General features: G+C 43.4%; 247 protein-coding genes, 2 riboswitches and 1 other annotated feature (2 of these 250 only partly in view). Of the genes, 189 read left to right on the top strand and 58 right to left on the bottom strand.

The genetic code is table 11. The features are described 5' to 3' along the window. The 5 genes from ACXADT_RS20870 to ACXADT_RS20850 all read left to right on the top strand — a co-directional run. A protein-coding gene (locus ACXADT_RS20870) for a class I SAM-dependent methyltransferase (protein ID WP_474832712.1) crosses the window boundary here: on the top strand, positions 1-281 show its 3' end. It extends 490 nt beyond the left edge of the window; 281 of the gene's 771 nt are visible here — the last part of the coding sequence; its start codon lies beyond the left edge, outside the window; its stop codon occupies positions 279-281. Between the two features lie 14 nt (positions 282-295). Then, positions 296-1,036 (top strand): class I SAM-dependent DNA methyltransferase, encoded by a 741-nt coding sequence (locus ACXADT_RS20865; RefSeq protein ID WP_474832710.1) that lies wholly within the window; start codon positions 296-298, stop codon positions 1,034-1,036. A 301-nt stretch (positions 1,037-1,337) separates the two neighbouring features. Continuing rightward, positions 1,338-1,508, top strand: coding sequence for a hypothetical protein (locus tag ACXADT_RS20860; protein WP_270180755.1), 171 nt, complete (start codon positions 1,338-1,340; stop codon positions 1,506-1,508). Between the two features lie 15 nt (positions 1,509-1,523). Next, positions 1,524-2,024: an AAA family ATPase gene (locus ACXADT_RS20855; RefSeq protein WP_474832709.1), complete on the top strand. Its 501-nt coding sequence runs from the start codon at positions 1,524-1,526 to the stop codon at positions 2,022-2,024. 116 nt (positions 2,025-2,140) lie between these two features. Continuing rightward, positions 2,141-2,671 (top strand): small multi-drug export protein, encoded by a 531-nt coding sequence (locus ACXADT_RS20850; protein WP_474832708.1) that lies wholly within the window; start codon positions 2,141-2,143, stop codon positions 2,669-2,671. A gap of 94 nt (positions 2,672-2,765) precedes the next feature. On the opposite strand, the gene ACXADT_RS20845 is transcribed toward ACXADT_RS20850, so the two are convergent. The 3 genes from ACXADT_RS20845 to spx all read right to left on the bottom strand — a co-directional run bounded on the left by ACXADT_RS20845 (position 2,766) and on the right by spx (position 4,101). Beyond that, positions 2,766-2,996: a hypothetical protein gene (locus ACXADT_RS20845; protein ID WP_474832706.1), complete on the bottom strand. Its 231-nt coding sequence runs from the start codon at positions 2,994-2,996 to the stop codon at positions 2,766-2,768. Between the two features lie 192 nt (positions 2,997-3,188). Further along, on the bottom strand, positions 3,189-3,605 hold the full coding sequence (locus tag ACXADT_RS20840) for a universal stress protein (protein WP_474832705.1): 417 nt from the start codon (positions 3,603-3,605) through the stop codon (positions 3,189-3,191). 103 nt (positions 3,606-3,708) lie between these two features. Further along, positions 3,709-4,101 carry a transcriptional regulator Spx gene (gene spx / locus ACXADT_RS20835; RefSeq protein WP_270180760.1) on the bottom strand — a complete coding sequence of 131 codons (393 nt, stop codon included), beginning with the start codon at positions 4,099-4,101 and terminating at the stop codon, positions 3,709-3,711. A 285-nt stretch (positions 4,102-4,386) separates the two neighbouring features. On the opposite strand from spx, the gene ACXADT_RS20830 reads away from it, so the two are divergent. Both ACXADT_RS20830 and ACXADT_RS20825 read left to right on the top strand, forming a co-directional pair. After that, positions 4,387-4,554, top strand: coding sequence for a hypothetical protein (locus ACXADT_RS20830; RefSeq protein ID WP_270180761.1), 168 nt, complete (start codon positions 4,387-4,389; stop codon positions 4,552-4,554). A gap of 104 nt (positions 4,555-4,658) precedes the next feature. Then, positions 4,659-5,777, top strand: coding sequence for a M14 family metallopeptidase (locus tag ACXADT_RS20825; RefSeq protein WP_474832703.1), 1,119 nt, complete (start codon positions 4,659-4,661; stop codon positions 5,775-5,777). 32 nt (positions 5,778-5,809) lie between these two features. Here the strand turns inward: ACXADT_RS20825 and ACXADT_RS20820 are convergent, their stop codons facing one another. Beyond that, on the bottom strand, positions 5,810-6,112 hold the full coding sequence (locus tag ACXADT_RS20820) for an MTH1187 family thiamine-binding protein (protein ID WP_270180763.1): 303 nt from the start codon (positions 6,110-6,112) through the stop codon (positions 5,810-5,812). Positions 6,113-6,237: 125 nt separating this feature from the next. Between ACXADT_RS20820 and ACXADT_RS20815 the strand changes: the two genes are divergently transcribed. The 3 genes from ACXADT_RS20815 to ACXADT_RS20805 all read left to right on the top strand — a co-directional run bounded on the left by ACXADT_RS20815 (position 6,238) and on the right by ACXADT_RS20805 (position 8,424). Then, on the top strand, positions 6,238-6,948 hold the full coding sequence (locus ACXADT_RS20815; protein ID WP_474832702.1) for a class I SAM-dependent methyltransferase: 711 nt from the start codon (positions 6,238-6,240) through the stop codon (positions 6,946-6,948). A 437-nt stretch (positions 6,949-7,385) separates the two neighbouring features. Then, a complete protein-coding gene (locus tag ACXADT_RS20810) occupies positions 7,386-7,673 on the top strand; it encodes a putative quinol monooxygenase (protein ID WP_474832700.1) in 288 nt (95 codons plus the stop codon). A gap of 283 nt (positions 7,674-7,956) precedes the next feature. Then, complete coding sequence (locus ACXADT_RS20805; RefSeq protein ID WP_474832699.1) at positions 7,957-8,424, top strand: thioesterase family protein; 468 nt, start codon at positions 7,957-7,959, stop codon at positions 8,422-8,424. A 46-nt stretch (positions 8,425-8,470) separates the two neighbouring features. On the opposite strand, the gene arsC is transcribed toward ACXADT_RS20805, so the two are convergent. From arsC to ACXADT_RS20790, 3 genes are read right to left on the bottom strand one after another with little or no spacing between them, the layout of a single operon-like run. Then, complete coding sequence (arsC, locus tag ACXADT_RS20800; RefSeq protein ID WP_270180772.1) at positions 8,471-8,893, bottom strand: arsenate reductase (thioredoxin); 423 nt, start codon at positions 8,891-8,893, stop codon at positions 8,471-8,473. A 27-nt stretch (positions 8,894-8,920) separates the two neighbouring features. After that, the gene (locus ACXADT_RS20795; protein WP_474832698.1) at positions 8,921-10,216 is read right to left on the bottom strand and encodes an arsenic transporter; all 1,296 of its coding nucleotides are present in this window, start codon (positions 10,214-10,216) and stop codon (positions 8,921-8,923) included. Between the two features lie 13 nt (positions 10,217-10,229). Continuing rightward, entirely contained in the window at positions 10,230-10,574 is a 345-nt protein-coding gene (locus ACXADT_RS20790) for an ArsR/SmtB family transcription factor (RefSeq protein WP_270180774.1), read from the bottom strand. Between the two features lie 136 nt (positions 10,575-10,710). Between ACXADT_RS20790 and ACXADT_RS20785 the strand changes: the two genes are divergently transcribed. The 3 genes from ACXADT_RS20785 (at position 10,711) to ACXADT_RS20775 (ending at position 11,438) form a co-directional block, all read left to right on the top strand. Continuing rightward, positions 10,711-10,950: a carboxymuconolactone decarboxylase family protein gene (locus ACXADT_RS20785; protein WP_270180775.1), complete on the top strand. Its 240-nt coding sequence runs from the start codon at positions 10,711-10,713 to the stop codon at positions 10,948-10,950. Beyond that, positions 10,951-11,241, top strand: a complete 291-nt coding sequence (locus ACXADT_RS20780) for a carboxymuconolactone decarboxylase family protein (protein ID WP_474832696.1) — start codon at positions 10,951-10,953, stop codon at positions 11,239-11,241. Positions 11,242-11,342: 101 nt separating this feature from the next. Next, positions 11,343-11,438: a YjcZ family sporulation protein gene (locus tag ACXADT_RS20775; RefSeq protein ID WP_142329528.1), complete on the top strand. Its 96-nt coding sequence runs from the start codon at positions 11,343-11,345 to the stop codon at positions 11,436-11,438. A 134-nt stretch (positions 11,439-11,572) separates the two neighbouring features. On the opposite strand, the gene desB is transcribed toward ACXADT_RS20775, so the two are convergent. Further along, entirely contained in the window at positions 11,573-12,628 is a 1,056-nt protein-coding gene (gene desB / locus ACXADT_RS20770) for a Delta(10) desaturase DesB (protein WP_474832695.1), read from the bottom strand. A gap of 436 nt (positions 12,629-13,064) precedes the next feature. Further along, positions 13,065-13,312, top strand: a binding site (T-box leader). A 47-nt stretch (positions 13,313-13,359) separates the two neighbouring features. Here desB and ACXADT_RS20765 point away from each other — a divergent pair. Both ACXADT_RS20765 and ACXADT_RS20760 read left to right on the top strand, forming a co-directional pair. Then, positions 13,360-14,352: a tryptophan--tRNA ligase gene (locus tag ACXADT_RS20765; protein WP_474832693.1), complete on the top strand. Its 993-nt coding sequence runs from the start codon at positions 13,360-13,362 to the stop codon at positions 14,350-14,352. A gap of 74 nt (positions 14,353-14,426) precedes the next feature. Beyond that, positions 14,427-14,756 carry a VOC family protein gene (locus tag ACXADT_RS20760; protein WP_270180779.1) on the top strand — a complete coding sequence of 110 codons (330 nt, stop codon included), beginning with the start codon at positions 14,427-14,429 and terminating at the stop codon, positions 14,754-14,756. Positions 14,757-14,783: 27 nt separating this feature from the next. Here the strand turns inward: ACXADT_RS20760 and ACXADT_RS20755 are convergent, their stop codons facing one another. Beyond that, complete coding sequence (locus ACXADT_RS20755) at positions 14,784-15,398, bottom strand: class D sortase (protein WP_474832691.1); 615 nt, start codon at positions 15,396-15,398, stop codon at positions 14,784-14,786. A gap of 207 nt (positions 15,399-15,605) precedes the next feature. Between ACXADT_RS20755 and bioB the strand changes: the two genes are divergently transcribed. After that, positions 15,606-16,607 (top strand): biotin synthase BioB, encoded by a 1,002-nt coding sequence (gene bioB, locus ACXADT_RS20750; RefSeq protein ID WP_270180781.1) that lies wholly within the window; start codon positions 15,606-15,608, stop codon positions 16,605-16,607. Positions 16,608-16,648: 41 nt separating this feature from the next. Here the strand turns inward: bioB and ACXADT_RS20745 are convergent, their stop codons facing one another. Continuing rightward, positions 16,649-17,134 carry a site-2 protease family protein gene (locus ACXADT_RS20745; protein WP_270180782.1) on the bottom strand — a complete coding sequence of 162 codons (486 nt, stop codon included), beginning with the start codon at positions 17,132-17,134 and terminating at the stop codon, positions 16,649-16,651. Positions 17,135-17,314: 180 nt separating this feature from the next. Between ACXADT_RS20745 and ACXADT_RS20740 the strand changes: the two genes are divergently transcribed. The 3 genes from ACXADT_RS20740 to ACXADT_RS20730 all read left to right on the top strand — a co-directional run bounded on the left by ACXADT_RS20740 (position 17,315) and on the right by ACXADT_RS20730 (position 21,028). Continuing rightward, positions 17,315-17,785, top strand: a complete 471-nt coding sequence (locus ACXADT_RS20740) for a DinB family protein (protein ID WP_270180783.1) — start codon at positions 17,315-17,317, stop codon at positions 17,783-17,785. 84 nt (positions 17,786-17,869) lie between these two features. After that, the gene (locus ACXADT_RS20735) at positions 17,870-18,892 is read left to right on the top strand and encodes a serine hydrolase domain-containing protein (RefSeq protein WP_474832690.1); all 1,023 of its coding nucleotides are present in this window, start codon (positions 17,870-17,872) and stop codon (positions 18,890-18,892) included. Between the two features lie 153 nt (positions 18,893-19,045). Further along, the gene (locus ACXADT_RS20730; RefSeq protein WP_474832688.1) at positions 19,046-21,028 is read left to right on the top strand and encodes a penicillin-binding transpeptidase domain-containing protein; all 1,983 of its coding nucleotides are present in this window, start codon (positions 19,046-19,048) and stop codon (positions 21,026-21,028) included. 52 nt (positions 21,029-21,080) lie between these two features. On the opposite strand, the gene ACXADT_RS20725 is transcribed toward ACXADT_RS20730, so the two are convergent. After that, positions 21,081-22,655, bottom strand: coding sequence for a peptide chain release factor 3 (locus ACXADT_RS20725; RefSeq protein ID WP_474832687.1), 1,575 nt, complete (start codon positions 22,653-22,655; stop codon positions 21,081-21,083). A 127-nt stretch (positions 22,656-22,782) separates the two neighbouring features. On the opposite strand from ACXADT_RS20725, the gene ACXADT_RS20720 reads away from it, so the two are divergent. The 11 genes from ACXADT_RS20720 (at position 22,783) to ACXADT_RS20670 (ending at position 37,914) form a co-directional block, all read left to right on the top strand. Beyond that, positions 22,783-23,205: a flavoprotein gene (locus tag ACXADT_RS20720; protein ID WP_270180791.1), complete on the top strand. Its 423-nt coding sequence runs from the start codon at positions 22,783-22,785 to the stop codon at positions 23,203-23,205. Positions 23,206-23,404: 199 nt separating this feature from the next. Next, positions 23,405-24,238, top strand: coding sequence for an aldo/keto reductase (locus ACXADT_RS20715; RefSeq protein WP_474832685.1), 834 nt, complete (start codon positions 23,405-23,407; stop codon positions 24,236-24,238). A 176-nt stretch (positions 24,239-24,414) separates the two neighbouring features. Next, a complete protein-coding gene (locus ACXADT_RS20710) occupies positions 24,415-25,998 on the top strand; it encodes a diguanylate cyclase (protein WP_474813755.1) in 1,584 nt (527 codons plus the stop codon). 16 nt (positions 25,999-26,014) lie between these two features. Then, complete coding sequence (locus ACXADT_RS20705; RefSeq protein WP_474832683.1) at positions 26,015-27,061, top strand: HEAT repeat domain-containing protein; 1,047 nt, start codon at positions 26,015-26,017, stop codon at positions 27,059-27,061. Beyond that, positions 27,048-28,463 (top strand): glycosyltransferase family 2 protein, encoded by a 1,416-nt coding sequence (locus tag ACXADT_RS20700; RefSeq protein ID WP_474832682.1) that lies wholly within the window; start codon positions 27,048-27,050, stop codon positions 28,461-28,463. The genes ACXADT_RS20705 and ACXADT_RS20700 overlap by 14 nt, the downstream gene beginning before the upstream one ends. Then, entirely contained in the window at positions 28,464-31,745 is a 3,282-nt protein-coding gene (locus ACXADT_RS20695) for a hypothetical protein (RefSeq protein ID WP_474832680.1), read from the top strand. Positions 31,746-31,804: 59 nt separating this feature from the next. Then, positions 31,805-32,170, top strand: coding sequence for a response regulator (locus tag ACXADT_RS20690; protein ID WP_270180796.1), 366 nt, complete (start codon positions 31,805-31,807; stop codon positions 32,168-32,170). Further along, the gene (locus ACXADT_RS20685; protein WP_474832679.1) at positions 32,163-35,039 is read left to right on the top strand and encodes an ATP-binding protein; all 2,877 of its coding nucleotides are present in this window, start codon (positions 32,163-32,165) and stop codon (positions 35,037-35,039) included. Before ACXADT_RS20690 ends, ACXADT_RS20685 begins: the two co-directional genes overlap by 8 nt. Before the next feature lie 163 nt (positions 35,040-35,202). Continuing rightward, entirely contained in the window at positions 35,203-36,204 is a 1,002-nt protein-coding gene (locus ACXADT_RS20680; protein WP_474832677.1) for an NAD-dependent epimerase/dehydratase family protein, read from the top strand. Positions 36,205-36,222: 18 nt separating this feature from the next. Continuing rightward, a complete protein-coding gene (locus ACXADT_RS20675; RefSeq protein ID WP_270180799.1) occupies positions 36,223-36,648 on the top strand; it encodes a DUF1801 domain-containing protein in 426 nt (141 codons plus the stop codon). A 12-nt stretch (positions 36,649-36,660) separates the two neighbouring features. Further along, positions 36,661-37,914, top strand: a complete 1,254-nt coding sequence (locus ACXADT_RS20670; RefSeq protein WP_474832676.1) for an MFS transporter — start codon at positions 36,661-36,663, stop codon at positions 37,912-37,914. A gap of 37 nt (positions 37,915-37,951) precedes the next feature. On the opposite strand, the gene ACXADT_RS20665 is transcribed toward ACXADT_RS20670, so the two are convergent. Beyond that, complete coding sequence (locus ACXADT_RS20665) at positions 37,952-38,980, bottom strand: phosphatidylglycerol lysyltransferase domain-containing protein (RefSeq protein ID WP_474832674.1); 1,029 nt, start codon at positions 38,978-38,980, stop codon at positions 37,952-37,954. A gap of 390 nt (positions 38,981-39,370) precedes the next feature. Here ACXADT_RS20665 and ACXADT_RS20660 point away from each other — a divergent pair, with 390 nt between their 5' ends. After that, on the top strand, positions 39,371-41,779 hold the full coding sequence (locus ACXADT_RS20660; RefSeq protein ID WP_474832672.1) for a M14 family zinc carboxypeptidase: 2,409 nt from the start codon (positions 39,371-39,373) through the stop codon (positions 41,777-41,779). Positions 41,780-41,998: 219 nt separating this feature from the next. Further along, positions 41,999-43,411: an LVIVD repeat-containing protein gene (locus ACXADT_RS20655; protein WP_474832671.1), complete on the top strand. Its 1,413-nt coding sequence runs from the start codon at positions 41,999-42,001 to the stop codon at positions 43,409-43,411. Between the two features lie 44 nt (positions 43,412-43,455). Here the strand turns inward: ACXADT_RS20655 and ACXADT_RS20650 are convergent, their stop codons facing one another. Then, positions 43,456-44,178 carry a 3-ketoacyl-ACP reductase gene (locus ACXADT_RS20650; RefSeq protein ID WP_474813737.1) on the bottom strand — a complete coding sequence of 241 codons (723 nt, stop codon included), beginning with the start codon at positions 44,176-44,178 and terminating at the stop codon, positions 43,456-43,458. Between the two features lie 201 nt (positions 44,179-44,379). On the opposite strand from ACXADT_RS20650, the gene ACXADT_RS20645 reads away from it, so the two are divergent. The 8 genes from ACXADT_RS20645 to ACXADT_RS20610 all read left to right on the top strand — a co-directional run bounded on the left by ACXADT_RS20645 (position 44,380) and on the right by ACXADT_RS20610 (position 51,817). Next, entirely contained in the window at positions 44,380-45,804 is a 1,425-nt protein-coding gene (locus ACXADT_RS20645; RefSeq protein WP_474832669.1) for an aldehyde dehydrogenase family protein, read from the top strand. Positions 45,805-45,952: 148 nt separating this feature from the next. Continuing rightward, entirely contained in the window at positions 45,953-46,930 is a 978-nt protein-coding gene (locus tag ACXADT_RS20640; RefSeq protein WP_474832667.1) for an NAD(P)-dependent alcohol dehydrogenase, read from the top strand. A 94-nt stretch (positions 46,931-47,024) separates the two neighbouring features. Beyond that, a complete protein-coding gene (locus ACXADT_RS20635) occupies positions 47,025-47,969 on the top strand; it encodes a heme-dependent oxidative N-demethylase family protein (RefSeq protein WP_474832666.1) in 945 nt (314 codons plus the stop codon). Next, positions 47,966-48,409: a hypothetical protein gene (locus ACXADT_RS20630; protein WP_474832664.1), complete on the top strand. Its 444-nt coding sequence runs from the start codon at positions 47,966-47,968 to the stop codon at positions 48,407-48,409. The genes ACXADT_RS20635 and ACXADT_RS20630 overlap by 4 nt, the downstream gene beginning before the upstream one ends. A 12-nt stretch (positions 48,410-48,421) precedes the next feature. Beyond that, the gene (locus ACXADT_RS20625; protein ID WP_474832663.1) at positions 48,422-49,369 is read left to right on the top strand and encodes a PDR/VanB family oxidoreductase; all 948 of its coding nucleotides are present in this window, start codon (positions 48,422-48,424) and stop codon (positions 49,367-49,369) included. Between the two features lie 86 nt (positions 49,370-49,455). Further along, a complete protein-coding gene (locus tag ACXADT_RS20620) occupies positions 49,456-50,043 on the top strand; it encodes a TetR/AcrR family transcriptional regulator (protein ID WP_474832661.1) in 588 nt (195 codons plus the stop codon). A 14-nt stretch (positions 50,044-50,057) separates the two neighbouring features. After that, positions 50,058-51,335 carry an MDR family MFS transporter gene (locus tag ACXADT_RS20615; protein ID WP_474832659.1) on the top strand — a complete coding sequence of 426 codons (1,278 nt, stop codon included), beginning with the start codon at positions 50,058-50,060 and terminating at the stop codon, positions 51,333-51,335. Positions 51,336-51,376: 41 nt separating this feature from the next. Continuing rightward, positions 51,377-51,817 carry an NUDIX hydrolase gene (locus tag ACXADT_RS20610; RefSeq protein ID WP_474832658.1) on the top strand — a complete coding sequence of 147 codons (441 nt, stop codon included), beginning with the start codon at positions 51,377-51,379 and terminating at the stop codon, positions 51,815-51,817. A gap of 328 nt (positions 51,818-52,145) precedes the next feature. Here the strand turns inward: ACXADT_RS20610 and ACXADT_RS20605 are convergent, their stop codons facing one another. Beyond that, the gene (locus ACXADT_RS20605) at positions 52,146-52,598 is read right to left on the bottom strand and encodes a VOC family protein (RefSeq protein ID WP_474832656.1); all 453 of its coding nucleotides are present in this window, start codon (positions 52,596-52,598) and stop codon (positions 52,146-52,148) included. Positions 52,599-52,877: 279 nt separating this feature from the next. Here ACXADT_RS20605 and ACXADT_RS20600 point away from each other — a divergent pair, with 279 nt between their 5' ends. The 5 genes from ACXADT_RS20600 to ACXADT_RS20580 all read left to right on the top strand — a co-directional run bounded on the left by ACXADT_RS20600 (position 52,878) and on the right by ACXADT_RS20580 (position 59,834). Next, entirely contained in the window at positions 52,878-54,314 is a 1,437-nt protein-coding gene (locus ACXADT_RS20600; protein ID WP_474834607.1) for a helix-turn-helix domain-containing protein, read from the top strand. 202 nt (positions 54,315-54,516) lie between these two features. After that, on the top strand, positions 54,517-56,187 hold the full coding sequence (gene hutU, locus ACXADT_RS20595) for a urocanate hydratase (RefSeq protein ID WP_474832655.1): 1,671 nt from the start codon (positions 54,517-54,519) through the stop codon (positions 56,185-56,187). A 13-nt stretch (positions 56,188-56,200) separates the two neighbouring features. Continuing rightward, the gene (hutI, locus tag ACXADT_RS20590; RefSeq protein WP_474832653.1) at positions 56,201-57,469 is read left to right on the top strand and encodes an imidazolonepropionase; all 1,269 of its coding nucleotides are present in this window, start codon (positions 56,201-56,203) and stop codon (positions 57,467-57,469) included. After that, entirely contained in the window at positions 57,466-58,449 is a 984-nt protein-coding gene (locus ACXADT_RS20585) for an agmatinase family protein (RefSeq protein WP_474832652.1), read from the top strand. The genes hutI and ACXADT_RS20585 overlap by 4 nt, the downstream gene beginning before the upstream one ends. Positions 58,450-58,505: 56 nt before the next feature. Next, positions 58,506-59,834 carry a YjiH family protein gene (locus ACXADT_RS20580; protein WP_474832651.1) on the top strand — a complete coding sequence of 443 codons (1,329 nt, stop codon included), beginning with the start codon at positions 58,506-58,508 and terminating at the stop codon, positions 59,832-59,834. Positions 59,835-59,875: 41 nt separating this feature from the next. Here ACXADT_RS20580 and ACXADT_RS20575 read toward each other — a convergent pair whose 3' ends face one another. Next, a complete protein-coding gene (locus tag ACXADT_RS20575; RefSeq protein ID WP_474832648.1) occupies positions 59,876-60,649 on the bottom strand; it encodes an SDR family NAD(P)-dependent oxidoreductase in 774 nt (257 codons plus the stop codon). A gap of 241 nt (positions 60,650-60,890) precedes the next feature. Between ACXADT_RS20575 and ACXADT_RS20570 the strand changes: the two genes are divergently transcribed. Continuing rightward, entirely contained in the window at positions 60,891-62,432 is a 1,542-nt protein-coding gene (locus ACXADT_RS20570; RefSeq protein WP_474813706.1) for a BCCT family transporter, read from the top strand. A 142-nt stretch (positions 62,433-62,574) separates the two neighbouring features. After that, complete coding sequence (locus ACXADT_RS20565; RefSeq protein ID WP_474832646.1) at positions 62,575-62,748, top strand: hypothetical protein; 174 nt, start codon at positions 62,575-62,577, stop codon at positions 62,746-62,748. 235 nt (positions 62,749-62,983) lie between these two features. Here ACXADT_RS20565 and ACXADT_RS20560 read toward each other — a convergent pair whose 3' ends face one another. Both ACXADT_RS20560 and ACXADT_RS20555 read right to left on the bottom strand, forming a co-directional pair. Then, positions 62,984-63,874: a fructose bisphosphate aldolase gene (locus ACXADT_RS20560; protein WP_474832645.1), complete on the bottom strand. Its 891-nt coding sequence runs from the start codon at positions 63,872-63,874 to the stop codon at positions 62,984-62,986. A 174-nt stretch (positions 63,875-64,048) separates the two neighbouring features. Beyond that, positions 64,049-65,482, bottom strand: coding sequence for an alanine/glycine:cation symporter family protein (locus ACXADT_RS20555; RefSeq protein WP_474832643.1), 1,434 nt, complete (start codon positions 65,480-65,482; stop codon positions 64,049-64,051). A gap of 292 nt (positions 65,483-65,774) precedes the next feature. Here ACXADT_RS20555 and hutP point away from each other — a divergent pair, with 292 nt between their 5' ends. From hutP to ACXADT_RS20540, 3 genes are all read left to right on the top strand, one after another. After that, entirely contained in the window at positions 65,775-66,212 is a 438-nt protein-coding gene (gene hutP, locus ACXADT_RS20550; protein ID WP_270180824.1) for a hut operon transcriptional regulator HutP, read from the top strand. Positions 66,213-66,315: 103 nt separating this feature from the next. Next, positions 66,316-67,833: a histidine ammonia-lyase gene (gene hutH, locus ACXADT_RS20545; protein WP_474832642.1), complete on the top strand. Its 1,518-nt coding sequence runs from the start codon at positions 66,316-66,318 to the stop codon at positions 67,831-67,833. Positions 67,834-67,915: 82 nt separating this feature from the next. Next, positions 67,916-68,608, top strand: coding sequence for an alpha/beta fold hydrolase (locus ACXADT_RS20540; RefSeq protein ID WP_474832640.1), 693 nt, complete (start codon positions 67,916-67,918; stop codon positions 68,606-68,608). A 38-nt stretch (positions 68,609-68,646) separates the two neighbouring features. On the opposite strand, the gene ACXADT_RS20535 is transcribed toward ACXADT_RS20540, so the two are convergent. Both ACXADT_RS20535 and ACXADT_RS20530 read right to left on the bottom strand, forming a co-directional pair. Beyond that, positions 68,647-69,048, bottom strand: a complete 402-nt coding sequence (locus ACXADT_RS20535; RefSeq protein WP_474832638.1) for an ArsI/CadI family heavy metal resistance metalloenzyme — start codon at positions 69,046-69,048, stop codon at positions 68,647-68,649. 48 nt (positions 69,049-69,096) lie between these two features. Continuing rightward, positions 69,097-69,426, bottom strand: coding sequence for an ArsR/SmtB family transcription factor (locus ACXADT_RS20530; protein WP_474832637.1), 330 nt, complete (start codon positions 69,424-69,426; stop codon positions 69,097-69,099). Between the two features lie 281 nt (positions 69,427-69,707). Here ACXADT_RS20530 and ACXADT_RS20525 point away from each other — a divergent pair, with 281 nt between their 5' ends. After that, complete coding sequence (locus ACXADT_RS20525; RefSeq protein ID WP_474832635.1) at positions 69,708-70,331, top strand: superoxide dismutase family protein; 624 nt, start codon at positions 69,708-69,710, stop codon at positions 70,329-70,331. A 46-nt stretch (positions 70,332-70,377) separates the two neighbouring features. Here ACXADT_RS20525 and ACXADT_RS20520 read toward each other — a convergent pair whose 3' ends face one another. Beyond that, positions 70,378-70,551 (bottom strand): hypothetical protein, encoded by a 174-nt coding sequence (locus tag ACXADT_RS20520; RefSeq protein WP_270180830.1) that lies wholly within the window; start codon positions 70,549-70,551, stop codon positions 70,378-70,380. 121 nt (positions 70,552-70,672) lie between these two features. Beyond that, positions 70,673-71,248, bottom strand: coding sequence for a DUF2087 domain-containing protein (locus ACXADT_RS20515; protein WP_270180831.1), 576 nt, complete (start codon positions 71,246-71,248; stop codon positions 70,673-70,675). 144 nt (positions 71,249-71,392) lie between these two features. Here ACXADT_RS20515 and ACXADT_RS20510 point away from each other — a divergent pair, with 144 nt between their 5' ends. Next, positions 71,393-71,878 carry a tetratricopeptide repeat protein gene (locus ACXADT_RS20510; protein WP_474832633.1) on the top strand — a complete coding sequence of 162 codons (486 nt, stop codon included), beginning with the start codon at positions 71,393-71,395 and terminating at the stop codon, positions 71,876-71,878. A gap of 390 nt (positions 71,879-72,268) precedes the next feature. On the opposite strand, the gene ACXADT_RS20505 is transcribed toward ACXADT_RS20510, so the two are convergent. Further along, entirely contained in the window at positions 72,269-73,618 is a 1,350-nt protein-coding gene (locus ACXADT_RS20505; protein WP_474832631.1) for a dipeptidase, read from the bottom strand. Positions 73,619-73,890: 272 nt separating this feature from the next. Here ACXADT_RS20505 and ACXADT_RS20500 point away from each other — a divergent pair, with 272 nt between their 5' ends. The 11 genes from ACXADT_RS20500 to ACXADT_RS20450 all read left to right on the top strand — a co-directional run bounded on the left by ACXADT_RS20500 (position 73,891) and on the right by ACXADT_RS20450 (position 87,897). Next, on the top strand, positions 73,891-75,867 hold the full coding sequence (locus ACXADT_RS20500) for a hypothetical protein (RefSeq protein ID WP_474832629.1): 1,977 nt from the start codon (positions 73,891-73,893) through the stop codon (positions 75,865-75,867). A gap of 533 nt (positions 75,868-76,400) precedes the next feature. Next, entirely contained in the window at positions 76,401-77,816 is a 1,416-nt protein-coding gene (locus ACXADT_RS20495; RefSeq protein ID WP_474832627.1) for an OB-fold domain-containing protein, read from the top strand. Next, positions 77,806-78,990: an acetyl-CoA acetyltransferase gene (locus ACXADT_RS20490; RefSeq protein WP_270180835.1), complete on the top strand. Its 1,185-nt coding sequence runs from the start codon at positions 77,806-77,808 to the stop codon at positions 78,988-78,990. The genes ACXADT_RS20495 and ACXADT_RS20490 overlap by 11 nt, the downstream gene beginning before the upstream one ends. A gap of 15 nt (positions 78,991-79,005) precedes the next feature. Next, positions 79,006-80,151, top strand: a complete 1,146-nt coding sequence (locus ACXADT_RS20485) for an acyl-CoA dehydrogenase family protein (RefSeq protein WP_270180836.1) — start codon at positions 79,006-79,008, stop codon at positions 80,149-80,151. A gap of 13 nt (positions 80,152-80,164) precedes the next feature. Further along, positions 80,165-80,602, top strand: a complete 438-nt coding sequence (locus ACXADT_RS20480) for a MaoC family dehydratase N-terminal domain-containing protein (protein WP_474832626.1) — start codon at positions 80,165-80,167, stop codon at positions 80,600-80,602. Positions 80,603-80,612: 10 nt separating this feature from the next. Next, entirely contained in the window at positions 80,613-80,987 is a 375-nt protein-coding gene (locus ACXADT_RS20475) for a MaoC/PaaZ C-terminal domain-containing protein (RefSeq protein ID WP_270180838.1), read from the top strand. A 12-nt stretch (positions 80,988-80,999) separates the two neighbouring features. Beyond that, positions 81,000-81,806: an SDR family oxidoreductase gene (locus tag ACXADT_RS20470; RefSeq protein WP_270180839.1), complete on the top strand. Its 807-nt coding sequence runs from the start codon at positions 81,000-81,002 to the stop codon at positions 81,804-81,806. Next, entirely contained in the window at positions 81,806-82,867 is a 1,062-nt protein-coding gene (locus ACXADT_RS20465) for a CaiB/BaiF CoA transferase family protein (protein ID WP_474834605.1), read from the top strand. Before ACXADT_RS20470 ends, ACXADT_RS20465 begins: the two co-directional genes overlap by 1 nt. Then, positions 82,867-84,480 carry a long-chain fatty acid--CoA ligase gene (locus ACXADT_RS20460; protein ID WP_474832624.1) on the top strand — a complete coding sequence of 538 codons (1,614 nt, stop codon included), beginning with the start codon at positions 82,867-82,869 and terminating at the stop codon, positions 84,478-84,480. Before ACXADT_RS20465 ends, ACXADT_RS20460 begins: the two co-directional genes overlap by 1 nt. A gap of 353 nt (positions 84,481-84,833) precedes the next feature. Further along, positions 84,834-86,459, top strand: a complete 1,626-nt coding sequence (locus tag ACXADT_RS20455) for an amidohydrolase (RefSeq protein ID WP_474832623.1) — start codon at positions 84,834-84,836, stop codon at positions 86,457-86,459. After that, positions 86,452-87,897, top strand: a complete 1,446-nt coding sequence (locus tag ACXADT_RS20450) for a sodium:solute symporter family protein (protein WP_474832621.1) — start codon at positions 86,452-86,454, stop codon at positions 87,895-87,897. The genes ACXADT_RS20455 and ACXADT_RS20450 overlap by 8 nt, the downstream gene beginning before the upstream one ends. Positions 87,898-87,944: 47 nt before the next feature. Here the strand turns inward: ACXADT_RS20450 and ACXADT_RS20445 are convergent, their stop codons facing one another. Next, entirely contained in the window at positions 87,945-88,154 is a 210-nt protein-coding gene (locus ACXADT_RS20445; protein ID WP_474832619.1) for a PspC domain-containing protein, read from the bottom strand. Positions 88,155-88,283: 129 nt separating this feature from the next. On the opposite strand from ACXADT_RS20445, the gene ACXADT_RS20440 reads away from it, so the two are divergent. Genes ACXADT_RS20440 through ACXADT_RS20425 form a run of 4 tightly spaced genes read left to right on the top strand, consistent with a single transcriptional unit; the run spans position 88,284 to position 90,792 of the window. Further along, positions 88,284-88,814 (top strand): DinB family protein, encoded by a 531-nt coding sequence (locus ACXADT_RS20440; RefSeq protein WP_474832618.1) that lies wholly within the window; start codon positions 88,284-88,286, stop codon positions 88,812-88,814. 1 nt (position 88,815) lies between these two features. After that, positions 88,816-89,724, top strand: a complete 909-nt coding sequence (locus tag ACXADT_RS20435; RefSeq protein WP_474832616.1) for an alpha/beta fold hydrolase — start codon at positions 88,816-88,818, stop codon at positions 89,722-89,724. Between the two features lie 22 nt (positions 89,725-89,746). Continuing rightward, on the top strand, positions 89,747-90,307 hold the full coding sequence (locus ACXADT_RS20430) for a GNAT family N-acetyltransferase (RefSeq protein ID WP_474832614.1): 561 nt from the start codon (positions 89,747-89,749) through the stop codon (positions 90,305-90,307). Continuing rightward, entirely contained in the window at positions 90,298-90,792 is a 495-nt protein-coding gene (locus ACXADT_RS20425) for an N-acetyltransferase family protein (RefSeq protein ID WP_474832613.1), read from the top strand. Before ACXADT_RS20430 ends, ACXADT_RS20425 begins: the two co-directional genes overlap by 10 nt. Before the next feature lie 11 nt (positions 90,793-90,803). Here the strand turns inward: ACXADT_RS20425 and ACXADT_RS20420 are convergent, their stop codons facing one another. After that, on the bottom strand, positions 90,804-91,130 hold the full coding sequence (locus ACXADT_RS20420; protein ID WP_270180850.1) for a YciI family protein: 327 nt from the start codon (positions 91,128-91,130) through the stop codon (positions 90,804-90,806). A gap of 326 nt (positions 91,131-91,456) precedes the next feature. Here ACXADT_RS20420 and ACXADT_RS20415 point away from each other — a divergent pair, with 326 nt between their 5' ends. The 3 genes from ACXADT_RS20415 to ACXADT_RS20405 are packed head-to-tail and all read left to right on the top strand — an operon-like array spanning position 91,457 to position 96,606. Further along, positions 91,457-93,376 (top strand): IucA/IucC family protein, encoded by a 1,920-nt coding sequence (locus tag ACXADT_RS20415; protein WP_474832611.1) that lies wholly within the window; start codon positions 91,457-91,459, stop codon positions 93,374-93,376. After that, positions 93,373-95,340, top strand: a complete 1,968-nt coding sequence (locus tag ACXADT_RS20410; RefSeq protein ID WP_474832609.1) for an IucA/IucC family protein — start codon at positions 93,373-93,375, stop codon at positions 95,338-95,340. The genes ACXADT_RS20415 and ACXADT_RS20410 overlap by 4 nt, the downstream gene beginning before the upstream one ends. 51 nt (positions 95,341-95,391) lie before the next feature. Continuing rightward, the gene (locus tag ACXADT_RS20405; protein WP_474832607.1) at positions 95,392-96,606 is read left to right on the top strand and encodes a type III PLP-dependent enzyme; all 1,215 of its coding nucleotides are present in this window, start codon (positions 95,392-95,394) and stop codon (positions 96,604-96,606) included. 341 nt (positions 96,607-96,947) lie between these two features. Here ACXADT_RS20405 and ACXADT_RS20400 read toward each other — a convergent pair whose 3' ends face one another. Then, positions 96,948-97,664: a GntR family transcriptional regulator gene (locus tag ACXADT_RS20400; RefSeq protein ID WP_474832606.1), complete on the bottom strand. Its 717-nt coding sequence runs from the start codon at positions 97,662-97,664 to the stop codon at positions 96,948-96,950. Positions 97,665-97,813: 149 nt separating this feature from the next. On the opposite strand from ACXADT_RS20400, the gene ACXADT_RS20395 reads away from it, so the two are divergent. Next, positions 97,814-99,166, top strand: coding sequence for a 6-phospho-alpha-glucosidase (locus tag ACXADT_RS20395; protein WP_474832604.1), 1,353 nt, complete (start codon positions 97,814-97,816; stop codon positions 99,164-99,166). Positions 99,167-99,252: 86 nt separating this feature from the next. Next, positions 99,253-100,806 (top strand): PTS transporter subunit EIIC, encoded by a 1,554-nt coding sequence (locus ACXADT_RS20390; RefSeq protein ID WP_474832603.1) that lies wholly within the window; start codon positions 99,253-99,255, stop codon positions 100,804-100,806. A 42-nt stretch (positions 100,807-100,848) separates the two neighbouring features. Here the strand turns inward: ACXADT_RS20390 and ACXADT_RS20385 are convergent, their stop codons facing one another. Then, complete coding sequence (locus tag ACXADT_RS20385) at positions 100,849-101,541, bottom strand: phosphatase PAP2 family protein (protein WP_474835864.1); 693 nt, start codon at positions 101,539-101,541, stop codon at positions 100,849-100,851. 142 nt (positions 101,542-101,683) lie between these two features. Between ACXADT_RS20385 and ACXADT_RS20380 the strand changes: the two genes are divergently transcribed. From ACXADT_RS20380 to ACXADT_RS20320, 13 genes are all read left to right on the top strand, one after another. After that, positions 101,684-102,205 (top strand): DNA topology modulation protein, encoded by a 522-nt coding sequence (locus ACXADT_RS20380; RefSeq protein WP_474832599.1) that lies wholly within the window; start codon positions 101,684-101,686, stop codon positions 102,203-102,205. After that, positions 102,198-102,689, top strand: a complete 492-nt coding sequence (locus tag ACXADT_RS20375; protein ID WP_474832598.1) for an NUDIX domain-containing protein — start codon at positions 102,198-102,200, stop codon at positions 102,687-102,689. The genes ACXADT_RS20380 and ACXADT_RS20375 overlap by 8 nt, the downstream gene beginning before the upstream one ends. Before the next feature lie 167 nt (positions 102,690-102,856). Further along, a complete protein-coding gene (locus tag ACXADT_RS20370; protein WP_474832596.1) occupies positions 102,857-104,275 on the top strand; it encodes a sodium:solute symporter family protein in 1,419 nt (472 codons plus the stop codon). Continuing rightward, positions 104,259-105,947: a sensor histidine kinase gene (locus ACXADT_RS20365; RefSeq protein ID WP_474832595.1), complete on the top strand. Its 1,689-nt coding sequence runs from the start codon at positions 104,259-104,261 to the stop codon at positions 105,945-105,947. Before ACXADT_RS20370 ends, ACXADT_RS20365 begins: the two co-directional genes overlap by 17 nt. Next, positions 105,948-107,324 (top strand): sigma-54-dependent transcriptional regulator, encoded by a 1,377-nt coding sequence (locus ACXADT_RS20360; protein ID WP_474832593.1) that lies wholly within the window; start codon positions 105,948-105,950, stop codon positions 107,322-107,324. Positions 107,325-107,463: 139 nt separating this feature from the next. Then, on the top strand, positions 107,464-108,705 hold the full coding sequence (locus ACXADT_RS20355) for an NRAMP family divalent metal transporter (RefSeq protein WP_474813624.1): 1,242 nt from the start codon (positions 107,464-107,466) through the stop codon (positions 108,703-108,705). Between the two features lie 18 nt (positions 108,706-108,723). After that, positions 108,724-109,455, top strand: a complete 732-nt coding sequence (gene pxpB / locus ACXADT_RS20350; protein ID WP_474832592.1) for a 5-oxoprolinase subunit PxpB — start codon at positions 108,724-108,726, stop codon at positions 109,453-109,455. Then, a complete protein-coding gene (locus ACXADT_RS20345; RefSeq protein WP_474832590.1) occupies positions 109,452-110,225 on the top strand; it encodes a LamB/YcsF family protein in 774 nt (257 codons plus the stop codon). Before pxpB ends, ACXADT_RS20345 begins: the two co-directional genes overlap by 4 nt. Beyond that, positions 110,218-111,165 carry a 5-oxoprolinase subunit C family protein gene (locus tag ACXADT_RS20340; protein ID WP_474832588.1) on the top strand — a complete coding sequence of 316 codons (948 nt, stop codon included), beginning with the start codon at positions 110,218-110,220 and terminating at the stop codon, positions 111,163-111,165. Before ACXADT_RS20345 ends, ACXADT_RS20340 begins: the two co-directional genes overlap by 8 nt. 13 nt (positions 111,166-111,178) lie before the next feature. Continuing rightward, on the top strand, positions 111,179-111,646 hold the full coding sequence (accB, locus tag ACXADT_RS20335) for an acetyl-CoA carboxylase biotin carboxyl carrier protein (protein ID WP_474832587.1): 468 nt from the start codon (positions 111,179-111,181) through the stop codon (positions 111,644-111,646). Positions 111,647-111,658: 12 nt separating this feature from the next. Further along, positions 111,659-113,002 (top strand): acetyl-CoA carboxylase biotin carboxylase subunit, encoded by a 1,344-nt coding sequence (accC, locus tag ACXADT_RS20330; RefSeq protein ID WP_474832585.1) that lies wholly within the window; start codon positions 111,659-111,661, stop codon positions 113,000-113,002. 15 nt (positions 113,003-113,017) lie between these two features. Continuing rightward, entirely contained in the window at positions 113,018-113,773 is a 756-nt protein-coding gene (locus ACXADT_RS20325) for a putative hydro-lyase (RefSeq protein WP_474832584.1), read from the top strand. A gap of 174 nt (positions 113,774-113,947) precedes the next feature. After that, positions 113,948-114,934: a zinc-binding dehydrogenase gene (locus ACXADT_RS20320; protein WP_474832583.1), complete on the top strand. Its 987-nt coding sequence runs from the start codon at positions 113,948-113,950 to the stop codon at positions 114,932-114,934. An 82-nt stretch (positions 114,935-115,016) separates the two neighbouring features. Here ACXADT_RS20320 and ACXADT_RS20315 read toward each other — a convergent pair whose 3' ends face one another. Then, entirely contained in the window at positions 115,017-115,556 is a 540-nt protein-coding gene (locus ACXADT_RS20315) for a GNAT family N-acetyltransferase (RefSeq protein ID WP_474832581.1), read from the bottom strand. 134 nt (positions 115,557-115,690) lie between these two features. Here ACXADT_RS20315 and ACXADT_RS20310 point away from each other — a divergent pair, with 134 nt between their 5' ends. The 9 genes from ACXADT_RS20310 to ACXADT_RS20270 all read left to right on the top strand — a co-directional run bounded on the left by ACXADT_RS20310 (position 115,691) and on the right by ACXADT_RS20270 (position 123,666). Then, on the top strand, positions 115,691-115,957 hold the full coding sequence (locus tag ACXADT_RS20310; protein ID WP_474832580.1) for a hypothetical protein: 267 nt from the start codon (positions 115,691-115,693) through the stop codon (positions 115,955-115,957). 51 nt (positions 115,958-116,008) lie between these two features. Beyond that, the gene (locus ACXADT_RS20305) at positions 116,009-116,779 is read left to right on the top strand and encodes a hypothetical protein (RefSeq protein WP_474832578.1); all 771 of its coding nucleotides are present in this window, start codon (positions 116,009-116,011) and stop codon (positions 116,777-116,779) included. A 214-nt stretch (positions 116,780-116,993) separates the two neighbouring features. Next, complete coding sequence (locus ACXADT_RS20300; protein WP_474832576.1) at positions 116,994-117,518, top strand: sigma-70 family RNA polymerase sigma factor; 525 nt, start codon at positions 116,994-116,996, stop codon at positions 117,516-117,518. Further along, entirely contained in the window at positions 117,511-118,491 is a 981-nt protein-coding gene (locus ACXADT_RS20295) for an LCP family glycopolymer transferase (protein ID WP_474832575.1), read from the top strand. Before ACXADT_RS20300 ends, ACXADT_RS20295 begins: the two co-directional genes overlap by 8 nt. A gap of 163 nt (positions 118,492-118,654) precedes the next feature. Next, positions 118,655-119,425, top strand: a complete 771-nt coding sequence (locus ACXADT_RS20290) for a DUF2628 domain-containing protein (protein WP_474832573.1) — start codon at positions 118,655-118,657, stop codon at positions 119,423-119,425. 101 nt (positions 119,426-119,526) lie between these two features. Then, a riboswitch (purine riboswitch) is annotated at positions 119,527-119,629 on the top strand. A 222-nt stretch (positions 119,630-119,851) separates the two neighbouring features. Continuing rightward, positions 119,852-120,712, top strand: a complete 861-nt coding sequence (locus ACXADT_RS20285) for a 5'-methylthioadenosine/S-adenosylhomocysteine nucleosidase (RefSeq protein ID WP_474834603.1) — start codon at positions 119,852-119,854, stop codon at positions 120,710-120,712. 109 nt (positions 120,713-120,821) lie between these two features. Further along, positions 120,822-121,829: a S66 family peptidase gene (locus tag ACXADT_RS20280; RefSeq protein WP_474832572.1), complete on the top strand. Its 1,008-nt coding sequence runs from the start codon at positions 120,822-120,824 to the stop codon at positions 121,827-121,829. 171 nt (positions 121,830-122,000) lie between these two features. Beyond that, positions 122,001-122,777 (top strand): PAS domain S-box protein, encoded by a 777-nt coding sequence (locus ACXADT_RS20275; protein ID WP_474832571.1) that lies wholly within the window; start codon positions 122,001-122,003, stop codon positions 122,775-122,777. Between the two features lie 115 nt (positions 122,778-122,892). Next, positions 122,893-123,666: a hypothetical protein gene (locus tag ACXADT_RS20270; RefSeq protein ID WP_474832569.1), complete on the top strand. Its 774-nt coding sequence runs from the start codon at positions 122,893-122,895 to the stop codon at positions 123,664-123,666. Positions 123,667-123,772: 106 nt separating this feature from the next. Here ACXADT_RS20270 and ACXADT_RS20265 read toward each other — a convergent pair whose 3' ends face one another. Then, positions 123,773-124,078: a DUF3243 family protein gene (locus tag ACXADT_RS20265; protein ID WP_474832568.1), complete on the bottom strand. Its 306-nt coding sequence runs from the start codon at positions 124,076-124,078 to the stop codon at positions 123,773-123,775. A gap of 201 nt (positions 124,079-124,279) precedes the next feature. Here ACXADT_RS20265 and ACXADT_RS20260 point away from each other — a divergent pair, with 201 nt between their 5' ends. Continuing rightward, complete coding sequence (locus tag ACXADT_RS20260; RefSeq protein WP_270180878.1) at positions 124,280-125,131, top strand: phosphotransferase family protein; 852 nt, start codon at positions 124,280-124,282, stop codon at positions 125,129-125,131. A 2-nt stretch (positions 125,132-125,133) separates the two neighbouring features. Here the strand turns inward: ACXADT_RS20260 and ACXADT_RS20255 are convergent, their stop codons facing one another. Genes ACXADT_RS20255 through ACXADT_RS20245 form a run of 3 tightly spaced genes read right to left on the bottom strand, consistent with a single transcriptional unit; the run spans position 125,134 to position 126,610 of the window. Next, complete coding sequence (locus tag ACXADT_RS20255) at positions 125,134-125,616, bottom strand: hypothetical protein (RefSeq protein ID WP_474832566.1); 483 nt, start codon at positions 125,614-125,616, stop codon at positions 125,134-125,136. After that, the gene (locus ACXADT_RS20250; protein WP_474832564.1) at positions 125,603-126,079 is read right to left on the bottom strand and encodes a hypothetical protein; all 477 of its coding nucleotides are present in this window, start codon (positions 126,077-126,079) and stop codon (positions 125,603-125,605) included. Before ACXADT_RS20250 ends, ACXADT_RS20255 begins: the two co-directional genes overlap by 14 nt. Before the next feature lie 15 nt (positions 126,080-126,094). Then, a complete protein-coding gene (locus tag ACXADT_RS20245) occupies positions 126,095-126,610 on the bottom strand; it encodes a CBO0543 family protein (protein ID WP_474832563.1) in 516 nt (171 codons plus the stop codon). Between the two features lie 281 nt (positions 126,611-126,891). Here ACXADT_RS20245 and ACXADT_RS20240 point away from each other — a divergent pair, with 281 nt between their 5' ends. From ACXADT_RS20240 to ACXADT_RS20185, 12 genes are all read left to right on the top strand, one after another. Further along, positions 126,892-127,341 (top strand): pyridoxamine 5'-phosphate oxidase family protein, encoded by a 450-nt coding sequence (locus ACXADT_RS20240; protein ID WP_474813588.1) that lies wholly within the window; start codon positions 126,892-126,894, stop codon positions 127,339-127,341. A gap of 11 nt (positions 127,342-127,352) precedes the next feature. Continuing rightward, positions 127,353-128,273, top strand: a complete 921-nt coding sequence (locus tag ACXADT_RS20235; RefSeq protein WP_474834601.1) for an alpha/beta hydrolase — start codon at positions 127,353-127,355, stop codon at positions 128,271-128,273. A gap of 77 nt (positions 128,274-128,350) precedes the next feature. After that, a complete protein-coding gene (locus ACXADT_RS20230; protein WP_474832561.1) occupies positions 128,351-129,259 on the top strand; it encodes a phosphotransferase in 909 nt (302 codons plus the stop codon). 13 nt (positions 129,260-129,272) lie between these two features. Continuing rightward, complete coding sequence (locus tag ACXADT_RS20225; RefSeq protein ID WP_474832560.1) at positions 129,273-130,016, top strand: nucleoside phosphorylase; 744 nt, start codon at positions 129,273-129,275, stop codon at positions 130,014-130,016. 144 nt (positions 130,017-130,160) lie between these two features. Further along, the gene (locus tag ACXADT_RS20220) at positions 130,161-131,585 is read left to right on the top strand and encodes a sodium/glutamate symporter (RefSeq protein WP_270180886.1); all 1,425 of its coding nucleotides are present in this window, start codon (positions 130,161-130,163) and stop codon (positions 131,583-131,585) included. Between the two features lie 243 nt (positions 131,586-131,828). Beyond that, positions 131,829-132,152, top strand: a complete 324-nt coding sequence (locus tag ACXADT_RS20215; protein ID WP_474832559.1) for a YnfA family protein — start codon at positions 131,829-131,831, stop codon at positions 132,150-132,152. Positions 132,153-132,281: 129 nt separating this feature from the next. After that, positions 132,282-133,511: a dicarboxylate/amino acid:cation symporter gene (locus ACXADT_RS20210; protein WP_474832557.1), complete on the top strand. Its 1,230-nt coding sequence runs from the start codon at positions 132,282-132,284 to the stop codon at positions 133,509-133,511. A gap of 162 nt (positions 133,512-133,673) precedes the next feature. Further along, entirely contained in the window at positions 133,674-134,069 is a 396-nt protein-coding gene (locus ACXADT_RS20205; protein ID WP_474832556.1) for an HIT family protein, read from the top strand. 101 nt (positions 134,070-134,170) lie between these two features. Beyond that, a complete protein-coding gene (locus tag ACXADT_RS20200) occupies positions 134,171-135,220 on the top strand; it encodes an alpha/beta hydrolase (protein ID WP_474832554.1) in 1,050 nt (349 codons plus the stop codon). A 164-nt stretch (positions 135,221-135,384) separates the two neighbouring features. After that, positions 135,385-135,855: a DUF2975 domain-containing protein gene (locus ACXADT_RS20195; protein ID WP_474832553.1), complete on the top strand. Its 471-nt coding sequence runs from the start codon at positions 135,385-135,387 to the stop codon at positions 135,853-135,855. Between the two features lies 1 nt (position 135,856). After that, positions 135,857-136,081 carry a helix-turn-helix domain-containing protein gene (locus ACXADT_RS20190; protein ID WP_270180893.1) on the top strand — a complete coding sequence of 75 codons (225 nt, stop codon included), beginning with the start codon at positions 135,857-135,859 and terminating at the stop codon, positions 136,079-136,081. Then, positions 136,081-136,902 (top strand): DUF817 domain-containing protein, encoded by an 822-nt coding sequence (locus tag ACXADT_RS20185; RefSeq protein WP_474834599.1) that lies wholly within the window; start codon positions 136,081-136,083, stop codon positions 136,900-136,902. Before ACXADT_RS20190 ends, ACXADT_RS20185 begins: the two co-directional genes overlap by 1 nt. Here ACXADT_RS20185 and ACXADT_RS20180 read toward each other — a convergent pair. After that, positions 136,872-137,216 (bottom strand): effector binding domain-containing protein, encoded by a 345-nt coding sequence (locus ACXADT_RS20180; protein WP_474832552.1) that lies wholly within the window; start codon positions 137,214-137,216, stop codon positions 136,872-136,874. The two genes, ACXADT_RS20185 and ACXADT_RS20180, sit on opposite strands and share 31 nt — an antisense overlap. Before the next feature lie 238 nt (positions 137,217-137,454). Here ACXADT_RS20180 and ACXADT_RS20175 point away from each other — a divergent pair, with 238 nt between their 5' ends. The 9 genes from ACXADT_RS20175 to ACXADT_RS20135 all read left to right on the top strand — a co-directional run bounded on the left by ACXADT_RS20175 (position 137,455) and on the right by ACXADT_RS20135 (position 144,862). Further along, a complete protein-coding gene (locus ACXADT_RS20175) occupies positions 137,455-137,754 on the top strand; it encodes a hypothetical protein (RefSeq protein WP_474832551.1) in 300 nt (99 codons plus the stop codon). A gap of 136 nt (positions 137,755-137,890) precedes the next feature. Then, a complete protein-coding gene (locus ACXADT_RS20170) occupies positions 137,891-138,550 on the top strand; it encodes a hypothetical protein (protein ID WP_474832550.1) in 660 nt (219 codons plus the stop codon). Beyond that, entirely contained in the window at positions 138,537-139,295 is a 759-nt protein-coding gene (locus ACXADT_RS20165; RefSeq protein ID WP_474832549.1) for a cytochrome c biogenesis CcdA family protein, read from the top strand. Before ACXADT_RS20170 ends, ACXADT_RS20165 begins: the two co-directional genes overlap by 14 nt. A gap of 15 nt (positions 139,296-139,310) precedes the next feature. Continuing rightward, positions 139,311-139,889: a peroxiredoxin family protein gene (locus ACXADT_RS20160; protein ID WP_474832548.1), complete on the top strand. Its 579-nt coding sequence runs from the start codon at positions 139,311-139,313 to the stop codon at positions 139,887-139,889. A 37-nt stretch (positions 139,890-139,926) separates the two neighbouring features. Continuing rightward, positions 139,927-140,610 carry a response regulator transcription factor gene (locus tag ACXADT_RS20155; protein ID WP_474832547.1) on the top strand — a complete coding sequence of 228 codons (684 nt, stop codon included), beginning with the start codon at positions 139,927-139,929 and terminating at the stop codon, positions 140,608-140,610. Beyond that, on the top strand, positions 140,600-141,700 hold the full coding sequence (locus ACXADT_RS20150) for a sensor histidine kinase (RefSeq protein WP_474835861.1): 1,101 nt from the start codon (positions 140,600-140,602) through the stop codon (positions 141,698-141,700). Before ACXADT_RS20155 ends, ACXADT_RS20150 begins: the two co-directional genes overlap by 11 nt. A gap of 218 nt (positions 141,701-141,918) precedes the next feature. Further along, positions 141,919-143,655 (top strand): ABC transporter ATP-binding protein, encoded by a 1,737-nt coding sequence (locus tag ACXADT_RS20145; RefSeq protein ID WP_474832545.1) that lies wholly within the window; start codon positions 141,919-141,921, stop codon positions 143,653-143,655. Positions 143,656-143,780: 125 nt separating this feature from the next. Next, complete coding sequence (locus ACXADT_RS20140; protein WP_474813561.1) at positions 143,781-144,107, top strand: PadR family transcriptional regulator; 327 nt, start codon at positions 143,781-143,783, stop codon at positions 144,105-144,107. After that, complete coding sequence (locus tag ACXADT_RS20135) at positions 144,107-144,862, top strand: DUF1129 family protein (RefSeq protein ID WP_474832544.1); 756 nt, start codon at positions 144,107-144,109, stop codon at positions 144,860-144,862. Before ACXADT_RS20140 ends, ACXADT_RS20135 begins: the two co-directional genes overlap by 1 nt. Before the next feature lie 31 nt (positions 144,863-144,893). Here ACXADT_RS20135 and ACXADT_RS20130 read toward each other — a convergent pair whose 3' ends face one another. Next, positions 144,894-145,619: a Bax inhibitor-1/YccA family protein gene (locus ACXADT_RS20130; protein ID WP_474832543.1), complete on the bottom strand. Its 726-nt coding sequence runs from the start codon at positions 145,617-145,619 to the stop codon at positions 144,894-144,896. A gap of 37 nt (positions 145,620-145,656) precedes the next feature. Next, complete coding sequence (locus ACXADT_RS20125; RefSeq protein ID WP_474832542.1) at positions 145,657-146,115, bottom strand: GNAT family N-acetyltransferase; 459 nt, start codon at positions 146,113-146,115, stop codon at positions 145,657-145,659. Between the two features lie 151 nt (positions 146,116-146,266). Between ACXADT_RS20125 and ACXADT_RS20120 the strand changes: the two genes are divergently transcribed. The 13 genes from ACXADT_RS20120 (at position 146,267) to ACXADT_RS20060 (ending at position 155,523) form a co-directional block, all read left to right on the top strand. After that, positions 146,267-146,743 (top strand): hypothetical protein, encoded by a 477-nt coding sequence (locus tag ACXADT_RS20120; protein ID WP_474832541.1) that lies wholly within the window; start codon positions 146,267-146,269, stop codon positions 146,741-146,743. A 138-nt stretch (positions 146,744-146,881) separates the two neighbouring features. Further along, a complete protein-coding gene (locus tag ACXADT_RS20115) occupies positions 146,882-148,462 on the top strand; it encodes a long-chain-fatty-acid--CoA ligase (RefSeq protein ID WP_474832540.1) in 1,581 nt (526 codons plus the stop codon). 110 nt (positions 148,463-148,572) lie between these two features. Further along, on the top strand, positions 148,573-148,773 hold the full coding sequence (locus ACXADT_RS20110) for a hypothetical protein (RefSeq protein WP_474832539.1): 201 nt from the start codon (positions 148,573-148,575) through the stop codon (positions 148,771-148,773). A gap of 81 nt (positions 148,774-148,854) precedes the next feature. Beyond that, entirely contained in the window at positions 148,855-149,103 is a 249-nt protein-coding gene (locus ACXADT_RS20105) for a hypothetical protein (protein ID WP_474832538.1), read from the top strand. Then, a complete protein-coding gene (locus ACXADT_RS20100; RefSeq protein ID WP_474813549.1) occupies positions 149,103-149,582 on the top strand; it encodes a DUF2306 domain-containing protein in 480 nt (159 codons plus the stop codon). The genes ACXADT_RS20105 and ACXADT_RS20100 overlap by 1 nt, the downstream gene beginning before the upstream one ends. A 105-nt stretch (positions 149,583-149,687) precedes the next feature. Beyond that, the gene (locus ACXADT_RS20095) at positions 149,688-150,161 is read left to right on the top strand and encodes a divergent PAP2 family protein (RefSeq protein ID WP_270180906.1); all 474 of its coding nucleotides are present in this window, start codon (positions 149,688-149,690) and stop codon (positions 150,159-150,161) included. A 130-nt stretch (positions 150,162-150,291) separates the two neighbouring features. Beyond that, on the top strand, positions 150,292-150,663 hold the full coding sequence (locus ACXADT_RS20090) for a VOC family protein (RefSeq protein WP_474832537.1): 372 nt from the start codon (positions 150,292-150,294) through the stop codon (positions 150,661-150,663). Positions 150,664-151,102: 439 nt separating this feature from the next. Beyond that, a complete protein-coding gene (locus ACXADT_RS20085; RefSeq protein WP_474832536.1) occupies positions 151,103-151,633 on the top strand; it encodes a GNAT family N-acetyltransferase in 531 nt (176 codons plus the stop codon). 168 nt (positions 151,634-151,801) lie between these two features. Next, the gene (locus tag ACXADT_RS20080; protein WP_474832535.1) at positions 151,802-153,100 is read left to right on the top strand and encodes an ATP-binding protein; all 1,299 of its coding nucleotides are present in this window, start codon (positions 151,802-151,804) and stop codon (positions 153,098-153,100) included. 75 nt (positions 153,101-153,175) lie between these two features. Next, entirely contained in the window at positions 153,176-153,376 is a 201-nt protein-coding gene (locus ACXADT_RS20075; protein ID WP_270180910.1) for a PspC domain-containing protein, read from the top strand. A gap of 50 nt (positions 153,377-153,426) precedes the next feature. After that, positions 153,427-154,107: an HAD family hydrolase gene (locus ACXADT_RS20070; protein ID WP_474832534.1), complete on the top strand. Its 681-nt coding sequence runs from the start codon at positions 153,427-153,429 to the stop codon at positions 154,105-154,107. Beyond that, the gene (locus tag ACXADT_RS20065; protein WP_474832533.1) at positions 154,104-154,733 is read left to right on the top strand and encodes a YdcF family protein; all 630 of its coding nucleotides are present in this window, start codon (positions 154,104-154,106) and stop codon (positions 154,731-154,733) included. Before ACXADT_RS20070 ends, ACXADT_RS20065 begins: the two co-directional genes overlap by 4 nt. A 19-nt stretch (positions 154,734-154,752) precedes the next feature. Beyond that, positions 154,753-155,523 carry an SDR family oxidoreductase gene (locus tag ACXADT_RS20060; RefSeq protein WP_474832532.1) on the top strand — a complete coding sequence of 257 codons (771 nt, stop codon included), beginning with the start codon at positions 154,753-154,755 and terminating at the stop codon, positions 155,521-155,523. A 41-nt stretch (positions 155,524-155,564) separates the two neighbouring features. Here ACXADT_RS20060 and ACXADT_RS20055 read toward each other — a convergent pair whose 3' ends face one another. Both ACXADT_RS20055 and ACXADT_RS20050 read right to left on the bottom strand, forming a co-directional pair. Beyond that, a complete protein-coding gene (locus ACXADT_RS20055) occupies positions 155,565-156,158 on the bottom strand; it encodes a hypothetical protein (RefSeq protein WP_474832531.1) in 594 nt (197 codons plus the stop codon). A gap of 58 nt (positions 156,159-156,216) precedes the next feature. Then, positions 156,217-156,801 (bottom strand): hypothetical protein, encoded by a 585-nt coding sequence (locus tag ACXADT_RS20050; protein ID WP_474832530.1) that lies wholly within the window; start codon positions 156,799-156,801, stop codon positions 156,217-156,219. Between the two features lie 254 nt (positions 156,802-157,055). On the opposite strand from ACXADT_RS20050, the gene ACXADT_RS20045 reads away from it, so the two are divergent. From ACXADT_RS20045 to ACXADT_RS20030, 4 genes are all read left to right on the top strand, one after another. Continuing rightward, positions 157,056-158,570 carry a BCCT family transporter gene (locus tag ACXADT_RS20045; RefSeq protein WP_474832529.1) on the top strand — a complete coding sequence of 505 codons (1,515 nt, stop codon included), beginning with the start codon at positions 157,056-157,058 and terminating at the stop codon, positions 158,568-158,570. 178 nt (positions 158,571-158,748) lie between these two features. Next, complete coding sequence (locus tag ACXADT_RS20040) at positions 158,749-159,360, top strand: LPXTG cell wall anchor domain-containing protein (RefSeq protein ID WP_474832528.1); 612 nt, start codon at positions 158,749-158,751, stop codon at positions 159,358-159,360. 159 nt (positions 159,361-159,519) lie between these two features. Then, on the top strand, positions 159,520-159,672 hold the full coding sequence (locus ACXADT_RS20035; protein ID WP_270180919.1) for an aspartyl-phosphate phosphatase Spo0E family protein: 153 nt from the start codon (positions 159,520-159,522) through the stop codon (positions 159,670-159,672). A gap of 23 nt (positions 159,673-159,695) precedes the next feature. Then, on the top strand, positions 159,696-159,983 hold the full coding sequence (locus ACXADT_RS20030; protein ID WP_474832527.1) for a hypothetical protein: 288 nt from the start codon (positions 159,696-159,698) through the stop codon (positions 159,981-159,983). Between the two features lie 34 nt (positions 159,984-160,017). Here the strand turns inward: ACXADT_RS20030 and glnA are convergent, their stop codons facing one another. Next, on the bottom strand, positions 160,018-161,340 hold the full coding sequence (gene glnA, locus ACXADT_RS20025) for a type I glutamate--ammonia ligase (protein WP_270180921.1): 1,323 nt from the start codon (positions 161,338-161,340) through the stop codon (positions 160,018-160,020). Positions 161,341-161,609: 269 nt separating this feature from the next. On the opposite strand from glnA, the gene ACXADT_RS20020 reads away from it, so the two are divergent. The 5 genes from ACXADT_RS20020 to ACXADT_RS20000 all read left to right on the top strand — a co-directional run bounded on the left by ACXADT_RS20020 (position 161,610) and on the right by ACXADT_RS20000 (position 165,105). Then, positions 161,610-162,389 carry a GNAT family N-acetyltransferase gene (locus ACXADT_RS20020; protein ID WP_474832526.1) on the top strand — a complete coding sequence of 260 codons (780 nt, stop codon included), beginning with the start codon at positions 161,610-161,612 and terminating at the stop codon, positions 162,387-162,389. After that, positions 162,382-162,804 carry a GNAT family N-acetyltransferase gene (locus tag ACXADT_RS20015; protein WP_474832525.1) on the top strand — a complete coding sequence of 141 codons (423 nt, stop codon included), beginning with the start codon at positions 162,382-162,384 and terminating at the stop codon, positions 162,802-162,804. The genes ACXADT_RS20020 and ACXADT_RS20015 overlap by 8 nt, the downstream gene beginning before the upstream one ends. A gap of 61 nt (positions 162,805-162,865) precedes the next feature. After that, positions 162,866-163,366 (top strand): DUF1648 domain-containing protein, encoded by a 501-nt coding sequence (locus ACXADT_RS20010; RefSeq protein WP_474832524.1) that lies wholly within the window; start codon positions 162,866-162,868, stop codon positions 163,364-163,366. 138 nt (positions 163,367-163,504) lie between these two features. Further along, positions 163,505-164,458: a ribose-phosphate diphosphokinase gene (locus ACXADT_RS20005; RefSeq protein WP_270180925.1), complete on the top strand. Its 954-nt coding sequence runs from the start codon at positions 163,505-163,507 to the stop codon at positions 164,456-164,458. Between the two features lie 104 nt (positions 164,459-164,562). Next, positions 164,563-165,105 (top strand): FixH family protein, encoded by a 543-nt coding sequence (locus ACXADT_RS20000; RefSeq protein WP_270180926.1) that lies wholly within the window; start codon positions 164,563-164,565, stop codon positions 165,103-165,105. A gap of 70 nt (positions 165,106-165,175) precedes the next feature. On the opposite strand, the gene ACXADT_RS19995 is transcribed toward ACXADT_RS20000, so the two are convergent. Further along, positions 165,176-165,922, bottom strand: coding sequence for a Cof-type HAD-IIB family hydrolase (locus tag ACXADT_RS19995; protein ID WP_474813518.1), 747 nt, complete (start codon positions 165,920-165,922; stop codon positions 165,176-165,178). Between the two features lie 142 nt (positions 165,923-166,064). Continuing rightward, the gene (locus ACXADT_RS19990) at positions 166,065-166,307 is read right to left on the bottom strand and encodes a hypothetical protein (protein ID WP_474832523.1); all 243 of its coding nucleotides are present in this window, start codon (positions 166,305-166,307) and stop codon (positions 166,065-166,067) included. A gap of 184 nt (positions 166,308-166,491) precedes the next feature. On the opposite strand from ACXADT_RS19990, the gene ACXADT_RS19985 reads away from it, so the two are divergent. The 11 genes from ACXADT_RS19985 (at position 166,492) to ACXADT_RS19935 (ending at position 174,099) form a co-directional block, all read left to right on the top strand. Then, the gene (locus ACXADT_RS19985; RefSeq protein WP_474832522.1) at positions 166,492-167,247 is read left to right on the top strand and encodes an AAA family ATPase; all 756 of its coding nucleotides are present in this window, start codon (positions 166,492-166,494) and stop codon (positions 167,245-167,247) included. Positions 167,248-167,309: 62 nt separating this feature from the next. After that, a riboswitch (cobalamin riboswitch) is annotated at positions 167,310-167,487 on the top strand. A 145-nt stretch (positions 167,488-167,632) separates the two neighbouring features. Next, positions 167,633-168,103, top strand: a complete 471-nt coding sequence (locus ACXADT_RS19980; RefSeq protein WP_270180930.1) for an acyl-CoA thioesterase — start codon at positions 167,633-167,635, stop codon at positions 168,101-168,103. A gap of 117 nt (positions 168,104-168,220) precedes the next feature. Continuing rightward, positions 168,221-168,595 carry a cupin gene (locus ACXADT_RS19975; RefSeq protein ID WP_474832521.1) on the top strand — a complete coding sequence of 125 codons (375 nt, stop codon included), beginning with the start codon at positions 168,221-168,223 and terminating at the stop codon, positions 168,593-168,595. Then, the gene (locus tag ACXADT_RS19970; protein WP_474832520.1) at positions 168,582-169,076 is read left to right on the top strand and encodes a DUF4825 domain-containing protein; all 495 of its coding nucleotides are present in this window, start codon (positions 168,582-168,584) and stop codon (positions 169,074-169,076) included. Before ACXADT_RS19975 ends, ACXADT_RS19970 begins: the two co-directional genes overlap by 14 nt. 94 nt (positions 169,077-169,170) lie before the next feature. Continuing rightward, positions 169,171-169,707, top strand: a complete 537-nt coding sequence (locus ACXADT_RS19965) for an AAA family ATPase (protein WP_474832519.1) — start codon at positions 169,171-169,173, stop codon at positions 169,705-169,707. Positions 169,708-169,727: 20 nt separating this feature from the next. Beyond that, positions 169,728-170,456 carry a DUF5694 domain-containing protein gene (locus ACXADT_RS19960; protein WP_474832518.1) on the top strand — a complete coding sequence of 243 codons (729 nt, stop codon included), beginning with the start codon at positions 169,728-169,730 and terminating at the stop codon, positions 170,454-170,456. A gap of 12 nt (positions 170,457-170,468) precedes the next feature. Next, positions 170,469-170,975, top strand: coding sequence for a GNAT family N-acetyltransferase (locus tag ACXADT_RS19955; protein WP_474832517.1), 507 nt, complete (start codon positions 170,469-170,471; stop codon positions 170,973-170,975). 156 nt (positions 170,976-171,131) lie between these two features. Next, a complete protein-coding gene (locus ACXADT_RS19950; protein WP_442865178.1) occupies positions 171,132-172,331 on the top strand; it encodes a M24 family metallopeptidase in 1,200 nt (399 codons plus the stop codon). Between the two features lie 18 nt (positions 172,332-172,349). Continuing rightward, positions 172,350-173,543 (top strand): cystathionine gamma-synthase family protein, encoded by a 1,194-nt coding sequence (locus ACXADT_RS19945; RefSeq protein WP_474832516.1) that lies wholly within the window; start codon positions 172,350-172,352, stop codon positions 173,541-173,543. A 136-nt stretch (positions 173,544-173,679) separates the two neighbouring features. Further along, positions 173,680-173,880 carry an IDEAL domain-containing protein gene (locus ACXADT_RS19940; protein ID WP_270180937.1) on the top strand — a complete coding sequence of 67 codons (201 nt, stop codon included), beginning with the start codon at positions 173,680-173,682 and terminating at the stop codon, positions 173,878-173,880. Positions 173,881-173,943: 63 nt separating this feature from the next. Beyond that, entirely contained in the window at positions 173,944-174,099 is a 156-nt protein-coding gene (locus tag ACXADT_RS19935) for a hypothetical protein (protein ID WP_474832515.1), read from the top strand. A 196-nt stretch (positions 174,100-174,295) separates the two neighbouring features. Here ACXADT_RS19935 and ACXADT_RS19930 read toward each other — a convergent pair whose 3' ends face one another. Together ACXADT_RS19930 and ACXADT_RS19925 are read right to left on the bottom strand one after the other, a co-directional pair. After that, positions 174,296-174,985: a DUF4352 domain-containing protein gene (locus ACXADT_RS19930; protein ID WP_474832514.1), complete on the bottom strand. Its 690-nt coding sequence runs from the start codon at positions 174,983-174,985 to the stop codon at positions 174,296-174,298. Between the two features lie 75 nt (positions 174,986-175,060). Further along, the gene (locus ACXADT_RS19925; protein ID WP_474832513.1) at positions 175,061-176,494 is read right to left on the bottom strand and encodes an alkaline phosphatase; all 1,434 of its coding nucleotides are present in this window, start codon (positions 176,492-176,494) and stop codon (positions 175,061-175,063) included. Between the two features lie 379 nt (positions 176,495-176,873). Here ACXADT_RS19925 and ACXADT_RS19920 point away from each other — a divergent pair, with 379 nt between their 5' ends. The 4 genes from ACXADT_RS19920 to ACXADT_RS19905 all read left to right on the top strand — a co-directional run bounded on the left by ACXADT_RS19920 (position 176,874) and on the right by ACXADT_RS19905 (position 179,966). Next, positions 176,874-177,773, top strand: a complete 900-nt coding sequence (locus ACXADT_RS19920; protein WP_474832512.1) for an acetamidase/formamidase family protein — start codon at positions 176,874-176,876, stop codon at positions 177,771-177,773. A 178-nt stretch (positions 177,774-177,951) separates the two neighbouring features. Then, positions 177,952-179,331: a Glu/Leu/Phe/Val family dehydrogenase gene (locus ACXADT_RS19915; RefSeq protein WP_474813493.1), complete on the top strand. Its 1,380-nt coding sequence runs from the start codon at positions 177,952-177,954 to the stop codon at positions 179,329-179,331. 118 nt (positions 179,332-179,449) lie between these two features. Next, positions 179,450-179,800: a VOC family protein gene (locus ACXADT_RS19910; RefSeq protein WP_474832511.1), complete on the top strand. Its 351-nt coding sequence runs from the start codon at positions 179,450-179,452 to the stop codon at positions 179,798-179,800. Between the two features lie 16 nt (positions 179,801-179,816). Continuing rightward, on the top strand, positions 179,817-179,966 hold the full coding sequence (locus tag ACXADT_RS19905; protein WP_270180944.1) for a hypothetical protein: 150 nt from the start codon (positions 179,817-179,819) through the stop codon (positions 179,964-179,966). A gap of 45 nt (positions 179,967-180,011) precedes the next feature. On the opposite strand, the gene ACXADT_RS19900 is transcribed toward ACXADT_RS19905, so the two are convergent. Beyond that, positions 180,012-180,524 carry a hypothetical protein gene (locus tag ACXADT_RS19900; protein WP_474832510.1) on the bottom strand — a complete coding sequence of 171 codons (513 nt, stop codon included), beginning with the start codon at positions 180,522-180,524 and terminating at the stop codon, positions 180,012-180,014. A gap of 131 nt (positions 180,525-180,655) precedes the next feature. Further along, a complete protein-coding gene (locus ACXADT_RS19895) occupies positions 180,656-181,462 on the bottom strand; it encodes a glycerophosphodiester phosphodiesterase (protein WP_474832509.1) in 807 nt (268 codons plus the stop codon). Between the two features lie 345 nt (positions 181,463-181,807). Here ACXADT_RS19895 and ACXADT_RS19890 point away from each other — a divergent pair, with 345 nt between their 5' ends. Next, positions 181,808-182,404 carry a class I SAM-dependent methyltransferase gene (locus ACXADT_RS19890; protein ID WP_474832508.1) on the top strand — a complete coding sequence of 199 codons (597 nt, stop codon included), beginning with the start codon at positions 181,808-181,810 and terminating at the stop codon, positions 182,402-182,404. A 49-nt stretch (positions 182,405-182,453) separates the two neighbouring features. Here ACXADT_RS19890 and ACXADT_RS19885 read toward each other — a convergent pair whose 3' ends face one another. The 3 genes from ACXADT_RS19885 to ACXADT_RS19875 are packed head-to-tail and all read right to left on the bottom strand — an operon-like array spanning position 182,454 to position 185,014. Then, positions 182,454-183,263 (bottom strand): ABC transporter permease subunit, encoded by an 810-nt coding sequence (locus tag ACXADT_RS19885; protein WP_474832507.1) that lies wholly within the window; start codon positions 183,261-183,263, stop codon positions 182,454-182,456. Next, complete coding sequence (locus ACXADT_RS19880) at positions 183,260-184,147, bottom strand: ABC transporter ATP-binding protein (RefSeq protein WP_474832506.1); 888 nt, start codon at positions 184,145-184,147, stop codon at positions 183,260-183,262. The genes ACXADT_RS19885 and ACXADT_RS19880 overlap by 4 nt, the downstream gene beginning before the upstream one ends. A gap of 21 nt (positions 184,148-184,168) precedes the next feature. Further along, entirely contained in the window at positions 184,169-185,014 is an 846-nt protein-coding gene (locus tag ACXADT_RS19875) for a TetR/AcrR family transcriptional regulator (RefSeq protein WP_474832505.1), read from the bottom strand. A gap of 116 nt (positions 185,015-185,130) precedes the next feature. Between ACXADT_RS19875 and ACXADT_RS19870 the strand changes: the two genes are divergently transcribed. Together ACXADT_RS19870 and ACXADT_RS19865 are read left to right on the top strand one after the other, a co-directional pair. After that, positions 185,131-188,265: an efflux RND transporter permease subunit gene (locus ACXADT_RS19870; RefSeq protein WP_474832504.1), complete on the top strand. Its 3,135-nt coding sequence runs from the start codon at positions 185,131-185,133 to the stop codon at positions 188,263-188,265. Between the two features lie 586 nt (positions 188,266-188,851). Then, a complete protein-coding gene (locus ACXADT_RS19865; RefSeq protein ID WP_474832503.1) occupies positions 188,852-189,487 on the top strand; it encodes an FMN-dependent NADH-azoreductase in 636 nt (211 codons plus the stop codon). 66 nt (positions 189,488-189,553) lie between these two features. Here the strand turns inward: ACXADT_RS19865 and ACXADT_RS19860 are convergent, their stop codons facing one another. Beyond that, a complete protein-coding gene (locus ACXADT_RS19860) occupies positions 189,554-189,955 on the bottom strand; it encodes a VOC family protein (RefSeq protein ID WP_474832502.1) in 402 nt (133 codons plus the stop codon). A gap of 181 nt (positions 189,956-190,136) precedes the next feature. On the opposite strand from ACXADT_RS19860, the gene ACXADT_RS19855 reads away from it, so the two are divergent. From ACXADT_RS19855 to ACXADT_RS19830, 6 genes are all read left to right on the top strand, one after another. Next, a complete protein-coding gene (locus ACXADT_RS19855) occupies positions 190,137-190,442 on the top strand; it encodes a hypothetical protein (RefSeq protein ID WP_474832501.1) in 306 nt (101 codons plus the stop codon). Between the two features lie 55 nt (positions 190,443-190,497). Further along, entirely contained in the window at positions 190,498-191,022 is a 525-nt protein-coding gene (locus ACXADT_RS19850; protein WP_474832500.1) for a hypothetical protein, read from the top strand. A 147-nt stretch (positions 191,023-191,169) separates the two neighbouring features. Then, complete coding sequence (locus ACXADT_RS19845; RefSeq protein ID WP_474832499.1) at positions 191,170-192,459, top strand: GntP family permease; 1,290 nt, start codon at positions 191,170-191,172, stop codon at positions 192,457-192,459. 123 nt (positions 192,460-192,582) lie between these two features. Next, positions 192,583-193,446: a PdaC/SigV domain-containing protein gene (locus ACXADT_RS19840; RefSeq protein ID WP_474832498.1), complete on the top strand. Its 864-nt coding sequence runs from the start codon at positions 192,583-192,585 to the stop codon at positions 193,444-193,446. A gap of 85 nt (positions 193,447-193,531) precedes the next feature. Further along, entirely contained in the window at positions 193,532-195,277 is a 1,746-nt protein-coding gene (locus ACXADT_RS19835; protein WP_474832497.1) for an ABC transporter ATP-binding protein, read from the top strand. A gap of 133 nt (positions 195,278-195,410) precedes the next feature. Beyond that, a complete protein-coding gene (locus ACXADT_RS19830; RefSeq protein ID WP_270180961.1) occupies positions 195,411-195,653 on the top strand; it encodes a hypothetical protein in 243 nt (80 codons plus the stop codon). Positions 195,654-195,734: 81 nt separating this feature from the next. On the opposite strand, the gene ACXADT_RS19825 is transcribed toward ACXADT_RS19830, so the two are convergent. Both ACXADT_RS19825 and ACXADT_RS19820 read right to left on the bottom strand, forming a co-directional pair. Further along, entirely contained in the window at positions 195,735-195,860 is a 126-nt protein-coding gene (locus ACXADT_RS19825; protein ID WP_474832496.1) for a hypothetical protein, read from the bottom strand. Between the two features lie 134 nt (positions 195,861-195,994). Next, the gene (locus tag ACXADT_RS19820; RefSeq protein ID WP_474832495.1) at positions 195,995-197,212 is read right to left on the bottom strand and encodes an MFS transporter; all 1,218 of its coding nucleotides are present in this window, start codon (positions 197,210-197,212) and stop codon (positions 195,995-195,997) included. A gap of 287 nt (positions 197,213-197,499) precedes the next feature. Between ACXADT_RS19820 and ACXADT_RS19815 the strand changes: the two genes are divergently transcribed. Then, positions 197,500-197,829 carry a winged helix-turn-helix transcriptional regulator gene (locus ACXADT_RS19815; protein ID WP_442865180.1) on the top strand — a complete coding sequence of 110 codons (330 nt, stop codon included), beginning with the start codon at positions 197,500-197,502 and terminating at the stop codon, positions 197,827-197,829. 53 nt (positions 197,830-197,882) lie between these two features. Here the strand turns inward: ACXADT_RS19815 and ACXADT_RS19810 are convergent, their stop codons facing one another. Further along, positions 197,883-198,254 carry a hypothetical protein gene (locus ACXADT_RS19810; protein ID WP_474832494.1) on the bottom strand — a complete coding sequence of 124 codons (372 nt, stop codon included), beginning with the start codon at positions 198,252-198,254 and terminating at the stop codon, positions 197,883-197,885. Positions 198,255-198,363: 109 nt separating this feature from the next. On the opposite strand from ACXADT_RS19810, the gene ACXADT_RS19805 reads away from it, so the two are divergent. Both ACXADT_RS19805 and ACXADT_RS19800 read left to right on the top strand, forming a co-directional pair. Continuing rightward, complete coding sequence (locus ACXADT_RS19805; protein ID WP_474813461.1) at positions 198,364-198,627, top strand: hypothetical protein; 264 nt, start codon at positions 198,364-198,366, stop codon at positions 198,625-198,627. A gap of 28 nt (positions 198,628-198,655) precedes the next feature. Beyond that, complete coding sequence (locus tag ACXADT_RS19800; RefSeq protein WP_474832493.1) at positions 198,656-198,916, top strand: hypothetical protein; 261 nt, start codon at positions 198,656-198,658, stop codon at positions 198,914-198,916. Here ACXADT_RS19800 and ACXADT_RS19795 read toward each other — a convergent pair. Next, positions 198,913-199,506, bottom strand: a complete 594-nt coding sequence (locus ACXADT_RS19795; RefSeq protein ID WP_474832492.1) for a DUF6624 domain-containing protein — start codon at positions 199,504-199,506, stop codon at positions 198,913-198,915. The two genes, ACXADT_RS19800 and ACXADT_RS19795, sit on opposite strands and share 4 nt — an antisense overlap. Positions 199,507-199,726: 220 nt before the next feature. Here ACXADT_RS19795 and ACXADT_RS19790 point away from each other — a divergent pair, with 220 nt between their 5' ends. From ACXADT_RS19790 to ACXADT_RS19770, 5 genes are all read left to right on the top strand, one after another. Beyond that, positions 199,727-200,569, top strand: a complete 843-nt coding sequence (locus tag ACXADT_RS19790) for a nucleotidyltransferase (protein ID WP_474832491.1) — start codon at positions 199,727-199,729, stop codon at positions 200,567-200,569. Positions 200,570-200,727: 158 nt separating this feature from the next. After that, positions 200,728-201,180: a helix-turn-helix domain-containing protein gene (locus tag ACXADT_RS19785; protein ID WP_270180969.1), complete on the top strand. Its 453-nt coding sequence runs from the start codon at positions 200,728-200,730 to the stop codon at positions 201,178-201,180. Between the two features lie 35 nt (positions 201,181-201,215). Beyond that, positions 201,216-201,515, top strand: coding sequence for a hypothetical protein (locus ACXADT_RS19780; protein ID WP_474832490.1), 300 nt, complete (start codon positions 201,216-201,218; stop codon positions 201,513-201,515). Between the two features lie 17 nt (positions 201,516-201,532). Continuing rightward, positions 201,533-201,835: a DUF4306 domain-containing protein gene (locus tag ACXADT_RS19775; protein WP_270180971.1), complete on the top strand. Its 303-nt coding sequence runs from the start codon at positions 201,533-201,535 to the stop codon at positions 201,833-201,835. Positions 201,836-201,972: 137 nt separating this feature from the next. Further along, positions 201,973-202,554, top strand: a complete 582-nt coding sequence (locus tag ACXADT_RS19770; protein ID WP_474832489.1) for a cell wall hydrolase — start codon at positions 201,973-201,975, stop codon at positions 202,552-202,554. A gap of 115 nt (positions 202,555-202,669) precedes the next feature. Here ACXADT_RS19770 and ACXADT_RS19765 read toward each other — a convergent pair whose 3' ends face one another. Next, on the bottom strand, positions 202,670-203,848 hold the full coding sequence (locus tag ACXADT_RS19765; protein WP_474832488.1) for a S8 family peptidase: 1,179 nt from the start codon (positions 203,846-203,848) through the stop codon (positions 202,670-202,672). Positions 203,849-204,173: 325 nt separating this feature from the next. Between ACXADT_RS19765 and ACXADT_RS19760 the strand changes: the two genes are divergently transcribed. Further along, positions 204,174-204,377: a hypothetical protein gene (locus ACXADT_RS19760; protein WP_270180974.1), complete on the top strand. Its 204-nt coding sequence runs from the start codon at positions 204,174-204,176 to the stop codon at positions 204,375-204,377. A gap of 59 nt (positions 204,378-204,436) precedes the next feature. Here the strand turns inward: ACXADT_RS19760 and ACXADT_RS19755 are convergent, their stop codons facing one another. After that, complete coding sequence (locus ACXADT_RS19755) at positions 204,437-207,487, bottom strand: efflux RND transporter permease subunit (RefSeq protein ID WP_474832487.1); 3,051 nt, start codon at positions 207,485-207,487, stop codon at positions 204,437-204,439. 238 nt (positions 207,488-207,725) lie between these two features. Here ACXADT_RS19755 and ACXADT_RS19750 point away from each other — a divergent pair, with 238 nt between their 5' ends. From ACXADT_RS19750 to ACXADT_RS19735, 4 genes are all read left to right on the top strand, one after another. Beyond that, positions 207,726-208,598, top strand: a complete 873-nt coding sequence (locus tag ACXADT_RS19750; protein ID WP_474832486.1) for a TetR/AcrR family transcriptional regulator — start codon at positions 207,726-207,728, stop codon at positions 208,596-208,598. Positions 208,599-209,091: 493 nt separating this feature from the next. Then, entirely contained in the window at positions 209,092-209,535 is a 444-nt protein-coding gene (locus tag ACXADT_RS19745) for a helix-turn-helix domain-containing protein (protein ID WP_474832485.1), read from the top strand. Between the two features lie 81 nt (positions 209,536-209,616). Continuing rightward, a complete protein-coding gene (locus tag ACXADT_RS19740; RefSeq protein ID WP_474832484.1) occupies positions 209,617-210,525 on the top strand; it encodes an EamA family transporter in 909 nt (302 codons plus the stop codon). Positions 210,526-210,621: 96 nt separating this feature from the next. Next, the gene (locus ACXADT_RS19735; protein ID WP_474832483.1) at positions 210,622-210,837 is read left to right on the top strand and encodes a hypothetical protein; all 216 of its coding nucleotides are present in this window, start codon (positions 210,622-210,624) and stop codon (positions 210,835-210,837) included. Positions 210,838-210,889: 52 nt separating this feature from the next. Here ACXADT_RS19735 and ACXADT_RS19730 read toward each other — a convergent pair whose 3' ends face one another. The 4 genes from ACXADT_RS19730 to ACXADT_RS19715 all read right to left on the bottom strand — a co-directional run bounded on the left by ACXADT_RS19730 (position 210,890) and on the right by ACXADT_RS19715 (position 213,980). Further along, positions 210,890-211,798: a DMT family transporter gene (locus tag ACXADT_RS19730; protein ID WP_474832482.1), complete on the bottom strand. Its 909-nt coding sequence runs from the start codon at positions 211,796-211,798 to the stop codon at positions 210,890-210,892. A 156-nt stretch (positions 211,799-211,954) separates the two neighbouring features. Then, positions 211,955-212,089: a hypothetical protein gene (locus ACXADT_RS19725; protein WP_270180981.1), complete on the bottom strand. Its 135-nt coding sequence runs from the start codon at positions 212,087-212,089 to the stop codon at positions 211,955-211,957. Positions 212,090-212,197: 108 nt separating this feature from the next. Beyond that, positions 212,198-213,442 (bottom strand): YeeE/YedE family protein, encoded by a 1,245-nt coding sequence (locus ACXADT_RS19720; protein WP_474832481.1) that lies wholly within the window; start codon positions 213,440-213,442, stop codon positions 212,198-212,200. Between the two features lie 142 nt (positions 213,443-213,584). Continuing rightward, complete coding sequence (locus tag ACXADT_RS19715; protein ID WP_474832480.1) at positions 213,585-213,980, bottom strand: ion channel; 396 nt, start codon at positions 213,978-213,980, stop codon at positions 213,585-213,587. 138 nt (positions 213,981-214,118) lie between these two features. Between ACXADT_RS19715 and ACXADT_RS19710 the strand changes: the two genes are divergently transcribed. From ACXADT_RS19710 to ACXADT_RS19650, 13 genes are all read left to right on the top strand, one after another. Then, complete coding sequence (locus ACXADT_RS19710; RefSeq protein ID WP_474832479.1) at positions 214,119-214,619, top strand: GrpB family protein; 501 nt, start codon at positions 214,119-214,121, stop codon at positions 214,617-214,619. Positions 214,620-214,638: 19 nt separating this feature from the next. Then, on the top strand, positions 214,639-215,811 hold the full coding sequence (locus ACXADT_RS19705) for a hypothetical protein (RefSeq protein WP_474832478.1): 1,173 nt from the start codon (positions 214,639-214,641) through the stop codon (positions 215,809-215,811). Positions 215,812-215,901: 90 nt separating this feature from the next. Continuing rightward, positions 215,902-216,114: a hypothetical protein gene (locus tag ACXADT_RS19700; RefSeq protein WP_474832477.1), complete on the top strand. Its 213-nt coding sequence runs from the start codon at positions 215,902-215,904 to the stop codon at positions 216,112-216,114. A 359-nt stretch (positions 216,115-216,473) separates the two neighbouring features. After that, entirely contained in the window at positions 216,474-218,390 is a 1,917-nt protein-coding gene (locus ACXADT_RS19695) for an endonuclease MutS2 (protein WP_474832476.1), read from the top strand. Between the two features lie 100 nt (positions 218,391-218,490). Further along, on the top strand, positions 218,491-220,374 hold the full coding sequence (locus ACXADT_RS19690; protein WP_474832475.1) for a M48 family metallopeptidase: 1,884 nt from the start codon (positions 218,491-218,493) through the stop codon (positions 220,372-220,374). Positions 220,375-220,518: 144 nt separating this feature from the next. Beyond that, a complete protein-coding gene (locus ACXADT_RS19685) occupies positions 220,519-221,772 on the top strand; it encodes an MDR family MFS transporter (RefSeq protein ID WP_474832474.1) in 1,254 nt (417 codons plus the stop codon). 26 nt (positions 221,773-221,798) lie between these two features. Then, positions 221,799-222,155, top strand: coding sequence for a glyoxalase superfamily protein (locus ACXADT_RS19680; protein WP_474832473.1), 357 nt, complete (start codon positions 221,799-221,801; stop codon positions 222,153-222,155). Continuing rightward, the gene (locus ACXADT_RS19675) at positions 222,155-222,664 is read left to right on the top strand and encodes a GNAT family N-acetyltransferase (RefSeq protein WP_474832472.1); all 510 of its coding nucleotides are present in this window, start codon (positions 222,155-222,157) and stop codon (positions 222,662-222,664) included. Before ACXADT_RS19680 ends, ACXADT_RS19675 begins: the two co-directional genes overlap by 1 nt. A 14-nt stretch (positions 222,665-222,678) precedes the next feature. Next, complete coding sequence (locus tag ACXADT_RS19670; protein WP_474832471.1) at positions 222,679-223,815, top strand: winged helix-turn-helix domain-containing protein; 1,137 nt, start codon at positions 222,679-222,681, stop codon at positions 223,813-223,815. A 59-nt stretch (positions 223,816-223,874) separates the two neighbouring features. Further along, the gene (locus tag ACXADT_RS19665; protein WP_474832470.1) at positions 223,875-225,146 is read left to right on the top strand and encodes an MFS transporter; all 1,272 of its coding nucleotides are present in this window, start codon (positions 223,875-223,877) and stop codon (positions 225,144-225,146) included. 23 nt (positions 225,147-225,169) lie between these two features. Beyond that, a complete protein-coding gene (locus ACXADT_RS19660) occupies positions 225,170-225,748 on the top strand; it encodes a histidine phosphatase family protein (RefSeq protein ID WP_474832469.1) in 579 nt (192 codons plus the stop codon). A gap of 22 nt (positions 225,749-225,770) precedes the next feature. Continuing rightward, on the top strand, positions 225,771-226,595 hold the full coding sequence (locus tag ACXADT_RS19655) for a DUF4037 domain-containing protein (RefSeq protein WP_474832468.1): 825 nt from the start codon (positions 225,771-225,773) through the stop codon (positions 226,593-226,595). Between the two features lie 132 nt (positions 226,596-226,727). Then, a protein-coding gene (locus ACXADT_RS19650; protein WP_474831670.1) for an IS3 family transposase occupies positions 226,728-227,908 on the top strand; the annotation gives its coding sequence in 2 pieces (ribosomal slippage) (positions 226,728-227,019 and positions 227,019-227,908; 1,182 coding nt in all). Positions 227,909-227,972: 64 nt separating this feature from the next. Here ACXADT_RS19650 and ACXADT_RS19645 read toward each other — a convergent pair. After that, positions 227,973-228,749: a 3-hydroxybutyrate dehydrogenase gene (locus tag ACXADT_RS19645; protein WP_474813399.1), complete on the bottom strand. Its 777-nt coding sequence runs from the start codon at positions 228,747-228,749 to the stop codon at positions 227,973-227,975. Between the two features lie 156 nt (positions 228,750-228,905). Between ACXADT_RS19645 and ACXADT_RS19640 the strand changes: the two genes are divergently transcribed. After that, positions 228,906-230,686 carry the 5' portion of a sulfatase family protein gene (locus tag ACXADT_RS19640; protein ID WP_474832467.1) on the top strand. The gene runs 28 nt beyond the window's last position, so only the first 1,781 of its 1,809 coding nucleotides appear in the window; it begins with the start codon at positions 228,906-228,908; the stop codon falls past the right edge of the window.

The raw sequence follows: 230,686 nt of genomic DNA, 5'->3' as shown, positions 1-230,686 counted from the left end.
CTGTGTTATATCTTTTTGATGATGAACAAGAGGAGAAAGGGATTCTTGATGTTCAAAATTCAATACCATTTTCATCGATTGAAGAAATGAAAACGAAAGAGCGAGATGCAGGAAATGAAACGCTAGAGTTCGGTCATACGCTAGAAGATCAAATTCAGGGACAGATCGATGCTGGGCTTGTGATCGCAGGATTTTATGAAGATGACTTTGGAGGAACAAGGTTGATCGATAACTATATCAAAACGTTCATCGCTACGAAGGCGATCAAACAATCTACCTAACATCGGAGGAAGAAATGGAATATACAAATTCATCAGTTTACGATAATCAAACATTTTACGACAACTATATGAAAAGAAGACATCGTAAAGAAAGTCCGAATGACTTGATCGAGACACCTGCTTTGTTGAAGCTTCTAGGTTCTGTAAAAGGAAAACGAATCTTGGACCTCGGGTGTGGAGATGCATCTCTTGGTAACCTACTTAGCGAGTGCGTTGACTACACTGGCATAGACGGTTCTGCCAATATGATCGAACGTGCTTCACAAAACCTAAACGGGACGAAGGGCAAAGCAATTCATACTAGTCTTCAAGACTTTGATTATCCTGTCGCTGCTTATGATACCGTTGTCTCTCAGTTAGTTCTTCACTATATAGAAGATTTAGAAGAGGTACTTAAGAAGGTAAAGCGTACGTTAAAAGAGGATGGGAAGTTCGTATTTAGCGTACAGCATCCGCTCCTTACCGCATCGTTTGAAAGCATGAAGAATGGAAAGCGATCGAGTTGGATCGTTGATGACTATTTTGTAAGTGGAAAAAGGGTGGAACCATGGATCGGTGAAGATGTTGTGAAATATCATCGTACGATTGAAGAGTATTTTATGATGTTACAACATGCTGGATTCGTCGTAGAAAACTTGAGGGAAGCAACGCCGATTAAAGAAAACTTTGCAGACGATGAAGAGTATGAGAGAAGAAGGAAGATTCCATTGTTCCTCTTATTTTCGTGTGTGAGAAAAGAAGAAGCTGGCGAATGATCGAGAGCTTCAGTTTGCCGGAAACTTTAATAGCTATCTACAAAAAATTAAGTGATATTTCCGCTCCTGGATGCTCGCTTGAAATAAACGCGATGAAAATTGGTTAGGATAATAGGTCGGAAAGTTTAACATGGTATAAATGTATTCAAGCTCCTACGTCATAGGGACCAGAATATCCTAGGTTTCCAAAAAAGTAGAAGCTGGCAACCATTCGCCAGCTTCTCTCTTTATGCTATCTTTGAAACTTTTTAGTCCTCCAATCGTACAGTAGGTAGAGAGTTTTTTTACAGGAGGCGGTACGATGACGTTAATAGGAATCATCATGTGGGGTTCAATTGCATTATTAGTTATTCTAGGCTTTGCACTCGAGAAAATCTTTGGAATGAAAAAGCCTACCAAGTCAGACAGGCAGACGAGTGAAAGTGCTCATATCCTTGACCGAGCTAGAGACAATAGCGGTCCACCGGTATAAACGGAGTGTATCGTCATGGGAGTTAAGAATTATCTGATTGAAGGTGTCTCGTGCACAGGTAAAACGACGGTGTGTAACGAGTTGCAGCGAAGAGGGTACCATGCCATTCATGGTGATCGTGAACTGGCTTATCAAGGGGATCCTGATACAGGTGAACGAACGGATACCGCCGCGCACGAGAACCACATATGGGATATTGATCGAGTAAAAGCACTGATCGAAAACAAGGATGAGGAAGCAACATTTTTCTGCGGTGGATCTAGGAACTTTATGAAATTCATCGACTTGTTTGACGAGGTGTTCGTCCTTGAGGTCGACAGCATTACACTGAAGAAGCGACTTCTTGAACGTTCTGAGCAGGAGTTTGGTGGCAAGAAAGCGGAACGGGAGCTGATCATGCGGCTGCATAGTACGAAAGAAGACATTCCAAAAAACGGAGTGATGATAAACGCAACCGCACCGCTCGAGCACGTTGTTGATGTAATCGTTCGTCAATGCGAAGAAACGAAAGGCTGAAACAACGCTCGCGGAAAGCACAGGTATACCTGGATACGAAGATTCTCTAAGTTAGTGAGTGCGTTAGAGAACGAGCGATCTAGTTTCACAAATGATTAAAAAGGAGAATGGAAACAATGTTCATTTCGTATCTATTGGTGTTTATCCTGGCAGCGGTTCCGCTGTTTGAACTTGTTGCGGTCATTCCACTAGCGATCATCGGAGGTTTGTCTCCGATCCCGACAGCGATACTTGCTCTTTTAGGAAATGCACTGACAGTCGTTTTGTTGATTGTCTTTGTCGATAAAGTAAAGAGTTGGATGGGGAAGCGAAAACAAAAACGCATGAGAGAAGGTACACAAGACGAGTCCATCGAAGCGAATGGTGAAGGAATGGAAGAGTCGAAAAAAGGAAAGCGAGCAAAAATGCTTTTTGATAAGTATGGTTTACCTGGATTAACACTGATCGGTCCTTTTTTTGTCGGGTCTCACATCTCAGCGTTTATGGGGATGAGCTTCGGTTCAAATAGGAGGAAAGTAACTAGCTGGATGATGATCAGTTTAGTTTTTTGGACAGCGGTTATGGCTGTAGGCACAAGCTATGGCGTGACATTTTTTATGCCGGATGTTGAAGAAAATGGTGTGCTGATTCGCATGTTTCAAAACTAGCTTTTTTTGATAGTAAGGTCACAAAGGATACTTAGGCTATTCTATAAAGAAGGGGGACCCACAACGGAATGGGTCCCCCTTCTTAGGTTATAACCTAAAGAGTTACCAATACCCCCGCTATAATGGCGATGCCAGAAAGAATAAAGAACGTCTGGACAATTGGCCAAGGTAGGAATTTTAATACGTAGACGATGGTATCTGTATAAAGGCTCCCGCCTCCACTTTCGTACCGATTGATAAAATCTTCTTTGTTAAACTTGAATAGAAGGATCGATAACGATAAGAGGACGATGAGTATAACAACCATCCCAAATATCAGATTCATGTGTTCACCTCTAAGTTGATTAAACAAATATAGTTACCTTTCACCTTATCCTAACAAACTCTCCTAATTCGACTAAAGGGGTATCCATATCTTACGTACGGATAAGTTGCAGGAATGAGGGGGTGTGTTGCGAATAAAAAAACAGCCTGGAATGGCATCACGCCTCCAGGCTGTTCTTGTTATAGCAAAGGTTTATTTTACGACGAGAACAGGGCAGCTTGCTTTTTGAATGACTTGATGACTGACACTTCCTAGCACCATTTCTTGTAAGACGTTCAAGCCCCTTGTTCCCATCACGATGAGATCGACTTCGTTTTCTTCCGCATACTTAACGAGTGTCACAGAAGGATCTCCTCTAAGCATGTTGATTTCATATGTTAACTTCGCTTCTACGGCTTTTTGTTCGACGGCACGAAGTTTATCTTTACGATCTTCTTTTATACCGAGAGAATCCCAGTTTCGTAGAACATCATGTTTGGATGTGTCTCCGTCAACCACATAGATGACGTCGATCTGTGCATCCGTTAGCTTTGCTAACTTGATCGCTTCCTCTGCTGCTGTAACAGAGTCTTCAGATCCATCGGATGCCAGCATAATCTTCTTGTACATAGCCATACTGCCCCCAAGTCAATTGTATTGTTCCATCTAATATCTATACCCATTTAAAAATAAGGTTAATCGTACAAAAAAAGCAGGCGGAGTGTGCCTGCTTTTAAGCTTGCTGAAGAATTTGCTCTAGCTGAAATGCTCGTATTTTCCTAGGGAGGAAACTTCTTATTTCGTCTTCGTGAAAGCCTACTTGTAGGCGTTTTTTATCGAGTAAAATCGGTCGTTTTAATATGCCGGGGTTTTCTTTTATCAAACTATATAGTTCTTGTAGAGAGAGCTCATCGAGTTCTTGTTCTAGAGCGACATATGCTTTTGAACGTTTGGATATAATTTCTTCTGTTCCCTTTTCTGTCATTCTGATGATCGCCTTGATTTCTTCCTCGTTAAGCGGCTTAGAGAAAATATTGCGCTGTTCATAAGGAAGATCGTGCTCTTCTAGCCACGCTTTCGCTTTTCTGCACGAGGTGCAGCTTGGCGATGTATAAAGTGTGATCATGTGATTAACCTCCATAATGGATTTTATACATTGATCTGTGTACAGCGTACATCATTCATTCCTTCGATTACTGTAAGCTACCTTACACCCTTTAAGGTGCTGCTTCCTTAAAATTCGTTCATCACTATCACTATTCGCTTCTCCTTTTCTGTTTCCTTTCGTAGATCGATGAAAACTAGTCGATAAAATTCGCTGGTGTTTACGGAGTGTGAAAAGCGGGTAAAGAAATGATTACCAGCACAACGGCGGTATACTTAGATAACGATTGAAGGAGAGAAATAGATCATGACAATCGAATTAACATTGCAAATATTATTATTAACAGTAGGCTTTATTACTGTATCAGCTATTTTCTTAAATGTAGATAAGAAACGCACACAGAAACAGCTTAAACTCGAACTTGCTCAGTATAAAGAGTCTGGAAAGATTCAATATAGCAATTCAAAAGGATGATCGCTTCTAAAGCTTTCATCCTTTTTTTATAGTCGATAGTTTTAAAATATGCCAAGGTGGAATGGTGTTATAAGAAAAAAGTTAGTGAATTGGGAGAGATTATAATGGAGAAAATCGACACCTATTTTCCTGAAAGTTATGAGGAGTCACGAAGAACCTTTCGTGGACACCTTGATAAAATCAAGCAAAAGTGGCCTCAAGCCGAGTTGGTTACTGAACAAATCGGTAAAGAGGAAGATAACACGATCGATATGATCAAGTCTGATGCAAATGCATCTAATGATAAGGTTCTATTCTTTACCACAGGTGAACATGGCATCGAGGGGTATGCAGGCGCAGCTGTAACACACATGTTTGTAGAGGAGTACCTCGATCGAATCGATCCAAGAACGACTGGAATCTGTTTCGTTCATGCGTTAAATCCTTGGGGAATGAAACATTTTCGAAGAGTAACCGAGAACAATGTCGATCTGAATCGTCATTATGTCTATGACTCGGTCCCTGAAGATGTTAATAAAAAGTTTGAGAAAGAAAGCGATCTTTTTCTTCCGAATGGCAAGATCCATGATCTAGAACATGAAAAGAAAAAACTGTATGCTCAGTTAGCAAAAGGTCTTGCTAAAGAAGGATATAGCGGAATTAAAGAAGCAAAAGGAATGGGGCAATTCCAGTTCCATAGAGGCGTTTACTATGGTGGGAAGAAAGAGGAAGAACCTGCTGTCTTTTTAAAAAAAGTTCAGCATGACTTATTGTCTACTTATCCTCGCGTGATTCATATGGACTGGCATACTGCCCTAGGCCCTACGAACGAACTCACGATGGTTATCTCAGAACAAGACTCTCGAGAACAAGAGGACTTGGAAAAGGCATACAACATGAAAAACATTGAGAAGTTTGCGCCTACAAAAGTAAAAGGAGATTCGACCTACCACTTTCATAAGTTGAAGAATGAGGATTATCCTGACACCTATCTTTTCTCAGCACTGTTTGAATTTGGCACGTTTGGTACTGGAAAAAAGGCAGAGTTACGTGAATTCATGACGATTGTCCTTGAAAACCACCTTTATTGGGAAGGTGCAGAAAACCCTGAAGATCGAAAGTGGATCCAGGATGAATTTCGCGCAATGTTCTATCCGAAAGAGCAAGAATGGCTAGAGTCTGTTCTGCAAGAAGCTAAGGGGGGAATCGACTCGGTCTTAACACGAGAAGAAATCATGAAATGAGAAAGAGAGCTGGCTCACCCAGCTCTCTCTTATTATGATCCTAATTCAGTTTTCACTTCGTTAATTTGACTATCGATGTTAAGGGGTTTATCCTCGCGATCCTCGATCTTAATGTTGGTGATGACTCTATCGGAGCCACTTTTTAGAGCCTGCGTGTGGATGTCTCTTGCTAGCTCAAATAGCTCATCAACATTCCCTTCAAAAACTGTGGAGGTTGGGCTAAGATGGTAAGTAAAGCCTTCCTTTTCAGCTAACCTTACTGCATCAGTTACAAACTGACTCATACTTGTTTGACCTGTGCCGACTGGTGTTACGCTTATTTCTAATAATGCCATGTTCCATCTCCTCCTTATTTTGAGGTTATATATATGACATTGACGAATTGAGGGAAAACGAAACATCGCTGAACATATTCCATTCTAAAGTACTAACGAACGATGATAAAAAGGGGATTACGTCCATGAATCAATCGATTGAAGAGACATATAACAAGTTAGCTCGTACATATGAAAAGAGTACAGATGAGGGGTCTTCATACAATGCGTATTACGAACGACCAGGAGTAATGAGCGAGATCAAAGAAAATCTTACCGGAATGAACGTACTTGATGCAGGATGTTCAGCAGGGTGGTATTCAGAACAGTTTGTTGGACGTGGAGCTACCGTTACGGGGATCGATATTAGTGAAGAAATGATCCAAGCGGCCAAACGAAGAGTGGGAGAAAACGCTGATTTTATTCAACATGATCTTACGAAAAGCCTTCCATTTAAAGACGAGTCGTTCGATCTTATTGTGAGTTCTTTAACCCTTCATTACGTAAAAGACTGGGACATTGTTTTTGCTGAATTTAAAAGAGTGTTAAAACCAGGAGGTGAACTCATTTTTTCTGTCCATCATCCATTTATGGACTTTACCAGATTTAACGTGAACAACTATTTTGAGACGTCGCTTCTTACCGATACATGGAAAAAGCCAGAAGTTACGATCGACGTAACGTTTTATCGTAGAGCGATGCAGGATATTGTAAACGTCGTGACAAGATACTTCACTCTTAAGAAGCTCATCGAACCGAAGCCAGCAAAAATCATGCAGGAAAAAGAACCAAAATCATATGAATATCTCATGACGAACCCTCATTTTCTTATCGTCAAAGCATGTAAAGACCGTTGATTCTGAACGGAAGGTGAAACGTCTCCCCTTCGTAATACGTAAATAAAGTAAGGGAAGAGGAGGGACGTCGAATGGAGCTTTGGATGATCGTACTAATGATTCCTTTCTTCATTTTAGTGTTGATGGGATTTAATTTTCTCATGGGTTACTGAAAAGACCATATTCAAATTGATTTTGATGAGCGATATACGGACTTCAATGAGTATGTAAAAGCAATTACGAATAAGCTAAAAGCCGAAGGACGTAAGGTGGAGTATACGGACTACCGAACATTTAAAATCGATGGAAAAGAATACGTTTTTATTGAACGAAACGTCAGCATTGGGGGAGTGCCGTTACAGCGAACGATTCTTAAGCCTGCTCGATAAGGGTGAACCGTTTAAAACGCTACCGATTTGTTCACACTATGAACGTTAACAATAACGAGGTGAATAATAGTGGAGCAAATCGTCATCACAGCTATCTTAAAGCCAATCGAAGGCCATGAGGAAGAAGTGTACAATGTACTCAAGACTGTAACGGAAGCATCAAGGAAAGAATCGGGTTGTATTCAGTATGATGTTCACCAGTCTATGCAGGATTCAAATTACATTCTGATTGAAGTGTGGGAAAATGAAGAAGCGGTAGAAGCACATATAAACTCGTCTCATTATCAGAAGTATAGGGAAAGTATCCCTGATTTTGTTAGTTTGAGAGAAGTGTTTAAGATGAAGAAAATACTTTGAATGTGGTAGTTATTGGAATAAAAGAGCACTCGGTCTATAAGGACACGAGTGCTTTCAGCTTTTCGAGAAACCTATTTCAATAGTCGGTGGTGCCTTACCTTATGCCGTAGTTGATGACGATTGAAGGAGTCCGCGATTGTATATCCTACTTTCAGGGAATAAATTCAAAGCGAACATTCCGTCCCAATAAACGGTATGAACTTGTTATACTTCTTGATCTTGTGAAGGACTACTGGCCAGAAGCGCAGCAAGTTAAGAAGTCTAACGAATAGGAGGGGGCAACATGTCTACTTTCAAACTTGAACAGGATGTTCTCAAAGAATGGGTCGATTACAACGGTCATATGAATGATGCTGAATATGCGAAAGTTTTCAGCATTGCTGTGGACGAATTTATGAACCATATTGGCCTGAACGAGGAAGGACGCGAACAATACAATTACACGATCTTCACTTTGGAAACGCACCTTTGTTACTTGAAGGAAGCTCATGAAGGTGAAAAGTTAAATGTAAGGAGCCAAATCCTTGATCTTGATCAAAAACGCATTCATATTTTCTTCAAGATGGAAAACGATCAAGGTGATGTCGTGGCAACAAGCGAACAGATGCTAATGGGAATGGATACGACAGAGGGAAGACCTGGAGCATTTCCAGAAGCTGTGGTTGTCGAATTAGAGCAAATGTATGTGGCAGATAAAGAATACGAAACACCGAAGCAGGCCGGCCGAACAATCGGTATTAAAAGAAAATAAGCAAACAAAAAGGCATCCCCAATCGATTGGGAATGCCTTTTTATGTTTACTGCTCTTCTTTTGCAAAGCGTTCAATCCGTGCATCGATTTCATCACGGACACGTTGGAAGAATGCCCATTTTTCTTCTTCAGTTCCTTCAGCTTTTGCAGGGTCGTCAAAGCCCCAGTGCTCACGTGTTACATGTGGAGGCGTCATCGGACATTTGTCGTTCGCATCTCCGCAAAGTGTTACGACCATGTCAGCATTGTTCAAAAGCTCTGAATCGATCGTGTCAGATGTTTGGTTCGTGATGTCGATGTCGACTTCTTTCATTGCTTTCACCGCATTAGGATTCAATCCATGCGCTTCGATTCCAGCAGAGTAAACGTCGTAGCGATCGCTAAGGTGTTTTTTTGCAAATCCTTCAGCCATTTGACTTCTGCAAGAGTTACCCGTACATAGGAAATAAATCGTTTTTTTGTTAGACATGATCAATCGTCTCCTCTTTGTTATAAGTTAAATGATCAATAGCCACAGATAGAGGCCAAAGAGTGTAATTAATAGTGTAGGAACAGTTAATATAATTCCTATTTTAAAGTAGTATCCCCAAGAAATCTTCACACCTTTTAGGGACAGTACGTGAAGCCATAATAGTGTAGCGAGAGAACCGATCGGTGTGATCTTAGGACCTAAATCAGAACCGATGATGTTCGCGTAAATCAGTGCTTCTTTTAGCGTGCCTGTTGTAGATGTTGCTTCAATTGCAAGCGCATCGATCATAACCGTAGGCATGTTGTTCATAATGGAAGATAAGATGGCAGCGATGAAGCCCATCGAAACGGTTGCTGCTAGTAATCCTTGGTCAGCTGCACCCTGAATGAGGTTTGCGAGTATGTCCGTTAAGCCAACATTCCGGAGTCCGTAAACAACAACGTACATACCGATCGAGAAGAACACGATCGCCCATGGTGCTCCATTTACAACTTTACGCGTTTCCACCGCTGAACTTCTTCTAGCCATCAGTAGGAAGAAGATTGCAACGATTCCTGCGATGATCGAAACGGGAACGCCGATAAATTCACTTGCAAAATACCCTACGAGCAAGACAGCAAGTACGAGCCATGATAGTTTGAACATCTTCTCATCACGGATTGCTTCTTTCGGTGCTCTAAGCATCTTCAAATCATAGTTCCCTGGAATATCTTTTCTAAAGAAAAGGTAGAGCACAAGTATACTTGCGCCAAGCGCAAAGAAGTTCGGAACGATCATTCTTGAAGCATATTCAACGAATCCGATATCGAAAAAGTCCGCTGAAACGATATTCACGAGGTTACTAACAACAAGTGGCAGTGATGTCGTATCTGCAATAAAACCACTCGCCATAATAAACGGGAAGATCATTCTTTCTTGAAATTTAAGATTTCGCACCATCGCAAGTACGATTGGTGTCAGGATAAGTGCTGCGCCATCATTTGCGAAAAGTGCAGCTACAACAGCTCCGAGTAGTGTTACGTAAATAAACATTCGGAGTCCGTTCCCTTTTGCTACTCTTGCCATATGAAGAGCAGCCCATTCAAAGAACCCGATTTCATCTAGGATGAGTGAGATCAAGATGATCGCAATAAACGCGAATGTGGCGTTCCATACGATTTCGGTTACGGTTATCACATCTTGAAAATCAACGACACCTACAAGAAGGGCTAGAATGGCGCCACCGCATGCCGACCACCCAATTCCGAGGTTTTTCGGCTGCCAGATGACAAGAATCAATGTAAGTATAAAAATCATGATTGCGAGTAAAACAGAAGTCAAATCGATTCCTCCATTAATCACAGCGTATGCGTCGTCCGCTTAGTTCTAGTTGGTGAAGCTTGTCTCGTTGATCCGGAACGAGCTGAATGATACTTTCGATGATAGAAAAAGCTTCATGGTCTCGGTTGAGAGAGTAAAAGATCCACTGGCTATTTCTTCGCTCTTTCACTAACCCAGCATCGCGAAGCTTACGAAGATGCTGGCTGATGGAAGGCTGGCTCATGTTTAGTAAGTCCACAAATTCACATACGCAGCACTCTCCGTCTTTTAACAAACTGATGATTGTCAGTCTTGTTTTATCTCCTAACAGTTTAAGAACGCTAGCAGCTAATTCCATTTCGATCGCCGTTCTATTCATTGCATCACCTCCAGTCATTAGTATATAAGCATGTACTTATATATGCAATGATTTAATCCTTCAGATCACGATTTTGAAGGTGAAGTGCTCTTCCTGATAGAAAAGAAAGGGTATGACGTGAAAGGAGAGATCTAACATGGAGGCAAGAATAAAAGTGGTACCATATGAAGAGGCAGAGGGGAAACTAAAGGACCTTTATGAGGCATTCAACAATGAAATGGCCAATATATTGCGCGTGCATTCTTTAAATCCTCGTTCTCTTGAAGCACATTTGAAGTACTACAAAGTCATTATGTTTGCTGAGTCGCCATTATCACGAAGGGTAAGAGAAATGATCGCAACGGTCGTCTCAGTAGAGAATGAGTGTTTTTACTGAATGGAACATCATGGGGCGGCGCTCCATTTCATTACGAAAGATCGTGAACTAGTAGAAGGGATAAAGAAGAATTATCGAGAGCTGGATTTAGAAATGAAGGAGCTAGCTATACTGGATTACGCTGTTAAGCTTACGAAAAAGCCGAGCAGTGTGACTGACGAGGATGTGGCGGAATTAAAAGAAATAGGGTGTATCGATCGAGAAATCCTCGATGTTTGTCAGATAGCTTCTTACTTCAACTTTGTGAACCGAATGGCAGAGGGTCTAGGGGTTTCGTTAGAGCGGCGATAGGGATAAAACAAACAATCCCTGCCTTACTAAACGAATGCCTATCCAACATGGTAACTATAGCATAGGATATAGTAATCCATGATGGAAGGGAGGCCAACTCCATGGGATATGGTTACGGCAGCGGGTTCGCTCTAATTGTTGTGCTGTTTATTCTCCTTATCATCGTAGGTGCAGCTTTTGTTGGAGGCGGGTACTAATACTCGATTTCTAAAGCTGCATGTAGCGGGTTAATCCTGCTAAATTGCATGTAATGAGAACAAGGATGCAGGGAAGGCTAATTTGGCCTCCTCTGATAACGAGAAAAAGCAGCCCTTCTTGGGCTGCTTTCTACTTATTTCTTAAAGAGTTTGCGTGGTAAGATCGATCGTGGGTTCAGTTTGTTTCCCAGTGATCCGAAGCCATTTCCACTGTTTGGATCAACAAGCTCATTGTGCTCAAAATAAACACGAGGCGTTTTCCAAAGCGCGATGAGAGCTCTCGTCATCGGCATTTCATGATAGCGATCAGGCCACATGTCTTTAATGTGCTGTTTAACGAGCGGATAATATTTTGGGCTCATACCAGGGAACAAGTGATGTTCCGTATGGTAAGAGAAGTTAAAGTGAATCTTATCTACCCATTTTGGAACGGTAACCGTCAAGCTGTTAGCAAGTGGGTCGTTCACAGGCGTCAATGGATTCAAACGATGATTTGTTGAAATGTAAGCCATAACGATAAAGTTTGCGATCAACAATGGAATAAAGAATGCAAAGATCCATTTTTCGAATCCCATGATGAATAAGAGTCCGATCCATGTTACCCATGGAAGAACAACTTGTAGCCAGACTTCTGTCTGCTTTCCTGATTTGAATTCTTTAATGTATACAAAGAACATTTTCATCGAATGTGCAGTGAACTGAACAGTAAGTGATGCAAAGCTAAAGAATGCTCTGATGAATAATGGCAGTCTATAGATCCAACGGAAGATCTTCATCTTTGAGATCTTCTCGAGCGTTGGCCATGCATCAGGGTCCTTCTCATCATGTTGTGTGTGCACATGGTGGTTCATATTGTGCCATTTACGCCATAATTTTGGTCCAGTACTTAACGGAAAGAAGGCGATTGCACCAAGGGTGTCTCGAAGCCAAGGCTTACGTACAACTGTTCCGTGCAAAATTTCGTGACCGAGAAACCCAAGTCCGGCAAAGCTTGCACCGATTACAACTGAGAAAACTAAGTTGATGAGTGGATGTAAGTTAAACAGTCCTATGATCAGGAAGCTGGCAACTGTAATCAACAAGTATATGAGACCGCCGAATAATCGGCTAGGTACGGGTTTAAAGGCATCCTTTGGCATGTGTTTCTTCACACGTGCCGCATACCAACTGAATGAGTGTAGATCTTTCACTAAATCACCTTCCAATAGTCATTTGGGCAGAATTTTCAATTTTCTTATCTATGATTCGCAGTTAACTTTAACAGCACGATAAAGGCAAGTCAATGGAATTTATGACCAAAAGTTATGACCAGGTACTAAAAATAGTCATTTGAAAAATAATAACGCTATTATGCCAGACTAAAAAGCATCACAACAAACACGATTGTAAAAACATTTTAAACAAAATTATTTTTAGTCATACATGTAATCAACATGTAGAAATTCTTTAAATACTTTAAAAATGGGATCCTGTTTTGTGTAAATTAGAGGATGAGTGGAAGTTATTTCTTACCTTTCTAGTATAACGCTTCTGGAAAGAATAAGATAATTTTAAGAAGCGAAAAGCAGAAATGTGGAAATATTTTCTTGACTTGACTACCTGTAATGTTTAGAATAATAAAAAAATACACGAGCGATGAAGAAGAAGAGTAGTCTTTAGTAACACGTCAGAGAGCTGATGGGTGGTGTGAATCAGTGTGTGCTGAAGGGGAATGGGCTTCTGAGCTTCCGGACTGAACGAAGGAGTAGGTTGCGGCGGAAGGTCTTACCGATAAAAGAGACACCTTATAGAAAAGCTTTCTTTTCTGTAGGAGTTAAGCGCGTTTGTGTGAAGCAAACGAATAAAGGTGGCACCACGGGTTTCTCGTCCTTTTCATAGGATGAGAAGCCCTTTTTGTGTTGATTAGAATGGAGGATGAGTGATGAAGAAAACGGTGTTGACGGGTATTAAACCAACAGGAAGGATTCACCTTGGGAACTATATCGGTGCGATCAAACCAGCGTTAGAGCTTGCAGCAGAAGAGGATCCTGTTTATTTCGTAGCAGATTATCATGGACTTACGAAAATACAAGATGCTGAACAGATGAAAGAACTCTCGTACGGGATTGCTGCGACATGGCTTGCTTTAGGACTTGATCCATCCACATCCATTTTTTATCGCCAGTCTGATGTTCCTGAAATATTTGAACTTTCATGGATTCTTGCATGTTTTAGTTCAAAAGGGTTGATGAATCGTGCGCATGCATACAAGGCGATCGTCGATCAAAATAGAGAAACAGGACGCGAAATCGATGATGGAGTCAACATGGGACTGTTCACATATCCGATTTTAATGGCTTCTGATATATTACTCTTCCAGTCTGATCTTGTTCCAGTTGGGAAAGATCAAATCCAGCATGTTGAAATCGCTCGTGACCTTGCAGATACGTTCAATCGACAATTCGGTGAAACGTTCAAACTTCCAGATTATGTTGTGAAGGAAGAATCTGCTGTCATACCGGGTCTCGATGGTCGGAAGATGAGTAAGAGCTACCATAACACGATTCCGATTTTTGAAGAGCCTGAGAAACTTAAGAAGTTGATCAACAAAATCAAGACGGATTCGACAAAACCTCATGAAGCGAAGGATCCAGACGATTCGACCGTATTTGCACTTTATCGTGAATTTGCAAGTCAAGATGTGGTTAGTAAAATGAGAGATCGATTTGAAAATGGAATTGGATGGGGAGAGGCGAAAAAAGAATTGTTCGAAGCGATGAACCATGTGCTTGAAGAGCCTCGAAGAAAATATAAGTATTACATGGAAAATCGAGAAGAGCTTGATCGGATACTTGCTGAAGGGGCAGGAAAAGCTAGAGCTAAAGCGAAACCTCTCTTGAATGAAGTGAAGCAGAAGATCGGAATAAAAGCATGAATCGATTGAAGGAACGCTCGAAATGAAAGAGAAATGGGAAGAATGGGAAAGATGAATGAAGTGAGGTGTAGTGAATGAAATATGAGCTGTCTAAAAATATTGGCTTACAAGTAAAAAATGTCGCTGAAGCGAAAAGATTTTATGAGAAAGTATTTGGTTTTAAGCACCAGGAGCACAGTACAGTCAATGAGGTAGAATTCAAAAGCGATCACAATCACATCTTTTTGATCGATGGAGAGGAAAATCTCGGGCCAGTCTTAGAGTTAGAAGTGGAATCATTAGAAGAAGCAAGGAATGATTTATTGAAGAATGGTTGTAAAATCATTCGCTGGGAAGGAAAAGGGAAAGATTGCTATATCCAAGATCCTTATGGAATGACGTTTAATATTTGGGAGAAAGGTTAAGAAAGAGCTGCCGAAATGGCAGCTCTTTTACTTACGGAGTGGTGTTTCTTTTGAAACGAGCTCTGATTGAATGATATATCGTTCTGGTGCGAACCCAATATAATCAAACGGATAGCAAGTTGTTAACGTTAAAGTAGGCTCGTCCTTGTTTACGATAACGGAACGGTCATCTTCATCTGTGATCCAAATCTTTCTTACTTGATAATCGTATACAGTTCCATTGAATTCTACATACAAGTGGTCGCCTTCTTCTACTTGATCAAGGTTGTGAAAAACGGTGTCTCGATGCCCAGAGAGAACCACGTGGCCATTTTCATCAGGCGTGACAGTCCACTTACTTTCGTGTAGACCGACACCTTTCTTCAATGAATCCTCATCCGTGCCATAGTAAACGCTGTATGTGCTGCCTATCCTTGGAATCGATAGCATAGCTGCTTTTTCACCATACTCATATGTGGATTTTGATTCTTCTTCCTCAACAGCAATCGTCTTTTTCTCCACGGTCGAATCCCAACCTGGATGGTTTTTTTGGACGACTTCTGGCTCATGGGTAACAGCTTTGCTTTGATCCCAAAAGGAATAGCCACTCCATAAAACGATCAAAAGACCTACGAATAACAGCAGAATTCCAACCTTTTTCATAGATGCTTAACGCTCATTAAAAGGTGTGTCATTCGAACTCCTCCTATAAAAACAGTCTCTACTAATTGTCTTCCTCAGGAGGTAAGATGTAAACCATTATTTCAAATATTTTCAAAAAAGATCAGATTGACAGACGTTTCCACTTGGTGGTAGGTTAATGTTAACTTAAATAAATAATAAGTTAACATTTAAATGGGAGGCAATTGGATGCTTAAAGTCGAAGAAACAACAGCGAATTGGGAAAAATTTGCGGATCTTGCACTTGAAGGGAAACCGCTGACAAAAGAACAAGCTATTTCAGTACTTTCATCCTCCGATGAATCGTTATTACCTTTATTGAATGCGGCATACCGCGTGAGAAAGCATTATTTCGGGAAAAAAGTAAAGCTGAACATGATCATCAACGCGAAGAGCGGGTTATGTCCTGAAAACTGTGGGTACTGTGCTCAATCCGCCTATGCGGATACGAACGTAAATAAATATGCACTTCTAGACAAGGATACCCTTGTGAGTGGGGCACGGGAAGCGATGAATCGTAAAGCTGGTACATACTGTATCGTGATGAGTGGACGCGGTGCAACAAACAGAGAACTTGATAAAGTAATCGATGCTGTTGAAGAAATTAAAGCCGAGATGCCTCTTAAAATCTGTGCTTGTCTCGGAATTCTTTCTTCTGAGCAGACGAACCGTCTGAAAGAAGCCGGCGTTGATCGCTACAATCATAATATCAATACGAGTAAAGGTCACCATGACAACGTCACAACAACGCACTCATATGATCACCGTGTGAAGACGGTTGAAAATGTAAAGGAGTCTGGAATTTCACCTTGTTCAGGCGTAATCGTTGGAATGGGAGAATCACACGAAGATGTGTATGATATGGCAGCAGAGCTTCGTCGAATCGATGCCGACTCGATTCCGGTTAACTTTCTTTACTCTGTGCCCGGTACGAAGATGGAAAAGATGGATGAGCTTGATCCAAGATACTGCTTAAAAGTGCTCGCGCTATTTAGGTTAATGAATCCAACAAAAGAAATCCGTATCTCAGGTGGGCGTGAAGTGAACCTTCGCTCTCTACAAGTGATGGGATTATACGCTGCAAACTCCATCTTTGTCGGAGATTACTTAACGACTGACGGTGCTGAGTCTTCAGCTGATCATAGAATGATAGAAGATTTAGGATTTGAGATTGAAGAGTGCGCTTTATAAGCTATAAAAAAAAAGCTGCCATGATGGCAGCTTTTTGCTAGTTAGTCGATCGGATCTTCCGCTTTTCCGTAGCGAATCACATCGAATATCGCGAGGCCATCACTAGGCTTTCCAGCATCGTTCCGGTATGGCATAAGCGAAAAGAAAATAAAGTAAACAGAGAAATAGGAATACTGATAAAAGAAAAGTGTCACAGGTAGGACATCTAAATTCATAAGTAGATTAAGAATCAAGATAACACCTAGATTGAATAAACTACCTGCGGCATAGATGGCAACATGTGCCCACGTTTTATTGTAGGTTAGTTTTTCATACTGACACCATCCTTCCATGAAATACTTCTTCTTCACTTCGAGAGCCCCGAGATGGAACAGCGTTTCACCTGTACCTATACAAAACTTAATTTTCCCACCGAACAGTCTCGCCGTAAGAACGTGACCTGCTTCATGAACAAGCGTTACGATCGGGAGAATCAAGAAAAAATTTATTAGAAACATTGGGATATCGCTTAACGTAAACAAAACCATTCCTCCTGATGCAAAGAGAATTTTGTGCAATGTTAGAGGTGTTACCCCTTTTTAGTAAGGTGTTAACACTATTTTTTAAAAAAGTGACTGTTAAATAAAGGTTCCAGTCCAACTGTATTGAACTAGTACGTTATGAAAGAATAGGTTTGACAGATCTACATAATGAAAGGTGTGTTTAGGATGGAAAATATAATAAAGCAGATGGATATGACTCGTACTTTTTTATTGATGGGTGCTGAGAAGATCACGGAAGATAATGCAGATATCATTCCAGAAGGATTCCCAAATTCACTGCGATGGCAGTTAGGTCACGTGCTTGTCTCGTTTGAGTACATCGTATTCCATATGGCCGGGGAAGAGGTTAACCTGCCTGAAGGCTATACTGAATTGTTTACAAGAGGTACGAGTCCGAAAGATTGGACAGTTGACCCTCCAAAAGTAGCAGAACTCAAAGAACGATTATCTGAACAGATGGGTCGCTTCAAAGAGACGTTTGAAAATCGTCTTGATGAGAAGATTGAAGAAACATTTAAGGCTGGACCAGTAGAGCTGCATACAGTCGGTGAGCTCGTTCTTTTCGCACTCTTTCATGAGAGTGAGCATGGTGGCTGTATCAAAGGGCTTCACCGTGCAATCAAAGGTGCACAGTAAGAGGAGCTGACTTATGTCAGCTTTTTTGTGTTCTTTAACGATTTAAATGAGGAAATGCTTTCGAAGAGAAAGGGGAGAGAGAACATGGAGCAAGTAATCGAACAAATTGAGGAGCGTATAAAAGAAGTGGGGTTTTCTGGTGTTGTTTATGCGCGGAATGAAGATGACGTTGTGATCAAGTCGGCTGCTGGTTTTGCGAACCGAGCGGAAGAAATCAAGAACAACATTCATACAAGCTTTGGAATTGCTTCTGGATGTAAAGTGTTCACAGCGATCGCGATCTGCCAGCTTGTTGAGAGAGGACTAGTATCGTTTCAATCTACAATAGGGGAATGTTTCAAGGTTCCATTTCCACACTTCGATAACGAAGTAACAGTTCATCAGCTTTTAACACATACTTCTGGAATACAGGACTATTTTGATGAAGAAACGATGGATGATTATGAAGCATTATGGCTCGACACACCGGCCTACACAGTAACTGAACCGAAAGATTTTTTACCATTGTTCCAGGATGGGAAGATGAAGTTTGCTCCTGGGGAAAGATTTGCCTATAACAACGCAGGTTTTATTGTACTTGGCTTAATCGTGGAGGAGATTACGGGGGAATCGTTCACTGACTATGTAGCGGCAAACATCTTCAGTCCATGCGGCATGCATGATTCTGGTTATTTTCCACTAGATGCGCTTCCTAAAAATACGGCTAAAGGCTATATCGACTTTGAAGATGGATCGTGGAAGACGAATGTCTATTCCATTCCTAAGGTTGGGGGACCGGATGGCGGGGCGTATGTGACGGCTCCGGACATGATTAAGTTTTGGGAAGGCCTTATTAATGGAAAGTTGGTCAGTAAAGCGATCGTTCATCGTTTGCTAACACGCCATGTACATGTGAAGGATAATACCTACTACGGATACGGAATTTGGATAGAGATGAATGAGGATGAGGTTATGAAGTATTACGTGATGGGCTATGATCCTGGAGTGAGCTTTGAATCTGCTTATTATCCGTCAACAGATTTCATGGTTGCCATTCCGTCAAATAAGGAAAAAGGTCCTTATAAACTTTTGAAAACACTTGAAGAGGAATGGGGAATGAACGAATAAAACGAAGTCAGCGCCTATAAAGGCTGCTGGCTTTTCTATGTGTACCTGCTGCCCATCACTCTTGCGAGAATACTAGATGGGCAGTTTTACCTTTTAACTAACAGTCCGTTCTTTTATACTATAGGAAAATAAAGGAATGAAGGAGAGCTGATCTTGAAACTGAAAATGTTCTTATTGATGGGGGTACTCATCATACTTGCTAGCTGTTCAACACCACCTTCACCCATCGATGCGTTCGATACATATGTAAAGAAGTGGAATGAACAAGAGTTTAGTAGTTTGTACACGCAGCTGTCGCCGGCTGCACAGGAGTCGATTACAAAAGAAGATTTTGTCGAGCGATATGAATCGATTTATTCCGATGTGAAAGTTGAGGATTTGAAGGTAACATTTAAGAAGCCTGAGGAAGAGCCGGAGGCGAATGAAGAAGGAGAAGTGACGTTTCCTTTTTCAGTGTCGATGCAGACGCTAGCGGGAGAAGTTGCTTTCGAAAACGAGGCAACGCTCGTCCTAACAGAAGATGAGGAGACAGAGACATACAAAGTGAACTGGAATCCTTCATTTATTTTTAAGGAGTTAGAAGAGGGTGAAGAAGTCGCCATTTCTTCAGCAGTCCCAACTCGTGGAGAAATAACGGATCGAAACGGTGTAGAGCTTGCCGTGAATGGAACGGTCAAACAGATCGGAGTCGTACCTGAAAAAATTGAATCGGATAAAGAAGCGATTCTGTCGCAGTTAAGTGAAGTCTTGAAGGTAAGCGTTGAAGCTATTGAGAAGGAACTAAGTCAAGGGTGGGTCCAATCGAACCCTGCTCAATTCGTTCCGATTAAAAGTGTCATGGTAGATGAAGAAGATTTGATTGCTGAAGCAATAACGATTACTGGCGTGCAAGTGAACAATACGACAAAACGTATTTATCCACTCGGTGAAAGCGCCGCACACTTAACTGGGTATATCCGTAATCTATTAAAAGAAGACTTAGAAAAATATGCCCAAAAAGGCTACTCAAGCTATGAAAAGATCGGTGTCGCAGGACTTGAAGAAATTTATGAAGATAAGCTTCACGGTGAAACTGGTTGGACGATCTTAGTAAAAGGGACTGAGAAAGTAATCGCGAGTACACCGAAAGTGGATGGTGAGAACATACAAGTAACGATCGATTCAACCGTCCAGGAGAAGGTGTACAACGAACTTTCTGGGAAAGCTGGTACAGCGGTAGCACTTCATCCGACAACGGGAGAAACACTAGCGTTAGCGAGTTCTCCTGCGTATGACCCGAACGATTTCACCCTTGGATTCGATGAAGGTGAGTATGATGCGCTAGCTGCTAATAAAGATCAGCCGTTTTCAGCAAAGTTTAACAAAACATATTCACCAGGATCTACGATCAAACCGCTTACTGCTGCGATTGCTTTAAAAGACGGACTCGATCCGAATGAGGTTGAAGAAATTGATGGGTTGAAATGGGGAGCAGACTCTAGCTGGGGTAGTTATAAAGTTACGCGCGTAAAACCAGCAGATCCTCAAGTGACGCTTGAAGAAGCGCTCATGCATTCTGATAATATTTACTTTGCGAGAAAAGCGCTTGATTTAGGAGCGGAAAAGTTTCAGCAAGGTCTTGAATCATTTCTGATCGGAAAGGGAACCGACTTTCCGTTTCCAACTGCAGATTCTTCTGTATCAAACGACGGTTTAGAAAATGACATCCTGTTAGCCGACTCAGGCTATGGACAGGGAGAACTATTGATTTCGCCGTATCACCTTGCAATGACGTATACGACGTTTGCGAACGATGGGAAGATGGTGAAGCCTACGTTAATCATGGATCAGGGCGGTGAAGCAGTGGAAGTTGTTTCTTCTGAAATTGCTTCAGTCGTTGATGGTGCTCTTTCAGAAGTCGTTTCAAACCCTGAGGGAACGGCATATGAGCCTAAGGTAGAAGGAATCTCGATCGCAGGGAAAACTGGAACGGCTGAATTAAAAGGTGCAGGTGAAGAAACCGGTCAGGAAAACGGTTTGTTCGTAGCATACAATACGGACCGGAAAGACTTACTCATCGCCATGATGGTCGAGAACGCTTCGAGTCACGACGTCATCGGTAAAGTTAAGAGTGTATTCGCTCAAATGGAGCCGTAAAAACGAAAAAGCCACATCTTGATCCAAAAAAGGATCGAGATGTGGCTTTCTTTTACTTAGATTCCTTCAACGGTACATCAGGATTTTTCTCCTGGAACCAGCGAAGCGCAAAGTCGTTTGTGAATAAGAGGACTGGACGCTGCTGCTGATCGTAAACGAGAAGGTTTCTCGAGTTGTCGACAAGGTTTTCTGGCTTGTCGACTTCAATCCATCGCGCGTGCTGATGAGGCATCGTGTCGAATTGAATGTCAGTGTTGTATTCACCCTTCATGCGGTGTTCGAAGATTTCAAACTGAAGTCTTCCGACAACGCCGATGACGATTTCATCCCAGTGCGCGGTTTTGTAAACCTGAATCGCACCTTCCTCGGAAAGCTGCTGTACGCCTTTGTAAAAGTGCTTTTGCTTCAACGCTTTTTGAGCTCGCACTTTGGCAAAATGCTCAGGTGGGAAGGTTGGTAGTGCACCGAACGAATAAACGTTTTTAGAACCGACGAGCGTATCACCGATCTGATACGTTCCGGAATCATAGAGCCCGACGATATCTCCTGGATAGGCTTTATCGACATTGCCTCGAGACGATGCGAAGAAAAGCTGTCCTTGAGAAAGCTTCATACTCTTATTCGTTCTTTCAAGCCAAGCTTCCATTCCTCTTTCGAACGTGCCTGATACGATACGAAGGAATGCAACGCGATCGCGGTGGGCAGGGTTCATGTTTGCCTGGATTTTGAAGATAAAGCCAGAGAAGGTTTCATCTTCAGGCTTCACTTCTCCTTCAGAGCTTTGTCTTGGTGCTGGAGGTGGAGCAAGGTCTAGAAAGTGGTTTAAGAATGTTGGCACTCCGAAGCTTGAAATCGCACTTCCGAAGAAGACAGGCGTTTGTTTTCCTGCCTGCAATGCTTCCTCACTGTACGTTGAACCTGCTTCATCAAGTAACATCACGTCTTCTTGAAGCTGATCGACAAGATCTTCGCCAGCTTTGTCTTTTAAGACAGGGTCATCGAGATCTGAAATGTAGACAGCTTCTTTCTCCTTGTTATCACCGTCTGTATCATAGAATTCAACCGCTTTTTTGTGGCGGTCGTATACGCCGTGGAAATCCTGCCCCATTCCGATCGGCCAGTTCATCGGATAAGATTCGATTCCAAGAACTTCTTCGATCTCTTCAAGTAGTTCGAGCGGTTCACGTCCTTGTCGATCCATCTTATTCACGAACGTGAAGATCGGGATACCGTGCTCACTAACAACTTTGAATAGCTTTTTCGTTTGGGACTCGACCCCTTTAGCGGCATCGATGATCATAACGACACTATCAACAGCGAGAAGCGTTCGGTACGTATCTTCACTGAAATCTTCGTGACCAGGCGTATCGAGAATATTGATCGTATGTCCTTTATAGTTGAAGTTCATCACTGAAGACGTAACGGAAATTCCGCGTTGCTTTTCGATTTCCATCCAGTCAGATGTCGCAAACTTTGAGGACTTTCGTGATTTAACTGTACCAGTTGAACGAATTTGTCCACCAAGAAACAAAAGTTTCTCTGTTAACGTCGTTTTACCAGCATCGGGGTGGGAAATGATCGCAAACGTTCTTCTTTTATTTATTTCTTCTTGTAATTGGTTGCTCATAAGGCGATTTATCCTTTCAAATATCACTTCTTATGTAATATAACATAATCCCATCTCTCTTCCTATTGTAGAGATGAAAGGATTCTGTCGATGCTTGTTGAAATAGAGTGGAGGGGGAGGGAATCGAATGAAAAATTTTGATGAGTTTTTAGACGAGTTTCTAGAAAGCTGGAGGCAATCATCCATTGATGGTGTGAAGTACAAGATTAGTGATAGCTATCAGGCTAGAGAAATCACGAGCCAATCAGAAATTTATGATTTTGGTTATACCGAATCTGTAAAAGGTTGGGAACAGGCTTTTACTGCATTTAAAAAGGATGGTACACAGTGGGACTTGAAAAAGGTATCGGTCACACCGCTAAGAAGAAATGAAATGCTTGCAGTTATTTGGGCTTCCATCTCTGCTGGTGGAAAACGTAGTGAAACGGGCAACTTGTTCTTCAATACGTTCCGAAAAGGTGTACAAGGAGAATGGAAGCTTGTAAGAAGTTACATTGAAGCAGGTGTTCCTCAAGAAAACATCACCAAAATCGAACGATTTAATTGGTAAAAAAGGGACCGCTCGGATAACATCGAGCGGTTTCTTTATAGGGAAGGGTCTTTTAGACTAGTTATCGATAGGTCAGAGAAGAGAACAACACCTTTTTACTTATTTCAATCGATCCGAGTTCGTTTAATTGACTTTACGGTGGGAATTAGAAAAAATAGTAGTGAAATGATCCAATTTAGATATAGAGGAGTGAAATGAGTTGAGTAAGATGACCTTATCAAAAACAGTTAAGCTAAATAACGGCGTTGAGATGCCGCAAGTTGGTCTAGGTGTATTTCAAGTAAAAGAAGAGGAACAGCTTATCGGTGCCGTTACTGCTGCGATCAAAAATGGATACAAAAGCATAGATACTGCTGCGATCTACGGAAACGAAGAGTGGGTAGGCAAAGCGGTCAAAGAAGCTGGTGTACCTAGAGAAGAACTCTTCATCACTTCTAAAGTATGGAATTCGGATCAAGGTTATAATGAAACGATCCAGGCTTTTGAAGCGTCGCTTGAAAGAATGGATCTCGAATACTTAGATCTATACCTTATCCACTGGCCAGTGGAAGGGAAGTTCGTCGACACATGGAAAGCGATGGAGCACCTTTATCATGAAGGGAAGATCAAAGCGATCGGTGTGAGTAACTTCCACATTCACCACCTTGAAAAACTGTTTAAGGAAACGACCGTTAAACCGGTAGTTAACCAAATCGAGCTACATCCAAAGCTAAACCAAAAAGAAATTCGCGATTTCTGTGAGAAGCATGAGATTAAGGTGGAAGCATGGTCACCTCTTATGCAAGGTGAACTATTAGAGAATGAAGAGCTGAAAGACATCGCTGAAAAGCACAACAAATCAACTGCTCAAGTCATCCTAAGATGGCACTTGCAGAACGATATCATCATCATTCCGAAGTCTACGAAAGAACATCGTATTAAGGAAAATGCTGATTTATTCGACTTCGAACTTTCAAATGGAGAGATGGATCGTATCAACGCGCTGAATGAAGACAAACGAGTTGGACCAGACCCGGACAACTTTGATTTTTAATGTAAGAACCGATAGGAAAATACTCCTATCGGTTTTTTAGTTCTGCATCCAATGGATTAATTTTCCTTCATAGGAAAAATTGCTAATTTTTACATTGTAGTGTTTGCATAAGTCTTATATTATTAAACTATTTGAGGATAGTTTAAATTCGCCCTAGATTCATAGGAGGCATCATATTGGAGAAGTATAAAAAGAAATTTGCTAGTAAAATTAGAGATCAAATCAACGCGATAAAAAAGAAGAATGAGAGCGTTCCTGAGAAAGAAATCTATCAGCTTCTGCACACGATAAAGGGAACAGCTGGTACAGTCGGATACCAGCATGTGGGAGAACAGGCAGAGGCAGTCATTTCACAGTTTGATGAAGAGAGTGAGAAAACGTTCTCCAACGAGTATACGGTAAAAGTGCTTGAGGGTATCGTTGAGGGAATAGATGAGGGCAATGCTGCCGAGGCAACGTCTGATGAAGAAGAAGTGGTCATCCTCATCCATCCGAAACCAATGACGTTGATCGAAATGAAAAGTTACATAGAGAAACAAGGGTATATCGTCTTTGCTTCTTTGCAGCTTTCGAAAGCACGTACAGTGATCTATGATATGAATCCTGACTGTATCATTTTAGAGCATTCACTGATGGATCAGGATAAAGAGATCGCTGATGAAATTAGAGAAAAAGCAGAAGTGCAGTTTATCCCATTAGTCATTACGGATGAGAACAGTTCTGCAGTGAATCGGTTGAATAGCTACAAGCTAGGTGCGAGCGACTATTTTGAATCGGACATATCGATGGACGAGTACTTCATTAGAATGAACGATAAAGTGAAGAAGCGCAGAATGGTCATGACCTCCGTATTAACAGATGAGTTGACGGGAGCTTATAATCGAAAGTTCCTAGAAAACCATCTGAATCATCTGCGTTCGGAAATGATTAGAACGAACGAAAATGTAAGCATCACCATTCTCGACATCGACCATTTTAAATCGATTAATGATCAATATGGTCATTTGATAGGAGATCAAGTATTAAGGAAGCTCTCCCACTTTATTATGAATCGAAAGAAAAGAAGAGATACGCTGATTCGGTATGGTGGGGAAGAGTTTGTGGTTGTGCTTCCAGGAAGAAGTACTTCTGATGCGATCGACTTCATAAATGAACTTCTCACAGATTTTCAAAAAGAAGTGTTCGGCCCGCAAACGGAACAGTTTTCAGTTACATTTTCAGCTGGCATCGTGGAACTCGATACAAGTTCAACCAACCGAGAACTATTGAATTTAGCTGATGAGGCGCTTTATCGAGCTAAGTCAAATGGTCGAAATCAAGTTGTGTTCTATGACAATGTTCCTTCGAATGAAAAGAATATCAAAACGATACAAATTGCCATTGTCGATGACGATGAAATACTAAGAACGATGCTTTCATCACACCTTATGGACCTTCAGATGGACGGAAATTATCACATCGAAGTGAAAGCCTATCGAGAAGGAGAGGCTTTCTTTGAAGATTCATGGCATCGAACGAGCGCGCCTTGTCTTGTATTACTTGATGGCATCATGCCTCGGATGGATGGAATAGAGGTATTGCATCGTCTTCGTCATGAGCGGGAACAAAGCCGCTACACCGTAATGATGTTGACCGGTAGAAAAACAGAGAGAGACATCGTTAGAGCGCTAGAACTTGGCGCTGATGATTATATTACGAAGCCTTTCAATATGCTTGAGCTAGAAGCTCGTATCCGTAGACTTATTGAGAAGGTCGTTTAATAGGACGGTCGATGATATGAACGCTGTATTTGTAGTATTTCAGCTTTTTGTTGTTCTGCTTGTGGTTTTAACACTGCTGTTTTGTTTTCTTCTTATAAGAAAATACCTCAGAAATCGCTTTGATGAGAAGAAAGCGTATTGGAAGAAGTATTATTTAGAAAGCATCATGGAGGCGCTTAAAGGAACGCGGGAGCTTGCACCGCCAGAATCGAAAGCGATGATGGAAGCGTTAGAGGACGTGCTGACAAGGTACTACTCCTTGATGAAAGGAAATACCTCCATGATGGCGGAGATCGAGATGATCGCTGAAAAGTATTTTTTTACACATTATAAAACTCAACTGAAAAGTAACAGTTGGAGTGTGCGGATGAACACGCTTTATCGCATAGAAAAGTTTCGCATGGCTGCGTTGAGTGATGAGTGCATAGCGATTTATGAAACCAAACATGTAACTGAAATGGAAGCCATTCAAGTACTGCGAGTTTTAGCAAACATACAGGATGATCGAGTCTATTCCATCCTTTTAAAAGAAACGAAAGAGTACTCAGGGTTTTATTATCTAGATATTTATTCACGACTTGAAAGACCTTTGTTTGAAGCGTTGATCATGTCGATCGATGAGTTTCCGCTATGGATTCAACAGACGTTGATCGAAGCAATGGGAGAAAGAAAAGAACATGATTACTTACCTTACATCGAACCGTTCTTAAGCTCTTCTAATACAGAATTCAGAATACGAGCGTTAAAAGCCATCTCTAAGATGGGATACATGACGAAGATCGATCTCATTATCCCATCGTTCACGTCTGAGAGCTGGCAAGAGAGAATGATGGCGGCAAAGGTTGCTAAGATGCAGCGTGACGACCGCTTCGTACATCTGCTGCTGCCCCTTCTCTCGGATCAGTTCTGGTGGGTAAGAACAGCAGCAGCCGAATCGCTTTCCTATCAGTCAAATGGTAAGGCGTTATTGAGAGAGATCTCTAGTGAACATGAAGATCGTTTCGCTAGAGACATTGCCCTCGAGTGGCTTTTGAGGAAGGAGCATCTACGTGACCCTCGCTAACATCTTCACAACGTTATTAATTATTTTCACAAGCTTTGTAGCAGTCTATCTTGTGGGGATCATCTTGTTTTATTTCATACTGTTTATTATCTCTGCAATTCAGTTGAGAAAAGAACATAACATCGATCAGTTCGAGCAATACGAAGAGATCATCGACTCATCATTCTCGCCGCCCGTGTCGATTTTAGTGCCAGCATATAACGAAGAAACGGGCATCGTGCCAAGTGTACGGTCGTTACTCAGCATCAACTACCCGGAGTTTGAAGTTGTCGTCATAAACGATGGATCAAAGGATGGGACACTGCAGGCGGTAGTAGAAGCTTTTCGTATGGTAAAGGTTGAAAAAACGGTTCGTAAATTAGTGGACTCAAAAGACATCAAGCACGTTTATCAATCTACGTTATATGAGAATTTATTTCTAGTAGACAAAATGAACGGTGGGAAAGCAGATGCTCTTAACGCTGGAATGAATGTTGCCCACTATCCTTATTTCTGCTCACTCGATGGTGATTCGATCATTGAGAGAGATGCGTTTGCAAAGGTGATGAAACCGATCATCGATTCTAAGCAGCAGGTTATCGCTGTTGGAGGAAGTGTCCGAATCGCGAATGGATGTGAGATCGAGCGAGGTGAAGTGATGAAGGTCGCACTATCCAGAAGTCCACTCGTGGTCATGCAAGTAATCGAATATTTGCGAGCGTTCCTCATGGGAAGAATCGGCTTATCACGTCATAATCTCCTGCTGATCATCTCTGGCGCATTCGGTGTTTTTCATCGTGAAAGTGTCGTGAAGGTAAACGGTTATCGAACGAACACGGTTGGAGAAGATATGGATCTTGTTGTGAGATTACACCGCTTAGCAAAAGAAGAAGGTTCAGGCAAACGCATCGTCTATGTACCTGATCCTGTTTGCTGGACTGAAGCCCCTGAAAGCATGAAAATTCTCAGAAGACAGAGAAGCAGGTGGCACAGAGGACTCTTCGAAAGTCTTTGGTACAACAAAAAAATGTTATTTAACCCTCGGTACGGGTTAGTCGGCACCATCTCGATGCCATATTTCTTTATCGTTGAATTTATTGGACCAGTCATCGAGCTCATCGGATATATTCTGATGATTCTCGCACCATTCATTAGTGGTTTCTACACACCGTTCGCATTCATGCTGTTTTTGTTAGCCGTCATCTATGGATCGCTTCTATCGATGAGTGCGGTACTGCTAGAGGAATGGAGTCTTCGCCGCTACCCTAAGGTAACCGACCTCGTGAGACTCTTTTTCTATTCTCTATCAGAAGCATTCTGGTTCAGACCGATGACAGTATTGTGGCGTGTAGAAGGAATCTTTCAGCTTTTTAAAGGAAACCAAGGCTGGGGAGAAATGAGTAGAAAAGGAGTTTCGAAGTAATTGTTTACCCACAAGAAATTAACGTCATACGCAGGTATTGTAGCAGGAATCCTAACGTTACTTGTGATCATCAGCATTCCGGTCATCATCTGGCACTCTCAAGGAGAACATCAACAAGACGTTTACATTATTGATAAAACAGTACCAGATCAATCGTATCGCGAACACCAGGGATTAACATGGCTGCTCAATTATGAGAAATGGGTGAAAGAAGATGGAGCATACGATGCTTCAAAAGACTACACAGGCTTCCATCCGGGCGAGGAGCGCGAATATGACATTTCCTCTTTCCCCGATACGTTAAAGGATTATGAATTGATCTATCTCGCCGACTCATACGGCGTTTATGAAGATGAATACTATGGTGGAACGACGAACGGCGACCGATCAGCCTCCCTATATGGGGGAATGCAAGAAGATGAAGTGAATAAAATCGCTGAGGCAGTGCAAAAAGGCTCGACTTTCATCGCTGAATTCAACGCATTCGGAAGTCCGACTGAACAGGCTGCGAGAGAGCGGCTCTACTCTGTTCTTAACCTGGAATGGTCAGGATGGATCGGACGATACTTTGAAGAGCTCGAAGTCGGAGGAGAGGTTCCTGCTTGGGCAGTGAAAAACTATGAGAAACAAACGGGAGAGAAGTGGAAGTTTGAGGGTGATGGTTTACTTCTCGTAGATGAGGATGATCAGTTGATCGTCATCGAGGGTGAAGAGATCGGGGAGGATACCGTCACATTCTCATTCACAGAAAACGGAAAGGATCATGTGAGTGATCATCTTGTTCAGGAATCAAGTTCTTATCATTACTGGTTTGATATTGTCATGCCTGAAAACGATGAGGAGATATTAGCTACTTATTCTCTCGATGTTACGGAAGAAGTGGAAAAAACGTTATCGCAAAGCGGCGTTCCCGTAACGTTTCCTGCAGTGATCAACCATCAAGATACATACTATTTTGCTGGAGATTATGCTGATCGCTCATCTACATTTGACTTTTATCAGTACAAAGGGATCCCGTCGATCAATCGCTTACTCACTTTTGGAGACAACTCCTCAATCGATGCGTTTTACTGGAAAATGTATGTTCCGATGATGAAGTCTGTACTCGAAGAAGTCGAAGAGAAAACAAGTGATAAGGAAGAAGTGCAGCATAAGAGCGAGGTGTATACCTCTGATGGAGTCCGCGTAGCTGGTCAAGTAAGCGACGATCACATCCAAATCTATCGAGATGGAAAATGGGAAGACATGTTGATCAAAGGCGTGAATATGGGAATCGCAAAACCAGGCTATTTCCCAGGAGAAACGGCGATTACAAAGCGGGAATACAAGCGATGGTTCAGACAGATATCTGACATGAATGCGAATGCGGTAAGGGTCTATACGATCCATCCTCCCGGGTTTTATGAAGCGCTTCTCGAGCATAACAAAGAAACTGAAGAGCCGCTCTATCTCTTCCACGGCGTTTGGGTTGAAGAAGAACCGATGCTTGAGTCTCAGAATGCATTCGCTGAGGAGAATCTCGAACTTCTAGACCGAGCGATCGAAGACACGATAGACATTATTCATGGAAATGCTCGCATCGAGAATCGGAAGGGGCATGCTGGTGGAATTTATTCTGCAGATGTCTCGCCTTATGTGATCGGTTGGATTCTTGGAGTCGAGTGGGATCCTGAAGTTGTCGTTTCTACGAACGAGATAAACGCATCACTAGAGCAATATGATGGAGACTATGTTTCAACTTCGAATGCTAGTCCGTTTGAAATTTGGCTTGCGAACATGATGGATAAGACGATGCGGTATGAAATGGAGAATTACCAGTGGCAGCGTCCGGTTAGTTTTACAAACTGGGTAACGACGGATCTTATCGAGCATCCTGCTGAGCCGCTTGAAAAAGAAGACCTTGTCTCGGTGAATCCAAATGCGATCGAGCTGAAGGAGACGTATCAAGCCGGTCAATTTGCTTCTTATCATATTTATCCTTATTATCCTGACTTCCTGAACTTTGAAGAGAAGTATGTGAACTACAAGGATCACAATGGCGAGAAAAACAATTATGCAGGTTATTTGAACGATTTGCGTGGTGAACATTCGATGCCTGTCCTCGTAGCGGAGTTCGGTGTGCCAGCTTCTAGGGGAATCACACATCGGAATGTGTACGGGATGGACCAAGGCGGACATTCTGAATCAGAGCAAGGAGAGATCGATGCGAAGTTGTTCGAATCGATCGTTGAAGAAGATTATGCAGGAGGGCTCATTTTCTCCTGGCAGGATGAATGGTTTAAACGAACGTGGAACACGATGGATTACGATAATCCGGACCGACGTCCATTCTGGTCAAATGATCAAACAAACGAGCAGCAGTTTGGTTTGCTTAGCTTTGATCCAGGTGAAACTCTAAAAGTAAAAGTTGATGGAGACGTGACTGACTGGGAAGACGCAGGTATCAAGCCGCTCGTAACATCAGATAACGGCAACTTTGAGAAATTGTATATGACAAGTGATGAGAAGTATATCTATTTTAGACTAGATTATGAGAATATGACGCCAGAATTGCTAGAAGAAGAACATACAGCACTTCTTTTCAATACGATCGGTCAACAAGGGAGCACAGCCTTGTCAGAATCTCTTGCAGCAAGCGAGGGGATCGATTATGTATTGAATTTAAACGGAAAGACAAATTCACGTCTGCTTGTCCACAGCTACTATGATACGTTCTATTATCAATACGGCGAGTCGCTCGGATTGATTGATAAGAACGAGTATGCAAGTGATCCGAACAACGAAGTGTTCCACCCTCTGCGTCTTGCTTTGAATAAAGAACTCTACATTCCAACAGAGGATAAAGTCTATCCTTTTGAAGACTATGAAGCAGGTTTACTCACATACGGTAATGGTGATCCAGAGGACAAGAAGTATAACTCAGTGTCAGATTTCATCATGAAAGACAATCGTATTGAAATTCGACTGCCATGGGCTTTGTTCAACGTGAAGGATCCTAGTAAGAAAGAAATTTTTGGCGACATCTTTGAGAAAGGACTGAAGTCATCGAAGGTTTCAGAAGGGTTTGAAATCGGGGTCGTTACGTACGAAGGTGAAGTTGAAAATGAAGGTTTAAAGATACAAACAATCTCACAAACAGAACCGAAGCTTGATGACGAAACCCTTACCGTTTCAGAATTTGCTCAATTTGAATGGGACGAGTGGGATGAACCAACTTATCATGAACGATTAAAACAATCCTACTATATTATTCAAGAAGCTTTTGGCCGATATAAGAAGTAGAGAGATTCTACTTCTTTCTTTTTAGGCCAGTGAGTATAGAAAAAGGATGTGTAGTGAATATGAATGCGAGAATACTAGTAGCAGACGATGAAGAAATTTTGCGCATGTTGATCGTAGATACACTTGAAGACAATGACTATGAAATCGATGAAGCAGAGGATGGGGCTGAAGCACTCGATCTCATCAATTCAAATCCTTATGACCTTGTGCTGCTCGATTACATGATGCCGGAGATGACAGGCTTAGAAGTTATCGAAACGATCAGAGCCAAAGGGAATCATGACGTAAAGATCATGATGTTAACAGCTAAGGCACAAAAGAAAGATGAAGACCTTGCGAAAGAAGCAGGAGCAAATTATTTTCTTTCAAAACCTTTTAGCCCTATCAATCTATTAGAAACAGTCGAGGCAATCTTAGATGAATAAACGTTGGAAGAATAGTCTTTCTCATCAGTTTGTAAGAATTATGGGAGGGTTTCTAGTCGTTATCGTACTTGTGACGATAGCGCTTGGGTTATACACACATCAAATCGAGAGAACGTATGAGACGAAGATAAACGATCTCAGAAGTAAATATGAAGCTGCGATTGAGCTTGAAGATAGTTTGAACCAGATGTTTTTTGAAGCCAGAGGGTACTTAGGGTTTAGACTTGATTCCCCTTTCCTCGCATCTTATGAACAAGAAAAAGCTAAGATTGAAGAAAACATCTCGAACCTAGAACCAAAGTTAAGCACAGACGAAGAACGGCAAAAAATAAAGGATCTTGAAAATTATCTCGTTCGCTATAATCGGTTGTTTGAAGAAGCGCTAGATTTAGTGTCGGCTGATAATACAGAAGGACTTCAACGACTTTCTCGAGACATGGGTGGCAGTGACCTCGTATATACAGCCAAAGATTCAATCAGAGAACTCGTCAACTCAATCAGAACGGATATTAAAGAGACCGATGAAGAGCTCATCAACCGTCTTTCGACGATACAAGACCTTTTCATAGCGTTCGTTGTTTTCCTACTCTTGATCGCTACCGTGCTTGTCGGTGTGATGGCTAGAAAAGTTGGTCGTCCTCTACATGAACTGGCGATCGCCTCGAGTCAAGTTTCAGCCGGCGAGCGTGTTGAGGTGCCTCATGAAAAAAGGTTTGATGAATTAGGTGAACTAGCGAGAGCTTTCAACTCGATGGTGATGAGCATCCAAAGCAATGAAAGTAAACTGATCAGTACAAACGAAGCGCTTCTCAAGCAGCGTGAGGAATTAAAAGTTAACAAGGAAGAGCTTGAGCAGAGCGTCAAGACGATGAATTATCAAACAAAAGTTCTTCAGCATCGCAATCAGTTGAACCGCGCATTAGCGTCAACTTTGAGTAAAACAGATCTTCTCCAAAGCATCATTTCGAACTTGATCGAAATTCTCAATGCTGATAGAGGATTGATCGTTCTCCTCAATCAAAATAAGGACTATGCAGCGGTTGGCTTAAAAAACGAGATGGTACAACGCTGGATAAATCATATCGATGACGGGCCAGCATTAAAAGCCATCACACAGAAGAACTATCACATCGTTAGCAGACAAGCGACTGAGGGAGAAGCTGGTTACCATGCTCTCGAGCGTTCTCTTTCATATGATCTATACTTACCGATTATTTCTGAGGGTACGCCTGTTGCACTTATGTGTCTCACACGAATCGGAACCGTATTTACAGAAAAAGAAGTGAACGAAGTAGACGACCTATGCAGGCAGATCTCACTGTCTCTCGATAAGCTGCGTTTATATGAAACTACGGAAAATGAACGTAAAGTTACGATGGAAGTTTTGAATACGGTTAGAGAAGGCATTCAGTTAGTCGACCGAAAAGGTGACACAATTTCAGTGAATAACCAAATGTGTTCGATGTTGGACGCGTGTATCTCAGATGAAAACCGAAAAAAAGACTTCGATGTGTGGAGCAGCACGTTTTTAGGAAAAGTGGATGAAGACTATCGGGACGTGGTAAGAACATATATCAACCGTGTGATAAAAGGAATCAAACCGCAAGAAAGTGAACTCGTCTATCAAACAAACCATGAAGTTCCCCGATTTATTCGGATGTATTATGAGCACCTGCATAATGCGGATAAATTTATCGGTTCAATCTTTGTTCATCGAGATATTACAAGAGAATATGAAGTGGATGAGATGAAGAACGAGTTTGTTAGTACAGTGAGCCATGAACTCCGTACGCCACTCTCAAGCGTGCTAGGGTTTACAGAGCTCATGATTTCAAAAGATCTAAAGCCTGAAAAGCAGAAGAGGTATTTGAAGACGATTCATAAAGAAGCGAGTCGTCTAACGGTTTTGATCAACGATTTTCTCGATATTCAGCGCATGGAATCAGGGAAACAAATGTATGAGAAGACGGCGATCAACCTAAAACCAATCGTTTCTGATGTATTGGAGAGTTATATAGAAACGTACAAAACGCATCGTTTTAATATTGAGGATACGAGTGACCATCATGAGATATTAGGAGATACGGATAAAGTCACGCAATTGCTTAATAATTTGATTAGCAATGCTGTGAAATATTCTCCTGAAGGTGGTGAGATCACACTTCGTTTTGAAGAAAAGAACGGCATGATCCACCTGCACATAGAAGATGAAGGGCTAGGCATTCCAGATGAAGCGATGTCTCACTTGTTTGAGAAGTTTTATCGGGTGGATAACAGTGATCGACGTCAGATTGGTGGAACAGGCCTTGGACTAGCGATTTCAAAAGAAATTGCTACTGCGCACGGAGGAGATCTGACTGTGACATCGAGCTTAGGACAAGGGAGTACATTTACTATTTCTTTGCCTATTCTAGGTAAAGAGATGGACACGCCTAAAGATGGTGGAGTTCTCATTGTAGAAGACGATGATAGTCTGGCGCTTTTATTGATGGAAGAACTAAAAGCGAGTGGGTTCGATGTTTATCATTGCAGAAGCGGTGAATCTGCCATCCACATGATCGAAAAAATGACGCCGCGTGGCATCGTTCTCGACATTTTGTTAGATGGAGAACTGAGCGGTTGGGATGTTTTGAAGGTAGTAAAAGAAACGGAGCGGACGAAGGATGTTCCGATTGTCGTTTCAACGGTAACAGAAGACAAACAAAAAGGACTGGATCTCGGTGTGAAGGATTATCTCATCAAACCGTATCCGCCGCAAGACTTATCAAGGTCAGTCATCAAAGCGTTATCCTCAGAAGAGACGGGTGAAATCCTTATCCCAGAGGGTGCGATTGAACTTGGTAAGGAGCAGGGAGAAAAATGGAAGTAGGAATCTAAACGAACTTTCTTCAGGAAATAAGGGTGTGCCGATGAGCACATCCTTTTTTTTTGAAGTGGCACAATTATTCTTATTCCGACAAGAATAAAGGAATTTCAAGCTCGAAGAAGAAATCATATCATGTCTGACTTTAATTAAAAGGGGAGGCGTACGAATGAAACTTCTTATCCTAGGCGGTACGCGGTTCATTGGAAGGTATATTACTGAACGGGCATTAAAGAATGGACATGAAGTTACTCATTTCAACCGAGGAAATCACGCTTTTCCTGAAGTCGAAACATTGATTGGAGATCGAGACGGTGATCTTTCGGCTCTTAACGGACGATCGTTCGATGCAGTCATCGATACGAGCGGTTATTTTCCGAGAACCGTTTCCAATTCCACTGCACGATTAGCAGAAGTTGTCGATCATTATACATTTATATCGACGATTTCGGTGTATAAAGAGTTTGGCGAAAAGCCTTGTACGGAGGAGTCGCCTGTTCAAGTTATTTCTGAAGAAGAAGCAGAGAGAGTAACGGCTGAAGGTGCTGTTCCTGGGGAACATTATGGAGCGTTGAAGGCACTTGCCGAGAAAGAAGCGGAAAAGCACATGCCGGGGAGAGTGCTACATATACGGCCTGGTTTAGTTGTTGGACCGCACGATTATTCAGATCGCTTCAGCTATTGGGTGAAACGATTAGAAGTGGGTGGCGATGTGCTCGCGCCAGGAAGACCACAGCGTCCGATTCAATTCATCGATGTAAGAGACCTAGCAGATTGCATCGTAAAAATGACGGAAATGAAGGTGACAGGCGTTTATAATGTCACGGGTCCAGAACGTCATCTGACGATGGGAGAGCTGCTCGATACCTGTATGCGCATAAGTGGAAGTAAAGCGCTCCTTCACTGGTTAGATGAAGAGTTTTTGATCAGCCAAGGGGTTACACCATGGAGCGATCTGCCACTATGGTTACCCGAATCGAATAACGCAGCTGCTGACATCAGCGTTGATAGAGCGATTGCGAAGGGGCTAACGTACCGTCCGATCGAAGAGACCGTTAAAGACACGTTAGTGTGGCTGAAAACGAGAGACCCATCGCTCGATTGGAAAGCGGGGCTCGACCCTGAGAAAGAAAAGAAACTTTTGAATAAAACGGATCGAATGTATTCATAGTCTAAAGGAGAGTTTGAGATGGCTTATGAGTTAAAGACGAAAGAAAACGACAAAAGCGTTATCGAATTTATTGAAAATGTTGAAAGCAAAAAGAAACGTGAAGATGCGTATCGATTGCTCGATATTTTTACTGAAGAAACAGGATACGACGCAAAGATGTGGGGAGAAAGCATCATAGGATTTGGCTCCTATCATTATAAATACAAAAGCGGTCATGAAGGAGATATGATGCTTGTTGGATTCTCGCCTCGTAAAGCAAAGATCAGTTTATATTTTGCAACAGGGGAACCGAAACGAGAAGAAATACTTGAACGCTTCGGAAAGCATACAACTGGGAAAGCATGTGTGTACATCAATAAAGTAGACGATATCGATGTTGATGTACTGAAAGAATTGATTCATGAGTCGATCACATTTCTACGTGAAACGTACCCAGAGCAGTAGAGCGGTGCAACTGTGAAACGAATCCATTATAGCTGGATCATCTTAGTCATTACCTTTTTCACAATCATCGTAGCAGGTATCATCCGTTCATCTTCAGGGGTCTTTATCATTCCATTTGAAAATGAGTTCGGCTGGGATCGCTCGGTCATATCGTTGGCATTTGGAATCAGCTTGTTTCTATATGGTTTTTCGGGCCCATTCATGGCAGCTCTTATCGAGGTCGTCGGACTGAAGAAAATGATGGTGTTCGCCATGATGACGCTGCTCGCTGGTTTAGGGTTAACATACGTGATGCAGGAATCATGGCAGCTCATCTTGATTTGGGGCGTTATTATCGGTCTTGGATCGGGTCTATTTCTTACAGTTCTGAGTCCGTATGTGGCGAATCGGTGGTTTGAGAAAAGAAGAGGGCTGGCGATTGGAATTTTAACGGCAAGCACGGCAACGGGCCAGTTAATCCTTTTGCCACTTCTTGCGATCATCATCGATCACTATTCGTGGCGATGGGCGGTAGGACTCATCTTCCTTCTCAGTGTCGTGATGTTTGTCGTCGTTTTGTTATTTATGAAAAGTTCACCTCGGGATGTGGGTGTTCTTCCATATGGACTTGAGGAGGAGCGCGAAGAGAGTGAAGCGTTCGGGAATAAGAATCCGATTAAGATGGCGTTCGGTGCTCTTCTTGAAGCTGTAAAAGTTAAGGCTTTTTGGCTGCTTGCCGGAAGCTTCTTTATTTGTGGCCTCTCAACGAGTGGCTTGATCGGCACACATTTTATCTCTTACTGCATAAGTTTTGGAATTACTGTAGTGACGTCTGCAGCACTACTTTCTTTTATGGGAGTATTTGATTTGATCGGAACAACGCTATCAGGATGGTTGTCTGATCGTTTTGATAACAGGTGGCTATTATTCTGGTATTATTCGCTAAGAGGCGTCTCGCTGTTACTGTTGCCATACGCACTGACTGAGGGCTCAGTCACGTTACTCGTAATCTTCTCAGTTTTCTATGGATTGGACTGGATTGCAACAGTGCCACCGACGATCAACATATCGCGGCAAATCTTTGGTTTGGAGAAAAGCGGCATGATCTACGGCTGGATCTTCGCCTCTCATCAAGCAGGCGCTGCCGTTGCAGCTTACGGAGGAGGGCTCATCTATAAGGTGTTCTTTTCTTATACGTGGGCGTTTCTTTACGCTGGAATGTTTTGTTTGCTTGCGAGTCTGTTTGTCATCCTGATTAAGAAAGATACGAATCTAGTAAGGGCATAAGCATAAAAAGGAGACGGGCATTCCCGTCTCCTTTTCTTTAACCTGTATTTTGCAGTAATTCCCTTATGCGGGAAAAAGCTTTTGTTTTCGCTACTGGTGGATGATTGATCAACGCGATCAGTTGAACAATTAACGTTGGAAAGAATGATTTTTTGTGGCAAATATATTTCGGTTCCCATGAGTCCGCGAACTTGGCTTTAAATTCTTGTAGTCCTTTAAAATTATAGCGGCTGTTTCCGTGACAAAAGGCAAGGCGCATCAGGCGCTCACACATCGGCGAATCTTTGTGATTTCCAACATTCGAGAGCGGGGCCATTCCGAGGCTGCACTTCTCAACGTTTTGTTCTTTTAACCATTTGAATATATGAATAAACAACACATCCATCGTTCCGTGTGGACTGTTTGCACCCTTCCTCATCAAATCGATACAGCTGTAACTAGAAGTCGCGATGGTGGCAAACGCGATGATCTGACCCTCAGGATTTTTCAGTAAAGCGATTGGGAAAGATGAAACGTAATCTTCGCTGAACGAGACGACGGAAAAGCCTTTCTCCTTCTGAGACCCAAGCCATGACTTCGAAACCTCTGCTACTTCTCGGAGAAGTCGACTGGAATAAGGAGGGTGCATGACGGAGAACGTGAATCCGTTCCGCTCAAATTTATTACACCTTGTTCGAAGCTTCGCCCACTGCTTCCCAGCAAACGTAAGGTTCTCGAGGTTTACGATCGCTTCCTCACCGATTTTCGTAAACCGGTACCCATGCTCATGGTAATGGTGCATGTAGCGTGGAGATGCCTGATAGAAGATTGGCGTTAATCCAAGCTCTCTGCTGTAGTCGCAAAATTCGTCGATGGCATCTTTTAGCAAAGACTCCTCACCGATCGGGTCACCTAATACCATCAATTTGCTTCCGGTTCGTCTGTATGCGATTAACACTTTACTTTCCTGAGCCCAGAAAATCTGTTTATCCTGTAATAAAATCAGGTGTGATAAGTGATGGCCGCCATATTCTCTTAGAAACGAGACAACCTTATCCATATCAACATCGAATTCATTATCAAACATGTACGCTCTTCCTCCTGCGTGTTTTGCATCTCTATAAAGATAACATATGTTGAGAATGAACGTTGCAGTAATTTTTGAACGGTTATGGAAATTTTGGGGTCTTGAAATAAAAAAGTTTCATAGACAATTTTGCTGTAAGGCATACAATCATCGTGTTTTTCAATCGATCATAGTACAAGAGTAGTGTATGAAATTAAGCTGAATCAAAAGACCTAATCGTTTAAAAAGGTGCAGTAAACAAAGCGTTTTACAACGTCAAAGTGACTGATAGAAAGAGGATGATAGGTCAAAAGGTACCTCCCATAATAAGGATGAATGTTATATACAAAAACAGGAATAAAAATACTAAAATTAGGAGGTGTATTAGTTCATAGAATGCGGAGGGAAGAGATGAAACATCAACTTATAACAGGAATAACGGCACTCGGTTTGTTAGCTGCACCAATGGTTGGTTCAGCAAATACCCATGGAAGCGACAAGATTCATGCTGCTGAAAACTATGAGGAGAAAGATGGTAGTCTTTTCAATAGTGAAAACTACGATTTTGTAAAGTATTCCAAGATCGGTGATAAGCTTCAAGACATTCAAAAGAAAAGTAATCGAATGACGATCGAGACATCTTCTGAATCTTCCGATGGTCATGAACTATTCGTCGTAACCATCTCTGATCCAACTACGAAAGGGAAATATGGCTATCAGAAAGCGTTAAGAAAGAAAATGTTCAACAACCCTGAAAAAGCGGAGAAGTTCATTGAGAAACACCCTGACTTCAAAGTTCCCGTGATGATCAACGGTTCCATACACGGTACAGAATTTGTAGGGACGGATGCTTCTCTTCAATTGATCGAACGATTCGCTACAGCAAACGATGAAAAAACGAAAGAGCTCCTAGAGAATCATATCCTTATTTTCAACGTTGTCCAAAATCCTGATGGACGCATCGATGCGACGCGTTTTAACGGAAATGGCTTTGATTTAAATCGTGACTTTATCACACAATCTCAGCCTGAAACGAAGCATACCGTCGACTTGATCAAAGAATGGAACCCAATGGTGTTCCTTGATCTTCATGGGTATATCAAATCATTTGGAGGTCCGGATCATCCTGGATTAATCGAGCCATGTACACCGCCGCACAATCCAAACTATGAATATGATCTTTATTCAAAGTGGGCGCTTGATCAAGCAGAAGCGATGGAAGGGAACATTGTAGATCATCGTGAGGCGTACAAAAACACGAATGTTGAACAATCGAATGTTGATTATCAATCGATGACAGGTACATATATTCCTCAGAGAGATGACGAAGCAGGATGGGATGATTATCCACCGATCTTCACGCCGATGTATGCGATGTACCATGGTGCATATGGCTACACGCTTGAAGCTCCAACGAACGATTGGGACGGAGTTAAATGGCACTATGATGCAGTGATGGGCGCACTTGAATTCTCAAACGACAATAAAAAAGATATGATCAAAGATCAGATCGAAGTGTTCAAGAGGGGCATTCAATTCGATCATCCTTATCATAAGGAAGGATTTTTCCCTAAAGCGTATATCCTGCCTGTAGACGAGAAAGATCCGACAGCTACGGAAAAAGCAGTAAAGCATTTAGAGTTTAACGACATCACCGTATCCGAGGCGAAGAAAGACTTTGAATACGATGGAGAGACCTATCCAGCAGGTACGTACGTTGTGGATATGAGTCAAGCAAAAGCTGGACTTGCGAACACGATGCTTTGGGATGGGGAAGATATTACCGACATCACCCCTGCTATGTATGATATTTCTGCATGGAATTTACCTGAACTATGGGGCTTTGAAGCAGTTGAAGTTCGTGCTGAAAGTGATTTTGATGTGAAGGTAAAAGACGTCAACAAGGTGAACTCTGCTGGCGTACTCGTTGGGGACGGACCCTACGTGATTCCTAACTCATCGGTCAAAGCTGTTCATCTAGCAAACACGCTGATCGAAGCCGGGTACGATGTAAGAAGAGGGGTTGAGGGCGAATACTATATTCAATCTGAATCAACGCCAGAGCTGAAAAAGCTTGTGAAGGAATCTGGCATTCAAGTTGTGAGTAATGAGGGAGTCTCAGGTGACGTGCTGACGTCTCAGAATGTGACCATTTTAAAAGATGGCGGGATAAGTAAATCCCAATCTCATGCAGGAACGCTAGCAGCTCTCGAGCGATTAGGGTATAACGTCGAGGAGATCACACCAACACAGTTAGCTGAACAAGGCTTGAGTGAGCAGACGGATGTTTTTATTTATAGTGGTACATCTAGGATGTTATCTTATGATCTTTCAAAAGCAAATGCAGCGTTCGGACTCGAAAACGAACGTCAGCTGGAATCTTTAAAAGCGAATCTCACCGATTTTGTTGATCGCGGTGGAAAGTATATTGCAGTTGGTGCAGGAGCATCACAATCTACGAAGAAGCTAGGATTAACGGATGTAACGGTTCATACCGGCGGCTACAACAGCAATGGAATCGTTCGTGTTGATTATAACGCCACACCATTAACAGCAGGCTATGAATCAACGGACTACGGTTTTGTTTATCAACCCGTCTGGTACACAGATGTTGAAGACGCAGATGTTCATGCTTCATTCGTAAACAACAGCGAATTCTTTGTTGCGGGGCACTGGGAAAAACGAGATCCTGCACAGGGTAAACCTGTACTCGTAAAAGAAAAAGATGAAGATGTCACGTTGATTGGAATTGAAGCAGGGTTCCGTGATCATACTGATGATCTCTATCGTCTTCTTTCAAATGCAATCTATAGTAAATAAAGGTGAAAAGCTGACCTAGCGAAGGTCAGCTTTTCTTCTTGTAAAGAAAAATTTTACAGATTAGACGTGCGAAGCAACTGAATGACCGTCAATAGTCCTATACATAAAAGATAATGGTAGTTCTAAGTAATTATTTTCCATTTAAATCCTTTATATGTAAAGCAAACGTGCTATTATTTAAATTATCAAATAATTTAGAAAAAAATGGAGGTCGTTAGGTTGAACAAGAAGTACATAGTAAACTCGGCACTATCTGGAGCGCTGGCTTTTTCGATGATTCTTCCCGGACACGTCTTTGCTCATGATGAAATCGGCGATGTAAATATTGAGAAAGGTGAGCGAGCGAATTACCAGGATGTGGCGGCACCTGTGATGGAAGGTAGTAAGAACCTGAAGTTTTTAAAAGAAGTTGCAGCACCTGAGATGGATATTGTACGTGAAGATGGCAAGCAAAATTCGTTTGCTGATGTCTACGCGCACAAAGGGTACGCTTATGTAGGTACGCATGTACGAAATGGCGGGAACGGGGGAGTTCGCGTTTTCGATATGAAAGACCCTGCAAACCCTGAAGAAGTAGCTGTGTTTGCGAATGATGATATTCCAGGAACATGGCAAGAGAAAGTGATTGTAAAGTCGATTCACACTCCTGATTTTAAGGGGGATTTAGCGGTTGTTTCTGTTCAGCAGCTAGATAAAAACAACCCAGACTCTAAAGGTGGCTTCTTACTGTATGATGTCACAGCACCTGACGAACCTAAGAAGCTAGGATTTTGGGAAGTGACGAAAAAGACGAGAGGTACGCACGAGTTGTACTTAACGACGCAGGGGAACCGTGCGGTCGTTGTGGCAGCTAATCCTTATGCAGATTACTTTAGTCACGGGGAAGAAAAGGACTTTCAGATCGTTGACGTAACAGATCCTACAAATCCTGAAACACTCTGGCAGTTTGATCCAAGAATGCTTCCTGAAGTAGCAGATGACTTCAATGGCTACCACTGGAATTCACCAGATGGAAAAACGAGGCCGCTCTTTAATCACAGTACGATGGTTGATGAGACTGGGAAATATGCTTATGTATCGATGTGGGATCTTGGTACAGTTCTCTTTGATATCTCTAACCCATCTGAGCCAGAATACCTTGGCAGGACTGACTTTGCCTCTGATCAGCAAGGATCTGCTCACTCTGCTACACTCGCGAAAGGCGGCACGATTTTAATCGAAACGCGTGAAGTATACGATCCTGTAAAAGATGGATATGAAGAAGCTTATGGATATACACGTATTTTCGATATTAAAGATAAAACGAACCCGAAGCTGTTGAGCGAATTTAAAACAGAATTAACATATGATATCGAAGAAGAAAACAATGTCACGTTCTCAAAGACCGTTCACGATCCGAAAGTACGTGGAAATACCCTTTATCTTTCACATTATGCAGGAGGGGTTATAGCAGTAGATATCACGAATCCTTCTGAACCGAAAGAAGTTGCACGATATACGCCGGAGCGATCCGATGTGTGGGGTGTCTTCGTGGATAGAAACTACATTCTAGCATCTGATATCGGGAGTGGATTAAAGGTGCTTCAAACAAAAGGGAATGAACAAAAGAATCAATCGGTACCACAATCCTAACGCCACAAGTAAGGGAACTTCCAACTAAGGAAGTTCCCTTTTTCTTAAAATGGATTTGTTGCCCATTGTAGCGACTGTTTAATAAACATACGAGGGTGCAGTTTCAATTGACCTACCATATACTCAGCAAGGTCTTCAGGCTGCATATACTTTTCTTTATCATTTTTATCAGAATCGCCTCCAAAGGCGAGCTCCGTTGCGACAAGGCTTGGGTTTAAGGTGAAGACACGAATGTTGTTTCGTCTCACTTCCTGCATAAGTGCTTCCGTCATGCCCTGGATCGCAAATTTGGATGCATTATAAGCACTCGAACCTGCCGTCCCTTTTAATCCACTACTCGATGAGATGTTGATGATATCTCCAGCGTCCTTTTCAATCATCTGCGGCAGGACTGCTCGAGTAACGTGATATGTACCGTACACGTTCACTTCGATCGCACGCTTCCATTCTTCTGGTTCAAGTTCTAAGAAAGATCCGTAGACCCCAATCCCAGCATTGTTGATCAGGATGTCAGTGAAGCCTAATTCATCGTGTAATTTCTTTACCGCATATTCGACTTCCTCAAGATTCGCGATATCAGCAGGTGCGACCACTGCTTTTACCCCGTAAGATGCAGCTTCTTTTGCTACTTCGTTAAGCTTACTTTCTGTACGAGCGATCAATCCAAGGTTTACGCCCTCTTTTGCGAGTTCAAGTGCAGTTGAACGTCCAATACCGCTTCCTGCACCAGTTACGATTGCCGTTTTTCCTTTGATCTGTTGTCCCATTTCATACACCATCCTCTCAAGGTTTGCCTACCTTTAAGTGTAAAGTTAGAAACGGAGAGAAGCAAAGAAAAGGGTTTCATTAGATTGAAAAACATCATGATGTTTGAAGTCAGCTGTGAGCGGAAACAGTCACTATGTACACGGAAAAGAGAAAATATGGAAATGAAAAGAATTAAAATTGACCAAAGGAGTTTTTACATCATGCGTAACCATTTAAAACTTTACATTAACGGTGAATGGGTCGAATCAACCGGTTCAGAAACACACGAGGTGATCAACCCTGCAACGGAAGAAGTGATCGGAAAAATCAGCTTAGGAACAAAGGAAGACCTTGATAAAGCGGTAGCTGCCGCACGAGCAGCATTTCCAACATTCTCTCAAACAAGTAGAGAAGAACGTGTTGAGATGTTAGAAAAAATCGCAGAAGAATATGCGAATCGAAAAGAAGAAATCATCGACGTGATTACGGAGGAACTTGGCTCACCTCGTAAGATTTCAGAGAACGTTCATTACAACATGGGCTACAATCACTTTTCAGAAGCTGCGAGAGTCTTGAAAGACTTTACGTTCTCCGAAGATCGAGGCGATCATACTGTGGTTAAAGAACCTGTGGGCGTCAGCGGTCTGATCACACCGTGGAACTTCCCGACGAATCAGACCTCTACGAAGATCGCAAGTGCGTTCGCTGCAGGAAGCCCGGTCGTACTGAAGCCTGCTGAACTAACGCCTTTTGCGGCGATTATCTTAACTGAAATCTTTGACAAAGTCGGCGTCCCGAAAGGCGTCTTCAATCTAGTAAATGGTACGGGTGAAACGATTGGTGATGGCATCAGCTCTCATCCAGATATCGACTTTGTTTCCTTTACAGGTTCAGCTGCTGTAGGTGAGAAAGTTATGAAAAACGCATCAGAAACCATTAAGAATGTTGCACTTGAACTCGGAGGTAAATCTCCACTTATCGTTCTAGACGATGCAGATGTTGAAAAAGCAGCAAAAGCTGCCGTCAGTCACATCGCAACGAATACCGGACAGGTTTGTTCCGCGGCAACAAGAACGCTCATTCCTGCTTCTATGAAAGAAGAGTTTGAAGAAGCGTTGAAACGTGTGCTGCCGAAGTTCCCAGTTGGTGATCCACAAGGTGATAACTATGTAGGGCCGCTCGTTTCAGAGAAACAATGGAACACGGTTCAATCCTATATCCAAAAAGGCATTGATGAAGGGGCTACATTGCTCGCTGGAGGTACAGGAAAGCCAGAAGGTCTCGATAAAGGCTTTTACGCGAAACCAACCATTTTTACAGACGTAAAAAATGATATGGTCATTGCGCAAGAAGAAATCTTTGGTCCAGTAATGTGCGTCTTAACATATGAAACGATCGACGAAGCAATTGAAATTGCGAATGAGACGGTATATGGACTAGCAGGCTATGTATTCGGTAATGACAAAGACACCCTTCGTAAGGTGGCAACAAGTATCCGCGCTGGTCGAATCAAGGTTAATAATGCAGAACTCGACCCTGCAGCACCATTCGGCGGATACAAGCAGTCAGGAATCGGCCGCGAGTGGGGCGATTATGGTATCGAAGAATATCTAGAGAAAAAAGCGATTCTTGGGTACCCTGCTTAAAGTGAAAACGGTAATAAGAGGTCAGCTGCTTCATGCAGCTGATCTTTTTTTATGACGATAAAGAGAGCGTTCTAAAAGGAGAGAACATACATAGGTATTTACCTTGAAGAATAAACTGATTCGCGGAGCGCGCTAAGGGGGGAGATCGATGAAAGCAGTGGTTTGTGAAAGATACGGGGCACCAGACGTTCTTCAGTTGAAACAGGTTGAGAAACCGGTGATAGCGGATCATGAGGTGTTAATTAAGGTTCATGCCACAACTGTTTCTTCAGGCGATGCACGAATCCGTCGTGGAACGAGGGAATCATTACCATTCTGGCCAATCTCAAAAATGGCAATCGGGTTGAATAAACCAAGGAAATCGATATTAGGGATGGACTTTGCGGGAGAAATCGTCGAGGTGGGAAATGAAGTGAAGCGGTTTAAGATCGGTGACCATGTCTTTGGATTCTGTGGGCAGGGAACGTATGCTGAATACATCCGTTTATCTGAGGAAAGTCCGCTCACACACAAACCACCCAGCATGACCTTTGAAGAAGCTGCGTCTATTCCGTTTGGAGGATGTTCGGCGCTAGATTTTCTAAGGAAAGGGAAGATAACTAGCGGACAAAATGTTTTAATCTACGGTGCATCTGGTAGTTTAGGAACGTATGCTGTTCAGCTTGCAAAGTATTTTGGTGCAGACGTGACAGCGGTCTGCAGCTCTACGAACGTTGAGTTGGTGAAGTCTCTTGGTGCAAATGCAGTAATCGATTATACGAAAGAAGACTTTGTTGAGCGTGGAGAGAGGTATGATATCATCTTTGATACCGTAGGAAAAACGACTTTCTCACGGGTTAAGGACGCTCTTAAACAGAACGGTTTATATGTATTAGCTGTGTTTCACTATCGAGAAATTTTCCAGATGATCTGGACTTCAAAAATTGGCAGCAAGAAAGTGATCGGCGGGATAACGGAGGAAAACGTGGATGATTTACGTTTTTTGAAGAAATTAATTGAAAAAGGGAAACTAAAAGTGGTCATCGATCGATGTTACCCAATCCATCAAATTGCTGAAGCACATGAATATGTAGAGCGGGGGCACAAGAAGGGAAATGTGGTGATGAAGTGGGAAGAACGGTCGTAGCGATGCTGCGGCTTTTTTGCATACCGCTAATGGAGGAAAACAGCGCGTCATTATGGAAGTTAGTCACTATCTACAAAAATGGCAGGTGTTCAGAATGTCTAGTAAGGTAGAATTTCCGTTTCCATTTACGTCTGATCACTATGAATACACAAATAATTCCTCTCCTCTTACTCCAGCGCGAACCGTGACAGTTTCGAGTAATTATGTAGAAGAAGTTCGGTTGAAACGAAAGCTTCTTGAAGAAAACCACGAGCGTTGCTATCGCTCCTTACCTATTTCGCTAGAGTCACAGTGGGAAACCCTTTTGCTCGTTTTCAGAGAATTAGCTACGTACGAACCTGAGCACTTTTCCTTGAAACGGAGAGGGAACACATACGTATTTACTAATCACTTGCTTCAAGAGGAAGAAACGTTTGTTTATCGAGATCATTCTTCAATAGACTTCGAGCCCCTAGATCTAGTAGGTCGCCACGTACAGGAGGATCTTATCGTGATGGGTGACAGGCATGATGGATTGTTTTTAGAAGCAGGACAGCTATGCTTTCCTTCGAATTGGTCGTTAACGTTCGTGCTTGGAATGGAGTTTCAGGCGATCCATACGCCAGTTCCAGCGATAGCGGAATTCATAGAAAAAGTAGAACGGTTCATCACGAGGATACGTCCAAACACAGCATGGGAACGTAAGAATTGGTCCATTACCATTTCACATAAACTTGATACGCCGCTTGAAACGTATTCCGATTGGGGAAAGCTTCGATATCACGTAACGAAAGAAAATGCAGGTGAATTGGTGAATTTACGTGTCGAGGTACAGCGATTATTTCGATTACCAGTAACAAACGATATCTTGTTTTCAATTCATACGTACCTGCTTCCACTAAACGAATTAGTGGCGAACGATGATTGGCTGAAGAAGTTTTATACGAACGTAAAGACACTTCCCCAGGAACTCGCTGACTATAAAGGCATTTCTCTGTATAAGCCTGAGTTGTTGGGGTTCCTTGAGATGGCTTTGAAAAGAAGGAAGATTGAACGATGAAGAAAGCGCTGAAAACGTATCGTCATGTGTTGATTATTTCAGATCATGTTCATTGGGAAAGAGCAAAGTGCAAGCAGCGGGAATTACAAATTGGAGATAGATTTGTTCAGCTTAAGGTAATCAGTCAGCTTGGTGATGGGACAGTAGAAGCGTTGTTATCTGAACAACCTATAGGGAGCGCGCTCATCCTTTACGGGGAAGGAGCGCTAGAAACGGAGCGAGTGGCGGTTTCGTTAGGCTATGCAAGGAATGATATATACATAGAAACACATCAACAGATGAGGGCTTTTTGTTCGCAGTGTCATCACATTACGAGTCTAGTGAATCATGAGAGGTTTGTTTGTGAAAACTGTCGGAATCAGCTTGAGCCTTCAGAGCATTATTCATCGTATCATAAAGCACATCTCGCTTATCCTGTATTCACAGAATCTGACGATTAAAGGATGAAGAAAATGAAGGATCGGTATCAAGTAAAAGTGGAGCAAACCAAACAAGTAACACCTCAGATAAAAGCATTCACACTTTCTTCTGAAACAGCCGTGGATCCGTTTGGTGCTGGTGCTCACCTCACGCTGCATCTCCCGATGGGCGATCGTCAGTATTCTCTCATCAATAATCCTCTGGAAATGACAAATGACTATCAGATCGCTGTAAAAAAAGTAAGTGCTAACGGTGGTTCTCATTATCTTCATGAACACCTTGAAGTAGGTGATAGCGTTCTAGTTTCAGGGCCTGACAATTACTTTCCTGTTCATCTAGAAGCACAGCACGTTATCTTTTTCGCTGCAGGAATTGGCATCACCCCTTTTCTATCAATGATGCCTTACTTATCCACACTGGGGAAAACGTTTGAGCTTCACTATGCGGTGAAAAATGTTGAAAGTTTTCCATTTTATGAGGAACTTTCGAAGTACACTGAACAAGTTTTCTTTTACAGTGGTTCTCGTGAGGAAAAAAAGAAGCAGGTAAGAGAGGTGTTAGAAAACAGGAAGATTGGGACTCATGTATATGTGTGTGGTCCTGAAACGTTCATGGAGATGGTAGTGGATACGACGAGAGAGCTCCATTATCCATCTCGCGTTGTACATGAAGAGCGATTTAGACCTGCAGGTAAGATTAGAAATCCTAAGCCGTTTCGCGTGACGGTTAATGGAGGAGATGAGCTTCTTGTGAAAGAAAATGAAAGTTTGTTAGAGAGGCTTCTAGACGAAGGATATCCGGTTTCTTATGCCTGTAGAATGGGGATATGTGGATCATGCGAAGTTACTGTATGTGGAGGGGAAGTCATCCACAGCGATACTTTTTTAACGGAGAAAGAAAAGCAGAATAAGATGCTTACGTGCGTCTCTAGAGGAGTTGGGGAGATCGCGATCAACGCTGTGGAAACGAATTCCATGTAAATTGTTTACATGTGAATTTTTGTTCGGTATAATAATGATTGATTAATCAATCAATTAAAGGTAATGGAATGAAAGAGGGGGATGTTATGGCTTTGCCAAAGTCGGAAGAAAAGCGTGCACGTATTTTAGAAGCTGCGATCCAAATGTTTTCTCAAAGCGGTTATTCGAAGGCAACGATTAAGGATATCGCAAAAGAAGCCAGGGTTAGTTTTGGAACCGTTTTTACATACTTCGAGAACAAAGACGAACTCTTTAAAGCGGCGGTGCTTGAACCGTTAGATGAGATCAAAAGAGTGATGTTAGTATCACCAGAACCAACAGAAGAACCGGTGGAGCAATTAAAAGAACTCATATCAGCTCACTTTCAATTCTTCGCTCAGCAGGCGACGTATTCACGCATGATTCAATACGTGATCGGACAGCCTGACCGTTTTCACGAGCTCTTCCTCGAATTGGACCGATTTTCTTTGGAGCTAAGAGATGCACTACGTCCTCTTATTTTGAAGGGGCAGGAAGTAGGCGAGCTCATTGAACTTCATCCAGATGATGTCGCGGATACGTATCTTGCTTTTCTAAACGGTGTTCGGTTGACGCGAATCGATAGCTACGAAGAAAGAAACCGGTGGGATATGTACATTCAACATGCACTCTTGCTATTTGGCCCTAAACAGTGAGGAGGTGAACGGACTTGTCATTTAAGAATCTTCATTACAATATCAAAATTCGTATCGTCACCCAGTTTTTCACGACGTTTGCGACGATGATGGTCATGCCGTTCTTGACGGTTTATTTCGCTCAAAAAGTAGGTCAGACCGCGACAGGCTTCATGCTTGTAAGCCTCGTTTTCATTGGAGTAGCAGGTGGGATGATCGGGGGATACTTCTCCGATCGCATCGGTCGAAAACGACTGATGGTCGGTTCTGAACTCGGTACGGGTATCGCTTTTTTTATCATCGCATTCTTAAACTCTCCATGGCTTGATGCACCATATATGACGTATGCTGTGTTCATTTTTTCCATGTTTTTCGGAGGAGTGCTCGGACCGGTCTCACAAGCGATGGTACTCGATGTCACGAATTCAGAAAATCGCCGCTATGTGTTTACCCTCCTCTATTGGATAGGAAATATGTCCTCAGGTATCGCTGGTATAATCGGTGCGATCTTTTTCTATGACTATTTGTTTCACCTGTTCCTTGTGATTGCGATTGTTTCATTCCTCTCAGCTCTAATCACACAACTCTTCATCACAGAATCCTACATCATCGACTCATCTAAAGCTGAAACAACAAATAAAGGTTCGATCTTAAACAATTATAAAATCGTCTTCCGTGATCGTGTATTCATGATGTTTTTTATCTCTGGCATTCTCGTTCTTTCATTAGAAGAACAGCTGACAAATTTCCTTGCGATTCATTTTGCAGATGAAATAACCTCTCAATCTCTTATTTCCTTCAGAGAGTGGAATGTCGATGTAGACGGCGTCTTGATGCTTGGGATCTTACGCTCAGAAAATACGTTTCTAGTTGTGTTTGCGGCTGGGTTGATCACGTGGCTTGTAAAGAGATGGAGCAACAGGACGGTGCTTATGGTCGGCCTCTCGATTTATTCGATCGGCTATGCGCTCTTCACGATGTTTCAACTGCCGTGGGTGTTGATCGCTGTCATGGTGGTCGTCACAATTGGTGAGCTCATGTACATCCCTGTTCGCCAGGCGATGTTAGGAGACTTAGCGCCTGATCATGCGAGGAGTTCTTATCTCGCAATTCATCAAATGGTGTTCTACATCGCGATGCTTGTCGCAGCGGTCGATATTATAATCGGTGGGTTTGTGCCTCCTTGGATGATGGGACTGAAGTACGTTCTTTTCGGCGGGGTAGGGATGCTGTTGTTTTTGAAGGTGGATAAAAGGATAGAGGAGAAGAAGGTAGCGACCAGGGAAGAGAATGTACAACGGTTAAGTATATGATTGGAGTAGGATGCTAGTTTAGTAGGGGGAAGGATGAGATTATGTCTAACTTTTTTATCGTAAATGTAGAAGCTGCAGTCTATTGCGAAGGTAAGTATCTAATAATTAGAAGAAGTGAAAAGGAAGAACACGCTGGTGGTCTCTACTCCTTAGTCGGAGGAAAGGTTGATTTCGACGACAGCTCGTTAAGTGTGTTAGAGGAGACGATCAAGAGAGAAGTGTATGAAGAAATCGGAATTGAGCTAGGTAGTGATCTAGAGTATGTGCATAGCACCACGTTCAAAGCGGGTGAGGTTCAGGTGCTCGATGTTGTTTTTCTAAGCAGGAGCTTTAAAGGAAGGCCATACATAAAAAGTGAAGATGAAATAGCAGAGATTACGTGGATGACCTATGATGAGGTGCAAGATTTCACAGAAATCCCGCCTTGGACGAAGAAAAGTGTTGGGATGACGGAGAAGTTACTAGGGAAAATAATGAATTGAGTAGAAATAGGTGCTGCCCGAGGTGGGATAGCACCTTTCTTTTCGTTGGTGTGCTCGATATCAGCGAAATAGACCTTGATATCAGCGAAAATCCATTTATATCAGCGAAAATAGGGAATATTTCGGCGGAATTACGTATTTATCAGCGAACAGGGTCTGCCAGCTAAGAGGGCACTGTCTTTTCTTATAGCGAGTATCCCACCTATATCCGCGAAAAACAGAATATATCCGCGATTTTCCTGTTTTATCCGCGAAATCCTCGTGGATATCCGCGAAACATCAATTATATCCGCGAAATGCAATTCGCACTCCCGAAAGGCAGTAAAACCTACCTCTTACCCCAATCACTCAACGACACCATCTCAAATCCTTCATCCACATCGATCCTCAACGGAGAGATGAGTTCGATCGAATTCCCATCAGGGTCATTGAAATAGATCGCTGCGTGGGCTTGCGGGTTATTTGGAAGAACGAGCGGCTGTTCTTCAGGTGAGAACCCGAATGCTTCTCGTACGCGTATGTTCTTACTTTCAAGCCAGGATTTTGCAGAGTAGATCTCTTCATGATCGACGTGAAATGCGATGTGTCTGATCGATGGGTGATACGGAGTGTTCACCTGTTCTGAATTCCATAGCCCAAGCCAGCTTTCACCTTTCACGATCCACATAAATGACACGCGTTCTCCTCTGTGAGCGATAGTTAGCCCAAGCTTTTCATAAAAAGCGATCGATTCTTCGATATTACTAACAGGAAAATGAGCTTCGTACAATCCTTTTATCATCGAAATGCCTCCTTTTCTTACATCGTATCGTAGAAAGGAAGGCATGCCATCGTCAATCGTATGGAGCCACCGGTACGACTTTAGACTGAGATCGTGCTACTTTTTATCAGCGTCATAAGATAGAAGGTCAAACGTATATGTCTTGGCATCTTTAGAAGTGCTCTTCCGATTTTCAATCAGTTTGATGATGTCGTTAGTTGAACGGCTCAGCGCATAAGGCGCATGTTATAGTAAGATAAAAGTAGAAGGTGTGAAACGGAGGTGAACGGTTTGTACAAAGTGGTGATCGTCGATCGTGATAAACAGGAGCTTGCTGGGCTCGAGTGGTTGATTTCCAAATATTCGTTTCCGATATCTGATGTGATGCTTGTTGATCAACTTTCGGATATGTTCGGAACGCTCGAGAACAATTTACCGCATATACTCTGTCTAGAGCTCGATCTGATACCTGATGAGAAGTGGTCGATGGTGAAAAAGTTCATCGATCGGTATGTGGGAGAAGTTGTTGCGGTTACAGCAGAACCGACGTTTGAAAAGGCAACGCAAGCGATCGAAATAGGCGCGATCGACCTCTGGGTCAAGCCGTTATCACCATCGAGGGTGAAGAATTCGCTTCAACTAGCGTTCAGAAAGCTATCGCATCGAAGGGGTAAAGAAGAGGATTCGAAGCAGTCGGTATGGTATGAATCTCTCTTCATCGACGAGCATATCCCTTATCATCATCCTGTCTATTTGCTGAAAACGGAGTCGTCAAGGGACTTAAGCGATTTACGCTCGTTCATCGACCAGTTTGACTTTTATCATGAGCCTCTCGTCTTTTCTACAAGCGATCGCGTTGTGCTAATTTTTGAGGAGCAACTGCCAGATGCGATCGCACAGGCACAGCGTTTCCTTGAGGAATGGGAGCGGGCGACAGGAAAGCCGCTCGTGATTGCGGTCGACCGCGGTGATGGCGAAGAGTCCCTTCATGGTATGTACAAGAAGCTCCGCAAAGTGATGGAGACCACTTTTTTTACAGGCTATCAGCAGGTGCTGACTTCAAGTGCTCACACTGAGTGGCGCGATATGGATCCATTTTTAACGCTAGTTGAGCAGCGGGATTGGGTGTATATGCTGGATGAAGGGCGTTCGAGCGACATTAAAAAGTGGCTGTATGAACAGTTTTATCATATTGAACGTCCCTACCCAGACCCTGGTTTACTCAGAACGAGATTAACGAGTGTTCTCGCACAAGTTCGTCGTTTTATGATCCGAAAAGGGATCAAGGAAAAAGAAGAAGCGTATAAAAAGGTTTTCGATACAATTCTTTACAGTCCCGTGCTGTATCGGATCGTTCAAGACTTCATTCTCTTCATAAATGATCTGCTTCAAGCCATCGATGAAGGGAAGCACGCGAAGATGAATGTTGTTGAAGAAGCGATCGCGTATATAGAAGAGCACTTTCATGACCCCGCGCTCTCCCTAAAAGAAGTTGCTTCACACGTGAATCGCAATCCTTCGTATTTGAGTCATACGTTATCTACAAAATACGGTCAGGCGTTTCGAGAAATCGTGAACGGCATTCGTATTCAAAAAGCAAAAGAGATGCTAACGGGAACAAAAGAAACGATCCAAGCGATCGCACACGAAACAGGATTTACGAACGCGAATTACTTTAGCAGAGTATTTAAAGAAGAATCAGGTGAAACGCCTGGTGAGTATCGAAAGCGTCATTAAGGCTGCGCACTTTGCGCAGTCTTTTTTATTTTTTAACTAATATTTTTATAAAAACTAAAATAAATGCTATTAAGTGACGGTATTTTACATAATTGAATTATCACAATGTGAAGTGATTTCTATTATTCAAAAGAGCATCATCTATTTTCTGAACTTTTTGAATGCTAGCATAAAAGTATCAAAGAAGGTTAGAGGAGTGAAGATGATGTCAGAAACGAAAACAGGTAAAGTTGAACAATATAGAGGAACGACGTTGAATACGAAAGGATGGATTCAGGAAGCTGCGCTAAGGATGCTGAACAATAACCTCCATCCAGATGTGGCGGAAAATCCTGATGAGCTCGTTGTGTACGGTGGGATTGGAAAAGCGGCACGTAACTGGGAATGTTACGAAGCGATCGTCGATTCACTTAAGAAACTTGAAGAAGATGAAACGTTACTGATTCAATCCGGAAAGCCTGTGGCCGTTTTTAAATCGCACAAAGACGCGCCGAAAGTATTGATTGCGAACTCGAACCTCGTGCCTGCGTGGGCAAACTGGGAGCATTTCCAGGAGCTCGATCGAAAAGGACTCATGATGTATGGTCAAATGACAGCAGGAAGCTGGATTTATATCGGAAGTCAGGGAATCGTGCAAGGAACCTATGAAACGTTTGGTGAGCTTGCGAAGCAGCATTATGACGGTAGCTTAAAAGGAACGATTACGTTAACTGCTGGCCTTGGGGGTATGGGTGGAGCTCAGCCACTCGCTGTCACGTTAAACGGTGGTGTTTGTATCGCGATCGAAATCGATCAGCATCGCATTCAGCGTCGACTTGATACGAAGTACCTCGATACATCTACAGAAAGTCTTGATGAGGCGATCAAGCTTGCAGAAGATGCGAAGCAGAAAGGTGAAGCGCTATCGATCGGACTCCTTGGGAATACGGCGGAGTTGCTGCCAGAGATGATCAAGCGAGGGTTTATTCCAGATGTGCTGACGGACCAAACGTCTGCACATGATCCGTTAAATGGATATGTTCCAGTTTCGATGAGCTTAAAAGAAGCAGAAGAGCTTCGAAAGAGTAATGCCGAACAGTATACGACGCTTTCTAAGAAAAGCATTGCGATGCACGTTCAGGCGATGCTTGATATGCAGAAGAAAGGTGCCGTGACGTTTGATTACGGAAATAACATTCGCCAAGTAGCGAAGGACGAAGGAATCGAGAATGCGTTTGATTTTCCTGGGTTCGTTCCAGCGTATATTCGACCTCAGTTCTGTGAAGGAAAAGGGCCTTTCCGCTGGGTAGCTCTTTCTGGTGACCCTGAAGATATTTACAAAACGGATGAAGTGATTTTAAAAGAGTTCAGTGATAATGAGCACCTTTGCAATTGGATCAAGATGGCGAGGAAGAAGATCAGCTTCCAGGGGCTTCCGTCTCGTATTTGCTGGCTTGGTTACGGCGAGCGCGCTCGTTTTGGAAAGATCATTAACGATATGGTTGCGAGCGGAGAGCTTAGCGCACCGATCGTTATCGGTCGTGATCACCTCGATTCAGGATCAGTCGCTTCACCAAACCGTGAAACAGAATCGATGAAAGATGGCAGTGATGCGGTGGCAGATTGGCCGATCTTGAACGCGATGATCAATAGTGTTGGAGGCGCAAGCTGGGTGAGCGTCCATCACGGTGGCGGCGTAGGAATGGGTTATTCCTTACATGCTGGAATGGTCATTGTAGCTGATGGAACGAAAGATGCGGAGGCACGTCTTGAGCGTGTACTTACTACAGATCCTGGTATGGGTGTCGCACGTCATGTCGATGCAGGTTATGAACTTGCTGAAAAGACTGCGAAAGACAAAAACATTAACATTCCGATGATGAATAAGCAATAGGAGGGAGAGACGTATGAAATTACTAATCACACATGCAGCACAGCTTATCACGATGGCTGGACATACAGAGAAACCAGCGGTTAAAGAAGCGATGTCGAAGCTTGACATCATTGAAAATGGTGCCGTTTATATGGAAGATGGCAAGATTGTCGAAGTAGGGAAGACAGATGTATTTCTCGAGAAGTACGGGAAGTCTGTGAAGAACGATGAACACATTGATGCAACAGGGAAGGTCGTTACCCCTGGTTTGATCGATCCTCATACGCACCTTGTTCATGCAGGAACGAGAGAGAACGAATATGCGATGAGATTAGAAGGAAAAGCCTACATGGATATTATGGAAGCGGGCGGCGGCATTCATGCGACAACACGCGCAACTCAGGCAGCGAGTCATGAGGAGCTTTACGAACAATCGAAAAAACGCCTCGATCAATTTTTGCTTCATGGCGTAACGACAGTCGAAGCGAAGAGCGGCTATGGGTTAACGCTCGAGCATGAAATGAAGCAGCTAGAAGTCGCGGATCAACTTGGAAAAGATCATCCGGTAGATCTTGTGTCGACATTCATGGGTGCTCATGCGATTCCGATGGATGAAAAAGAAAATCCTGACGTGTTCGTGGATCGCGTGATCAATGAGATGATTCCAGAAGTTGCAAAGCGTAACCTAGCAACGTTCAACGATGTGTTCTGTGAGCGAGGCGTCTTTACACCAGAGCAGTCGAGACGAATTTTACAGGCGGGGAAAGAGTATGGATTGATTCCTAAGATTCATGCTGATGAAATCGAGCCATACGCTGGAGCAGAACTCGCCGCATCCGTTGGTGCGATTTCAGCGGATCACCTGCTTCGTGCATCTGATCAAGGTATCAAGGATATGGCGGAAGCGGGAGTTGTTGGAGTCCTTCTTCCTGGAACAGCTTTCTTCCTTATGGCTGAATTTGCGGAAGCACGGAAGATGATCGATGCGGGAGTAGCTGTAGCTCTTTCAACAGATGCGAATCCAGGGTCTTCTCCAACAATTTCCCTTCCGTTCATCATGAACCTCGGCTGTTTAAACATGGGGATGAAGCCTGAAGAAGTGTTAACAGCTACCACTGTTAACGCGGCACATGCGATTGGCTGTGCGGATCAGGCAGGAAGTCTTGAATCTGGAAAGAAAGCAGATGTCACGATTTTTAACGTACCGAACTATCTTTTCCTTTCGTATCAGTATGGAATGAACCACGTCGATACAGTTATAAAAGCAGGTGTGCCACGCGTAGTTGGAGGGCAGCTCGTATGAGTTATCCATACCCATTGTTAGATCGCCCGAGTAGAATCTGGTCGAAGCAAAGCGATAAGACGAGTGACCTAAAGGTGCATGAGTGGATCGAAGCGATTGGGGAGTCACCGCCAAACTGGGAGGATGTCGATGTCACGATTCTTGGCATTCCTCTTTCCAAATCATCGATTTCCACTTCTGCAGCGAGTGAAAATCCAGATGCGATGCGCGGGATGTGGAAGTCGTTCGGTACGTATAACCTTGATGAAGACGTTGACCTCACTTCACTTAAAGCAGTCGATTTAGGTGATGTGAAACAACACATTACAGATATTGCACAAACGCATCAAAACATCGAGGAGGCGATGGTGGCGATGAAACGCCATCATTCTCATACGATGCAAGTCACGATGGGTGGCGATCATTCGATCACAGCCATGCTTGTAAAAGGGTTAAAGAGAGCGAATCCGAATGAGACGATCGGGATCTTGCAGTTCGATACGCACTTTGATTTAAGAGATCTTACAGATATCGGTCCAGCAAACGGTACGCCGATACGAAACTTGCTCGAAAGTGGAACCATCGAAGGAAAGCATGTTCATAACATCGGACTTCACGGCTTTTTCAATGCGAGGGAGCTGAAGGACTATGCGGATGAACAAGGAGTCCATTACACAACGATGAAGCAGGCGCGAAAGAGGGGGATCACCTCTGTTGTTCAGGAAGCACTTGCTGAGCTGAACAAAACAGTTGATACGATCTATTTAACAGTCGATATGGACGTTCTCGATATTACCCACAATCCTGCTGCACCTGCTGCGACACCTGGTGGAATGTTTACGAATGAACTTTTCGATGCGGTACAAATCGCTGGTGAGCATCCGAAAGTGAAGGCGATGGATATCGTTTGCCTCGATCCGAGGAAAGACGTTGGTGACATGGCGGTGAAAAGTGCGGTTCATGTAATGCTGTCGTTTTTGACTGGTTATTGCAGCAGATAAGAGGGGCAACCCTCTACCTACAACTATCAGAACATTCAATCAATTGGAGGAATGACATGGAAACAGTGAAACAAGAGGTTCATGTTCAGCCCGCTAGACCCTCATTTTCTCAGCTGCTGAAATTTTTCGGCTTTAGTTTGATTGGAATCTTTACTTTTTTCGTCCCGATTACAATCGGAGGTAAGTCATCGATCCCACTCGATCACATCGTAACGTATATCACGACGACGTTCACTTCAGTTGTTCCTTACTACGCACTCCTTGTCATAGTGATTGGAGCAATCTATCCGTTTATCAATAAGACGTGGAATAAAGACGCAGTCAACATAGGACTATCCCTTTTTAAAGTACTAGGTGTCCTCGTTGCACTCATGCTGATGTTTGAATTCGGGCCGGCGTGGTTATTCAGCCCAGGGATGGGACCGTTTTTATTCGAGAAACTCGTGATTCCTGTTGGATTACTCGTTCCGATCGGTTCGGTTTTTCTTGCGTTGCTCGTAGGCTATGGGTTATTAGAGTTTATCGGCGTCATCCTTCAACCTGTCATGAGACCGATTTGGAAAACGCCTGGTCGTTCTGCGATCGATGCGGTCGCATCGTTCGTAGGGAGCTATTCGATCGGGTTGTTGATTACGAACCGTGTGTTTAAAGAAGGAAAGTACACGATTAAGGAAGCGACGATCATAGCTACAGGGTTCTCGACCGTATCTGCGACATTTATGATCGTTGTCGCAAAAACGCTCGGACTGATGGAAGTGTGGAACATCTATTTCTGGCTCACGCTCTTTACGACGTTTCTTGTAACCGCTATCACGGTTCGGATTTGGCCATTGAATAAAATGAGTGAAGCGTACTATGACGGGGAAGGAAGTCCAGAAGAAGTTATTAAAGAAAACCGCGTGAAGGCAGCATGGAGTCAAGCGATGGCTGCTGCAGCAAAGTCTCCATCACTTGGAAAAAACGTATGGATGAACTTAAAGGATGGCTTCATAATGACGGCTGCTATTCTACCTTCCATCTTGTCGGTAGGCTTGCTTGGACTTGTGCTCGCTGAATTCACGCCGGTGTTCGATATTCTAGGGTATATTTTCTATCCATTTACTTGGATTATGCAAGTTCCGGAGCCACTTCTCGCAGCAAAAGCTTCCGCGATGGAAATCGCAGAAATGTTTTTACCAGCACTTCTCGTAGTGGATGCTCCATTGATCACAAAGTTCGTGATCGGAACGGTATCCGTTTCTGCGATTCTGTTTTTCTCAGCGCTCATTCCTTGTATCCTGTCAACGAATATTCCAGTGAGTATTCCAAAACTACTCGTGATCTGGGTAGAGCGTACGATTTTGACGATTATCATTGTTACGCCACTTGCTTATTTGTTTCTATAACACATGTTAAAAGTCCGATCTCATCATGAGACCGGACTTTTTTAGTTCTTCATACTTTTTTTCATAAGAGAAGAGCTGATCTTTGTAACAGTTCTTCTAGGCAATAAACGTGGAAGGAAAGATGTTGCAACGTTCATTCGTCCATCGATGATCGAGCTTTTCCCTTTCTTTAACCCACGTAAGGTCGTGTCTACCACTTGTTTTGAAGTCCTCATCTTGCCAGCCTTAATCGCGTCTGGCGCTTCGTTGAAAAATTCTGTTTCAGTATTTCCAGGACAAACGGCCATCACGTGAATGCCTTTCTTTTTGTACTCTTCGTGCAATCCTTCAGAGAAAGATAGGGCGAATGCTTTTGTTGCAGCGTAGATCGACATGTATGGAATAGGTTGGAACGCTGCCATAGATGAGATGTTGATGATCTCTCCTTTTCCCTTTGAAACCATGTCTTGTAAGAATAGATGAGTCAGATCAACAACAGACGTAACGTTCAGCATAACCTGTTGATGGTTTTTCTCAGCTGTTTTTTCTAAAAGTTCCCCCGTTGTACCTGCGCCTGCGTTATTGATCAGCATGTCGACAGTGAACCCCATTGAATGAACGTTATCGTATACTTCCTGCGCGTTTCCTTCAATACTCAAGTCTTTAGGTATCACGATTGCTTGTACGTTATAGGTCTTCTTGAGGTCGTGAGCGATTCGGTCTAGCTTTTCTTTCGTTCGAGAGACAAGAATCACGTTCAATCCTTTTTCTGCTAATGTGTATGCAAACTGTTTTCCTATACCAGTAGACGCCCCTGTAATAAGTGCTGTTTTCATGTAAGTGTCGTTCCTTTCATTTACGTTTATATTATTAAACGTTTAATCCTTTAAACATAATGACTATACCAGGTGAGCGAGGTACCGTCAATCAATACACTGGGCGAAAGAGTGAACATGTCCCTAAACGCCTTTTTTAGTAAGAATTGGATGAAAAACCCTATTTCAAACCGTTATGTCTCTTCCATTTCCGGGTAATGAAAATTTGAAAGAAATTAGGATAGAGATAGAGAGGGATATCATGAGTTCGGAGAAGTTAATCGATTACAAGATTTTTGTTCCATCTGTACTGATCATGATTGCGATCAGTATACCTTTTGCTATGTATGAAGCAGAGTCTTTAAGCTTACTTAATTCAATCTTTGATACCATAGTGGATGTGTTTAGCTGGGGGTATCTATGGTACGGCATCATTCTAGTCGTAGCAGGATTGTACTTCGCTTTTTCAAAATACGGCCAAGTCGTACTAGGAGACCCTACAGAAAAACCTCGCTTCACGCTTTTTGAATACGCTTCAATTTTAATCGCAATGGGCGTTGGTTCAACGATTATGAGGACCGGGATGCTTCAGTGGACATCAGTCGCGAACGATCCACCAGCAGGAGTGAGTGCTGGATCAGCTGAAGCCCTTTTATGGGGGAACGCATATAGCATGTTTCTATGGGGGTTCCAAGTATTTGCTATTTTCGTTATGAGTGCTCCTGCAATGGGGTACATTCTACATGTAAAAAAGCGGCCTTTGATGAGGATTTCTGAAGCATGCCGCGTTTTATTTGGAGATAAGTTCACAGATGGATGGGGAGGAAGAGCCCTCGATATCCTTTTCCTTATTAGTATACTTGCCGGTGCATCTGTGACTTTGGGTCTTGGAGCGCCAATCATCACGCATAATCTATCGAACTTACTCAATACGGAAGTGACGTTCGGGATGACGATTCTCGTGACGATCGTATGGGTGTTCTTATTCTCACTCAGCGCTTATTTAGGAATTGAAAAAGGAATCAAACGTCTCAGCACGATGAACATGTATCTCGCAGGAATATTTGCTGTATTTGTTTTGATCGCGGGTCCCGGGGTCTTCATATTAAACTATTTTTCTGATAGCGTCGCGTTTTTATTAACAAATTATCTTAACCTTTCACTAAACACTGAGTCAGTTTACGAAGGCAAAGCTTCTCACATCCAAAGCAACACGGTGTTCTGGTTCGCTTACAGTGCAACATGGGCGATGTTACATAGTGTGTTCGCTGCAAAGATTTCGAGAGGAAGAACGATCAAAGAAATGATTCTTACGTATCTCCTGGCACCAACAATGATCTCTTGGATTGCTACAGGTGTATTGGGTGGACTTGGCGTTCAGCGATACCTTGAAGGAGACCTTTCAATATTAAAACTCGTTCAAGAGGATGAACGGATGGCTGCCATTCCAGAAATTCTCCAAACGCTTCCGCTAGGAGAAGTATCGATTATGATCTTTATGGTTGTTGCACTTATCTTTTTAACAACAACGCTCGATTCTACAACTTACACGGTTGCAGCATATACGAGTACGAGAGATATGAGTAAGTATGAACCTCCGAAAATGTTACGGATCATTATCGCAATGATCATTACCGCATTTGCACTCATCCTCATGCGCATCGGTGGATTACCCCCACTCTCCGTTGTCTCAGGATTGATGGGGCTACCGATCATCGTCATTCAGTTCATTCTTATTTATGCAGCGAAAAAAATGATGGATAACGATTTAGCCTGGAGTAGGAATACGAGAAAATCTAATTAGAGCAGCAATTAAGCACCTATTCAACTTGAATAGGGTGCTTTTTTTATGTTCTCCTGTAAAAATTGGAAACTTTTTGAATGCTGAAACGTCCTACATAGTAAGAATGGTATGTTGGAAAAACAGTTTAAGGAGGACGATCAGATTGGGGAGGAAAGAGGCGCTGCTGTTTTTAGTGTGGATCATCATTGGAATGAGCATAGGGTATTTTGTTTTTATTCCAATAGTAGAGGATACGGTGATTGGATTAGTGATCGGTCTTTCGATCGGTGTGACGAGCGGAGTGTCATTTTCACTATCTAGTAGACCTAAGTCATAGTCTAACAGCTTTATAACCCATTCACTTATTTATTGACCATGTTCATTACCTTCTTTTTACTAAGCAGTATTGATAAGGAAACCTACTTTTCTCTCAGCATCCTGTGTGTTTCGATTAAAGGAGCAGGAGTACTTTTCGTTGGTTTCATTGTAGTTATTGGAGCGGCACAAGTTTACCGTTTACTAAAAGGAAAAAAGGTGCGTTACCCATGGGGGAACGCACCTTTTCGAGAGTTTTATTTTTTATTGACCGAAGCGTCGTAAATAGAGTCGACAGCGTTTTGTAGTGCTGCGTTAAACTCATCATCAGTTTGGTTTGCGTTTAGATCACCAGCTAATGCTCTAGAAAAGCTTGCGATCAATCCGTCGTTTTCTTTTAGCTTCTCATTTGCTTCATCGCGAGAGTAACCGCCAGATAGTGCAACGACACGAACGACGCGAGGGTGGTCGATCAATTCTTTGTACGCATTCGCTTTCGTTGGAATCGTCAGCTTGAGCATCACGTTTTCGTTTTCAGTTAAGTTGTTCAAGTGCTTCAGGATTTCATCACGTAGAATTTCTTCGGATTTTTCCTTGTCGTTACTGTGAATGTTCACTTCTGGTTCGATAATTGGAACAAGGTCCGCGTTTATGATCTGTTTACCGACTTCAAACTGCTGGTCGACAACAGCTTTGATACCGCTCTTATTTGGCTCATGAATAACGGAGCGCATCTTCGTACCAAAAATCTTTCGTTCATTTGCTCGTCTAAGCGTCTCGTCTAAATCATGGATTGGCTTCATAAGCTGAACGCCATTTTCTTGTTCAGCGAGACCTTTGTCTACTTTTAGGAAAGGAGCGATGCCTTTGTCTGCAAGATAGTCTGCGGTGTACTTTCCTTCAATTTCACGATCCATCGTTTGTTCAAACAGGATTGCTCCAATGATTTTGTCACCATTAAACGCTGGGGAGGTAATGATTCTAGTACGCATTTGGTGCACACGATCAAACATTTCGTCTTCGTTAGAATAAGCATCTTCTGGAACACCATATGCTGCTAGTGCCTTTGGGGTACTTCCGCCACTCTGGTCGAGCGCAGCGATAAATCCATTTCCGTTTTTGATCTTATCGAATTGACTGTTGTTCATGTTTTCCACTCCTTCAGGTTCTAGTATTCAATACATCCACTAATGCGGGTTTTCCTACTACCATCATACTTAAGACAAACCTATTTTTCAAAAGGAAAGGGTAGTAAAAATTTAGTTGCAGCTGAGCTAGTAATCTTTTCATTCGAAAAGAGCCTGGGAACCCAGGCTCTCTCTTTACATCGCTGCTTTCTTCTTTTCCTCTTGATCTTCTTCATCCTCCCAAGCTTCAGCACCTTCGATACCGAGGTCTTTAGGCGTAAATGTTGGGTTTTTACCTGCTTTACGCTGTGTCTCATAGTCTTTTAACACTTTAGCAGCTACTTTACCTAGCATGGCGATTGCAATCAAGTTGATGATCGTCATAAGTGCCATGAAGAGGTCGGCCATCTTCCATACGAGACTTAAGCTTGAGACAGATCCAATCAGTACGAATGCCATCGTTGCGATACGGAAAATGAATAGAGCGGTCTTGCTTTCTTTAATGAATTCGATGTTCGTCTCACCGTAATAATAAGACCCGATGATTGAACTGAATGCGAATAGTAGGATCGATACCGAAATGAAGATTCCAGCCCAACCGCCGATATGCGCATTTAGTGAATTCTGAAGCAATTCGATACCAGATACATCTCCCGCTTGAAACACGGGTGCTAGCAAGATGATGAATGCTGTTGAAGAACATACTAGAATCGTATCGACAAAAACACCTAATGACTGGATAAGACCTTGTTTTGCCGGGTGTGACGTTGTTGACGTCGCTGCCGCGTTCGGTGCACTACCCATTCCGGCTTCGTTTGAGAATAATCCACGTTTCACACCGTTCATGATCGCAGCACCAACTGCACCACCGAATGCCTGCTCGAGACCAAAGGCATGTCCTACGATAAGAGAAATGACAGCCGGCAGTTCTGAAATGTTAATAAACAGTACGACCATAGCGATCGCGATATAAAGCACGGCCATAACAGGGACGATCACACTCGATAAATTTGCGATTCGGTGTACGCCACCAAAGATAACGAGTCCTGTTAGTGCCGTAATGATTAATCCCATTGCTAGACGGTTCATACCAAATGCATTTTCAAACGCAAGCGCAATCGTATTACTTTGAACAGAATTGAAAATGAGTCCAAACGTGATCGTGATGATGACTGCGAAAAGAACACCTAACCATCTTTTCTTAAGTCCTTTTTCAATATAGTAAGCAGGTCCTCCGCGGAAGGCTTTTGAGTCTTTCACCTTATAAACTTGAGCTAACGTGCTTTCGATGAATGCGGTTGCACCGCCGAGAAGGGCTACGATCCACATCCAGAAGACTGCCCCTGGGCCACCAAGCGTAATCGCCACGGCCACACCTGCGAGGTTACCGGTACCGATTCGTGTGGCAGCGCCGACACAGAAGGATTTAAACGGTGAAATATTTCTCTTTCCATCTTTAAAATCAGGTTTTTCTCCAAGTACACGAATCATTTCTCCAAAAAAACGAAATTGTACAAAGCGGGACGCGATCGTGAAGTAAACGCCGAGCCCGAGTAACCCTGCGATCAGTACGTAACCCCAGAGGATGTTGTTTGAATAATCAATGATGCTCGATAAAAAACTTTCCATGTGAGTCGCTCCTCTTTTAGTTTATTTCAATATTTCTGACAATTTTGTCACAACTTTTATTATACAAGTAATCGCGCGAATTTCAACACTATTCGACAAATTGCAATTTTTATCAAGTTATTGGAAAACGTTACCACAAGCAAAAAGAGGGCCAGAAATCCCTTTACTACGCTAGTTATCTAGCATGATAACAGGGTAAAACTTACCTCAATTCTATTGACATATGATTCTGAAAACGCATACAATTTAATAAGATACTAGTGATTAGTGGAGTACTGGATAGGTGACGCATATGCCGCAAATTAAGATTGGAAAACTAGCAATGCTGGTGGCGAGTTTGACACCAGAGGAATTAGAGCCTTTTTCAGCGCAACTGAAAGATGTTGAGTACTGTCAGGGCAAAGCTGGTTCGATGAACATGGAAAAAGTTATTTCAGCTGTGGAAACAGCTGCGAAACGAAATAGCATCATCTCAGATGAACTTTACCGTGAGACCCATGCGCTTTATCACGCCATTTTAGAAGCATTAGAAGGTGTGATGCGCGGACAAATCGGAGCAGGAAACATGATGCGCACCGTAGGGTTGAGGTTTGCGGTCGTCAGAGGCACACCGTATGAGCATTTTGATGAGGGAGAGTGGATCGCAGTCGCGTTCTACGGAACGATCGGCGCTCCCGTAAAAGGACTTGAACACGAAACGTTCGGTTTAGGTATCAACCATATAGGATAAAGCTGTCTATAGTGATGAGTGATCAGGAGACGGCGATGGTACGCTATGTACCATTGTCGTCTCCTTTTTGTATAGCCTTGAAAAACTGGGAGGAGAATGAACCATGATATTGTTAACCGGATCTGATTTAACGTTAAAAGAGATGAAGAAGATCATATACGGAGACGAAGATGTCTCGATTCACCCGTCGAGTATGGAGAAAGTGAAGAAAAGTCGCAAAGCGGTTGAGAAGATCGTTGCGACAGGGAAGACCGTTTATGGAATCAACACAGGATTTGGAAAGTTCAGCGACGTTCTTATTCCAGATAAAAATGTCGACGAGCTGCAGCTTCACCTCATCCGCTCACATGCTTGCGGAGTTGGGGAGCATTTTCCAGTCGATGTTAGTAAAGCGATGGTCGTTCTTAGGCTCAACGCGTTGATCAAAGGTTTCTCTGGTGTGAGGCCATGTGTCGTTGAGCGTCTACGTGATCTAGCGAACGAGGGAATGATTCCCGTTATTCCGAGTCAAGGGTCACTTGGAGCTTCGGGTGATCTCGCACCGCTTTCACATCTTGCGCTCGTGTTAGTTGGAGAAGGAGAGGTTCACTACAAAGGGGACATTCGTCAAACATCAGAAGTGTATGATGAACTTGGCTATAAACCTCTTCCTTTGAAAGCAAAAGAGGGTCTAGCCCTGATAAATGGGACACAGGCGATGACGGCGATGGGTGTGATCAACTATATCGAAGCGGAACGACTTTTCGACCAAAGCGATTGGATCGCTTCGATGACGCTTGAAGCACTCGAAGGAATCATCGATGCGTTTCATCCTGCTATCCATGAAGCGCGTGGGTATCGTGAGCAAATAGCTGTTGCGAAACGCATTCGCACGATTACGAGTGATAGTAAGCTCATCACCCATCAGGGAGAGAAGCGGGTACAAGATGCTTATTCTCTAAGATGTATTCCACAGGTTCACGGCGCTTCGAGACAGAGTCTTTCATATGTAAAAGAAAAGCTTGAGATCGAAATGAACGCAGCAACTGATAACCCGCTTATTTTCGACGACGGAGAAACGATCGTTTCAGGCGGCAACTTTCATGGTCAACCAATTGCCTTGGCGATGGACTTTTTGAAGATAGCAGTGGCTGAAATGGCGAATATCTCAGAGCGACGGATCGAAAGACTGGTGAATCCGCAGCTTAACGATCTTCCAGGGTTCTTAAGTCCGAACCCTGGCCTTCAGTCCGGTGCGATGATTATGCAATACGCTGCAGCCTCACTTGTATCTGAAAATAAAACTCTCGCACACCCGGCAAGTGTCGATAGCATTCCTTCCTCTGCGAATCAGGAGGATCACGTGAGCATGGGTACGATCGGGGCGCGTCACGCATATCAAATCGTGATCAACGCTCAAAAGGTCGTTGCGATCGAATTGATCTGTGCGATGCAAGCGCTCGAGTATCGAGAGCTGAAACACGCTTCAACATCTGTCCAGAAGCTTCATGCGGAAGGAAGAGATGTCGTCCCTACAATTAAAGAAGATCGCGTCTTCTCGAAGGATATCGAAGCGCTTTGGAAGTGGCTTAAGAGTGATCAATTCGATTGGTCTGTGCAAGAAGAAACAACAACCGTGTAAGTTCGAGCAGCGGCTTTATTGCGCTGCTTTTGTTTATGTTAAAGTGAAGAGGTAAGAAAATTAGAAGTGGCGGTGAATGGTAATGGAACGAATTTATATGCTACATGGTTTCATGGGAACAGGAGACCTTCATTTTCAAACACAGAAGGGATTTTTCTCTACGCATTATGAGGTGATCACACCTGATCTTCCGGGTCACGGCGTATCATCGATCGATGCGAATCAGGATTACATTGAGACGGCCGTTGAGTGGCTGGTGGAAGATTTAGAAGCAAACGGGCCGGCGTATTTACTTGGTCTTTCTCTTGGTGCAACTTTATCTATACATACTGCGATCAAACGACCTGACTTAGTAAAAGGACTGATTTTAACAGGCTATACGCCGTTTGTACCAGATCATCTGAAAGGCAAGCTGGATGAGCAGCATAAGCATTTCTCTAACCTGGAAGATACAGATCCTGATACGGCGGACTATTTCAAAGAGATTCACGGTGCGAAGTGGTACGATACGTTAATGAAGGTAAACGATCTAATGACGTTTAACTATCCGGTGATTCAAGAAGAAACGCTATCTTCACTTAAAACGCCTACACTGTTGTTGAACGGCAGCAATGAGCTGTATGAAGTGGAAGCAGCAGCTTATGTGAAGAGTAAGAATAATCATATAAACATCGGTCTTCTCCCTGGGGCGGGCCATATTGCGAACATCGAGAACCCTCATCTCTATAATGAAATGGTGTTAGATTTCCTTAGAAGTTTGATGGTAGAGAAATAAGAAAAAGCGACCAACTTTGGTCGCTTTTTTATTACAGTTTAACAACAGCTGCTTGAAACAGCTTTCTCAGTTTCTTCGCTATCTTGTTTCGTATAGAAATACTCCCACTCATTGCCATCAGGATCTGTCACCCAGAATTTATCTTGAAGGGCATAGCAGCAGTTCGTGTTCATTTCTTCCCGGGCGAAAAAGCCTAGCTTCTCAAGTCTTTCTTTATGTCGCATCACATCATCATGACTCTCGACCTGTAGTCCGAAGTGTCCAACCTGATTGCCCGTTACCTCATTTTTTAGATTCAGAGTGAAGTTTACGGAAGGCTCTTTAGGTAGAAACTTCGCGTAGTCATCTTTCACTTTTACAGGTTCACTGTTGAATACCTTCGTATAAAATTCGATTGAAGCCTTTAGGTCCGTTACGTTAAGTCCAATATGTGTTCTCATCTAAATCCTCTCCTTAATCAATTTTTTTTGATGTATTGGTTAAAAAAATTAACAACCGTCATTGGTACGGAACAAACAGCAAAGTTCTTCTGATAATAAATGGTTCACTTCTTTTTTGTTCAAGCGATAGTAGCTCCATGTTCCTCTTAATTCCTTTGTGATCAGCTCTGCATCGGTAAGTATCTTCAGGTGATAGGATAGCTTCGATTGTGGTAGGTTTAGCTTGTCGGTAAGGTCACATACGCACTGCTCTCCAGCTTGTGTAAGTTCGTGCATGATGTGAAGTCTCTTCTGATCTGAAAGTGCTTTGAACTTCTTTTCGTACTTAGTAAACGTGTTGATGAGCTTTTCGTCGTATAAAGGAAGGTCTAAGGCCATTTTCCTCTCACCTCTAATCATCAAATTTTCTTGATTAAGTATAGTGTAAACGATATCATTTTGGATTACAACTAATTAATCAACTTTTTTTGATGAATAAATTTGTTCGACTATGTCTCAAGTCTCTTGAAGAACAGATACGCTATCCAAATTAGAGACGAAAGAACGTCATGATAAAAAAAGATCATAGGAACATGGATGCAATTCCCATCTGGAAGGTTTACCACGTTCTTGAGTGTGTAAAGATGGTTATAACAACTGCTTAGAAGGGAGAGGTTCGTATGAAAAAATGGTATACCGTCTTGATGGTGGTAACGTTAGTTCTTGTACTAACAGCCTGTGGAGGAAATACGTCAAACCAGGAGGAATCTGGCTCGGAGAATAATTCGACGATGGAGAATGAAGGTTCCGATGAAGGCGCAACGGATGAAGGTACAAAAGAAGAGGAAGCTTCCAAATCTGTCATGGTGACGATGAAGGATGCTGAAGGAAATGAAGTGGGTACAGCTGAAATTACGGAAGAGAACAAAGGAGTCACGATCAACCTTCAAGCTTCCGATCTTCCTGAAGGGGAGCACGGCTTCCACATTCATGAAACAGGAAAGTGCGAAGCACCTGATTTTAAGTCTGCAGGCGGCCACTTTAATCCAGCGGACGTTAGTCATGGAACAGAATCAGAAGATGGTCCGCATGCAGGTGATATGGAAAACCTTGAAGTAAGTGCGGACGGCATGGTTGAAAAAGAAATCATGAACGAAAAAGTAACGCTTGCTGAAGGAGAAGATAACTCTCTTCTTAAAGAAGGCGGCACAGCGCTCGTCATTCACGCTGGAGCTGACGACATGGAATCACAGCCATCTGGTGACGCGGGAGATCGCATCGCATGTGGTGTGATTGAGAAGTAAGATGTGAAGTAAGAAGCACTGCAAGTTGCAGTGCTTTTTTTGATCGCTAATTCCTTTCCTCTGGTTGATTTTCGCTGTGGAGTTCTAACTTTCTATTCTCTAAATCTAGTTTCTTATTTTCTAGCTCTAATTCTTTCTTTTTTAAGTCGTATTTGATGACAAAGTATAAAAAAAGAAAAGACATCCCAACAATGATGATAATAAAGACAAATAGATCCACACGTATCCCCCCTAGATAAAATGGCTCCTTCGTTTAACCCTATTATATCTCTTTCTATTGTTATATTTAAAAATTGCCTATAAATAACCGCTAAAAAAAGAAGAGAGCACATTCCGTGCTCTCAATCGATCGTCGCCCACATTTCTTCTGGGTTTAGTTCATAAATGTTATTTTCCCGGTACATAAAATGATTGATGATAAATTCTCTTCGAATCGTCGCAAAGTCAGGATGGAACTTTTTAATATACTCATTGATCTCTTTTTCAGGATACTTTCTCCCACGTTCTAATCCGTTGATCAAGTGCTTGAGGATAATGATCTTCTTTTTGCGCTGAGAAGGGAGCTGCTTTAACGTACCGTCTTTTGCCATAAAGTTATTGACCACTGCTTGTGTTTTCATTGCATCGTCCTCCTTCGTTTGTTCAGGATGATAAAGCATGTTAGACAGGGCTTCAGAATAGGAACGGAACTTCTTTTCATCTATGTAGTAGTAGATGGTGTTCTTGTCTCGTCGCTGATAGACGATGCCGGTATCTCTTAATTTCATCATATGATGGGTAATGGTAGGCGCTTTTAAACCAAGCTTGCCAGCGATCGCTTGTCCATGAAGGGGACCAGTAGCGAGTAAAGTAAGTATGCGTATACGAGTTGGATCTCCGAGTGTCTTATGAAAATTTACGAGTCTATTTAACTGCAAGACGTTATCCTCCTTTCTTATAATTAGATGAGTATCTAATTAGATGATAGTCTAATTTGTTGATTGCGTCAAATAGGAGAAGGGCAATCGCCATGTGGAACTATGATAAGCTATACCTAAATGAATGGTAAGAGGTGGAAAAAGATGAAGAAAGAAGTAGAGAGAGCGATTCGGTACCGTCAAGAGGGCAACCATCAAGAAGCGAACGAGATGCTTGTTAAACTAGCAAACGAATTTCCAGAGGATGCTTCGGTTCATTACCAGTGCGCCTGGAGCTTTGATGTATTAGGGAAAGAGTCTGAAGCGGTGCCATATTATGAAAAAGCGATCAAACTAGGACTTCCCACTGAAGAGTTAGAGGGAGCGCTGCTAGGTTTAGGAAGTACATATCGAACGTTAGGAGACTACGAGAAATCGAAAGCTGTCTTTTTAAAAGGGATGGAGACCTTTCCTGAGAACAGGGCGATCCAGGTGTTCTATTCGATGACGCTACATAACCTCGGGGAACACGGTGAGGCGATGGAACTCTTGCTTACGAATTTAGTAGAGACGACGAGTGATGACGCGATCTTGAGCTACCGGAGAGCGATTGAATTTCATGCGGATAAGTTGGATGAGGTTTGGGAGTAGGGGGCGATTTGAAGGAGATTACGCTTGTTGTGGTGTCTTCGAGCGGGGGCCTGTTCTGTTTATTGTCTAAAATCAAGATTTATTAGCTAAAACTGAGATTTATTGTCCAAAATCCGAATTTATTAGCCAAACTGAGAGTTTATTAGCTAATTAAAAGCATACTAGTCTAATAAAAGAAGGAAAACGCCAGCGGTGCACGGCATCGCTGGCGTTTTGTATGGGTAAAAGAGGGGGGAGAGCTGGATATCGGCGAAAATCTGGATACATCAGCGAAATAGAGAATATATCAGCGAAAATCACGATATATCGGCGAAATTAAGAATATATCAGCGAAAATCCATTTATATCGGCGAAACTATCGCCCTGGGTAAACAACTCCCCGCATACCTCCTACAACGACTCCAAGTAAGCCACAACCGTCTCGATCCCCTTCGTAAAGTTCTCTAAATGAAAATGCTCGTTTGGCGCGTGAAGATTTTCAGATGGGAGACCGAAGCCCATGAGGACTACGGGTGCGTCGAGCACTCTTGCGAAGACTTCGACGATTGGGATCGAACCGCCTTCTTTCGGGAAAAGAGCGCGCGTTCCGTACACGTTTTCATAGGCGTCCGCTGCTTTTTGAATCATTGGGTTTCGAGAATCGAGAGCAACCGGTCTTGCCTTGATGAACTGTTTAACGGAAAGCGTTGTGCCTTCTGGGCATTGTGCTTCAAGGTGTTTTTCGATCAGCTCATAGATGTGCTGTGGGTCTTGATCGCCAACAAGACGGCAGCTGATCTTTCCGCTCGCTTCAGACGGAACGATCGTTTTGATGCCGTCTCCCTGGTAGCCTCCTGTGATGCCGTTGATTTCAAGGGTCGGACGGAGGCCAGTTCGCTCTTTGAACGAGAAGCCTTCTTCTCCATATAGAGCAGATAGGCCGAGTTCTTTTTTCATCGCTTCTTCGTCAGACGGAATTTCTGCGACTTCTTTTCGAAGCGTATCTGTTAGTTCAGGGACGCCTTCGTAGAAGCCTTCTACGGCAATTTTGCCATCCTCATCATGGAGAGAGTCGAGAAGGCGGACGAGTGAGTGAACAGCATTCGGAACACCGCCACCGTACACGCCTGAGTGTAGATCGGTGTTTGCTGTTTTCACGTTTACTTCCATGGCAAGTGCGCCGCGAAGCGACGTGCAGATTGCGGGTAAGCCTTTTTCAATGAATGATGTATCTGAAATGAGCACCGCGTCACAGCTTAGCTTTTCACTTTCTTCATTAATAAAAGGATCGAGGTTAGGGCTCGCGATTTCCTCTTCGCCTTCGATGCAGAACTTCACATTAACAGGAAGCTTGCCGTGTTCGTTCATTAAAAGCTCCATCGCTTTGATGTGGATGAAGAGCTGCCCTTTATCATCAGTCGCACCGCGGGCGAATAGCTTATCGTCCCGGATGACGGGTTCGAAAGGAGGGGTTTCCCACAGTTCGAGGGGATCTGCAGGCTGGACGTCGTAGTGACCATAAATGAGCACAGTTGGTTTTCCTTCTGCATGAAGCCAGTCGGCGTATACGATTGGATGACCTTCTGTTTCGATGATCTCGATGTTTTCCATGCTAGCTTTTTTGAGCGCGTCTGCAACAAAGCCAGCTCCTTTTTGTACATCCTCTTTGTATGCAGGATCGGCAGAAATACTAGGGATCTTCAAGAACTCTTTTAGTTCATCGAGAAATGATTCTTTATGTAGTGCGATGGTTTCTTTCATTGCTAGAACCTCCTTCAGGCTATCAGTCCTTCTATTATAATAGACGGCGCATGTGTAGACAAAAATGATGGTTGTTAGAATGATAGGTTTTAGTGACTTCTCGCATTCAGTCGTTATCAAGCGGAAAAGGTAGTGTGAGCAAGCTTATCCGAAGAGAACTCTTCATACGGCTGATTTTGTGAAAATATAAAAATATTTTACAAAAAAAGGTTTCTATTCATCAAGAAGCGGGTACAAATTGCTATCTTAAACTAATTGGGGGATGTGTGAGTATGAAAACTTCATATTCAAATCATGAACAAGAGCAGTTTGCAAGAAGTCTGCAAACGTTGTCAACCGGTTCAAATCCAGCTGTAGTAGATGATGTTCTTAGACATGCGGCTGTTTTGATCGATAGCAATATGTTTGATGAGCTGTATGAGCTTGTAGAAGAGTATGATAATGCAGGCATTTTTCAGGATGGTCCGTGGGAGAATCCACGAAAGCTCCAGCCTAAGCTCGTTTCTGGTTCATTTAAAATAGATGGTAACTATTCTATATTTGAAGTGTTGAGTGAGTTAAGGTTATTGGCGATTGCGAAAGGCGATCTTCAGCATTCGAAGCTGAAAGCTGAAGAAGCGAAGGATTTGCTCACGACGATTATGGCGTTGAACTTAGAACTCATTTTCCCTCCTGAAACAGAGGAAGCTCGCATCAGTCAAACGGAAGAAAACAAGCGCGGGATCCTATTGTTTCAATATCTCGCGAACAAACTATCATTAGCTTCTCTCGCTCCAACGTTCGTGAATGAAATCGATCGGCTGACGTCACAGCGACCGATCATGGTCAACCGTATCGTGGAGATGATCAGCTACGCTGAAAACTTATTGGATGAGCCAGATCTCACGCCTGAAGGGAAAGCGAGTATTCAGCGGTATATCGATAGCTTGAATGGACCGACATCGTTGAGTAAAACGCATCAGCAAGAATATGTGAAAGAGTTCATGGCACTTTCAAAAGCAGAAAAGGTGTCTGAGGCCGATGCGTTTGCGAACATCATGCGTGATACGGGTATCGTGTCACCGATTCATGCAGACCTTGTGAGGGAGTTAGCTCAGCACGATGAAACAGAACTCCTGACGATTGCGCTTGATCTTACGGAAAAAGGTGAAGCAAATTTAAACGAGCATTTTGAGATCGTGAAACAAATCATCAGCCTCGCGATTCATCGGTCAACGTGTCAGGCTCTTTACGGGCTTGCGAGGATGCTCGAGCGAGGCGTTCTATCATCCCCGCCCGTTATTCCAGCACTCGAACGGATCGTGGAGCTTGAGCTTCTTCCTGAAGTTGAAAAAGATCTGTTAGCTTCTCGTAACCTTTCTGAGGACGTTACGGCAGTTGGTCTTTTACTGTCTGGTGTTGTGAGCGTTCTAGGACAGCCACTTGGAATTGGGCAAGGTCTGAACCCAACGTGTCAGTCTGCGCGGGGAATTAGTCTTTGGTCACAGCATGATCCGGGTTATTTATTAGAACTGTTAACGAGAGCGTGTCGCGATGGCGAAGTGGATATGATGTTTGAAGGAATCGAGATCAACTCATCGCTTCTTTCAGGAGGACTTGCACCGGACCTTCATACGGAGCTCGATCCCGTTTCACTAGTGTTAGTGCCACACTTAGATCGCATCTATGATGACATGATGAAGCGTTGTGCGTTAAGAGGAGAAGATGGCCACAAATGGGTGAACCCATCTTTTTATGGACAATGGATTTCAAAAGAATTTTCATCCTGTATTCAGCCGGTCACAGGTGCCGTAGCGGATTATGACGAGTTCGCGAAGCTATTTTATGCGACTCACCATCCAGATTTCAACGGCGGGCATCAGCTCATCTATCCGAACCCGGTCGGGATTTTTGTTACGACTGCGAATGCTGATCTTCTTGGACTGCATGCGATCTCAATTCAAAGGATCGCACCTGATCCATCAGGTCAGATGAGGGTGTACTTTTACAATCCGAATAACGACAGTGGCCAAAACTGGGGACAGGGAATCAGGTCAACGGTTCGAAATAATGGGGAAGAAGAAGGAGAAGCGTCCTTGCCATTCGATCAATTCCTTTCCCGGGTGTATGCGTTCCACTACAATCCGAATGAGATGGGCAGTCTAGAAGAGGTCGATCTGAGTCTAGTCGAGAAAGTTACCGAGCTTGCTAAAAATAGCTGGGGACAAACGTACCAATGGGTCGATCTCAAAAATCCATTCGTACTATAAACAAGTAGGTACCTTCCGAAACAGGAAGGTACCTCAGTTTGTCGAGAAGCCTATGTCAATATTCGGTGCTCCCGATACCGTAGTCGATGACGATCGCATGCTTTCCGCGGACGAACGTCCAAGCCCGAGGTGAAACCCACACCCCGGTCTCGGCCGCCCGTTCTACCGCAGGAGTCCGCGATCGTCTCTCCTACTTGATGAGAAATTATATAAAACGAACGTTCCGTCCAATGGTTAACAGACAGATATTACACTATCCATTAACAATAGTTAGAATGGGAATGATCAACTACTTTCATTTAAATACCGAGACTTTCTCTACACTCTAAGGTACCTTCCGAAACAGGAAGGTACCTTTTTTATTTTAAAGAAATATACTGCAATAATGATGAGTCGAAAGGAATTTGACGATTTTTACCGAAATGTTGTTACATGCTTGTTTTCTGAATATTGTTATAATTATTATACCCGAAAAATTCGTCTGGGTTTATAGATGGTGAACCAGCGGATAAGCAAAGAACAGGAGGCTAACCATGCAAGGGATTATCGCATATGAAGTGTACCTTCCTCATCACCGCATTTCAAAAAAGGAAGTCGCTGGTTTTCATGGCGGCTATGCTGGAAAAGGGACAAAATCTGTCGCTCATTATGATGAAGATAGTCTAACGATGGCGGTAAATGCATCGCAAGCGTTAGGTGACGTACTAGAGAAGAACCAGCCTGGAGCGGTGTACTTTGCATCGACAACGTCACCGTATCAAGAGAAATTGTGTAGCGTGACGCTAGCTAAGGCGCTCCACCTTCCTGCGAATACTGGAACGATCGACTATGGGAATAGTCTTCGTGCTGCTACGAACGCCATTCGAGCAGGTATGAACGCAGTCGAAGCGAGGAAAGGATCTATTCTTGTGAGTTTGGCCGATCGAAGGCTCGCAAAGCCAAAAAGCCCACTCGAAGCTGAAATGGGGGCAGGGGCCGTATCTTTTCTTCTCGGAGAAGGGGAAGATGTACTCGCAGAGTTGATCGGGTCATCACAAGTGGCTGGGGAACAAATGAGTCAGTGGCGAACCGCACAAGATCAATTTCTAAGACAGTGGGAAGATCGGTTCATCGCGCATTCCGTATCAGATGCAGTTCTTCAATGTGCTCATGAACTTCTGAACAGCACGAACAGGTCGCTCGAGAGCATCGACACCGTCATCGTAGCGGGACCAACCGAAAAGCTTTCGATGACATTGGCAAAACAGATCGGCGCGAAGGAAGAGCAAATAAACTATATTAGTGATGCGAGTATTGGGCATCTTGGTACGGCAAACGGTCCTTATATGCTTACAAAGGCACTTTCAGAAAGCACTCCCGGGCAGACGATTCTATGGCTTCAGGCAGGAGATGGATGCGAAGGAATGCTATTTCAGACAACAGAAGCGGTTTCTTCTTACAAACAAAAGAAAACGCTTTCACACGGAACAACCGTCAGTTACAGCGATTACTTGCGCTGGTACGAATTGTTAGAGGTGGACGAAGGAAGGCGCCCTGGAGCAGCTACACCTTCAGCGCCGGCTTTGAAGCGAAACTTAGATCAGATCCTAGGTCTTTTTGGTTCAGAGTGCATGAATTGTGGGCAGAGCTATTATCCGAAACAGCGCGTGTGTGTGAAGTGTCATGTGAAAGATGAGATGCAGCCGTTCTCACTCCAGGGTAAACGAGCGAAGGTTGCAACCTATACGGTCGATTACCTTGCCACGTCTGTGTCGCCTCCGACGATTTTTGCGGTGGTCGATATCGAAGGTGGAAGCAGGTTGCTTGCTCAAGCAACAGACTGCGGTCCTGAAGAGATTTCGATCGGTACTGAGGTGGAGTTCAGCTTCCGTAAGTTATATGAAGCAGGAGGAATCAATAATTACTTTTGGAAAGTCGTTCCAAAGAGAGGTGTTCATCATGAGTCGTAAAGGAATTCACGATAAGGTTTCGGTCGTTGGGATGGGGTGTACGAAGTTTTCAGAGCACTGGGATAAAAGTACGGATGATTTGATTATCGAAGCAGCGCACGAGGCCTTGAACGATGCGGGAATCGAGCTTAAGGATGTTGAAGCGGCTTGGATCGGGACGATGGATTCAGGCTATGCGGGCATGACGCTTTCAGGTCCACTGAAGAGCGACTATATCCCAGTTACGAGGGTCGAGAACATGTGCGCGACGGGGTCTGAAGCGTTTCGAAACGCGTGTTATGCGGTCGCAGCCGGGGCGTATGATGTGGCGCTCGTCGTTGGTGTTGAGAAGTTAAAAGACTCTGGATATAGCGGACTCGTTATGAACTCATCTCCTGGAGATGGAACGTCCCCGAATATTACTGCTCCGGCATCGTTCTCGTTGCTCGCTCCGGCATATTTTAATCGATATGGGCTCGAAGCGAAACAAGGGAAAGAAGTTTTGGCCCGAATCGCATGGAAGAATCATGCGAACGGAGCTTTAAATAAGAAGGCTCAGTATCAAAAAGAGATTCCGATGGAGCGGATTATCAATTCGCCGATGATCGCGGCTCCCCTCGGCGTACTCGATTGCTCTGGCGTCGCAGATGGGGCGGCAGCTGCCGTGATCGTTCGAACAGAGGATAGTAAAAAATATCGAAACGATCCGATGCTCGTTAAAGCGCTAAGTATCGCGGCTGGACCCGGTGAGGGCATGCTGACGCAGGACTTTGATTTTACAAGCATTCAAGAAAACGTTCGTGCTGCAGAAGATGCCTATAAGCAGGCTGGAATCAAGAACCCAAGGAAAGAGATCGATATGGCCGAAGTGCACGATTGTTTTACACCAACTGAGCTTGTGATTTATGAAGACCTCGGTTTTAGTGAGCGAGGAGAAGGGTGGAAGGATGTTCAAAACGGACGCTTTGATCTAAAAGGAGATCTTCCGGTAAATCCAGACGGTGGATTGAAATCGTTCGGGCATCCGATCGGTGCAAGTGGGCTTCGGATGTTGTATGAAATGTACCTTCAGTTTCAAGGAAAAGCGGATAAGCGTCAGTTAGATGATCCGAAGATCGGGTTGACCCATAACCTTGGCGGCTATCCGTGGCAGTGTGTCTCGTTTATCTCGATTGTAGGGAAAAACCTCTCTTAAGAAGGAGCTAAAAAGATGAAACATCCGTATTTAACAAACGATCATGAAGCGTTTCGTAAGTCACTGCGTAAGTTTCTCGCTAAGGAAGCAGAACCGTTTTACGAAAAATGGGAAGAAGATCGCCTAATTCCGCGGAGCTTCTGGGAGAAGTTAGCGGCGCAAGGGTACCTTTGTCCGACACTTCCAGAAGCGTATGGCGGTTTTGATGCTGACTGGGGCTATGCGGTCATCATCAATGAAGAGTTGGAGCGAATCGGATCAGGGCTCGTTGGCGTTGGGCTTCATAACGACATCGTTGTACCGTACATTGAATCGTATGGAACAGAAGAACAAAAGAAGCGATGGCTGCCAAAGTGTGTGTCGAGTGAAATCATTACCGCGATCGCCATGACAGAGCCTGGTGCAGGTTCAGATCTCGCGAACATCAAGACGACGGCTGTGTTAGAAGGTGACCACTACGTTGTGAATGGGTCAAAGACGTTTATTACGAATGGTATCCATTCTGATCTTGTGGTTGTAGCGGTGAAAACGGATCCCAATGCGAAGCCAGCTTATAAAGGCGTGAGCTTACTGGCGGTGGAGCGCGATCACCCTGGTTTTTCTAGAGGACGAAAGCTTAATAAAGTAGGTCTTCACTGTCAGGATACGGCAGAGCTGTTTTTTGAAGATTGTCGTGTTCCGAAAGAAAACTTAATCGGTGCAGAAGGCAAAGGATTTCTTTATTTGATGGAAAAGCTTCAGCAGGAACGCTTGCTTGTCGCAATCGCTGCTCAGGTAGCGGCTGAGGATATGTTTGAGATGACGATGCAGTACATTCAGGAGCGGAAGGCGTTCGGTCAGAGCATCTCAAAGTTTCAGCATATTCAGTTTGAGATGGTCGAGATGAAAACAGAAATCGAGATCGGCAGGACGTTTCTCGATTCCCTGATCGCTGAACACATGGAGGGAGAAGACATCGTTACGAAAGTGTCGATGTCGAAATACTGGCACACGGATATGGCAAAGAGCGTTTCACAGCGCTGCCTGCAGCTTCATGGCGGCTATGGCTATATGGAAGAATACAAGATTGCGAGAAGGTTTCGTGACATTCCGGTGTCGGCGATTTATGCTGGGACAAATGAGATTATGAAAACCATCATCGCTAAAAATATAGGATTGTAGAAAGGGGGATATCATGAGCGCAATTCAAAATAAGGTCGGCATCGAAACAAAGCCGTTCACGTTTACAGTTGAAAGAGGGAAGGTGCGGGAGTTTGCGAGCGCGATAGGAGATGATAATCCGATTTACCAAGACGTTGCGTTCGCGAAGAAACAGGGGTACCGTGATCTGCCGGTACCTCCAACCTTTGCGACTGTCATCGATATGTGGGGCGGAGCGAGTTTTGAAGATTTGATCGCGATGCTTGAGGTCGATCCTTTGAAGGTTTTACACGGAGAACAAAGCTATGAATATATGAGTCCGATTTATGCAGGTGATACGATCACTGCACAAATGAAAGTGGTCGACCAGAAAGAAAAGGGCGGGTTAACCCTGTTCACGCTCGAAACGATCTATCGAAATGAGAGAAACGAGAACGTACTACTTGCAAGGTCCGTTGTAATTGAACGATAGGAGGGATAACGTGTCAGCACTACAACCAGTTAAAAAGAAGCCGATTACGCATTCTCAGCTTGTGAAGTATGCAGGTGCATCTGGTGATTTTAATCCGATTCATACGGTCGTACCCGTGGCGAAAGAAGCGGGCTTACCTGACGTGATTGCACATGGCATGCTCGTCATGGGGATGGCAGGGCAAGCGTTGACGACGTGGTTTAAACCGGAACAGTTAAAGGCATTTCAAGTGAGGTTCAAAAAAATGACGCTTCCAGGTGAAGCTTTGACCGTAAAAGGATTTATAAAAGAAGAAACTGATGAGAATGTGTTGATTGGTGAAGTTGTCGTTGTGAATGAAAAGGATGAGAAAAAACTATCGGGTACATTTCACGTACAGATGTAGGAGGAATGAGCTATGTTAAATGATCAAGTTGCCATTATCACAGGGTCTGGCCGAGGCGTTGGCCGAGCAGTTGCATTAAAGATGGCTGACGCTGGAGCAAAAGTCGTTGTATCTGATAAAGATGAGGCACCAACAGAAGAGGTCGTGAACGAAATAAAAGAACGCGGTGGAACGGCGATCGGATTCGCTGGAGACGTCACAGCTGGTGACTTTGCGACTTCGATTATGGAGAAGGCCGCATCCGAGTTTGGGGGCGTCGATATTCTCGTGAATAACGCAGGCTACACGTGGGATGGCTTGCTTCATAAAATGACCGATGAACAGTTCCAAGCCATGCTCGATATTCATCTTATCGCACCGTTCAAGCTTACGAGGGCTGCAGCGCCTTATATGAGGGAAGCCGCAAAGAAAGAGATGGAAACGGGTGAAGCGAAGTACCGGAAGATCGTCAACGTGTCCTCCGTAGCAGGTGTGATGGGGAATGTTGGACAGGCGAACTATTCCTCTGCAAAAGCGGGCATGATCGGGCTCACAAAAACTGTAGCACGTGAATGGGGAGCGTTTAACATCAACTGTAATGCTGTAGCGTTCGGTCTGATCGATACGCGCCTGACGCAATCGAAGGAAAAAGGCGAAACGGTAAACGGCGTTCCGGTCGGGATTCCAGAGAAAGTGAAGAAAATGTTCGAACAATCGATTCCGCAGCAGCGTGCGGGAACGGCTGAAGAAGCGGCTGAGGGAATCTTCTACTTGGCATCTCCGCTATCAAACTATACGAATGGACAAGTTCTTCATATTAACGGCGGTTGGTATACGTGATGTTAGAGGGCGTCAGGGTACTGGATTTTACGCAGTACTTACCAGGACCTTATGCTACGCAGCGGCTAGCTGATCTCGGAGCTGAGGTCATCAAGGTGGAGCCTCCGAACGGCGATCCGGCAAGGCAGATGGCAGATGGGTTCGTCTATGAAGCAAACAATCGTGGAAAGAAAAGCATTGCGGTCGATTTAAAAGATACAGCGAAAGTGAACGAATTAAGTGAGATTCTTCAAACGGTCGATGTTGTGATCGAAAGCTTTCGCCCAGGCGTGATGAAGCGAATCGGGCTTCATTATGATGAAGTAAAGAAGATCAAGCGTGATATCGTCTACTGTTCCCTTTCTGGATTCGGGCAATCAGGGACACATGCTCACCTTGGGAGCCACGATTTGAACTATCAAGGATTAAGCGGGCTGCTTTCTCAACATCTAGATGGAAATGGAAGACCTGTACAGCCAACGTTTACAACCGTGGATTATGGTGGAGGAATCGTTGCCTCAGAGCGTATTTCAGCTGCACTTTTTCAAAGGGAGCGAACAGGAAATGGGTGTTACCTTGATCTCGCTTTGAATGATGTCCCGCTAACGATGATGGGCACGCATGCTTTATATCACTTGAAAAAGAACAAGCAAGATGGCCCTGATTTTATAGATGGAAGCGTAGTGTGCTACGGACTGTACGAAACGAAGGATCGTCGGTTCGTATCGCTCGCAGCACTCGAGCCGCATTTCTGGAAGAACTTTTGCCATGGAGTTGGAAAAGTCGAATGGTTGCCTCACGCTTTTTCGCCTGTTAAGAGTGATCTTCATGAAGAGATCAACGTGCTTTTCAAAGAGAGAACGATGGCAGAATGGACTTCGTTCGGTGAATCGCATGATTGCTGTTTATTCCCTGTATTAAACGTAGAGGAGGTGATGGATCATTCGTATGGTCCGGAGCGAGGACTAGTAAGGAGAGGTGAGCAGGTACATATCGTGACGAACCCCAATGCTGTTGGCCAATCTGCACCACTTTTAGGACAGGATAAGATCGACACATTTAAAAAGGAGCGTGATCAATAATGATGAACACACCTTTGATTCTGACAGGATTGATTAATCGAGCAGAGCGTTATTTCCCGGATAAGGAAATTGTGTCACGGACATTAAGTGGTACACAGAGGTTTACGTATAAAGAGTATGCGAAGCGAACGAGGCGACTCGCTAGTGCATTGACAAAGCTTTCGATGAAGGAAGGAGACCGAATCGCTACATTCGCATGGAATCACCATCGTCATTTAGAAGCCTATTTTGCGGCACCTTGTTCGGGAGCTGTCCTTCATATGGTTAACATTCGTTTATCACCTGAACATATCGCTTACGTCGTTAACCACGCAGAAGACAAAATTCTTATGGTCGATGAAGATCTCGTTCCTCTGATCGAAAAAGTTCAGGATAAACTGACGACGGTAGAAAGGTACATCATCATGAGTGATAAAGAGACGCTGCCTGAGACAACTCTTTCACCAGTGTATTCTTATGAAGAACTGTTACAAGAAGGAGACGAAAATTTCCAGCTTCGAGAAGATCTCGACGAAAACGCTCCTGCTGGGATGTGCTATACGTCTGCGACGACTGGTAATCCGAAGGGAGTCGTCTACTCTCATCGCGGAATCGTTCTCCATAGCATGGCTACAGGGTTAGCCGATTCTCTAGGACTTTCTGAACGCGATGTGTGCTTACCAATCGTGCCGATGTTCCATGCGAATGCTTGGGGGCTGCCGTTCGCTTCAGTGTGGTTTGGAACGAAGCTCGTCCTCCCTGGTCCAAACATGACACCTCAAGTCATCGCCTCACTTATGCAAGAGGAAAAAGTGACCGTGACAGCAGGAGTGCCGACGATTTGGCTAGCTTTTGTGAATCTACTTGAGAAAGAAAGCTATGAGATCAGTAGTTTACGAGCTGTCGTGTGCGGAGGCTCAGCAGCACCGAAGAACATCATCCGCGCGTTTGAAGAAAAACATAACATTCCGTTTATTCAAGGGTACGGAATGACAGAAACGAGTCCGATCGTCTCTCTTTCAACGCTTTCGAGTGAAATGGACAACCTTACAATGGAAGAAAGAATCAACACCAGAGCTACGCAAGGAATGGTGATTCCGGGGCTCGATGTTCGTGTAATCAATGAAAATGGTGACGTCCCGTGGGATGGAAAAACGATGGGAGAACTGATCGTACGTGGACCTTGGGTTGCAAGTGAATACTACAAAGATGAACGAACGCATGAATCGTTCCGTGACGGTTGGCTATACACTGGGGATATCGCGAAGATCAATGACGATGGGTACATCCAGATTACTGACCGATCGAAGGATTTAATTAAAAGTGGTGGGGAATGGATTTCATCCGTTGACCTTGAGAATGCTCTTATGACGCATGATGCTGTTTATGAAGCTGCTGTGATCGCAATTCCGCACCAAAAATGGCAGGAGCGCCCCGTCGCATGTGTCGTCCTACAGGAAGGATATGCCGACATTTCAAAAGATGAACTCATAAACTATCTCTCTACTCAATTTGTTAAATGGTGGCTCCCTGACGATATCGTATTTATGGATGAAATTCCGAAAACGTCTGTCGGGAAGTTTTTGAAGAGGGCGCTGAGAGATAAATTGAGTGAAGAGCTGGTGCTGGAGTAGGAAAAGGTATCTCTTTAGTGATGAAAATAGCATTCTAGCACGATTCATTGAAAGCCTGATTGAGTTTTAATCAGGCTTATTGTTTTGCTTCACGATCAGTGCTGTTACATAATGGTAATTTGATATTTGTAAAGAATATTGATAAAATTCAAAATAATAAATAGAAAAATAAGAGAAACTGTCTATTCTAATCGACTTCACTGGCTCAAAGTGAAGCGGTCCGTTAGAAAGAAACCAGTTTTATGCCAGGAGACAAGTATAGCCAACATACTACTCGTGTGCATAAAACTGGTTTTTTTATGGAGTGGAGGAGGGGAAAATTCAAAGTCTATTAAAATGAAAGGTGAGTGAAAATGACGGAAGCGGATTTGATTTTTGTGAATGGAAATGTACTAACGATGGATGATGAAAAGCCTTTTGCGAGTGGAGTGGCCGTACGAGACGGCGTGATCGCGTACATAGGAGAAACAAAAGAAGTCCTAAACTGGAAGGGGAAAGAAACGATCGTTACAGATTTAAATGGCAAGACATTGATGCCGAGTTTTATCGAAAGCCACATTCACCCAGCGATTTATGGCTTAAGCATGTTAAAGCTCAATTGTACGCCAGAAGTTACGCCTTCGATCGAAGCGATCTTAACAAAGATCGAAGAGGAAGTAGCGAAGACTCCTGAAGGACACTGGATTATAGGATGGGGCTATGATGATAGCAAAATGAAAGAGAAGCGGCACCCTACCCGATGGGAACTCGATCGAGTGGCACCAAATAATCCGGTTGTGTTAGAACGAGCGTGTGCCCATATGGCAGTAGCAAATACGAAGGCGCTCGAAGAAAGCAGCATAACTGAAGAAACGCCTGTATCTGGAGGAAAGATCGAGAAGGATGAGAATGGAGAGCTAACAGGTTTGCTTCAAGAAAAGGCTCAAGGGCTCCTTCACATCCCGGAATATCGTCTCGAAGAACGAGTGAAGGGCATGAAAGAAGCGCAAGAAAAATTTGCGTCGTGGGGGATTACGACCGTCCATTGTATGTCGACTCAAAAAGATGATCTGCAGTTGTATCAAACCTTGCTGGAGAATGAAGAGCTGAAGGTTAGGATTCGGCCATGGATTTGGGCGATCGATCAAAATGGTTTCGACGGTGCGCTAGAGGAGGTGCTAGGCACAGGCTTACGAAGTGGTTTTGGGAACGACATGCTTAATATTCAGGGATTGAAATTTATGTTGGATGGAAGTGTTGGTGGAAAGACTGCTGCTTTTTTAAAGCCATACATTGGAACACAAGAAACAGGTATTCTTTATAATGACGCTGAGGAAATTGCGCCACTTATGCAAAGGGGGATTGAAGCAGGATTAAGAGTCGCCATCCACGCGATCGGTGATCGCGCCATTGAGGTAGCTCTTAATTCATTTGAAAATGTAAATAAGCATCATCCCATCTACCATATGCGAAACAGGATCGAACACTGCATCTTTCCTCACTACAATCAGATTCTACAGATGAAGAACCTCGGACTGCTAGCAGGTTCATCGATCGGTTTCCTCTATCATATCGGTGATAATTATTTAGCGAAATTAGGAGATGAGCGGATGTCGTCTGCTTTTCCTCACCGATCGTTTAAACAAGCAGGTGTTCCTGCACCGGGAAACTCTGATCTGCCTGTAACAGATGGAAATCCGTGGACTGGAATTTATGGAGCTGTTACTAGAAAAACGTCGAGTGGACAAGTGATCGGGTTAGAAGAAAGTATACGGGTCTGGGATGCTTTAAAAGCGTTTACGGTGGATGCCGCTTATAGCTCTTTTGAAGAAGGGACTCTTGGCGTCATCAAGTCGGGTGCAAAAGCCGACGTCATGGTGATTTCTCACAATCCATTAGAAATCGATCACGAAGAACTGTTAGACATTAAAACGGAAAGCACGTACTTAGAAGGAACGTTGGTTTATAGTTCAAAAAAGGAAGGTGAACCTATTGTTTAGTAGCCAGCAAGAAACGTTGTTGATTACGATCATTGCCGTCTACTTTGTATTTCTATTTGGTCTATCGCTTTATGTGAATCGAAACGTTAAGACGTATGAAGATTATAATGTTGCAGGGCGGTCGACGAGACTGATGCCGCTTATCCTTACGTTTGTTGGTACAGCGATTGGAGGCTCGATCTTACTCGGCTATATGACAAAAGGGTATCTTTTTGGAATGGGGCAGCAATGGCTCGCGATCGGTTTTACACTAACCTCGATCGTTATTGCGGCTTTTCTATTGAAACGGATTCGTTTTCTAGGAAAAAAGTACAATATGGTCACGCTAGGTGATTTCACGGCGCTGCGGTTCGGAGAGGGCGCGAGAATTCCTACTGTTTTAAGCGTTCTTTGTGCATATGCAGCCGTTACGGGTATGCAGTTCGTTGCGATCGCTACGATATTGAAGTTGACGATAGGACTCAGCATGACGACTGGAATCATCATCAGTTGGGCACTTATGACGTTGAAAACCTATTTTGGCGGCCTCAAGTCGGTTATGATTCAGGATGCGATTCATGGAACGATTCAAACAGCAGGAATCTTCTTTTTACTCATTGTCATCATGTTCCTTGTTGGGGACTGGGGAGCACTTGCTGATCAGGCGAGAAATGCTGAAGGTGGAAATGCGCTGAGCATCTTTAATATCAGTGCTTCTGAATTCTTCGTGTATATGCTTACGATCGGAGCCTACCAGTTTGTGAGACAAGATTTATGGCAACGTTTTTGGGCAGCGAAAGATGATCGAACTGCAAGCGTTGGGTTCTGGTCAGCGATCGTCCTCGGGTTTTTAACGGCTGCGGTAACTATTTTCATAGGATTCCTAGGAAAGTTCGGGCTTAACTTAACGAATATCGATCCAGCCTTGATCTATTATGAAATCATCGGACAAGTACTGCCATTCCCACTCGTTGTCGTGATGCTGATCGCATTGTTAGCAACAGTTATCTCTTGTGCCGATTCGTTCTTTCTCGCAGCGGCATCATCGATTGTGAATGATGTTGTAAAACCGAGGGTCGGTGAAGTTGGGGATAAAAAGATGCTTACGTACAGCCGGATGTCGGTCGTATTCGTTTCGATCATCGCTCTCTTGCTGGCGCTTTATATACCTCAGCTCGTCACCCTTTGGATCACCGGCACGGCCATGCTTGTGTCTGGGCTATTAGCTCCGGTATTGTTCGGGTTATTCTGGAGTCGAACAACCAAGTTCGCAGGCTTCACTGCAATGTGGGCTGGACTGATCATCGCAGTCATATGGCAAGTTGCAGGCCATCCTTTTGGTCTTCATCCTGTTTTCATTGGCCTACCTTTATCCGTGGTTACGGTAGTGACGTTAACGTTAGGCTCAAAGGGTGAAAAGGAAGATACGGTTTTTTCCGATTTAAAGAAGATCGGATAAATATGTGGTGAAATTGTAAACTCCTTGGCTTCTAGCCAGGGGGTTTTCTATGTTTTATCATTCAAATGGATTTCTTCATCTGTCGGCAACAACATAGCTAAAGCAAAATAAAGGAGTAAAGATACTTCGGTATAGAAAACGGTAAGTACAATGAATACGAATCGCATTGTTCCTGCTTGAATGTTTAAGGCAGCACTTATTCCACCGATGACGCCAAGCGCCACCTTATCAGTTGTTGATTTATATAATTTTTTCAACGTACTCCTCCTAACCGATTGTTACCTTCTTCTACGGATCGTCGTTGAAGAAGTTTCAATAAAAAGGAAAACTGCCCCATTTTGTAGAAGGTAGTTGAGGGGCAACGGGTAAGGAAAGGGGCGTTATGGGTGAAGAGTGTACAGAATCTTACCATGATTGAAGACGTTGAGGGGTTCACTCCTCACATTTCAAGACTCGTATCGATGATGAACTATGCGAGGCATACGACGGAAGAAGCGATCGCTGGATTAACCGCTGATCAGCTTGATTTTCAACTTGATGATGAAAGCAATTCGATCGGGATGCTGCTGCAGCATATGGTTTCTCTTGAAAAGGCATTTCAAATCATGACGTTTGAACAGCGAGAGCTTACGGATGCTGAATGGGATGTGCTTGGTACCGCAATCGAGTTAGGTGAACGTGCGAGAGGCGAGATACGCGGTCGTGATCTTGACTACTATTGGAGTGAAATGAGTTTAGCGCGTGAATACACGCTTCAAGAATTAAAGAAGAAAGACGATGACTGGCTCGAAATCGTTACCCCGTATGGTTGGGATGAGAAAGCGAACCACTATTTCAAATGGTTTCATGTAATGGAAGATGAGTTGAATCACCGGGGACAGATCAGGTTGATTCGAAAAAGGATTACGAAGCATTGAGGTGAAAGAGTTGCATAATGGTAAGTTGATACCGATACGTGGAAAAGAGCTTTATGTGGAAGTTCACGGTTCTCCCGATAATCCACCGCTTCTTTATTTACATGGTGGTCCAGGGGAGAGCTGTTTTGATTTTTCGTACCACCAATCAGCCCGATTGGAAAAAGATTTTATGGTGATTGCAATCGATCAGAGAGGCGTATGTCGATCAGAGGGTGTAACAGAGAACGAAGACTTCAAACTACAGGATTTGATTGAAGACTGTGAGGCACTGCGAGAACATTTTTCCGTTGATAAATGGTCTTTGATCGGACATTCCTTCGGTGGATTTCTAAGTGTGCTTTACGCTGCCACTTATCCTGATTCAATAGACAAAGTCGTTCTTGAATGCCCGACATTTGATTTCGATCTAACCTCTAGGAGTTTAATGAGGAAGACCGCTTCGCTTCTTGAAAAACACGGGCAATCGAGAGCTGCTATCGAAAGTTTAGCTATCGTAACAAATAACGAGTTAAAGGGTCGGGAACTCGCTGAGTTATATAGTGATTACAGTGATTTACTCGGTGAGAACCGGATGGAGATCTATATTCATAATCACGACCATCCAACAGACTACAGCTATTATAGTGACGAGAAATGGGATGAACTCTATGATAAGTCTGAGGTTCATTACAATCTGTTGAGAGAAGAAGGAAGAATCTTTGACTCACTACTGCCTCTATTAAACGAGATCAAATCACCTACTCTCTTGCTGACAGGAAAATACGATCCAGTAACGTCAGATCTCCAGGTTCAAGCATTTCGAACGGATGTGGAACTTGGTGAAATCTATCATTTTGAAGATAGTGGTCACACGCCACATGATGAAGAACCTGAACATTTCGCAAACGTCATAAAAAAATTTATCAGCTAATAGACAGAGAGGAACAGACAACATGTTTATATATCCAGTAAATGAAGATCTTTATCTAAGAATGTACACAGTAGATGATGCAGAAGAGCTTTTTCATCTGATCGATGAATCGAAAAGCTATTTAAGAGAGTGGCTCGCATGGGTCGATTACAATACGGATGTTGAAGGCTCGAAGGCGTTTATAGAAGGTACGATCAAAAGTCTTTCTGAATCGGGTGGCTATCCTAAGACGCTCGCAATGGTTTATAAAGGGGAAATCGCTGGGACGATCGGTTTCAATGAACTTAACCGAACTCATGATTATGCGACCATTGGGTACTGGCTTAGTGAAAAGCATCAGAAGAAGGGCATCGTCACGCAGGCTTGTAAGGCGATTCTTACGTATGGCTTCGATACGATCGGTCTCAATCGAATCGAAATACGTGCGGCTTCTGAGAATAAAAAGAGTCGGGGTGTTCCTGAGCGACTCGGTTTCACGAAAGAAGGGTTGATCCGTCAGGTTGAAAAGGTGAACGGTACCTATGTTGATCACGTCGTTTATGGCATGTTGAAAAACGAATGGAGCAGAACACAATGGAAATAAGAAGAATGAAAGCAGATGATGCAAAAGAGTATTGGGAGTTAAGATTAGAAGCTCTTCAGAACAATCCTGAAGCATTCGCGTCGAGCTATGAAGAAGCAGTAGAGAGAAAGAATCCACTCGAAGGCGTTGCGGCTAATTTAGAAAGAGCTGTTACGCTAGGAGCATACGACGGCGGATTGGTCGGAGTCATCACGTTCGTTCGAGGAAGCGGTTTGAAAACGAAGCACAAAGGTGACTTTTTTGCAGTTTATGTAACGCCGAGCTATAGAGGTAAAGGTGCTGGTAAAGCACTTCTGAAGGAAGCGATCGATTATGTGAAGCGTGTCGATGGACTCGTTAAAGTCAATATCTCCGTTTCTTCCGTAAATAAGACTGCAAAACAGCTTTATCATAATATGGGATTCAAAACGTACGCAAATGAAGAGAAAGCTCTTTATGTGAATGGTGAGTTTCTGGATGAAGAACACATGGTGTTGTTTCTCTAGAAAACCAGACGTTAGGACGTCTGGTTTACAGTGAAAGCATCATTATATAGTGCAACATGGTATGGATAGAGCTCTGCTGTCATGATTCCTTCACGGACAGCAGGGTCTTTTTTCATGATTGACGTCGCTTCTTCTTCAGAATTCGTCTGAATGACAACGATTCCGAACGCTGAATCATCATCGTTCACGGTTCTGCCAGCCATGATCAGCGTGTTCTCGTTCAATAGCTCCTTCAAAGCGTTGAAATGCTCCATCACGATTGCGTTTTCTTTTTCAGTCCAGTTGTTTTCATCGACGAGTCTTGGAATGAGTTTCAGCTTGTATAAATATTGGTTCATCGGAAACCTCCATGTTTTTAATCTATCTATCACTTCGTTAAATCGACGGTGATACCTTTATTAAAGATGAGCACTGCCGCAGACGAGCGGCTTTTTTTATTCGAAATGTAGCATTGTACGTCCTTTCGGTTGATTATAATAAAGAAGGTCAGTTGTGACGACTTTCAAATCAAATTCTCTTAAGGCTCGCTTGTTAGCGAAATCGATAGTAACATTTATGACAGCGAAAAGTTGACATTGAAAACGATCTTCAATAACCTTAGGAAGTGATAATTGATAATGATTTTCAATAAAAGTGTTTAGCAGGCTAACAGGAGGAATGACGTTTGGAGTCAACGCTTAGAGTAAGTGATAGAGAAGATAACTACGAAATCCAAGTGTTCCACCATATGAGAAATAATTATGAAACCCTTGTCGAAAGGTTTCGTGAGAACCTCATCGTTGCACGAAAAACCATTCTGCATCAGTTGATTCAAGGCATCATCCGTGAGGAAATCCTTCCGTTCGATTCAAGGGAAGGCACGGAGTTAACATATATAACGTTTCGTTTATCGAAAGAACAGATCGATATAAACGTACGCAATACGTATACACTTGGACAGATCGACATCGTTGGAGATGTTTTGCATCGCGACGCAGATGGGAATGAAACTGTATTATCAAACGCGGATCAGTTTCTTTCGATTCTAGTTCATAATGAACCCAAATTGATTTCCGATAACTTCGAACAATTCTGTGAAGAGATATCAAATAGCAGCTTAAATTATGGGCTCGCTCTAACGGCGGCTGAGAAGCGCATGAAGACTGTTCAGGAAGAGGCGGAACAGCTGGATGCACGAGATTCTTTTTCATATGTAGAGAAGAAGCGAGGCGATGCCACATTTAGCCCGCTTACGTTCTTCGAGCAATGGGTGGTTCAAGGCCATACGATTCATCCATGTTCACGTACACGATTAGGTCTTTCACCAATGGATGTGAGTCTTTATGCACCAGAGTGGGGTGGGCAGCCAGATGTGATACCAGTTTTAGTTCATAAGTCTTACTGTCGATCAACACATAAGAAAAAGAGCGCGACGCGTATTTTATTGGAAGAGTATCCAGAACTGCAAGAGGATCTGGAGAGGGTCGCATCTGAAAAAGGAATTGAGCATCGTGAGTATGAGCTCATCCCTGTACACCCATGGCAGTTCGAACATACGATTTCAAAGCACTATCGTCGGTTGATCGAACGTAACATGATCATTCCGTTGAGTGAGAGGATCAAGACGATGGCACTCATATCGTTTCGCTCGTTAGCTCCGTTCGAGAATAGGTCGAAGCACCACATAAAAACCGCCATCAATGTCCAGATGACGAGCGCAGTTCGGACGGTTTCTGCTGCGTCGACCTACAACGGACCGTTGATCTCATCGGTTCTGAAGGAAATCGGAGCGCGTGATCCGTTTATCTCGAATTCGTTAAGCTTTATGGGAGAAGACGCAGGAATTCATTTTGAACCCGACTCAGACGGTGATGACCGTCATTTCCTACAGAAAAACCTTGCTTCCATCATTCGTGAAAATCCGGAGGCAACGTTAACTAAAGATGAAGTGGCGATTCCTGCAGCTGCTTTTATCGCAGATTCACCAGTTTCACAAAAGCTGATTCTACAAGAGCTTGTCGAACGCTACAAAGAGAAGATGAATCACCCATCGCTACAGGTCGCTGCTGAAGCATTTATAAAGCGATACTGTGAGGTGCTGCTGCCAGGCCTCATGAGTTTGATCGTAAAATATGGTGTGAGTTTAGAAGCGCATTTGCAGAATACTGTTTGTGTCTTTAAGGATGGGGTACCAGAGCGTGTGATCCTCCGTGATAATGGAGGAATTCGTATCCTGACAGAACGCTTGGAGACGTTCGTAGCGTTAGGGGCATTAGACAACAGTACAAATTTATTAACGACAAAACCGGAAGAGCTCCACGATATCTTTTTCCATGCGATTATTCATAACCATATCGGAGAAATGAACGTCGCCCTATCTCGTCGTTTAGATCTTGATGAACAAAGTCTATGGAATCCAGTAAGAAAAGTCGTAAGGGATGTTTATGAGTCGCTAAAGTCTGACACTGAACATGATTATGAGCTATTGAAAGCAACGCGTTCAAGGATGAAGGCGTTAGTGAAGATGCGGCTGACAAACAAGTACACAGAAAATATGTATGTCGATGTCGTTAATCCTTTACACAATGAGGTGTTTGAGAAATGACGATACAAATGATCAAAAGACCCAATCATGATAGTAAAGGATTCATGCTCGAAGCAGAAGTGAACTGCATGCGTTTTATCATGAAGCAGATGCCATCGTATCTTAATGATTTTATCGCGAATTTAGAAAATGGCCGTAAAGGCATTCTTCACAAATTAGCTTCATCCATTTTAAGAGAGAACATAAACGATCTATACAAGAGTGCAACGGACTTTAAGGTAGTAGGTTCTAGCTTTGTGGTTAAGAACGGTGATAGAACTGACATTTCGGCATACCTACAGAAGGCGACGTTTCGTGAAGATGTGACGTATAAGCTTGTGTCGGTGAAAAGTGGTGTGCTGATTTTTCCAATCAAACACGAATATGCCTTTCAGCGTATTGAAACGACAGATACGATCTTATACATCGATGAGCATCAGGTGACGGAGATCAAGGTCGCTTCAGAACTCATCGATGTGCTTTTTGAAAAGGGGCCGCAAGTTGAAACGTTCAAAAAGGAGCTTGATAACGGTACTGCAAACCTCACGCTTGCCTATATGTTCGACGATAGTTGGAGGGGAGCCATACAAGAAGAAGCAAAAGCATTAGATGCTACGTCAACACTTGACTATCTCGGTAAAAAAAGCGAGGTTTCACCAACACTCTTCTTTGAACAGCTCATTCTTGAAGGGCATCATCTCCACCCAGGAGCCAAAACAAAGATCGGCTTGTCACAAAGTGATGTTTTTCGATTTTCACCAGAGTTTCATCAATCCTTTGGCGTTCGTTTCGTTGCTGTTGATCGCGCATTTGTCATGACGACGGCACTAACAAAAAGGATGCTTGAAGAACATTTTTATGACGAATGGAAGCAATGTCTTGAGGAGTTAGAGGAAATTGGATTAGAGCCTAACACGTACGATATCATTCCAGTTCATGAGTGGCAGTTTGAACACGTGGTTCCGGACTTGTATGAGAAAGAAATAAAGAATGGTACGGTTCGTTTAATTAAAGGTGTGAAGTTAGAAGCGCAGGCAACGTCTTCGTTCCGAACCGTTCATGTGAAGAATAAAAAGGCACCCTCGTTAAAGCTCGCTGTTAACAGTCAGATGACGTCGACCGTTCGTTCGATTTCAACGCAGACTGCGATGAACTCAACATTGTTTACAATCATGATGACGACCATCATGAACGAAGAAAAACAGCTGGAAAACTTTGTTCCTTTGAACGAGATAGCGGGAATGGCTTTTAAATCTGAGGAAGAATTAAAAAGCCGTAACTTAACGATGCTCTTACGCGAAAGCATCGATGAGAAGCTTATGGATGGGGAAGTTGCGATTGCTGGACCAGCTCTGTATGCTCGGTCTCCACTAAGTGATGCAAGTATTCTCGCTGAACTCGTCGATGAATTTGCTAAGGTGAATAACATCCCTAAGCGTCAGGCAGCATTCCCGTTTTTCAATGAATACATTGAAAAAGTCATTCCTGGGTATCTCACACTTATGGTGAAGTATGGGATTGCACTCGAGGGCCACTTGCAAAACAGCATTCCTGTATTTAAGAACGGCAGACTGTCACGTTTCTTCTTCAGAGATTGGGGAGGATCACGTATTTATCAAGCACGACTTGAACAGCAAGGGATCGATGTATCATTTGCACCTGGATCTGTTTCAGTCACGGATAAGGTGTCCGATATGCATAATAAACTTTATTATACCGTTTTCCAAAACCATCTCGGAGAAGTGATAAGACAGCTGGTTCAATATTCTGGAATAAAAGAAGAGGAATTCTGGAAACAAGTTAAAAAAGTTTGTGACGATACATTCAATAAACTCTCCGATCAGTGTGAAGAAAACGTAGCACAAGACCGCAGTTTTCTTTACCAGTCGACAGTTATGCATAAATCTCTTACGAAAATGAGATTGTCGAATAAAAAAGGTGATGCGTACTGTGAGGTTTCAAATCCTCTCAACATGACTATATAAGGAGCTAGGGAGTAAGCTAAAAGAGATCGCGCATTATGTTGGAGGGACACCATGATTACAATTAGTAAAAATGCAGTAGAGGCTTACCTTGAGCAGAGAAAGGAAAGTGGTCCAGTCTGTGCGTATGTGTACGATCTGGACCATCTCAAGCAGCATGCAGAAACGATCAAACAAAGCCTGCCAGCTTTCTGTGAGCTTTATTACGCTGTTAAAGCGAATCCAGATCTTGAACTACTGAGTACGTTAGAGCCGATCGTCGATGGGTTTGAAGTCGCATCCATCGGTGAGATCAACAAGATCGACGGTATCTCGAAGAAGCCGATGCTTTTCGGTGGGCCAGCTAAAAAAGATCATGAAATGCTTGAAGCGATGGAGCGAAATGTTGATTATGTAAATGTAGAGAGCCTGCACGAATTGAACCGTATGGCGTATTTAGCACAACAAGAACAAGTGAAGCTTCCAGTCTTGCTTCGGGTAAACTTGAGCACGAACGTATCGGATAGCCACATTCGCATGTCTGGCGTTCCGACCCAGTTTGGCATCGATGAACGAGATGTCCCTGACGTAATCGTGAAAGCTCTCACGTATGAGCAAATCGAGATCAAAGGATTTCATTTTCATGCGATGTCCAATAACTTAGATGCAGCAGCACATCTTCGTTTTGTTGAGATGTGTATGAAAAAGGCACGATCTTGGCGAAAGGAATTTGCGTTGGAAGCTCCCATTATCGATATTGGCGGCGGCATCGGAATCAACTATTGGAATACGAGTCATCCATTCGATTGGGATACCCTTGCTCGAGGACTAAAGGAGTTTGAGCAGGAAACGATCGATGAAAATCTCACGCTATTTTTAGAAATCGGAAGATACATGACGGCAGGATGCGGCTCATATGTATCAGAAGTGCTCGATGTGAAAACGAATCATGGTGAACACTTTGCTGTTCTACGAGGCGGCTCACATCACTTGCGCCTACCGGCTGCATGGAAGATGAGCCACCCGTTCAGAGTTCATTCTGTTGAAGGGTGGAAGTACCCATTTGAGCGGCCTGGGATCAAGGATGCCGAAGTAACGGTAGCGGGTGAACTTTGTACTCCTAATGATGTTCTTGTTCGGAAGGAATTTGTTTCCGAGCTACGAGCAGGCGACATCATAGTGTTTGAATATGCAGGTGCATACGGATGGACGATTTCGCATCATGACTTCTTGAGTCATCCGCATCCAGACCAGGTGTATGTAATGAATGATCAGGTTTATATTAGGTAAAGGAGAATGAATCGCATGGCGGTTCATTCTTTTTGTGCGTCAAGCCTATGGATGACTTGAAGACTGCTCACATGGAAGGTTTTTTGTAGTGAATGAAAAGTTTAATGATTTAACTGGTTATTCCAATGTGAAGTAAATGAAGTTTTGTCAGTGGAAATTCTTGAGCTAGTTAACATCACTTCCTTGGTAAATGACATAGAAAACTTATTATTTAATTGATCCAGCTGAGCTTTAACTGTTTCAAAACCTGCCCCCTGGCTGGCTATCAACGAGACTGGAAACGTCAGTAGAAAAAAGAAATAAACAACAGCCACCTGCTTAGCAGATGGCTGTTGTTTTGATTATTTCTCTGGTCGTCGAGCACGGATCGTAAATTTGTATTCTTCACTCTTGAAGTACACTTCGCTATATTCAAAAACCGTCTCATCCTCAAACATACTGTACGACTGCACTTTTAGAATCGGACTTTGCCTGTTAACGTTCAGATACGTCGCGATGTCTTGATCAGGCAGAACAGGAATGATTTCCTGGAAGCTTTCTTTAATTCTCATGCCTCGTTCTTTTTCAATATAATCGTATTTTGATCCTGTCATAATTTGATAAGACAAATTTGGAAACATCGAAACAGGAAGGTACGTGTCTTCTAATACGTATGGTACCTCATCAACGAGACGTTGTCTTCGTACATAAAATACTTTCTCATCTTCGTGTAAGTGCAGATACCTTTTTACATGAGATGAGGGAGCGACAAGTTGAAAATCTAAAATCCGGTTTTCAGGCACTTTGTTTAATCGCTTCATTTCTTCGGTAAAGCTCTGCAACTCAAATACGTTGTGTTCGATTTTTCCTTCACTAACATATGTTCCACTGCCCTGAATTTTCTCTAATAATCCTTCTTCAACAAGCAATTTAATCGCCTGGCGAACGGTCACGCGTGACGCTTCAAACTGCTGTGACAGATGAGCTTCCGTGGGAATCGCATCTCCGACCTTTAGCACGCCGCTCGTAATGTCTTCTTTAATTCTTCCAGCAATTCGTTTATACAACGGGGTAGACATGTGAACTCCTCCACTCGATAATCTCTGTCACTATTATAACGAATTCTATTCAAAATAAAAGAATAGCGTTGACCTTATCTCTGATATGTATTATATTCATGTTAACAACTTTTTAATACAAATATAATACCTTTTAGGGGGCTAACCACATGAAAAAGCAGAATTTAGTCGTCGTAGGTGGCGGAAGCACGTATACGATTGGCATGATCATGAGTTTAGTAGCGGAAAAAGAACAGTTTCCTTTGAAAACGATTACGTTTTATGACACTGATGCCAAAAGACAGGAAAAAGTAGCCAAAGCATCAGAGATCATCCTTCGTGAAAAGTATCCTGAGCTAGAAAGCTTTTCATATACAACTGATAAAGAGGAAGCATTAACTGGCGCAGATTTTGTGTTCGTTCAAATTCGAACAGGTGGCCTTCAGATGCGAGAGAGGGATGAACAGATTCCACTATCCTACAATACGGTAGGACAAGAAACGTGTGGACCTGGTGGGATGGCATATGGATTGCGTTCAATCGGAGACATGATTGAGCTCGTAAACGACATTCGTCATTATTCACCAGAAGCGTGGATTTTGAACTATACGAATCCTGCAGCGATCGTAGCGGAAGCACTTCGAAGAGAATTCCCTAACGATAAGAAACTTTTGAATATCTGTGATATGCCAGCGGCGATCATGGTTAGCTATGCAGGTATTCTCGGAAAAGAAGTATTCGACCTCGTACCTGAATATTTCGGTTTAAACCACTTTGGTTGGTTTACGAAAATCTATGACAAAGATGGGAACGATCACACAGATACGATTAAGCGTGCGATCACGGATGATGGGTTCCTTCCAGAGGATGCAGAGATCGCGAACGATCCTTCTTGGATCTACACATTCAAGCAGGTTGAGCGAATGGTCACTGATTTCCCTGAATATCTACCAAACACGTATCTACAATACTATCTGTATCCTTCCGACATGGTGAAGAAGGAAGATGTGACGAACACAAGAGCTCGTCAAGTCATCAACGGAAGACAGAAGCGTGTCCATGCGCTTGCTGATCAAATCATCGAAGATAACTCAACTGAAAACGTGGAGCTTGAAGTTGACATTCACGGCCGCTATATGATCCGCGTTGCAGCGTCAATGGCGTACAACAACGGTGACATCTTCATCGTTATGGTTGAGAACAACGGTACGATTGCTAATCTTCCAGATGACGCTATGGTTGAAGTTCCTGCGATGATGACAAACCGAGGTCCGAAACCTTTTGCGGTTGGTCATATTTCTACCTTCTACAAAGGTCTGATTGAAGGGCAGCTCGCTTATGAAAAGCTTGTTGTTGATGCGTACTTTGAGAACTCTTACGAAAAAGCGCTACAAGCACTTACGTTAAATCGTACGGTTGTTGATGCACCAGTAGCTCGTCAGATTCTTGATGATCTTATTGAAGCAAACAAAGAACAGTGGCCAAACCTACAAAAAAGTAAAGAGCTCGTTCACTCTAGATAATGGTAGTGAAGGACCCGAATGATTTCGGGTCTTTCTAAAACACACATAAGAAAACGCTTGCTTGAATGGAGAAGGAGGGACATTCAGTGAAGAAATATTTTGGTAGTCTTCAGAAATTCGGAAAATCCTTGATGGTACCTGTTGCGCTTCTTCCGGCTGCTGGTATTCTGCTCGGGTTTGGAGCTGCTTTAACGGGACCATTAACAGATACCTTTTCGTTTCTACAGGCTGATGCGATTCAATTCATTGGAAACGGCATGTTGGATATTGGGATCTCGATCTTTAATAACCTCGCCATTATCTTTGCGATCGGTGTGGCAATCGGGTTAACAGGTGGATCTGGAATCGCGGCACTCGCTGCATTACTCGGGTACATCATCATGAATAAAACGATTTCCTTCGCGCTCGGCATCACGCCAGAAATGGTTGCTGAAAACGGAGAATATGGAATGGCACTCGGAATTCCAACCCTTGAAACAGGGGTGTTAGGTGGAATCATCGTCGGATTGTTAGCGGTATTCGTTTATAACAAGTTTCATGAGTTTGATCCTCCTGAAGTACTCGGTTTCTTCGCAGGAGATCGTTCAGTCGGAATCGCAATGGTCTTTTCATCTATTTTTCTTGCGATGGCGATGATGCTCGTGTGGCCACCGATTCAGACGGGAATCAACGCGGTTGCGAACGTCATTGCAAACGGATCAACGAATCCACTCTACATCGGACTGTACGGTTTTCTTGAACGTGTGTTAATTCCAACAGGTCTTCATCACATCTGGTACGCTCCGTTCTTATGGACGTCTCTTGGTGGGACAACTGAAGTAGCGGGCAGCATGGTTTCAGGAGATCAGTACATTTTCCTTGCTCAGATTGCAGAGGGCGTCGAAGTAACGGCCGGTCGTTTCATGGCAGGTAAATTCCCAGTGATTATGTTCGGTCTTGTGGGTGCTGCGCTTGCAATGTATCGCCAGGCTGACAAAAACAACCGTCCTGTTGTAAAAGGGATGCTGATTGCCGCAGCGGGTACGGCGTTCCTTACAGGAATTACAGAGCCAATTGAATTCACGTTCTTATTTGTTGCGCCGCTTCTATTTGTCTTTCATGCGGTGCTTGCTGGAATCTCTTTTGCAGTGACGTACATGCTTGACGTTCACCTCGGTTGGGCAGGAGGTTCTGGTTTCATTGACTTCGTTCTCGTCAACGCACTACCTGGAACGCCAAACTGGTGGATGAACATCGTTCTTGGGGCAATCTTCTTCTTCGTTTACTACTTCTCCTTTTCTTTTGCGATTAAGAAATGGGATCTTGCTACACCAGGAAGAGGTGGACAGGAGAATAAGCTCTTCACAAGAAAGGACTATAATAAGAAAGACCCAGGAAAGAAATCTGGGAAGAACAAAGAAATGGCTACGGAGATCATGGCCGCGCTCGGTGGACAGGAAAACCTTAAGCATGTTGATGCATGCTTCACTCGTCTTCGGGTTGAGGTTGAAGATGTCAAAGCGATCAATGAGGATCGTTTAAAGGAACTCGGTGCTGCTGGTGTCGTTAAAGTGGATAAAAATATCCAAGCCGTTTTTGGAGGACGTTCTGATCTTTATAAAAATGAGATCAATAAAGTAATAAAAGAGTCTGCATCCTAAGCGAAAGGTGCTTCTCCATAAGGGGAAGCACCTTTTCCTATCCTAGCTTTTCTTATGCCTCCGCTGACGCCACAGCATGAGTTCGAGTGCCATGATACAGATTAGTAACCACGCTAAGCCGAGTGTGAGACCCGCTAGGATGTCGGTTAGGTAATGAACGCCGATAAAGATCCGGCTGAGCGCGACTGTAACGGTTAGCACGCCGAGGATGGTGTTGATCGTAATCTTCCATCTCCTTTTTAGATTGCTAATCACGATTAAGTAAAATAAGAATCCATAAAACGTGATTGCGCCAGTCGAGTGACCGCTCGGAAAGCTGAAGCCTGTTCCGTCAAACTTCTCGAGTACATCTGGTCTTTGTCGCTCGAATAATAACTTTAATCCTTTTGTGAGTCCGCTGATTCCAAGCATATTGACTAACAAGAAAAAGGAAACCCACTTGCTTTTATCCGAGATAAACAGCAAATAAATGAGGGTTAGAACAGTCCCTATCGTTATCCAGGTCACTGAACCCGCTTCCGTTATCCTTCCCATGATCCCGCTGAGTGCTGGGGTATCGATCGAACTGATGAGTTGCGTCGCGAGTTTATCGATCATAAACTGTTCGTTCTCCGCAACATCTTCAGCTAATGAGAAGAAAAAGAAAAATGCTGCTCCTATGGTGATAAACCCACCTAATATGAGAGCGATGGAGACTTTTGAATAGTTTGATGGATGAATGTTCTTAAATATCACGATGGTTGCTCCTTTTGTAAATAAGATGGTAAGGTTCATTACCCTTCTCATAAAGGCTTTCAAACAGGTGAGTGTTGGGTTGGCTAAACGAGCAAGCTATTGTACTATGAAATAATTGGTAAGAGTGCTGGGGGGGAGCAGCTTGAGAAAAATCGCGATAATCGGTTCTGGAGGCTCAGGAAAGTCGACGCTAGCAAGAGAATTGGGAGAACGACTACAAATCGATGTGTACCATCTGGATGCGTTGTTTTGGAAGCCGAATTGGGAAGGAGTACCAAAGGAAGAACAACGAGAGGTGCAGGTCAACATCGTTTCAAAAGACGAATGGATTTGTGATGGGAACTACGGAGGGACGATGGAGATTCGTCTTGATGCTGCGGATACGGTCATCTTTCTTGATCTTCCTAGGACGCTTTGTACGTATCGAGTCTTTAAACGAGCGGTTTTATACCATAACCGAACGAGACCTGACATGGGGGAAGGGTGTAAGGAGAAGGTTTCTCTTACGTTCTTGAAATGGGTTTGGAATTATCCGAAAGAGAAGCGCCCAGATGTTTTACGAAGGTTAGATCGTCTTCCTGAGGAGAAGAAGGTTTATCACCTTACTTCAAAGAAAGGGATTGCCAATTTCTTAACGAATATAGGGAGTGAAGAACGTGTTTAGTATCGTTTTAGGGTGTGAGAAAGGCGAGCGAATGGTCTACAGAGAGGCCGTGCGCGCTATTTTAATAGAAGATGATCGGATTCTCCTCGTGTATTCAAATTTAGGAGATTATAAGTTTCCTGGCGGTGGGATTGAAGAGGGTGAGACGCATGCAGAGGCGATCGTGCGTGAAATTGCAGAGGAAACAGGATATGTGAACGGTTTGATCGGAGAGAAGGCGGGAACGATTGTGGAACGGAACGAAGACCTCTATGAAGAGGGAGCGATTTTCGAAATGACCTCTCACTATTATTTTTGCGAAGTTCCCGGAGAATTGGCACCACAACTGTTAGATGACTACGAGTCCGAACAAGAATTCACCCCAGTTTGGGTCACACTTGAAGAAGCGATCATGCAGAACGAAGAAGCGTTGAAGAAAAATAGTGCGAACCGGTGGATTCATAGAGAGAATACTGTCCTAAAACAATTGAGCAAGAACCAATAGATTGTGAGCCGCTTAGTCTGTGGCTCTTTTTTTTATGGCAGAAAACACAAAGTAAGGAAGGTATACGTTTGGATATACTTGGGATGTGGGTGGAGTCATGGTTTGAGGACGTGAATTTGTATATAATGAAGCAAGTGCTTTAGGTAAGAATGGAAAGGAGGGTTCTGATGGATGAACTCCTTTACTTAGGTGTATTCCTGATTTATACGATTGCGATTTTAATCCTTGGAAAACACGGGTTTGATAAAACGGATGAACTGAGAGGGTACTTCCTGGCAGGAAGAAACCTTTCGTTATTTCCAAGCGTCGCATCCTTTTGTGCGACCTGGTTCAGTGCAGCGTCACTCCTTGGTTTGCCAGGGTTGATCTATGAAGGTGGCGTTTCGGTAATCTGGACAACAGCGGTTGCGTGGTTGTTAGGGATTATCGGGCTTCTCTTTATTTCATCAAAACTTTCTACATATAACGTTGTCACGGTACCTGAGTTTTTCCTTGTAAGGTACGATTCGAAATTACTTCAAGTTTGGATCGGAATCATCTTGAGCGTCAGTTATTTATTGTACGTCGTGATTCAGATCCGAGGATTCGGAATCGTTGTGAGTGAAATGCTGGAAGTACCGTATATTGTCAGCGTCTTTCTTGTTTATCTTTTCGTATTGTACACCACGTTCGGAGGGCTGCATTCTGTGGCGCGTACAGATATTTTTCACTTTTATCTCATCCTTGGCGGAACGATCCTTGGCTCTCTTTTTGTGGTGAACGAGATCGGAGGGCTAGAGGTATTTACGAGTGATCTCGTCGTGAGAGCGACCCGAGGAGATTCCTATTTAGCGCTTTTTCCTGAAGAAGGGCTACCGTTTTGGACGCTTCTGAGCGCATTTTTTGCATTAGGGATAGGCGTTGCTGCGAATCCACAGTATGCGGTTCGGATCTTATCAGCTCGTTCGAAACAAATTGCGTGGAAGATGATCGCAACGAGTGCGATTTTTCTTGTGCTCATCTATTTTGCGATTTTTGTGATCGGCATCGGTTCACGGATGATCAATCCGGGAGTCGTATTCGAAAGTACTGACGAAATCTACCCTCACGTTATTTCATACTTGCTGCAAACACCATGGAAGGGGATCTTGCTGATCAGCGTTGTGGCGGCTGCCATTTCAACGGCTAACTCACAGCTTCTAATCATGGCGAGCAGCTTTGTTTATGATATTACGCTTCCACTACGAAAAAAGAAGAGTGTCGATCAACAGGTTATTTCATGGACGCGCTGGGTTATTTTCATGTTTGCGACGTTTTCCTTGTTGATTGCGTTTCAACCTCCTGAAGGAATCGTTCCCTTTAGTGGACACGTATGGGGGATTATAGCGGTCTCGATGTTCTTTCCGTTGTACGGAGGTCTCTATACGGCTAGATCAAAACAAAACGCTGTCCTGTCCACATTCGGTGGGACACTCGCATATGTACTTGCGTTTTTCCTAATCCCAGATCACGTTCATCCTGTTTATCATCCTGTCCTGCCGTCGATTTTAATCGCTGGTATCCTTTATTTCTGGAAGGGAGGTACGCATGATGAGAAATTCGATTGAACGGAAGATCCTCGTTCCTTTTCTAATCATCGTACTCCTTCCAAGTTTTATTATCGGAGCGGTCTCGATGTGGGCGAGCTACCAGTCAGAGAAACAGCTGAAAGAGGCAACGGTTAGTGAAACGTTAACGAGCATCGATCGCTACGTTGGTATCTTTAATGAACGTGTGCAAAATGGCGACATGAGTGAACGTGATGCCAAATCGTTAGTCAAGGTGATGATCGATGAAAAAGTAGGATTGTATGTTGAGGATGAAGAGGGGAATTTCTACTCAGGTGGAAAGGACTATCAAGCAGAGGAATTAGAGTGGTTAAACGGCAACAGTGAGCCATCAAGCTTTGTTATCGAAAAAGCGGTGATAACTGAAGAGCTCGAACAATGGGGGTGGAAGCTTTATTTCCCGATCGAGTTCTCGTTCTATTCAGGTTCGCTTCCTGATATTCAAAAATATACGCTGCTCATCATCATCTTCATGGGTGTGATCGCCGTGCAGTTTACGATCATTTTTTCTTACCACCTCTCAAAGCCCATTAAAAACCTTGCTGCTTATTGTAAGCGGATTGCAATGGGAGATAGAGGGAAAGAGCCGGATATTAAAACGAATCGTAAAGATGAAATCGGCGTTCTCTCAAATTCGTTACAAGATATGGTCCAAACGCTAGATAAACGAAATGGACAGATCGAGAAGATTAAAAAGCTGAACGAAACGATCTTAAATAGTGTGCATGTGGGAATGGTTCTTCTCGTCGAAGGGTCAGATTCTGTTTATAATGAGGCTGCACAGCGTATGATGGATGATGATCCTTCATTGGAACAGCGTGTTAGACGTCTTACTGTTCATGAGACGACGAAGAGAAAAGAAGAGATATGGAATCATAAATATAATGAAGAAAAGGTGTATTATGCGGTAAACTATAGAGTGATTAAAGGAACTGAGCGAAATCGCTCGATCATTACGTTCGAAGATATTACGAATCGAAGAAAGCTTGAGCAACGCGTTGAACGGATGTCCCGCTTAGCATCGTTAGGTGAGATGGCATCAGGAATCGCACATGAGATTCGTAATCCACTCGCAGGGATCAGAACAACGACCCAGCTCCTTATTCGCAGGTTGGAGCTTGGCAAGGATGAGCTAGCGTTAACTGAAAACATGCTGATCGACATCGACCGGGTGAACAAGATCATAACCAATATCCTTCAGTTCTCAAGACCGCTTGATTCTAACCCGTCGTTTATAAAGGTGGATGAAACGATGCGCTCACTCGTGTTATTGATGGAAGGAATGGCGAGTGAGAAAAACGTAACATTGCATCATAGTGAAAATGGATATGGTATTTTGGTCGATCGAGACCATCTTCGTCAAATCCTTCTCAACTTGATCATTAATGGAATTAACGCGATGCCAGAAGGTGGAGAATTAACGCTTTCTAGTGGAACAACTGGGGATAAGCGGACGATTTACGTATCAGATACAGGAGTTGGCATGGAAGATAGCATGCTGGATAAAATTTTTGATCCATTTTATACAACGAGGTCTGAAGGGACTGGACTCGGGCTATCGATCGTACACCAGCTTGTTGTGCAAAATAACGGCGAGATCGATGTAAGAAGTACGCCAGGAAAAGGAACGACTTTTTCCATAACATTCCCGACAAGGAAGGAGGAAGCGTAAATGGCAGTGAAGATTGGAATCGTTGATGACGAGACAACGCTTAGGCTTACGCTGCAAATGTTTCTTGAAGATGAAGGCTATGAAGTACGTTCCGCATCTTCACTTGAAGATGGCTGGGAGCTGCTCGAATCGTTTAACCCACAGGTGCTGCTGTTAGATATACGTTTACCCGATGGAAACGGGCTCGACGCGCTGCATGAATTCAAAGAGCGATACCCGCTAATGGCGGTAATGATGCTGACTGCGTATGGTGATGCGAAAACGGCTGTAAGAGCAATTAAGGAAGGCGCGTTCGATTACTTAACGAAGCCATTTGAGTTAGAAGAGTTAAAAATTACGCTGGAGAAGTGGAGCAAGCAGCAGCACCTTGAAAAAGAAGTCGAGCGTTACCGTGAAGAAGAGCGGCGTACGAAGCTCGTACAAATGATCGGTGAAAGTGATCAGATGAACGAGTTGAAAGGGAAGATTTCGTTGATTGCCGAAAGCAACGATACGACGGTTTTAATAAGAGGTGAGACGGGAACGGGAAAAGAACTCGTTGCGAGGAGCATCCACCAGCAGAGTAAACGCCACGATGGCCCGTTTGTCGCCGTGAACTGCGCAAGTATTCCTGCTGATCTTATCGAAATCGAACTTTTTGGTCGAGAAGAAAACAGTGTCAGAGACCAGTCGAATGGTAAAGTCGGTTTAGTCGAGTGGGCTGATGGTGGTACGTTATTTTTAGATGAAATCGGAGATCTTTCGCTCGATATACAAGTAAAGCTTTTACGATTTCTAGAGGATAAACGAATTAAGCGCGTCGGTAGTGTGCATGACCTTGAGGTAGATGTTAGGATTATTGCTGCTACGAACCGCTCTCTTGAAGAAATGATTCAAGAGAAAGAGTTCCGGTCTGATCTCTATTATCGGTTGAACGTGGTGCCGATCAAATTAACTCCGCTTCGTGAGCGAGATGAGGACGTCATTATGCTGACTGACCATTTCTTGAATGAGTTTTGTCAGCAGATGAGGAAGGATACCCCAACATTACGGGCAGATGCAAAAAAGCGGTTGTTAAACTATGATTGGCCTGGAAACGTGAGAGAACTTAAGAATACGATCGAGCGAATTGCGATCTTACATCAGGAAAAGGAGCTAGCTGCCACACATTTCGATTTCTTAAATCCTGTTGAAGGTCATGTAGAGGGATCAAAAACGATCGATGATGTTGTGTTTGAAGACGCCTTTTCACTTGAGGATCACATCGAGAGCATCGAAAAGAAGTATATCGAAAAAGCAATTCAGGATTCGAAATGGAACATTACGCAAGCAGCGAAACTACTAGGGATCAGTCGTTACGCCCTTCAAAGACGGATTGAAAAATACGAGATCACATGAGCGAAACCGCCCACATCGGGCGGTTTTTTTGTGCGGAATCTTATAAAACTATCAGAAAATTACGTGATAAGGTAGAGATAAGAGAAAAAACGTAGCGATTCATTCGACAGATGATTCGTGTTTTTGAAGGAGGAAGACGATGGGTATCAAAAAAGAACAGCCCCTTGAAACAGTAGACTTAGAACAAAATCGTCCAACAAAAAGCAAGTGGGGAGTCATTCTTGGTGCCGCATTCCTGATGGGTTCATCAGCAATCGGTCCAGGATTTCTAACACAAACGGCTGTGTTTACAGAACAGCTACTCGCAAGCTTTGGTTTTGTTATCTTAATGTCAATCATTCTTGATATTGGTGTTCAGGCGAACATCTGGCGAATCATCGCGGTATCGAAACGAAAAGGACAAGATATTGCGAACATGGTTTTACCGGGACTCGGATACTTCTTAGCATTTGCAGTTGCGCTAGGAGGACTTGCTTTTAATATCGGTAACGTTGGTGGTGCTGGACTCGGAATGAACGTCTTGTTCGGAATCGATCCACGTATCGGAGCAGCGATCACGGGTGTCATTACGATCGGAATCTTCTTATCGAAAGAAGCGGGAATCGCGATGGATAAGATCGCACGTCTACTAGGTGGCGTTATGATTCTGCTTACACTTTATGTCGCGTTCCAAAGTAATCCACCGGTTGGCGACGCTGTTGTTCATACGTTCGCGCCGACCACAATCGATGTGTTTGCCATCATCACGTTAGTAGGTGGAACGGTCGGTGGTTATATTACGTTTGCTGGTGGTCACAGACTTCTTGATGCTGGGATTTCAGGGAAAGAAAACCTTCACCAGGTAACGAAGAGCTCTGTCTCAGGTATCTTGATCGCATCGATCATGCGAGTATTTCTATTCCTCGCCGTACTTGGCGTCGTAACAGCTGGTTTTGCACTTGATCCAGCAAACCCACCTGCTTCTGTTTTCCAACATGCGGCGGGCGCAATCGGGTATAAGATGTTTGGTATCGTCCTTTGGGCAGCTGGAATCACGTCAGTTGTTGGTGCAGCATACACGTCCGTGTCATTTTTAAGAACACTTTCTAAAAAAGTCGATAAGCATCATTCGGGCGTAACGATCGGATTTATCGCCGTTTCGACGATTATCTTTGCATTCATCGGAAAGCCGGTTCTGTTACTCATTCTTGCAGGTGCATTCAACGGATTGATTTTACCTGTAGCACTTGGAACACTTCTCATCGCAGCGTACAAGAAATCGATCGTAGGTGACTACAAGCATCCACTATGGTTAACGATCTTCGGAGGTTTTGTCTTCTTGATCACAGCATATTTAGCGATCGTGACGCTTATTGATAAAATTCCACAACTCTTTGCTTAATCGATAGGAGGAACATGCGTGAAACTTGATTATCATCCACTCGGGGATACGGGCATCCAGCTCGTATTCGGCTCCGAAATAACGGAAGAAACGAATCAGAAGATAAGAATGTTTGCGGATTATTTAACAGATCATCCGATCGACGGTGTTGTTGAGTGGGTGCCAGCCTACACAACATTAACGATTTATTATCTTCCTACAAAACTTTCATACGGTTCATTACGAAAGAAGCTAGAAGAGATCAGTGAAAAACAACAAGGAAGAGAAGCAGAATCTGCTTCTCTTGTTTATATCATCCCAACGTATTACGGGGGTGAAGATCTCCCATTCGTTGCAGAACACAATGGTCGAACAGAAGAAGAAGTCATCGAACGTCATTCAGGAAAAGATTATCTCATTTACATGATGGGATTTGTGCCAGGCTTCCCTTATTTAGGCGGTATGCCTGAAGAGATCGCGACGCCTAGACGAGAAAATCCTCGTGCTGCTATTGCACCAGGGTCTGTAGGAATCGCAGGATCTCAAACGGGTATTTATCCGCTTCAGTCTCCAGGAGGATGGCAGATCATCGGGAGAACGCCAGTGAAACTCTATGACCCTGAAAGTGAGTCTCCAATCTTACTAGAATCAGGGCACTACTTACGCTTCGTGTCGATCACTAAAGAAGAATACGAGGAAATAGAAGAAGCCGTAAAACGTGGAGAGTATGTAGTAGAAACAGAGGAAAAGAAGGTGGGGGTCACATCATGAGGACAGTTGATTTGAATAGTGATTTAGGCGAAAGCTTTGGAGCATATACGATTGGGAACGATGAGAATGTGCTGAAATTTATCTCTTCAGCGAACATCGCATGCGGCTACCATGCAGGAGATCACAACGTCATGATGAGAACCGTTGAACTTGCTCATCTACTCGAAGTTGGGATTGGCGCACATCCAGGATTTCCTGATCTTGGTGGTTTTGGTCGCCGCGACATGAACATGTCAGCGGATGAAGTGTTCAACCTTGTTGCGTATCAGATCGGTGCGATCAAAGGTGTCGCAAATGTTCACGGAGCACGGGTTCAGCACGTGAAGCCGCACGGTGCACTTTATAATAAAGCAGGAAAAGACCCTTCAATTGCCAAAGCGATTGCAAACGCTGTCAAAGCGGTTGATCCAGAGCTCATTCTGTTTGGATTAGCAGGAAGCGAGCTTGCAAAAGCAGGGAAGGAAGCAGGTCTAACGGTCGCACAAGAGGTGTTTGCGGATCGTACGTATCAGCCTGATGGCTCGTTAACTCCTCGGTCAGAACCGAACGCCATGATACACGATGCAGATCTAGCTGTTCAGCGTGTCATTCGGATGGTGAAGGAACAGAAAGTAGAGGCAGTGAACGGGGAAGACATTTCGATCGAAGCAGATACGATCTGTGTGCATGGTGATGAGCCGGAAGCCCTTCGCTTCGTACAAATGTTGAGACAGCGATTAGAAAGTGAAGGAATCACAATACAACCCGTTGGAGTGAGTGCAGATGCCTAAAGACCTTTTTAAAGTAACAAAGCCTGGTCTACTAACAACGATTCAGGACGACGGTCGAATTGGATACCAGCAGTACGGGATCGTAGCAGCAGGCGCAATGGATTCTTTTTCGATGAAGATCGCTAATTTTCTAGTCGGCAACTCAGGTGACGAAGGTGTGCTAGAAGTGACCGTTATGGGACCGAAGTTCGATGTTTTAAGTGACGCTGTGATCGCAATCTGTGGCGGAAACCTTTCACCGACAGTAAACGGTAAGAAAGTGGCGATGTGGAAAAGCTTTGAAGTGAAAGAAGGAGACAAGCTGCAGTTCGGACAGCCTGTGGAAGGAGCACGAGCGTATATAAGTGTCGCTGGCGGATTCGATGTTCCGGTCGTGATGGGAAGTAAATCAACGTATCTGAAAGCAGGAATCGGCGGCTTTGAAGGACGAGCTCTTGAAAAGGGAGATGTTCTAAGACGAGCTGATACCATGGAAGGAAAAAGTGGACGTGCACTCCACTACGATGAAATCCCTTCGTATGAAAAAGAAATGGAGATCCGAGTGGTGATGGGTCCTCATGAGCAGGCGTTTACGGATGATGCCCTAGAAACCTTTTTATCTTCAGCCTACGAAGTTTCACCAAAATCAGACAGGATGGGCTACAGAGTCACCGGACCTCAGCTTGAACATAAGACGTCTGCAGATATCATTTCAGAAGCGATCCCACTCGGTGGCATCCAAGTTCCTGCAAACGGTGAACCGATCATCCTGATGTCAGATCGACAAACAACAGGAGGGTATACGAGGATCGCGACAGTTATCGCGAGTGATATTCCTTCCCTTGCTCAGGCGATGCCAGGTTGCAAGATTCGATTTAAGAAAGTCTCGGTAGAAGAAGCGCAAGAAATCTATGGACGTCACGATCGATTTACGAGAACGTTAGAAAAAGTGTCGGGATAAAGGAGAATGCTAGATGCTACAGTCAAAAGAAATCATCGATATTATTAAAAATATGGACGGAACAACCGTGGATGAAGTGCACTATGAGCAAGATGGGCTCGTTGTAAAGGTGAAAAATCAAAATCCTTATGGTACGTCAGAGAGCGGTGTAGTGGAAAAGAAAGAAGAAAAGCCAACGACAAGGAAAGAACCGTCATCCGATCGAGATGAAGAACAAGTTCAGGCACAGTCAGATAGCGATGTTCATACCGTAACGGCTCCAATCGTCGGCATGTTCTACACGTCTCCTTCTCCTGAAGAAGATGTGTTTGTTCAAGTAGGAGATACCGTTCGAGAAGATACGGTCGTATGTGTGTTAGAAGCGATGAAGATGTTCAACGATGTTCACGCTGATGTGGATGGCGAAGTTGTTGAGATCATTGCGAACAATGGCGACCTTGTGGATTTCGGACAGCCACTATTCAAAGTAAAACCAGAATAGGAGAGAGCATAGATGGGGATTAAAAAAGTACTAGTCGCAAATCGTGGAGAAATTGCTGTACGCATCATACGTGCGTGTCACGAACTTGACCTAGAAGCGGTTGCAGTCTATTCAGAGGCTGATCGTGACGCTCTTCATGTGGAACTAGCGGATGAAAGCTATTGTATCGGTCCGACTTATTCGAAAGATAGCTACTTGAATATGGCAAACATCATGACCGCAGCAATCAACGGTGGTGTTGACGCCATTCATCCAGGTTACGGATTTTTATCGGAGAATGCAGCGTTCGCAGAAATCTGCGAAGACAATAACATCACGTTTATTGGACCGAGTAGTAAAGCCATCAATCAGATGGGGACGAAAGATGTTGCGAGAGAAACGATGAGATCAGCAGGTGTTCCTGTCGTACCAGGTTCGAATGGCATTATTAAAAACAACGAACAAGCCGTTGACCTTGCAGCTGAGATGGGCTATCCCGTTATTATTAAAGCAACAGCTGGTGGTGGCGGAAAGGGAATCCGTGTCGTAAGAGAGGAATCGGAGTTACTTAAAGCCATCAATGTGACCCAGCAGGAAGCGGCAAAAGCGTTTGGAAACCCGGGTGTCTACATAGAGAAGTTCATTGAAAACTTCCGTCATATTGAAATTCAAATTCTTGCAGATAACCACGGGAACGTCGTTCATCTTGGTGAGCGTGATTGTTCAATCCAAAGGCGTATGCAAAAGCTTGTAGAAGAAACGCCGTCCCCAGCGCTCGATAAGTCGATTCGAAACGAGATGGGTGAAGCAGCCGTTCGCGCTGCCAAGGCAGTAAATTATTCAGGTGCGGGCACCGTCGAGTTTATTTATGATGAAGACGGCCAGTATTACTTTATGGAAATGAACACACGTATTCAGGTTGAGCATCCGGTAACGGAAATGGTCACAGGAGTGGACTTGATCAAAGAAATGATCAAGGTTGCGAACGGCGAAGTGTTACCGATTAAGCAGGATGATATCGTCCTTACAGGCTGGTCGATGGAGTGTCGAATCAATGCAGAAGATCCAGATCGTGACTTTATGCCTTCTGCAGGAAAGGTAGAGACCTATTTGCCTCCTGGAGGTTTTGGGGTTCGCGTTGACTCAGCTATGTATTCTGGCTATGTTATCCCGCCTTTTTACGATTCGATGGTTGCGAAGCTTATCACGTATGGTGCCACACGTGAGGAAGCGATGCAGCGGATGAAGCGAGCACTAAGTGAATTTAAAATTAAAGGAATCAAGACGACGATTCCATTTCATCAGAAGCTATTAAACCATGAAAAGTTTGTAGAAGGTGACTTTAATACAAAGTTTCTTGAAATTTATGAGCTTTAAAGGAAGGTGAGCTTGATGTTAAAACCAAGTGAACAACGTCTAAGATTTAGAGATCAAACGGATCAAGCGACGACTTCAGGCATGTGTGATGGGTATCTGCAAGCAAACATGATCACTCTTCCGAGGGAATACGCATCAGACTTTCTTAAGTTTTGCGAACGAAATCCGAAGCCTTGTCCATTAGTAGATGTGTTAGAAGCAGGTCAGGTAAAACCGAATATTGCTGATGCAGATATTCGGACTGACCTTCCGAAATACCGTATCTATCAAAATGGAACTTTGAAAGAGGAGGCGCTAAACTTAAAGGAGTACTGGCGTGACGACTTCGTAACGTTTTTACTCGGATGTAGTTTTACGTTCGAGAAAGCTCTGGCGGAAGCAGGAATCAGCTTATTGCATCAAGAGATGAAGAAAGTTGTTCCAATGTACCAGACCTCGATCGCATGTAAAGAGGCAGGCCGTTTCTCTGGAGGAATGGTTGTCAGCATGAGAGCGATCAAGAAGGAAGAGCTCGACGAAGCCGTGCGCATCACGGCAGAATTTCCTGATGCACACGGTGCTCCGGTTCATATCGGCGACCCTTCTGAAATTGGTATTCATGATTTTGAAAATCCAGACTACGGGGAGTATACGCCTTTTGATTCGGAAGAGCGAATCCCAGTGTTCTGGGCATGTGGAGTAACACCGCAGTATGTCGGCTTAAACGCAAAACCTGAGATTATGATCACGCACGCGCCTGGCCACATGCTGATCACAGATCAAATGGGCTGAAGATCGTTCAATAAAAACGTTCGTTAGAGAAGGGGAATCGGTAATCGATTCCTCGCTTTTTTTTGCGCTAAGGTTCCCGCGTGCTCGAAGCAAGATATTTTTAAAAACATTCTATAAAGCCTATACTTTAAGCTGAAATAAAAAGGCATGTTACTAAAAGGAGAGGATTCATACATGAAAGCGTTACTGCTTAAAGAAAAAGGCGAGTGGGATAGCATGACGGTGGAGGAGATCCAAACACCAAAACCGGGAAAAGGTGAAGTCCTCGTCAAGATTCATGCTGCTGGATTAAACCCAGTTGATTATAAAACTGCGACGAACGGTAATCCAAACTGGGAATATCCACACATCTTAGGTCTTGATGGTGCTGGAGTCATCGAAGAAGTAGGTGAAGATGTGACGGAGTGGAAGAAAGGAGACCGTGTGGTTTACCATGGTGATCTGACGAAGAAGGGTGTCTTCGCAGAATATGCCATTACGACTGCTCATACGATCTCAAGACTTCCTGATGCGATCTCGTTTGAAGACGCAGCAGCACTTCCTACCGCTGGATACACAGCGTATCAATCCCTTTTCAGGAAGCTTCACATTGAAAAAGGTCAAACGATCCTCATTCATGCTGGAGCTGGTGGCGTAGGCGGATTTGCAATTCAAATGGCGAAGTATATGGGATTAACCGTCATCACAACCGCTTCAAAAAGCAACCATGAGTATGTGAGGCAGCTAGGCGCGGACTATGTGATCGATTATAAGGAAGAAGATTTCGTTGAAAAATGCTTGGAACTTACTGACGGCGTTGGGATCGACGCAGTGCTCGACGCGGTGAGCGCAGAGAATGCAACGAAATCTCTCGATGCTCTAACGTTCAACGGTCAAATCGCCTATATCGCAGGTGTCCCTGAGTTTTCTCGAGGCGTTTCCTTTACACGCCCTCTCTCGTTCCACCAGATTGCACTCGGTGGTGTATATGCTTCAAACAATAAGAAAGAGCAAGCTGATCTCGCTAGAATGGGAGACGAAATGGTGAACCTCGTACTCGGTGGCCATGTTGATCCAACGGTTAAGCATGTCATCTCATTAGAGGAAGTGCCAGAAGCACTCGTAAAGCTCTCAGAACGTCATGTTACTGGGAAAATTGTAGCGAAAGTGGTTGAAGAATAGGTAGAGTGACACGATAACGATATCGTTTAGAACGGAAAAGCCGCGCAGCTATGGATCGAGGCGTGGCTTTTCTCTATCATTTTTATACTGCCGTCTTATTATTCCGTAACACGGTAATAAATCCATCGAGGATATCGTGACTGATGAAAAAGCCTTTTCGCTGATAAAAGTCTAGCGCATTTTGATTGCCATTCGATACGAAGATAAAATGATCTTGAACGTCTTTTTCATTCCGCAGCCATTCCATCGACATGTCGAAAAGCTTAGAACCAACCCCATACTGTCGATAACCATCTTTTATATAAAATTGAGATAAGCAACCTACAAAGTCTCCACTTACTGACGATAGATCAAAGAAAGTCGCAAAGTCATTATCATACGCTTCTTTACGTGAAATGTTCGAGTACACATATCCTATGATCTCCTCTTCGTCTTTTACAACGACAATGTAATTTTTCTCCGCTTTCTCCACAGATGGAACCAATCGTGTTTCAAAGCTCATGTCATCGAATAATTCGGGGGTGATGTGCGCTTTTGATTTTTGGAAAACCATCAGCTCGTTACAAATCTCTCGACAGCACTCGATTTCTTCAGGACTGATCACGTCATATGTAAGATTCATTGGCATTCTCTCCTGACTACTAAAAGCGTTTTCTACCTATTAGTATAGCTTTCAGTTGGTTGGAAATGAAGACACCTTGTGAAACATTTAAAAAAGAAAAAACGTACAAGTAATAAGAAAGGGTGTTTTTACCAGTGGGGTACTTAAAAAAGATCCAATACATGATAGGTTTGCCGTCAGCTCTCATCTTAATGATATCGCTTTTAGTAAGCTATGAACCTGTAACAATCATCGCGCTAATAGGTTGTTTTATCGCTCTGATATGCAGGCAGATCCGTTACCATCGATACTCCTATCGACTTGGCCATCCTGATCGTCACTCCGATGAACTCGGGTATGACCTGACGGACGATCATCTCGACGAAGCAGAAACGTATGACCGTGACCGACAAAAGAGGTGAACGCACTTTTTTATGGAAATAGTGGGTTAGCACAAAATGAGGGGGATCACGATGATTGCGCCAGAACAGATTATGACCGTTTGGAAAACGTTTGATGACTTTCCGATGGAGACACTTACGAAAGCGTGGTATTTCAATAAAGCGCAGAAAAAGCAGAGAGAAGTTGCTTTGATGAAAGAACATCGAGCGCAATATGGCATTACAGGTAATTGCTTTGATCTCGCGTACTGGTTGCTCGATGAGTTTAAAAGAAGTGGTGTGAAAGCCTATCCGATCGGACACGATTTACATACAGAAGATGCTCATGTTGCTGTCGTTGCGGTAGATGAAAGAGGGAGACGCTATTTATGTGACCTTGGGGATCAATGGATACAGCCTGTCTTAATCGACTCGGAATGTGAGGATTATTCAAATGAAAAGCTTGATGGCTTTTTTCCAGGGGCGCGCATTCAGGTGAGCCCTCATGATGAGCAGCTTACTGTTCTTTACGAGAGACCGAATGGCAAGGTTTCGAAACAGGTTTATGATACGAGAGTGGTTGAGATGGGAGAGTTTAAACGTGCAGCAGAGCATTCCCAACACCTCATAAAACCGGTACCATTACTTGAGTGTAGGGTCCCGTTTAAAGAAGAGACAGCTCATTGGGAGTTTTATAACTGGAGAAGTTTTATGAGTACGACAGCGGGGTTATATAACGAGCGAGACCTAACTAGTATCGAAGAATGGACTGCTAGAATACATAAACGGACAGGGTATGATGAATTGTTCGTACTAGAAGTATTAGAGATTTACAATAAGCGAAGGTCAGTTGAGAGGAGGTAATGGAGTTGGGGATGGGGGCAATAAGTATTTTTCTCATCGCAATTCTTCCTATACTTGGAATCGCGCTACTTGGAATCTATTTCATAAGAAAAAGCATACGAAATAAGTGACTTCCGAATCCTAGGAAGTCATTTTATTTTATCCGCTTTGAAACTATTTCATCGATGGTCTCGTCAAACTTCCAGAACAAATCACTTGATAGAGAGGAGCTAAAATGAAAGACGTTGAGAAGGACGCCATGTTAGAAGAAATCATGATTGATTATGGAGATGAGCTTGTACGATTGGCTTATACATATGTAAAGGATACTTATACCTCAAAAGATCTTGTGCAGAATGTGTTTATTAAATGCTATGAAAAAATTCATACCTTTCGTGAAGACGCAGCTTTAAGAACATGGCTCTACAGAATAACAATCAATGAGTGCAAAGATTATGTGAAAAGTTGGGGATACAGAAAGCTCCAGGTATCTAATTTTATACAAGAGACAGCTAATGGATTTGAGGCTTCTGTTGAAAACAAAGTGATTCAGCAATCGACGAACGAAGAAATTAAAGAGATCGTCTTATCTCTCCCTATCAAGTATAAGGAAGTGATTTTTCTTTATTTCTATCATTCTCTAAAAATAGAAGAGATCGCAGAAATAACCTCGATTACGCCTAACACGGTTAAAACGAGATTAAGGAGAGGGAAGCAGAAGCTGAGATTAATGATAGAGGAGGCAGAGATGTATGGATGATGAACAATTGAAAGAAGCCCTCCGTGAAAATGATGAGGACCTTCAATTTACAAAGCATGATCGGCAAAACGTGTTTAGGAAAATTGAAGCCAGAAATGGAGAGAGAAATAAACGAACCTTTTTTAAAGGGAGACTATTTCCTATTACGGCGACTGCACTTGTTGCAACGATATGTTTTATATTGCTCATACCTTCTCTCCTCAGTAATCAAGGGACACCCATTATCTTAAAAGATGATGTTGTCACGGGCAGTAATGAAAGAAGTGATATTACTACGATCGTTGTCATGGTAACAAACTCTACGGACCGAACGGATGCTAACCTGCTAGTTTCTTTTGACAAAGTTTCCAATAATATTAATGTCATCGCCATGCCACGCAGTTTAAAAGTTCCTATTCTAAAGCCAGGGGGAGAACTAGTTAGTGAAGACAAACTCACTCATGCCTATGCGTATGGATCCGGTCCTGAAGCGACGAGCAAAACGCTAGGGGATTATTTCAGTGTAGAAGTAGATTACTATGTTTCTATCGATCGGAATGATATACAGAAATTGCTTGAACCAAGAGATGTTATTACGGACGATGTGGAGGAAGCTACAACAATCCCAGGCCCAAGCGGGAGCGAGCTTCAGCTAACCAAAGGCTTGAATCGATTTGGACCTGAAGAAATCGCTACACTTCTAGGATCAGATGTACGTAATGAACAAGTGTCAGTGTTAATCGATCATATTATGAAAATTTTTGTGAATGGGTTAACGCAAGATGGGCTTGAATATCTCTCGAAAGAAGCACGAACAAACATTGATTCAGTGGACTTTACGGGGGTGTGGGATGCGTCTTACCAATACGATGTTAGAACAATCTCAGTGTCCGAAGGGATAAGGGAAACTAAAGATAACGGACACTTTTTTATAGAGTTTGAACAAGGTTTCTTGTATGAATTAAAAAAGAAGATGAAGGATTTCGATTGGTAATGTAAGCGGTGATCACCATGATGGTGGTCACTGTTTTTTTAAGGTGTGATGAAAGTAAGTGATGGGCCTTTTGATTCACTTACTTTTGTAAAATTGGTTGTCCCTTCCTAATTGTTAACGTATCCTTAAGTATGTTAACTAGTTTGATCGGGGGAAAAGTGTGTTGAAGAAAAAGGATAAAGACATAAAGTTTGAAAGCCTTGATGAAGAATTACGTGAAGAAGTGCTTGAGTATACGGGAAAGAGATCAGACGTTTACGAAAAGAAGTGGAGCAAATTATCAAACAAAAAGTCGCAGATTTCATGGAACTGGGCGTCGTTCCTTTTTAATCTGTTTTGGTTTGCATTCCGTAAGATGAACATTTATGCCTATTCGTTACTAGGTGTTATCGTCTTGATCGATGTTTTGTCCATCCTTTACTTTAAGAAGACGATTTCGGGTACAAGTATGGGACCTATATTTATAGCGTTCGCTCTCTTATCAAATAAACTGTATTTTGATTTTGTACTTAAACAAGTAAAGAAATTGAAAGAAAAATACCCTGATCGTGATGAACGCTTGGCAGCCATAAGGAAGCAGGGGGGCGTAAGTTGGCTTAGAGCTATTCTTTTTGTATTAATCGTCTTCATCTATTCTTTCTCAATCATGTTTGTAGAAGAAGAAGTGTACTTTTCCTACATGGAGCCAAAGTTCACTGAAGCATATGAATTACAAGAAGCGGGTCAGCTTGATGAAGCACTAGAGGTGTATGAGTCGATAGAAAATGACAATATACCTGTAGCAGAAATTCATTTAAACAAGATGTACATATACTCCGATAAAGGTCAGGATGAAAAAGTTTTAGAAGAAGTAAATGCTTATTTAGAGATCAGGCCAGAGGATGAGGAAATGCTTGAAATAAAAGAATTAGTCCTTGATCGGCTAGAAGAGTGAGAATTGTCTATCGTTATTTAGACGAACGTTAAATGATTATTTTCATTTAACGTTCGTTTTTAGGTTGAACTTCCTTTGTTCCTTTGATATAGTTACACAGTAAACAACTAAAAAACATTGCTCGTATATCCTCAGTAATATGGTCTGAGTGTCTCTACCTGGTTCCCGTAAACGAACTAGACTACGAGTTAAAGTATATGCCGGTACTAGCCGTGTTCTTTTTGCTATGGTTATTTCTATTGTTGATACTTTGACTTTGGTGGTCTAGAAGGTAGATGTCACTCTACATTTCTAGGCCTTTTTCTGTGGAGAAAACGGTGCATCAAACATCTTAGAGGGGAGCACAGTAGAAGTAGTGGAGAAGACAACATCATTCGAACAACAAAGGGGAGTTTTCAATTGAAACGTAGAATAGAAGCAAGATACATGGCGATCGCAATGGTTTCTTTACTAATACTTTCTGTAATGGCAGGATGCAGTTCTTCCACGAAAAGTGAGGCTGAAGCAGCTAAGGAGAATGAAAAGCAGCCTCTCATCGTTCAAGGGCCAATGCCGATTGAAGCTGAGAAGTTTGCTAGTAAGTTAAGTGATGTGAAAGAAGAAAAGTCTGGTTCATTTGTGTTTTATAAAGGAACATTGGACGGTTACCCTGTGATCGTCACGAAGACGGGTAAAGGAATGGAGAATACTGCGGCTGCAACGGCTGTAGCGATCGAAAAGTATGACCCGATCGCTATTATCAACCAAGGTACTTCGGGTGGGCATGATCCAGATCTTCACGTCTTCGATATCGTTCTAGGTGAACGAACTGTCAATCTCGGTTCATTGAAAACACCGAACAAAGATGAAGGGGAAGGCATTTCACCGAAAGAGTGGATTCCGATGGACTTGATGGCATCAGAAGGAAGTGCGGGAGAAGATCCTGATGCAGAAAACATCCGTTATTTTGAAGGTGACAAAACGTTACTAAAGGCTGCTCATGCGGTAAAAGATACCTACACAAAAGGAAAGATCGTCGATGGTACGATCGGTTCAGCAGATGTATGGAACAATGAAGTGGATCGCATCAATTGGTTTCATGAGAATTTCGGATCTTCAGTAGAAGAGATGGAAGGTGCGGCTGGCGCACAGATTGCAAAAGCGTATGATGTTCCTTTTCTTGGCATTCGCGTACTTTCCAACAACAAAGTAAACGACGGTGCGTATAACCCTGAAACCGCAGAAGCAAATCAGGAATATGTTTATGAAGTCGTGAAAGAATATTTAACGATGATTGAAGAAAAGTAATCGCTTAGAGTGTGGATGCGTCCACACTCTTTTATGTAGCGGAAGGAAACGAGCGCTGTTTATAGAAGATGATTGAATGCACAAAACCAAATAGTGAGGAAGATGCATCATGATTCAGTATCCAACGTTAAAAAATAGCGCAAAGATTGGAGTAACCGCTCCATCTTCTGGAGTACCAGAAAGCTTACATACGATTCTTCGTGAAGCTATTGAAAAAGTAGAAGCAAAAGGGTATGACGTTTCCTGTGGAGAGACAGTCTGGACTCAGAAAAAGGCAAAGTCAGCAAGTGCGAAGGTTCGAGCGGATGAATTTAATAGACTGATGCAGGATGAGGAGATCGACCTCATCGTGCCACCTTGGGGCGGAGAGCTATTGATCGAAATTCTCGAGCATATTGAATTTGAAAACATCAAACCGAAATGGATTCTCGGCTATTCAGACGTTAGCGCGCTGTTGTTTTCCATCACATTGAAAACAGGTATTGCGACAGCTCATGGAACAAACTTGATCGATTTAAGAGGTGACTATCAAGACCCGACAACTGCAATGTGGGAAACCGTTTTGAAAACGAAAAAAGGTGAAATGGTCGTCCAACATTCTTCTGAAGCCTACCAGAAGGAATGGGACCACGAAAATCCATCTCCATGTGTCTTTCATTTGACTGAACAGACTGAATGGAAATCAACGGAAGACGATGTTTCGTTAGAAGGACGGTTGCTTGGAGGGTGCCTCGACATCCTCACACATCTCGTCGGCACGCCATATGGCGATGTAGCGTCATTTAGAGAAACGCATTCAGATGAGCCAATCCTCTGGTATTTTGAGAACTGTGATTTGAATACAACGAGTGTAAGACGGTCGCTAGTTCAAATGAAACTAGCAGGGTGGTTCGATCATTGCTCAGGTATTTTGTTTGGGAGGAGTGCAGCGAATCAACCAGTGAATGGGTATGTCATTGAAGATGTGTATGAACAGCTTGCGGAAGAAATCGGAGTGCCTGTAGTTTACGATATCGACTGTGGTCATGTTCCTCCACAGCTCACATTGATAAACGGTGCTCGTGCAAAAGTGACAGCGCGTAATGGAAAGGGAAAAGTAATTCAAACATTCGACTGAATTTCACTTCTCATCAGGAAAAAGAGCTAGATTTTTGTAGAATAAAGGATTTTTGACGAACAAAGACGAATGAGTTGTTAATGAGGTTTGTTACCGGTCTGCTTGTATGAATCAATTTAGATACCTTCTTAGCCGTAGCCGTTCGCGAGATCTTGTAGAAGGAGGAGGTATATGGAACAACATTCTGCCATTCGGAACATAACAGGTGTCCAAAAAGAACTCGTTTATAATCAAATCTTGGAGTACTCGAACGAAGCGACTGTCATTCATTCAAATCACGAAATACTTTATATTAATCAGTCAGGAATAGACTTACTCAATGGCACGAGAGAGTCGATCATCGGTCTGGATATCGTGGAATTCTTTAAGCCAGATCAAAGAGGGTTTGTAAAAGACCAGATACGTAAATTGACCATTGATAGGCAGATCAGTGAAACCATCGAAACTGAGATTTTCAAGCAGGACGGAACGTTTGTCGAAGTTGAGTTATACTGTCATTCGGTCGTATATGGGGATGTTGCAGCAATTCAAACGATCATTCGAAACATCACGACACGTAAAGATGCTGAGCGGAAGTATAAAAAAATATACAACGAAATCGGCATGCCAATCGTTCCGGTGTTCGATGGCATTGCTGTGCTCCCACTTATCGGGTCGATCGATGAAGAGCGAATCGCCCACGTTTTAGATCATATCCCAACTAAAGTTCACCAAAAAAAGTTAGATCATCTGATCATCGATGTATCTGGTGTCTATACGATCAACGAACGGGTCGCCGAGTTTTTATTTAAAATGAACGATGTGATCGAACTTCTCGGTGTGTCTATCACCTATACAGGGTTTCGGCCAGAGCTCGTATATAAAGCAGTGGATACAGGGTTAGAAATTGACAACTTAAAGACTGTGGCGAGTGTTCAGCATGCGATTCGTGGATTAAATTGCACATAGCACCATCTACACATCTGAGGAATTTGAGATGTGTCTTTTTTTGTTCGCACCTCTTATGTTACGGTTAGACTATTATTTCCAAAATTGGAAAAACACTGCGTTAGGAGAAGACGACATGCAATATGCGATATCTGTCACCGACACCTTAAATGTAGAAACGATAGAAGCACAAGGCTTACAAGTGATCGAGGTGTTGAAGGAGTTTTCAGTAGCACTTAAAGACATCACATCGTTCGAAGCACCGCGTGGAATCGTCTTTCACGATTTGAAGTCAGCTACCGAGCTATATTCTGATATCCCTATCCCAGCGTATACGTCTCGAGACCTCATCCATCTCAGTCCTGATCCGGCGGTTTGGAAGGAACTCTTTTTATCAACGGTTAAAGAAGGGATGGAGCATGCCGAAGCGTACTACTCTTCGACTAATCATCTTGATGTAGCAGCCATCGCTGCCCATGAATTGACCCATCACGCGGATTTCTTTCACGATGATTTTGAGGGTGACGACGTGAACATGTGGTTTGAAGAGGGGCTTTGTGAATATATCCCAAGTAAGCTCATGTTCTCTGAACAAAAGTTTCAGGAAACTTCAGAAGTTGAGGAAATGTTGATCGAGAGCTACAAAGAAGAGTTCGGTGAGTATTGTTTGAGTGAGTTTGGAAAAGCGGGCTATCGATATGGCGAGAAAAATGGGTACGCTGGGGCTTTTTATGACTACTGGCGAAGCAAAAAAGTTGTGAAGGCGTTAGTGGAAGACCATTTTGATAATCGCATGTCAAGTCTGATCGCGTGTTATAGAATGTGGGATCAATCTACACCGCTCCATGGTTATTTTACAAATGTGCTTGGCTTATCTGAATCTCAAGCAAAAGACTTATGGCTAGCATAAAAAAGCCCTGACTCACATCTCCAGTGAGAGCCAGGGCTCGTAAAACCATCCTTAAATGGTAACACTCTATTTCACACAATAACGTGCTGGTCTTTAAGAAATCAACTTACTTGTTTGTTTCATCAGTAAGCTTAACGAGAACATGAGCGATGTGCTTACGTTCTTCTTCATTCGCTACGTTCCATAGCTCGTTCAATACTTTTTGCTCACGGTTTCGCGGCTCTTCATGTTTTGCTAAGTAGTCACCGACACGCTTAGCACCTTTGGATAAGCCTTCTTCACCAAGACCAAGTTTTTCACCTTTTTGAACTTGATCACCCAGATAGTCTTTGAATTGCTGGAAGTTCTCTAGAATATCATCTTTCTTGTCTTGATTCATTTCTGCTGCTGCACTTTTTGGATCTTTACTCATTATAATCCTCTCCTTCAACTTGTCTTCATGTTTCTTTTTCCACGTATGGAAGTGATAAAAACATGAGAGTGTTTTTCGATGTGCTGTTGTGATTTGGTAATGTTAGCCACACAGGATATATAACCGAGAGAGACTGAATGTAAACCTGTGGGCTGTGAATAGGTATGATCTTACTACTTAGTGAAGAATAGGGGAAAGGGTATGACATCTAACTATAAGCGTGAAATTAATGCGATATATCCAGAATTAACGATAACGAAGCTAGAACTAAACACCATCGGTCAAAACAATGATGTCGTCATTGTGAACGAGAATCTTGTCTTCAGGTTTCCGAAGTATGATGAAGGGATTCTAGCGCTGAAGAATGAAACGGCGGTCCTTGAAGAAGTTAGAAAACATGTGACGCTCCCCGTTCCATTCCCTACGTATATGTCGTTACAGACGCAGGAGGTTGGGAAGGTTTTCGCGGGGTACGACTTGATAGAAGGGGAACCATTTTGGAAAGAAGAATTTCAGAAAATCACTGTGGAAGATAAAGAGAGAATAGCGAATCAGCTCGGTACATTTCTGTCAAAGCTTCATTCGGTTCCAATCGAACAAAGCAACGCAGCGATTCATCATGAGGTTGAGAGTCTATATGTAAGGATACAGAACCTGTTATTCCAACATATGAGGGAAGATGCGAGAAAGGATGTTTCGAACCTTTTTGAATCCTTTCTAGAGAAAGTGAAAGAGACCCGTGTACATAAGAAGCGGATTCACGGTGATTTTGGCGCTTCAAATATTTTGTGGGACCCTGAGAAACGTGAGATAACGGGAATCATCGACTTTGGGGAAACGGAAATCGGAGATCCAGCCTATGACTTTGCAGGGCTTTTAGCTAGCTACGGAAACGAATTCGTAGAGAGGTGTCTTGCGTTTTATTCTGAAAGGGAGGACCTCCTAGAACGCGTGACGTTTTATAAAAACACGTTCGCATTGCAGGAAGCTCTTCATGGTATCGAACACAATGATGTTGAGGCGTTTGAGAGCGGGATCTGTGAATATCGATAGCGCTAGTTTGCTTTTACTAAGTGATAGTAAGTCAGCAGCATCGATTGAAACAATAGATAGATCGGCACAGACCAAACCATCGAGTAGCCCTTGTCAAAATGATAGAGGCCTATTTTCGTCCCGATCCACTCCATCACCATCGACACGACCGTCCAAATGACGATGTAGAGAATCGAGTAAAAGCCTTTGATGTTTAGTTTTACATAAATGTAAACAAAGAAGTAGCTATAAGGACAGTACATCACATAGCTTAAGAAATCGATTCCCTGATAGGCGGCAGTATCATTTACATCATAAAAGTCCCATGCACTAACACTTAGCGTTTGGTCACTAAACATTCCAAGGAATAACCCGAACAAACTATATCCGATCGTCTCTAATGTAGAGAATATTTTTGGCAGGGAAAAAAGTAAAAAAAACAGAACGAGTACGCTAAGAATAACAAACCATTCGTTTAGGTCAAAAGCCCGTTCATAAACCTTCATAGTGCTCTCTCCTTCGCAGCATCATAACGAATTTGAGCATAGCAAGGCCGATGAGTAGAAGGATACAGTCCATCATGATCGCAAGAAAGAAGTTCCATTCGTTATATACCTCAACTTTAAGATAGACGGACCCTAAGTTAAAGGTATGCATGATTAGCAAGGTACAAGCAAAAAAGCCAAACTTTGCTTTTCGACTCGTTAACATGCTAACTGTATTGATAAAAAGAATAATGATTAACGGCGTGATGAGATTCCGATGCAGTAAAAAGGTCAGAAATAACGTGTTGTCATCTGATGTGGAGATTAATTTCATGTTCCATGTAATAATCGTCAAGTAATTCATGATAAAGATGGAAACACCGAAGAATACGATAGAGTTTTCGAGAAAGCTCCGCATTTTTCTATGGAAGATCGTTAGCTGAATCAGGAATAAGGAAATGGTCATTGCGATCGCAAGTGCCACGGTCATCCTCCTTGACTATCTCCAATTGCTTACGGGAACATCGTACAGAATGAGCAAGACGATGATGATTGGAATGGAAATTACATAAGCGATTAGAGGGCGTTTGTAATGTAAATAGAGCATGGTAAACATGATGAAATCGAAGACGATCGAACTGACTAACGTCCAGCCGTGGTGATAGTGAAATAAATCCAAAACTGTGAAAAGCCATTCGAAGAATCCGTATAACACGACCCATGAGAGTAGAAAGAGGAGCTTTGTAGATGTTCTTTTCAACCTATCCATATAAGGGATATAGATCAAAACCGAACATGGGTAGACGATGAACATGATGATTAAGTTTATCGATGTATGGTTCGGTAAAAAATTGCTTTCCGTATACTCCCACAGCGGGTATTTGTAAGTTAGGAAATTATAGAGAAGATCACATGCTATAAAATAAAGGATGGTGTGATGGTATTTCTCCCAATGCCGCCAGTCTCCAAAAAGTCTAGCGGCAATGATCCAACATAGCGCTCCTAATATGTACATAGTCCATTGCCCCTTTTCATCTGCACATCTGTTAGCTTTTTCAATGTTGGGAAGAATATGCGTTTGCTGTGCTGTTAAATATTTGGTGTGATGTAGGGAAGGTGTGGCTTAAGGTATTTCGCGGATATTTTCTTGATATCGCGGATAAAAGAGGAGATTTCGCAGATATATTCAATTTTCCGCGGATATCTCATTGAATTAGCGGAAATAGTCTGATTTGCAACATGAATTTAGGCATTTACAGATTGCCTTCCATACTTTTAAATGATGGGTGATACATAATGAAAGTATTAAGAGGAAAGCGAAGTTTTGACTTGGACGAATTTATGAAAAAGCCTCTGTTCGCACATCTATCTACGATGGCAGATGAGGGACCAAGGGAGTCTCCTGTTTGGTTTTACTGGGAAGATGAGTGTATTTGGATCATTGGTACACCACCTTCTGATACGTTTCCAGCAAGAATTGAGCAGTATCCGAAGTGTGCGATCGGCATCGTGGATTTTGATCGCAGCACTGGTGAAGTTTTTCATGCAGGGTTTAGAGGTGAGGCAACGGTCGTCCCATTTGATAAAGGGATCGCCTATCGCCTGCTCAGAAGGTATCTTGGACCAGAGGAAGCAGAGTGGTCCCCAAACTTTCAGGGATTGGGAGACAGCAACGTTCTCATTAAATTCGTCCCCGAAACTGTCGTCGTACGAGATCAGTCATACGCTCCGAGCGGTGGCGAGTGAAACATTGGGAGATGAGAGACATGACATATACACAAATACTGAACAAGACGATCGAAACATATGAAAACGATGGAAGCTTAGAAGCTTTCCGCTATATTCAAGAGCATGCTGATGAAGTCGAAGGGAATCGATCGCAGATTTATAATTTTCAATATGCGCTCGCTGCAGCTTCTGGCTTAAAAGATGAAGCATTAACATTGATGAGAGAAGCCGTCATCGACCATGGGTATTGGTATTCCTATGATTATCTCATGGCAGATGAAGATTTGGACTCCATTAAAGATACAGGCGAGTTTCAGGAACTCGCGGAGATTTGTAAGAAAAGGGAAGAAGAAGCGAAAGCAACGGCTAAACCTGAGTTAACGCTCATCGGTGAAGATGGAGCAAAAAAACCACTACTCATCGCGTTACACGGTGATCAGGAAAATGCTACTTTAACGAAAGAATATTGGCGTTCTGTCGTTACAGAGGGAACGGCTCTCGCTCTTCCACAGTCGTCTCAAATTCAGTTTACGGATGCATACGAATGGGAAGATCTTGAAAAAGGCTCAGATGAAGTCGTCAATCATACGGACCGATTGGTCGATCAATTTAATGAGATCACGATCGGCGGCTTTTCAGCTGGATGTCGAGTAGCCCTTCACGCCATGGTGACAAAAAACTTACCTGTTAAAGGGTTTATCTTTGTTGCTCCGTGGCTGCCAGAAGTAGAAGAGTGGGATGAGTTGCTCGACAACATCGGTACAGATGTAAAAGGCTACATCATTTGCGGAGACCAGGATGAAGACTGTATTGAAAGTGCAAACAGATTTGGAGAGCTTTTAGTGAAGCGAAATATCCAGCACAAGTTGAAGATCATATCAGGTCTTGACCACGAATATCCTGAGAGATTTGAAGAGATGTTGAAAGAAGCGATGACATATATTGGTTAAGACGCTGAGGAAAATTGATGAAGGTGCTAGAGCTTCATCATTCCTCTTATACTAACCACCAAAAAAGGGGTGAAGCGATGAACACGCCACAAGCTTGGACGGAATATATTCATCTTGTTCCTGCTTTAAAGAATGCTGTCGTATGGAAGTCTCTACGACAATGGTCACTTTCAGAAGTTTGGAGAGTCACGATGCCAGGTGGAAACACGATGATTGCAAAAAAAGGAATGGGAGAGAATTCCCGCGAGGCAGCCGTTTATGAACATCTGCTTCGTCCCCTTAAAGTTGATTCACCCATTATTTATAATGCGATTTCAGAAGGCTCAGTTGGCATTTTACTGATGGAAGATGTAAAAGGGAAAAGTGTCGAAGAAAACCCTGATGGACGTTATTTTATCGAAGCAGCCAGAAAATTAGCAGCGATGAGGACTGAAGTGCGATCGAGGCTAGCGAATAAGGGCACTGGCATCAAAGATGTGTTTTATTTAAAAAAAGATAAATTGATCAACGATCTTGTTCATTTGAAAAAGCAGCATCAGCTGTTAGAAATTAACCAGGACGTTATTCTTCAACGTGCCTTAGACGTTCTTCCACAACACTTGGAACAATTGTATAAACGCTTCCCAGTGACCATTACTCACAATGATTACTATCCAAAAAATATGGTAGGCATAAACAAAACGCTCAAGATCATCGACTGGGCCAATGCAAATCTTAGCCCTCACCTTGGCGATCTATACTGCTTGATTACCTCTGCCGAAGAGTACGGAGTAAGTCAAAAAGAAGTGATTGATGCGTATCGAAATAACGTCACAGAGGAATTAGCAGTTGATCTAGATTGGCAGATTACGATGGGCGGCATCTGCTGGACGATCTATATGCTTAGATGGCTGATCGATTATGGTGTGGACGCCATTCCAGAAGCGAAGGACTGGGTTCCAGATATGGTGAATGAACTCGAACGTTTATTAGAAACGCTGTCATAGTTAGGGGGATCAAATGAAGCTTTATGGAGATTTTGAAAAAGAAGACTGGTTGAACGCGATGAAAATAAAGGCTGAGGATGTCCCTGACGCTTTTATCTTACACGGAGAATGGGAACATGAATGGAATTTAGCGAGTTGGAAGGAGCTTCTTCATCACGATCAGTGGTTCCCGGATTGGAATGCGATCGTAGGGACATACGGCGACAGACGGATTGGATTTGCAAATGTGTTTGGAGGCCCGATCGCAGCGTCAGTTGCCCATCGGTTCTCCGTGCTAGGAACTGAGACGTTCATTCAAACGGGCTATTTTGGCGGGTTGTCTCATGATGTGCAGTATGGTGATATCTTTATAGCGACGTCGGCAGCGATGGAAGATGGGGTATCACACTGGTACTTACCGGAGAGAAAAACGGTCGAAGCAGACGAAGCACTTGTTCGAGAAGCGATCAGGTTTTGTGAGGAAAAAGATTACTCATACGTAACAGGACCCATTTTCACAACGGGTGCGATCCATGCTGAAACGAGCGAACTCGTCGCCTCCTGGGCGGATGACGGGTATATTGGAGTCGATATGGAGACGGCGACGACGTTTGCTGTCGCAAAGAAATTCGGCAGAAAGGCGGTCAGCCTCCTTAACTTATCTGACCATATCATTAAAGGAGATACCCTCTACTCGGATAATTTTGAGAGAGATGAAATCGAAGCGAAAACAGATGACAGGATTAAAGAACTAGCTCTTCACCTATCACGTTTCTAGAGAAGACTTTTCAATTGAAAAAATTGAAAAGTCTTTTTTTTTGAAAACACGTTTAACACCTTTTTTTACGAGGGAAGGAAAAGTAAAGGTTGTTATGATGTGATTCGAAGCAGCTAGAAATTTGATGTAACGAGGTGGTTCATTTTGAGTCCGGATCAAATAGGGTTTGCGCTATTATATATAGGTGTCTTTCTTCTTATCGGAAAACTCATACGTGTGAAAGTGAAAATTTTGCAAGATCTTTTTTTACCAGCATCCATAATAGGGGGCTTTATCGCATTGCTCCTAGGTCCTCAGGTTCTTGGTAAGCTTGTCGCTCCTTTCGTCTCGGAAGGACATTTCTTAGCGAACGGCATTATGACAGATACAATCATCGAGGTGTGGGCGGCGCTCCCGGGTCTTATGATCAACGTGGTGTTCGCATCGTTATTCCTTGGAGCGACGATGCCGAAGCTTAAAGACGTGTGGACTTACGGCGGGCCGCAGCTCGCCTTCGGTTGGGCGATCGGCTGGGGACAATATGTGATCGGTCTATTAGTTGTCTTACTCATCCTTACGCCGTTCTTCGATATTCCAGCGATGGCGGGGGCACTGATCGAGGTCGCCTTTGAGGGCGGTCACGGTACGGCAGCAGGTATGGCGAGTACGTTCGAAGAGCTAGGCTTCTCGGAGGCATTCGACTTAGCGATTGGACTTGCGACAGTCGGTGTGTTGTCAGGTGTGATCTTCGGTATCATCCTGATCAACTGGGCAGTTAGAAATAATAAAACAGAAGTGATCAAAGATGTTGATGGCTTCTCTGACCTTCGTAAAAGTGGAATCATGGAGTATCAAAACCGAGAGCCAGCTGGAAAGATGACGCTCCGACCTGAGTCGATTGAGCCGCTATCGTTCCATCTCTCGATCATTATGGTTGCCATTTTGATAGGTTGGTTGATTTTACAAGGGTTGATCGGACTAGAAGCGATCACGATCTCTCAGTGGACAGGCTCAAGCTTCATGACGTATATCCCGCTGTTCCCGATCGCAATGTTTGGCGGTATCATTCTACAAATCTTCTTTAATAAAAATGATAAGTACAATCTCGTCGATCGTCGTATGATCAACCGTATTCAAGGACTTGCTTTAGATATCTTGATTATTTCAGCGATCGCGACAGTATCACTCGAAGTGATCGGTGACTATCTCGTTCCATTCTTAATTCTAGCTGTAGCCGGAATCTCCTGGAACTTATTCGGATTCCTATTCCTCGCGCCAAAGATCATACCGAATTATTGGTTCGAACGAGGGATCGGTGACTTCGGTCAGTCGATGGGTGTTACAGCAACAGGTCTCCTCTTGATGCGAATCGTTGACCCTGATAACGAATCACCTGCGTTTGAAGCGTTCGGTTACAAACAGCTCGTGTATGAACCGTTCCTAGGTGGTGGTCTCGTCACAGCGCTCTCGGTTCCGTTTATTGCAGGCGTTGGACCGTGGGCAGGACTGATTTTATCCCTTGCCATGACCGCACTTGGCATCTTCTTCGGAATCTTTTATTTCGGAAGAGGGAAGCATAAAGAAGGATAAAAAACTAGTAAAGGAAGCTGTCTCGATAGGCAGCTTCCTTTTTTGTATAATGGGTGATCGTAATGTAGCCAAGTTTTGAAGCTTGCTCGCACTTCAAATGTTTTGAGATGATAAAAGCTGTATAGCTAATTTAATCTTAGAAGATGGAGCCTAAGAATAGTTTCATATCTTAAGAAAACAATGGAAATGGATTATAATCGAATCAAGTTGAATACGTGCATGCTGAAATAAGGAAGTGATAATATGGTCAATGCTTTACTATTATTTGTTCTTGCGGGACTAGCTGAAATAGGTGGAGGCTATCTCATCTGGCTTTGGTTACGGGATGGCTATCCTTCGTATTACGGCGTGATCGGTGGGATAACGCTTGCGCTGTATGGCGTGATCGCAACCTTTCAAGCATTCCCATCTTTCGGTCGTGTGTACGCGGCATACGGAGGGGTGTTCATCATTCTTTCAGTATTATGGGGATGGGGTGTCGATCAGAAGACACCTGATGTTTATGATTGGTTGGGAGCGGGAATCTGTTTGGTCGGTGTATCTGTCATGCTGTTTAGCCCGAGATGATCGCTCGTGATACGACAGGTGCATTTTACCTCAGGCATACCCGTTGACTTTCGGTAAAATGTAAGGTATCTTTATTTCCTAGTAAATTCATAGGACTAATATTAGTTTATTTGCAAGGGGAGAAAGGGAATGAAGAAACTATTTCGAGGCTATCTTGATGCCTCATTAATATTGAAAATTACGATAGCACTTCTATTAGGGATTGTCGTAGGTTTTGTGTTTGGTGAAGATGCGGCTGTGCTTGCGCCGTTCGGTGATCTATTACTTAATCTATTAAAGTTTCTCATCATACCGCTCGTTCTCTTCACACTGATCGTTGGAGTAAACCAAACGAAGCTTGGAGATTTAGGGCGTAAGGGCGGAAAGGTGTTCAGCTTTTATGTGATTTCCAGTGCGGTTGCGATGATCGTCGGAATCACGGTTGCGAGCCTCTTCAATCCTGGAGAAGGATTAAACCTCACTCCGAACGAAAGCGTTGAAGTACCAGAAAATCCAGGCGTGGTGAGCGTCTTACTAAACATCGTTCCAACGAATATCGTGACGGCGTTTAGTGAGATGAACCTTCTTGGAATCATCTTTACAGCGCTCGTTTTCGGAATCGCGATTTCTGCTCTTAGAAGTTCAAGTGAAACAGCTGAGCTTGGAGAGCATCTTTATAAAGTTGTTAACGGACTGAACGAAGCCACGTTCAAGATCATGAATGTCGTGCTGCAATACGTTCCGATCGGAATTTTTGCGATCATCGCGAAGACGATTGGTAACCAGGGGATCGACACCATTCTTTCACTAGGAAACATGATCGTGGTGTTATATATTGCACTCGCTGTACAAATCGGGATCTATGTGATTGCGATGCTGTTCTTCAAAGTGAAACCCGGTGAGTTTTTCAAAAATGCACGTACGCCGATGATCACGGCTTTTGTTACGCAGAGTAGTTCAGGCACGCTACCGGTGACGTTAAATGCGGCAAGAGGACTTGGCCTTTCAAAGAGCTTATATAGTTTTAGTTTACCGTTAGGTGCTACGATCAATATGGATGGAGCTGCGATACGAATTGCGGTATCCGCTGTTTTCGCCGCAAACGTTGTCGGCACACCGCTAAGCTTTCCGGATATGCTTGCGATCGTGCTCGTAGGAACGCTCGCATCGATCGGTACTGCAGGTGTTCCTGGTGCAGGAATCATCATGATCGCTACAGTGTTTTCTCAGGTAGGCTTACCGATGGAAACAGTAGCATTGCTAACTGCTGTTGATGCGCTTGTTGGAATGGGTGCAACAGCACTCAACGTTACTGGAGACCTTGTCGGTTCTTCAGTGATCGACCGTACCGAAAAGAAAAGTGAGTTAAAAAGTGCTTGATCGCTAAGACCAGGGGAAATCTTATGATGACCCTGGTCTTTTTTTTATAATTGCAGACATTGGAGCGAAATGGTATACGATACCTATAAGAGGGCTATCCCGGTATTTTTAGAGGACTTTTATCATGTCCTATCGAATTTTTAGAAGTGGAGGGGGATGCTGATGTACAAAAAAGATTGTCCATTTTGCAATCCATACAGCGATGTAAACCAAACGATCGTGTTTGAAAGTGAAACATGTTATTTTCTTCAGCATGACAATGAACAACGAGTGTTGAAGGGTTCTGGCGTGATCGTTCCAAAAAAGCATAGGAGCGACCCTTTTGATTTAACAGAAGAGGAATGGCTCGATACATATACGCTCTTAAATCGAGCGAAAGCCTACCTCGATGAACGGTTTTCCCCTGATGGCTATACTGTCGGCTGGAATGTTGGAGAAGTGTCAGGTCAATTCATCCCACATAGTCACCTTCACGTGATTCCGAGGCATATGGATGAGCCGCTTGCTGGGAAAGGCCTTCGCTATTGGTTGAAGCAGGATGAAAATAAGCGACGATAAAAGGAACCGCACTCGAATCGAGTGCGGTTATTGAGCATGGGAGGAAAGGTATGAATATACAAGAAATACGAAGCCCTTTTAGTTATAAGGAGATTTCTAGCATGAAACAACTCGAGACACCGATTGTAAAACACGTAGATGATGGGATCGAAATTCACTTTATCTATTTTGGAAATGAAGACACTTCGAGCGTTCACGTTTTAGGTAGTTTTCCAGGGTGGGAGTTACAAGGAGGGGAAATGACGAGGCTTGAAGAAAGCAACATCTGGGTAAAATCCTTTCTGGCAGAGAGTGCATTCGCAAGCACGTACTATTTCTCAATCAATGACGATTATGGAGATGATTGGGGAGAAAGGTTCAAGCATTTTATCCTTGATCCATTAAACCCAAACACAATGGAATTTTCTGAAGTACCCGGTGGCCCTCATACGGCAATCTCATACGTTGAAGGTGATGAGGAGCTAGCCGCTATGAATGTGACAAAGAAGGGGAACGTCTACAAGAAAGTGTTCGATAGCAGTGTCTTACATAATGAACGAAATCTTTGGATCTATGGTCCTATTGAAGTTGACACGCCTAAGAACGTGTTGATTCTATTCGATGGTTTCCAGTATACAGATGCCATCCCGGCACCTGCTATGATCGATCATTTATATGATGAAGGGAAAATCCCTGCAACGGTTATGATCGGGGTGGATAGCCCAGACCGCTTTACGGAGTTTGTTGGAAGCGATGTGTTCACTCAATTTTTAACAGATGAATTATTACCATGGATTCGAGGTACGTTCAGAGTGAATCGTGACAAAATCGTTTTAGGAGGAGCTAGCTTAGGAGGATTAGCCGCATTTTATAGTGCGATTTCACGTCCTGACCTATTCCGTGGGGTTCTATCACAATCGGGTTCATTTAATCATAAGAAGTGGGTGGATTGGCCTGTTCATCACATGGAAAATGAGTCGAAGCAACATCCTGTACGGATCTACATGAATGCAGGCAAGTTGGAAGTGCCAGCGTTACAAGAAGCCAATAACCAAACGTATTCAGCGCTCAAACGAAATGGCTATGATGTAATGTATGATGTGTTTAACGGTGGACATGACGTACTATGGTGGCGTGAAACGTTTCCTAGAGGGCTAGAATATGTCTTTTAAGTGAGGAATGAAGAACTTATCCCAAATGGGGTAAGTTTTTTCTTATTTAAAAAAGGAAAAGAATGTTTTAACAATAAATACATATCAATATTTAATAATTATTTATTGAAAAACGATAAATAATGAGTTATATTCAACATAATCAAGCAAGCGAGGTGTTTACATTGAAACTAGGTTCAACGAATTTTTTAAGAATCGTTGTAGTCGTCATTGGGGTTGCGGTACTTGCGCTGTGTATCTTTGCGTTACCAGCGATTGCGTCTGAAGCAGCTGAGGGTCAAACATTTCTTTATCCCATTTTAATTGGAATGTATGCTGCTGCCATTCCGTTCTATGTTGCGTTGTATCAAGCTCTAAAACTGTTAAGCTTTATCGATAAAGAAGAAGCGTTTTCTGATTCCTCTGTGAAGTCGCTACGAACGATCAAGTTTTCTGCAGCAACCATCAGTGTGTTGTATATGCTCGTTATGCCGTTCTTTTATATAGTTGGAGAGAGGGGTGATGCTCCAGGCGTGATTGCGATCGGATTAGTCATCATCTTTGCTTCTCTTGTGATCGCAGTATTTGCGGCTGTTCTTCAGAAGTTATTGAAGAGTGCGATCGAAATCAAATCTGAAAATGATCTAACGGTTTGAGGTGAAGAACATGGCGATTATTATTAATATCGACGTGATGTTAGCAAAAAGAAAAATGAGTGTGACGGAACTTTCGGATAGGGTGGGCATCACGATGGCGAACCTTTCGATCTTGAAGAATGGAAAAGCGAAGGCGGTTCGATTTTCAACGTTGGAAGCGATATGTGAGGCATTGGAATGCCAGCCTGGCGATATTTTGGAATATAAAAACGAGAGCGGTAAGTGATGGGGCCACTTAAGCAGCTCGTCAGGTTCGGGTGGGAGCAAGCGCTATCCTGCTTGTTCCCGGTCGTTATCTTTGCTTCCTTAGCTCTTACGAAATTCGTTCCGCTCCCCCTATTGCCGAGATATGACTGGCTCCTCTTAATCTGTTTAGTAATGCAGTGGTGGATGATTCGTTCTGGTCTTGAGACGCGAGATGAATTGAAGGTGATCACGATGTTTCACCTCATCGGTCTCGCCCTAGAGCTCTTTAAAGTGCACATGGGCTCATGGTCATATCCGGCAGAGGGTTACTCAAAGGTTTTTGGAGTACCGTTGTACAGCGGATTTATGTATGCGAGCGTTGCGAGCTACCTTTGTCAGGCATGGAGAAGGTTAAACGTAAAGCTCGTCAATTGGCCATATTTGTGGCTCGTCGTTCCACTTGCGGCTGCAATCTACCTAAACTTCTTCACTCATCATTATTGGATCGATGTTCGCTGGTGGTTATCGGCGCTCGTCATCATCGTCTTCTTTCAATCATGGGTCACGTATGAGGTTGGAGGAAAGCAATACCGCATGCCGATCGCGCTTTCATTTGTGCTCATCGGATTTTTCATATGGATCGCAGAGAACATCGCGACTTTCTTCAGCGCCTGGGAATACCCGAACCAGAGAGATGCCTGGAGTCTTGTTCACCTTGGAAAAGTGAGCTCGTGGCTTCTCTTAGTGATCGTTAGCTTTCTGATTGTAGCGACATTAAAGCAGGTGAAGGGGAAAAGTTCTGGCTTGCCACGTACATCTGGTAGCTCTAGCTACCTCTCACTACGAGGTACAATGAAATAAAGCGATGTTTCTTCATCTTCATGGTTAAAGGATTCTGGATAATATTCGAAGCAATAGGAAAGATCGCTATCATTCGACGGTCTTTCTTTTTGTATGAAATTATAGACTGATTTAATGTCACGGTCTTTATTACGAAAGCTGATTTCAAATGATAGATAAGTTCCTTTTGGGATAATAATTTTTTCAAAACCACTCGTTTCGCCGAATGCTGTGACTTCACATGCTGCTATGTACGCATAGTTTCCATGCTCAATTTCTTTCATATAGCCGATCGCTTCTTCCTTTGGCACAAGGTGACTCACATGACTGTTCATGAATTGCTCAGAGGATGTTGTCCAGAAAGATAGTAGATCCGCTTCTTCTAAACGATTGAGGGAAAGGGAGCCAGGGTGTTTTAGGCCTACATAATACCGATCTTCATTCCAATGTATTTTTTCGTAATTCAGCTTGATCGCCTCCTAGTTAATACGTTTCTTTTTGATCATATCATGTATTGAAGTTGTGTTTGAGATAGAAAAAGCCGGTCGCTTCAAAGTTTTAAGGGGGGAGAGAATGAAAAGTATTCGATTAGGAGCATACTTGCTTCTAATTTTAATCGCATCGATTGTTGGTCCTTATAATCTCTACTACGAATTTAATGAAGAAAGAGCTTTAAAACAACTACTTTCAAAAGATGGAACGTTCCAAGGACTTCAGGTCATCGAGGTAGACTATAGAGGTTCAGATACGTATTTTATTCAGGCCAAAGATGAAAATGGAACAAGGAACTTCATCGTAATGAACCATCACTCATCCGTTATGAATGGGCATTGGAAAGTATTTGAACAAACATCTGCTGGGAATTATTATTAATTTCTTCAGTAGTAAAAACTCACAAAGAACTTGAGAGCTGATCGAAACATGATCACGCTCTTTTTTATTTTCATCAAATTTTCATATTGGTTCAGTATGATGATTTTATCAAGAGAGTGAAATGGAGGAGGCATAGATGGTAAGTGTAAGCAAATTAATACCGATCGGCATGATAGGTGTCAGCCTACTCATTGGTCTTACGACATTATATGTGTTCAATGACCAGTCAAAGCAGGTAAGAAAAGAACACATCGTGTGGATCGTTTCCCAGTTTGTCAATTTCGTCATTTATATTTGGATTGGAAAGATACTTGTGAACGTTTCAATGTTCATTGAAGATCCACTCGCGGTATTAGCTTATCCAAGTAGCTCTCATGCATTTTATATCGCTGTTTTTGTGACCATGGTTAGTCATGTGGTAAGAAGGAAATCAAAAGCGGTCGATGTGCTTCGCTCTATTGAATCACTTATATTGGTTTTCTTGATCATGTCATTTATGTATGAATTTCTTCAACTCGTATGGAATAATAATCCATTTTCGTTTGGGTACTTGGTGTTGACTAGTACTCTACTCGTATTATTCATACTGCTGCGTGAACGAACTGACGTACATACTCTCATAGTGATGATAATAGCAATCTGGTCTGTCGGAATGTTACTTCTAGCATTTTCTTATCCGTTTGTAACGGTCTTTGGATATATCATGACGCCATGGTTCGTTTGTGTATTCTATTTAGTTAGCACTTCAATACTCATCACTCAAAATAAAAGGAGGGAGCTTAATGATCGGAATTGAAGCAGACACAGCTCTATATGTGGGATTATTCCTCGCGATTGGAGCGGGAGCTTTGTCCTTTTTGTCTCCCTGTGTGTTACCCATTTTCCCTGCATATCTGTCATACATCACAGGGATCAGCGTGAAAGAATTACAGAACAATAGGAATGCAAAAGTTCGAAGTCAACTATTGACGCATTCTCTCTTTTTCTTATTAGCCGTCTCACTTGTATTTATCAGTTTAGGAGCTAGTGCCTCGTTTTTAGGACAGTGGGCGCAAAATCTCCTGTTAGGTGATTCGGGATTGTTTATTCAGCGCATAGCAGGTGTTTTTATTATTGTGATGGGCATGTTTGTTGCCGGGTGGATCTCGATCCCCGCACTCATGAAAGAAAGGCGTTTTCGCTACTCTAGAAAACCGGCTGGATACCTCGGTACATTTTTTGTAGGGCTTGGTTTTGCGGCGGGGTGGACGCCTTGCATCGGACCTATTTTTGGTTCGATTCTATTATTAGCAGCGAGTAATCCAGCACATGGTGTTTTTTATACTGTCATGTATGTGATCGGATTTTCGTTACCGTTCCTACTACTCACTTTCTACCTTGGTTCTACAAGATGGATCGTTCGTCGCAGTCAAGTCATTATGAAAATAGGAGCAGTCGTGATGATCATCATGGGACTTGTTTTGTTTTTCGGATTGATGCCTCGAATTACAGGGTTTCTACTTGATTTAGTACAGAATACTTGGTTAGCAGAATTAGGTTAAGGAGGGCAAAAAATAATGAAAAAAACAATTCTTATTCTCATAGTACTTAGTATGTTGGGGTGGGCGGTATACGAAGCGGCACTTTCAGAAGAGGATGCGGATGATACTACAACCTTAACTTCAGAACCGTCTAACGAACCGATTAGTGAAGAAGAGGAAAGCAGCACAGGCGTTGGATTGAATCAAGGTCAAATGGCTCCGGACTTTACATTGCAAACTCCAGCTGGTGAACACATCAAGTTATCTGATTTTAGAGGAGAGCGGGTTATCGTAAACTTTTGGGCTACATGGTGTCCACCGTGTAGAGCCGAAATTCCTGATTTTCAGAAACTCTATGAAAACAAAGATGTAGAAATTATTGCCGTTAACCTTACTGAAACAGAAGAGAGTGTCGATAACGTCACGACCTTTGTAAAAGAGTATGGAATGACGTTCCCTGTTGTTATGGATAAGGACTCAGAAGTGTCTACCACTTATCAAGTATACGCATATCCAACTTCGTACATGATCGATTCAGAAGGTCGTATACAGTTCGTAGCGAGAGGTGCATTGAATTATGATCTAATGGTACAAGAATTTGAAAAGATGAAGTAAACTTTGCATATAGGACAATTGCCAAGAGGTGAATTACGTGAAGCAGACAATACTAGTCGTTGAAGACGATAAAATGATTCGAAATCTCGTTACCATCTATTTGAAAGGTGCAGGCTATGATGTGGTGGAAGCTGCGGATGGTGAATCTGCAAAAGCTGTGTTTCTAGAACACCATCCATGCCTTGTTATTCTGGATCTCATGCTTCCAAAATTATCTGGAGAGGAATTCTGTAAATGGGTTCGGGAACAAGAACGTAATGAGGTTTCGATCATCATGCTATCAGCAAAAGCGCGTACAGATGATAAGATTAGTGGATTAAAGATGGGAGCGGACGATTATGTGACGAAACCGTTTGATCCTGAAGAACTGATCGCACACGTTGAGGCGGTTTTACGGCGTACAGGCCAATACTGTCAAAAGATTACGTACAACGGGCTATGCATCAAACCTCGAAAAGGCGAAGTTTTACTTTATAACAGTCAGTTAGATTTAACAAAACATGAATTTAACCTCCTGTATCACTTTATGGAAAACCCTAACATGATTATTACGAGAGAAGAACTCATCCACCAGTTGTATCCCTATCTCGATAAGACGGTTTTAGATCGAACCATCGACGCTCACATTAAGAAATTACGAGCGAAGATCGAATCCAATCCAGGGACTCCAGAGCGTATACAAACTGTTCGAGGAATGGGGTATAAATTTGTTGTGGAATAGGATTACGAAATTGGTTCTTCCAAGTCGTATACTATGGCGTTTGACGTTTATAAACGTGGTTGTTGTAGGTACGTTCATCGTATTGAGTGGCTGGGCCATCTATAATACTGCTTGTTTTTTAGCTGATGGGATAGGTACGTGGAATGCCGAGAAACAAAATCTATTTAATTCCACTCTTTTTCAATATTTATGGATCTTTAGTATTGCCGCTATCATGATCGGCAGTCTCGTTCATTATTATTTGATCAAGAAAACGATCCATCCACTAAAAGAGTTGATAGAGTCTACGAAAAGAATGAAAGAAGGGCATTATCCTGAACCGATCGAGGTGGATTCTAAGGATGAGATGGGACAATTGATCGGTCATTTTAATGATCTGGTGAAACAGTTACAAGATACACAACAACATCGGAAGGAATTGATTTCCGATTTATCTCATGAATTTCGCACACCACTCTCCAATCTAAAAGGGTACCTTGGTGCCTTAAAGGATGATGTGATTGAAGGAGATGAGTCGATGTATCGTTCACTCCATTCAGAATCAGAACGGCTTATCCAAATGGTAGAACAATTGGAACAGTTGAAGGAATGGGATTATCTTACGAAGCAAACTTATACTGAAAAAGAACCTGTAGAGATGAGACTGTTAGTCAAGCAATCTGTTGAGATGTTTCGCTTCGCCTTACAACATGCAGGGGTCGCTGTGAACATTCAGGTTGAACCTGGACTTGTTCATGTGTATAGCGAAGGCATCCTCCAAGTGTTGAATAATTTACTCGATAATGCGGTCAGGTACTATAAAGGGTCGTGTCCAATCACGATAAAAGGGGAAAAGGTAAACGAACGATACAGGTTGTCAGTCATCGGCCAGGGTTGTGACATTCCAGTAGAAGCAAAGGAAAAGATTTTCGAAAGATTATATCGAGTAGACACATCACGCGGTCGGGACCATTCAGGTGGATCAGGACTTGGTCTAGCCATATCCAAAGAAATTATCGACCATCATGACGGAGAAATATGGGTTGACTCAGATGGAAACGAGCACACTTTCACTTTCTCATTACCGCTCTTCACGCATAAAAAAGGCTAACGGTGTGCAACAAAATAAGGTCCGCATAACGAGTGCAGTTCAAGGAAATTGAAATGCGCTCATTTTTCATATGGTAGAGTGATAAAAAGATTGACTTATCTGTCAAAATCGATTAGCATAACTACGTTCGATAATGATTTTCGTTCTCAATAAGTTTGTTCATTATACATATAAGAATTGAGAGAGTAACAGTAAGAAATAAAGGGGGGGGGATCAACATGATTAAACGTTTCTTTTCTTATTACCGTCCGTACAAATGGCTGTTCATCCTAGATTTCTCATGTGCCGTATTCGTAGGAATATTGGAGCTAGCGTTCCCGCTTGCTGTCAATCAGGTAATCGATCGGTTGCTGCCTGAACAAAATTGGTCGCTCATCATGTTCGCTTGTCTAGGATTGCTTCTCGTATACCTGTTGAATACAGGACTGCACTATGTCGTGACGTACTGGGGGCACATGCTTGGAATCAACATCGAGACAGATATGAGGCAGAAGCTATTCACGCACATGCAGAAGCTATCTTTCTCTTATTATGATGGAAATAAAACAGGGCATAGTATTTCACGTCTGACGAAAGACTTAGAGGAAATTGGAGAAGTTGCCCACCATGGACCAGAGGATGTTTTTGTTGCCTTAATGACGCTAGTCGGTTCGTTCGTTCTTATGCTCACGATCAATTGGAAGCTTGCCGTCATCTCTTTCATCGTGATTCCGTTCCTCATCATCCTTGCTGTTTACTTTAATAAAAAGATGACGAGAACGTTTCGTAAGATGTTCCATCGCGTCGCAGAAATCAATACAAGAGTCGAAGATAGCATCGGTGGCATTCGTGTTGTGCAGGCGTTCGCCAATGAAAAGCATGAACAAGAAAAATTTCTAGAAGAGAACAATCGCTATAAAGGAACGAAACTGCAATCATACAAGATCATGGCACAAAACGTGACGGCAAACTACATGACGATGCGCCTCGTGACGTTAACGACACTACTGTTTGGCACGTATTTTGTTATTCAAAATCAGTTAACATACGGTGAGTTTGTGGCCTTTATCCTTCTTGCAAATATTCTCATTGGCCCAATTCAGAAGATCAATGCGGTTATTGAAAGCTATCCGAAGGGGATCGCAGGATTTAAGCGGTATACAGAAATTATGGATACTGCTCCGGATATTGAAGATACACCGCAAGCTTTTCATAAAGATCTACAAGGTGACATTGTGTATCACGATGTGAGGTTTGGCTATGAATCGTGGAATCCGATTCTTAAAGGCGTGAGTTTACAGATCTCTCCTGGGGAGACGGTGGCGTTCGTTGGCCCTTCAGGTGCCGGGAAGACAACGCTTTGCAGTCTTCTGCCTCGTTTTTACGAAGTTCATAGCGGAGACATCACAATCGATGGCACGAATATTCGTGATCTGAAACTCGAATCACTGCGCAGTCAAATCGGTATTGTTCAGCAGGACGTCTTTTTATTTTCAGGAACGATTCGTGAAAATATTGAATACGGAAAGCTTGGCGCATCGGATGAAGAAATTCTAGAAGCAGCGAAACGAGCGAGGCTTGAGGAGTTCATCGCTGATCAACCAGAGGGACTCGATACGGTTATTGGAGAGCGTGGTGTGAAGCTGTCTGGAGGACAAAAACAGCGGCTTGCGATCGCGAGAATCTTCCTGAAGAACCCTCCTATTCTTATTTTGGATGAAGCGACTTCCGCATTGGATACGGAAACAGAAGAAGCGATTCAAAAGTCGCTGGATGAATTGACGGTTGGCAGGACGACACTCGTCATCGCACACCGCTTAGCGACGATCAAGAATGCGGACCGGATTATGGTCGTTACGAAAGACGGCATTTCTGAAGAAGGCTCTCATGACGAACTTCTTCGTCAAGATGGCCTCTATAAAAAGCTTCACCAAGCTCAGTTTGGTCGTCCTGAACTCTTAAAGGAAATTTATTGAAAAAGGTCTTTGCTTTACTGGAAATGTTAGGTATACTGTAACTACATTGCAATGCAATGTAGTTATTTTTTATTTAACTACCTTGTAATACAACATAGTTGAAACAGGAAACGGAGAGGTGGAACATGTCTTCGAGTCAGATTTTAAAAGGGATACTAGAAGGCTGCTTGTTATCCATTATCGGAAAAGGCGAAACGTACGGGTATGAGATGATCGAAAAACTGAATGAGTATGGGTTCAACATGGTAAGAGAAGGAAGTATTTACCCTCTGTTGCTACGCATGAAAAAAGAAGGGCTCGTTGTAACGTCACAAAAGCAGTTACCCTCTGGCGGGCCGAAGCGAAAGTATTATTCGCTAACTCGTAAAGGGGAAGAAGAATTAGCGGCATTTAAGGAGAAGTGGGAGTCACTATCAAAAAGCGTTGATCGCTTGTTAGAGGAGGAAGGATAATGGGATTATCTGTTCAAAGTCAAGAGTTCCTAGCGAATCTACGACTCTATTTGATCTCGAGTGGGAAGAACGAAGACGAAATCGAAAGTATCATTAGTGAACTCAACGATCATTTGCTTCAAGCAGAAAAAGCAGGGAAAGATGTCAGTGACATCATAGGAAAATCGCCAAAGGATTATATGAAACAACTATCGAAAGAAATGCCGATCGATCGTAAGGATGTGTTGAAGTATAGTTTGATGGTCATGACTGGAGCCATTGCATTCATTGTGTTAGGAAACGTTGTTCGCGGCGGAATCGAAGCGTCTATCCTCGAGCTCATCAGTTATCCACTCATCATTCTCTTTTATATTGGATTTATTTCAGTCACGTTCCGCCGGATTGCTACTAGCGGAAATAAGATGCTGGTGTGGACGCTTCTAGGCATCGTAGGAGTGGTTCCAACCGTTCTCATACTAGCTTTACTTTTCTTAAATGGTGCCGTTGAGACACCTACAGTCACATTTCATTCAACTTGGAACATCATTGCCGCAGCTGTCGCCGTTCTCCTTATCATCGGCTTATCACTTTGGACGAGAACCTGGGTCATGATCATCATTGCTGCGATCGTATTTGTTCCTGACTTGATCATGAACGTTACCGAGCTCGAGGAAAGTACAAAAATCATTACATCCAGCATGCTGATCTTGCTCGGGATGGCGATCTACCTATTCTTCATGTGGAAAAAAGACAAAAAGCAAAATGTTATAGGATAGAAGAAACGCCCTGCATTTCGCAGGGCGTTCGTTATCTTCGTATTTTTTGTAGAAGTCTTAGAATCTCGATATATAACCATACTAGTGTGACCATGAGTCCAAACGCGCCGTACCATTCGAGGTATTTAGGTGCGCCGGCGTCGACACCTCTTTCGATGAAGTCAAAGTCTAACACGAGGTTAAGCGCGGCGATGGCGACGATGAAAACGGAGATGCCGATGCCGATCACGCCGTTTGAATGTAAGTATGGCACGGTCATCGTTGTAAACATGTTCAGTACAAAATCGAGTAGATAGACGACAAAAATAGCGAGCGTCGCTGAGACGACCATCAAGCGAAAGTTCTTCGTTACTTTTATAATTCTTGCCGCATAAAGGAATAACAGGACGCCCATAACTGAAAACGTTAGTGCTGCTGCTTGAATCACGATTCCAGGAAACTGGTTTTCGAGAATGGCAGATATGCCACCTATCGCAAAACCTTCAAGCGCTGCATAGATCGGTGCTGTGATTGGTGCTGCTTTCTTTACGAACACCGTGATTAGAGCGACCACGAGCGCTCCGATTCCTCCGATCATCATCATGAAGATGACGTCTTCCCCTTGCGTAAAGCGATACCATGTGTAGACCGCCGTTCCAAGTAAAAAGAGAAAGAGTACAAACGTCTTTCCAACCGTACCACCGAGTGTCATCGTTTCGCCTTGTTCACCCGTATTGCGAAAAATATCGTTCTTTAATACTGGATTTCCGCTTCTCATTTTAGTCTTCCTTTCTATTAAGAAGGTTTCTCTTGTTCTACGAATGCGAGGTTCCAAACGTTTCAGAGAGTGCTTTTTTCATGAGAATGTGTGGAATCCCATCTTCCATGAATACGTCAGAGACCTTTTTATACCCTAACTTATGGTAAAAGGTTTCGGCTTGGACTTGACCGTGAAGCTTTACCTTCGTAACCCCCTGATTTGCTGCTAGCTCTTCAAGTTTGTGGACGATCATATTGCCGATGCCTTGCTTTCGATAAGATGGAAGGATGCATATGCGTTCGAGTTTTCCATACCCGTCATGAACGCGCCATCTGCCAGTGCCAACCGCATGTTCGCCGTCCAGAATAAGAATATGCTCGGCATCCTCTTTTAGACTGTCAAATTCATCGTATTCTTCTTCTTCAGGCGTTCCTTGCTCATCGATAAAAACGTTCTTTCTAATTTCAAATGCTGTATCTAACTGCTTCTGCGTTTCGATAAGAATGGCTTCCATTCTATTGACCCCTCTCCAAACGTTCTAGTAAAAGTATAATGAAAATCAGCTCAAGAAGAAAATAAAATGGATGTGTATGGAAGGTTTTGGATGCCGAGTAGTAGAAGATGAGAGCAGTAGTGATGGAAGTGTATGTAGAGAGGGGTTAAGTATGAGAAATTGGATGATAATCATAGGAACGCTCTTCCTTGTGCTGGCAGGCTGTACATCGAATAAAGAAGCTGTGACGCTCCCTGATCATATTCCAGAACATGTGTCAGAAAAAGATTTTGAAGAAATCGATTGGGAGAGAAAAGCGGAGCCGTTTGCGGATGGAAACATGATTGGAAATGAAAATAAGACTGGCGTCATCGGCATGGACCAACCTAGTTTAGAGGGTCAGAAATGGATGTGGCATCTATGGGGAGTGGAGGATACGGATTTAACGGTAGTCGGTTATCACCGTGAGAGCGGTACGGTTCACCAGATTCTTGCTGGTGCTTGGACGATTCCTTTAGGGGGAGAAAACAATGGAGCGGATTCACACGCCCCTTCTTCAGTAAACGTTCCGAAAAAGGGGGAGTGGGCCATGCTGGTATATACGGGTGATTCCTTGTTCGATACGCTAATTTATGAGATTGAAAAATAGGTGAAGGCGAGCGGCTCTTTAGAGAGCCGCTTTTGTTGTTATAGTTTCTGTTTTAATATTTTTGGGTTGATATAGTACAGTTGAATATTTAGAATAGTATGTAAACGCTTTAAATTCTCAAAAGGGAGAGTGGATGTGTTGAACGTACCATTAGTGCTAACTGATTTTCTTGATCGAGCTGTCGACCTGTATGGAGAAAAGCCTGCGATTATCGATGATGAGCGTGTGTTAACATACAACGAGCTGAATAGCCGTGTAAACCAGCTTTCACGTGGACTAAAAGCACTTGGAATCGAAAAAGGTGATAAAGTCGCTTACCTTGCACCAAATACGACTGAAATGCTAGAAGGATTCTATGGGGTGTATCAAGTCGGAGGTGTCATGACGCCGCTGAATACACGACTCAATCAGACTGACTACCAATTTATACTGGAGCATAGTGAAAGTAAGGCGCTTTTTGTAGACGAAGAGCTTTTTCCTCTCGTGGAAAATGTACTCCCTCTCCTGCCTGAGCTTAAGCATGTGTTTGTTCACGGAAACGATCAAGACGGTGGACGAGCTTACGAGCCGTGGCTACGTACCTTCTCAGATGAAGCGTTTGAGCGAACGGTACTCGATGAAAATGATATCGCATCCCTATTATACACGAGTGGAACGACCGGGGATCCGAAGGGAGTACTGCTGAGCCATCGCTCGAACTATCTTCATGCTCTATCCACGATGCACCATCTTCGTGTAAGTGATCAAGATACGCTGCTTCACGTGCTTCCTATGTTTCATGTGAATGGATGGGGTTCCCCCTTTTACTATACAGCGAACGGTGCTACGCAAGTGATGCTAAGAAAAACAGATCCGACTCTCATTTTAGATAAAATTAAGAAACACGGTGTTTCTATTCTCCATATGGCGCCAACCGTACTCAACATGGTCATTGAAGCATTTGAAGAAGAAAAGCCTGCGATCGATCAAGATGTACGAGTGGTGATCGCTGGCTCAGCACCGCCTCCTGCTTTTGTTCGAAAAGTTGAAGAGGACCTGAGGTGGAAATTCATCCAGGTATATGGGATGACTGAAATCTCACCATTGATCACGACGTCAGAACTACGCTCGATGGACATCGATCTTCCATCTGAAGAAAGGTATAAGCTACAATCAAAAGCAGGGTATGCGATGATTGGAAGCAAAGTAAAAGTCGTCGATGAACTTGGCGATGAGGTTCCACACGATGGAAGAGCGATCGGTGAAATCATCACGCGTACGAACGGCGTGATGGAAGGGTACTATAAAAATCCTGAAGCGACGAATGCGACAATCCGTAACGGGTGGCTTTATACGGGAGACATGGCTGTCGTGGATGAGGGTGGAACAATTGAAATCGTGGACCGAAAAAAAGATGTGATCATTAGCGGCGGAGAAAACATTTCTTCTATCGAAGTAGAAGCGACGCTTTACGAACATCCATCTATCTTGGAAGTCGCCGTTGTTTCAAAACCAGATGAAAAGTGGGGAGAGTCTCCACACGCAGTGGTCGTTCTTCGTGATGGCGAAACGCTGACAGAAGAGGAGCTGATCTCATTTTGCCGAGAAAAGCTTGCCCATTTTAAAGCCCCGAAAAGCGTGTCGTTCATGGACGAACTGCCAAAAACAGCATCAGGTAAAATACAGAAGGTCGTGATTCGAAAATCGTTCTGGAAAGATAAAAATAGATTAGTAAACTGAGTGAAGTAAGGCATTTCCTACGTGGAAATGTCTTTTTTGAAACCAAAAAAAGGAAATTGGGGAGCGGAATCGAAAGAGTGATGTGGCGAATAAAAAGGAAGGGGAGCAATATGAGAAGAGTATCTGTTCTAGGGAAGATTAATTTAGTTCTTGGGCCGGTGTTTCTAACTGTTGGGATTTCGCTCGTTTTCTTAGATGGCTCGACGTCTCTCATCATTGCATTTGCAGCTCTTGGCTTAGCTTTGATTCTATCATCACTATTTTTAAACAAATCGCTGGTTAAAAAGGATAGCAATGAAATATCAAAGTAACTTGCCAAAGGTCGATGAGCGTGAGCATAGTAAGCTGTTAAATGAAGGATGGACGCCGAGAAGCTATAGAAATCACGATACTTGTGGGTCATGGCAGCACCTTTTCTTACCCTATCGGTTCTATTGTCGCTCGTTCTAAGTTTAATCGGCCTGTTAACACTGACGATGAAGATGTTGATTTTATTAAACACAGCCGCATCCTCCGTTGATATGTTGAATGTGTTCCTCATTACAAAACAAGTTCCAGCGAACGCTACGTTACGAAACAATGGGATGAAAACATATTGGCGGAAGAGTGAGGGGGAGCGCAAAAACGCAGGAGGTTTTTAATGGAGATTTTATTAGCTGTACATATTCTTGCAGGAACGATCTGCTTGATCACCGGTATTGGTGCGATGGTGTTTAAGAAGCGGAAAGGGAAGCACACGAACGTTGGACAAGTTTACCATGCATCTTATGTCCTCGTATTCATCACAGCCGTACTGATGGCGATCGTTCACTGGCAAGAGAGTCAATACCTTTTCTATATCGCATTGTTTTCATATGGTCTCGCCTTAGTCGGATTTCTATCGGTTAAAAAGAAAAAATCGAAGAGATGGTTAACGCTCCATATCGGTGGCATGCTCGGTTCTTATATTGGCATTGTAACGGCAACGCTCGTAGTCAATGTTTCTAAGATTCCTGTTTTGAACGAACTGCCAACGATCTACTATTGGTTTTTACCTACGATTATTGGGACGCCTATCATCAGAATGGTAGGACAACGATATAAAGCGAAAAAGCCTAGGAAGATGAAAACAGCGGTTTGATGCCGTAATTTGAAAATGTGAAGTAATCTCGATTCACTCGAATAAAAACGCTCTACTTAGGGTAATGGGAATAAAAGATTACTAGCTTAAGTGGAGGGTGAAAAGATGCAGAAAATGAATAGAGGAATCCTCACAGCAGTGTCCTCGATCGCAATCGCACAAGGATTGAAGATTTTAACGTACAAGCGGTTAACAGGGAATTGGGATTTCAAGCAGGTAGCAACAACAGGCGGGATGCCGAGCTCCCATTCAGCAGGGGTATCCGCTCTTGCGACGTATATCGCAGCAAACAAAGGCTCACGTCATACGGAAACAGCACTGGCTGCAATATTTGGTGTAATCGTCATGTACGATGCCCAAGGAATTCGCCGTCATACAGGAGAAATCGCACAACTTGTGAACGACCTTGAAGACAATATCGCTGAGATTTCAAACTCTGGTCAATTTGCTAGCTTTGAGTTTGTGGAACGTGAAAAAGAATTAAAAGAGCTCCTCGGCCATCAGCCTGTTGAAGTACTCGGCGGTGCGCTGCTCGGTGCCGTGCTAGGTTTCTTTTCGGCGAAACTAGAAAACAAATAATCGAAAGAGGCGCTTGCCGAGGGTAGGCGTCTTGGTAGGGGATTTCTTTAGGTAGTTTAAAAGAGCCGCTTTAACGATGTAGAAGCCCAAAAGTGCGTGTTTTCAACACATGATTAGGAGGGTGTATAGAATGGTAAGTCCGATCGCAAACAAAGTACATACCATTTTTGTTCATGTTACTGATTTAGAACGCTCTGTGCGTTGGTATACAACGTTACTAGGTCAAGAGGTCAGTTCAGAAGTGGCGGATCCTGTCTACAATTTGAAGATCGATCATCATACAGGAGTTGTCCTCGATGCTGGTCCTGAGGGAGAGACGAAGAGAGTTGACCCATCAAAGCATCCGATCTTCAATTTTCATACAGATGATATTCAAAAGGCTTATGAATATGTAAAAGAACTCGGATATACAATTGACTCTGAAATCGTGCATTTCGATGACTTTTCTTTCTTCAATATTGAAGATCCTGATGGAAATATCGTGATGGTTTGTACAGGGTGATCCAAGAACAATGAAGAGGGACTTCATACGAAGTTCCTCAGCTTGTCGAGAATCTATGCACATATTCGGTTCTCCGAACGCCGTAGTCGATGACGATCGCATGCTTTCCGCGGACGAACGTCCAAGCCCGAGGTGAAGCCCACACCCCGGTCTCGGCCGCCCGTTCTACCGCAGGAGTCTGCGATCGTCTCTCCTACTTGAAGAGAATAAATCCCAAAAAAACATTCCGTCACAATGGTTTAACAGACGAATATTGGAATTCTGCTCTTCCTTTTACCCATTAACGGTAAATTGAAAATGGAATTCATCATAACACTGAGACTTTCTCTACAATCTAGGAAGGGACTTCATACGAAGTTCCTCTTTTTGTGTGCTTCATGATTTTCTTGCATTCAACACATAGTATAGAGAAAGGCTTTCTCAGATGGAGAGTGACGGTATGAAGAAGATCATCCTAACGACTGATCGACTCGTTCTTCGGGAAATGTACCGAGAAGATGTTGATCACCTTTTAGAAATGTTTCAGGATCCTGAAGTGATGAAGTATTACTCTGGTTTGAAAAATCGAGAAGAGACTAGGAAATGGATCGAATGGACGCGCGAAAACTATGGTAAGTATGGTGTTGGGTTATGGATCGTCGAAGGTAAGAGCACTGGTGAATTCCTAGGACAGTGCGGTCTCGTTTTACAGAAAGTCGATGGCAACATGGAGATCGAACTAGGATATTTATTGAAGAGGTGCCAATGGGGAAAGGGGATCGCACTTGAAGCTGCACGTGCTTGTAAACACTATTGGTATGAAAAGATGACTGCAGAGAGAGTGATTTCTCTTATCGATCCTCTTAACGATCGATCGGCAAAACTCGCAGCTCGAATTGGGATGAAGTATGAAAAGCGTATTAGGAAATGGGAAAAGGAACTAGATCTCTACTCATTTTATCGTAGTGATTTCACCCAGATTAAGGAATAAATAGAAGGTGCTGTATAAGTTGGGATTCGATTGTACTAAAGATAGATTCAGGACTATTTTACCTTTTTGTAAACATTTACGAAGCGGGCGTTAGTAAAAGAGGAATAGGACTTTTGGGGCAGAATGTATAGTGGTGTACTCACAAAAATCTAGATGTGTGGTGAAACCATGATATTGACGGCTAAGAGTGTGCTATTAAACCTTCTGGTGGTTTTTGCCCCATTAAGTATCATTCAGGTTTTCTATCTCCTCCAGCATACGAACTTTTTGAAACGTTCCTCTAAATGGATCCTTACTATTTTTCCTGGTATTTCAATCGTCTTTTGTATGATGTATCCCTTTGTATTTAACGATGAATTTATTTTAGATTTCAGAAGAATTCCTTTTATACTGGGTGGGCTGTATGGTGGTCATTGGGTTGCGTTCGGGTACCTGATCGTCACACTTGGGTTCCGCTATTCCATCGGTGGTTCAGGATTTATCACGACGCTTATCTTCTTCGGCGGGCTTGCGATCATCATTTCATTCTTGTCTCCAATGTTTAAAAAACTCGATCTGAAGCATAAGCTCCTATTAGCCCTGGCGCTCGATAGCGTTGTTGGATGGTTTTCGGCAGGGTTTAGTTTAGCATTCTATGATACTGGTTTACCTACGAATGTGTGGGTTGTCTTCAATATCACTTCGTCAATTGGAATCATCGTCGCCATCCTCGTGTATGAAGTATTCATCAGTCAGTTTAACTTATTGAATTCGGTTATGGAAGGTCAGAAGCTGAAGGTCGCTAGCCATCTTGCGGCAAGTATTTCTCATGAAGTAAGAAATCCGCTTACCGTTAGCAGAGGTTTCCTTCAGCTCATCGATAGCGATGTGAAAGACCCAAAAACAAAGGGCTATATGGATCTTGCGATAAAGGAAATCGACCGAGCAACGGATATCATCAACGACTATCTCACGTTTGCGAAGCCGTATCCAGAGAAGTACGATGTGATTGAAATTGAAAGGGAACTCTACACGAGTCTCAACGTCATTCAACCACTTGCCACAATGAGCGATGTGAGGATCAATTCGCATATCGAGCTGCCATCAACGATTATTGAATATGAAAAGAAAAAGTTCCAGCAGTGCATCATGAACATTTTGAAGAATAGTATCGAGGCGATGCCTGAAGGAGGCACCTTGACCGTTCACGCGACAAAACAGGGAAGCAAAGTAGTCGTTGCGATTACTGATACGGGTGTCGGCATGACGCCTGAACAGCTTTCACGCATCGGTGAACCGTTTTTTACTACGAAAGAAAAAGGGACGGGCCTCGGCATGATGGTGACTCATAGTATCATTTCTGCGATGAACGGTCATCTGTCATTTGAAAGCAAACCTGGTAAGGGCACGACCGTTACGATCTTTCTTGAAGTGAAAGAATCCTCTACAACAGGTTTTGCAGAACAGTCTAAGAAAGGAATCTCTTAATGAAACTTTTGAAACCTTCTCATAGGGGGAATCGTATAGATAGACAAGTACCCATTAAGAAAGGTGGATGTTCGTATGAAAAAGCTATACAAATCAACGCAAGATCGGAAATTATCAGGTGTGTTAGGCGGACTGAGTGAAGTTTGGAACATGGATGCAAGCATGTTACGAATTGTTTTCGCGGTGTTGACCGTTTTATTAGTAGGACTCCCGATGGTCCTCATCTATGTGGTAGCAGCACTAATCTTGCCAGATGATAAGGATGTTTGGGAATAAGGTGAAGACAGTAGTCTTCACTTTTTTTATTGAGAAGGAGGGAAACGTGCATGAAAGCAGTTCTTTTTGACCTAGATGGAACCTTATTAAATCGAGATGCTTCGCTCGAAGCATTCATTCGTTACCAATACGACCGCTTTCCACAGGTAGTGGGTCACATTCCGAAGGACGTATATTGTGAAGCATTTATCAAATTTGATCAGCGCGGTTACGTTTGGAAAGATAAGGTGTATCAACGGATGATCTCAGAATTCAAGTTGAAAGGTGTGACCCCTGAGGAACTATTACACGACTACGTAAGCGAATTTAAGCATCACTGTGTCCCGTTTCCAAATCTCGTAGCGATGCTTGAAGAGCTAACGTCTCGTAACCTTACGTTAGGGATTATTTCTAATGGATTTGGACAGTTTCAGATGGATAATATAAAAGCGCTAGGCATTCACGGTTATTTTGATGCGATTTTCATCTCAGAGTGGGAAGGATTAAAGAAGCCAGAGGCGAACTTGTTCTATCGGGCACTGAGTAAGCTCGGTGCATCGCCAGAAGAGAGCTTATTTATCGGTGATCATCCTGAGAATGACGTACACGCTGCCAAGCGAATCGGGATGAAGGGAGTCTGGAAGAAAGATAATCATTGGGAAACACCGGATGCTGATGCGGTGATCGATGATCTGATAGAGCTTCCACGTTTACTCGATAAACTGGAGCCAGAGAAGGAGCGAAAACATTGAAGCCAGTCATACCGAAAGCACCAACGATGCCAGAACTAGCGCAACATGAATGGAACGAAATCGAAGAGGTCGTTTTTGGAGAAGTGAAGACGCCTCGGCGGTGTGATGTTCTATTTATCTATAGCGGCACACATCCAGGACACTGGGAAAAAGCGATTGAAGCCTATCACAATGGATATGCGAAAGACATAATCGTCACAGGCGGAAAGAGTTTAACGGGCGTTCCTCACCCTGATTGGGATGATGAAGTCGCTTCAGAAGCGGACGTGATACTCTCCCACCTTCAGGGTAATGGGGTGCCTAAAGAATGTATCTCGTACGAAAAGAAATCGACCAATACACTAGAAAACGTGATCTATGCAAAGGAAGTGTACGATTTTAGCCGTACGAAATCTGTTATGTACATATGTAAAAGTCATGCAGCAGGACGCCAGTATCGAACGCTAGCAAAGCATCTTCCGAGTTCAATCAAGTACACTTCGTACACGTTTGATTGTACCTATAACGGTGTACGCGTTGGAAGGGATAATTGGATGGATATAGAGGAAGGTAGAAAACGCGTTTGGGGAGAATACCTAAGGATTCAGCACTATGGAGAGCTAGGGCATATTTTGGCAGTTCAATAGAATGTAAGGAGATCACAATATGATTGAACGAATAGCGATTATTACCGGGGCAAGCCGGCCTAAAGGCATTGGTGCCGCGATTTGTCGTGAGCTAGCTTCAAAAGGGGTTCATGTCTTTTTTACTCATTTCACTCCCTTTGATGAGACGACTGGATATGATGATGCAGATCATCAGTGGGCAGAGACATTTGCGAGTGAGCTTAGAAGAAAAGGCGTAAACGTTGGTCACATGAACTTGAATCTAGCAGATAAAGACGCGCCGGACCAACTACTTGATAACGTTGAACGAGAGCTTGGGAAACCTACCATTCTCGTAAACAACGCAGCACACTGCGAAGAAGTAAGCTATAAAGAATTAACAGCTGAAATACTAGCAAAACACTTTGAAGTTAACGTTCAGGGAGCGTGTATGCTGACGGTGGAATTCGCGAAGCGGTTAGAAGGGACGCGGTTAGGCGGACGGATCGTGAATCTAGTGTCTGGGCAAGACAAAAGTCCGGTAGCAGGAAACCTGGCCTACATCACATCAAAAGGGGCTATCTCTGCTTTTACAAGATCACTAGCGACAGAGGTTGCATCTGAAGAAATCACGGTGAATGCGGTTGATCCTGGCCCGACCGATTCTGGTTGGATGGATCAAGCAACGCAAGAGTTTTTAAAACCTAAGTTTCCAACGGGACGAATCGGGACACCAGAGGATGCAGCGCGTTTGATTTCATTTCTCACAAGTGAAGAAGCAAGGTGGGTAACCGGTCAGATCATTCATTCAGATGGCGGGTTTTGGGATTAAGAAAAAACTGTGATCAGGCACGTGCCTGATCACAGTTTTTTTTATCCATCTACGCGTCTTCTAGCTACTAGCAAAAGTGCGCCTGCTAGCACTGCCCCACTACCGATCACCATCATCGTTGGAAGGTTTGTTGCAGTGTCTGGCATTTCTCCGCCTTTATTTCCTTCATTAGCTCCTTTTGTGACAGAGCGCTCAGCAAATTCCCACTTTTCTGCTTCATACGTATAATGAACAGTTAGCGTATATTCTCCGCGAAGTTCATTTTCACCAGTTTGCGTAAGTTTATAGTTTTGGTCATCGACTTGTTCTAGTGTATAGTCTTTGTCCCACATGACTTCAACCGGTGCGTCCATCGACTTAAGATAAAGCTTACCATCATCTTCTTTAAAATACGTGTCAACGTAATAGCGAGCAGGTTCAGGCAGCATGTGCTGATTAAATTCCTGTTCAAGGCGATCTTTCGAATCATAGTTTTTCACAACGCCATCTTCATTTGTTTCTTGATGAATGAGCTCATGAAACTTCTGCTCCATTTCTTTTACAGGTGGCTCACCATGATTGTCAGCAAACACAGGTGTGTTCATTCCCATAAAGACTAGACCAGCAACTACGAGTGCAGATAGAAATCGATACAAGTTAGAACCTCCTTGATAAATTTTATCTCACGGTTGTATCAAACCGTTCACCACGTGATTAAGCGCTTACACGTCTTTTAGCAAGTACTAGTGCTCCTGCTAGCATGACCGTACCACCCAATGCCATCGTGAGTGGCAAGATTGTTGCTGTATCAGGCATTTCTCCGCCAGATGAATCATTCGCAACATGATTCATACGATCAGCGAATACCCATTTCCCTGCTTCGTATTTGTAGTGAATCGTTAGGGTGTATTCTCCGCGCATGTTATTTTCATTTGGTTGAGTAAGTTTATAATGATTTTCATTAATTTTTTCGAGGGTGTAATCTTTGTTGTCGAGTAGTCTTACGGGGCCATCTCGGGCGATTTTGATGAGTTTTCCATCGCGTTCTTCAAAGAACGTATCAACATAATGATCAGCCAGCGGCCACACCATTATGCTTTTGAACTCTTGCTCCAAACGATCGATTGAATCGTACTTCTTTACTTCGTTTTCCTTGTTCGTTTCAAGTTCGATCAGCTCATCGAATTGATTCTCTAACTCCTCCACCGGTGGCTTTCCATGGTCTTCAGCATAAACTGGGTTGTTCATGCCTAAGAAGAGTAGACCAACTACGACGAGTGCAGAAATGAATCGAAACAATGTAAAACCTCCTTAATTAGTGTACATATTTTATGTTCCGGGTTTATCTGGAAGTTAAACGTATTTTAGTAAATTTTCTGTAAAAAAATTAATATTTGTGATCTTTCTGTAATAATGCAAAGCGTTAAGAACTTTAGAAACTTTTTTGCGATTTTTGTCTTACATCGTCAGTTTTTAGGGTAATAGGGGGGAGGGACCTTATTCGCATAGGTTTTATACAGCAACATTCAAATCGTTATGATGAGGTGAAAGGATTGAAGAACGTTACGTCAGTTTTTTGGTACGGATTATTGATCTGTGGATTAGTAGTCCTATGGGGAGCAGTAGCTCCATCTAATTTAGAAAGCGTCACATCAGCTGTGACAGGATATATATCAACACAGTTCGGATGGTATTATCTCTTAATCGTTATGGTCATTCTAGGATTTTGTATCTACTTAATCTTTTCGCCATTTAAAAATATTAAGCTTGGTGGAAACAATGAAAAGCCCGAGTTTCCGCTTGCAACATGGTTTGCGATGCTCTTTAGTGCAGGCATGGGAATGGGCATGGTGTTTTGGACTACTGCTGAGCCAATTTCTCACGCATTTAAAAGTAGTCCGAACGGACAAGAAGGAACGCCTGAAGCCATTCAGCAATCTCTCGAGTATTCATTTTTTCATTGGGGCGTCCATGCGTGGGCAGTGTACTCGTTAGTTGCCCTCGTGCTGGCATACTTTAAATTCCATAAAGGGTACCCGGGGTTGATCAGTGCCACGCTCATTCCGCTGTTCGGGAAGAAAAGAATGGAGGGAATAGCAGGGACGTTGATCGATACGCTTGCGGTCGTCGCGACAGTTGTAGGAGTCGCTGCAACGCTTGGATTTGGAACGGCTCAGATTAATGAAGGGTTAGCGTTTCTCTTTGGTACTCCGAGTAACTTTGGAATGCAGCTTTTGATCTTAGTTGTGTCAACGATTCTTTTCATCGCATCTGCATGGTCAGGAATTAGTAAAGGAATAAAGTATTTAAGTAATATCAACTTAGGGTTAGGCTTTGTATTACTTCTAATGCTGCTTATCGTTGGACCAACGCTTTATATCATGAACATGTTTACGAATACGATCGGAGGTTATTTTACAAACTTCTTCGATATGAGTTTCAATATGAATCCAAACAACGAAGACCGTCAGTCATGGGTAAAAGGATGGACGGTGTTCTACTGGGCATGGTGGATCTCATGGTCTCCGTTCGTCGGAATCTTTATTGCGAGAATTTCACGAGGCCGTACGATCAAAGAATTTATGCTTGGCGTGCTCTTCGTTCCATCGATCGTCTGCTTCATCTTTTTCTCAGTGTTCGGGGTATCAGCACTCGATCTTCAGCAGCAGGGGATCGCGATGATCTCAGATTATTCTCTTGAAACGGCGACGTTCGCCGTGCTTGAGCAGTATTCACTAGGGACGCTCATGACGATCATCACACTCTTTGTGATCGCGATTTTCTTTATCACGTCAGCAGACTCTGCGACGTTTGTGCTTGGAATGCTCAGTACGACAGGTAGCTTGAATCCAGCCGCACCTGTGAAGATTCTCTGGGGACTTAGTCTTTCTGCAATGGCAGCGATCATCATCTACTTCGGGGGGACACAGGGACTCCAGAACATGCTTATCATCGCAGCATTCCCGTTCTCTGTCGTGATCCTTATGATGGGATACTCATTCTTTAAAGCTGCAAGTGCGGAAGTGAAAGAGAATAAGACAAATGTGCGTACGAATAAAGCGAGTTGAATTAGGAGTATTGAAGGAAGCTGAATGGATCAGCTTCCTTTTTTTGTATAAATTAATGGTAATTACTTGCATTCTAAACAAACTATGCTAGTATACTAGACAGGCGCAAGATTACAGTTATGTTACAAATATTAAATTTATTACATAGAAGCGCCGAAAATTTTCAGGAGGTTTTACAATGAAAAGAATTCTTTCAGCACTCATCATTGTCACTGGTTTACTGTTTATGGGGTTTCAAAACACAGCACTAGCGCTGGATCATGGAGAACCCCCGGTAAAGGAGCTAGAAGCGGATTTTAACGAGTTATTAGGAGTAAAGAATGAAGAAAGCTCACTTATTTCAAAAGGCTACGATACTATCGAGAAGTTAGAGCAAGTCTTTGGCGAAATTATGGTCCCTGCACTTGCAGAAGTGTATGTTGGTAGTCTCTATAAAGAAGAAGATGGAAAGGTCATGGTCCTACCACAAGATGGTCGCCAAACAATCGATTTCAATCGTGAATATGATTTTACAAAAGTGAATGACAATCATTACAAGCTTTCACAAGTTGCCACAAGCGACCTGTATGAGGGTCATACGTTAACAATCGATTATATCTACAAATCTGGTGAATGGATTTTTGGTAACCGTAATAACCTTCTTCCAGAAGTGCATGTAGATGGTGGAGAGGAAGAAGGAGATCAATTACCTGATACAGCAACACCATTTCCAACGTACATGTTGATCGGCGCAGGTATCATGATGAGTGGTGCAATCGTATTAGTTGCTAGAAAACGCTCAAACGCTTAATAGAATAATAGAGTTGAAAAGGGAAGCTGAACATGCAGCTTCTCTTTTTTTGTTTTGTTAAAGAATTGTTTCTCTCCGCAGTCTTCTAAAATTTAACAGAAAAAGGATTTTTTATGTTACTCTAATGATAGTAACCAAATAACGTAAGGAGTTCGGTAGGTGAAGAAGTTGGAGGAAGAAATATATGAGCTGCGGATGGCGCTTTACGAAGTGGCGTTTGAAGCAGATACTTTTTCAAGTGAAGAAGTCATAGAACTAAGTCAAAAGCTGGATGAGAAATTAGTGAAACTTCAAATAGAGAAGGAAGAGTAAATGTAGTTGAAAGGAGTATGCGGTTGCCAACTTCAGTGCTAGGTAGAGTTTGTGCAGTGTCTCTTTTCTTTTATTTGGGTGTGTTGATCGCTTTGGTCGTAGGGATCTATCAAGATGCTCCACTTGGAGCAATCACACTAGTGATGAAGGTTGGGATCTTTGCGGGCTTTCCTATCTTCATCATTTCTATCTTCGCGGTTAGAAAAGAAATGTTCTATAAAAAATTTGTTCCTGTACTTTCACTAGTCATAAGTTTTTTCTCGTTAATCGGCACATTCTTTTTCATGTTTATATGGTCTTTTGGAGGATAAAAAAATCCGCTCACGTTATGAGCGGATTTTACTTTTACTTATTCATATAACGTTCAACTTCCCACTGACTTACGTTCAGAGAGTAATCGATCCATTCTTTTTCTTTGTCTTCGATGTAGCATCTAGACGTATGCTCACCTAGAGCGTCGATTACGACTTGGTCTTCTTTAAGTGCTTTGATCGCTTCTTTTAGGTTTGTTGGAAGCGTTGGTACATCATCTGTAGACACTTCGTAAAGGTTACGAGACTCTGGTTCACCTGGGTCAAGCTCGTCACGAATTCCTTCCAGACCTGCGTGTAGTACTGCAGCTAGCGTCAAGTAAGGGTTCGCTGTAGGGTCTGGGTTACGGATCTCAAAACGTGTACCCATTCCACGAGTTGTTGGAACGCGGATCATACAGCTGCGGTTAGAGTGAGACCAAGCAACACTTACAGGTGCTTCATAACCAGGAACAAGACGCTTATATGAGTTCACGTTCGGGTTTGTAATTGCCGCAAGACCATTCGCATGGTGAAGAATACCAGCCATGAAGTGTTTCATCGTATCAGAAATTCCGTCTTCTTTGTTTTCGTCAAAGAATGCACTCTCGCCATCTTTAAATAGAGAAAGGTGGCAGTGCATACCAGAACCGTTCTCACCTGCAAATGGTTTAGGCATGAATGTCGCGTGATAATCATGTCCAGTCGCAACGTCTTTTACAACGCTCTTGAACGTTTGGATGTTGTCTGCAGCTTTCAATACACTGTCAAAACGGAAATTGATTTCGTGCTGTCCTTTTGCTACCTCATGGTGAGAAGCTTCCATCTCAAAACCATATTTCTTCAACGTGCGAACGATATCGCGTCGTACTTGGTCACCTTTGTCTTTAGGTGATGCATCGAAGTAACCACCGCGGTCATTCATTTTGCGGATCGGGTAGCCTTCATCATTCAGTTGGAATAAGAAGAATTCTGGTTCAGGTCCAACGTTTACAGTATAGCCAAGGTCTTGTGCTTCTTTCATCGCTCGTTTTAAAATATAGCGAGGGTCACCTTCGAACGGTTCTCCGTCGGGCGTGTGAATATCACAAATGAAGCGTGCGATGCAGTCCGTGTCGACCGCTTCAGGAAGTACTTTGAATGTTTCAAGATCTGGGAACAAGTACATATCACTTTCTTGAATATCTGAAAAGCCTGCGATTGAAGAGCTGTCGAACATCGCTTCATTGTTCATAACACTTTCGATCTCTTCAACAGGAAGCTCTACGTTCTTCGTTTCACCAAGCATGTCTGTAAACTCTAGGCGAATAAATTCTACATTCTTTTCATGAACCTCATCCAAAATAACTTGTTTAATGCCTTCTTTTGTAATCGTCATACATTACCTCACCTTTAGAAAGTTTTTTAACTATTCACTATTTTACCGATAACAACGTATAAGTGTGGATTTATGTAAGGAATCCTGACATAAAATTTCACTTTGTCTATCAGCTATAGAAATAAATACCCTTATTTCGTTCACGTAAACCGCTCAAATAACAATCCATGATAGAAATGGTTTCCAAATGCTTCACTTTGCAAGACAATGATAGTATGTGTAAAAAGATTTGAAATTTGTATCAAAAATTTTATTCATTGAGGTGTCGTATGCAGAAGCATGAATTAAAAGCGTTGTTTGATGAAGAAATGAGAAAAAACGTTACGCCTCCAGGCTTCCGAAGGGAAGAAACCGATCATGTTGTTCGTCACGTTTCAGTCCATCAAGATGAACATGGTTTCATCATCTTTTCTAACTTGACGGATGCTGACGCTAAAAAGGTTATTACGGGTGAAAAAGACCGCTTTGCTACATTAAAACAGGAGTTTGAGTGGAAAGTTTATAGTTATGACGAGCCTTCAAACCTTGTGGATCTTTTAGAAGGTGAAGGATTTAAGAAAGGTGAAAAAGAAGCGTTGATGGTCATCCCGCTTTCTGATGACCACTTTTTGTTACGTCACGATACATCACATGTGAAGGAAATAACCGATTTAGAAGGAATCAACGCGATCATGAAGCTTGAAGAAAGCATCTGGAATCACTCTTTCGCAAGCTTAGGAGAACGGTTATGGCGTGATTTTAAGAATACGAATTCACTCTCCTTATATGGGATATATGAAGCTGGCGATTTGGTAAGTGCTGCCTGGATGTACTTGGAGGGAGAGAATTTTGCGAGCATGTGGGGTGGATCGACGTTACCACAGCATAGGAAAAAGGGACATTACACGGCGCTTTTAGCTGCACGTGCGAAAAAAGCGAAAGAAATGGGGCATCCTATTTTAATGGTCGATGCAAGTCCGATGAGTGAACCAATTTTACAAAAGTGTGGATTTGAACGATTAGGGTATTCGTATGGCATGCTGTATCCTGGAGGTAAGTCACATGATTAAAGAAATGAAGTCTGCTGAAGAGATAAGGGAAGCATTTCTCGTAATGAGTGAGCTGCGCACGAATTTAGATGAAGAATCGTATTTAGAGTATGTGGATGAAGCGCGTAAAAAAGACATGTACCACCTGTATGCACTCTATGAGGAAGGGGAAATCGTAGCCGTCATCGGCTTTACACCGATGATCACCTTATACTATGGAAGAAGTGTATGGGTTTATGATCTTGTGACTCGAAAGGAAGATCGCTCGAAAGGGTACGGCAAGTCGCTCCTTTCCTTTGTGGAGAAGTGGGCTAAAGACAATGGCTATAGTTCCATCGCACTTTCCTCAGGTCTTCAAAGGCATGATGCGCATCGATTTTATGAAGAAAAGATGGCTTATGATAAAGTGAGCTATGTCTTTAAAAAGGAACTCTAAAAAGGAAACTTCCTCACCCTCCATTCGTATAGTATAGTAGACACGAAAAGGAGGGATGACGATGGGGACTCGAAATAGACCGAACATTACTATCGAAAAACCATTTTTACATAACGTCCTAGACATCATAGGGATCTCAGCATTACTCCTTTCAATCGCTTATGTTGTGCTCAACTGGTCAAGCATTCCTGAGGTGGTGCCTCACCATTTCAACGCTGCGGGTGAACCTGATCGGTGGGGAGACAAGTGGACGGTTTTCCTTTTACCTTCGATTGGGGTACTCATGTGGATTGGGCTTTCATTCCTTGAGCGTATCCCTGACTCTTACAATTATGTTGTTAAGATAACAGAAGGAAACGCTGAAAGGCAGTATTACTATGCCGTTACGATGATTCGCCTTCTAAAAAATGAAATCGCAATCTTCTTTGCGTTATTGAGCCAGAAAATCGTTGAGATGTCGAGTACGCAAGAAACCCTCGAGTTTTGGATCGTTCCGGTATTCCTAGTCATCCTATTTGGCACGATCATCATTTATCTCGTAAAATCCATACGGTGGCGATAGGGAACAGGGCAAGATTTCCTTTAATTTTTTGAAGAAAGTTGTACGGGCGCTGTGTTATAGTTGAAGAGAGAATGATTCCCTTACATTACGTTTTGATTGGAAACTTCCTATCGAAATGAACCATAAAGGAGCTACGCTATGCTACGCCAAGAAAAAGACGTGAAAGTATTTGGTTTGAATTCAAACCCTGAACTTACAGAAGAAGTCGTAAAACTTCTTGGAATCGAGTCAGGTAAGTCTTCCGTTAAGCGCTTCGCAGACGGTGAGATCAACATGAATGTTGAAGAAAGTATTCGCGGATGCGATACATATCTAGTTCAGTCGATCGGTGGGGCTGGATTAGGAAACGACTATTTGATGGAGCTCCTCATCATGATCGATGCATTGAAGCGAGCTTCTGCGAAAACGATCAATGTTGTGCTGCCTTATTATGGCTACGCACGTCAGGACAGAAAAACGGGTCCAAGACAGCCGATCACAGCGAAACTGATTGCAAACATGTTAGAACGCTCTGGTGCAACTAGAGTCCTAACGGTCGACCTACATGCGAACCAGATCGAAGGATTCTTCAACATTCCGGTTGACCAGGTTTCTGGTATTCCAGTACTAGCCGAATACTTTGAGAAGAAACAGCTTGAGGATATCGTAATCGTTGCCCCAGATAACAGCAGTGCACTGCGTGCCCGTAAACTCGGCTCACTCCTTGATGCTCCGATCGCATTGATCGATCGTCGTTCATACGACACAGGTGAGCCTTCTACAATCAACGTAATTGGAGATGTAGTAGGTAAAACAGCGATCATTATCGATGATATGATCGATACAGCGAAAAACGTGACGTTCACTTCTCAAATCTTAGAAGAGCACGGTGCGAAAGAAGTGTACGCGACATTCACGCATCCGGTCCTTTCAGGCACGGCTACACAAGAAATCGCACAATCGAATATTAAAGAAATCGTTGTGACGAACACGCTGCCTTTACCGAAGAGCGGTGACATCGATAAGATCACAGTCCTTTCGATCGCACCATTGCTTGCAGAAGCAATCCGCATCGTTCAAGAGAAACTGTCGATCAGTAAGATTAGGAAATAGGTAATAGAAGAGAGAAGCTGAGTGTTCAGCTTCTTTTTTTTGTATAGTGTGATCGAATAGATAAATGCTATCGTTAGCTAGTTAAAACGTTAGGAGAGGTTACTATGAGAATGTTAGCAATTCTTGGTCTTTCACTCATGTTAGTTGCATGTGGTACAGGTGAAGAAGGAGCAACTGAAAATAGTGGTGAGTCGAACTCACCGGAAATGAAAGAAGAGAACGATGGGGCGACCGACGATAACAAGATGAAAGAATCGGAGGAGAAGGGTTCTGATCGTGAGGAAGGCATGGCAGATTCACTAAGTGTTGAGATTATAAAAAAAGAGAACAATCAGGAAGGTCATCATGATTCTGGCCTCATGATCATGCTCGAACAAGGATCTGAAAATCCAGCTACACTGACAGCGTTGGTCCAAAAGGAAGACGATGCAGTGGAAGGGGCGAGTGTGCGCTTTGAATACTGGAAAGAAGGAGAAGAGAAGCACATATACACTGATGCTGAGGAGATAGAGAGTGGAGAATATCAAGCAGAAACAGAGATTATGGATGAAGGGACCTACAACATGAAGGTTCATGTTGAAAAAGGGGACAACCTTCATACACATAAACCCTATACACTGGAAGTGAAGACTGCACAATCTTCATAAAGAGTCATACAAAAAGGCTGAGTGAATGTTCCATTCACTCAGCCTTTCGACATAAAGCGGGGGGTGCCTGTCACTCGCCCTTCATAATGTGGTCGATTGCGTGTGCGACACCGTGCTCTGTATAAGATTTCGTAATCCAGTCTGCTGCTTCTTTTACGGGCTCCTGTGCGTTGCCCATCGCAACACCGAAGCCAGCTTCACGAATCATCGCGATATCGTTCATACTATCTCCAACAGACATCACTTCATCCATGGAAAGATCCAGCCATTTCGTTACTTTGCGTAGGGCAGCTGCTTTGTTTACACCTGCAGGGTTGATTTCCATGTTAGTCAAACTAGAGTTTGTGACTTCTAGTGCATCGTTGCTCATCACTTCATCTAAAATAACTTGGCGCACGTCGTCGTCTTTCACATCGAAACCGAATTTCAACCAGTCATATTCATGAAGATCTTTCTCGAACGGAGTATTCGAATTAAATACTCCTTCAGTTGTGGAAGACCAGAACCAAACATCATGCTTTTTCTTAAGATCCCAAAGGTTCGCGACAATTTCACTATCGAGGTGCGTACTGTCAACAAGGTTGAAATGCTGATCATAAATTTGACCCCCGTTTACCGTGATCAAGTAAGCTGATTCGCCTAACTGTTCTGCAATCTCACGACAGAATGGGAGAGAGCGTCCAGTACTGATTACAACATGATACCCAGCTTCTTTCGCACGGCGCACTGCGTCCTCATTTTCCTTCGACACTTCTCCGTCATGATTAACGAGCGTGCCATCCATATCTAACGCGATTAACTTTATCTCTTTTTTCATCTCATCCACTCCTATCTTTCGCTGACTCTATTCTAATACAAATGAAACGAAATCTGTAGTCGAGTGGTTTTTTATAGGCAAAAAAAAGAGAACCTGATGAATAGGTTCTCTAAGGTTATTGAGTTTTAGTAAGTTCTGACAACTATTCCTCTCTCTTCTTCCCAAACACTTTCTTCGAAGCACCTTTGATCATTTTCTCAGCCTTATCTGCCGTTTTTCCTACAGCATCTGTGCCGGCCTTACTCACATTCTTCACAAAATCAGTAGACGTATCAGAGACCTTGCCAACGAGACCGTCTTTTCCGCTAACAGACTTCACCATATCATTAACTGTATCCGCAGATTTATTCACAAGATCGTTTGCTTGTTTGGAGGTTTTCTTCACCAGGTTTTCGTCTTGTTTCTTTTGATCAGAAATAAGATCTCCTCCTTAAAAAATGAAATTCATTACTATACATATGGTTGAATTCCAGTGAATATGCGTCTTTTTTTCATTTTACATTATGCGCTTCTCGTGTGAGTGGTATGATGAATAGAACCTACGTTTGTAAGTTAGGGGGCAATTAGCAATGAAGTTAACGCAAGAAACCCTGTATGTGAAACGTCTCAATGTAAAGGAAGATGAGATCCCTTCATACGATTTCTTTCCATTTGATCTCCCGGTATTTAAGCATTTTAAGGAGCTTTTGTTTCACCCAAACGTGACGTACATCGTTGGTGAGAATGGGATGGGGAAATCGACGCTGCTTGAAGGGATGGCGATTAAGTATGGGTTCAATCCTGAAGGCGGGACGCTTAACTTTAATTTTTCGAGCTATGATTCTCACTCGAATTTAGATCACTATTTGCGACTGGCAAAAGGCGTTTATAGGGCGAAGGATCATTTCTTCTTCAGAGCGGAAACGTATTATAATCTCGCTACAAATATTGAAGCGTTAGATGCTGATCCGTTTGCGGGGGCAAAAGTCGTCGATGGGTTTGGAGGCAAATCGCTCCATGAACAATCTCACGGAGAATCCTTTTTCGCGGCTTTTACCAATCGTTTTCGAGGAGAAGGGTTATATATTTTAGATGAACCTGAGGCAGCACTTTCTCCCATCAGACAGCTGTCGATGCTTGCCCGCATCCACGAACTGGTCGAGCAGGGGTCTCAGTTTATTATCGCCACACACTCGCCGATCCTTATGGCGTACCCAGATTCGAAAATGATTGTGCTGAGTGAAGATGGAATGACTGAGACAACATTAGAGGAGACGGAACACTTTAAGGTGATGAAAGAGTTTTTTGATGATAAAGATCGGTTGTTACATCATTTGTTTCAGTGAACGAGTTTGACAGATCTTCAACGATAGGAGATAGTAACTTTTAGGTAAGAACGTTTTCTTACTAACTGAATAGGCCTTATGGTGGCTTTATTAAAAGCTGAAAAGGGAAGTTTGGTGAAAATCCAGCGCGGTCCCGCCACTGTGAAGAGGAGGCATATCGCAATACCACTGTTATTTAACGGGAAGGGCGATGTGCTGAAGAATCTGAGTCAGGAGACCTGCCATAAGGAAGAGCATTGATTCCTACGGGAGATAGGAGGGTGTTACGTGGAAAGTACTAACGGATACTGTTTGGTGGTTCCGTGATTTCGTGACGTTTATATCCTGCACATCTTCAACTTGGAGATGTGTTTTTTTGTTGAAAAAGTGAAGGAGGAACGCAATCATGGAATCTTTACCAGTAAGCTATTCGAAAATGACACAAACAAGGTTAGTGTTACCGCCAGATACGAATCATTTGGATACGATTTTTGGAGGAAAAGTGTTAGCATACATCGATGAAATCGCAGCATTAACGGCTATGAAACACTCAAATTGTGTGGTCGTGACGGCATCGATCGACTCTGTTGATTTTCTATCATCCGCGAAAGTTGGAGATGCGTTAACGCTCGAGGCTTGTGTCACGAGGTCCGGTCGAACGTCGATGGAAGTGTATGTGAAGGTGTATGCAGATGATCTTCTTCACGGGCGAAAAGTGATGACGACAGAATCGTTCTTAACGATGGTTGCGGTCGACTCAGAAGGGAAACCGAAAGCCGTGCCAGGCATCCTACCTGAAACGGATGAAGAGAAAAGGCTGTACGACACTGCGCCTTCAAGGAAGGAACATCGTCAGAATCGTTCAAGGTTAAGGTGAAAATGGAGGGTCCCTCAGGTAACGAATTCCTGAGGGGTTTGTTTATTTTTGCCAGATTAAAAGGGAGAGCGCCTTAAGAATCGAAGTATGTATGGGGCATAATGTAGGAGGGTAAGTATGAAGCGCTACCGATTTGGTCGAGGTAAAGAGATTACGAAGTTTGATAGTAAGCATGTGGTGATTTCGCCTATTACGAGAATGATAGAAGAAGAGGTCGATGTGATACAGATCGCTTGTATGCATCTTGGTCGTGATGGATTAATCGGAGGTCATGAAGCTGTGGTGCCACAAATGTTCCTCGTGCTAGAAGGAGAAGGAATCGTGAAGGGCGGCGATCAAACTGCTCGTATACTAAAAGGAGAGCTCGCGATGTGGGAAAGAGGGGAATGGCATGAGACGTCGACGGAAGATGGCATGACCGCAATCGTTATAGAATGTGACAAGCTAAAGCCGTTCAGTGGTTTACAGGAGATAACAGATGAAGGGAATTAAGCTTGTTTTTATAGTATTGCTAATCATCGTCAGCGGCTGTCGTTCTGCTGAACCAGCCGAGGAAACGCTTTTTCAGTACAAAGATTCATACATAGGAGACAACGGAGCGGTTGGTGCGATCTTACGAATGCTGCCTGGTAGCACGGAGTTAAAAAGTTTATCGCTGCAAACAAAAAGCGAGCCATATGGATTAACAGCTTATTATTCAAAAGCGCTACCAGAAGAAGAGCAAAGAGAAGCGTTTCTATTCAATGCAACGTTTCTTTTCACGTTGATTCAAAATGCTGAGGTTGTTTCTGCTGATTACGATGGCGAGGTATTGTCGGTTACGAGAGATGAGTTACAAGCTTGGTATGGTGAGAATCTTTTTGAAGCTGCATCAGAAGATGAACTGATCGGCCTCGCTCAGCCAAAGCTTGAAGACTCGGAGCAAGTCAATCAATTTTTTGAAAACCAAACAGGAGTGAATGAGCGTGACTGATTTTTATTGTGATGAAGTGTTGAGTGGAAATACTGCTGTTCAAGTCGTCAAAGAGACGGAAAATATCTTTTCCGGAAAGGCGTTGAGTTAAGCGATGATCATCATGATCAATGGCGCGTTTGGAGTTGGAAAAACGACTGTTGCCAATGAGCTTCTAAACAAAATCGATAACAGTATGCTTTTTGATCCAGAAGTGGTCGGAGGGATGCTCAGTGCGTTGCTTCCTTCATCGATCAAAGAAGAAGAGGCACTTACGGGTGATTTTCAAGACTTGGAATTATGGAAAGAGTTCACCGTCTCGATTGCAAAGCGGACGGCAGAGAAATATGAGAAACACCTCATCGTCCCGATGACGATTCGAAAACCTGATTATTTTCATTCTATCTTCGATGGATTTAAACGAATCGATCCTGAGACGTTTCATTTTTGCTTAACAGCTAGTAAGGAAACGATTACCACAAGACTCCTGAATAGGGGAGAAGCTTATGGAAGTTGGTGTTTTTACCAAACCGATCTGTGTATAGAGGCTTTTTCTTCTGGAGGATTCGGGGAATATATTTCAACTGAGAACCGACGAATTGAAGAGGTTGTAGACATTATTATGAAAAGGTTAGTGATGCCGATTCTTTAGAATAGGGAGGAGCATGTGTGTTGAGTAAGCCAAAAGTTCTGTTGTTTGGAACGTTTCATATGAAGTATACAAAAGACCTTTATAAGGTGGATACGGATGATTTGGAATCGGAAAAAAGACAAGCAGAAATTCGAGACGTTGTAGATCGATTAAAACGGTTTGAGCCTACGAAACTAGCATTCGAAATTGTAAAGAGTGAGAATGCTGGGCTTAATCAAGAGTATCAGGATTACTTGAATGGTGATGTAGAGCTCAGGATCGATGAAGTGCATCAACTTGGCTTTCGTATCGCATCACAATTAGAGCATAAGCAAGTATATGCGGTCGATTGGATGGATACGGTCGGAAATCGAGCGCTAAGTGAGGTATATGATTGGGCAAAAGAAGAGCAGCCTGAGCTTTATGAACATATCAACCAAACGTATCGCTCGCATTCTCATAAAAGTCTGGAAAACAGAACGATACTCGAGCTTTTACATGAGATGAATTCTCCTGAAGAAGTGATGAAGAATCACGAGATGTATATGAACATCGCTCGTATCGGAAAAGATGAGCAATACGTTGGCATCGATTGGGTTCGATGGTGGTATCAGAGGAACTTGATTATCTATCACAATCTAGCAGAGCTCTGTGAGCCTGGTGCTCGAACGCTTCTCATCATCGGGTCTGCTCACGTTCACCTCGTTTCACAGTTTTTAGAAGAAAGTGGTTTGGTTGAGGTGGAGAGAGTAGGGAACTATTTAGAGTGAAAAGGTGACGTAATGAAAATGAATCTAGTCGTACAGCAGTATGATCAAGACTATCAAGAACAAGTGGTGGATTTGATTTCTACGATCCAACAAGATGAATTTCAAATCCCAATTACAGTAGAAGAACAGCCTGATCTATATGCGATCGAGTCGTTTTATCAAACAGGGAAAGGGAACTTCTGGCTAGCGATCTATAATGGACGTGTAGTGGGTACGATTAGCCTACTCGACATCGATAACAACCAGCTCGCACTACGTAAGATGTTTGTACATAAGGATTATCGAGGGAAGCCTCTTTTTGTCGCAAAAAGATTGCTTCAAGAAGCGATAAAGTGGTCGAGGGAGAAAGAAGTTCATGACATATACCTTGGTACAACGCCGCAATTTTTAGCTGCACATCGATTTTATGAGAAACATGGTTTTGTTCGGGTGGAGTTGGAAGACCTCCCGAAATCTTTTCCTGTCCTGGCTGTGGATAAAAGGTTTTATAGGTTGGGGATGAATCGAAAGGTAATGTAAAAAGGTTAAGGCAGATCCATGATGAATGGGTCTGCTTTTTTAATGCGTGACCTTATAATTTTTTGTAAAAAGGGAGTTGTGTCGTAAGGCGGGATGATGGTAGTATGAGTTAACTGAAAATTTAAACAATAGTTTTAGGGAGGCGACGTCCCAATGATGCCATTCGAGTTGCGAGAGTACCAGGAACGCATTCAGCTGACGAAGAGAAGGATGCTCGATGAAGGTCTTGAAGTTCTGCTTATAACGGACCCTGCGAACATGAATTATTTAACGGGGTATGACGGCTGGTCATTTTACGTGGATCAAATGGTCGTCGTGATCATCGATGAAGAGCAGCCGCTTTGGATCGGAAGAAAGATGGACGGCAATGGTGCGAAGGCAACGACATGGCTTCACCATGAGAACCTCGTAACGTATACCGATGATTACGTTCATTCGAACGTGAAGCATCCGATGGATTTTGTTGCGAAAACACTTGAAGAACTTGATCAAAGTACGCGTCACATCGGGGTAGAGATGGGGGCGTACTACTTCACCGCCTTAGCGTTTGAATCGTTGAAAAGAAACCTTCCTGACGCGAAGTGGAAAGATGCCACCCTCCTTGTGAACCGTGTTCGGATGGTGAAATCGAATCAAGAGATTCTATATATGAAAAATGCAGCCAGGCTCGTTGAACTCGGAATGCAAAAAGCGGTCGATACGATCTCTGAGGGCGTTCGAGAATGTGACGTCGTGGCTGATATTTATAGCAGTCTCATCAGTGGAACACCTGAATTTGGCGGAGATTATCCAGCGATTGTTCCGATGTTACCATCAGGGGAACATACGTGTACACCGCATCTCACATGGTCTGATAAACGGTATCGAAACAATGACCTCGTCATTATCGAAATTGCTGGCTGCTACAAACGATACCATTGTCCGATGGCGCGAACGGTCTCAGTTGGGACGCAAGATGAGAGAGTTCGAGACATTGGAAAAGTCGTGGTAGAAGGGCTCGATGAGACGCTCGCGTTCGTAAAACCTGGCGTAACGTGCGAAGAGGTTGAAGAAGTTTGGCGGAAGTCGATCGCTCGGCATGGCATCATGAAGGATTCACGCCTCGGCTATTCGATCGGACTAAACTATCCACCTGATTGGGGTGAACATACGGCGAGCGTTCGACAAGGTGATCAAACAATTTTACAACCGAATATGACGTTTCATCTTATTCCTGGAATCTGGTATCACGATTTTGGGATTGAAATCAGCGAATCGATCAGAGTCACGGAGAGCGGAAGCGAAGTTCTTGCGAATTTTTCAAGAAAGCTAATCGATGCAAAAGGCGTGTCGATGATGGGGAACGATGCAGTCTGAAAAAGGAGGAGATCGATTGTGAAAAAACCAGGAATGGGGACATCGTCCGTCTGGGCAGGGGAGAAAGAATACCTCTCTCATGGTGCGACGCAAGTTCCGGTCGTTCATAGCGTAGCGTATGGATATGATGACATGGACGAGTGGTATGAGGTTGCGGTTGGAAATAAGAAGGGTCATATCTATGGTAGGAATACGAATCCGACTGTTCAGGCGTTTGAAGATAAGGTGAAGGCGCTTGAAGGAGCGGAAGCGGCGACGAGTTTCTCGACAGGGATGGCGGCGATCAGCAATACGCTCGCAACGTTTCTTTTTCCAGGAGATCGAATCGTGTCGATCAAAGATACGTATGGTGGCACGAATAAAATCTTCACGGAATTTCTTCCGATGTTAAACGTCGATGTGATGCTTTGTGAAACGGGAAATCATGAGCTCATTGAGGAAGAGGTCGAGAAGGGATGCCGCATTCTATATCTCGAGACACCGACGAATCCAACGGTAAAGATTACGGATATCAAGCGGATGGTAAAAGCCGCTCACAGAGTGGGGGCGCTCGTTGTTGTCGATAACACGTTTGCTACACCGATCAATCAGAACCCGCTCGAATTCGGAGCGGATCTCGTGATCCATAGTGCTACGAAGTTTCTCGGTGGTCATGCTGATGCACTTGGCGGGGTCGTTTGTGGAAATGAAAACTTGGTCGAAAAAATCTATCATTACCGGGAAATCAACGGAGCGACGATGGATCCGATGAGTGCCTATCTCTTGCTGCGAGGGATGAAAACGCTCAAACTTCGTGTACAGAAGCAGTGCGATAACGCGATGAAGGTCGCGACGTACTTAACGTCACAGGCACTTGTCGAAGAGGTATATTATCCTGGACTCGAGGATCATCCAGGGCATGAGATCGCGAAACAGCAGATGAAGGATTACGGCGGGATGTTCAGCTTTGCGGTGAAAGGCGGTGTGGAAACGGTGAAGCATCTTTTACCGAAGCTTACGTTTGCAAACCGAGCCGCAAATCTTGGAGCCGTGGAGACAACGGTGGGACCGTCACGAACGACGAGTCATGTCGAATGCACACCTGAAGAGAGAGCGGCCATGGGCATACCAGAAGGATTAATTCGCTACTCAGCGGGTATAGAAGATGTAGAAGACCTTATCGATGATTTAGAACAAGCGTTTCAAGCCGTTGTAAAAGAAGTGAAAGTCTAGTAAAATCTCCTTAAAGTCAGAAAAGTTAAAAGAATCTGCATTGTGAAGTTTAAAGTTTTGTAAAATCGGTTAGATTTATAGTAACAGCGATAACAATTGTAGCTGCGTTTCTAATAATAGAATGGAGGATGAAACAATGGATCATCGAAAAATCTATTCAAACCAAGTGTCGGAGCAGAGTCAGGAAGTAATCGCAGAGCTACTAGAACATGTCCACAATAACGCTATTAAACATAGAGAAGAGCTACTTATGAAAGAAATAGATAAAGCATTAGATGAGCGTGACCGCGAGACATTCATGGAACTAACAGAGCGATTGAAAACTTTCCATAATTGATAGGCATAAATGACGAACCGCTTGCTTATAATCTAGTATCACCTAACTCAGGAGGAGATAGAGATGCTAGATTTGGTAGCGGTTTTTCATATGGCTACAGAGTGGATGGTCGCAAATAAAGGGTACAAGCTTCAGTCGGTCATTTTGTTCGGTACGTTAGGATTTTCGTTTATTAGCTATCTGATCTGGTACGTAACGAAGGGATATCGAGCTGTATAAGCGTTTAATCGATCGTTTCTTGTGGGGATGGATGAGTGTTAATAGTGGATATCCGCGATTTTGAGGGGGTTATCCGCGAAATTCTCATTATTTCCGCGGAAATTTTATTTTATCCGCGATAATCGAGTAGATATCCGCGAAAAAAGGAATTTATCTGCGAAATGTGCTTTAATACGCTAAAAAAAGACCCCTGGTATCAGGAGTCTTCGATCGGAATGTCAATTGTTTTTGCCTTAGCTTTGGAGTTTTTATCTTCATCAAACACATCACTCGTTTTTACCGTTAGGGATGAAAGTTCAGCGATATCTGTTTCGTTAAGCACAAATCCCAATTCGCCAGTACGTTCTTCGTTACCTTCGTATACCCCATAAAGTTCTTCGAGGTAAAAGTCTTCCTCAAACCCTTTTTTCTCTCCTTCACTCGTTTCGAGCACGGAGACAGGAGCAAAATCAACTGGTTCATCTGAAGTGTTCTTCACTGTTACGTGCAGTTTTACATAATTAAAGTTCTTTTCGTCATCTGAATAAGGATGGAAGAAGTCGATCAAGTCCATCGAAGGGGAATAGTTCATCACTTTAACGTCTGAAATAGTAAGTTCAACGTCTCCGATTTTCGTCGTTTCGTTATAGTTTGAGAGTGCTTTTAACGTAACGGAACCATCTTCATCCTCATGGAAATCGCCAATCTTCGTTAGTGAGCTGTCATCCGGTGCTTGTGGATTATCGGGAGCTTTGGCTGATTTATTTTCGTTTTTGTTTTCATCTTTTTGCTGATTGTCTTCTTGCGTTGTTTCAGATTGCGTATTATTATCTGCGCCTTGCTCAGCGTCAGTCGCACATCCGGCAAGGAGTAGGGAAGCTGCTAGAAAGAATCCGATAGTTTTCATTGAGAAAGACCTCCTGCTTATAAAATTCCCGCTGCCGTATGAGCAGCGGGAACGTTTTTCTTAGTATGCCCTTAATTAATCGTCGTCACGCTCGTTGTCGTCATCATCATCTTCATCATCGTCTTTGTCTTCGTTCTTCTGCTTGATGAGAAGGTCGTTCACCATTTGACCCGTTTCCGTGTTGTCATGAAGACCGATGAAGTTTTCTGCTCCAGGACCGTAAGCATACACGTTTACGTCTTCACCAGTGTGGCCGCCAGTTGTCCAGCCAGTTCCTGAACGCAGGTCGAAGATTTTTTCGATCGCATTGTCGATTTCAGTTGTTTTGTCTTTTTCAGCTTTCGTAGCTTCTTTTACCCAGTTGATTTCTTCTTCAGTAAGCTCTAGGTCGATATACTTGTTAAGCGTTTCTTCTACGTCAGCACCTTCAGCGATTTGCTCTGCCATAAAGTCAGGCGTACGCTTAGCAGCTTTTAGTGGAGCTGGATCCCACTTGTATTCACCGTCGCGACCCATTGCGAAGCCGCCAGTTGAGTGGTCAGCAGTTGTAACGACTAGCGTGTGCTTGTCTTTTTTCGCGAATTCGATTGCTTCTTTATATGCTTGTTCGAAGTCTTCCATTTCACTCATCGCTGCAACAACATCGTTGTCGTGACCAGCCCAGTCGATTTGGCTTCCTTCTACCATTAGGAAGAAGCCGTCTTTGTCTTTGCTGAGGCGATCGAGTGCAGTTGTTGTCATGTCAGCTAGTGAAGGCGTTTCTTCGTCGCGGTCGATCATCTTGTCCATTCCTTTTTCACCAAAAAGGCCAAGAATCTGTTCATTATCGTCACTCATAAGATCTTCTTTGTTTGTTACGTAGCTGTATCCAGCTTCTTCAAACTCACCAGCAAGGTCGCGATCCGCGCGTTCGAAGTACTTTGTACCACCACCGAGAATGACATCTACTTTATGCTCGCCATCGACTTTTTCATCGAAATAATCATCAGCGATCGCATTGTAGTTGTGGCGAGACTCATCGTGAGCACCGAATGATGCTGGAGTAGCGTGGTTTACTTGAGATGTTGATACAAGCCCTGTCGCTTTATCTTCTTTCTTAGCGCGCTCTAGAACAGTTTCAACTTCTTGCTTTTCCATATCAACAGAGATTGCGCCGTTGTATGTTTTGATACCAGCAGCCATGGAAGTACCTGCTGCAGCTGAATCCGTTACGCTTTCTTCATGATCCCAAGAGTACGTTTGCTGCTGCCCAAGTAGCTGCTTATCGAATGCTACTTCTTCCATATAAGGCGTTGATTTGTCATCCATGAATGAACGGTATGCCGTGTTATACACAGGACCCATTCCGTCACCGATTAAGAAGATAACGTTTTTGATTTCACCATTAACTTTTAGATCTTTATCTGATTTCGCCTCTGTTTCAGGAGCGCCACCAGCAAAGCTGCTGAATGCGAGCGTTGAAACAACTGCGAATGGGATTGCTTTTTTCTTGAAGTTTTTAAAATTCATTTGAGTACCTCCCGTGTTTCTTTTTTCTCACAATGTGTACTTTACTAGATAACGGTTAAGGGTCTATTAATAGATTGTTAGAGAAGTGTTAAGGTTTTTGGGTCGATTGTTACAGTCGAAAACAAACGATAAGTTACGATAATAAAAGAATTTTAACGATGTTTAGTTAATGACCTGGGTGATTTCTCGACTATCGATCGATAGAATTGTACTTTTTTAGAATGATAGAGAAGGAAGGAGGAGGTTTGCAAGCGTTTTCGAACGAATTAGTATGAAAGGAAGGGAAGGAGGAACCCGCGCGCATTGTATTTGTACCATTTGTTGTGGGGAATTTTTACTAGAGGAAAACGTACACTTATCACTTTGAGGAGGTAAAATAATGCACACGCTCTCAACTGATTCTGTTATTTATGACTTTAATAAAGCTCATGCTCCAGTGAAAAAGGTAAAGGTAGGAGATACGATCGAAATCAGTACATACGATTGTTTTGAAAATCAAATTCAGTCAGAAGACACTGAGATTACGGGAATCGATTGGAACCGTGTTAACCCAGCGACAGGTCCTATTTATATAGAAGGTGCTGAGCACGGGGACGTTCTGAAAGTGAAAATTGAGAAGCTCGAGGTCGGTGACCGCGGTGTGATGGTCGTGGGTCCTGACCTCGGTGTCATGGGGCATCGGCTAGAAGAAATGAAAGCGAAGATGATTCCGATAAAGGATGGGAAAGCGGTGTTTAACGAAATCGAACTTCCGCTAAATCCCATGATCGGCGTGATTGGGGTAGCACCTGAAGGGGAAGGCGTGTCATGCGGAACGCCGGGTGCCCATGGAGGAAACATGGACAATAAGATGGTCACGGAAGGAGCAACGCTGTATTTCCCTGTTGCCGTGGAAGGAGCATTGTTCGGACTTGGTGATTTTCACGCGGCGATGGGTGATGGAGAAGTGAGCGTTTCTGGGATCGAAGTAGAAGGAAAAGCGACAGTGACGTTTGAAGTGGTGAAGGATGAAGGCATTACACAGCCAATGTTAGAAAACGATGAAGTCGTGGCGCAAATCGCTTCAGCAGAAACGCTTGATGAAGCTGTTAAGGTTGCAACTGAGCTGATGATCGATCGAATATGTGGAAAAACAGGCATGTCGTTGAGTGACGTGACGATGCTGATGAGTGCGGTGGGGCAAGTCGAAGTGTGTCAGGTTGTCGATCCACTCGTGACAGTGAGGTTTGTTGTGCCGAAATGGTTGGAAGAGAAGTTTGGGGTAAGGTTGATCGGGTGAGGTGTACTTTCTACAAGTTAAGGTGAAACTAATAGCCTCCAGTCCTTATGAGACTTGGGGCTATTAGTTTCGTCAAAATTTGACAAAATTCGGTGAGTGACAGGCACCATACCCCGTTTGAACTATATACAGTCGGGTAACTTATAAATGAATAGGTAAATTGGAGGGGTGATGAACATTGGCTAGTAAATATGGAGCAGTAGTACAAGAATCATTGGATGCATTATTAGAAGATGAAACATTTATGCCGAACTTTACCGGGGAAGAGAGAGAGAAGGCGTTTGATTCTCTTGAAGCAATTCTTTCTACACCAAACCAAATTCAGAAATCATTTCTACGTGTACCGATGGAGAATGGGAAGATTTTAAGGATTCCAGCATTCCGAGTCCAACATAACAACGCGCTTGGTCCTTATAAAGGGGGAATTCGTTTTCATGAATCGGTCGATGAAGATGAAGTCGTTAACCTCGCAACACTGATGACGCTTAAGAATGCGCTTCACGAAGTGCCGTTCGGTGGAGGAAAAGGCGGTGTTGTGATCAATCCGAGGGAGTACTCTGAAAAGGAACTACATACGATTTCAAAGAAATACGTTCACTATTTCAGTGATATCCTTGGTCCAGACAAAGACATCCCAGCTCCAGACGTTGGTACAGGAGAGCGCGAGATGGATTGGATGATGGGTGAATTCAAATCGATCCATCCTGGTCAAGCGTATCGAGGAAGTTTTACAGGGAAAAGCCACTTGAACGGTGGTTCGCTAGGACGTAGAGAAGCGACCGGTAAAGGCGTTTACTATACGTTCCGCTATTTGATGCACGACTTCTTGAATGACAATAAAGATTGGTTTGAGAGAAACCAGAACTTGTTTGCGAAAACAGCGATGGAGCATGCGGATCGCGATTTGACCGTTGGCATTCAAGGGTTTGGTAATGTAGGTTCTGTTGCTGCACTCGAAGCTTACAATTGCAATTACATCAAAACAAAAGTTGTGGCCGTGAGCGACCGAAACGTAACCCTTTATAATGAAGAAGGACTCGACATCAATGCGCTCGTTGCTTTTACTTCTGAAAATGAAGGAGACCTGCCTACAACGGATGAAGCGCTGAACAATTACGGAATCGAGGCGGACATTAGAGACCGCGAAGACGTTCTTTACCTTGATACCGACGTTCTGATTCTCGCTGCTCTTGAAGAACAAATTCATGAAGATAACATGAAAGATGTGAAAGCACGCTTGATCGTCGAAGGTGCGAACGGTCCGATCACGATGAAGGCGGACGATTATTTGAGTCAGAACGGCGTATTGATCATTCCAGATATCCTCGCAAACGCAGGTGGTGTAATCGTTTCTTACTTCGAATGGTTACAAGGAAGAGAAACGCAGTTCTATAGTGAAGAAGAAGTGAACACGATGCTTGTTAAAAAGATGAAGGAAACGATGGATCAAGTGTTGCCTCAATTCTTTAATGATCCGTTCCCGCTTCGTCAAAATTGCTACATGCATGCGGTGACAAAGCTTTGTAATACGCTCTATCGTCACGGAAAACTATATTAAGCTTTGTTTATATACTCCTCTGTCTAGTGACAGGGGAGTTTGTTTGGTTAAAAAGGAATACCGCCTATTTGGAGCGAAAGTGTGAGAGAGAATTCAATCAAGTTGCTGAGGTGATGACATGAAGATAAAAGGATTTGGAGGCGTGTTCTGGCGAACAGGTGATGTAGCTGCACTTTCAAAGTGGTACAAAGACGTGTTGGGGATCGAGATAGAATCCTGGAATGGAACGGTCATTAAGCCGCAAGAAGGAAACGAAACGATCTTTTCATTTTTTTCAGAAGACGATGGGTATTTTCCTGCGGGTCAACAAGTGATGGTAAACTTTCAGGTCGAAAGCATCGAAGCGTGTATGATGCACCTTGAGAAAGTCGGTGTGCCGTTAGTGAAAGATCTTGAAAAGAGTGAATATGGTTCGTTCATATGGATTGATGACCCAGAAGGCAGGCGCATTGAGCTCTGGGAGAAGTAAGCATAGGAGGATTCATATGAATGAACGTGTAGGAACATGTACCGAGTGCGGGAAAGAGCTGTTTTGTAGAGATGGGTTTTTGGATGGCGTAGTTGGTGAAGATAAGGAATTGTATTGTTTTGATTGTGCAGAGGATGTTTCTGTTCGTGATAAAGGTAACGTATAATAAAAAGCTGTTCTCCGAATGTGGAGGACAGCTTCTTTGTACTCGTTATTCCATCGTCATGTTATCTTTAAAGGACGTGATTTTCGTTTTTGTTGCATCTAACAGCTCTTTCACTTTCTCAACATCTGGCTCGTCTTTCTTTGTTTCGTCGATCAATGGATAGAGGTCGCTTTCAATATCCTTATATTCATCGGGATATTCCTTTTCAAGCTTCTCTTCAAAAAGATCCCAGTGTGAGTCGATCTGGTTTCCAAGTTCGTTCATCTTCGCAACATCATCAGGTGATTCTTCTAGTACTGTACTAAGAGAGTCAAGGTCAGATAGAACTTGATCGACACCAGTTTGGAGGTCAACCTCACTTCCTTCACCAGCAGTGTTGCTGTCTCCAGCACCACCTTGACCTGAGCTATCTTCCGTTACCGCATCATCATTCATAGAGGACTCTTCTGACGTATTCGTATTACCGTCTTCTTCCCCTGTAGAATTATCTCCACAGCCCGCAAGCAGCGTGCCGGCAGCTAGTCCAATCGCAAGTAATAAAGAAGTATTCTTACTCATATTCAACAACTCCTTCCTTTTCCTCTATTGGTTCCCATTTCCATTAAAAAGTAAACAGAGCGGCAAGCAATTTATTCGACAAAATGTGAGTGGTGACAGGCACCACGCTGGCACCACGCTCCGCGCCACGTTTACTCTACGTAATCAGGGTAGTCGGTGATGATGCCATCGACGCCAGCTTTTTTGAGGGCTTGTACAGATTCACGGTCTCTTGCTGTCCATGGGTGAACGTCCATGTCGTAGTCATGAATTCTTGTTACGAGTTCACGATCGACTAAGCTCTTCGATGGATTTACGTAGGAAGCATACTCTGAGAATGCTTCTAAACGTTGATCTGTTAGATGATCTGGGTTGTAAACGAGGACGCCTAATGGAACAGAAGGCAGGATGCTATGAAACGTTTGAACGGAGTCGTGATCAAACGATTGGACGATAATTTTATTGTTGTTTGGCTTATGCATGTTTCTTTCTGTTAGTGCATCCGCTACTTTTTGTTCGATTCCTGGGTAAAGGGACGGCGACTTGATCTCGATCAATATCCCGATTTTACCGCGGTACTCATCAAGCACTTCTCCTAGAGTTGGAATTTTCTCACCTGTAAAAGCTTCATCGAACCAACTGCCAGCATCAAGAGAGCGAAGCTCTTCGAGTGTAAGGTCCTTCACTTTTCCAGAACCATCTGTCGTGCGATCAACGGATGTATCGTGAATCACCACGAGTTCGCCATCTTTACTAAGCTGCACATCGAGTTCAAACATGTCGGACTTCATGTCTACTGCTTTCTCGAAAGCTGCCATCGTATTTTCAGGCGCATAGCCAGACGCTCCCCTGTGTGCAACGTTAACGATCTCTTCTTTTTTGGCAAAAGCATTGGCAGGTTGAATGATGAGACCGAGTGCGACCATGGCAGTTACCGTAGTCATCATAAGTTTTTTCAAGTAAAACAGCTCCTTTTGTTGTTGTTCACTATCAATCTACTGAAAGATTGTTAAGTGAAGATAAAGGAGAGGTTAGAGTGTAGTGACGAGGTTTAAAGGATTTCATGTAAAAGGACCCAGAGATGTTTACAACGGTTTAAGGGGATGGCATTTTACCTATAGGGCTAACGATGTGAATAAAACGCACAGAGATCGCATCATGCTTTCTATTCATTAAAGATTGGAAGAGAAAAGAGAGACGTCCGAACAGTCGGAATGGTTCATGATAGAAGTCCCGAAAAGGTAGAATCGGCTGTCTTTTGATAGAATGGTTGGAAGAAAGCATGACACTAGGAGGATTCAACGATGGAAGAAAACGTTTTTGAACAATTGGCGAAGCGCTACGATACGGAAGAACGGAAGGAACTTGCGGATATCATTGTAAATGAAGTCAGGGAACACTTACACAACAGCCAATCCAAATCGCTGCTGGATTATGGAAGCGGAACTGGTTTCGTTGGTTTAGCTCTCGTGGATTTAGTAGATTCTGTTTTGTTAGTGGATTCCTCAAAACAGATGCTCGACGTTGCGGAAGGTAAGATTACTCGGAATGGTATAGGCAACGCGAAGGTTCTTCATTCAGACTTTATGGAACAAACGCCAAAAATAAAGTCAGACATCGTCATCATGTCACTCGTGCTACTTCACATCCCCGATACGACGACTATTTTACAGAAGCTATTCACCACCCTAAATGATGGAGGGAAGCTAATCATCGTCGATTTTGATAAAAATGAAAAGATTGCTCATCCGAAGGTGCATAACGGCTTTTCGCATGAAGAGCTCAAGAAGAAGCTTTCTGAGGTTGGTTTTCGATCAAATGAGATCAAGACGTTTCATCATGGAAGTGGTATTTTCATGAAGCAGGACGCTTCTATGTTTATCTCCACAAGTTCGAAGTGACAACGGAAAGAGCTTGGAAGCATCGCCTCCAAGCTCTTTCTTGATGCACCTACAGCGGTAAATTTCGTTTTCGAAACACGAACACGGTTGCGACGTATGCGAGTAATCCTAATCCGAAGAGTGTGACAGAGACGAACGCGACGTTCACATCGCCGTTCGCGATCTTCGCTGGTTCAAAGAGTGAGAAGAGCGTAAGGTTCCGTAGCCAATCTAAGTCTGGAACGATTTTACCCGCCATATCTAATGCGTAGAATAAAAACGTTACCCCGCCAGCTGCTGCAAACGCCATTTTCTCATCGTTAAAAAGGGAAGAGATGAGGATGGAGTAGCCTCCTACCGCAAAGAAAAGAAGGAATCCTACAAAGTTGATCTGGAAAAAGTCGCCCATCCCAATCGCGTATTGGTCGTCGATCAGGAGTTCTCCAGCTGCAAACCCGCCTGCAAAGTTTAGAAAAATAATGATAACAAGGCCAGTGATGAGAACGGCGATTTGCGTGATTGCGACCTCAGCGCGGGATACTTTGGTAGAAAGTAAGTAAGCCATTGATCCTCGGTCGACTAGCTTTGCAATCAGTTGTATCGCGGTCATCACGCTGAAGATTCCTAAGATGAATAAAAAGAATAGTCCGTAGTACTCTGCTGAGATAAACTCCCCATATGTGCCGAACGATTCGAGTCCGAACGCATTCTTCAAGCTATCAGGATAAATCGCTGTTAGCTCTTGAATTTTATCGATGTTGTCGGAAATCATCGGAAAGAGAGATGTCATCAAGATGACGTAGACAGCAGAAGCGATGCCGAAGCTCATGATGCTTTTTAAGTTTGATTTCATCATCTGTTTATAGAGTGAAGCGCTCATCCGTTCACCTCCTCAGCATTGTAATAGTCCATGAAGATCTGCTCGAGGCTCTGGTTTGCAGCGCTTACGTTTTTAATAGGGTAGTTTGCGAGTTCTTTAAAAAACGCGTCATAGTTTCCTTGCACCTCAATCCGTACCATGTTTCCATCCGTCTTCTCAATCGATAGAGTAGAAGATTTCACTGCTTCTACATCTTCAGGGTTGAAGAAGGTAATGTCGAATAATTTTCGCTGCATCGACTGCAGCTCATGAATATCCTTCACGGTGACGATTCGCCCGTCTTTAATGATGGCGGCTCGGTCACACGTTCGTTCGATTTCTGAAAAGCTGTGGGATGACATGAGGAACGTTTTCCCTTTATCCTTTTCTTCAAGCACAAGCTCAACGAAGACGCGCTGCATCAAAGGATCGAGTCCAGATGTCGGCTCATCGAGAATGTAGATGTCCGGGTCGTGCATGAACGTCGCTACGATCCCAACTTTTTGCTTCATGCCTTTAGACATCTTACGAATCGGGGTTTTCGGATCGAATTGGAGGCGACGGATCAATTCCTCTCGCTTTTCCTTATCCTGTTTTCCCTGCATACCTGCGATCATGTCGAGAAATTCTGTCCCTTTCATACCGTCTAAAAAGGCGATTTCCCCTGGTAAATAGCCAACATGTTCGCGTGCTTTTGCCTGCTCGCTCCACGCATCGTACTCGAACACTGTCGCGCTTCCCTTTTGCGGCTTCATGTAACCCATCAGGTGTCTGATCGTCGTCGACTTTCCGGAACCGTTTGGACCGAGGAAGCCGAATACTTCGCCTTTTTTTACATTGAACGACACATCGAAAATCCCTTTTCCATTTGAAAACTCGCGCGTAAGGTTCGTGATGGTGATCATGACTAAACCCCCTTCGTTACGTTATAGAAAGTAGTTTCGTAAACGTGATGCGAAATCCAAGTAGCGATCGTATTTATCGAGATTGGACGCCATACCCTTTATGACCGCTTGTCTTGGGGATGTTCTCGCTAGCTCATCTAAAAGGATCGTTGCAGTATCGATCAGATTTTCATCACTTTCTTTTTCTAAAATGAGTGTGAGCACATTTTTAATTTCTTCGAGGTCATGCAGATTAAATCCTTCAGGCATGATCTGTTCGATGACTTCCTCTGTTATGACTGGTTGGTCACTACTTTCTGAAAATCCGGTCATCAAATAGTCGGTTTTTCTCGTGACTGCAGATGCCACTTCTAAATAATCGAACTCAATATTATCTAGAATGATAAGGTCGATGTAGTTTTTCATTAAACTCTGAACAGCAAGACTCGCTTCCCACACGTATGGTTCGCACTCTTTTCCATAAATCGCAAGGAGATGATTTTTGTAAAAAAGGTACGAATTGAAGCGCATCTTTCTGATGAGTTCTTCGATTGACTCGTTGAACGGAATCGCCTGCTCACGGAATTGCATGATGATGAACTCCCGGTGATCTGCGATTTCTTCCATAAAAACTTTTAGTTGATACGTAAATTTTTCCTTTGGAGACATCGGCTCGGTTGCGACTTCATTCACTTTACGCTGCATTCTGTTCCAATAGTACATGAGGACTTCGAATAGCAATTCGTCTTTCGATTTAAAGTGAAGGTAAAATGCGCCTTTCGAGATATCGCATTCCTTTGCGATCTCTTGAACAGACGTTGCGCTGAATCCTTTTTTCGCAAAAAGCTTGATGGCATTCTCTATAATCATTATTTTTTTTGGTTCCATATATTGACCACCTTCTATCACGTTAATGAACATTTCTTCCTTGACCTCTGACCAAGTGGTCATGTATATTTTATAACAGAATGACTACTTGGTCAAAAAGGGGAAGGAGAGAACGTATGAGCAAGATTATAAATTTTTCGATGAATAATAAATTTGCTGTCTGGCTTATGACCATCATCATTACAGCTGCTGGTCTATATTCCGGATTGAATATGAAATTAGAAACGATTCCAAATATCGATCCACCGATCATCACGGTTACGACCGTGTATCCAGGTGCGACACCTGCAGAGGTGGCTGATGAGATATCAGAACCGATCGAGCAGAAAGTGCAGAATTTAAGCGGAATGAAATCCGTAAGTTCAAGCTCGTTCCAAAATGCTTCGAGTTTACAGCTCGAATATAATTTTAGCAAAGATTTAGATGAAGCAGAGGACGAACTTCAAGAAGCAGTAAATGAAGTAGCGTTACCTGATGGCGCTGAGACGCCTGATGTGTCGCGAGTGAACTTTAATGCGTTCCCTGTTATCAGTATGAGTGTTACGAATGAAAATGGTGATCTTGCTGAGCTCACTTCGACTGTTGAAGATACGATCGCACCTGCACTCGAAGGGTTAGATGGTGTTGGCGATGTTCAGGTTGCTGGTCAAGAAGTGAGAGAAGTTCAGCTTCAGTTTGATGACGAAGCGCTCTCTGAACGAGGCATGGACCAAGAAACGGTTACGAACTTGATCAAAGGTTCAAAAGTGACGTTCCCGCTTGGACTATACACGTTTGATGATACACAGAAATCCGTTGTGATCGATGGAAACATCACAACGATCGATGATTTAGAAAAACTCCAAATTCCAATGATTCCATCGCAGAGTGCGCCGCAAGGAACCGCTCCGCAACAAGGTGCTCCTGGAACGCCGTCAGGTCAAGGAGCTCAGGGAGGTGCTGAAGCTGTTCAAGCACAGCAAGGCATTCCAACCGTTGCGTTAGGTGAGATCGCTGATTTTGAAATCGTTGCAGAAGCCGAGTCGATTTCACGTACGAACGGGGAAGAATCGATTACGGTTCAAGTAATCAAATCGCAAGAAGCGAATACAGTCGACGTTGTCGATCAAGTGAAGGAACAAGCTGCTGAGTTTGAAGATGAACTAGACGGTATCGACTTCATCTTTACGTTCGACCAGGGCGAGCCGATCGAAGAATCCGTAAGTACGATGTTGAACAAAGCATTGTTCGGCGGACTGTTTGCGATCATCGTCATTCTGTTGTTCCTGCGTAACATTCGAACAACGTTGATTTCGGTCGTATCGATCCCGCTATCTCTATTCATCGCGTTACTCGTATTGAATCAAATGGGAATCACGCTTAACATCATGACGCTCGGTGCGATGACCGTTGCGATCGGACGTGTTGTCGATGATTCGATTGTTGTCGTTGAGAACATATACAGGCGGATGTCATTAAAAGAAGAGAAGTTAGAAGGTAAGGAACTGATTCGATCCGCAACGAAGGAAATGTTCATGCCGATTCTATCGTCAACGATCGTGACGATCGCGGTTTTCCTACCGCTCGGACTCGTTGAAGGTGTCGTAGGTCAAGTGTTCCTTCCATTCGCATTGACGGTAGTATTTGCACTACTCGCTTCATTAATCGTTGCGGTTACGATCGTACCGATGATGTCGCACTCGCTTTTAAATAAAGAACAGGCAATGAAAAGCCATAAGGATGGTCCAGGGAAGCTCGCTACGTGGTACCGTTCAATTTTAAATAGTGTTCTAAATCATAAGATCATCTCTTCGATCGTTGCGATCGGTGTCCTTGTAGGGAGTATCGCGATGATTCCGCTAGTTGGCGTTAGCTTTTTACCAGGTGAAGAAGAGAAGATGGTGATGCCGACGTTCAGTCCTGCACCTGGACAAACGCTTGAAGATGTCGAGTCGATCGCACTTGAAGCGGAGAAGTATTTTGAAGGTCGAGACGATGTTGAGATCATTCAATACTCTGTTGGTGGAGAAAATCCGATGAACCCTGGTGCATCCAACCAGGCGGCATTCTTTGTGATGTATGCGGATGATACGGAAAACTTCACTGAAGAAAAAGAACAAGTGATCAAAGATTTGAAAAACATGACGGACAAAGGGGAATGGAACAACCAGGAATTCTCTTCTACAGGTTCTAGTAACGATATCCAGGTTCAAATATTTGGTGATACGATGGATGACATTAAGCCATATGTAGAAGAGGTGGAAGGCGTCCTCAATGATCAAGATGATCTAAATGAAGCCGAATCCAGTCTCGCTGAGTCGTATGAAGAATACACGCTCGTCGCAGATCAAGAGAAGCTCAGTCAGCTAGGGCTAACCGCCGGTCAAGTCGGTATGGAGCTCGGTCAGAACGGGCAGCGTTCAGAAATTTCGACGGTAAAAGAAGATGGAGAAGAGCTTCAAGTCTTCATTGAAGTTGAGAAAGACGACTATGAAACATTTGAAGAGTTAACAGATAAGGAAATTCAGTCGCCAATGGGTGTATCCGTTCCAATCAACGAGCTGTTTACAGTTGAAGAAGGAACAACAGAAGACACGATCACGCGCCGTGATGGAAAAGTATACGGCAGCGTTTCAGCAAAAGCGACAACAGATGATATCGGATCAGTCTCTGCTTCTGTAAAGGAAGAGTTGGATAAGATCGACCATCCTGATACGATCGACATTTCGATCGGCGGGGTTACAGAAGATATCAATGAATCGTTCAGTCAGCTAGGTCTTGCGATGCTTGCGGCGATTGCGATCGTCTATGTTGTGCTCGTCATCTTCTTCGGAGGAGCACTTGCGCCATTCGCAATCCTGTTCTCCTTGCCGTTCACGATTATCGGAGCAGTTCTAGGGCTGCTAGTTGGTGGAGAAACATTGAGTATATCCGCTATGATCGGTGCACTGATGCTGATCGGAATCGTTGTTACGAACGGGATCGTCCTGATCGACCGCGTTATTCAGAAAGAAAAAGAAGGATACTCAACGCGTGAAGCATTGCTCGATGCTGGGGTGACGCGATTACGTCCGATCTTGATGACAGCTCTTGCAACGATCGGTGCGCTGCTGCCACTCGCACTCGGTTTTGAAGGTGGCTCGATCATCAGTAAAGGTCTTGGACTTACCGTAATCGGTGGTCTTGCGAGCTCGACGCTCCTAACATTATTGATTGTACCGATCGTGTACGAAATGTTGAGCAAGTTTCAGAAAAAGCCAAAAAAAGCATAAAAGGTAAAGCATGACGTGCGGGACTTCCGCACGTTATGTTTTTTATGTGATTTTACCAAAATTTTAAACGCATCGTGCGCAAGTAAAAATGTGGGAAAGGGCACTTGCACTCTTTGGAAGTGATGAGCTACATTTTCGCACTTAAACCGCATAGGGATGTATACTATAGAGTAAGGTCTTATCATCTTAAGAAGAGAGCTGATCATATGAAGAGCTTCTTTCGAAAAATGTTCGGTCTAGAGAAATGCATGATCTGTAAACAAAAACCGGTGCGTCCGCAGTACTATCTGGACGAAGAAGATAACCGTAAACCCGTTTGTTATAAGTGTGTTTCCTACGCGGAACGACGTGCGTATCGAAAAGCGTGATTTCTAATATAAAGGTGAGGATTTCTTAATTCCGTTAAGAGATTCTCATCTTTTTTATATAAGTGAATCATATTAGTTGATTCTTTAATTACTTTATATTATTATTATCTTTGTTTCGAGATATCTTAATTAAAAACTCTTTGGCTCGAGGGATTGGGAGTAGTCCGATTAACACATACTATGACGAGCCTTAAAGAAAAACAGAAAGGAAGTTAAACATGACGAAAGTATTGTACATCACAGCTCATCCACATGATGAGACGTATTCTTACAGCATGGCAGCTGGAAAGGCTTTTATCGACCAATACAAAGAGGTAAACCCTGATCACGAAATCATCCACATGGATTTATATAAAGAGCACATTCCTCAAATTGACGCTGATGTATTCAGCGGATGGGGTAAGCTTCAAAAAGGAAGCGGATTCGAAGAGCTTTCAGAGGAAGAAAAGGCAAAGGTAAACCGTCTTTCAGAGCTATGTGAACAGTTTATCGATGCAGATAAATATGTATTCGTTACGCCGTTCTGGAACTTCTTCTTCCCACCGGTACTAAAAGCGTATATCGATGCGGTATCCGTTGCTGGTAAATCGTTCAAATATACGGCTGAAGGCCCTGTTGGTCTTCTAACAGACAAAAAAGCAATGCACATTCAAGCTCGCGGCGGAATCTACTCAGAAGGTCCAGCGGCTGAGATGGAAATGGGCCATCGCTACCTTGGCGTTATGATGCAGTTCTACGGTGTGCCAACGCTTGAGCACGTCTATATCGAAGGACATGCATTGATGCCTGAAAAAGCTGAAGAAATTAAAGAAAACGGGATTGCGCGTGCGAAGGATGCAGCACAAACGTTTTAATTGAAGTATGCAAGACACCCTTTTATGAGGGTGTCTTTTTGTGTTGGTGATCAGTCACTTAAAAAGTTATTGCCCAGGATGAAGAACGTTCGTAGCACTGAGTAAATTCCCGTCTGGATCTTTAAAACCGAACCCGCCAAATCCGTTATCAGGATTCACGTTGTAAGGACCCACTTCAATTTCTTTCTCCTTCAACCAGTGGTAAAAGCCTTCTAAGTCGTTTGTGTAAAAATCGAGGATGCTATGTACGACTTCGGTATAGGAGTTTTGAAAAGAGAGTTTTTCCGTTGATTCCGTTTCGACCAAAAAGATTGTCGGAACTCCTTGTTGATTGAACGTCAGCATGGCGTTTCGTTCTCCTTGAAAATGAATATGGACGCCTAGTATTTCTTGATAAAACGAAATAGACGAAGGAAGGTTACTGACGGGTATTTCAACAGTAGCAATATGAGAGATGAAACTAGACATTAAACGGTACCTCCTTTCTCAATTGTAATTGTGTTATTCAATTTTGTCTCAGTGGACTCCTTCTTAAATAAACATTAATTGAGGAAGTGAGGAAAGACCCGTCTATTTGGGTGAAGTGAAATGAAATATGGAATATTATGTTAAGATAAGTGTGCTAAAAAAAGTGGTTGGGGGAATTGTAATGAAGAAACTGCTCGTCATTTCAGGAGTCGTCGTTGTATTGTTGGTTATAAATTTTCTAGGTCCTTACAACTTCTTTCTAGAGATTAATGAGAAAAACGCGTTAAAAGAAATCATCACGGAAGAGGGAACGTTTCAAGGAAACGACGTGATTACGATCGATTATCGAGGTTCTGATACATATTTTGTTTTGACGGAGAATGAAGACGGAAAACAAGTGAACTACATTGTGATGAGAGAGTACACCTCGATGATGAATGGACATTGGAAAGTGTTTGAAGAAACGTCTCGTAACCATTTCTTTTAGCCTTAGTGAAACATTTCTTTTGTTTCTTTCGTCTGTCTAAGAGGAGGTTTTTACAATGAAACTAAAATTCGGCATGTTATTATCAGCTCTTTTAGTACTTGCTGCGTGTAATTCAGGCAGTTCGAACTCAGAAAATCACCTCAACTCGCTTGTGGAGGCCAATCCAGAAGTGAAGAGTGAAGTTGAAAAGCTATCTAAAGAATTTCGAGATGAATTATCAGCACCAGACATGGAAAGCATTCCGTTCGAGGCTGAAGAAGTTACTGCGACTGCGCAGACAAAGTTAGAACCGAATGATGTAACGTTAATTTATTCGAAAGGAAATGAGCAGCTTTCTTTGATGCAGCGGGACGTAGAAGGGAAAGAAGTTAGCTTCGGAAAAACGGATGTGGAGCTTGAGAATGACATTCGTGCTTCCTTCAACGATTGGGAAAGTATCAGTGAATTAACGTGGATGAGCGAAAATGGTAACGTCATGTTTGGTCTCCGTTCAGTCGTTCCACGCAATGGTAATGATGAGCCGATGACAAAGGAAGAGCTTGTCAATGTTGCAAATTCAATCATTGATCAACGAAAGTAAATAGTTAAGGGAAACGCGTAAAACTGGCTAACAGTTTTGCGCGTTTTTTATGCTATCGACAATTAATGATAAAAAACGGGTAGTGACAGGCACCGCTGGACATAGTAAGAGCAAACAGTTGATCTTTAGGTAGGAGGACTTGACATCATGATTAGTATTATTATTGGCCTTGCACTGTTGATGCTTCTAGCTTATCTTGGCTGGTCGATCATCTGGATCGCGCCGCTCGTATCCGGAATCGTTGCATTACTAAGCGGGATGAATATACTCGATACGTACACATCTACTTATATGGAAGGTTTCGTTGGGTTTGCGAAATCATACTTTCCGATCTTCTTATTCGGTGCCATCTTCGGAAAGTTGATGGAAGACACGGGTGCCGCACAGTCTGTTGCGTATAAGATCTCAAACCTTATCGGTGAAAAACGCGCGATTCTAGGAATGCTGTTGTCAGCAGCAGTGCTGACATACGGCGGAGTAAGTCTATTCGTTGTGGTATTTGCAGTTTATCCTCTGGCAGTCGCGATGTTTCGCCGCGCAAACGTATCGCGTAAGCTGATTCCATCGACGTTTGTTTTAGGGGCTTTTACCTTCACGATGACGGCGATCCCAGGAACACCACAGATTCAGAACATCATTCCCATCAATACGTTCAAAACGAACACGATGGCAGCACCGATCATGGGTATCGTGGCTGGATTGATCATGGCAGTCGGGGGCTATTTCTATTTAAAATTCCGAGAGAAACAGCTCCTTAAAAAGGATGAAAAGTTTACAGAGCCTGAAGGCGATAATGAAGTGAATACGATTGATGAGGAAGATTTACCGAACTGGCTTCTTTCCATCATCCCTCTCATCGCAGTTGTTGTTACGCTGAATGCATTCGAGGATCTTAGTATTCTCGTTGCCCTATTAATCGGGATTCTTCTCATCATGGCGTTTAACTGGAAAGAATTCAAAAACTTCATCGGCTCCATCAACAAGGGTGCATCAGGATCGGTTATGGCGACGATCAATACGAGCGCAGCTGTTGGATTTGGTTCAGTTGTAACCGCGTCTCCAGGTTTCGAGGCTGTAAAAGACATGATCTTCTCGATCCCCCTCAGCCCATATTTTTCAGAAGCTTTTGCGGTTCAGCTTCTCGCAATGATCACAGGATCAGCATCGGGAGGTATGGGAATCGCGCTTGAGGCGCTTGGAGAGGAGTATTACAATATCGCTGTTGAAAACGGACTGAGTCTTGAGGCGTTCCACAGAATTACATCCGTTGCTTCTGGTGCCTCGATCCTTCCACACAACGGTGCCCTTCTAACGCTATTTACAGTAACGGGTCTTACGCATAAAGATTCGTACAAAGACGTGTTCGTCGTTGGACTCATCATCCCGATGATCGCCACGATCGCCATCATCTTCTTAGCGATGATGGGTATTATTTAAAAGATAAGCTCAGTCACTGTACTGAGCTTTTTTGCTGTTTAACAATAATAAAAAGGGGATTCTGTTACACCGATAAGTAGAGTATGATGAATGTATATATATGTAAAAAGGAGAAGGGTTGCTTTGAAAAAATTAATACTTACGAGTGCTGTCACATTCTGCCTAGTGTTATCAGGATGTGGTCAAACTGAAAATGCTGGTGAAGGAACGGAAAAAGAGTTCGTAGCTGAAGAAGTGAACGGCGAATCGGCTTCTGAAACGGAAGGTGTAAACGGTGAAGAAACGATGGAAGAAAAGGGTGTTGAAGATGTTTCTAACGAGGATGAAGGGGAAGCGGCTGAGCAAGAACCGAGTTTTGAACTAACACAAGAGTTATACACAGAAGGTAGTATCACGATCGAATATCCACAGATCAAACACCTTGCAGATGAAGCGAAGAAAGATCGCATCAACAGCTTGTTATTTGATGAAGCATTAAAAGTGATGAACTATTATGAGAATACAGAAGAGCTCGAGCTCGACATCGGTTATACCATTACATATGAAAGTCCTTCATTTTTGAGCGTGCAATATGCTGGTACAGGCTACGTGGAAGGTGCTGCACATCCGAACAAAATGTTTTATACGACCAACATCGACCTTGAAAATGGGAATAAAATTCGTTTAACAGACGTTGTAAAAGTAGATAATGCGTTCATTGAATTTTTTAAATCAGACGCTTTTAAGGCGGTTAATCCTGAAGTAGAAGACATCGGTGTTGATGTAAAGGCAAATGTTTCAAAAGCTAGTTTCTTGAATGCGGATAACCTCGATAGTATCGAAACAGATCAGCACTCTGAAACGTTCACTTACTTCACAGAAGATCGATTGGGAATCAGCATTTCAGCGAGCTATGCTGTAGGTGGACATCTTGAGTTTGAAATTAGCTATGAAGACGTTCCTGCTGAGTTCATGTCGAGCGCTGCAATTAAGGAGCTCCTTCAGTAAAAATGAGAAGACTCTGTGACAAGCAGGGTCTTTTTTATGACATTTCCCAATTTGAAGCTATACTAGGATTAAGGGGGATGAAGGAATGGAAGAGATAGAAAATAAGAAAATGAACTGGAGTGGGCTTGCCACCTTAATAAAAGAAACGAATCCTTCGAAATTACTCGTCACGATCGCGGTAACGATGAGTTTGATCGGGACAGTTGCTGGATTAATCGTCCCGTTTTTTACGAAAAATTTAGTCGACCAGCTCTCGTCAGGGACATTATCGAACGGAATCATCGGTCTCTTGATCGCAGCGTTTGTGCTTCAAGCGATCTTCTCAGGGCTATCGATGTATTTGCTACTTTACATAGGAGAATCCGTCGTCGCGCGTCTTCGCGAAAGACTGATGAAAAAAGTGCTTTCCATGAAGGTGACGTTCTTTGACAGCAACAGGGTCGGTGATACCACGAGCAGGATTGTAAACGATACAGGCGTGATCAAAGATCTCGTCTCGAATCATCTCATCAACTTGCTGACGAGTACATTGTCGATCGTAGGTTCGATCGCGATCCTGCTTTATCTCGATTGGCGTTTGACGGTGATCCTGCTTACAGTCGTTCCGATCATGATGCTTGGGATTCGTTTTATCGGAAAACGAATGTACAAAGTGTCGAAGGGACTTCAAGAAGAAACGGCCAAATTCACGGCGACGATCACACAAGTTCTTTCAGAAATACGTCTTGTGAAATTCTCTTTAGCTGAAAACATTGAAGAGAAGAATGGAGAAGATGGCATTAAGAACGTTTTCTCTTATAGTATGAAGGAAGCGAAAATCTACGCGCTCCTCATGCCGATCATGACGTTACTATTGATGGGTGTGTTGGTCGTCATCGTAGGGTATGGAGGCGTTCGTGTTTCAACTGGGGAACTTACTGCAGGTGAGCTCGTTGCCTTTTTGCTATACCTCTTTCAGATCATCATTCCCTTTAGCTCGATGGCAAGATTTTTAACTGCGATCCAGAAGGCGATGGGAGCGACGGAACGGCTGCAGTTTTTGCTCGACCATGAAGGGGAAGAGCGCTTGATCGGAAAGGAAGTTACGAATCCATCTCAACCTTTAGCCTTTAACGATGTGGAGTTCTCATATGGAAAAGAAGTGATTCTAAAAGGAGCATCGTTCAGTGTTCCCCCAGGTAAGATCACGGCGATCGTCGGTCCGAGTGGAAGTGGTAAGACAACAACCTTTTCACTGATCGAACGATTCTACGTACCGCAAAAAGGGTCGATTACACTTGGAGATACGGAAATCACCGAATTCTCCCTCCAATCATGGCGTAATCAGATCGGTTATGTTTCCCAAGAGAGTCCACTTATCGCGGGAACGATCCGAGAAAATATTTTATATGGAATGGAACGTGAGATTTCAGACGACGTGTTAAAACAAGCGGCTGATCAGGCTTATGCACTTCCGTTTATCATGGAGCTTCCGAATGGGTTCGATACGGAAATTGGAGAGCGGGGCATCAAGCTATCAGGTGGTCAACGGCAGCGAATCGCCATCGCGCGGGCCATCGTTAGAGATCCTTCCATTCTTCTTTTGGATGAAGCAACATCGAGTCTAGATAGTACGTCAGAAGTGCAGGTGCAGAAGGCACTCAACAACTTGATGAAAGACCGTACGACGATCGTCATCGCCCACAGGCTTTCCACCGTCGTTCACGCTGACCAAATCCTAGTGATGGAAGAGGGCAAGGTGATTGAGACCGGAACGCATGACGAATTAATGCAGAACCATGCTCTTTATTTCAAGCTCGCGCAGCAGCAGTTTCAGTTGGAGAGTTCGTAGTGAATAGATTTCTCCTAACAACAATGGAAAGCATCAAATTTCAATGACGATGGGTGCTCTCTGGTTAACACAGTTATAAACAGTACAATTTCCTGAAAAGCGGGTGACGATTATTTTTAAGGAAGAAGCGTTCTTGAATGAATGGAGTGAGACTCGAAAGTTGGGTATGTGGAAGTATATCCTTTTTTACGGAATCATTTTAGGCGGAATGGGTATTGCATTAGTGGAAGCGGGCATAGACCTTTACTTTCATGGAGGACTCAATCATTTCACAGATTATACAACAACTGGACTAATATTTGGGACTACTTATGGAACGGGCACCTGGTTTCATGGGGAGTATAAATTTAGAAAGGTTACTAAAAAAACACCATAAAATAATAAACGGTCAGAGGCACTCGCCACTGACCGTTTTAATCGGAATGATGTTCAGTATAACGTTCACTACGTTCAATTTTCACCTAATCCCTGTACGATCCTTCAGTCTATTTTCTAAAATCGCATCGTGTTCATTTATCTTTCTATAAACAACGATTAATGGAACGATCAGTACTAGAAATAGTGCCAAGATACCTGGTTTCATGATTAACTCCTCTGGATGTGTTTTCGTTGTTTCATACCATTCGTTGTGATTGTACTACAAATGGTTGTAGTAAGAAAGTTTGTGTTGGAAAGTAAAAAGAAAGGAAAGTTCCACGAGGAACTTCCCTTTCGATGTTAAGCACTTGCTTTGTAAAGTTGACTTTGTGAGTTTTTTTCTAATCTACCAAGCCTAGCTGTTAAGAGTACGGCTCCGGCTACCATGACGCCGCCGATCCATGCGGTGTGGATCAAGCCGATTGAATCAACGATGAGTCCGCCTACGAATGAGCCGATCGCGATACCGATGTTAAATGCTGCGATGTTCATGGCTGAAGCCACATTCACTGCAGATGGCACATATTTTTCTGACAGGTTTACAACGAGCAGCTGTAGGCCTGGTACGCTCATGAACGCGAATAGACCCATAAGAGCGATCGTGATAAGACCGATCACTTTGAACGGTGCAGTGAAGCTTAGTGCCACCAGTACGATCGCTTGAAGAATGAACATCCAGAAGAGTGTTTTGATCGGACTCTTGTTGGACGCCTTCCCGCCGACCACGTTTCCGACCGCAACGGCTAGACCGTATACGAGTAAGATCACGCTGACCCATTTGGAACTAAAACCAGTCACGTTTTCTAATAGTGGTGTTAAATAGGTGAATGCAACGAACGTTCCTCCATAGCCTAGTGCGGTGATCGCGAACGCGAGGAGCAAACGGCCAGAGCTTACGATTTTTAGCTGATCGACAAATGTTGAAGGCGGTGCTTCTTTTAAGTTCTTTGGTACCAGGATCGCGCTTGCGATGATGCCGATCACTCCAAGCATCGCGACACCTAGGAACGTTGCGCGCCAGCCGAACGTTTGCCCGATAAACGTACCGAGTGGAACACCCGTAACGGTTGCGACCGTTAACCCTGTGAACATAAATGCAATTGCGCTCGCACGTTTATCTTCAGGTACTAAGTCCGCTGCGATCGTTGAACCGATCGAGAAGAAGATTCCGTGTGAGAAGGCGGTGATGATTCGTGCGATTAATAAAAATGTAAAAGAGGTTGCCATACCAGCAACGACGTTTCCTAGAATAAAAATAACCATAAGTGACATGAGCAATGTTTTTCGATTCATCCGGTCTGTTAATGCGGTTAAAATAGGTGCACCGAAAGCAACACCGAGCGCATAGCCGGAAATTAATAATCCTGCTAACGTGATCGAGATGCCTAAGTCATCAGAGATCGTAGTTAGTAGGCCGACCGGAACGAACTCCGTCGTCCCGATTCCAAATGCAGAAATCGCCAGTGCGAGTAGCGCTGCGATTCCGCCTTTCTTCTTTTCTAATGTATGTGAACTCATGGATCGTCCTCCTAAAAGCATAATTAGTTCTTGAGTGAACGTTGTTCTGCGCCGAAATGAAGCCACGCCCTCTCTGCAAAAACTATTATGCGACATACGCTTCTTGCCGTGAAGTACGCACTTTATTGTTATAAAGGAACCTCGAGGTGCTATAGGTACCTGTAAGTACCTGTAGAAACCATTTTGCTTTTCGGATATACTACCGGTATGTTAGTTTAGTTAGCGTTAATTAGACGTGTACAACCCTAAATAGATCATAGGTGCAAAAAAGTACCTTAGGAGGAACCATCATGCCATATAACAATTCGGTAGAAGCGACTCTCGATGTCATCGGAGGGAAGTGGAAAGTCGTTATTATGTGTCATTTGATCGAGAAAGAGCGACGTACGAGTGAATTGAAGAAACTTATGCCGAAGATCACGCAGAAAATGCTCACACAGCAGCTGCGTGAACTAGAGGAAGACGGTGTTGTGAATCGAAAAGTTTTTGATCAAGTCCCGCCAAAAGTGATCTATTCGTTAACAGATTACGGCTGGTCTTTAAAACCGATACTCGATGCGATGTGCGCATGGGGAGAGGGCTATATTAAGAAAAACGGCTGCGATGTTTTAGAATAGAACGGGATATACAATAGAGGGGCACTTCCACTTAAGGAAGAGCCCCTTTTTTCTTATTTCGCGAATTTAGCGTGCCATCTTCGTTGAACAACGCGATCGATGATAAAAAATACGATTGCAGAAATGAGGCTGGCTGCCCCGAGAACGGTACCTGCTAAAAAGTGAATGATGAACGAGAGAATCCACTCAGGCTTTTTTGTTGTATAAGCCATGGACCTTGCTAGGGAATCGCTAAGGATGGACGCCCACACACCATAAAGGAATATTCCCAAAAAGAAATATGGAAACCAGTTTTTAAAGTCAGAGGTGAACTCTCCTAACGAGAAAGCGGTTTGACTGAGTCCTGCAAAAAGTGCTGTTGCGGTAATTGTCGTAATTATTCCGACCAATAATTTTCGTAGTAGTAGAAATCCTTTTTTCTTCATAGCTCCTCACCTCAATCGTGTCCTACCCTGATATTACCATATTGTATTTGATGAAACTTTATCTTCTTATATCCGTCCTTATTAGTAAGACGTGTTTGAGGAGGTTATGATGAAACGAACAGTGTTGACTCTTTTACTGCTCGTAAACAGTATCTACTTATTAAATTTATTGTTTGGATCTACCATTCAGTTTTCTTTCGCGATCGATGGACTTTTCGTCCTATCGTTTATCGTTGGAATCTTACTTTCCATTATCTATCTTTCTCAACCAAGAAGTCAGCACCCGCTTCTTTCACTTGCTGTCCTGTCCTTTAGTCTCGCTTCATTCGGATGTTTCACATTCTTTCAGTTTCTTTCGACTATAATGGGATAAGACAAGTGAACCTAAAGAGGAGGTTATGATGGGAAGGATCACATGGTTTTTTAAATCTTTTATGAGAGAACCGCTTTGGTTTAAAGTGGTGATCATCGTGACGTTCCTTACGGCGATTGTATTCAGCAGTTCAGCTTTCTCTAGTACGTTGCAGAGCATCGCAAAGCTTGCTGCAGCGATTTTCTTTATTACGTATGGCATCAAGCTGAGGCACAGTCGACTCGTGTCCATGGTTATGTTTGCTGTCGCGCTTATTTCTCTTTACCTCGCTTGGACTCTAATCGTTTAAAGCCAACCCACTCGTTCGCGCCATTCATGGACTTCTGCCATGCGCTTCTTCATGGAAGAAGGGGGTGACACGTTGTTTTCTTTTAGCTCATGCTGAATCCGTTCGAGCTCTTCTTGCATCGGAGGAAGGCCGATTTCCGCTCGCCTTTGTTCGATGCTTTCTTCATCCTCTATTTTCCATGGGCGCATGTTGCCTTCTTCGTCCCAATCGAATTGAGTGCCGTAGCGCTGAGGCTTTCCCTCGAAGAATAAAATCCGATCATAGAGATAAGCAAAGCGAAATGGTTCGATGTATCCTGCGTTCATTTCTTTTTCAAGAATGGGAAGTGCGTTTCGCTGCAGCTGAGGTAAGCTGATGGCGTGTTGAAGAATAAGCCACGCAGCATCAGCGGCTTCCTTTCCGACTTTCTCCTCGTTCGGCCAGCCGATTTCTTCCATGATGTTGGTTAATCGAAGGCCGTTTTCGATATGCACTTTCTCCATTTCAATATGGTATCCCTCGAAAAGAACTCCTTCTCGCAAGAGCTGCTCTCTTACTTCAAGGTCACGTTCTTTCATCTGTATAAGTTCATTCATAATGTTGCGCCGCATGACTGTCCTCCTTGGGTAGAAAAGGTTATGAAACAATACCCGTTTTTGAATCGTATAATGAATACAAGCTATTCTTTACTATACTAGTCTTCACTACCACTATAGTAGGAATTCGAATCGTTAGGAGTTTTTTTGTGTTAAAGAAGATAAGAAATGCAAGGGGAATTTCTAGGAGGAACAAATAGGTTACATAATAGAATTGGTAGAAAGGAGTGCTGCCGTGAAGGAAGTGAGAAGAATCGGTGATGTATGCCGTGTTGATGAAGAAGCAAGGATCATCAATACCTCATCACTAGCAAACGTAAGTCCAGCATTTAAGGAAGCGATATCCTATTATCGAGAAGCTGTTTTAGCGAGTTTTAGTAGTGAGGTTCACAGCATCTATGTAAGAGGTTCAGTTCCAAGAGGCCTTGGAATCGAAGGGGTGTCAGATCTTGATACGATCATCATTACCGTGTCAGATGGAGAGAAGCTCAGTTCGAGTCTAGTTCACAATATTGAACAGGATGTAGTCGAGCGTTTTCCATTTGTAAACGGTGTGGAGATGAGCGTGTTTTCGTTAGGAGAAGTGCTAGAAACGAGTCGATTCGCAATCATTCCGTTCATGATCAAAACGCATAGTATCTGCATCTACGGAGAAAACCTCCAGAAGCAGTTACCGCGGTATAAGGCGGACAAAGCGCTCGCGAACGATCATATCTATCATATAAAGGCGATCGTTCTCCAAGCGAAAGAGGAATTAGTCGGGAACGATGATCCTGAGGATGTAAAAGATTGCTGTGTGTGGGTTATGAAAATGATCATTCGCTGTGGGTTCGCTTTCGTCATCGAACAGGAACGTACTTATTCAAGAGACTTGTACCCTGCATACGAACGGTTCTCGAAGCATTATCCGGAAAAAGAGCCTGAGATGAGAAAAGCGTTGCATTTCGCTGTGAACCCAACGGAAGAGATAGAAGCGATTCTTTCGTTTCTGAATACGTTCGGGGACTGGATGATAAATGAAGCGGAAGGTTGGCTGGTAGTGAATAATCGTGATAGAGAAGAACATCTAATGTTGTGAGGCTGTTCCCTTGTGGAGCAGCTTTTTTGCATCTTTCGACAATGGTCGAGCGAAACCGGGTGGTGACAGGCACCGCAATCTGAAACCGGGTGGTGACAGGCACCGCACGAATGGTGTAATATTACACTAAAGGTGAAAAAAGGAACGGGGTGGTAAAGATGACGAAAGAAGAAGTAATGAAATTGGTTTCTGACAGGTTACGATTGATCAGGCAAGAGCAGGGCTACTCTCAAGACGTGATGGCAGAGGTTCTAGGAACGTCGAAGAAAACGCTCGTTCAAATCGAGAAAAACCGGGCGCTAGCAAGCTGGACGGTGACGGTTGCCGTTTGCTCACTCTTTCATCAGAGTGAGGTACTGCAGCACGTGTTAGGAGATGAGCCTATTGAAGTCATCAAGCTCATCGCTCATAAGAAGATCGAGCATCCAGTAGACAAAACGATGGGCGGTAAGGTGTGGTGGAAAGATGTGGAGAGGAAAGGGAGATATGTTCTGCAGCAGAATCTAATCAGTAAGCACTTTCGAATTCTTGATGATGATCATTTTCGCTGGTTTAGCTCATTTGACCGTGAAGAAGGATTGAAGCGGTTAGAAGAACTTAGTAGCGGGTAGTCCGGTGAGTCGTTCATACAAGGAGGTGGTCGATTATGAGTGGGGAAACACTACCCGTCTGGTTCTGGATCATCTATTATTTAACGATGATTGGGACCATCGCAATGTCAGTGAGGATGATTTTTAAAAGGAAGTTAGTAGCACTTTCTTCAATTGCAATCATACTGGTCGTGTTAGCGCTGCTGCTTTCGATCAATATGATCGCACGAATGGAAGGAACTGAATTAGAGTACTTGATTTACTCGTTACATAATGGCGCAGTATGGGCGTTTGTCCTTGTTTCGATCTATTGCTACATCTTGTTTTGGTGGCTATTTTATATGAAAAAAAGATGAATGGGGGGATGGCTGTGATGAGAAAGACATTTCATATTCTACTTTTGTTTCCGCTAGTAGTGATTTTCGGATATACTTTTTGGCTTTCATCATGGACGGCGAGTTACTTACCGTTTTCGGATCAATGGCGGGAGGAAGTGGTGTTTACGCCTGACGCTGTTACGGACCATTCCGAAATCTACCTCATCGACTATTATCTTTACGCATTACGGTATTCACCGTTTTTAACGATCGTTTGCACCGTCTCATTTTTAGCGATACTGGTCGTTTTGTTTTTATTAGTAAAAGGTTTGCTAGGCAAAACGAAAGAACAAGCGTGACTTGGTAGCAATTGGATTATTTGCCCCATTTCACGTACTATTCTTTACATTGGAAGGACTGGAAAGAATTAATAATGAAACGCGATCGCCTCCTGTGTTACTTTGGTACTAGACTGATTTTAGGAGGTAGATTTCGCATGTTTAAGAAAATGTGGATCTCAGGAATCGCAGCAACTTGCGTTCTAGCATTCTCATTACCAACGCAAAGTTCTGCCGAAGAAAACACACACACCGTCCAAAAGGGCGAATCACTATATAAAATTGCAACAAATTACGGAGTACCTGCAAAGCAATTGCAGGCGATGAACGATAAATCAACGCACGAGATTCATCCAGGAGAAGAGCTAGAGCTTCCAGTCGTGCCAAGTGACTACGAAACAGATCTTCTTGCTAGACTCGTAGAAGCTGAGGCTAAAGGAGAGAGCTACGCAGGGAAAGTCGCCGTAGCGACTGTCGTGTTGAACCGTGTTCAAAGCGATGAGTTCCCAGATACCCTTCATGGTGTCATCCATGATGGCATTCAGTTTTCACCGGTATTGAACGGTACGATCAAGCAACCAGCAGGCGATGAGTCCAAGCGCGCAGTAAAAGAAGCGCTCGCTTATCAAGGATATGATAGAGAATCACTTTTCTTTTATAACCCTGATAAAGCTCAAAGTAGCTATTTAGAAGGCAAAGAAGTTACGACAGTTATTGGGAACCATGTGTTCTTAAGATAATTAAGGTAGAGCAAGTCCTCTTCATGGGGACTTGCTTTTTTATGGTTGCTAAAGAAATGACGATCATATTAAAGAAAAAGGGTGCCAGACGATGGCACCCTCGAAGTTTTACCAATTAGTAATTGACCGCACCTTCAGCATTAACGCGTCCGTTTTGGAATAATGTACCCGTTCCAGTCACGGTATCAGCTGTTTCTTCAAGAGCAGTGCGGATTTCTGAAGCGCTGCGTCCTTGAGATGCGAGGAGTCCAGCAACACCTGCCACGACTGGTGATGCCATCGACGTACCAGAAAGGTTGTCATAGCTATTGCCAGGCATAGTAGAGTAAACGCTAGAACCAGGTGCAGCGATATCCACCCATGTTCCGTAGTTTGAGTAGTATGCGATCATATCGTTTTGGTCGGTCGCTGCTACTGCAATCGCATTCGAGTAGTAAGCAGGATAGCTTGGTTTCGGCGTACTTTCGTTACCAGCTGCTGCTACCACGACAGAGCCCTTGTTCCAAGCGTAGTTCACTGCGTCCTTAAGCGTTTGAGATCCAAGGATTCCACCGAGGCTTAAGTTGATAACCTGTGCACCTTGATCTGCTGAATAGCGGATTCCCTGTGCAACGTCATCGAGAGAGCCGCTTCCACTTTCATCTAAAACACGCACAGCTAGGATAGAAGCTTTTGGAGCTAAACCAGCGATTCCGATGCCGTTATTTGTGTTTGCTGCGGCAATTCCGGATACGTGCGTTCCGTGGTAGTGCTCATCCATCGGGTCATTGTCGTTGTCGGCAAAGTCATATCCTTTGATGACTTTTCCTGATAGATCAGGGTGGTTGTAATCAACTCCAGTATCGATGACCGCAATTTTGACTGAAGATGAGCTTTGAGAAACGTCCCATGCTGCGGGTGCTTTTACTTTTTGTGGTGCATATTGTTCTGAACTAAAGAATGGATCGTTAGGTGTATAGCTCACATGGAACATGGAGTTCTCTTCAGCATAGTCAACGTGAGGGTTCTTTTCTAGCGCTTTAATTGCTTGAGCTGCGTTTCCGTTCACTTTTACAACAAAGAAGTCATCGGTTGTTTCGATAACATTTCCGCCCGCTTTTTTAACGATTTCCTTTGCATATGTAGAATTGACTGATTTATTAAAATGGACGATCAATTCTTGTGGCGCAACTTGTTGTTTGCTTGAATACGTAAACGGCTTTTCCTTTCCTTCCGTTTCCGCAGCTGATGCTGGTAGTGCTACTGAAAAGAGTAGAGTTGCAGATGTTGCGAGTGCAGCGACTTGCTTTAACATGTTTCGATCACTCCTCTAATTGATTCCCGGAAGGTTCACCCGGGTTAGGGAGAGGATTCAACAAATTTCTACAAAGCCCTTCCGTGTTCTAAGAAGATGATGATTAATAACTAGTTCATCATCAAAGTTATGGAAACTTTGTAGTTCAAAGTAATGAGGCTGTGGTTCGAAAGTCTTGCGCTTTTTTCTTTCTGGGGGTGAAGTTTGGGTGAGTAATTTATGGATGAATATGGTGATTATAATAAAAATTGAACTGGTGTTCTTCAGGGAAATTTGGAACAATAGTGGAGTTGGAAAGAAAGGTTTTGTTAAAGGAGGAAGTCATATGTTTGTAGGACAACTCTTATATTGTTTAGGGATCGTTGTTACCGTTGGATGTGCAATCATGCTGCTACTAAGCTTTTTTAGTGGAAGTGGTCTGATGGTTGCACCTTCGTTTGGCGTGTTGAATGGACTGATCGCGATGGGCGTAGGAGATCTAGTTATTCACTCCAATCATAGAAGAAATCTTAGTATGGATCGTGAATAGATACGTACATACTTAAAAGCCTGAGGATCATCTCCTCAGGCTTTTCTATAATAATGAGTTTACATCTCTCGCGCCGTTTTCCGTCTTCTCAAACGATAGAAAACGAGGTAGAGCATCGGCACCATGATCAGCGTAAGAATAGCTGAGAACAGGATACCGGAAATGATGGTAACGGCAAGTGGTGTAAAGAGTGCGTCACCAGATACGGCAACTGGAATCAGTGCAACGATCGACGTGATCGCTGTAAGTAAGATCGGGCGTAAGCGAACGCGTCCGGATTCGATGACAGCTTCTTTTACATCCATGCCTTTCTTCAATGCTTGCTCGATAAATTCAATCAATACGACCGAATTTCGTACAACGATTCCTGTGAGGGATACCATTCCCATGACACCGAGGAAACTGATCGGAGTCTGTGTAACAAACAGGCCGAGAATCGCACCTGCAATGGCGAGATACACCGCAACGAGTACTAGGAACGGTAGTGAAAGTGAGTTGAATTGAAGAGCGATCAACAGATACACAAGGAATAGAACGATAATGAAGAGAACGGTAATTTCTGAGAAGAAATCACTTTGTGCTTCATTTTCACCACCGAGTGTGATGCTGTAGTCAGCTCCTAGGCCATCACGCTGCTCCTCTACGATTTCCTTCACATTCGCTTCATAATTTTCTTCATTCTCCGGAAACGCTCGAAGCGTGATCGCACGTTCTCCATCTTTATGAGGGATAACTTGAAGCTTTTCATTTCGTTCCGTTGTTACGAGTTCATCGAGTGCGATGAGTTCAGGTGGACCGCCTGTAGAAGCGGCTGGAACCTCTAACTCTGTTAGATCGATTTCGTCCCCTTCAAGGACGATCGTCATATCTCGTTTTACAACCCCATTATCGAACGCTTTTAACGGAATACCTGCCGTTGCAAGTCGCAGCTGCTGGCTGATCTGATTGACCGATATGCCGGTCTCTTCAAGAGCGTCACGATCTGGCACATAGTCGAGTGAAGGTTCGAATTCGCCAACATTGTCTACCACAAGGTCAGTTTCAAGGTTCTCGATTTCGGTCGTTAATGTATCTCTAAGATCGATGAGCTTCTCGATTTCAGGACCTGAAACGGTGACGGTAACTGGTGCACCAACTGGTGGTCCTTGTTGAATCGTCTCCATGAAAATTTCAGCATCAGGGAACTCCTCTCGAAGGGTATCTGTCCAATCGTCTATTAGTCCCTGGGTCGTTTGATTTTCACGATCGACCCGCGCCACGATCTGACCGGTGTTTTCTCCAGTGTTGCTTAGGGAGCTATTGAAAAGTCCCGGCGTTCCTGTCCCTGTGAAGACGCTCGTTTCATAAACGCCATCATCTGTTTTTAGGCGTTCCTCGATTTCCTGAAGTGTTTCATGCGTTTCTTCAATCGGTGTTCCGATTGGCAGCGTGATGTCGACCGTTACTTCTTCCTTATCTGCTGCAGGGAAGAATTCAAACGGTGTTAATACAACTAACCCGAAGATCGCTGTCGTGAACAAGAGCCCTAAGATCGAAACGAGAATCGGTTTTTTAGAAAACTTCTTAAGTAATTTATCTGCATACACGTCAGCTAATTTGTTAAGTGGTTTCCCTAAAAGACCTGGTGCCTCTGACATCGGCTTCTTGGACCTGCGGCTTAAGAAGTACCTGAGAATCGGTACGAAAACAAGCGCGACGATTGTTGATGCAATAATCGTTGTAATCAGAACGGTCGGCAATGCGCGAATGAATGCACCGTTTCCGCCTGATAAGAAAATGAGTGGTAAAAACGTAAAGACGATCGCAAGGGAAGATGTCACGATCGACACCCAGATTTCTTTTACGCCGTTAACAGCACCCATCATCCCTTTATCACCTAGCTTGTACCTTCGCTGAATGTTGTCGTTGATCACGATGGAGTCATCTACGATGATACCGAGTGCGATAATCAACCCGATCACTGAGATCTGGTTAAGGTCAACTTCAGCAAATGGCAGCGGTATGAAGCCCATCAAGACAGAGATCGGAACAGCTAGTGCGACAACGAGTGCGCCTGATCCTGATAGTCCTAATGATGTCGCGACGATAACGGCGAGTACCGAAATTGCAAGTGATAGGAAGAGCCCATCAAAAATGTCGTTCACGATCGATGCTTGAGAATAATAGGGTTCTAATTCAACGTTAGAGGGTAACCCATTCGCAAGCTCGTCTACTTTTTCGCTCACGCGTTCATCGACAGTCGGGATGTCTTCGCCTTGCTCGACATACGCTGTGAACGAGACAGAAGGTTTTCCTTCATATGTGATGATATCTGTCAGTTCTTTTGGTTTCACTTCGACGCTCGCGATGTCCTTTAAAAAGACAGAGTCGCCAGCGGGATTTTTCCCTACAAAAAGTTCTTCCATTTGGTCAAGAGAATCGAAGTTTTCGACAGAAAGTTGAACGAGTTCATCGTCCATTTCCTGTTTACCAAGAGGGGTAGGGTAGTATTCATTATTGATCGCGTTTTGAACATCGATGACAGTGAGTCCTGATTCTTTCAAATCGTCCTGTCTTAATTCGATTTCGATTTGTTCTTCAGGCAGCCCTTTGATCGTTACGCCAGACACACCTGAAAGTTCACTTACTTCATCTTTCCAGCGGTTCAACTCTTCCTGCATGGAAAGGAGGTTTTCTCGATTATCACTCGTTAGATGATAGGAAACGATCGGCATCTTCGCCGTTGATTCGTTTACTTCTGGCTCAAAAGCATCTTCAGGAAAAGAGGTGGATGCGTCTGAGACCGCTTGTCGAACATCGCTAAACACTTCTTTCTTGCTTTCACCCTCTGCCACTTCTACCACGATGGTAGAAAAACCGGCTGCTGATGATGAGGTGATTTCAGCGATGCCATCGATCGAACTGATCGATGATTCGATCGGGTTTGTAATCGAGCGTTCCACCGTATCGACTGTAGCACCTGGGTAGATGGTGTTCACCGTTCCGATGTTAATGGTCGTTTCTGGGATTTCACGCTGGGGCAGTTGAATAAATGTAAATACACCAACGATAACGAATAATAGGATGAATATGATGAATAGCTTTGATCGTTGTAGAATCCACTTTAGCATTTGGGGCCTCCTCTAATTTGTTCCGACCGATTGGTCAATATGATGTTTTGTATACCCTTTCTATACCTACAAATAAACTTTTGAACTTCTTGACTCACTAGTCATTTTACTTAGATAATAGGAGATGTCAAGAAATGAATGTGCTCCTCGAAAAGGGAATAACAGATTTGAATTCGCTCTTTCAGGGAAGAGACGTTATAATTTAGGTCAATGTCGTGGCGTGAAAGAGAACAACGAGGTGAAACAATTGGATAAAAGGAAAGCGATTCTAGAAGCAGCCGTTGAGCTCATCGGAGCGAAGGGCTATACACATACATCCATGCAGCAAATTGCTGATAGCGTTGGAATTTCGAAAGGCTCACTGTATTCATTTTTTCCATCGAAGGAAGATTTGATCATTTCGATTTACGAGCATTATCAGCAACTTGTCTTCGAGCGAGCGTTTGTGATTGGGCTTAATGATCTCCCTCCATATGAGCGGTTTGCGAAACAATTTCAAGTGCAGTTCGAAGGGATACTCGAATACAAGTCTTATATGAAAATGCACATGCGAGGGGAAACCGCTCAGAGTAGTGAAAAGTTAGAGAGCATGGCGCACCGCATGAGAGGAAGGCTGTTCAGCTGGCTTGAGAGAAATTTGCTCGACTTATATGGTGATCAGATTTCACCTTATAAATGGGACTTGATGTGGATGACGCAGTCGATCTATACCTCTTATACAGGATTGATGATTTCTACTGAAAGCCCAATCGGTCCAGAGGAGCTTGGGCAGCACATCGTCCGTCAGATCGATATTCTTGCGAACGATTTTCTTTCAGGAAACAGTCACCCTCTTCTTGATGATGAGATGATGCGACCGTTCTCAGTTGGAATGGATCGTGAAGGTGCGTTCACATCGTTCGGGAAAAGAGAGGAAGCGTGGAAAGCGGTATACGATAAGGTCCATTCGTTGAACGGAGATTACTATCTAGATGTGATCGATCGGATCTCGGAGGAATCAAGAAAATCAAAACCGGATGAGCTTGTGATGAAAGGCTTGTTTCAACTGTTGAAAGAGGAAGTAGAATTAAAAGCTGAAGCTGAAGCATTAGAAGAGCAGCTTCTACCTTAGAAAGAGGAATTTACATCAAGAATGGAATGAAAAAAGCCATACCTCACTCTGTAAATGAGAGAAGGTGGCTTTTTTGTTTGGAGAAGGATGTGACAAATAGTGACAAAAGACGGGGAGTGACAGGCACCATGCTGGAAGAAATACTAGTTGTCAAAGGCCCTGTTCCTTCTTTACAATGAATCTTAAATGAGAGAATTCTTCTGGCCAGAAGCGAAGAGAGGAGGGGATGCAGGTGCTGAGAGCGAACAAGGTGGTCTGTGATAAACGGTCGTATTCTAGTGATATGACATCTCACAAACATGACTTTGGTCAATTTCTATTTCCTTTGAGTGGCTCTTTAGACATCTCGACAAAACACCAAGGTTTACACCTCACTCCTGATCATTGTTTTTACCTTCCACCGTCGTATAATCATGAATTTCGTTCATCGGTGAGAAATGAATTTTTAATTTTAGATATCCCGACGGACTTTTTACTGTGGGAGACAGAAAGTATGTATGTCCCAATGGATGAGCAGTGGACGTCGATTCGTTTCTTGTTATTAGAGGAAATCCGGAATAAACAAAACGATTCAGCAGCACTAAGAGATCTAACGAGATATGTGGCCAATAAATTGAAGAGCGCTACCCCCCCATCGGTCGACTATATTCATCGGCATTACAAAGAGTCCATCAGCTTAGAAACGTTAGCTGCAATCGAACGCTATCACCCCACTTATTATTCAGCGTGGTTCAAACAGAAAACGGGGAAGAGCCCGAAGCGCTATATAGCGGAGTTACGTTTGAAGGAAGCGAAGAAATTATTAATGAACACGTCCTGGACGATCACATATGTAAGCCAGGAGATCGGTTTTGAGAACGCTTCTTCTTTTACACGATGGTTCGTAAAGCAAGAAGGCATTACTCCACAAACGTACAGAAGTATGAAGAATGGATAAAAAGAACCTTAAACTCAGTAAAGATGAGCGAGACTGATTCATCTAAAATGGGTTTAAGGTCTTTTTATTGAGGTGATCGTTATGGAAAAAAAGGTCGCACCTTTTTTAGTTTTATTAGCGGCTATCTTGTGGGGAACAACGGGAACGGCACAGTCGTTTGCTCCTGAAACGGCGCATCCTGTCGTAATCGGTGCCGTCCGCTTAGCGTTAGGCGGGCTCCCATTACTTTTGATCGTTCTTCTTTTCGGTAAGTTAAGAATAAAAAATTGGCCTATAAAAGAAACGGTGCTCGCTTCCCTTTGCATGGCTTGTTACCAACCATTCTTTTTCTCCGCTGTAACGTTGACGGGTGTCGCGATCGGAACGGTCATTGCGATCGGGAGTGCGCCAATTTTGTCCGGGTTAATCGAGTGGCTCTTTTTTAAAAAAAGTCCCGCACGAGTATGGTGGTATTCGACGATCCTTTCGATCGTCGGGTGCTGTATGCTTTTCATCAATAAAGAAGCAGTCGTGGTCGACCCATACGGGATTGCGATGGCGTTGGTGGCAGGGCTCTCTTTTGCGAGTTATACGCTAGTTAGCAGAAAACTAGTCGAAAACCAGTCGTCATTATCCATCGTCGCCGTAGTTTTTTCGCTTAGCGCGATCTTCCTATCGCCATTATTGTTTCTCTATGACTTATCGTGGATCACGGAAGGAAATGGGATGGCTGTTAGTCTTCATCTCGGCATCATCGCAACCGGCCTTGCCTATTTCTTGTTTGCGAGGGGAATGGTAAACGTCCCATCATCAACGGCCGTTACCCTGGCATTGGGTGAACCCCTCACGGCTGCCTTGTTGGGCGTGTTCGTTCTTGGAGAAAGCCTTGCTCTAACGTCATGGGTGGGCATCTCTTTCTTATTGGTAGGGATCGGGATATTAATTCTTTATTCCAAAGAATCCGAAGTGGAGAATCGTAAGCAGCGCTTTAGTTCGGCTCTGAGTAAGTAGACGTCTCATTGAATGAAGAAGATCCTTTCTGAAAAGTTGGCGCTCTTTTTTTATGGTAGACTTAGGTGGAAGTGGGGTTATAGGAGTTGAGACGGTGTGCCTTTATTGTTTTTATTAATCGCCTTGTTAACTATGTTTTCGTATGGTTTTATGATTTCGCCAATCTTTTTTCTGGTGGCGATCGCGAGTGCGATTTATTATTCGAATAAAAGAAAGTATATGTTCGCTTCTGTTGTTACGTTTATTGTGAGTTTATTAGTGTTGATTACGATGGGACTTTTGTTTCTCGTGGTTACTTTCGGTCAAACGTAAACGTATGATAAAAAAAGAGCTTGATATGCAGGTATGCATTCAAGCTCTTTTTTTATTGAGCTGCGTTGTGATAGAGAGGTGCGCTTTGTTTCTTTGATTCCTGCACGATAATGACGGAGCTGATGACCATGATCATCCCAATGTATTGCCACATCGAGAGTGTTTCGTTGAAGATAAAGAAGCCGACGAGCGAAGCGACGACTGGTTCAACCGTCGCGATGATGGAAGCACGGCTCGATTCCACGTGCTGTAAGCCTTTCGTATAAAAGATGAACGGGAGCATCGTTGAGAGAAAGCCAAGCCCGATAATGAGGCCTAGTACGTTTAGATTGGTGAACATAGCGATCTTTGATCCTAATCCGCTAAAAGGCACGATGGCGACCGTAGCAAAAAGAAACGTGTACACCGTTACGGTTAACGAGTCATACTTATTCAGAGCGAACTTACCGAATATGCTGTACAGAGCGTAGAAAAAGCCTGAGCCAAGTCCAAGGATGAGTCCATAGAGTGAGATGGATGAAGATGAACTTGAGAAAATTCCGATGACGAGTGAGCATCCGACAAGAGTGATCAAGAGTGCCGTCACCTTCCGAGGCGTCAGTGCTTCTTTGAAAAGCAAGCGTGATAAAATCGTAACGAAAGCTGGTGCAGTATAAAGTAAGATGAACGCGATCGAGATCGATGATTCTTCCATCGAACTGAACAAGCACCAGTTGAAGAGCACGATGCTGATGATTCCGGTTCCGATGAAGTATCGACTATCCTTCAACCTTATGTTGAATAATTTCCGATTTTTAAATAAAACGTAAGAGGACATGAAGATGGCAGCTGTTAACACCCTGATCGCAACCACCTGAATCGGCGTAAAGCCAAGTTCATAAAGATATGTAACGAATACGCCGATAATCCCCCAAAGTGAAGCACCGATTGCGATCAATAACCAAGCTGATTTTTGTTCCATCAACATCCCTCCAATCTTTAATCCATTCATTCTAACATAGGAATCGCCTAGAAGTTTATATTATTGTGATAGCTTTTTTTAGTTTATGGTATAGATCAATTTGAATCGATTTACATAGAAAAGGCATAGCCTTCGTTTGGCTATGCCTTTCGTTTGTTAGTTGTTCTTTTTAGTGTTTGCAAGTCGACCTTCTTGGTTTTTTTGTTCATTCGTGTTGTCGACTAAGTCAACTTCGTTCGTGTAAGACTTTTTCATCGCACCTGGTTGATTTGCGTATTTTTTCTTATTCAATTTCACAAGGATCACCTCTAAAGATTAGGATGACCCAAGATGAGATGAACATACGCAAATTGTGACAAAAACCGGGTGGTGACAGGCACTGTGAAGGGCACCGTGAAGTTAACAGATCGAATCTTTTGGACTTGGATTCGACAACCCAAACAACGGCCTTATGAAGAGGGCAAGGTAAGTCCCGGCAAGTGCCATGATCATCCATACCCATCCGTGTAGGCTCATCGATGCGATACCTCCGAAGTAAGCTCCGATGTTACAACCGAATGCAAGGCGAGCGCCATATCCCATCATAACACCACCGATCAATGCCGCCATCGTCACGCCAGGGGTGAACGCTTTTAGCTTGAACGTTCCTTGCGACGTTGCTGCGATAAATGCGCCAAGGATGATACCGAAGTTCATCACGCTTGTAGAGTCGAACAGCACAGAATCCGTTAGCTGCTGCGTACGTCCAGCCCAGTATCCCCAGCTGCTTACGTCGACACCAAAGAACATGAGTACTTTTGATCCCCAGAGAGCGAATGCTGATGTGATGCCCCATGGGTTTCCTCGAACCGCTAGTGTTAACGCATTTAGTACTGCTAACACGATCGCCGCAACAAGTAGTGGCCATGAGCCTCGGAAGAGCTTCTTGATACCTGTCGTCGTAGGAAGTGGCTTCATGCTAGGAGGATTCTTCTTCCGTGCGATTTGAACAGTAATGCCGTAGATTCCTGCAAAGATCGCAAGTTGAAATAGCACACCTCCAACATAGCCAAATCCGGTAGTTTCAGCGAGTGAAATCGCACCGAGACTCGGCATCGCTTCACTCGTCCACCATGGAAAGTGTAGTGCGCCAATTGTTGAACCGACAATAAAACCGATTAGTGTTAGGAAGAGCGGTGCGTTTCCGCCGCCAACATTATAAAGGGTTCCAGAAGCACAGCCATTTCCAAGCTGCATTCCGATGCCGAAAATGAAAGAACCGAATACAACGCTGACACCAACAGGGAACACATATCCAGCTGGTGTGTTTCCTGAGAAGCTAAATCCTGTTGCAAGGATGATACCAAATAGTATCGTCGCAACGGCAAGCATCGATAGATGTGCCTGTAACCCTTGTACGTTTCCGACAGATGTTAATCTTCTAAATGCTGATGTGAAGCCGAACCGTGCGTGTAACAATGTTAGCCCTAACGCTAACCCGATGACAAAGAGCGCTCCTTGTGTCCAAGAAACAGTCATCACGATCACAGTGAACAGGATGATCGAAACTAGTATACCTAAAGAAACGAACGGCTTCTGTATAGGATTCAACGGTGTTACTACCGTTGTTGATAGTCTTTTCTTTACGTTTGCAGCTGCTTCCATTGAGTAAACACCTCAATCCTTATAAGTTTAGTATGAATTAATCTTTACGTATCATAATACGATTTACCAGATTTGTAAATCGTTTCGCTTATAACGAGGTGTTCGACAAAAAGCGGGTGGTACCAGGCACCGTCATGGCACCCTATTTCTTCGAGAGGTCTAGCGACTTCATGAAGTATGCGGTTGGTAATAGGATTCCAAGCATCGATTCTAGAATAGCAAAGAAGCGTGCTGGCCCGACCGGAAGCATGTCACCGTAACCAACGGAAACGAGTGTTTCACCACTGAAATACAGCAAGTTCATAAAGGTAATATCGATCGGCTTCATAGAAGATAAATTTTGCACTAAGATGACGCTTTGAAGCGAAAGAAGATAATAAATCAGCGCAAAACCTACCAGCATACTGAACATAACGAGTACGAGCTTAAGAAATAGAGCTGAACTGAACGTGCTCTTACGGTAGGCTTTGTTTGTGAAGAAATAGTAGAGATTGATTGCAATAAAAACGATTGTAGCTCCGATTAAAAATGTCGACATGATTTCACCTCCGTTCTCTTTTTAATTATCTTTTTCGCAGTAACGTAAACTTCTTTTGTGTTATGGTAAATAAGTGGAAGAACTATGTAAAATATTGCTATCTATGTAGGCGCCTGTAGTTAAAAGAGGAGGCTCGCGATGACAAAACCTACTGTTCATTTAGTTGAATACGATGAAAATTGGTCGAAACAGTATGAGAAGGAAAAGCAGACTATCCTTCAGGCGGTGGAGGTTGTCGCAATCGAACATATCGGAAGTACTTCGGTGGAGGGGCTTTCCGCAAAACCGATCATCGACATAGCGGTCGGCGTTCATGATTTGAAAGCGGTCGAGTCGATGAAGGACCCGCTAGAACGCGCTGGTTTTGCTTACGTTCATAAACCTGAACTGGAAGACAGACGGTTTTTCCGGAAAGGTGAGTGGGGGAAAGGAACGGTACACGTGCACGTATGTGAATACGAAGGATCTCAATGGAGAGAAAAGCTAGCTTTTCGCGATTATTTGCGTGCTCACCCAGATGCAGCACAGGAATATGAAGCATTGAAACAGCATCTGGCATCTAAATATAAAGATGATCGGCCTACATATACAAAAGAAAAAGAACCATTTATCAATAAAATACTTGTGAAGGGCATTTAAGGGGGAAGGGTCAAAAAGAATGATCGAATTGTTGTTAGTTATCATGACGATCGTAGGGATGATCGTATTTTACCGTAAAGCGGAGGAGCCTGAGCCGTATTTGTTCGTGAAGATCGTCGGTCTCGTGTTATTAGGTGAATTCAGGTTAGAAATCGGAAGTGTTATCCTTCCGATCGGTTTTATTATTTTCTTGTTGTTTATGAGAACGTTAAAAACAAATGCTAAAGCAAAAAGAGGAGCTGCGTTCTTTGGACTCCTCGTTTTTTGTTCATCGCTTCTCCTGCCGTTTCTTCAAACAACCTACTATGAATGGCCGCGGAACATAGCCGTACAGGATACGAATTTTTATAGTGGTAGTTTGGTAGACGAGTTCAAGAACATTCAAAAGGAACTAGATGACGGCCAGTTTAACGGGAAGATCACAAGTTTTGATATGACGATTAGTAGTGAAGGTGATCTTGAAGACTTCGACATGCAAATGATAGATGGGTATGGTCCTGAAGAGGTCCACTACGATGTTTCGCTATCTGAAGATGATGAAGAATTTATTGTGAAACGGAAACGATTTGAACAAGAAGCATACGTCGTATCAAATGCTGGGACGTTGACGGAAGCGGAGTTCTTTCTTGCTCAACTCGACTTGGTCGAGAAGGGAATGCTGGAAGAAGATACTGATTTCTATACCTTTCATTCATCAGGACAGCGCGAAGGCTACGCAGTCGTCGAAAACACGGAGAAATACATCATCGATACGGCTGGAAAACATAAGGTGGAGAACGATGATTTACCTTTTGAAGCGATACTCGTTGAAGTGTGTGATGGAGATTGCGACGTTTATGAACATTACCTTTTTGATGTGTTAGAAAGATACCACGATGTCACGGAAGAAACGGTCCTTGGGGTCGCGAGAGAAACATCAACTGATGTTCATGAATGGTTGAACGCGCATCGTGGATTTCAGATCGCCCACGAAACGAATGGGGAGTACTTTTTAAAAAGAGACGGTGAGACAATAGAGGTGTCAGAAAGGGAATATGTTGAAGCGTTAAAAGAAAATCCGAGGGTCGAGATTGAAAGAGATGAATCCATTTGGCATGTAACGGTTGAGCATACGTATGGAGAGGCGCCTCACACGATGGAATTCACGTTAAATGTTGAGACGAAAGAAGTAATTGAGGTAAGGATGCGTTAGTCCAATTACCGAGGGGGAATAACCATTCTAGTATTAAAAACTGTTAATCTCATTCTCGCAATCGTTGCAATGAGTGCGGGGATGTATGATTTGTTTATTGATAGACTAAACATAAGCATGAACATTAAGATGCTGTTGTTAGCCTCTTTGTTTACGATGTTTGGGATCGAACATGCCTTGAAAAGGGAAGATGGGAAGAGGGCGTTCAACATATTTCTTTTTGGAGGCGTTATTCTTTTCTTAATGTTTGGGATTCAGTTCGTTTGGCAAGTGGCAGAGGTTTACTTCCTCTCGTCAAATTGACAAACGAACTGGTGTCGCATATGATTGTCAGTAACAGAACTTTTTACCGCCTAAACAAGAATAGGAGAATGATGTATGAGTGTGGTTGTTCTTAACTAATCCACAAATTGGATAGCACCTGTTGTAATGAAGAAAAAACGTGCCTGAGGGACGTTTACTTTGTTATGAATCAACAGGGCAGTTAAGAACAAGCATAAGCATAGCTGAACTTCATCATAGAACGCTATGACTGGCTTATTCAGTCATAGCTTTTTTGATGTCTCGGGCGGTAAAAAGGGGATTCGTATGGAATCCATCTGTTTATCATAAGCCACGATGAGCTAACAAGCTTGTCGTGGCTTTTTTTATAGGAGGAGAACATGAATACACAAACATTTGAAACATTAGAATTCAACGAAATCATCGAAGCGATCAGCACATTCGCCTTAACGAATAGAGGAAAAGAATCGATCCGTCACTTGAAGCCGTCCAATAATCAGAGCATCATCGAACGATGGCTAGAAGAGGTTGAAGAAGGCGTCGCGATTTTAAACGTGAGTGGAAGTGTGCCGCTTCATAGCTTGAACGACATAGGGCTCTTGATCGAGCAGGGGAAAAAAGGACTTTTCATTCGAGCGATTCAATTCACAGAAGTCGTTTCATTTCTAGAGCACTGTACGAAGCTGAAGAGGTTCATGAACGATAAAGGTACAGTCGCACCTACGATTAGCTTGTATGCTGATTCAATCGAGGATCTAAGTTCTCTAGAAGAACAAATTCATGCGGTGATCAAGCATGGCCAGGTCGATGATCATGCATCTAAAAATTTGCTGAAAATAAGAAAGCAGCATAGTGTGAAGAAAGAGAAGCTGAAGGAACGGCTTGAAACGCTTGCGAAAAAATATGCGAAGTGGATGCAAGAAGCACGACCTGTTGAGAAAAATGGTCGCCAGACGTTACCGATCAAACGAGAGTATCGTAAGAAGGTAGCCGGCACTGTAATCGATCAATCGTCATCAGGTGCGACGCTTTTTATTGAGCCGAATGAGCTTTCTGCGATCCATGATGAACTGCAGCTTTTAGCTCTCCAGGAGGAGCAGGAGGTCGAGCAGATCCTTTACGGATTGACTGGCGAAGTGCTCGCATATGAGCGTGAAATTAACATTGCGTTAGAAACGATGCATCAGTACGACATCATTTTTGCAAAAGCAAAATATAGCCGGAGAATCGATGGGGAGACCCCAGTTTTCTCAAGTGATTTCACAATTGATATCAAAGCAGCAAAACATCCACTTTTAGGTGAAAAAGCTGTTCCACTATCGCTAAAAATGACTGAAGGTGAACAAGCGCTTCTCATTACAGGGCCAAATACGGGTGGAAAGACGGTCACGTTGAAAACGGTCGGCCTGCTCTGCATGATGGCACAGTGCGGAATTCCGATTCCGACGAAAGCACCGTCTACGCTGCCGATTTACCAGCAGATCTTCGTTGATATTGGAGATGGTCAGAGTCTTGAAGAGAACTTGAGCACGTTCAGTTCGCGCATGGTGAACCTGATCGATATCTTACGAAAAGCAAATGACCATTCGCTTCTATTACTAGACGAAATCGGCTCTGGTACGGACCCTGGTGAAGGAATGGGACTCGCAACTGCAATCCTTGATCAGCTCGCAGCCAAAGGTGCAACGATTTTTGCGACGACGCACTATAGTGAGATGAAGCAGTATGCGAAAGAGAAGGAAGGGTTTATCAACGGTGCGATGGAATTCGATCTCGAAACCTTGAAGCCGACGTATCAATTACTCCTCGACACGACTGGAAAGAGCCAGGCCTTCGCGATCGCGCATAAGCTCGGGCTTCATCCTGATATCTTAAAGCATGCGAGCAAGATCACGTATAACGAAGAACAGGATTTTACAGTAGAAAAAGATGTGCTTTCGACGAATGATTACAAGCAGCAGGTAACGGTGAATCGGTATGGTAGGAAAACGGCTAAAAAAGAAGAAAAAGCGGAAGTGACGTTGTTTGAGCAAGGAGACAACGTGATCATTCAAGCAACAGATGAAATGGGAATTGTGTATAAAGGTCCTGATGATCTAGGCAACTACATCGTACAGGTTCAGGGGGAGAAAAAAACGTATAATCATAAACGGCTTCGTCTGCACATCTCGGCAAACGATCTTTACCCAGAGGATTATGACTTTGATATCATCTTTAAGTCCAAGGAATATCGAAAAACGAAGAAGGTGATGAATCGTAAGTTTGTTGAGGGACTGACGCTTGAAGACGAGGATTAAAAAAGTTCGTTTTCGCCCGATAGAGTTGGGTAAAAGTGCCCATCTTTTTCCCGAAATCTCCTGATATAATTAGCTCAATTAAGATGAGGGAGATAGCGGAATGACGAATGTGGAATTTGAAAAGCTCGTTAAAGAGAAGGAGATCGAAGCGAAACAAAATCCGAGTGCATACAGGAGGAAGGTAGCAGCATTTTCATTGATTGGGTACGGTTACCTCCTTTTGGTGTTTGGAATCATCCTTAGTTTGTTTTCGATTGCGATCGTGAATTTTATTAGCGGCTCTTTTACGTTTGGCGGAATAAAAGTTGGCATCATCACATTGGTTGTAGGTATCATCATGTCCCGCGCGCTGTGGGTTCGATTCGATCATCCTGAAGGCGTCACGCTATCAGAAGAAGATGCACCTGAACTATTTAAGACGATTAATGAGATTCAATACAAATACAAAACGAAACAGGTTCATGAAGTGCTGTTGACCAATCACTATAACGCAAGCGTCGTGCAGCATCCGCGTCTCGGTATTTTCGGCTGGTACAAGAATTATCTCGTCCTCGGACTACCGCTCATGCAAGCACTGTCACGCGAACATCTCGATGCCATCATCGCTCATGAGATGGGCCATCTGGCGAATAAGGATGGACAGTTCGGAACATGGTTGTATCGGGTCCGTGAAACGTGGATCACCCTTTTGGATAAGTTCGAAGAATCCGAAGTGTGGGGCGGCTTTTTGTTCAGATGGTTCTTTCGCTGGTTTGTCCCACGGTTCGATGCTTACTCTCATGCATTAGCGAAACAAGAAGAGCATGAAGCCGACTGCTTTTCGAGTCACTATACGGATCCACATGCCGTTGCTGAAGCGTTAGTGATCACAGAAATCAAAGCAGAGCGATACGATGAGTTCTGGGAGACGTTATATGACAAAGGCTTAGAAGAAAAAGAGTGTCCACGTCCGTTCGCTCGGGTGCAAGACGTGTTGGATCATCACGATCCGGTTCGGCAAGAGAGTGTGTTGATGAAGGCGATGAAGCGTGTGGCCTCGATCAATGATACGCATCCATCCCTTTTTGAGCGGCTCAACAAGTTAGAAGTCGAGGTGAGTCAGGTTCCGATCGTCACCTATCCAGCAGCTGAGCTTTATTTAGAAGATAAGGACCATTTTATTGAGTACTTTGATGATGTTTTCGTTCGAGTGGAGAAAGAAGATTGGAAAGAGCGTAAGTATGAGAAACAGCAGCTCAAGCTTGAGTTAGAAGAGTTAGGGTCTAACCCGACACTCTCAGTAGACGACGCGATCAAACGAGCGACGCTATTTGAAGATGTGTATGGAACGAAAAAGGCTGTACCGATCTATGAACAATTGTTGGAAAAGTTCCCTGAGACGAAGTCGAACGTATCGGTTTTGATGGGGTTAGGGAACGCTTACTGCGAAGATGAAAACGTGAAATGCTTAGAATGGTTAGAGGAAGCGATCAAACGAGACTATCGTGTTGGCTTTGATGCGCTTTCCCTCATGGCTAGGTACTATGAATCGAAAGGGCTTTATAGTGAGATCGAAGCACTTGATCAACGTGCAGCGGAATGGAGCGACCTCGTCGAGAAAGCGGACGAGGAACGGAGCGAAGTGAGACCTGATGATGCGTATCGTCTGCCAGTTGTGAAAAGTGAGGTCATCCGAATGCTCTCACAGTACCTTCGAATGTTTCCACAGGTAAAAGTCGCTCACTTACTTGAAAAAGTAGTCACGCACTTCCCTGATCAAAAAGTGTACGTGTTAACGATTGAGCTAGAAGAATCTTATCTCACGAATAGAAAACGAAGCGCGTTTATCGAACGGGTTTGTGAAGAGCTAGAAGCGGACGAAGAGATCCTCGTACAAGTAACGAACGGAAACAAACCGATGAAGCGGGCGGTCTCCGAACACCCTAAGAGTGTTATCTATGAAAAAGGGAAGAAATTCATTGAGCCTATGCCTTCTGTTGGGTAAGGTCAAAGAGCTTTGAAGCAGTGTGCTTCGAAGCTCTTTTTATTTTTTACTACTTTTAATAGTCTGAAAGTTTGGTAAACTACAATTATCAACTTTTTCCAGTGGAGAGACCGCAAGATTTGAAGAAGTAGAAAGAAGGTTAAGATGAGGTTTAGAGATTTTCATAAGAACATTAAGATTCGGATCATCGAATCGTTTATTAGTCGTTTTATCGGCAGTATGATATTTCCGTTTATGTCGATCTATTTGGCATTTCACTTCGGTGCGAAAATTGCGGGAATGCTGCTACTCATCAACGTGTTCGTCGGAATTGGCATCACGTTTGTAGGGGGCTACTTCGGCGATCAATTCGGTCGGAAGAGGATCATGCTCATTGCGGAAACGCTCAGGTTCTTTGCGTTTACAACGATGATGGTTTGTAATTCACCATGGTTTGAGTCACCTACGATCACGTTTGCGATGATGACGGTAAACAGCATCAGCTGGGGACTAGCAGGTCCTGCTAACCAGGCGATGTTGATCGATGTGAGTACGCCGCCGCAACGAAAATTAATGTATTCCATCACGTACTGGGCAAATAACTTGTCCATCGCGATCGGCGGGATTATTGGAGCGTTCCTTTTCAAAGATTACTTGTTTGAGTTATTCATGGGACTGAGCGTTTCAGCGGCGATCGTCGTCATCATGATTGCATTTTTCATCGATGAAAGTTACGTCCCGACGGCTTCTAACGTGAAGCCGCATCAGCATATCCTTCAGCTGTTCGCTACTTATAAAAGTGTACTGAGCGATAAGTTGTTCGTCCTCTTCACGATTGCAGGAGTTTTAATCCTCTCGCTAGAATTTCAACTTACGAACTATATCGGCATTCGACTCAGTGAAGAAATGGAGACGCAGCAGTTTCTTCTATGGGAAGTTGATGGTGTAAAAACGATGGGATTTCTTCGGAGTGAGAATACGATCCTCGTCGTCGTGTTGATGTTGTTCGTCACGCGTATCCCTCACAAGCTTCAAGACAAATCCGTTCTCGTATTGAGCTGTTTGATGTTCACGGCGGGGTACGGCGCACTCGCTTATTCTAACAACCTCGTAATCTTGTTTGTGATGATGGCGATTTTGACAATTGGGGAAGTGTTTCGAGTGCCTGTGGAACAGTCGTATATGGCTTCCATCCCACCAGACGATGCGGGGAGCTCATACATGGCGTTCAACGGGTTGAAATTTAACCTATCGATGTTGATCGCTTCATTGACCGTGACACTCGGGGCAATCCTCCCGTCCGTTGTGATGGCTTGGACCATACTTGGTATCGGATTACTAGGAACACTAATCTACCATCTCATCACCCCAGCTCTCGATAAGCGTAGGGAGATAGCCGAGATGAAGCAGGCTGTATAAAAAATTGGTAGAAAGGATGATTCAATATGATCACACCGATCTTTCGAATTTTTGATAGTGAAAAAGCGTATGCCTTCTATGTAGACTTTCTAGGTTTTCAAGTAGACTGGGAGCATCGATTTGCGGACAACATGCCTCTGTACGTGCAGGTGTCGATGGACGAAGCTGCGATTCATTTATCTGAGCATTACGGAGACGCTTCGCCGGGTGGAGCGGTCCGGGTGAAAAAGAGTGATCTTGAAAGCTATCATGCGCTGCTCCACAGCAAGGACTATCCATTCTCTAACCCAAAGGTAGAGAAGAAACCATGGGGCACAATCGAGATGACGGTCGTCGATCCATTTTCAAACCGGATTATTTTCTATGAAGGTGTAGAAGAGTAATGGAAATTGCACTAACGAAATTGAGCGGAACGGATGCAGAGGATTTGTTTCGCTTTGAAATGGAAAACAGAGCTTATTTTGAAAAAATGGTCCCGACTCGAGGAGAGGATTATTACAAGTTTGATGGTTTTCTAACAAGGCATGAAGCGCTCCTATCGGAACAAAGTAGAGGGAATTCTGCTTTTTACTTAGTAAGAAATCTAGAAGGACACATTGTAGGGCGAATGAACATTTCGGTTGATGAAAAGATGCATGGCGATCTTGGATACCGAATTGGTCGTGATCACACCGGCAAGGGAGTAGCAAAACAAGCGTTGAAAGCATTGATGGAAGAAGTGAAAGGGACGGGTGTAAAACAAATTCATGCGAAAACGACGTCAAACAACATTGCATCACAAAAAGTGTTAGAGAAGAATGGGTTCAGATGTGTTGGTTTCGACGATGAAAGTTTTAGCATGAAAGGAGAAACGATGAATTTCGTTTATTATATGTGGAGTGAAAACAACTAAGCGAAGGTGAGAGGATGGGAAACATACAGTTACAAAAAGGTGATCTGAAAGTGAGGTATGGGTCTGAGGAGGTTACCCTGCTGCCAAAAGAGTATCAGCTGTTCCGCTACTTATACGAACGTGAGAACCGTGTGTTTAGTAGAGACGAACTCCTTGATGCGGTGTGGGCGATGGAAGCACCAACAGACCGGACCGTCGATGATCACGTGTATCGGTTGAGAAAAAAACTTTCTCCGCTGACCTCCGTTTTCACCATCGAAACGGTCAGGGGACAGGGATACCGGCTGAAGGTTCATAAAGAAATGCATAGCCCTTTGCTTAAGGATGAAGAAGTGTCTTCGAATGTGAAGACGCTTTTTCATAAATACCATCTTTATGGACAGGGAGATGCGCTGAAGCTGCTTGAGGAAAATCAGGCGGTGTTCGGCTTTGAACTCGATCTTCAGAGCAAGCTGTATCTTCGGTTTATGAAGGGGGAGTTTCAGTCGTTCCAAACCCAGGAAGATCCATTCTGGGAAAAGTGTTATTACCTTCTACATATTTATTCTTACACGACGAGTGACAAGAAGAAGAGCCTCGAGTTTTTTACAAAAGCGTTGAAGGCAAAAGCTTTACCTGAGCATCACCGTTTAGAAATTCGACTCTTGAACCGTCTGTCACTCCTTCTTTTTACAGGACAACATGATGAAGCAGAAGAACTGCTCATCACATCGAAAAAAGAAGTGCATGAAAAGAAGCTAGAAGGGTTTATTCCGTTGATAGCGTTAACGGAAAGCTATCTCGCTCTTGTAAAAAAGCAAGAACGTTCAGTTATACAGAAAAAGATCCATGAGATGGAGGAGCTCCTTCTTCGGTATCCTTTTTCAAGAGAACGAGCGAGCTTTTCGATCTTAAAAGGGGTTCAGTGTCTTGCTTTTGGTGAGGAAGCAGAAAGTCATTTTCTTGAGGGTATTCAGCTTTTTAAAGAGGCAAAATATGTGCCTGGAATCTTTATCAGCTTAATGACGATTCGGTATTTTAGAGATGTTTTTAAAGTTGAAGCGTTAGAGCAATTCGAGAACATGTGGGAAGCGTATGCGGAAGAATACAAGCTTTCTGATCTTGAACCGAAAATCAGAAAGCTGTTGGATGACCATCTTTCGTCCCTCTGATATTCCTCTGATAATCACTCGTTATACTCCTAAGTGAACGTTACTTAGGAGGTTTTTATATGAAGAAATCGCTATGGAAAGACGGAAATTTTGTAAGGTTTTTTACTGCGAATATGCTTTCGAACTTTGGGAACTGGTTTGATTTTGTCGCAGTCCTTATTTTGTTTCGGTATACGTGGAAAGCGGATCCAATCGTGATTGCCCTCATTCCTGTGATGTACGCGATTCCTAGTATTCTGCTAGGACAGTTCGCTGGGGTGTTTGTCGACAGGAGAGACAAAGTGAAGGTGCTCATCTATTCAGATTGGATCCGGGCGATCTTGACGATTGCGCTGATTTTGACGACATCTCCACTCTTTGCATTGCCGGTCCTGTTACTCCGGAACACGGTAGGAGTCGTCAGCTTACCGGCGCAGCAAGGGTTGATGAGAAGGATCGTTGATGAAGAAGATATCATGAAGGCGGTCACGATCAACGGAAGTTTGTTTCAGCTCGTGAAGGTGGTCGGTCCGCTTCTAGGTGGAGCGGTTGCAGGAGTTTTATCTGCAAATGCGTCGATTGCTCTAAACGCTTTTTCCTTTGCGCTATCAGGGGTTATTTTGATGAAAATCACGGTAAAAAAAGAGGGGCCTTTGATCGAAGAGGGATTTCGTTCGATGAAAGGTGCAGGATTTTTCGAGTCGTGGAAAGAAGGGTGGCACATCGTTTTTCAAAGTAGGATCCTCACGGCGAGTATCTCGTTTGGAGTTGTGAGCACGCTCGTGATTCAGATGATCGATGCTCAATTTGTGACGCTTTTTAGCGAGGTGTTTCCAGATGATGAAGAGATTACGGGCTTCGTCATTGCAGCGATTGGAGGCGGCTCCTTACTTGTCGTGCTCCTTCTGAATAAAATGGATGGAATTAAAAAGTATGGCTGGTATTTTGGTGTGGGGAGCCTCTTGATCGGGCTGATGACGTTCGGGATGGGCTTTCTCGGAGAGTATCAGGTGCTCGTCCTAGCGATTTCACTTGCGCTAGTTGGAGGAATCGGGAACGGAATCATCTTCACCGCAGTTCATTATCTCATTCAAAAGGAGCCACCGAAAGAAGCGATCGGCAGAGTTTCGGGTATTGTGGATTCTACGCTGAGTATTCTGTTTATCGCTGGACCGTTACTTGGCGGTGTGTTGATTGAGCAGGTTGGTGTGTTGGCTGCATTTAAAGTGATTGGGATAGGCTTGACGCTTATTGGGGTGATCGGGGTTCTTTTTCAAAATGTTATATGGAATACTCGTTCTAAGAGAGAATCAGAACGTGATGCAACGGTAGAACGCTCATTTCATACGTAATGGGAAAGCGAAAGGAGGCAATCATGGAACTATTTTTTGTACGACATGGTCAGGGTGAGCACACGCTAAACACACCGGCTAGTTTGGAGCTAAATGACCCATCGCTCACTAAGAATGGTATTGAACAGGCAAAGAAATTAAGGCAGAGCATTCCTTTGACGGATAACGATATGATCGTATGTAGTCCCGTTAGGAGAACACTTGAAACTGCGTCGATTTGGAGCGAAGGCATTTTATGCGAGAGGATTGCCAGTCCTCTTGTAGCCCCGCGGATGTTTCCTCAAAAATCCAGCTGGCACACCCTCCCATGTGATGTGATACTGGATCGCTCAGTAATTAAAGGAGAGTATCCTACATTCAGACTGGACGATCATGCTTCTGAAGTGGTTTGGCGTGATGGGATAAACAAGACATCACCCGAAACGTTCAAAGAGTTAGGGGAGGCATTTTTGGATTGGTGCAAGTCACGTAAGAAGGGGAGAATCTTCGTTGTGTCACATGACGGAACGATCACATCGTATCGGGAGTTGATTACGGGGCAGCGTTTGTCGCGAGGAGATTTTCCGAAAGACGCAGGATGGTTGAAGGAAGAATTGACGTAAGAATAGACATTAGGAGGAAGAAATGAATCTAGAGAATAGAGCAAAAGAAATGGCAGCTATTTATCATGAAAATAAGAACGTGGAAGCAGTAATCCTTGCTGGGTCGGTATCGAAGAATTTACATGATGAGCACTCAGATATTGAACTCCATATCCTATGGTCTTGCCCTCCGACAGATGAAGATCGAAAAAATCCTATCGAACAGATCGGTGGCACTCTTTTATCGTTTCACCCTTATGAAGACGAGGAGTGGTCTGAGGCTTACTTGGATCCAGACGGGGTTAAGTTTGAGATCAGCAGCTTTTTAGATGAAACGATCGAACGGTTTCTTTCAGATGTCGTCGAGCGGTACGAAACGGACTATGATAAGCAGTGTATCGTTGCTTCCGTTCAAGATGGAGTTGGGTTATATGGGGAAGTGAAAGTTAAGGGTTTGAAAACGAAAGCTGCTGCATATCCAGAAGCGCTCTCTGAAAGCATGATTTCAGAAAACCTATGGCTCAGTAATCAGTGGAACAATCGAAAAGCGCTGTTGAAACGAAAAGACTGGCTGATGCTGTATAATGTGATGTGTGGTGTGGAGAAGAATCTGTTAGGGGTGCTGTTCGGTCTTAATCAGATGTATGTTCACCACCCTGCATTTAAGTGGATGCACGTGTCGATCGAAGAGATGAAGATCAAGCCTGACGACCTCCATGAACGGTTGTCCTACTGTTTGATCGGAGACCCAGAAAAGGGAATCGATGAGTTAGAGCGATTGGTTGAAGAGGTATTTGAGCTAGTAGAGTACCATCATCCTGGGCTTGAGATTAGTGAACAGAAGAAGCATGTTGGGTATGTGAAGTAAATTATTTAATAGATGTAAATACGAAAAAACCATCGGGTTGATATTATCTGATATTATCCCCTTTAAGTAGACATTCAAAAAAACCTCCATGATATGGTGGAGGAAAGGATGATACTTGGAGGGGATTTTTCTATGGCTAAAAAAGGACAAACGTTTCAACAGTATACAGACGATTTTAAACATAATGCCGTGATGAAATACATTAACGGTTCCCAAAGTTATAAAGCTCTAGCGGAAGAATTGGGAATAAAGAATTGTACACAACTTAAAGTGTGGGTCAAGAAGTGGAAGAATGGTGAGCCGTTTGATATTCGAAGTCGCAGTGGAGAAAATCCTATGTATGGTAGGCCGCGTACAAACTTTAACACAATTGAAGAAGAGAGAGATTACCTGAAAGCGCAGGTGGATTACTTAAAAAAGCAGTATCAAAATCTCGAAAAGGAGGAAAAATCACGCAAAAAATAAAGTATGAAACCGTGGAAGGCTTAAGGGGCAAAGCACCTGTCACTTGGTTATTAGAGATTGCTTCCCTCCAACCATCAAGTTATTACAAATGGAGAGCCAGTCAAGCAAAGCGAGATGAAAAGGCCAATCAAGATCATGACATCCAAATGCATATGATGGGGATTCATTTTCTTCACCCGGAAACAGGTTATCCTACCATGACACGTTTATTAAAAGAAAGTGGTTACCACATTAACCACAAAAAAGTGTATCGCTTGATGACAGAAATGGGCATTCAATCGGTAATCCGTAAAAAAAGAAAAAGGCATGGATACACCCCGTCTGTCGTCTATCCAAATAGGTTAAAACGCAACTTTAAAGCCAAGGGAACGAATCAGAAAATGGTGACGGACATTACTTATGTGTCAGATGGTAAACGATTCTATTACTTATCGGTGATCCAAGATTTATTCAACAATGAGATCGTAAGTTGGCAGCTTTCTAAACGAAACGATTTAAAACTTGTATTAGATACAGTAGCCCAATGGACAAAGAAAAAAGACGTAACTGAAGCCGTTCTCCATTCGGATCAAGGCTTTCAGTATACGTCTAAGGCATACAACATACGAATAGAAGAATATGGCGTTAAGGGCAGCCACTCTCGCAAAGGAAACTGCCTAGATAACGCCTGTATTGAGTCCTTCTTTTCGCATCTCAAAACAGAGAAGTTGTATATCGAACAGTGTAAAACAGAAAATGAGATCAGACAAGCAATCGAGGATTACATCTACCACTATAACTACAGACGTTTCCAAAAGAAATTAAAACAACGCGCGCCGATTGAATATCGACACGCGTTGGCAGCGTAGTTTTTTTATACTGTCTACTTGACAGGGGTAAAACCAGGTTACGATGGTTTTTTTGGTTGGAGTATTACTGTGCAGTATATCCGCCGTCAATAACAGCGGCTTGTCCAGTGATACTCTTTGCTTTATCACTACAGAGAAAGATCGAGTAATCTGCTACTTCTTGTACTTGGATGAGGCGTTTTTGTGGAACGTTCGATAAGATCGCTTCGTCTAGTGCCTTGTCTTTTTCGATATTTCGTGTTTTTGCAATGTCTTCAAGCTGGTTTTGAACAAGAGGTGTGTCCACATACCCCGGGCAGATCGCGTTCACGTTAACGCCTGAGTCCGCACCTTCTAGAGCCGCAACCTTTGTTAGACCGATGACGCCATGCTTAGCACTGTTGTAGCCCGCTTTTCCAGCGAACCCGATGAGTCCATTGATGGAAGCCATGTTTAAGATGCGTCCGTACCCTTGTTCCTTCATAATCGGGAAAGCGTACTTGATTCCGTAGAAAGGACCTTTCAACATGATGTCGAGAATAAGGTCAAACTTCTCGCTTGGGAATTCTTCGACGGGTGCTACGTGTTGGATACCAGCGTTGTTAACAAGAATGTCGAGGCGTCCGAATTTCTCGACCGTCTTTTCGATCGCATTCTTCACGTCTTCTTCCTTCGCAACGTTCGCTATCACTCCATCCACGGTAAGACCTTCATCTGTTAATGCTTTGATCGACTCGTTTAACGTATCCTCGTTGATGTCGTTTAACATTACTTTCGCGCCAGCTTTTGCGAATTCCGTTGCAATTTCAAGTCCAATTCCCTGACCTGACCCTGTGATCAATGCTACTTTACCGTCTAACATTGTCATGAACCTCCTTTATTTCAGATATACTTTCTTATATTACCCAATCGCATTGATTTCACTAAAGTAGGCTGGAATTTTTTTGAGCATCATTCTACATTCTTCGAGCTTGTTCGAGGGGTGACAGGCACCATCAAAAGAAGGGGGAGCTACATCATGGGAAGTGAGGGGAAACGGTTTTCTTCTTTGATCGAGAACGGGAAGAAACCGAATTTTCTCATCTTGATGGTCGATGAGGAGCGGTATCCATCGGTATATGAGAATGAGGAGCTTCGAGAGTGGCGGAGAAAGAATCTAATCACGCAGGAACTTTTGAAGGAAAACGGCTTTGAATTCAACAAGCACTATGTTGGCAGTACTGCATGTAGTCCGAGCCGAACGACGCTATATACTGGGCAGTATCCATCTCTTCACGGTGTTTCACAAACAAGTGGTGCAGCCAAAGGAGCTTTTGATCCTGATATGTTTTGGCTTGACCGGAATACGGTACCAACGATTGGCGATTACCTTAGAACGGCGGGATACCGAACGTTTTGGAAAGGGAAGTGGCATGCGTCGGACGAGGATATCCTCATACCTGGTACGAAGAATGCTTTGCCGAGCTATACGAATACAGGGCTACCAGATCCAGAGAACGTGAATGAATACCTTAACGCAAACCGGTTGAATGACTTTGGCTTCAATGGCTGGGTAGGACCGGAACCTCATGGAACGGCTCCCCGCAATTCCGGTTCTTCTGCTGGAATCGGTATCAGTGGCCGTGACGTAATCTATGCTGAAGAAGCGGTACATCTTATTAGGTCGCTCGAGCGAAATTCAGCTTGCGAAACCTCTCCTTGGATGATCATGACATCCTTTATCAATCCACATGACATCGCGCTGTTCGGGGCGTTTACAAGAAACAATCCGATGTATAATTTTGAAGTCGATCCATCACTCCCTGATATCCCGCCAGCTCCTACTGCAAACGAATCGCTAGCTACGAAGCCGAGAGCGCAAGAAAGCTATCGACTCACCTATCCAAAAGCGATACAACCGCTCGCAGACACGCTATTTTATCGTCAGCTTTATTATTCTCTTCAGAAGCAAGCCGACAATGAAATGTTCAAGGTTTTCGATGCGCTTCGGAACTCCTCTTTTTATGACGATACGATCGTGTTGTTTTTCTCAGATCATGGGGATATGCTGGGGGCGCACGGTGGACTGTTTCAAAAATGGTACAACACGTATGAGGAATCGATTCATGTGCCCTTTATCATCCATAGTCCGAAGCTGTTCTCAGGACGAGAGAGTACAGAGATGTTGACGAGTCATGTGGATATTCTTCCAACTATGCTCGGGCTTGCAGGCATCGATGCAGGAGAAGCTCAGGAAAAGCTAAGCAAAAGTCATAACGAAGTTCATCCTCTCGTTGGGCGTGACCTCACCCCATTGTTAGAAGGGAAAAAAGCCTTTTATCGAGCCGACGAACCTCTTTACTTTATGACGGATGATGATGTGACGAGAGGGTTGAACCAGGTTACGGTAACCGGCGAGCCGTACGAATCCGTCATTCAGCCGAACCACATCGAAGCGATCATCATGAGGCTTCCTACTGGAGCCAACCGAGCTAAAGAGCTATGGAAGTTTTCAAGGTACTATGACAACCCTCAGTTCTGGAGTAACCCTGGTGTATCGGATGTCGTCGTGCATGAGCAAAAATCAGTTCCTACCTCTGAGAACGTCGAAGCCTCTCTCTGTATCACGACAACAAAAGTAAATCCCCTGCCAGACGAGTTTGAGCTGTATAATTTGACGACAGATCCTCTTGAAGAAAAGAACTTAGCGGATCCTGCGTTTCAAACGCCTGAGTCGATCGAGGTTATGAACCTTTTGATGATCGCGCTCGAGGAACAGTGTAAACAGAAGAGGCTGGAGCCGTCGAGCGGCCCTGTGCC

Source organism: Anaerobacillus sp. ABR4_321, assembly GCF_056158505.1.
Note: the sequence above shows the minus strand (reverse complement) of the source record. Positions and strands in the feature narration are given on the sequence as shown.

Coding starts and splice junctions, on each gene's coding strand:
- ACXADT_RS20865 (WP_474832710.1), top strand. CDS start 296: ATGGAATATACAAATTCATCAGTTTACGATAATCAAACATTTTACGAC.
- ACXADT_RS20860 (WP_270180755.1), top strand. CDS start 1,338: ATGACGTTAATAGGAATCATCATGTGGGGTTCAATTGCATTATTAGTT.
- ACXADT_RS20855 (WP_474832709.1), top strand. CDS start 1,524: ATGGGAGTTAAGAATTATCTGATTGAAGGTGTCTCGTGCACAGGTAAA.
- ACXADT_RS20850 (WP_474832708.1), top strand. CDS start 2,141: ATGTTCATTTCGTATCTATTGGTGTTTATCCTGGCAGCGGTTCCGCTG.
- ACXADT_RS20845 (WP_474832706.1), bottom strand. CDS start 2,996: ATGAATCTGATATTTGGGATGGTTGTTATACTCATCGTCCTCTTATCG.
- ACXADT_RS20840 (WP_474832705.1), bottom strand. CDS start 3,605: ATGTACAAGAAGATTATGCTGGCATCCGATGGATCTGAAGACTCTGTT.
- spx (WP_270180760.1), bottom strand. CDS start 4,101: ATGATCACACTTTATACATCGCCAAGCTGCACCTCGTGCAGAAAAGCG.
- ACXADT_RS20830 (WP_270180761.1), top strand. CDS start 4,387: ATGACAATCGAATTAACATTGCAAATATTATTATTAACAGTAGGCTTT.
- ACXADT_RS20825 (WP_474832703.1), top strand. CDS start 4,659: ATGGAGAAAATCGACACCTATTTTCCTGAAAGTTATGAGGAGTCACGA.
- ACXADT_RS20820 (WP_270180763.1), bottom strand. CDS start 6,112: ATGGCATTATTAGAAATAAGCGTAACACCAGTCGGCACAGGTCAAACA.
- ACXADT_RS20815 (WP_474832702.1), top strand. CDS start 6,238: ATGAATCAATCGATTGAAGAGACATATAACAAGTTAGCTCGTACATAT.
- ACXADT_RS20805 (WP_474832699.1), top strand. CDS start 7,957: ATGTCTACTTTCAAACTTGAACAGGATGTTCTCAAAGAATGGGTCGAT.
- arsC (WP_270180772.1), bottom strand. CDS start 8,893: ATGTCTAACAAAAAAACGATTTATTTCCTATGTACGGGTAACTCTTGC.
- ACXADT_RS20790 (WP_270180774.1), bottom strand. CDS start 10,574: ATGAATAGAACGGCGATCGAAATGGAATTAGCTGCTAGCGTTCTTAAA.
- ACXADT_RS20785 (WP_270180775.1), top strand. CDS start 10,711: ATGGAGGCAAGAATAAAAGTGGTACCATATGAAGAGGCAGAGGGGAAA.
- ACXADT_RS20780 (WP_474832696.1), top strand. CDS start 10,951: ATGGAACATCATGGGGCGGCGCTCCATTTCATTACGAAAGATCGTGAA.
- ACXADT_RS20775 (WP_142329528.1), top strand. CDS start 11,343: ATGGGATATGGTTACGGCAGCGGGTTCGCTCTAATTGTTGTGCTGTTT.
- ACXADT_RS20765 (WP_474832693.1), top strand. CDS start 13,360: ATGAAGAAAACGGTGTTGACGGGTATTAAACCAACAGGAAGGATTCAC.
- ACXADT_RS20760 (WP_270180779.1), top strand. CDS start 14,427: ATGAAATATGAGCTGTCTAAAAATATTGGCTTACAAGTAAAAAATGTC.
- ACXADT_RS20755 (WP_474832691.1), bottom strand. CDS start 15,398: ATGAAAAAGGTTGGAATTCTGCTGTTATTCGTAGGTCTTTTGATCGTT.
- bioB (WP_270180781.1), top strand. CDS start 15,606: ATGCTTAAAGTCGAAGAAACAACAGCGAATTGGGAAAAATTTGCGGAT.
- ACXADT_RS20745 (WP_270180782.1), bottom strand. CDS start 17,134: ATGGTTTTGTTTACGTTAAGCGATATCCCAATGTTTCTAATAAATTTT.
- ACXADT_RS20740 (WP_270180783.1), top strand. CDS start 17,315: ATGGAAAATATAATAAAGCAGATGGATATGACTCGTACTTTTTTATTG.
- ACXADT_RS20735 (WP_474832690.1), top strand. CDS start 17,870: ATGGAGCAAGTAATCGAACAAATTGAGGAGCGTATAAAAGAAGTGGGG.
- ACXADT_RS20725 (WP_474832687.1), bottom strand. CDS start 22,655: ATGAGCAACCAATTACAAGAAGAAATAAATAAAAGAAGAACGTTTGCG.
- ACXADT_RS20720 (WP_270180791.1), top strand. CDS start 22,783: ATGAAAAATTTTGATGAGTTTTTAGACGAGTTTCTAGAAAGCTGGAGG.
- ACXADT_RS20705 (WP_474832683.1), top strand. CDS start 26,015: ATGAACGCTGTATTTGTAGTATTTCAGCTTTTTGTTGTTCTGCTTGTG.
- ACXADT_RS20690 (WP_270180796.1), top strand. CDS start 31,805: ATGAATGCGAGAATACTAGTAGCAGACGATGAAGAAATTTTGCGCATG.
- ACXADT_RS20685 (WP_474832679.1), top strand. CDS start 32,163: ATGAATAAACGTTGGAAGAATAGTCTTTCTCATCAGTTTGTAAGAATT.
- ACXADT_RS20680 (WP_474832677.1), top strand. CDS start 35,203: ATGAAACTTCTTATCCTAGGCGGTACGCGGTTCATTGGAAGGTATATT.
- ACXADT_RS20675 (WP_270180799.1), top strand. CDS start 36,223: ATGGCTTATGAGTTAAAGACGAAAGAAAACGACAAAAGCGTTATCGAA.
- ACXADT_RS20665 (WP_474832674.1), bottom strand. CDS start 38,980: ATGTTTGATAATGAATTCGATGTTGATATGGATAAGGTTGTCTCGTTT.
- ACXADT_RS20660 (WP_474832672.1), top strand. CDS start 39,371: ATGAAACATCAACTTATAACAGGAATAACGGCACTCGGTTTGTTAGCT.
- ACXADT_RS20650 (WP_474813737.1), bottom strand. CDS start 44,178: ATGGGACAACAGATCAAAGGAAAAACGGCAATCGTAACTGGTGCAGGA.
- ACXADT_RS20645 (WP_474832669.1), top strand. CDS start 44,380: ATGCGTAACCATTTAAAACTTTACATTAACGGTGAATGGGTCGAATCA.
- ACXADT_RS20640 (WP_474832667.1), top strand. CDS start 45,953: ATGAAAGCAGTGGTTTGTGAAAGATACGGGGCACCAGACGTTCTTCAG.
- ACXADT_RS20635 (WP_474832666.1), top strand. CDS start 47,025: ATGTCTAGTAAGGTAGAATTTCCGTTTCCATTTACGTCTGATCACTAT.
- ACXADT_RS20630 (WP_474832664.1), top strand. CDS start 47,966: ATGAAGAAAGCGCTGAAAACGTATCGTCATGTGTTGATTATTTCAGAT.
- ACXADT_RS20625 (WP_474832663.1), top strand. CDS start 48,422: ATGAAGGATCGGTATCAAGTAAAAGTGGAGCAAACCAAACAAGTAACA.
- ACXADT_RS20620 (WP_474832661.1), top strand. CDS start 49,456: ATGGCTTTGCCAAAGTCGGAAGAAAAGCGTGCACGTATTTTAGAAGCT.
- ACXADT_RS20610 (WP_474832658.1), top strand. CDS start 51,377: ATGTCTAACTTTTTTATCGTAAATGTAGAAGCTGCAGTCTATTGCGAA.
- ACXADT_RS20605 (WP_474832656.1), bottom strand. CDS start 52,598: ATGATAAAAGGATTGTACGAAGCTCATTTTCCTGTTAGTAATATCGAA.
- hutU (WP_474832655.1), top strand. CDS start 54,517: ATGATGTCAGAAACGAAAACAGGTAAAGTTGAACAATATAGAGGAACG.
- hutI (WP_474832653.1), top strand. CDS start 56,201: ATGAAATTACTAATCACACATGCAGCACAGCTTATCACGATGGCTGGA.
- ACXADT_RS20585 (WP_474832652.1), top strand. CDS start 57,466: ATGAGTTATCCATACCCATTGTTAGATCGCCCGAGTAGAATCTGGTCG.
- ACXADT_RS20580 (WP_474832651.1), top strand. CDS start 58,506: ATGGAAACAGTGAAACAAGAGGTTCATGTTCAGCCCGCTAGACCCTCA.
- ACXADT_RS20575 (WP_474832648.1), bottom strand. CDS start 60,649: ATGAAAACAGCACTTATTACAGGGGCGTCTACTGGTATAGGAAAACAG.
- ACXADT_RS20570 (WP_474813706.1), top strand. CDS start 60,891: ATGAGTTCGGAGAAGTTAATCGATTACAAGATTTTTGTTCCATCTGTA.
- ACXADT_RS20560 (WP_474832645.1), bottom strand. CDS start 63,874: ATGAACAACAGTCAATTCGATAAGATCAAAAACGGAAATGGATTTATC.
- ACXADT_RS20555 (WP_474832643.1), bottom strand. CDS start 65,482: ATGGAAAGTTTTTTATCGAGCATCATTGATTATTCAAACAACATCCTC.
- hutP (WP_270180824.1), top strand. CDS start 65,775: ATGCCGCAAATTAAGATTGGAAAACTAGCAATGCTGGTGGCGAGTTTG.
- hutH (WP_474832642.1), top strand. CDS start 66,316: ATGATATTGTTAACCGGATCTGATTTAACGTTAAAAGAGATGAAGAAG.
- ACXADT_RS20540 (WP_474832640.1), top strand. CDS start 67,916: ATGGAACGAATTTATATGCTACATGGTTTCATGGGAACAGGAGACCTT.
- ACXADT_RS20535 (WP_474832638.1), bottom strand. CDS start 69,048: ATGAGAACACATATTGGACTTAACGTAACGGACCTAAAGGCTTCAATC.
- ACXADT_RS20530 (WP_474832637.1), bottom strand. CDS start 69,426: ATGGCCTTAGACCTTCCTTTATACGACGAAAAGCTCATCAACACGTTT.
- ACXADT_RS20525 (WP_474832635.1), top strand. CDS start 69,708: ATGAAAAAATGGTATACCGTCTTGATGGTGGTAACGTTAGTTCTTGTA.
- ACXADT_RS20510 (WP_474832633.1), top strand. CDS start 71,393: ATGAAGAAAGAAGTAGAGAGAGCGATTCGGTACCGTCAAGAGGGCAAC.
- ACXADT_RS20505 (WP_474832631.1), bottom strand. CDS start 73,618: ATGAAAGAAACCATCGCACTACATAAAGAATCATTTCTCGATGAACTA.
- ACXADT_RS20500 (WP_474832629.1), top strand. CDS start 73,891: ATGAAAACTTCATATTCAAATCATGAACAAGAGCAGTTTGCAAGAAGT.
- ACXADT_RS20495 (WP_474832627.1), top strand. CDS start 76,401: ATGCAAGGGATTATCGCATATGAAGTGTACCTTCCTCATCACCGCATT.
- ACXADT_RS20490 (WP_270180835.1), top strand. CDS start 77,806: ATGAGTCGTAAAGGAATTCACGATAAGGTTTCGGTCGTTGGGATGGGG.
- ACXADT_RS20485 (WP_270180836.1), top strand. CDS start 79,006: ATGAAACATCCGTATTTAACAAACGATCATGAAGCGTTTCGTAAGTCA.
- ACXADT_RS20480 (WP_474832626.1), top strand. CDS start 80,165: ATGAGCGCAATTCAAAATAAGGTCGGCATCGAAACAAAGCCGTTCACG.
- ACXADT_RS20470 (WP_270180839.1), top strand. CDS start 81,000: ATGTTAAATGATCAAGTTGCCATTATCACAGGGTCTGGCCGAGGCGTT.
- ACXADT_RS20465 (WP_474834605.1), top strand. CDS start 81,806: ATGTTAGAGGGCGTCAGGGTACTGGATTTTACGCAGTACTTACCAGGA.
- ACXADT_RS20460 (WP_474832624.1), top strand. CDS start 82,867: ATGATGAACACACCTTTGATTCTGACAGGATTGATTAATCGAGCAGAG.
- ACXADT_RS20455 (WP_474832623.1), top strand. CDS start 84,834: ATGACGGAAGCGGATTTGATTTTTGTGAATGGAAATGTACTAACGATG.
- ACXADT_RS20430 (WP_474832614.1), top strand. CDS start 89,747: ATGTTTATATATCCAGTAAATGAAGATCTTTATCTAAGAATGTACACA.
- ACXADT_RS20425 (WP_474832613.1), top strand. CDS start 90,298: ATGGAAATAAGAAGAATGAAAGCAGATGATGCAAAAGAGTATTGGGAG.
- ACXADT_RS20420 (WP_270180850.1), bottom strand. CDS start 91,130: ATGAACCAATATTTATACAAGCTGAAACTCATTCCAAGACTCGTCGAT.
- ACXADT_RS20410 (WP_474832609.1), top strand. CDS start 93,373: ATGACGATACAAATGATCAAAAGACCCAATCATGATAGTAAAGGATTC.
- ACXADT_RS20405 (WP_474832607.1), top strand. CDS start 95,392: ATGATTACAATTAGTAAAAATGCAGTAGAGGCTTACCTTGAGCAGAGA.
- ACXADT_RS20400 (WP_474832606.1), bottom strand. CDS start 97,664: ATGTCTACCCCGTTGTATAAACGAATTGCTGGAAGAATTAAAGAAGAC.
- ACXADT_RS20395 (WP_474832604.1), top strand. CDS start 97,814: ATGAAAAAGCAGAATTTAGTCGTCGTAGGTGGCGGAAGCACGTATACG.
- ACXADT_RS20370 (WP_474832596.1), top strand. CDS start 102,857: ATGGATGAACTCCTTTACTTAGGTGTATTCCTGATTTATACGATTGCG.
- ACXADT_RS20365 (WP_474832595.1), top strand. CDS start 104,259: ATGAGAAATTCGATTGAACGGAAGATCCTCGTTCCTTTTCTAATCATC.
- ACXADT_RS20360 (WP_474832593.1), top strand. CDS start 105,948: ATGGCAGTGAAGATTGGAATCGTTGATGACGAGACAACGCTTAGGCTT.
- ACXADT_RS20355 (WP_474813624.1), top strand. CDS start 107,464: ATGGGTATCAAAAAAGAACAGCCCCTTGAAACAGTAGACTTAGAACAA.
- ACXADT_RS20345 (WP_474832590.1), top strand. CDS start 109,452: ATGAGGACAGTTGATTTGAATAGTGATTTAGGCGAAAGCTTTGGAGCA.
- ACXADT_RS20340 (WP_474832588.1), top strand. CDS start 110,218: ATGCCTAAAGACCTTTTTAAAGTAACAAAGCCTGGTCTACTAACAACG.
- accB (WP_474832587.1), top strand. CDS start 111,179: ATGCTACAGTCAAAAGAAATCATCGATATTATTAAAAATATGGACGGA.
- accC (WP_474832585.1), top strand. CDS start 111,659: ATGGGGATTAAAAAAGTACTAGTCGCAAATCGTGGAGAAATTGCTGTA.
- ACXADT_RS20325 (WP_474832584.1), top strand. CDS start 113,018: ATGTTAAAACCAAGTGAACAACGTCTAAGATTTAGAGATCAAACGGAT.
- ACXADT_RS20320 (WP_474832583.1), top strand. CDS start 113,948: ATGAAAGCGTTACTGCTTAAAGAAAAAGGCGAGTGGGATAGCATGACG.
- ACXADT_RS20315 (WP_474832581.1), bottom strand. CDS start 115,556: ATGAATCTTACATATGACGTGATCAGTCCTGAAGAAATCGAGTGCTGT.
- ACXADT_RS20305 (WP_474832578.1), top strand. CDS start 116,009: ATGATTGCGCCAGAACAGATTATGACCGTTTGGAAAACGTTTGATGAC.
- ACXADT_RS20300 (WP_474832576.1), top strand. CDS start 116,994: ATGAAAGACGTTGAGAAGGACGCCATGTTAGAAGAAATCATGATTGAT.
- ACXADT_RS20295 (WP_474832575.1), top strand. CDS start 117,511: ATGGATGATGAACAATTGAAAGAAGCCCTCCGTGAAAATGATGAGGAC.
- ACXADT_RS20285 (WP_474834603.1), top strand. CDS start 119,852: ATGGCGATCGCAATGGTTTCTTTACTAATACTTTCTGTAATGGCAGGA.
- ACXADT_RS20280 (WP_474832572.1), top strand. CDS start 120,822: ATGATTCAGTATCCAACGTTAAAAAATAGCGCAAAGATTGGAGTAACC.
- ACXADT_RS20275 (WP_474832571.1), top strand. CDS start 122,001: ATGGAACAACATTCTGCCATTCGGAACATAACAGGTGTCCAAAAAGAA.
- ACXADT_RS20270 (WP_474832569.1), top strand. CDS start 122,893: ATGCAATATGCGATATCTGTCACCGACACCTTAAATGTAGAAACGATA.
- ACXADT_RS20265 (WP_474832568.1), bottom strand. CDS start 124,078: ATGAGTAAAGATCCAAAAAGTGCAGCAGCAGAAATGAATCAAGACAAG.
- ACXADT_RS20260 (WP_270180878.1), top strand. CDS start 124,280: ATGACATCTAACTATAAGCGTGAAATTAATGCGATATATCCAGAATTA.
- ACXADT_RS20255 (WP_474832566.1), bottom strand. CDS start 125,616: ATGAAGGTTTATGAACGGGCTTTTGACCTAAACGAATGGTTTGTTATT.
- ACXADT_RS20245 (WP_474832563.1), bottom strand. CDS start 126,610: ATGTACATATTAGGAGCGCTATGTTGGATCATTGCCGCTAGACTTTTT.
- ACXADT_RS20240 (WP_474813588.1), top strand. CDS start 126,892: ATGAAAGTATTAAGAGGAAAGCGAAGTTTTGACTTGGACGAATTTATG.
- ACXADT_RS20235 (WP_474834601.1), top strand. CDS start 127,353: ATGAGAGACATGACATATACACAAATACTGAACAAGACGATCGAAACA.
- ACXADT_RS20230 (WP_474832561.1), top strand. CDS start 128,351: ATGAACACGCCACAAGCTTGGACGGAATATATTCATCTTGTTCCTGCT.
- ACXADT_RS20225 (WP_474832560.1), top strand. CDS start 129,273: ATGAAGCTTTATGGAGATTTTGAAAAAGAAGACTGGTTGAACGCGATG.
- ACXADT_RS20215 (WP_474832559.1), top strand. CDS start 131,829: ATGGTCAATGCTTTACTATTATTTGTTCTTGCGGGACTAGCTGAAATA.
- ACXADT_RS20210 (WP_474832557.1), top strand. CDS start 132,282: ATGAAGAAACTATTTCGAGGCTATCTTGATGCCTCATTAATATTGAAA.
- ACXADT_RS20205 (WP_474832556.1), top strand. CDS start 133,674: ATGTACAAAAAAGATTGTCCATTTTGCAATCCATACAGCGATGTAAAC.
- ACXADT_RS20200 (WP_474832554.1), top strand. CDS start 134,171: ATGAAACAACTCGAGACACCGATTGTAAAACACGTAGATGATGGGATC.
- ACXADT_RS20185 (WP_474834599.1), top strand. CDS start 136,081: ATGGGGCCACTTAAGCAGCTCGTCAGGTTCGGGTGGGAGCAAGCGCTA.
- ACXADT_RS20180 (WP_474832552.1), bottom strand. CDS start 137,216: ATGAACAGTCATGTGAGTCACCTTGTGCCAAAGGAAGAAGCGATCGGC.
- ACXADT_RS20175 (WP_474832551.1), top strand. CDS start 137,455: ATGAAAAGTATTCGATTAGGAGCATACTTGCTTCTAATTTTAATCGCA.
- ACXADT_RS20170 (WP_474832550.1), top strand. CDS start 137,891: ATGGTAAGTGTAAGCAAATTAATACCGATCGGCATGATAGGTGTCAGC.
- ACXADT_RS20165 (WP_474832549.1), top strand. CDS start 138,537: ATGATCGGAATTGAAGCAGACACAGCTCTATATGTGGGATTATTCCTC.
- ACXADT_RS20160 (WP_474832548.1), top strand. CDS start 139,311: ATGAAAAAAACAATTCTTATTCTCATAGTACTTAGTATGTTGGGGTGG.
- ACXADT_RS20145 (WP_474832545.1), top strand. CDS start 141,919: ATGATTAAACGTTTCTTTTCTTATTACCGTCCGTACAAATGGCTGTTC.
- ACXADT_RS20140 (WP_474813561.1), top strand. CDS start 143,781: ATGTCTTCGAGTCAGATTTTAAAAGGGATACTAGAAGGCTGCTTGTTA.
- ACXADT_RS20135 (WP_474832544.1), top strand. CDS start 144,107: ATGGGATTATCTGTTCAAAGTCAAGAGTTCCTAGCGAATCTACGACTC.
- ACXADT_RS20130 (WP_474832543.1), bottom strand. CDS start 145,619: ATGAGAAGCGGAAATCCAGTATTAAAGAACGATATTTTTCGCAATACG.
- ACXADT_RS20125 (WP_474832542.1), bottom strand. CDS start 146,115: ATGGAAGCCATTCTTATCGAAACGCAGAAGCAGTTAGATACAGCATTT.
- ACXADT_RS20120 (WP_474832541.1), top strand. CDS start 146,267: ATGAGAAATTGGATGATAATCATAGGAACGCTCTTCCTTGTGCTGGCA.
- ACXADT_RS20110 (WP_474832539.1), top strand. CDS start 148,573: ATGAGAAGAGTATCTGTTCTAGGGAAGATTAATTTAGTTCTTGGGCCG.
- ACXADT_RS20100 (WP_474813549.1), top strand. CDS start 149,103: ATGGAGATTTTATTAGCTGTACATATTCTTGCAGGAACGATCTGCTTG.
- ACXADT_RS20095 (WP_270180906.1), top strand. CDS start 149,688: ATGCAGAAAATGAATAGAGGAATCCTCACAGCAGTGTCCTCGATCGCA.
- ACXADT_RS20090 (WP_474832537.1), top strand. CDS start 150,292: ATGGTAAGTCCGATCGCAAACAAAGTACATACCATTTTTGTTCATGTT.
- ACXADT_RS20085 (WP_474832536.1), top strand. CDS start 151,103: ATGAAGAAGATCATCCTAACGACTGATCGACTCGTTCTTCGGGAAATG.
- ACXADT_RS20080 (WP_474832535.1), top strand. CDS start 151,802: ATGATATTGACGGCTAAGAGTGTGCTATTAAACCTTCTGGTGGTTTTT.
- ACXADT_RS20075 (WP_270180910.1), top strand. CDS start 153,176: ATGAAAAAGCTATACAAATCAACGCAAGATCGGAAATTATCAGGTGTG.
- ACXADT_RS20070 (WP_474832534.1), top strand. CDS start 153,427: ATGAAAGCAGTTCTTTTTGACCTAGATGGAACCTTATTAAATCGAGAT.
- ACXADT_RS20060 (WP_474832532.1), top strand. CDS start 154,753: ATGATTGAACGAATAGCGATTATTACCGGGGCAAGCCGGCCTAAAGGC.
- ACXADT_RS20040 (WP_474832528.1), top strand. CDS start 158,749: ATGAAAAGAATTCTTTCAGCACTCATCATTGTCACTGGTTTACTGTTT.
- glnA (WP_270180921.1), bottom strand. CDS start 161,340: ATGACGATTACAAAAGAAGGCATTAAACAAGTTATTTTGGATGAGGTT.
- ACXADT_RS20020 (WP_474832526.1), top strand. CDS start 161,610: ATGCAGAAGCATGAATTAAAAGCGTTGTTTGATGAAGAAATGAGAAAA.
- ACXADT_RS20015 (WP_474832525.1), top strand. CDS start 162,382: ATGATTAAAGAAATGAAGTCTGCTGAAGAGATAAGGGAAGCATTTCTC.
- ACXADT_RS20010 (WP_474832524.1), top strand. CDS start 162,866: ATGGGGACTCGAAATAGACCGAACATTACTATCGAAAAACCATTTTTA.
- ACXADT_RS20005 (WP_270180925.1), top strand. CDS start 163,505: ATGCTACGCCAAGAAAAAGACGTGAAAGTATTTGGTTTGAATTCAAAC.
- ACXADT_RS20000 (WP_270180926.1), top strand. CDS start 164,563: ATGAGAATGTTAGCAATTCTTGGTCTTTCACTCATGTTAGTTGCATGT.
- ACXADT_RS19995 (WP_474813518.1), bottom strand. CDS start 165,922: ATGAAAAAAGAGATAAAGTTAATCGCGTTAGATATGGATGGCACGCTC.
- ACXADT_RS19985 (WP_474832522.1), top strand. CDS start 166,492: ATGAAGTTAACGCAAGAAACCCTGTATGTGAAACGTCTCAATGTAAAG.
- ACXADT_RS19980 (WP_270180930.1), top strand. CDS start 167,633: ATGGAATCTTTACCAGTAAGCTATTCGAAAATGACACAAACAAGGTTA.
- ACXADT_RS19975 (WP_474832521.1), top strand. CDS start 168,221: ATGAAGCGCTACCGATTTGGTCGAGGTAAAGAGATTACGAAGTTTGAT.
- ACXADT_RS19970 (WP_474832520.1), top strand. CDS start 168,582: ATGAAGGGAATTAAGCTTGTTTTTATAGTATTGCTAATCATCGTCAGC.
- ACXADT_RS19965 (WP_474832519.1), top strand. CDS start 169,171: ATGATCATCATGATCAATGGCGCGTTTGGAGTTGGAAAAACGACTGTT.
- ACXADT_RS19955 (WP_474832517.1), top strand. CDS start 170,469: ATGAAAATGAATCTAGTCGTACAGCAGTATGATCAAGACTATCAAGAA.
- ACXADT_RS19950 (WP_442865178.1), top strand. CDS start 171,132: ATGCCATTCGAGTTGCGAGAGTACCAGGAACGCATTCAGCTGACGAAG.
- ACXADT_RS19940 (WP_270180937.1), top strand. CDS start 173,680: ATGGATCATCGAAAAATCTATTCAAACCAAGTGTCGGAGCAGAGTCAG.
- ACXADT_RS19935 (WP_474832515.1), top strand. CDS start 173,944: ATGCTAGATTTGGTAGCGGTTTTTCATATGGCTACAGAGTGGATGGTC.
- ACXADT_RS19930 (WP_474832514.1), bottom strand. CDS start 174,985: ATGAAAACTATCGGATTCTTTCTAGCAGCTTCCCTACTCCTTGCCGGA.
- ACXADT_RS19925 (WP_474832513.1), bottom strand. CDS start 176,494: ATGAATTTTAAAAACTTCAAGAAAAAAGCAATCCCATTCGCAGTTGTT.
- ACXADT_RS19920 (WP_474832512.1), top strand. CDS start 176,874: ATGCACACGCTCTCAACTGATTCTGTTATTTATGACTTTAATAAAGCT.
- ACXADT_RS19910 (WP_474832511.1), top strand. CDS start 179,450: ATGAAGATAAAAGGATTTGGAGGCGTGTTCTGGCGAACAGGTGATGTA.
- ACXADT_RS19905 (WP_270180944.1), top strand. CDS start 179,817: ATGAATGAACGTGTAGGAACATGTACCGAGTGCGGGAAAGAGCTGTTT.
- ACXADT_RS19900 (WP_474832510.1), bottom strand. CDS start 180,524: ATGAGTAAGAATACTTCTTTATTACTTGCGATTGGACTAGCTGCCGGC.
- ACXADT_RS19890 (WP_474832508.1), top strand. CDS start 181,808: ATGGAAGAAAACGTTTTTGAACAATTGGCGAAGCGCTACGATACGGAA.
- ACXADT_RS19885 (WP_474832507.1), bottom strand. CDS start 183,263: ATGAGCGCTTCACTCTATAAACAGATGATGAAATCAAACTTAAAAAGC.
- ACXADT_RS19880 (WP_474832506.1), bottom strand. CDS start 184,147: ATGATCACCATCACGAACCTTACGCGCGAGTTTTCAAATGGAAAAGGG.
- ACXADT_RS19875 (WP_474832505.1), bottom strand. CDS start 185,014: ATGGAACCAAAAAAAATAATGATTATAGAGAATGCCATCAAGCTTTTT.
- ACXADT_RS19870 (WP_474832504.1), top strand. CDS start 185,131: ATGAGCAAGATTATAAATTTTTCGATGAATAATAAATTTGCTGTCTGG.
- ACXADT_RS19865 (WP_474832503.1), top strand. CDS start 188,852: ATGACGAAAGTATTGTACATCACAGCTCATCCACATGATGAGACGTAT.
- ACXADT_RS19860 (WP_474832502.1), bottom strand. CDS start 189,955: ATGTCTAGTTTCATCTCTCATATTGCTACTGTTGAAATACCCGTCAGT.
- ACXADT_RS19855 (WP_474832501.1), top strand. CDS start 190,137: ATGAAGAAACTGCTCGTCATTTCAGGAGTCGTCGTTGTATTGTTGGTT.
- ACXADT_RS19850 (WP_474832500.1), top strand. CDS start 190,498: ATGAAACTAAAATTCGGCATGTTATTATCAGCTCTTTTAGTACTTGCT.
- ACXADT_RS19845 (WP_474832499.1), top strand. CDS start 191,170: ATGATTAGTATTATTATTGGCCTTGCACTGTTGATGCTTCTAGCTTAT.
- ACXADT_RS19835 (WP_474832497.1), top strand. CDS start 193,532: ATGGAAGAGATAGAAAATAAGAAAATGAACTGGAGTGGGCTTGCCACC.
- ACXADT_RS19825 (WP_474832496.1), bottom strand. CDS start 195,860: ATGAAACCAGGTATCTTGGCACTATTTCTAGTACTGATCGTTCCATTA.
- ACXADT_RS19820 (WP_474832495.1), bottom strand. CDS start 197,212: ATGAGTTCACATACATTAGAAAAGAAGAAAGGCGGAATCGCAGCGCTA.
- ACXADT_RS19810 (WP_474832494.1), bottom strand. CDS start 198,254: ATGAAGAAAAAAGGATTTCTACTACTACGAAAATTATTGGTCGGAATA.
- ACXADT_RS19805 (WP_474813461.1), top strand. CDS start 198,364: ATGAAACGAACAGTGTTGACTCTTTTACTGCTCGTAAACAGTATCTAC.
- ACXADT_RS19800 (WP_474832493.1), top strand. CDS start 198,656: ATGGGAAGGATCACATGGTTTTTTAAATCTTTTATGAGAGAACCGCTT.
- ACXADT_RS19795 (WP_474832492.1), bottom strand. CDS start 199,506: ATGCGGCGCAACATTATGAATGAACTTATACAGATGAAAGAACGTGAC.
- ACXADT_RS19785 (WP_270180969.1), top strand. CDS start 200,728: ATGACGAAAGAAGAAGTAATGAAATTGGTTTCTGACAGGTTACGATTG.
- ACXADT_RS19780 (WP_474832490.1), top strand. CDS start 201,216: ATGAGTGGGGAAACACTACCCGTCTGGTTCTGGATCATCTATTATTTA.
- ACXADT_RS19775 (WP_270180971.1), top strand. CDS start 201,533: ATGAGAAAGACATTTCATATTCTACTTTTGTTTCCGCTAGTAGTGATT.
- ACXADT_RS19770 (WP_474832489.1), top strand. CDS start 201,973: ATGTTTAAGAAAATGTGGATCTCAGGAATCGCAGCAACTTGCGTTCTA.
- ACXADT_RS19765 (WP_474832488.1), bottom strand. CDS start 203,848: ATGTTAAAGCAAGTCGCTGCACTCGCAACATCTGCAACTCTACTCTTT.
- ACXADT_RS19760 (WP_270180974.1), top strand. CDS start 204,174: ATGTTTGTAGGACAACTCTTATATTGTTTAGGGATCGTTGTTACCGTT.
- ACXADT_RS19755 (WP_474832487.1), bottom strand. CDS start 207,487: ATGCTAAAGTGGATTCTACAACGATCAAAGCTATTCATCATATTCATC.
- ACXADT_RS19745 (WP_474832485.1), top strand. CDS start 209,092: ATGTATGTCCCAATGGATGAGCAGTGGACGTCGATTCGTTTCTTGTTA.
- ACXADT_RS19740 (WP_474832484.1), top strand. CDS start 209,617: ATGGAAAAAAAGGTCGCACCTTTTTTAGTTTTATTAGCGGCTATCTTG.
- ACXADT_RS19730 (WP_474832482.1), bottom strand. CDS start 211,798: ATGGAACAAAAATCAGCTTGGTTATTGATCGCAATCGGTGCTTCACTT.
- ACXADT_RS19720 (WP_474832481.1), bottom strand. CDS start 213,442: ATGGAAGCAGCTGCAAACGTAAAGAAAAGACTATCAACAACGGTAGTA.
- ACXADT_RS19715 (WP_474832480.1), bottom strand. CDS start 213,980: ATGTCGACATTTTTAATCGGAGCTACAATCGTTTTTATTGCAATCAAT.
- ACXADT_RS19710 (WP_474832479.1), top strand. CDS start 214,119: ATGACAAAACCTACTGTTCATTTAGTTGAATACGATGAAAATTGGTCG.
- ACXADT_RS19705 (WP_474832478.1), top strand. CDS start 214,639: ATGATCGAATTGTTGTTAGTTATCATGACGATCGTAGGGATGATCGTA.
- ACXADT_RS19695 (WP_474832476.1), top strand. CDS start 216,474: ATGAATACACAAACATTTGAAACATTAGAATTCAACGAAATCATCGAA.
- ACXADT_RS19690 (WP_474832475.1), top strand. CDS start 218,491: ATGACGAATGTGGAATTTGAAAAGCTCGTTAAAGAGAAGGAGATCGAA.
- ACXADT_RS19685 (WP_474832474.1), top strand. CDS start 220,519: ATGAGGTTTAGAGATTTTCATAAGAACATTAAGATTCGGATCATCGAA.
- ACXADT_RS19680 (WP_474832473.1), top strand. CDS start 221,799: ATGATCACACCGATCTTTCGAATTTTTGATAGTGAAAAAGCGTATGCC.
- ACXADT_RS19675 (WP_474832472.1), top strand. CDS start 222,155: ATGGAAATTGCACTAACGAAATTGAGCGGAACGGATGCAGAGGATTTG.
- ACXADT_RS19670 (WP_474832471.1), top strand. CDS start 222,679: ATGGGAAACATACAGTTACAAAAAGGTGATCTGAAAGTGAGGTATGGG.
- ACXADT_RS19665 (WP_474832470.1), top strand. CDS start 223,875: ATGAAGAAATCGCTATGGAAAGACGGAAATTTTGTAAGGTTTTTTACT.
- ACXADT_RS19660 (WP_474832469.1), top strand. CDS start 225,170: ATGGAACTATTTTTTGTACGACATGGTCAGGGTGAGCACACGCTAAAC.
- ACXADT_RS19655 (WP_474832468.1), top strand. CDS start 225,771: ATGAATCTAGAGAATAGAGCAAAAGAAATGGCAGCTATTTATCATGAA.
- ACXADT_RS19645 (WP_474813399.1), bottom strand. CDS start 228,749: ATGTTAGACGGTAAAGTAGCATTGATCACAGGGTCAGGTCAGGGAATT.